Annotated in this window: 189 protein-coding genes, 9 tRNA genes, 1 other RNA gene, 4 pseudogenes and 1 riboswitch (2 of these 204 cut by a window edge); of the genes and pseudogenes, 97 read left to right on the top strand and 106 right to left on the bottom strand. The window is 29.3% G+C overall.

The window, feature by feature from the left end; translation table 4 throughout:
- The 6 genes and pseudogenes from CP520_RS00785 to CP520_RS00800 all read left to right on the top strand — a co-directional run.
- Positions 1–248, top strand: partial view of a hypothetical protein gene (locus CP520_RS00785; protein ID WP_096862583.1) — the 3' portion only. It extends 136 nt beyond the left edge of the window; 248 of the gene's 384 nt are visible here — the last part of the coding sequence; the start codon falls outside the window, past its left edge; its stop codon occupies positions 246–248.
- 1,417 nt (positions 249–1,665) lie between these two features.
- The gene (locus CP520_RS00790) at positions 1,666–2,205 is read left to right on the top strand and encodes a lipoprotein (protein ID WP_096862584.1); all 540 of its coding nucleotides are present in this window, start codon (positions 1,666–1,668) and stop codon (positions 2,203–2,205) included.
- 404 nt (positions 2,206–2,609) lie between these two features.
- On the top strand, positions 2,610–3,569 hold the full coding sequence (locus tag CP520_RS00795) for a lipoprotein (protein ID WP_096862585.1): 960 nt from the start codon (positions 2,610–2,612) through the stop codon (positions 3,567–3,569).
- Positions 3,570–3,713: 144 nt separating this feature from the next.
- Positions 3,714–3,779 (top strand): annotated as a pseudogene (locus CP520_RS03770) (lipoprotein); the annotation flags it as partial.
- A 183-nt stretch (positions 3,780–3,962) separates the two neighbouring features.
- On the top strand, positions 3,963–4,127 hold the full coding sequence (locus tag CP520_RS03745; RefSeq protein ID WP_157755765.1) for a hypothetical protein: 165 nt from the start codon (positions 3,963–3,965) through the stop codon (positions 4,125–4,127).
- A 209-nt stretch (positions 4,128–4,336) separates the two neighbouring features.
- Positions 4,337–5,476, top strand: coding sequence for a lipoprotein (locus CP520_RS00800; RefSeq protein WP_096862586.1), 1,140 nt, complete (start codon positions 4,337–4,339; stop codon positions 5,474–5,476).
- Positions 5,477–6,224: 748 nt separating this feature from the next.
- Here the strand turns inward: CP520_RS00800 and CP520_RS03755 are convergent.
- The gene (locus CP520_RS03755; protein WP_279306706.1) at positions 6,225–6,350 is read right to left on the bottom strand and encodes a hypothetical protein; all 126 of its coding nucleotides are present in this window, start codon (positions 6,348–6,350) and stop codon (positions 6,225–6,227) included.
- Between the two features lie 13 nt (positions 6,351–6,363).
- Between CP520_RS03755 and CP520_RS03785 the strand changes: the two are divergent.
- The 50 genes and pseudogenes from CP520_RS03785 to CP520_RS01050 all read left to right on the top strand — a co-directional run.
- Positions 6,364–6,480: pseudogene (locus tag CP520_RS03785) on the top strand (hypothetical protein); the annotation flags it as partial.
- Between the two features lie 27 nt (positions 6,481–6,507).
- Positions 6,508–7,110 (top strand): hypothetical protein, encoded by a 603-nt coding sequence (locus tag CP520_RS00810; protein WP_096862588.1) that lies wholly within the window; start codon positions 6,508–6,510, stop codon positions 7,108–7,110.
- 379 nt (positions 7,111–7,489) lie between these two features.
- On the top strand, positions 7,490–14,917 hold the full coding sequence (locus tag CP520_RS00815) for a lipoprotein (RefSeq protein ID WP_096862589.1): 7,428 nt from the start codon (positions 7,490–7,492) through the stop codon (positions 14,915–14,917).
- 362 nt (positions 14,918–15,279) lie between these two features.
- Entirely contained in the window at positions 15,280–20,355 is a 5,076-nt protein-coding gene (locus CP520_RS00820) for a lipoprotein (RefSeq protein ID WP_096862590.1), read from the top strand.
- A gap of 178 nt (positions 20,356–20,533) precedes the next feature.
- On the top strand, positions 20,534–21,307 hold the full coding sequence (locus tag CP520_RS00825) for a lipoprotein (RefSeq protein WP_096862591.1): 774 nt from the start codon (positions 20,534–20,536) through the stop codon (positions 21,305–21,307).
- A gap of 100 nt (positions 21,308–21,407) precedes the next feature.
- Entirely contained in the window at positions 21,408–22,148 is a 741-nt protein-coding gene (locus CP520_RS00830; protein ID WP_096862592.1) for a lipoprotein, read from the top strand.
- Positions 22,149–22,278: 130 nt separating this feature from the next.
- Positions 22,279–22,779: a lipoprotein gene (locus CP520_RS00835; RefSeq protein ID WP_096862593.1), complete on the top strand. Its 501-nt coding sequence runs from the start codon at positions 22,279–22,281 to the stop codon at positions 22,777–22,779.
- Between the two features lie 192 nt (positions 22,780–22,971).
- Positions 22,972–23,775: a lipoprotein gene (locus tag CP520_RS00840; RefSeq protein WP_096862594.1), complete on the top strand. Its 804-nt coding sequence runs from the start codon at positions 22,972–22,974 to the stop codon at positions 23,773–23,775.
- A 163-nt stretch (positions 23,776–23,938) separates the two neighbouring features.
- Positions 23,939–24,724, top strand: a complete 786-nt coding sequence (locus CP520_RS00845; protein WP_096862595.1) for a lipoprotein — start codon at positions 23,939–23,941, stop codon at positions 24,722–24,724.
- Between the two features lie 146 nt (positions 24,725–24,870).
- An RNA gene (gene rnpB, locus CP520_RS00850) (RNase P RNA component class B) lies at positions 24,871–25,234 on the top strand.
- A 39-nt stretch (positions 25,235–25,273) separates the two neighbouring features.
- The gene (locus tag CP520_RS00855; protein WP_157755767.1) at positions 25,274–25,768 is read left to right on the top strand and encodes a CinA family protein; all 495 of its coding nucleotides are present in this window, start codon (positions 25,274–25,276) and stop codon (positions 25,766–25,768) included.
- A 63-nt stretch (positions 25,769–25,831) separates the two neighbouring features.
- Complete coding sequence (gene recA, locus CP520_RS00860; RefSeq protein ID WP_373423242.1) at positions 25,832–26,875, top strand: recombinase RecA; 1,044 nt, start codon at positions 25,832–25,834, stop codon at positions 26,873–26,875.
- 93 nt (positions 26,876–26,968) lie between these two features.
- Positions 26,969–28,486, top strand: a complete 1,518-nt coding sequence (gene rny / locus CP520_RS00865) for a ribonuclease Y (RefSeq protein WP_096862597.1) — start codon at positions 26,969–26,971, stop codon at positions 28,484–28,486.
- Between the two features lie 72 nt (positions 28,487–28,558).
- Complete coding sequence (locus CP520_RS00870; RefSeq protein ID WP_096862598.1) at positions 28,559–28,972, top strand: PH domain-containing protein; 414 nt, start codon at positions 28,559–28,561, stop codon at positions 28,970–28,972.
- 19 nt (positions 28,973–28,991) lie between these two features.
- On the top strand, positions 28,992–30,347 hold the full coding sequence (gene ffh / locus CP520_RS00875; RefSeq protein ID WP_096862599.1) for a signal recognition particle protein: 1,356 nt from the start codon (positions 28,992–28,994) through the stop codon (positions 30,345–30,347).
- Positions 30,347–30,811, top strand: coding sequence for a 23S rRNA (pseudouridine(1915)-N(3))-methyltransferase RlmH (locus tag CP520_RS00880; protein WP_096862600.1), 465 nt, complete (start codon positions 30,347–30,349; stop codon positions 30,809–30,811). Before ffh ends, CP520_RS00880 begins: the two co-directional genes overlap by 1 nt.
- Before the next feature lie 82 nt (positions 30,812–30,893).
- Positions 30,894–31,247 (top strand): 30S ribosomal protein S16, encoded by a 354-nt coding sequence (gene rpsP, locus CP520_RS00885; RefSeq protein WP_096862601.1) that lies wholly within the window; start codon positions 30,894–30,896, stop codon positions 31,245–31,247.
- A 13-nt stretch (positions 31,248–31,260) separates the two neighbouring features.
- Complete coding sequence (locus CP520_RS00890) at positions 31,261–31,779, top strand: ribosome maturation factor RimM (protein WP_096862602.1); 519 nt, start codon at positions 31,261–31,263, stop codon at positions 31,777–31,779.
- Between the two features lie 2 nt (positions 31,780–31,781).
- The gene (trmD, locus tag CP520_RS00895; RefSeq protein WP_096862603.1) at positions 31,782–32,510 is read left to right on the top strand and encodes a tRNA (guanosine(37)-N1)-methyltransferase TrmD; all 729 of its coding nucleotides are present in this window, start codon (positions 31,782–31,784) and stop codon (positions 32,508–32,510) included.
- Positions 32,511–32,512: 2 nt separating this feature from the next.
- Positions 32,513–32,890 (top strand): annotated as a pseudogene (gene rplS / locus CP520_RS00900) (50S ribosomal protein L19); the annotation flags it as partial.
- A gap of 167 nt (positions 32,891–33,057) precedes the next feature.
- The gene (gene ylqF / locus CP520_RS00905) at positions 33,058–34,014 is read left to right on the top strand and encodes a ribosome biogenesis GTPase YlqF (RefSeq protein WP_096862605.1); all 957 of its coding nucleotides are present in this window, start codon (positions 33,058–33,060) and stop codon (positions 34,012–34,014) included.
- Positions 33,995–34,624 carry a ribonuclease HII gene (locus tag CP520_RS00910; RefSeq protein ID WP_096862606.1) on the top strand — a complete coding sequence of 210 codons (630 nt, stop codon included), beginning with the start codon at positions 33,995–33,997 and terminating at the stop codon, positions 34,622–34,624. The genes ylqF and CP520_RS00910 overlap by 20 nt, the downstream gene beginning before the upstream one ends.
- A gap of 477 nt (positions 34,625–35,101) precedes the next feature.
- Positions 35,102–35,410, top strand: coding sequence for a single-stranded DNA-binding protein (locus CP520_RS00915; protein WP_096862607.1), 309 nt, complete (start codon positions 35,102–35,104; stop codon positions 35,408–35,410).
- A gap of 5 nt (positions 35,411–35,415) precedes the next feature.
- Positions 35,416–36,138, top strand: a complete 723-nt coding sequence (locus CP520_RS00920; protein ID WP_157755768.1) for a DNA-processing protein DprA — start codon at positions 35,416–35,418, stop codon at positions 36,136–36,138.
- A 99-nt stretch (positions 36,139–36,237) separates the two neighbouring features.
- The gene (locus CP520_RS00925) at positions 36,238–38,271 is read left to right on the top strand and encodes an ABC transporter ATP-binding protein (protein ID WP_096862609.1); all 2,034 of its coding nucleotides are present in this window, start codon (positions 36,238–36,240) and stop codon (positions 38,269–38,271) included.
- Between the two features lie 16 nt (positions 38,272–38,287).
- Positions 38,288–40,165 (top strand): ABC transporter ATP-binding protein, encoded by a 1,878-nt coding sequence (locus CP520_RS00930; protein ID WP_096862610.1) that lies wholly within the window; start codon positions 38,288–38,290, stop codon positions 40,163–40,165.
- A 10-nt stretch (positions 40,166–40,175) separates the two neighbouring features.
- A complete protein-coding gene (locus CP520_RS00935; protein WP_096862611.1) occupies positions 40,176–41,903 on the top strand; it encodes a hypothetical protein in 1,728 nt (575 codons plus the stop codon).
- Positions 41,904–41,951: 48 nt separating this feature from the next.
- Positions 41,952–42,028, top strand: a tRNA-Arg gene (locus CP520_RS00940).
- A gap of 64 nt (positions 42,029–42,092) precedes the next feature.
- Positions 42,093–42,815, top strand: a complete 723-nt coding sequence (locus tag CP520_RS00945; protein ID WP_157755769.1) for a DUF3196 family protein — start codon at positions 42,093–42,095, stop codon at positions 42,813–42,815.
- Positions 42,816–43,118, top strand: coding sequence for a hypothetical protein (locus CP520_RS00950; protein ID WP_096862613.1), 303 nt, complete (start codon positions 42,816–42,818; stop codon positions 43,116–43,118).
- A gap of 19 nt (positions 43,119–43,137) precedes the next feature.
- Positions 43,138–44,697, top strand: a complete 1,560-nt coding sequence (locus CP520_RS00955; RefSeq protein WP_096862614.1) for an APC family permease — start codon at positions 43,138–43,140, stop codon at positions 44,695–44,697.
- Between the two features lie 30 nt (positions 44,698–44,727).
- Positions 44,728–46,023, top strand: a complete 1,296-nt coding sequence (gene obgE / locus CP520_RS00960; protein WP_096862615.1) for a GTPase ObgE — start codon at positions 44,728–44,730, stop codon at positions 46,021–46,023.
- A 16-nt stretch (positions 46,024–46,039) separates the two neighbouring features.
- Positions 46,040–46,780, top strand: a complete 741-nt coding sequence (gene nadE / locus CP520_RS00965; protein ID WP_096862616.1) for an NAD(+) synthase — start codon at positions 46,040–46,042, stop codon at positions 46,778–46,780.
- Between the two features lie 44 nt (positions 46,781–46,824).
- Positions 46,825–47,088: a TIGR04561 family membrane protein gene (locus CP520_RS00970; RefSeq protein WP_169835697.1), complete on the top strand. Its 264-nt coding sequence runs from the start codon at positions 46,825–46,827 to the stop codon at positions 47,086–47,088.
- A 2-nt stretch (positions 47,089–47,090) separates the two neighbouring features.
- Positions 47,091–47,954, top strand: a complete 864-nt coding sequence (locus tag CP520_RS00975) for an MSC_0882 family membrane protein (RefSeq protein ID WP_096862618.1) — start codon at positions 47,091–47,093, stop codon at positions 47,952–47,954.
- A gap of 106 nt (positions 47,955–48,060) precedes the next feature.
- Positions 48,061–48,798: a hypothetical protein gene (locus tag CP520_RS00980; protein WP_096862619.1), complete on the top strand. Its 738-nt coding sequence runs from the start codon at positions 48,061–48,063 to the stop codon at positions 48,796–48,798.
- Between the two features lie 108 nt (positions 48,799–48,906).
- Complete coding sequence (locus CP520_RS00985) at positions 48,907–51,051, top strand: ATP-dependent Clp protease ATP-binding subunit (protein ID WP_096862620.1); 2,145 nt, start codon at positions 48,907–48,909, stop codon at positions 51,049–51,051.
- Between the two features lie 79 nt (positions 51,052–51,130).
- Positions 51,131–52,162 carry a heat-inducible transcriptional repressor HrcA gene (gene hrcA, locus CP520_RS00990; RefSeq protein ID WP_096862621.1) on the top strand — a complete coding sequence of 344 codons (1,032 nt, stop codon included), beginning with the start codon at positions 51,131–51,133 and terminating at the stop codon, positions 52,160–52,162.
- A gap of 15 nt (positions 52,163–52,177) precedes the next feature.
- Entirely contained in the window at positions 52,178–52,813 is a 636-nt protein-coding gene (grpE, locus tag CP520_RS00995) for a nucleotide exchange factor GrpE (protein ID WP_096862622.1), read from the top strand.
- Between the two features lie 21 nt (positions 52,814–52,834).
- A complete protein-coding gene (gene dnaK / locus CP520_RS01000) occupies positions 52,835–54,622 on the top strand; it encodes a molecular chaperone DnaK (protein WP_096862623.1) in 1,788 nt (595 codons plus the stop codon).
- Positions 54,623–54,698: 76 nt separating this feature from the next.
- Entirely contained in the window at positions 54,699–55,865 is a 1,167-nt protein-coding gene (locus tag CP520_RS01005) for a DnaJ C-terminal domain-containing protein (protein WP_096862624.1), read from the top strand.
- A gap of 37 nt (positions 55,866–55,902) precedes the next feature.
- Positions 55,903–55,997: riboswitch (purine riboswitch) on the top strand.
- A 72-nt stretch (positions 55,998–56,069) separates the two neighbouring features.
- Positions 56,070–57,566, top strand: coding sequence for an NCS2 family permease (locus CP520_RS01010; protein WP_245832626.1), 1,497 nt, complete (start codon positions 56,070–56,072; stop codon positions 57,564–57,566).
- Positions 57,567–57,696: 130 nt separating this feature from the next.
- Entirely contained in the window at positions 57,697–58,824 is a 1,128-nt protein-coding gene (gene mnmA / locus CP520_RS01015) for a tRNA 2-thiouridine(34) synthase MnmA (RefSeq protein WP_096862625.1), read from the top strand.
- A gap of 67 nt (positions 58,825–58,891) precedes the next feature.
- Positions 58,892–59,515: a hypothetical protein gene (locus CP520_RS01020; RefSeq protein ID WP_096862626.1), complete on the top strand. Its 624-nt coding sequence runs from the start codon at positions 58,892–58,894 to the stop codon at positions 59,513–59,515.
- Between the two features lie 63 nt (positions 59,516–59,578).
- A complete protein-coding gene (locus tag CP520_RS01025; protein WP_096862627.1) occupies positions 59,579–61,756 on the top strand; it encodes a DUF2779 domain-containing protein in 2,178 nt (725 codons plus the stop codon).
- On the top strand, positions 61,746–62,720 hold the full coding sequence (fmt, locus tag CP520_RS01030) for a methionyl-tRNA formyltransferase (RefSeq protein WP_169835715.1): 975 nt from the start codon (positions 61,746–61,748) through the stop codon (positions 62,718–62,720). Before CP520_RS01025 ends, fmt begins: the two co-directional genes overlap by 11 nt.
- A gap of 40 nt (positions 62,721–62,760) precedes the next feature.
- Complete coding sequence (gene efp / locus CP520_RS01035; RefSeq protein WP_096862629.1) at positions 62,761–63,321, top strand: elongation factor P; 561 nt, start codon at positions 62,761–62,763, stop codon at positions 63,319–63,321.
- Between the two features lie 91 nt (positions 63,322–63,412).
- Positions 63,413–64,696: a trigger factor gene (gene tig, locus CP520_RS01040; RefSeq protein WP_096862630.1), complete on the top strand. Its 1,284-nt coding sequence runs from the start codon at positions 63,413–63,415 to the stop codon at positions 64,694–64,696.
- A 135-nt stretch (positions 64,697–64,831) separates the two neighbouring features.
- Positions 64,832–67,177, top strand: a complete 2,346-nt coding sequence (gene lon / locus CP520_RS01045) for an endopeptidase La (RefSeq protein ID WP_096862631.1) — start codon at positions 64,832–64,834, stop codon at positions 67,175–67,177.
- Positions 67,178–67,252: 75 nt separating this feature from the next.
- On the top strand, positions 67,253–68,497 hold the full coding sequence (locus CP520_RS01050; RefSeq protein ID WP_245832627.1) for a replication-associated recombination protein A: 1,245 nt from the start codon (positions 67,253–67,255) through the stop codon (positions 68,495–68,497).
- 27 nt (positions 68,498–68,524) lie between these two features.
- Here the strand turns inward: CP520_RS01050 and CP520_RS01055 are convergent, their stop codons facing one another.
- Complete coding sequence (locus CP520_RS01055) at positions 68,525–71,443, bottom strand: MOLPALP family lipoprotein (RefSeq protein WP_096862633.1); 2,919 nt, start codon at positions 71,441–71,443, stop codon at positions 68,525–68,527.
- Positions 71,444–71,690: 247 nt separating this feature from the next.
- Here CP520_RS01055 and CP520_RS01060 point away from each other — a divergent pair, with 247 nt between their 5' ends.
- The 19 genes from CP520_RS01060 (at position 71,691) to aspS (ending at position 101,806) form a co-directional block, all read left to right on the top strand.
- Positions 71,691–77,096, top strand: a complete 5,406-nt coding sequence (locus CP520_RS01060; RefSeq protein WP_096862634.1) for an ABC transporter permease — start codon at positions 71,691–71,693, stop codon at positions 77,094–77,096.
- Positions 77,097–77,181: 85 nt separating this feature from the next.
- A complete protein-coding gene (locus tag CP520_RS01065; RefSeq protein ID WP_096862635.1) occupies positions 77,182–77,745 on the top strand; it encodes a DJ-1 family glyoxalase III in 564 nt (187 codons plus the stop codon).
- A gap of 60 nt (positions 77,746–77,805) precedes the next feature.
- Positions 77,806–79,623 (top strand): cysteine peptidase family C39 domain-containing protein, encoded by a 1,818-nt coding sequence (locus CP520_RS01070; RefSeq protein WP_096862636.1) that lies wholly within the window; start codon positions 77,806–77,808, stop codon positions 79,621–79,623.
- Positions 79,616–79,954: a hypothetical protein gene (locus CP520_RS01075; protein ID WP_096862637.1), complete on the top strand. Its 339-nt coding sequence runs from the start codon at positions 79,616–79,618 to the stop codon at positions 79,952–79,954. The genes CP520_RS01070 and CP520_RS01075 overlap by 8 nt, the downstream gene beginning before the upstream one ends.
- 58 nt (positions 79,955–80,012) lie before the next feature.
- Entirely contained in the window at positions 80,013–80,471 is a 459-nt protein-coding gene (gene ybeY, locus CP520_RS01080) for an rRNA maturation RNase YbeY (RefSeq protein ID WP_169835698.1), read from the top strand.
- Between the two features lie 10 nt (positions 80,472–80,481).
- Positions 80,482–81,423, top strand: a complete 942-nt coding sequence (gene era / locus CP520_RS01085) for a GTPase Era (protein WP_096862639.1) — start codon at positions 80,482–80,484, stop codon at positions 81,421–81,423.
- Between the two features lie 9 nt (positions 81,424–81,432).
- Positions 81,433–82,185, top strand: coding sequence for a DNA repair protein RecO (gene recO, locus CP520_RS01090; protein WP_096862640.1), 753 nt, complete (start codon positions 81,433–81,435; stop codon positions 82,183–82,185).
- A gap of 137 nt (positions 82,186–82,322) precedes the next feature.
- Positions 82,323–83,699: a glycine--tRNA ligase gene (locus CP520_RS01095; RefSeq protein WP_096862641.1), complete on the top strand. Its 1,377-nt coding sequence runs from the start codon at positions 82,323–82,325 to the stop codon at positions 83,697–83,699.
- 9 nt (positions 83,700–83,708) lie between these two features.
- Positions 83,709–85,667: a DNA primase gene (dnaG, locus tag CP520_RS01100; RefSeq protein ID WP_096862642.1), complete on the top strand. Its 1,959-nt coding sequence runs from the start codon at positions 83,709–83,711 to the stop codon at positions 85,665–85,667.
- A gap of 2 nt (positions 85,668–85,669) precedes the next feature.
- The gene (locus tag CP520_RS01105) at positions 85,670–87,091 is read left to right on the top strand and encodes a sigma-70 family RNA polymerase sigma factor (protein ID WP_096862643.1); all 1,422 of its coding nucleotides are present in this window, start codon (positions 85,670–85,672) and stop codon (positions 87,089–87,091) included.
- On the top strand, positions 87,091–87,804 hold the full coding sequence (locus CP520_RS01110; protein ID WP_096862644.1) for a class I SAM-dependent methyltransferase: 714 nt from the start codon (positions 87,091–87,093) through the stop codon (positions 87,802–87,804). The genes CP520_RS01105 and CP520_RS01110 overlap by 1 nt, the downstream gene beginning before the upstream one ends.
- Positions 87,761–88,549, top strand: a complete 789-nt coding sequence (locus CP520_RS01115) for a Nif3-like dinuclear metal center hexameric protein (RefSeq protein ID WP_096862645.1) — start codon at positions 87,761–87,763, stop codon at positions 88,547–88,549. Before CP520_RS01110 ends, CP520_RS01115 begins: the two co-directional genes overlap by 44 nt.
- Complete coding sequence (locus CP520_RS01120; RefSeq protein ID WP_096862646.1) at positions 88,549–89,931, top strand: DEAD/DEAH box helicase; 1,383 nt, start codon at positions 88,549–88,551, stop codon at positions 89,929–89,931. The genes CP520_RS01115 and CP520_RS01120 overlap by 1 nt, the downstream gene beginning before the upstream one ends.
- 19 nt (positions 89,932–89,950) lie before the next feature.
- Positions 89,951–91,642 (top strand): YitT family ABC transporter, encoded by a 1,692-nt coding sequence (locus CP520_RS01125; RefSeq protein ID WP_096862647.1) that lies wholly within the window; start codon positions 89,951–89,953, stop codon positions 91,640–91,642.
- Positions 91,643–91,812: 170 nt separating this feature from the next.
- The gene (locus tag CP520_RS01130) at positions 91,813–95,889 is read left to right on the top strand and encodes a protein translocase SecDF, variant type (RefSeq protein ID WP_096862648.1); all 4,077 of its coding nucleotides are present in this window, start codon (positions 91,813–91,815) and stop codon (positions 95,887–95,889) included.
- 21 nt (positions 95,890–95,910) lie between these two features.
- A complete protein-coding gene (locus CP520_RS01135; protein ID WP_096862649.1) occupies positions 95,911–96,423 on the top strand; it encodes an adenine phosphoribosyltransferase in 513 nt (170 codons plus the stop codon).
- A 90-nt stretch (positions 96,424–96,513) separates the two neighbouring features.
- Positions 96,514–98,784, top strand: coding sequence for a RelA/SpoT family protein (locus CP520_RS01140; protein ID WP_096862650.1), 2,271 nt, complete (start codon positions 96,514–96,516; stop codon positions 98,782–98,784).
- 14 nt (positions 98,785–98,798) lie between these two features.
- Complete coding sequence (hisS, locus tag CP520_RS01145) at positions 98,799–100,064, top strand: histidine--tRNA ligase (RefSeq protein WP_096862651.1); 1,266 nt, start codon at positions 98,799–98,801, stop codon at positions 100,062–100,064.
- Positions 100,064–101,806, top strand: coding sequence for an aspartate--tRNA ligase (gene aspS, locus CP520_RS01150; protein WP_096862652.1), 1,743 nt, complete (start codon positions 100,064–100,066; stop codon positions 101,804–101,806). The genes hisS and aspS overlap by 1 nt, the downstream gene beginning before the upstream one ends.
- A 38-nt stretch (positions 101,807–101,844) precedes the next feature.
- Here the strand turns inward: aspS and msrA are convergent, their stop codons facing one another.
- The 3 genes from msrA to CP520_RS01165 all read right to left on the bottom strand — a co-directional run bounded on the left by msrA (position 101,845) and on the right by CP520_RS01165 (position 103,634).
- Complete coding sequence (gene msrA / locus CP520_RS01155; RefSeq protein WP_096862653.1) at positions 101,845–102,339, bottom strand: peptide-methionine (S)-S-oxide reductase MsrA; 495 nt, start codon at positions 102,337–102,339, stop codon at positions 101,845–101,847.
- A 33-nt stretch (positions 102,340–102,372) separates the two neighbouring features.
- Positions 102,373–102,810, bottom strand: a complete 438-nt coding sequence (msrB, locus tag CP520_RS01160) for a peptide-methionine (R)-S-oxide reductase MsrB (protein WP_096862654.1) — start codon at positions 102,808–102,810, stop codon at positions 102,373–102,375.
- 107 nt (positions 102,811–102,917) lie between these two features.
- Positions 102,918–103,634, bottom strand: a complete 717-nt coding sequence (locus CP520_RS01165; protein WP_096862655.1) for a hypothetical protein — start codon at positions 103,632–103,634, stop codon at positions 102,918–102,920.
- Positions 103,635–103,806: 172 nt separating this feature from the next.
- Between CP520_RS01165 and CP520_RS01170 the strand changes: the two genes are divergently transcribed.
- From CP520_RS01170 to CP520_RS01195, 6 genes are all read left to right on the top strand, one after another.
- Positions 103,807–104,457 carry a hypothetical protein gene (locus tag CP520_RS01170; RefSeq protein ID WP_096862656.1) on the top strand — a complete coding sequence of 217 codons (651 nt, stop codon included), beginning with the start codon at positions 103,807–103,809 and terminating at the stop codon, positions 104,455–104,457.
- Positions 104,458–104,479: 22 nt separating this feature from the next.
- Positions 104,480–105,133 (top strand): hypothetical protein, encoded by a 654-nt coding sequence (locus CP520_RS01175; RefSeq protein WP_096862657.1) that lies wholly within the window; start codon positions 104,480–104,482, stop codon positions 105,131–105,133.
- Positions 105,126–105,686 (top strand): hypothetical protein, encoded by a 561-nt coding sequence (locus CP520_RS01180; protein ID WP_096862658.1) that lies wholly within the window; start codon positions 105,126–105,128, stop codon positions 105,684–105,686. Before CP520_RS01175 ends, CP520_RS01180 begins: the two co-directional genes overlap by 8 nt.
- A gap of 21 nt (positions 105,687–105,707) precedes the next feature.
- On the top strand, positions 105,708–106,316 hold the full coding sequence (gene yihA / locus CP520_RS01185) for a ribosome biogenesis GTP-binding protein YihA/YsxC (protein WP_096862659.1): 609 nt from the start codon (positions 105,708–105,710) through the stop codon (positions 106,314–106,316).
- 29 nt (positions 106,317–106,345) lie between these two features.
- Positions 106,346–109,270, top strand: coding sequence for a cation-translocating P-type ATPase (locus tag CP520_RS01190; protein ID WP_444849122.1), 2,925 nt, complete (start codon positions 106,346–106,348; stop codon positions 109,268–109,270).
- 133 nt (positions 109,271–109,403) lie between these two features.
- Positions 109,404–111,869, top strand: a complete 2,466-nt coding sequence (locus tag CP520_RS01195) for an MATE family efflux transporter (RefSeq protein WP_096862661.1) — start codon at positions 109,404–109,406, stop codon at positions 111,867–111,869.
- A gap of 35 nt (positions 111,870–111,904) precedes the next feature.
- Here the strand turns inward: CP520_RS01195 and CP520_RS01200 are convergent, their stop codons facing one another.
- The 4 genes from CP520_RS01200 to CP520_RS01215 all read right to left on the bottom strand — a co-directional run bounded on the left by CP520_RS01200 (position 111,905) and on the right by CP520_RS01215 (position 114,195).
- Positions 111,905–112,894 (bottom strand): hypothetical protein, encoded by a 990-nt coding sequence (locus tag CP520_RS01200; RefSeq protein WP_096862662.1) that lies wholly within the window; start codon positions 112,892–112,894, stop codon positions 111,905–111,907.
- Between the two features lie 130 nt (positions 112,895–113,024).
- Entirely contained in the window at positions 113,025–113,312 is a 288-nt protein-coding gene (locus tag CP520_RS01205; RefSeq protein WP_096862663.1) for a hypothetical protein, read from the bottom strand.
- Between the two features lie 93 nt (positions 113,313–113,405).
- Positions 113,406–113,807 (bottom strand): hypothetical protein, encoded by a 402-nt coding sequence (locus tag CP520_RS01210; protein ID WP_096862664.1) that lies wholly within the window; start codon positions 113,805–113,807, stop codon positions 113,406–113,408.
- Positions 113,808–113,901: 94 nt separating this feature from the next.
- On the bottom strand, positions 113,902–114,195 hold the full coding sequence (locus tag CP520_RS01215; protein ID WP_096862665.1) for a hypothetical protein: 294 nt from the start codon (positions 114,193–114,195) through the stop codon (positions 113,902–113,904).
- A 315-nt stretch (positions 114,196–114,510) separates the two neighbouring features.
- On the opposite strand from CP520_RS01215, the gene CP520_RS01220 reads away from it, so the two are divergent.
- Both CP520_RS01220 and CP520_RS01225 read left to right on the top strand, forming a co-directional pair.
- Positions 114,511–117,165 carry a valine--tRNA ligase gene (locus CP520_RS01220; protein WP_096862666.1) on the top strand — a complete coding sequence of 885 codons (2,655 nt, stop codon included), beginning with the start codon at positions 114,511–114,513 and terminating at the stop codon, positions 117,163–117,165.
- A 304-nt stretch (positions 117,166–117,469) separates the two neighbouring features.
- Positions 117,470–119,521, top strand: coding sequence for a ComEC/Rec2 family competence protein (locus CP520_RS01225; RefSeq protein ID WP_096862667.1), 2,052 nt, complete (start codon positions 117,470–117,472; stop codon positions 119,519–119,521).
- A gap of 58 nt (positions 119,522–119,579) precedes the next feature.
- Here the strand turns inward: CP520_RS01225 and rpsT are convergent, their stop codons facing one another.
- A complete protein-coding gene (rpsT, locus tag CP520_RS01230; RefSeq protein WP_096862668.1) occupies positions 119,580–119,825 on the bottom strand; it encodes a 30S ribosomal protein S20 in 246 nt (81 codons plus the stop codon).
- Positions 119,826–120,028: 203 nt separating this feature from the next.
- On the opposite strand from rpsT, the gene holA reads away from it, so the two are divergent.
- From holA to CP520_RS01265, 7 genes are all read left to right on the top strand, one after another.
- On the top strand, positions 120,029–121,006 hold the full coding sequence (holA, locus tag CP520_RS01235) for a DNA polymerase III subunit delta (protein WP_157755771.1): 978 nt from the start codon (positions 120,029–120,031) through the stop codon (positions 121,004–121,006).
- On the top strand, positions 121,006–122,547 hold the full coding sequence (locus CP520_RS01240; protein WP_096862670.1) for a hypothetical protein: 1,542 nt from the start codon (positions 121,006–121,008) through the stop codon (positions 122,545–122,547). Before holA ends, CP520_RS01240 begins: the two co-directional genes overlap by 1 nt.
- 68 nt (positions 122,548–122,615) lie before the next feature.
- Positions 122,616–122,900, top strand: coding sequence for a hypothetical protein (locus CP520_RS01245; protein WP_096862671.1), 285 nt, complete (start codon positions 122,616–122,618; stop codon positions 122,898–122,900).
- A 20-nt stretch (positions 122,901–122,920) separates the two neighbouring features.
- Positions 122,921–123,541: a dephospho-CoA kinase gene (locus tag CP520_RS01250; protein ID WP_096862672.1), complete on the top strand. Its 621-nt coding sequence runs from the start codon at positions 122,921–122,923 to the stop codon at positions 123,539–123,541.
- A gap of 33 nt (positions 123,542–123,574) precedes the next feature.
- Entirely contained in the window at positions 123,575–124,375 is an 801-nt protein-coding gene (locus tag CP520_RS01255; protein ID WP_096862673.1) for a hypothetical protein, read from the top strand.
- Positions 124,376–124,390: 15 nt separating this feature from the next.
- Positions 124,391–125,035 carry a hypothetical protein gene (locus tag CP520_RS01260; protein ID WP_096862674.1) on the top strand — a complete coding sequence of 215 codons (645 nt, stop codon included), beginning with the start codon at positions 124,391–124,393 and terminating at the stop codon, positions 125,033–125,035.
- A 132-nt stretch (positions 125,036–125,167) separates the two neighbouring features.
- A complete protein-coding gene (locus CP520_RS01265) occupies positions 125,168–125,365 on the top strand; it encodes a hypothetical protein (RefSeq protein WP_096862675.1) in 198 nt (65 codons plus the stop codon).
- Positions 125,366–125,401: 36 nt separating this feature from the next.
- Here the strand turns inward: CP520_RS01265 and CP520_RS01270 are convergent, their stop codons facing one another.
- The 13 genes from CP520_RS01270 to CP520_RS01330 all read right to left on the bottom strand — a co-directional run bounded on the left by CP520_RS01270 (position 125,402) and on the right by CP520_RS01330 (position 139,688).
- Positions 125,402–126,673 (bottom strand): Y-family DNA polymerase, encoded by a 1,272-nt coding sequence (locus CP520_RS01270; protein WP_096862676.1) that lies wholly within the window; start codon positions 126,671–126,673, stop codon positions 125,402–125,404.
- Positions 126,674–126,676: 3 nt separating this feature from the next.
- Entirely contained in the window at positions 126,677–127,495 is an 819-nt protein-coding gene (locus CP520_RS01275) for a TlyA family RNA methyltransferase (protein WP_096862677.1), read from the bottom strand.
- Positions 127,496–127,500: 5 nt separating this feature from the next.
- Positions 127,501–127,713: an exodeoxyribonuclease VII small subunit gene (gene xseB / locus CP520_RS01280; RefSeq protein ID WP_096862678.1), complete on the bottom strand. Its 213-nt coding sequence runs from the start codon at positions 127,711–127,713 to the stop codon at positions 127,501–127,503.
- Between the two features lie 7 nt (positions 127,714–127,720).
- Positions 127,721–129,136, bottom strand: a complete 1,416-nt coding sequence (xseA, locus tag CP520_RS01285) for an exodeoxyribonuclease VII large subunit (RefSeq protein ID WP_096862679.1) — start codon at positions 129,134–129,136, stop codon at positions 127,721–127,723.
- A gap of 13 nt (positions 129,137–129,149) precedes the next feature.
- Complete coding sequence (locus CP520_RS01290) at positions 129,150–129,551, bottom strand: transcription antitermination protein NusB (protein ID WP_096862680.1); 402 nt, start codon at positions 129,549–129,551, stop codon at positions 129,150–129,152.
- Positions 129,552–129,584: 33 nt separating this feature from the next.
- On the bottom strand, positions 129,585–130,649 hold the full coding sequence (locus CP520_RS01295) for a lipoprotein (protein WP_096862681.1): 1,065 nt from the start codon (positions 130,647–130,649) through the stop codon (positions 129,585–129,587).
- A 75-nt stretch (positions 130,650–130,724) separates the two neighbouring features.
- A complete protein-coding gene (locus CP520_RS01300; RefSeq protein ID WP_096862682.1) occupies positions 130,725–131,630 on the bottom strand; it encodes a deoxyribonuclease IV in 906 nt (301 codons plus the stop codon).
- Positions 131,630–132,520: a riboflavin kinase gene (locus CP520_RS01305; protein WP_096862683.1), complete on the bottom strand. Its 891-nt coding sequence runs from the start codon at positions 132,518–132,520 to the stop codon at positions 131,630–131,632. The genes CP520_RS01300 and CP520_RS01305 overlap by 1 nt, the downstream gene beginning before the upstream one ends.
- A 94-nt stretch (positions 132,521–132,614) precedes the next feature.
- A tRNA-Lys gene (locus CP520_RS01310) sits at positions 132,615–132,690 on the bottom strand.
- A gap of 69 nt (positions 132,691–132,759) precedes the next feature.
- Positions 132,760–135,492 carry a P-type ATPase actuator domain-containing protein gene (locus CP520_RS01315; RefSeq protein ID WP_096862684.1) on the bottom strand — a complete coding sequence of 911 codons (2,733 nt, stop codon included), beginning with the start codon at positions 135,490–135,492 and terminating at the stop codon, positions 132,760–132,762.
- Positions 135,493–135,626: 134 nt separating this feature from the next.
- Complete coding sequence (locus CP520_RS01320; RefSeq protein ID WP_096862685.1) at positions 135,627–138,374, bottom strand: hypothetical protein; 2,748 nt, start codon at positions 138,372–138,374, stop codon at positions 135,627–135,629.
- Positions 138,375–138,624: 250 nt separating this feature from the next.
- Positions 138,625–138,966 (bottom strand): hypothetical protein, encoded by a 342-nt coding sequence (locus tag CP520_RS01325; protein ID WP_096862686.1) that lies wholly within the window; start codon positions 138,964–138,966, stop codon positions 138,625–138,627.
- Between the two features lie 2 nt (positions 138,967–138,968).
- The gene (locus tag CP520_RS01330; RefSeq protein WP_096862687.1) at positions 138,969–139,688 is read right to left on the bottom strand and encodes a hypothetical protein; all 720 of its coding nucleotides are present in this window, start codon (positions 139,686–139,688) and stop codon (positions 138,969–138,971) included.
- Positions 139,689–139,783: 95 nt separating this feature from the next.
- Between CP520_RS01330 and plsY the strand changes: the two are divergent.
- A pseudogene (plsY, locus tag CP520_RS01335) lies at positions 139,784–140,563 on the top strand (glycerol-3-phosphate 1-O-acyltransferase PlsY); the annotation flags it as partial.
- Positions 140,564–140,853: 290 nt separating this feature from the next.
- Here the strand turns inward: plsY and CP520_RS01340 are convergent.
- From CP520_RS01340 to CP520_RS01370, 7 genes are all read right to left on the bottom strand, one after another.
- On the bottom strand, positions 140,854–142,323 hold the full coding sequence (locus CP520_RS01340) for an MATE family efflux transporter (protein ID WP_096862689.1): 1,470 nt from the start codon (positions 142,321–142,323) through the stop codon (positions 140,854–140,856).
- Between the two features lie 66 nt (positions 142,324–142,389).
- Entirely contained in the window at positions 142,390–142,623 is a 234-nt protein-coding gene (locus CP520_RS01345) for a YneF family protein (RefSeq protein WP_096862690.1), read from the bottom strand.
- Between the two features lie 26 nt (positions 142,624–142,649).
- Entirely contained in the window at positions 142,650–144,623 is a 1,974-nt protein-coding gene (gene tkt / locus CP520_RS01350) for a transketolase (RefSeq protein WP_096862691.1), read from the bottom strand.
- Between the two features lie 84 nt (positions 144,624–144,707).
- The gene (locus CP520_RS01355) at positions 144,708–144,974 is read right to left on the bottom strand and encodes a DUF896 domain-containing protein (protein WP_096862692.1); all 267 of its coding nucleotides are present in this window, start codon (positions 144,972–144,974) and stop codon (positions 144,708–144,710) included.
- A complete protein-coding gene (locus CP520_RS01360) occupies positions 144,974–145,948 on the bottom strand; it encodes an ROK family protein (protein WP_096862693.1) in 975 nt (324 codons plus the stop codon). Before CP520_RS01360 ends, CP520_RS01355 begins: the two co-directional genes overlap by 1 nt.
- Positions 145,949–146,018: 70 nt before the next feature.
- Positions 146,019–147,113, bottom strand: a complete 1,095-nt coding sequence (yqeH, locus tag CP520_RS01365; RefSeq protein ID WP_157755772.1) for a ribosome biogenesis GTPase YqeH — start codon at positions 147,111–147,113, stop codon at positions 146,019–146,021.
- Positions 147,085–148,062: a hypothetical protein gene (locus tag CP520_RS01370; protein WP_157755773.1), complete on the bottom strand. Its 978-nt coding sequence runs from the start codon at positions 148,060–148,062 to the stop codon at positions 147,085–147,087. The genes yqeH and CP520_RS01370 overlap by 29 nt, the downstream gene beginning before the upstream one ends.
- Positions 148,063–148,134: 72 nt before the next feature.
- Here CP520_RS01370 and CP520_RS01375 point away from each other — a divergent pair, with 72 nt between their 5' ends.
- Positions 148,135–148,947 carry a hypothetical protein gene (locus tag CP520_RS01375; protein ID WP_096862696.1) on the top strand — a complete coding sequence of 271 codons (813 nt, stop codon included), beginning with the start codon at positions 148,135–148,137 and terminating at the stop codon, positions 148,945–148,947.
- A 12-nt stretch (positions 148,948–148,959) separates the two neighbouring features.
- On the opposite strand, the gene ruvB is transcribed toward CP520_RS01375, so the two are convergent.
- The 29 genes from ruvB to udk (CP520_RS01520) all read right to left on the bottom strand — a co-directional run bounded on the left by ruvB (position 148,960) and on the right by udk (CP520_RS01520) (position 181,632).
- Complete coding sequence (gene ruvB, locus CP520_RS01380) at positions 148,960–149,892, bottom strand: Holliday junction branch migration DNA helicase RuvB (protein ID WP_096862697.1); 933 nt, start codon at positions 149,890–149,892, stop codon at positions 148,960–148,962.
- Positions 149,885–150,448: a helix-hairpin-helix domain-containing protein gene (locus CP520_RS01385; protein WP_157755774.1), complete on the bottom strand. Its 564-nt coding sequence runs from the start codon at positions 150,446–150,448 to the stop codon at positions 149,885–149,887. Before CP520_RS01385 ends, ruvB begins: the two co-directional genes overlap by 8 nt.
- A 106-nt stretch (positions 150,449–150,554) precedes the next feature.
- The gene (rpsU, locus tag CP520_RS01390; RefSeq protein ID WP_096862699.1) at positions 150,555–150,719 is read right to left on the bottom strand and encodes a 30S ribosomal protein S21; all 165 of its coding nucleotides are present in this window, start codon (positions 150,717–150,719) and stop codon (positions 150,555–150,557) included.
- Between the two features lie 136 nt (positions 150,720–150,855).
- On the bottom strand, positions 150,856–151,287 hold the full coding sequence (locus tag CP520_RS01395; RefSeq protein ID WP_096862700.1) for a peroxiredoxin: 432 nt from the start codon (positions 151,285–151,287) through the stop codon (positions 150,856–150,858).
- Positions 151,288–151,313: 26 nt separating this feature from the next.
- Positions 151,314–151,733 carry a hypothetical protein gene (locus tag CP520_RS01400; protein WP_096862701.1) on the bottom strand — a complete coding sequence of 140 codons (420 nt, stop codon included), beginning with the start codon at positions 151,731–151,733 and terminating at the stop codon, positions 151,314–151,316.
- A gap of 6 nt (positions 151,734–151,739) precedes the next feature.
- Positions 151,740–152,174: a redoxin domain-containing protein gene (locus CP520_RS01405; protein ID WP_096862702.1), complete on the bottom strand. Its 435-nt coding sequence runs from the start codon at positions 152,172–152,174 to the stop codon at positions 151,740–151,742.
- 131 nt (positions 152,175–152,305) lie between these two features.
- A complete protein-coding gene (locus tag CP520_RS01410; protein ID WP_096862703.1) occupies positions 152,306–155,212 on the bottom strand; it encodes a PTS transporter subunit EIIC in 2,907 nt (968 codons plus the stop codon).
- Between the two features lie 206 nt (positions 155,213–155,418).
- Positions 155,419–156,747 (bottom strand): hypothetical protein, encoded by a 1,329-nt coding sequence (locus CP520_RS01415; protein ID WP_096862704.1) that lies wholly within the window; start codon positions 156,745–156,747, stop codon positions 155,419–155,421.
- 181 nt (positions 156,748–156,928) lie between these two features.
- The gene (locus CP520_RS01420) at positions 156,929–157,885 is read right to left on the bottom strand and encodes an L-lactate dehydrogenase (protein ID WP_096862705.1); all 957 of its coding nucleotides are present in this window, start codon (positions 157,883–157,885) and stop codon (positions 156,929–156,931) included.
- 103 nt (positions 157,886–157,988) lie between these two features.
- Complete coding sequence (locus tag CP520_RS01425) at positions 157,989–159,323, bottom strand: phosphatase PAP2 family protein (RefSeq protein ID WP_169835699.1); 1,335 nt, start codon at positions 159,321–159,323, stop codon at positions 157,989–157,991.
- A gap of 95 nt (positions 159,324–159,418) precedes the next feature.
- Complete coding sequence (locus tag CP520_RS01430; protein ID WP_096862707.1) at positions 159,419–160,096, bottom strand: hypothetical protein; 678 nt, start codon at positions 160,094–160,096, stop codon at positions 159,419–159,421.
- Positions 160,074–161,234, bottom strand: a complete 1,161-nt coding sequence (gene nagA / locus CP520_RS01435; RefSeq protein WP_096862708.1) for an N-acetylglucosamine-6-phosphate deacetylase — start codon at positions 161,232–161,234, stop codon at positions 160,074–160,076. The genes CP520_RS01430 and nagA overlap by 23 nt, the downstream gene beginning before the upstream one ends.
- Positions 161,235–161,253: 19 nt before the next feature.
- A complete protein-coding gene (locus CP520_RS01440; protein ID WP_096862709.1) occupies positions 161,254–163,518 on the bottom strand; it encodes an AAA family ATPase in 2,265 nt (754 codons plus the stop codon).
- A gap of 2,075 nt (positions 163,519–165,593) precedes the next feature.
- Positions 165,594–166,091: a hypothetical protein gene (locus CP520_RS01445; RefSeq protein WP_096862710.1), complete on the bottom strand. Its 498-nt coding sequence runs from the start codon at positions 166,089–166,091 to the stop codon at positions 165,594–165,596.
- 123 nt (positions 166,092–166,214) lie between these two features.
- Positions 166,215–166,754 carry a hypothetical protein gene (locus tag CP520_RS01450; RefSeq protein WP_096862711.1) on the bottom strand — a complete coding sequence of 180 codons (540 nt, stop codon included), beginning with the start codon at positions 166,752–166,754 and terminating at the stop codon, positions 166,215–166,217.
- A gap of 89 nt (positions 166,755–166,843) precedes the next feature.
- Entirely contained in the window at positions 166,844–167,416 is a 573-nt protein-coding gene (locus CP520_RS01455; RefSeq protein WP_096862712.1) for a hypothetical protein, read from the bottom strand.
- Between the two features lie 104 nt (positions 167,417–167,520).
- The gene (locus CP520_RS01460; protein WP_096862713.1) at positions 167,521–167,958 is read right to left on the bottom strand and encodes a hypothetical protein; all 438 of its coding nucleotides are present in this window, start codon (positions 167,956–167,958) and stop codon (positions 167,521–167,523) included.
- A 71-nt stretch (positions 167,959–168,029) separates the two neighbouring features.
- The gene (locus CP520_RS01465) at positions 168,030–168,905 is read right to left on the bottom strand and encodes a hypothetical protein (RefSeq protein WP_096862714.1); all 876 of its coding nucleotides are present in this window, start codon (positions 168,903–168,905) and stop codon (positions 168,030–168,032) included.
- Positions 168,906–169,029: 124 nt separating this feature from the next.
- Positions 169,030–171,750 carry a DNA topoisomerase IV subunit A gene (gene parC, locus CP520_RS01470; RefSeq protein WP_096862715.1) on the bottom strand — a complete coding sequence of 907 codons (2,721 nt, stop codon included), beginning with the start codon at positions 171,748–171,750 and terminating at the stop codon, positions 169,030–169,032.
- Between the two features lie 31 nt (positions 171,751–171,781).
- Positions 171,782–172,672: a hypothetical protein gene (locus CP520_RS01475; protein WP_096862716.1), complete on the bottom strand. Its 891-nt coding sequence runs from the start codon at positions 172,670–172,672 to the stop codon at positions 171,782–171,784.
- A gap of 33 nt (positions 172,673–172,705) precedes the next feature.
- Positions 172,706–174,640, bottom strand: a complete 1,935-nt coding sequence (gene parE, locus CP520_RS01480; RefSeq protein ID WP_096862717.1) for a DNA topoisomerase IV subunit B — start codon at positions 174,638–174,640, stop codon at positions 172,706–172,708.
- Between the two features lie 30 nt (positions 174,641–174,670).
- Complete coding sequence (locus tag CP520_RS01485; RefSeq protein ID WP_096862718.1) at positions 174,671–175,201, bottom strand: hypothetical protein; 531 nt, start codon at positions 175,199–175,201, stop codon at positions 174,671–174,673.
- Positions 175,202–175,334: 133 nt separating this feature from the next.
- A complete protein-coding gene (locus tag CP520_RS01490; protein WP_096862719.1) occupies positions 175,335–175,871 on the bottom strand; it encodes a ferritin-like domain-containing protein in 537 nt (178 codons plus the stop codon).
- A 64-nt stretch (positions 175,872–175,935) separates the two neighbouring features.
- The gene (locus CP520_RS01495) at positions 175,936–177,441 is read right to left on the bottom strand and encodes a hypothetical protein (protein WP_096862720.1); all 1,506 of its coding nucleotides are present in this window, start codon (positions 177,439–177,441) and stop codon (positions 175,936–175,938) included.
- The gene (locus CP520_RS01500) at positions 177,419–178,495 is read right to left on the bottom strand and encodes a DNA cytosine methyltransferase (protein WP_169835700.1); all 1,077 of its coding nucleotides are present in this window, start codon (positions 178,493–178,495) and stop codon (positions 177,419–177,421) included. Before CP520_RS01500 ends, CP520_RS01495 begins: the two co-directional genes overlap by 23 nt.
- On the bottom strand, positions 178,488–179,561 hold the full coding sequence (locus CP520_RS01505) for a DNA cytosine methyltransferase (protein ID WP_096862721.1): 1,074 nt from the start codon (positions 179,559–179,561) through the stop codon (positions 178,488–178,490). Before CP520_RS01505 ends, CP520_RS01500 begins: the two co-directional genes overlap by 8 nt.
- Positions 179,562–179,722: 161 nt before the next feature.
- The gene (locus CP520_RS01510; protein WP_096862722.1) at positions 179,723–180,193 is read right to left on the bottom strand and encodes a hypothetical protein; all 471 of its coding nucleotides are present in this window, start codon (positions 180,191–180,193) and stop codon (positions 179,723–179,725) included.
- Entirely contained in the window at positions 180,194–180,844 is a 651-nt protein-coding gene (udk, locus tag CP520_RS01515) for a uridine kinase (protein WP_096862723.1), read from the bottom strand.
- Positions 180,845–180,975: 131 nt separating this feature from the next.
- Entirely contained in the window at positions 180,976–181,632 is a 657-nt protein-coding gene (udk, locus tag CP520_RS01520; protein ID WP_096862724.1) for a uridine kinase, read from the bottom strand.
- A gap of 155 nt (positions 181,633–181,787) precedes the next feature.
- Between udk (CP520_RS01520) and CP520_RS01525 the strand changes: the two genes are divergently transcribed.
- Complete coding sequence (locus CP520_RS01525) at positions 181,788–182,615, top strand: hypothetical protein (RefSeq protein ID WP_096862725.1); 828 nt, start codon at positions 181,788–181,790, stop codon at positions 182,613–182,615.
- Positions 182,616–182,676: 61 nt separating this feature from the next.
- Here CP520_RS01525 and CP520_RS01530 read toward each other — a convergent pair whose 3' ends face one another.
- The 3 genes from CP520_RS01530 to CP520_RS01540 are packed head-to-tail and all read right to left on the bottom strand — an operon-like array spanning position 182,677 to position 184,719.
- A complete protein-coding gene (locus CP520_RS01530) occupies positions 182,677–183,081 on the bottom strand; it encodes a PTS-dependent dihydroxyacetone kinase phosphotransferase subunit DhaM (protein ID WP_169835701.1) in 405 nt (134 codons plus the stop codon).
- A 5-nt stretch (positions 183,082–183,086) separates the two neighbouring features.
- Positions 183,087–183,716: a dihydroxyacetone kinase subunit DhaL gene (gene dhaL, locus CP520_RS01535; protein WP_096862727.1), complete on the bottom strand. Its 630-nt coding sequence runs from the start codon at positions 183,714–183,716 to the stop codon at positions 183,087–183,089.
- Between the two features lies 1 nt (position 183,717).
- The gene (locus tag CP520_RS01540) at positions 183,718–184,719 is read right to left on the bottom strand and encodes a dihydroxyacetone kinase subunit DhaK (RefSeq protein WP_096862728.1); all 1,002 of its coding nucleotides are present in this window, start codon (positions 184,717–184,719) and stop codon (positions 183,718–183,720) included.
- A 736-nt stretch (positions 184,720–185,455) separates the two neighbouring features.
- Here CP520_RS01540 and CP520_RS01545 point away from each other — a divergent pair.
- Positions 185,456–186,193: a hypothetical protein gene (locus tag CP520_RS01545; protein ID WP_096862729.1), complete on the top strand. Its 738-nt coding sequence runs from the start codon at positions 185,456–185,458 to the stop codon at positions 186,191–186,193.
- A 12-nt stretch (positions 186,194–186,205) separates the two neighbouring features.
- On the opposite strand, the gene CP520_RS03720 is transcribed toward CP520_RS01545, so the two are convergent.
- The 7 genes from CP520_RS03720 to rdgB all read right to left on the bottom strand — a co-directional run bounded on the left by CP520_RS03720 (position 186,206) and on the right by rdgB (position 191,696).
- Positions 186,206–187,123 (bottom strand): J domain-containing protein, encoded by a 918-nt coding sequence (locus tag CP520_RS03720; protein WP_211276340.1) that lies wholly within the window; start codon positions 187,121–187,123, stop codon positions 186,206–186,208.
- Positions 187,124–187,179: 56 nt separating this feature from the next.
- A complete protein-coding gene (locus CP520_RS01555; RefSeq protein ID WP_096862730.1) occupies positions 187,180–187,797 on the bottom strand; it encodes a deoxynucleoside kinase in 618 nt (205 codons plus the stop codon).
- 74 nt (positions 187,798–187,871) lie between these two features.
- On the bottom strand, positions 187,872–188,567 hold the full coding sequence (mtnN, locus tag CP520_RS01560) for a 5'-methylthioadenosine/S-adenosylhomocysteine nucleosidase (RefSeq protein WP_096862731.1): 696 nt from the start codon (positions 188,565–188,567) through the stop codon (positions 187,872–187,874).
- Positions 188,568–188,570: 3 nt separating this feature from the next.
- Entirely contained in the window at positions 188,571–189,689 is a 1,119-nt protein-coding gene (locus CP520_RS01565) for a nicotinate-nucleotide adenylyltransferase (protein WP_096862732.1), read from the bottom strand.
- Complete coding sequence (locus CP520_RS01570; RefSeq protein ID WP_096862733.1) at positions 189,679–190,536, bottom strand: Cof-type HAD-IIB family hydrolase; 858 nt, start codon at positions 190,534–190,536, stop codon at positions 189,679–189,681. The genes CP520_RS01565 and CP520_RS01570 overlap by 11 nt, the downstream gene beginning before the upstream one ends.
- Positions 190,537–190,549: 13 nt before the next feature.
- Positions 190,550–191,089, bottom strand: coding sequence for a tRNA (cytidine(34)-2'-O)-methyltransferase (locus CP520_RS01575; RefSeq protein ID WP_096862734.1), 540 nt, complete (start codon positions 191,087–191,089; stop codon positions 190,550–190,552).
- On the bottom strand, positions 191,076–191,696 hold the full coding sequence (rdgB, locus tag CP520_RS01580; RefSeq protein ID WP_096862735.1) for an RdgB/HAM1 family non-canonical purine NTP pyrophosphatase: 621 nt from the start codon (positions 191,694–191,696) through the stop codon (positions 191,076–191,078). The genes CP520_RS01575 and rdgB overlap by 14 nt, the downstream gene beginning before the upstream one ends.
- A gap of 97 nt (positions 191,697–191,793) precedes the next feature.
- Between rdgB and CP520_RS01585 the strand changes: the two genes are divergently transcribed.
- Positions 191,794–192,588, top strand: coding sequence for a phosphotransferase (locus CP520_RS01585; protein WP_096862736.1), 795 nt, complete (start codon positions 191,794–191,796; stop codon positions 192,586–192,588).
- Here the strand turns inward: CP520_RS01585 and CP520_RS01590 are convergent.
- The 14 genes from CP520_RS01590 to CP520_RS01655 all read right to left on the bottom strand — a co-directional run bounded on the left by CP520_RS01590 (position 192,585) and on the right by CP520_RS01655 (position 204,591).
- Positions 192,585–193,406 (bottom strand): DxFTY motif-containing membrane protein, encoded by an 822-nt coding sequence (locus CP520_RS01590; protein WP_096862737.1) that lies wholly within the window; start codon positions 193,404–193,406, stop codon positions 192,585–192,587. The genes CP520_RS01585 and CP520_RS01590 overlap by 4 nt on opposite strands.
- A gap of 104 nt (positions 193,407–193,510) precedes the next feature.
- Positions 193,511–193,584 (bottom strand) — tRNA-Gly (locus CP520_RS01595).
- 464 nt (positions 193,585–194,048) lie between these two features.
- Positions 194,049–194,122, bottom strand: a tRNA-Gly gene (locus tag CP520_RS01600).
- Between the two features lie 766 nt (positions 194,123–194,888).
- A complete protein-coding gene (gene rpsO, locus CP520_RS01605; protein WP_169835702.1) occupies positions 194,889–195,155 on the bottom strand; it encodes a 30S ribosomal protein S15 in 267 nt (88 codons plus the stop codon).
- Between the two features lie 111 nt (positions 195,156–195,266).
- Positions 195,267–196,037 (bottom strand): hypothetical protein, encoded by a 771-nt coding sequence (locus tag CP520_RS01610; protein WP_096862739.1) that lies wholly within the window; start codon positions 196,035–196,037, stop codon positions 195,267–195,269.
- Between the two features lie 31 nt (positions 196,038–196,068).
- A complete protein-coding gene (gene truB, locus CP520_RS01615) occupies positions 196,069–196,938 on the bottom strand; it encodes a tRNA pseudouridine(55) synthase TruB (RefSeq protein WP_096862740.1) in 870 nt (289 codons plus the stop codon).
- Positions 196,939–196,999: 61 nt separating this feature from the next.
- On the bottom strand, positions 197,000–197,530 hold the full coding sequence (locus CP520_RS01620; protein ID WP_096862741.1) for a Vmc-like lipoprotein signal peptide domain-containing protein: 531 nt from the start codon (positions 197,528–197,530) through the stop codon (positions 197,000–197,002).
- 109 nt (positions 197,531–197,639) lie between these two features.
- On the bottom strand, positions 197,640–197,990 hold the full coding sequence (gene rbfA, locus CP520_RS01625; RefSeq protein ID WP_096862742.1) for a 30S ribosome-binding factor RbfA: 351 nt from the start codon (positions 197,988–197,990) through the stop codon (positions 197,640–197,642).
- 31 nt (positions 197,991–198,021) lie between these two features.
- Complete coding sequence (infB, locus tag CP520_RS01630) at positions 198,022–199,920, bottom strand: translation initiation factor IF-2 (RefSeq protein ID WP_096862743.1); 1,899 nt, start codon at positions 199,918–199,920, stop codon at positions 198,022–198,024.
- A gap of 17 nt (positions 199,921–199,937) precedes the next feature.
- Entirely contained in the window at positions 199,938–200,249 is a 312-nt protein-coding gene (locus tag CP520_RS01635; protein ID WP_096862744.1) for a L7Ae/L30e/S12e/Gadd45 family ribosomal protein, read from the bottom strand.
- Positions 200,249–200,521: an RNase P modulator RnpM gene (rnpM, locus tag CP520_RS01640; RefSeq protein WP_096862745.1), complete on the bottom strand. Its 273-nt coding sequence runs from the start codon at positions 200,519–200,521 to the stop codon at positions 200,249–200,251. Before rnpM ends, CP520_RS01635 begins: the two co-directional genes overlap by 1 nt.
- A 6-nt stretch (positions 200,522–200,527) precedes the next feature.
- Complete coding sequence (gene nusA, locus CP520_RS01645) at positions 200,528–202,012, bottom strand: transcription termination factor NusA (protein ID WP_096862746.1); 1,485 nt, start codon at positions 202,010–202,012, stop codon at positions 200,528–200,530.
- A gap of 20 nt (positions 202,013–202,032) precedes the next feature.
- Positions 202,033–202,530 carry an LSm family protein gene (locus CP520_RS01650; RefSeq protein ID WP_096862747.1) on the bottom strand — a complete coding sequence of 166 codons (498 nt, stop codon included), beginning with the start codon at positions 202,528–202,530 and terminating at the stop codon, positions 202,033–202,035.
- Positions 202,531–204,261: 1,731 nt separating this feature from the next.
- A complete protein-coding gene (locus CP520_RS01655) occupies positions 204,262–204,591 on the bottom strand; it encodes a hypothetical protein (RefSeq protein WP_096862748.1) in 330 nt (109 codons plus the stop codon).
- A 159-nt stretch (positions 204,592–204,750) separates the two neighbouring features.
- On the opposite strand from CP520_RS01655, the gene CP520_RS01660 reads away from it, so the two are divergent.
- A complete protein-coding gene (locus CP520_RS01660; protein WP_096862749.1) occupies positions 204,751–205,053 on the top strand; it encodes an HNH endonuclease in 303 nt (100 codons plus the stop codon).
- Between the two features lie 56 nt (positions 205,054–205,109).
- On the opposite strand, the gene CP520_RS01665 is transcribed toward CP520_RS01660, so the two are convergent.
- The 11 genes from CP520_RS01665 to rpmG form a co-directional block, all read right to left on the bottom strand.
- Positions 205,110–208,139, bottom strand: coding sequence for an ABC transporter permease (locus CP520_RS01665; RefSeq protein WP_096862750.1), 3,030 nt, complete (start codon positions 208,137–208,139; stop codon positions 205,110–205,112).
- Positions 208,140–208,219: 80 nt separating this feature from the next.
- Positions 208,220–208,897, bottom strand: coding sequence for a hypothetical protein (locus CP520_RS01670; protein WP_096862751.1), 678 nt, complete (start codon positions 208,895–208,897; stop codon positions 208,220–208,222).
- Between the two features lie 144 nt (positions 208,898–209,041).
- Entirely contained in the window at positions 209,042–209,701 is a 660-nt protein-coding gene (locus tag CP520_RS01675; RefSeq protein WP_096862752.1) for a hypothetical protein, read from the bottom strand.
- Between the two features lie 91 nt (positions 209,702–209,792).
- Positions 209,793–210,947 carry a DNA recombination protein RmuC gene (gene rmuC / locus CP520_RS01680; protein WP_096862753.1) on the bottom strand — a complete coding sequence of 385 codons (1,155 nt, stop codon included), beginning with the start codon at positions 210,945–210,947 and terminating at the stop codon, positions 209,793–209,795.
- 100 nt (positions 210,948–211,047) lie between these two features.
- Positions 211,048–211,698 (bottom strand): NAD(P)-dependent oxidoreductase, encoded by a 651-nt coding sequence (locus CP520_RS01685; protein ID WP_096862754.1) that lies wholly within the window; start codon positions 211,696–211,698, stop codon positions 211,048–211,050.
- An 85-nt stretch (positions 211,699–211,783) separates the two neighbouring features.
- Complete coding sequence (locus tag CP520_RS01690) at positions 211,784–212,461, bottom strand: nitroreductase family protein (protein ID WP_096862755.1); 678 nt, start codon at positions 212,459–212,461, stop codon at positions 211,784–211,786.
- A 14-nt stretch (positions 212,462–212,475) separates the two neighbouring features.
- Positions 212,476–216,957 (bottom strand): PolC-type DNA polymerase III, encoded by a 4,482-nt coding sequence (locus tag CP520_RS01695; RefSeq protein WP_096862756.1) that lies wholly within the window; start codon positions 216,955–216,957, stop codon positions 212,476–212,478.
- 27 nt (positions 216,958–216,984) lie between these two features.
- A complete protein-coding gene (locus CP520_RS01700) occupies positions 216,985–218,430 on the bottom strand; it encodes a site-2 protease family protein (RefSeq protein ID WP_096862757.1) in 1,446 nt (481 codons plus the stop codon).
- A 32-nt stretch (positions 218,431–218,462) separates the two neighbouring features.
- Complete coding sequence (locus CP520_RS01705; protein ID WP_096862758.1) at positions 218,463–219,521, bottom strand: phosphatidate cytidylyltransferase; 1,059 nt, start codon at positions 219,519–219,521, stop codon at positions 218,463–218,465.
- A 97-nt stretch (positions 219,522–219,618) separates the two neighbouring features.
- The gene (locus CP520_RS01710) at positions 219,619–220,695 is read right to left on the bottom strand and encodes a M24 family metallopeptidase (RefSeq protein WP_096862759.1); all 1,077 of its coding nucleotides are present in this window, start codon (positions 220,693–220,695) and stop codon (positions 219,619–219,621) included.
- A gap of 137 nt (positions 220,696–220,832) precedes the next feature.
- Complete coding sequence (gene rpmG / locus CP520_RS01715; protein ID WP_096862760.1) at positions 220,833–220,976, bottom strand: 50S ribosomal protein L33; 144 nt, start codon at positions 220,974–220,976, stop codon at positions 220,833–220,835.
- Between the two features lie 204 nt (positions 220,977–221,180).
- Between rpmG and CP520_RS01720 the strand changes: the two genes are divergently transcribed.
- A complete protein-coding gene (locus CP520_RS01720) occupies positions 221,181–222,299 on the top strand; it encodes a lipoprotein (RefSeq protein ID WP_096862761.1) in 1,119 nt (372 codons plus the stop codon).
- A gap of 97 nt (positions 222,300–222,396) precedes the next feature.
- Here the strand turns inward: CP520_RS01720 and CP520_RS01725 are convergent.
- The 12 genes from CP520_RS01725 to CP520_RS01780 all read right to left on the bottom strand — a co-directional run.
- A tRNA-Leu gene (locus tag CP520_RS01725) sits at positions 222,397–222,485 on the bottom strand.
- Positions 222,486–222,514: 29 nt separating this feature from the next.
- Positions 222,515–222,590, bottom strand: a tRNA-Lys gene (locus CP520_RS01730).
- A 5-nt stretch (positions 222,591–222,595) separates the two neighbouring features.
- Positions 222,596–222,670, bottom strand: a tRNA-Gln gene (locus CP520_RS01735).
- Between the two features lie 3 nt (positions 222,671–222,673).
- Positions 222,674–222,757, bottom strand: a tRNA-Tyr gene (locus CP520_RS01740).
- A gap of 13 nt (positions 222,758–222,770) precedes the next feature.
- Positions 222,771–222,846 (bottom strand) — tRNA-Thr (locus tag CP520_RS01745).
- 195 nt (positions 222,847–223,041) lie between these two features.
- Positions 223,042–223,941 carry a lysophospholipid acyltransferase family protein gene (locus CP520_RS01750; protein ID WP_096862762.1) on the bottom strand — a complete coding sequence of 300 codons (900 nt, stop codon included), beginning with the start codon at positions 223,939–223,941 and terminating at the stop codon, positions 223,042–223,044.
- Positions 223,942–223,985: 44 nt separating this feature from the next.
- Complete coding sequence (gene acpS, locus CP520_RS01755; RefSeq protein WP_096862763.1) at positions 223,986–224,324, bottom strand: holo-ACP synthase; 339 nt, start codon at positions 224,322–224,324, stop codon at positions 223,986–223,988.
- Positions 224,325–224,382: 58 nt separating this feature from the next.
- A complete protein-coding gene (locus tag CP520_RS01760; RefSeq protein WP_096862764.1) occupies positions 224,383–225,756 on the bottom strand; it encodes a rhomboid family protein in 1,374 nt (457 codons plus the stop codon).
- A gap of 3 nt (positions 225,757–225,759) precedes the next feature.
- Positions 225,760–226,683, bottom strand: coding sequence for an RluA family pseudouridine synthase (locus tag CP520_RS01765; protein WP_096862765.1), 924 nt, complete (start codon positions 226,681–226,683; stop codon positions 225,760–225,762).
- Positions 226,667–227,446, bottom strand: coding sequence for a signal peptidase II (locus tag CP520_RS01770; RefSeq protein ID WP_096862766.1), 780 nt, complete (start codon positions 227,444–227,446; stop codon positions 226,667–226,669). Before CP520_RS01770 ends, CP520_RS01765 begins: the two co-directional genes overlap by 17 nt.
- Before the next feature lie 30 nt (positions 227,447–227,476).
- Complete coding sequence (ileS, locus tag CP520_RS01775) at positions 227,477–230,215, bottom strand: isoleucine--tRNA ligase (protein WP_096862767.1); 2,739 nt, start codon at positions 230,213–230,215, stop codon at positions 227,477–227,479.
- A 362-nt stretch (positions 230,216–230,577) separates the two neighbouring features.
- Positions 230,578–230,686, bottom strand: partial view of an ABC-2 transporter permease gene (locus tag CP520_RS01780; protein ID WP_096862768.1) — the 3' portion only. 956 nt of this gene lie beyond the right edge of the window; the window shows 109 of its 1,065 coding nt (coding positions 957–1,065); its start codon lies off the right edge, out of view — the gene reads right to left on this strand; the stop codon is at positions 230,578–230,580.

Genomic DNA, 230,686 nt, shown 5'->3' on the forward strand with positions numbered 1-230,686 from the left:
GTTATTCTAAAGCTTTAGAATACAACTTAATTGCATATAACGAAGAAAAACAAGAATATGAATTATCTCATCCGAATGAAACAAAAAGCGACTTTGATAAAAACGTTACGATTGTGTTTGAACTAAACGATAAAACAGAAAACGAAATTCTTGTAAAACTTGAAAACACTGATAAAACATTTAAACATGTTTTAATGTTTACTTTAAATCAAACTAAACTAAAAGTGATGAACTTCACTTCAGATTAACTTATTAAACCTTGAAAAACCTTTTTTCAGCAATGAGAAGATGTTTTTCAAGGTTTTTCTAATAGTTGCTAATAAAAACCAACTTTTTAAAAATATTTTGTATTTTTATTACTGTTTTATATCAGAACTTTCTAAAAACTAATGCTTTTTGGTGAAATTTTTCCTATAATAAAGTGTGTGAAGCAAAGCATCCGATTTCAGATTTTTGCTTCTTAACTTTTTTAAATAAAAGGGAAAAGTTAACTGATGTTTTCTTTTAGTATCTTTTATGTTTTTATCGGATGAAATATAAGGATAAATGAAGAAAAGAAATAATAAAAATAATCAAATTATTAAATATAAATTAACAATTTTATTTTTAAATGATGTTTGATTCACTATTAAAATTAAAAGAATCTTTTTTTAAAAATAGATAAAACTAAATATTAATAATATCTTTTTTCATTGATCTTGTTTGTAATTGTTTAGTTAGATCTTTTTTAAAATGTCGAAAGGTTCTTTTATTAGTGAATTTAATAACTGATTTTAAATAAACGTTTATATAGGGAAAAACTTTAAAAATAATATCTAATTCAGATGTTTTAAATAATAGGTAATTATAAAAAAGTACTTTTTAGTGGTTTAAGACGGACTTTTGAGAACCTATGATCTTTTAAGATATTTCTGTTCTTAGTAAAACAATTTTTATAAGTAATAAAATTAACATTAATAAATTAACAAATGCTTATATTTAACGATTATTTTGATTCAATCTTTTAAATAGGATGGTTTAAATTATCTTGTTTAAAGTCTTTGAGTTTAAGGGCAAAGACTTTATTTAAGTTAAACTATTTTATAAAAAGGTATTCTTTTCTTCAGGTAAGAATAATTCAGTCGTTTTTAGTTTATAGGTTTTCTTATATATGGTAGTTAAGCTTAACTTAGTCATGAAGATTATTTATGAAGTTATTGAATTAGACTTTTGTCAGAACTATTTTTCTTTTCAAAAGAAGAGTAGAAAAGTCTCTTTTGATTAGCACAACCTTCAAAAAGATTTTCACAAATTGATTTTGTTAAGACTTGATTATTGTTTTTAGAAAAAATAACTTAAGTTAGAACAGTTAATAGTTTCTAATTTACATGATCCAAGAATTTCGGTTCTTGGATTTTTGTTTGTTTAAATTATTTCTTCTCATATAGGAATAAGATAAAAAATTAAAATTGTCTCAAATTATTTTAAAAAAGTTTCATCTTATTCTAAGGCCTTTATAATAAGGTCGGTTTGAATATTTCTTAAATTGAAAAAGACACAAATTGAAACAAAAGGGGTTTACATGTCTCTTATTGGTGTATAATTACCAATAAGAGAAGACGTCCAAAACATTAGGTCTACTTCTTCTCGATTATTTATATATAAAAGATATAGGAGAACATAGATATGAAAAAATTCTTATCAATCTTAGCTGCAGTTGGATTAACTGCAACTACTTCAACTGCTGTAGTAGCATGTGCTACTGAATCAAAAACAGCTACTGTTGACGCAACTGCAAAAACAGCTACTTTAAAATTAGATGCTAAAGAAGCTAAAAAATTAGGTTTAATCAAAGATGCACCTAAAACATCTGCTGATGGTGATAACACTGGAGCAGGAGATGGTAAAGATAAACCAACTACACCACCTGCTGGTGATGGTGGATCAACTGGTACACCAATTACTGCTAAATATGTAGCAGGAGACAACACTAAAGCTGTTGCTGATAAAATCGGAGACGCAACAATTACTGTTACTGGTTTCGATAAATTCGACGCAAACACTGGTGAAGTTACTTTAACTTTCACTGCAACTGCAGAAGTTAAAAAAGGTAAAAAAATCAAAGTTACTTTCTCAAAACAAGATGATAGCAACAAGAAAACTCTTGATGCTAAATTAGACAAAGATTTACCAGCTACTGGAACACCTGAAGCTCCAAAAGCTTAATTAATCTTTTTAATTAATATTTCAAAATAGAACTTCGGTTCTATTTTTTATTTTGATTTAGTTGTTAAAAACAACTAAATGTATACAATCCAAACGATAATTAAGTTTTATTTTTTCAATAATCTTATGAATAATTATGCTTTATGAAAAAAGGTTGAGAAATTTAAGTTAAATCTTTAACAACAAGTTAAAACCGACTATAATAACTAATAAGTAATGGGATTTAGAGAAAATTAAATATTTTTATTTATTCTGTTATTTAAGAATTAAAAAACAAGTTATTAAAAAGAGAAAAATAACATTCAAATATATTAAACACATTATTTTTAGAACTAAAATTTAGATTTCTTTTTGAGAGAAAAAAAGATCCTTTTTAATAACATAGAAGAGAGACATACAAGATTATGAAAAAATTCTTATCAATCTTAGCTGCAGTTGGATTAACTGCAACTACTTCAACTGCTGTAGTAGCATGTGCTACTGAATCAGAAAAAGCAGACGTTGATGCTGCTACTAAAACAGCTTCAATCAAATTAGATTCAAAAAAAGCTGAAAAATTAAAATTAGTTAAAAAAGACAACGACGGAAAATGAGTTGCTGGAGATTCTGTTAGTGGTGTTTCAGACAACATCAAAGACAACACTGTTACTGTAAAAATCGGTGATATTGCTGCTAATGGAGATGTAACTGTTTCAGTTCAAGCAACTAAAGAAATTGCAAAAAACAAAACTGTTAAAATTCAATTTAAAGATAAAGACAACAAAAACACTAAAACTTTAGACTTAAAATTAAAAGAAGCATTACCAGGAACTGCTACTGGAGTGAAAGCAATTACTGCAACTGCCAACCCAACAACAATCACTACCAAGGATGGAACTTCAACTATTACTGTAGATACTGAATTTACAACAGCACCTGGATTAAATGCCACAAGTTCAGATGATAATATCGCAACTGTTAAAAACAACAATAATGGAACATTTACTGTTACTGCAAAAGGAAATGGTACAGCACATATTACTATCTCATCTACTGATACTGCTAAATTCTCAAACGGAACAGTAGACGTTACAGTTAATATTCCTGCTGCTAAAGAAGCAATTACTATTTCTAACACAGGAACATCAATTACTACTAAAGATGGTCAAACAACTATTACTGTAGGTGAAAAATTCAAAGCAGCTAAAGGATTAAAAGCTGAATCTTCAAAAACAGGTGTAGCAACAGTTACTGATAAAGCAACTGATGCAGGTGTTTTCACAGTTACTGCAGTAGGAAATGGTCAAACAACTATTACTATTTCAGCTGATGACTTCTCACCAGTAACTCTAGATATTACAGTTAATATTCCTGCTCAAGATTAATTATTTCTAAATAATTAATAAGTTATCAAAAGAACCTTAGGGTTCTTTTTTTATTGCAAGTAAAAGAAATATCTTGTTAAAACTAGTAAGATAAATATAACTAATCCTTTTTAAATTCAATTAAATAGAAAGAAATGATCATTTATAAAAAAGTTTTTAAGTTTATTAACAACATTTGGTTTAACAACAATTACTACAACTAATGTTATTAGTTGTAGTAATCACATTAAAACTATTAAGGTATCTGAATTTAACAATGATAAGACAGAAGCTTTTTTAACTTTAGACTTTAAAGAAGCTAAGAAGTTAAAACTAATTAAAAAACAAAAAGATAAATATATAACTGATATTAACTTTCAAATAGTAATGAAGTCTAAAGAATTAAATGATCTTATGATTACTAATAACTTAGTAATTGATAAATACTTTGGTTATATAACTTTTAACTTTACAACTAATAAGAAAACTTCTTTAAATACAATCTATCAATTCACATTAAATGATAATCAGATGTTAAAGATTGAATTTAAAGAAGTCTTATTACCAAACAATAATTAATAAGTAATTAATTAAATCATTTAAATGAATTAGAACTTTTTTATTAAAAAGGTTCTTTTTTGTTGCTAATAAAAACAATCATCTTTTAAAGTCACTTGTTTGCTAGTATGATTGAACTAAGAATTAAAGAACAAAACAATAAGAGCGATTTCTTATTTTTTTGTTTTCTCTTTATATATAAAAAAATAATAGATAAGGACATAACTATTATGAAAAAACTATTAAGTATTTTAGGAGCGATTGTTTTAACAACAACAGTTTCTAGTGCTGTTGTTGCTTGTGCAACTGAATCAGAAAGCGCAGACGCATACGTTGACGTTGCTAATAAAACAGCTTCAGTAAAATTAGATTCAAAAAAAGCTGAAAAGTTAAAATTAATTGTTAAAGGCAATAATGATGAAAAATGAGCTGCCGGAGATTCAACTAAAGCTGTTTCAACTAACATCAAAGACAACGCTGTTACTGTAACAATCGGAGCTATTGACCATGCAACAGGTGATGTATCTATTACAGTTCAAGCAACTAAAAAAATTGAAAACAACAAAACAGTTAAAATTCAATTCCAAGATAAAGATAGTAAAGATACTAAAACTTTAGACTTAAAATTAAATGATGCATTACCTGGAACTAATAAAGACTTCACAATTGATCAAAAATCAGTTACAGTAGCAAAAGATGCTACTGCTACTGTTAACGTCACAGTTGGTCGAAATGCGCCAAACTTTAAAGTTGAATCAAAAGATAAAACTAAAGTAACTGTTACAAACGATGGTGGTGTGATTACTATCATTGGTGTAGACGTAACTGATACTCCTATTAATGTTACAGTTTCAGCTGATGGATACAATACAGTTAATATTGCTGTAACTGTTGAAAAGGGAACTATGACTTTTGGTAGTGTAACTATGAAAATAAGATCTGCTGCAGGCATAATTGGAGCACCTGCTGGTGCAACAATCGAAGTTAAAGATGGTGGAGATTTCGCTAAAGCAGTAATTGATGAAAATGGAATGATCACTGTAACTGCTAAAGCTGCCGGAATTGCGCACTTTACAGTTAAAGCAACTGATTACAATGATGCAGTTTTAACTATAAATGTTATTAAAGCCGATGCTGAAGATATACCTTTATCCTCTAGTAGGATTGAAGTAGCTGCCAATGCTGGTGTTCAATCAATTACTGGATTACCAACAGGAACAAAAATTAAAGCTGCACCTAATAAGGATGTTGCAACTGCTGAAATTGAAGGTGCAACATTAAAAATTACTCCTATTGGTAAGGGAACAACTTGAATCCTTGTTGAAGCTATAGGATTCTATGATACTATGATCAACGTAACTATCACTTAAGCTCCAGAACAAGACATTCCATTTACAGGTGTAACTGCTGGACAAGAATTTGATGTTACTCAAGGTACTACAACAAAAACAATTGAGTTAACTAATATACCCATTCACTACAAAAAACAGATTTACTGTAACACCAACCCAAGCTAATTCTAAAATTACTGCACAATTAGCGGTGATAACACAACATTAGACAACACTATTCCTGCTGATGCTGATATTGATACAACCGTATCATTTAAATTAACTGCTAAAGATTATGTTGAATTTACTTTCACAGTTAAAATAATTGGATCAACTAAATAGTTATTTCTAAATAATTAAATAAGTTATTAAAAGAATCTTATAGTTCTTTTTTTTGTTGTAAAGTAAAATAACATTTTCTTAAAACTAGTAAGATAAATATAACTAATCCTTTTAAAAATCAATAAAATTGAATTAGATGATCATAGTTTGTTAAAGATTGAATTTAAAGAAGTGTTAAAACCAATCATCATTCCTAAGTAATTAATTAAATCAAAATAGAATGAATTAAGAACCTTTCTAAATCAAAAGGTTCTTTTTTTGTTGCTAATAAAAACAATTATCTTTTAAAGTCTTTTGTTTGCTAGTATGATTGAACTAAGAGAATTCTTAAAAGCCATTCTTATTTAGAAATGGCTTTTAAGAATTAAAGAACAAATAGATAAGAGTGATTTCTTATTTTTTTGTTTTCTCTTTATATAAAAAATAATAGATAAGGAAATAACTATTATGAAAAAACTATTAAGTATTTTGGAGCAATTGGTTTAGCAACAACCACAACAAGTGCTGTTGTTGCTTGTGGAAATACTAGTACTAAATCAGAAATTCCAGACAGCGGTGATAATTCGAACAAAACAATTTCTGATTTAAAAAATAAAATTGATGGGCTAGATAAAGAAGTTGAAAATCTTCAAGGAAAACTTCAAAGCTCACAAGCAGAAAGAGATAAACTCCATACTGAAATTACTAAACTTCAAGCTCAAATTGAAGATTTAACTGACAAATTAATTGTGGCTATTAACGCTTTAGATAAAGCAGAAGGAATTATTGATAACAATAACTTTACCCTTCCAAATCAAAGTATTTTTGTAAACGATCAACTAACAATTGATAATGTTTATATAAATGGAGTTAATAAACCAATACCTGTTAGTGAATTAGAAGACTTTAAATTAACCACAACAAATATTAGTGAAAATATTATTCCAGCAACAACTAGTCTAAACAACATCATTGTAAAAGATAAACCAGGACTTTTACTTGTTACAGCAACAGCAAAAGGATTTAATCCGACAACCTTCAAATTAGAAGTTAAAAAATTAGGAACTTTAACACCAAAAGCTAATGGTTTAACTAAACAAGATAATGGTGAATATTCTTTAAATGTTCTTCTGAATGAAGCACCTTTATCAATTGAATTAGATAAAGATGTTAAGTTAACCACAACTGATAAAATCACTTACGATAATAAAATTTTAAATGTTACACCATCAATAGATTCAAATTGAATTTCTATTTTAAGAATTGCTAGTGGAGATACTAAAGTTACAATTAATATTCATGGTTATGAACCATTAATCATTAATGTCTTAGACAATAGCAAAACTGCTTAAAATCACACTTATTTATACTATTTCTAAATATTATTTAGAGTAATTATAAACAAGTAAATACTTTTAAAAAACTAGATGAAAAATCTAGTTTTTTTCATTAAAAATGAGATATGATAATAAAAATGCTTGCAAAAGTAGCGTTGGTTTTTAACGTACTTCAAGAAGCGTTTTTTATGGGGTTAAAAGACCCATTTTAAAAAACAAAGACAGGATCTAAAAATGGTTTGAAAAAGACTTATGAAAAAGTCTTTTTTCTATGGTTAAGAAACTTTATTAAAAGCAAAATTTTAGCAAAGACAGGGAAAGAAAAGATTAATACTTTTAATGATTTTAAAAACAAATTTTTAGGTGATATTTTTTATAAAGGAAATTTAGAATTATGAAGAAATTTTTAAGTATATTAGGGGCAATTACTTTAACAGCAACTTCTACTAGTGGGGTTGTTTCTTGTGGGGTTACAACTATTAGTCAATTACCAGATGATAATGATAATAATCTTGCTAACATGAGAAAAGAGATTGCACAACTTCGTGCAAGTAATAAAACCTTAACAGATGATTTAGCTTCTAAACAAGCTGACTTAAATAAAGCAGAAAGTGATCTTAAAGATACTAGAGCGAAACTAACTAAGGCACAATCAGACTTAAGCCAAAAACAAGCTGAAATTGATAGTTTAAAAGATAAAGTTCAATCTTTAACAAAACAATTAAGTGATTCAGAAGAAACAAATAAAACTCTACAAACAGAATTAACTAACACTAAAGAAGCTTTAGCTCAAAAAGAAAAAGAAGCAGAAGAATTAAAGGGCAAAGTTGCTAACCTAACAGGGCAACTTTCTGCAATGAAAGATTCTTATGAAGCTGCTATGGATTATATTCGTTTCTTATTAGCCGTTAACTTCGATTTAAATGAAGCTAAAAATAAAGCAGAAGACCAATTACGACAAGCTAAAAAAGATAAAGCAGAAGCTCAAAAAAGAGCAAATGAATTAGATCAACAATTACAAGAGTCTAATCGTGAATTAAAAAAAGCAGAATCTCAAAGAGATGAAGCTCAACAAAGAGTTAGAGATTTAGAAGCTATTAATAATGAATTAACTGCTACAAATAAAACTCTTAGTGACTCACTAAAAAAAGCTCAAAAAGATCTTGCTAATGCTCAAACTGAAATCGATAGATTAACTGAAGAAAATGGTAGATTAACTAGAGAACGTAATGAAGCAAAAGGTGAAGTTGCTACCAAACAAGCTGAAATCGATAGATTAACTAAAGAAAATGGTCAATTAACTAGAGACAAAGAAACTTTAGAACATGAAAAAGACGAAGCTATTGCCGCACAAAAAGAAGCAGAACGCCAAAGAAATGAACTTCAAGGTCAATTAACTGAGGCTGAAAATAAATTAACTGAAGCTGAAAGAGAAAAAAATGCAGCAGATGAAAAAGTTAGTGGTTTAGAAAACCAAATTCATTCTAAAGATGGACAAATTGCTGATTTAACCGATAAATTATCAGAAGCTAAAGAAGCCGCTAAAAAAGCTGATGAAGCTAAAGAAACAGCTGAACGTGAAAGAGACGAACTTAAAGGCAAATTAGATGCTGCTAATAAAACCATTGGTGAAAAACAAGCTGAAATCGATAGATTAACTAATGAAAACGGTCAATTAACTAGAGACAAAGAAACTTTAGAACATGAAAAAGACGAAGCTGTTGCCGCACAAAAAGAAGCAGAACGCCAAAGAAATGAACTTCAAGGTCAATTAACTGAGGCTCAAGGCAAATTAGATGCTGCTAATAAAACCATTGGTGAAAAACAAGCTGAAATCGATAGATTAACTAATGAAAACGGTCAATTAACTAGAGACAAAGAAACTTTAGAACATGAAAAAGACGAAGCTGTTGCCGCACAAAAAGAAGCAGAACGCCAAAGAAATGAACTTCAAGGTCAATTAACTGAGGCTCAAGGCAAATTAGATGCTGCTAATAAAACCATTGGTGAAAAACAAGCTGAAATCGATAGATTAACTAATGAAAACGGTCAATTAACTAGAGACAAAGAAACTTTAGAACATGAAAAAGACGAAGCTGTTGCCGCACAAAAAGAAGCAGAACGCCAAAGAAATGAACTTCAAGGTCAATTAACTGAGGCTCAAGGCAAATTAGATGCTGCTAATAAAACCATTGGTGAAAAACAAGCTGAAATCGATAGATTAACTAATGAAAACGGTCAATTAACTAGAGACAAAGAAACTTTAGAACATGAAAAAGACGAAGCTGTTGCCGCACAAAAAGAAGCAGAACGCCAAAGAAATGAACTTCAAGGTCAATTAACTGAGGCTCAAGGCAAATTAGATGCTGCTAATAAAACCATTGGTGAAAAACAAGCTGAAATCGATAGATTATCAGAAGCTAATGGTAAATTAACAACTGAAAGAGATGACTATAAAAATAAATGAGAAGAAGCTCAAAAAGATCTAGACAAAACTAATAAATGACTTGAAGAAGCCCACAATAAAAATGTAACAATAACAAATGAACGTGATGAATTAAAAATTAAAGTTAATGATTTAACTAAAGACAAAGAAAACCTTCAAACTAGTCTTGATAACGAAAAAGCTGTTGTTGAAGGGCAAAAAACTCAAATTGAAAGTTTAGAAGAACAAATTCAAAGATTAAAAGATAGTTCATCAACTTCTGATCAAGAAAAAACTGAAAAAATTAAACAACTTGAAGATGAAATAGCAAAACTTGAGAAAACTATTAGAGAACAAGGAACCGCTATTTCAAACCTTGAAAATTCTTTACAAGAAAAAACTAATGAATTAAAAGAATCTGATAAGAAACTAAAAAAAGCTCAAGCTGACTTGGAACAATCTCAACAAGAAGTCAGAACTCTAACCACTGAACGTAATGGGTTAAAACAACAAGTTCAAGATCTAGAAGGCAACTTAAGAGTTGCAAACCAAAAACTGGAAGAAAGTTCAGCAACAATTAAAAAATTACAGGACGAGGTATCTACTTTAAATATTAGAGTTAATTTTTTAGACAATCAACTTAAAGCTGCTGCTGCTGAAATTCTTAGATTAAATAAAGAATATGAGGAAGCTTGAAAGACAGTTCGCGACCTAATTCTTAAAACTCAAGAATTAGAACAAAAAATTAATAAACAAAAAGCTGAACTTGAAAAAGCAGAAGCTGAAAATGAAGCTTTAAAAACACGTGCTGAAAAAGCGGAAGCAGAAGTAACTAGATTAACTGGTGAACTAAATGCTGCTAAAGATGCACTTACAAAAGCAGGACAAACAATCACTGAAAAAGACCAAGAAATAACTAGACTAGGTAAAAAAATCACTGAACAAGAAACTGCAATCAAAAACTTAACAAGTGAACGCGATTCTGCCCAAACACGTGCTGATTATTTAGATAATCAACTTAAATCAGCTGCTGCTGAAATTCTTAGATTAAATAAAGAATATGAGGAAGCTTGAAAGACAGTTCGCGACCTAATTCTTAAAACTCAAGAATTAGAACAAAAAATTAATAAACAAAAAGCTGAACTTGAAAAAGCAGAAGCTGAAAATGAAGCTTTAAAAACACGTGCTGAAAAAGCGGAAGCAGAAGTAACTAGATTAACTGGTGAACTAAATGCTGCTAAAGATGCACTTACAAAAGCAGGACAAACAATCACTGAAAAAGACCAAGAAATAACTAGACTAGGTAAAAAAATCACTGAACAAGAAACTGCAATCAAAAACTTAACAAGTGAACGCGATTCTGCCCAAACACGTGCTGATTATTTAGATAATCAACTTAAATCAGCTGCTGCTGAAATTCTTAGATTAAATAAAGAATATGAGGAAGCTTGAAAGACAGTTCGCGACCTAATTCTTAAAACTCAAGAATTAGAACAAAAAATTAATAAACAAAAAGCTGAACTTGAAAAAGCAGAAGCTGAAAATGAAGCTTTAAAAACACGTGCTGAAAAAGCGGAAGCAGAAGTAACTAGATTAACTGGTGAACTAAATGCTGCTAAAGATGCACTTACAAAAGCAGGACAAACAATCACTGAAAAAGACCAAGAAATAACTAGACTAGGTAAAAAAATCACTGAACAAGAAACTGCAATCAAAAACTTAACAAGTGAACGCGATTCTGCCCAAACACGTGCTGATTATTTGGATAATCAACTTAAAGCTGCCGCTAGTGAAATTCTTAAATTAAATAAAGAAATTGATGACTTAACTACTCTTACAGGTCAATTAATTATTAAGAATCAAGAACAAGCAAATTTAATTAAGCAACAAGAAGCTGAAATTGAAGCTAATAAAGCAAAAATTAAAGAATTAGAACAACAAGCAATTCTTGATAAAGGAACAATTGAATCTTTAGGACAAGAACTTGAAACTGCTCAAAATAATCTAAAAGAAGCTATTAAAACTATTGGTGAAAAGGATGAAGAAATTTCTGGTTTAAATACTAAGATTGCTGAAAAAGACAAAGAAATTTTTGATCAAAAAACTACTATTGATAATTTAGAAAAACAAGTTGGTAAATTAACAAAAGACTTAGCAAAAGCTAAAGAAACACAAGATACTTTATCTAAAGAAATTAGTAGTTTAACTGCTGATAATTTAGCAAAAGACAAAGAAATCACTGATTTAAAAAGAACTAATGCTGATTTAGATGCTAGATTAACTGATGCTTTAAATAAAATTAAAGGATTAGAAAACCAAGCGACAATTGACAGAGATACAATTGAAGATTTAAGACATCAAAAAGATGCTTTACAAGAAGAAGGAATTAAAGCTACTGAAGAAATTGATAGATTAACTTCAGAAGTTAATGACTTAAAAAATAAAGTTAGTGATTTAGAAGAACAAGTTGGACAAAAATTTGACAATATTAATGATTTAATTATTTATCGTGGTCAAACAGATACACCAAAAATCAAAATCAAAGGTTATAGTAAAGAACTTGATTGAGACGGATTTACTAATGCAGAATTAAAGGTCTCAACAAAAGAAGGTAATCCACAAGACCTTGTTTCAATTAATGAAAACAAAGTTACTGGATTAAAAGCTGGAACAACAACTCTTATCTTGAGTGCAGATCAATTCTCACCAAAAGAATTTAGTGTTACTGTAAAAGACATTGAAGATCCAATCACTCCAGATACTGGTGACAACAACGGATTAGAACCAACAACTCCAGTTCCAAATAATCCAAACAACAATAATCCATCTGTTACAAAAGCATATAAATTAGATTTATATGAAGACGAAATTAAAAACATTACTTTTGCTAAAAACGTTTCATTAAATGATAAAAACGTTTTAAACTCAAATAATAAAGTTGCTAAAACTTCAGAAGCTACAAACATTTTAACAATTGAAGCTTTACAAGAAGGAACTGCAATTATTAATGTGCAATTAGTAGAATTCTATAATGTTGAAATTCAAGTAAATGTTAAATCAAGAACTGATGTTAACATTCCAACTGATGGTGGAAACTCAGGAATTACAAAAGATCCTAATAAAAATAATGAATATTCATTAGTGATGAAACAACATCAAACTAAAAATATTAATTTAGGAGTTACTTTAAATAATCCTGAATTTAGTCAAACAAATATTTCACAACCTGGATTAACTAGTTTAGTTGAATCAAGTGTTAATGGAGATATCTTAACTATTATTACTAATGAATATGGAACTGTTGATTTAACTATTAAAACAGTTGAACACCAACCAATCATTATTCATATCACCGTTGAACAAGATGCCGTTGTAAAAGACCCATCTGAAACTGGAAATGAACCAGGTGAACTACACAAAGACAAAGAAAAACAAGGTGTCTACAACTTAGATATGTGAGTTGGCGATCCTGCTAAAGTCTTTGAATTTGGAGACGGAATTAACTTTAATGATTGAGAATTTAATCCTGGTAATAAAGCTTATGTTCAAGCTTCAGTTAAAGGAAGCAAGTTAACTATTAAACCAGTTGCAATTGGTGACACTCAAGTTAGCTTACATAAAGTTGGATATATTGATATTGTTATTAACATTTCAGTTAAAGACAAAGCTACAACTAAACCAACTGGTCCAAACTTAACACCAGATAAGGACGGAACTTATATTTTAAATACTTATGTTGGAATTACAAAAGATATTACTTTTGATGAATCTATTAATTTAAGTTCTAATGTAGCTAATGTTAACGTTGCAAATAATGGAAACAACGAAAACATAACTTATAGAAAAGATAAGAATGTTTTATCTGTTACTGGTAAAGTAGCTACAAATAACAATCCTGTTATCATTACAGTTCAATATCCTGGATATGATGAAATTACTATTAAGGTAAATGTTCAAAAACTTGATGTTCCAACAGTTACAGTTCCAGATAACAATCCAGGATGAAATAACAATGGAAATAATCAATATACATTAAATATGTTTAAAGGTGATAGTCAAACTATTAGTTTTGGTTTAATTGATTTACCTAAAAAAACCGCTTTAACTAATAGTGACCCTAATGTTGTTGATGCACGTATTGAAGGAAAATTTGCCTTAAATAACCTAGTTGTTATAGATGCTAAAAAGACTGGAAATTCTATCATAACTGTTAAAAAAGAAGGTATTGAAACTGTAACAATTAATGTTTTTGTTACTGAAAAACAAACAATCAAAATCGATGATAATAAATCAGACAATAATAACTTAACTGATGGTGTAGATGAATTCCACAAGAAGCTAAGCATTTATCAAGGAACTTCTGACACATTTAACTTCGGTACATCAATTACTTCTGATAATCTAAAAAACACAAATAATACTATCGCTTCAATAGAAGCCTTGGGAGATGTTGTTAAAGTAAATGCTTTGAAAACTGGGACAACAAAAATTACTATTACAAAACGTGGATTTAATGACTTAACAATTGATGTTACTGTTTTACCAACAAGAAATATCCCAGATGAACCAATCGGAGATATTGATGGATCAAATAACCATTACTCAATGATTATTGATGTTGAAGATACTAATAAGATAACTTTCCCACATGTTGATTTAACTAATGGAAAAATCAGCGTTGTTGATATAGACCAAAATACAAAAGCAAAACACGTATCTTATAAAGTTGATAAAAATAACTTAAGCGTTACTGGATTATCAAAAGGAAAATCAAAAATGACTATTAATGTTCCTGGTTATAATGAAATCACAATTGATATCACTATTAATCAAAAACAAATGATTCCAGAAGGTGGAGGAGTTATTCCAAGTGGTGATGGATACAATGTAACAATGAGACCAAATGTTCACCAAAAATTTGATTTAGGAAATATTAGTGGGTTAACTCAAAAAGATGTTGTCTTTGATTCAAACTATGTAATTGCTAGATTAGATGGAAATACTTTAGATGTTTATACTCTTCAAACTCCAACTGATAGAACAACAATTACTATTAAGAAAAAAGGATATGAAGATCTAAAAATTAATATTAGAATCCTTAATACTCCACTTGGAAAAGTTACTATGAGTACTAATAAGGTAGACTTAAAAGTTGGTGAATCACAAACTATTGAAATCACAAACTGAACAACTTTAGTAACTGGTTATGATTTAACAATGAATAATGTAAGAGATGATCAAGGAAGAAGAATTCAAACTAATCCTTATTACGTTGTTCAAGTTCAAGATCACGGTCAAGGTAAAATTCAATTAACTGGAATGAAACCTGGAACTTCTGAACTTACTGTTTCATTTAACGGTGGTTATTCAACTGTAAAGATTACTGTAACAAAATAAAAACCTTTTTTAACACTTAAAAATTACATAATTCTTAAAAGAACTAAGACCTTAGAAAAGTCCTAGTTCTTTTTTTCTTTTACCTCTTAACATAATTTTTGCTAAGAGTATAATGATTTAAGATAAAAGAAGAATGTTTTATTGCTAAATAAAACAATGACTTCTTGAAGTTAATAAAATGAGAAATTTATAAATAAAGAAAAACTTTAATATAACAGGGGAAAAATATTTTAAAGTTTTTTAAAAGTGATTTATTTAAGAAAAACTAAATAAACGAGAAAAAAGGTTTGATAAGCGTCAGCAACCTTTTTTAACGTGTATTTTTTATAAACCCCATTTTTTTAGAAGGGAAACTAAAAATTATGAAGAAATTTTTAAGCTTACTTGGAGCAATTACTTTAACTGCCTCAGCTACTAGTGGAGTTGTAGCTTGTGGGGTTACTGCTGATAGTCAAATCCAACCACCAGATGGTGATTCAAGTAGAATAAAAAGTCTTGAAAAACAAGTTGCAGATCAAAAGAAACAAATTAGTGATTTAGAATCAGAAAGAGATAGTTTAGAAAAACAACGTAATGATTTAACAAAAAATCTAGCAGAAGCTAAACAAGAACAAGACATATTAGTCAAAACTGTTGATGATTTAACTGCTGATAACAAAGCAAAGGACAAAAAGATAACTGAATTAGAAGGAACTAAAGCAGTTTTAGAAAGTAAATTAAGCGACTTACAAAGTAAATATGACTCACTTTCTAAAGAATTAGAAGATGCCAAAAAAGAACTTCTAGGTGTTGAACAACAACGTGACTTATTAGAATGAAAATGTGCTCAATTAGATCAAGAACGTCAACGTTTACAAGGTGAACTTGATAAAGAACGTGAAGCTAATGAACGTAATAAAACTGAAATCAAAGTTCTTGAAGGAACTATTCAAAATTTAATTAATAATTCTGATAAAAATGATCAAGCAGCCCAAGAAAAGATTTCTCAATTAGAACAACAAAAAGAAGCTTTGATTCAAGCTGGTAATGAATCACTTAGAAAAATTAGTGGCTTAGAACAACAAATTAAAAAATTAGATAAACAAATTGATGGTTACAAAGCTCAAATTGAATCATTAAAAAATGAATTAACTGATTTAACTAACAAATATAACTCAGCTTTAAATGAGTTGAAAATTGCTTATATAGATATTTTGAATTTAAAAAATCAAATTCAAGACTTAAATTCTACAATTGAAGATGCTAGAAAAGTAATTAAATACCAAATTGGAAGAATTGAAGATTTAAATAATCAGATTTCAACTCTTAACAAGAACATTAATAAATTAAATTCTGATTTAATAAGAGTTCAAAGAGAATGAGAAAAAGCAGCTGAAGCATATGAACTTTCACAAGAAGCTTTAAACAAAGCTGTTGCAGAAATTTCTAAATTACAAGGTGAATTAGAAAAAGCTATTAAAGATAAAGAAAATAGTTCAGTAAGTATTGCTGATATGAATATCTATACTTCTCAATCTAAATCTCCAATTATTATGGCAAATTTCTTAAATACACCTCTTGTTTGAACTGAAATAATTAATCACAATATGGAAATTAATAATGAAATGCCACAAGAAGCAGGAATTATTAACATTAATAATGAAACAGGACAAATTACCGGACTTAAAGCAGGTGATGCATGAGTTCAATTTAAAGCTGAACATATTCGTCCCGTGACATTTAAAATAACTGTAACAAATCCAAATGATCCAAACCCAAGCACTGGAGGAGATGGTGGATTAACACCAGTAAATCCAGATCCAAAACACCCAGATAAACCTTTAAATCCTGCGGATCAAAACTACAACTTAACTGTTTATCAAAATACAACTAAAACAATTACTTGAGCCCAAGGAATTAATTTAACTAATGAAATGATAACAACTACTCCTGATAATGTAGTTGATTGAATTGTTAATGGAAACGTTTTAAAAATTACTGGTAAAACTGTAGCAAATACTAAGATGGTTATTGATATTCCAAATTATCCACAAATAACAATTAATATTACTGTTTTAGGACAATCTCCAATTACTCCACCAGATAACGGTGGAACTGGTGGAGACAACGGAAATGGTGGAATTACACCAGTTGATCCAAATGATTTAAGTAAAGGATACAAACTTGAACTTTTTGAAAAAGAAACTAGAAAAATTAATTTAGGAACTACTTTAACTAAACCTGAAGCAAAATTCTCAAGTGAAGGTGTTGCTAGTCAATCAATTGCTGGTGAAATCTTAACAATTGCTGGTCTAAAACCTGGAAATACTATTTTAACTATTACAACTGAAAAGAATGGTACTCTAACTATTCAAATTACTGTTGATAAATTAAATAATGTAACACCAACAGACCCAGACTTAAAACCAGGTGAAAATGGTCAATACAACTTATCAATGTATACTGGTGATGTTAAAGATATTACTTTACCAAAAATTAATATTCCAACCAATGCTGATTTAACAAGTAGTAATGAAACTGTTGCTACTGTAAAAAGAAAATCAAACAACGTAATTACAATTTCAGCCTTAACTGCTGGTCAATCTACAATTACACTTGCAAATATTCAAGGTTATGAAAACTTTGTTATTAACTTAACAGTTGATCAAACTAAAACCGCAAAACCGGGAGATGGAAGTGGACTTGTTCCAGATCCTAGTGATAAAACTGGAAACACTTATAAAACAACTGTTTATATGGGCGAACCAAGAATAATTACATTTAATGGTGTTGATGATTTAACCAATGCTGCTGTTGATGTTGTTACTAACCCTGATATTGTTACTGCATCACACAATAGCAATTCATTATTACCTAACCAATTGGAATTAACTGGTAAACAACCTTCAAAAAATGAAGCAAAAGTAACTGTTAAAATTCCAGGTTATAACTTAATTACAATTTTTGTAACTGTTAAAGATAAAACAAACATCACACCTCCAACTGATGGTGGAGATAATGGTAATAATGGTGGAATTGTACCAACACCTGGAAAAGATCATGAATATGATTTAAAAATGTTTGTTAACGAAACAAGAAACATTAACATGGGTGTTGATATTACTAACGCTGATATCAAACAAGTAACAGAAGAAGGTCAAAAACAACTTGTAAGTTTTGAAAAAGATTCTAATAATTTAAAAATCACTTCAAACACAAATACAGGAGTTGCTACTTTAATTGTTTCAATGGAAGGCTATAACACTACTAAGATTCATGTTAGTGTTCAACCTAACAAAGATTTCCCACCAGTAACTCCTGGTGAAGGAAATGGTAACTTAAAACCTATTGACCCAAGTAATCCTTACTTAATGTCAATGGAAATGTTTGTTAATGATACAAAGAACATTGATTTAGGTGTTCAACTATCTGATAAAGACATTACAATAGACAATGCATTATTAACAACTAAAGCAAATGGAACTAATTTAGAAGTAAAATCTGGTGCAACTAGTGGTCCTTCTCAAATTAAAGTTAAAGTTGAAGGATACAATGAAATTACAATTAATGTAACTATTAAACCCAATGGAAATACAGGTAATCTACCTGACCCAAGTGATAACAACGGATTAACTCCAAATGGAGAAAATAAATTTACATTACAAATGTTTACTAATGAAGATAAGCCATTTGATTTAGGTGCTAACTTAATTGGTGCAGAAATTGCATATCAACCTACAATCAATGGAGTTGTTACAACTGGTACTCAAAAAGGACTTGAAATTAAAACTGGTGCTAATACTGGTAAAACAACAATTACCATTACTAAATACGGATTTAATACAATCACTATTGATTTAACAATTAGTAAACGTCAACCAATTACTCCACCAAATCAAGGAGGAGGAAACAATGGATTTGAACCATCAGATCCTAAAAATCCTGATAATGGAGTTTGAAACTTAATTATTGGAATTAATCAAACTGTTTCAATTAATGTTGGTATTGATTTAACTGACCCAAAAGCTTTAGTTAAACCTGTTAATGACGATAATGATGAATACTTCAGTTTCGTTAAAGACCCAACAAACAGACAAAACTTATCTGTAACCGGAAAACAACCAAACGAAAACAAAGGAAGTCAAATTATCATTAGTGTTCCAGGACACAATGATTTAACAATTAATGTAACTGTTCAAAACAGAAACTTTACTCCACCAAATACAGGAAATGGAGTAGAACCAACAGATGATCCAAACGTATATAAAGTAAATATGTATGTTAACGATATTAAATTTGTTGACTTCCCAAGTAGTACAATCAAAAATGGAAAAATTGATTTTGATAACAATTTATTCGCAGATGTCAGCTGAGTTTCTACTGTTAATTCACTATCTATTAAATCTAATCAAATTGCTACACAAACTCGCATTATAATTACTCAACCAGGTTATAATCCATTAACACTTGTTGTAAACATACAAGATAATAATTCATTTGATATTCCAGCAGATAGTGGATTAACAACTGATAGTAATGGTGCATTTCATTTAGGAGTTCACATTGGAGAAACTAAATTTATTAAACTTAATGCTGATTTAGTAGGCGATAACGCCGTAGTTAGTTCTTCTGATCAAAACATCAATGCTACTATTAACCATAATGGTAGTGTTGCTGTAACTGGAAAAAAAGCAAATAAAGATTCTGTATTAACTGTTTATGATCAAAAACAACATAAAGAAATTAAAGTTCATGTTGAAGTTTATGCGAATGTTACACCAGACCCAATAACTGGAGATGGTGATGGATATTTAAATGGTCCTGATGAAAACGGTCAATATTCTCTAGTTCTATATACTACTGATAACAGAACAATTAATTGACCAAGCGCTGATACAAGTAACGCAAAAGATAAATTTTCTCCAGATAATGGAGTGATTGAATTCACACCAGGTGCACATTCATTCACACTTAGTGTTGCAAACTCAATTCCAAGTGGAAATGAAATGAAAACTCAATTAACAGTTACTAACGTAATTGGATATAATCCATTAATAATTAACATTACTGTTAAATATGCTAAACAACCTCTTTTACAAGGTAGCACATTAGTTCCTGTTGATGGTAATAACCCAAACAATGCTAGTTATAACTTAAATACAGGCGTTGGTACTAAAAACATAATTTCTATTAATGCAGATGGTCAACCTATTTCTTTAGTTGGACGTGGGGTTGAAATTTATGGTGATAACATTATTTCTATAAACACTGAAGAATATGTCTTAGTTGATAGTTCTTCAAAAGCGAATATTGAATATGAAGTTGGTCCTAATCTAAAAGATGGTTTAACAAACAACCAAATTAGTATTACGATTCTTGACTCAAGTTTAAATGGAAAAACATTTAGACTTTACATCGCTGGATTCTACCTATGTTCAGTCACAATTAATTTAAATTAAAATAATTTTTAAAACTCTGTTAAAAACAGTGTTTTTTATTTATTTTGAAATAAATCGGGACAATTTCATGATTTTTATCTTATTCTTTATTAAAGGCACAAAACTTAAATAATACAAGATACATATATAAGTGTGTTTGTTATAAAATTAAGTCATAAAATTGAGGGAGAAAAATTTTATGAAAAAATTATTATCTATATTAGGAGCCGTTGGTTTGACTGCAACAGCTTCTAGTTCAGTTGTTGCTTGTTCAAGCGACAAAGCAACTGTTAAAGTCGATGGGAACATCATAGAAAATGATGCTAAGACAATGAAGTTTACTATTAGTCAAGGTGACGCTTCTAAACTTGGGATTATTAAATTAACAGATAGCACATATTCAATGAATAAAGATGATGGAATGGATTTAAACAATCTTATATCAACAAGTAAACAAGCATTACTTTCTACAGTAACTTGTGATCCATCTACAGGTGTTGTAAACGGATTAATGAGAGCAGCAGTTAATATTCCAAATAACTCACAAGTTAAATTCAAACTTGCTAATAAACAAGTTTTAGGAATTGATTTAAAAGCTGATTTAGTTGCAAACACTTTTTATTCACCAGATTTAAAAGATATCATTATTGATAACTCAAATGGAGATACAGTTGTCAATGCACAATATAAATTATCAAAACCAAAAGACAAAGAAGGAGTTTATGAACCATCAACAATTGCCTTTGATAGCAAAAGTATTGCTGCTAATACTTTAATTGGAGTAGTTGTCCTTTCAGAAGAAACAGCTTTCAAAAGCGATAATGGAGTTAATATCTCATATGATCAAAGTACTCATGTTGTAATCATTGCTCCATCAAATACCACTAAAAAAGCTGATTTACAAAAAGCGTTCACAATGAATAGTGCTGATCCTTTATCTTGAAAATTAGTTGTTTCAATTCAAATTGCTTAATTAGTTAATTTAAAAAAACGATTATGTTAAGAATTCATTTTACATACATAAGTGTAAGAATGGTAAAATGCACATAATATAAAACAAAGGAGATAAAATAATGAAAAAATTATTATCTATTTTAGGAGCTGTTGGATTAACTGCAACTGCTTCAACTGCAGTTGTTGCTTGTTCAAGTGACAAAGCAGGCGTTAAAGTTGATACAACTGATACAGCTTCAACCAATAGTGCTAACTTTAAAATTAGTGCCGAAGATGCAAAGAAATTAGAAATCGTTAAACAAGATTCAAATAATAAATGAGTTTTAAACACTGATTCTGGAAAAGAAATTAAATTTTCTACTTCAAAAGATCACAGAGTTGCTATAACAGATGCTTCAGCAAACGCAGAAACAGGTGAAGTAACTGCTGTAATGCAATCTGCAGTTAAGATTTCAAGTGATACTCAAGTTAAATTTAGTTATGGTAAAAAAATCTTAGGTGTAACTTTAAAACAAGATTTACAAGCAAATGCTCCAGTTATTAACGGAGCTGACGCTACAGTTGATGGTGGTCAAAAACCATATGTTAAGTCAAGTTACTCATGAGCGAAAGGTAATAGACCACAAACATTAACTATTCCAGTTGATAATGCATCAACCATTGGAGAATTAACATTTAGTGAAGAAGGCCAAGATCCTTCTTTCAAAAATAACAACATTTCTTTTGCTTTAAGTGAAGATAAAAAATCTGTTGTTGTTACCGCAACATCAAAAGACACTAAATTTGCATCAGCAAAAGCATTTACTTTAAAAGGTGCTAATGGTACATGAACCACAGAGGTTTGATTCCAAGCTCTTTAATAAAATAAAATAGTTGTAAAACATTACTTTTTTCAAAGTAATGTTTTTCTTTTCCCAAAAATTCTTTTTTAATATATAATTTCGAAGTAAAAATAATTTTTAAGGAAAAGAGAATTAAAGGGAAATGAAAATGAAGAAATTCTTAGCAATTGTTGCTGCAGTTGGACTAACTAGTTCAATTACAAGTTCAGTTGTTAGTTGTACTAATCAAAATAATACTTCTAAAGTTAGGGCTGAAGTTGATGAGGCTGGCCCAAAAGATATTGCTGATGGAATAATCAAAGTAACTCAAGCAATTAACTTGCGATTACTTCCAACTCCAGAAATTGGTTCACCACAAGAATATAAACCATTCTTGAACTGACCCCCCAATAATCAATTAGAAAAAGAAGGAGTTATTCTAAAATTAAGTGATCCTAAAAAAATTGATGATAAAGGAATTAAATTCACTTTAGCATCAAAAGAAAATCTTCCAAATGGAACTAAAATCACTTTTGAGCTTAGACCTGGTGGAAGTGATATTCCAACTGATAACTCTCAATCTACTAAAATTAATTCTTCTACTTACCTTGAAGTTACTATTGTTGGCGACTTACAAGGAACTAACCCAACTTCTAATAAAGAAAATTAAATAAATTTAAAATAATTCGGGACAAATGATAATAATTCTTCTTATACCTATATGAGAAGGATTATTGTCTTTTTTTGTTTTTCTTTGAAAACTGAATAATTTATAAAACTCATAAATCTATTTGAGAAGTTAACTAACTTTTAGATACAATAGAACTAATATAAAGATATATAAGGGATTTAAAAGATAATTATGAGAAAATTTTTAACTTTACTAACTGCTTTTAGTTTTACAACAACCATAGTTAGTCCGGTTGTCAGTTGTACGAAAACAACTGTTAGTAAAACTGCTAACTTAAGTTATTATGATTCTTTTGCAACCACTAAGTTTACTAGTAAAGAAGCACAAGAATTAGGGTTAACTAAAATTATTGATGATCAAGAAAGAATTATTTTAAATTCTAGTTGATTAACAACAAATTATAAAGATGGACAAGTTGTTGCTTACTTAAATGAAAACCAAAATGAAGGTGGGGTTGCCTTAACAATTAGTTCAACTGTTTATATTCCTAAAAATAAGAAGATAACTTTTAAAGTTCCAAACACTAATAAAGCTTTTGCTATTAGTTTTGATAAATCTTTAGTTGGTTATTCTAAAACTCATGTAAATGCGCAAGTCGGGACATTAGTACAAAGCGGATTACCAGCAGCAAAAGTTGAATTAAGTTATGACATTGCTCATCGCTTAAATCTAACCGATTATGATGAGAAGTCTAATACTTATGTTCCGGGTTTAAGCCTCACAAATAAAAAGATACAAAACTTTAAAAATGGCGATATTGCTTGAGGGTTTATTTCTTTAGCAAATCAAGATAATACTAATTTTGTATTCAATACTTTTAGTTCAAGAGTAGATGGATCGATAGCCATAATTATTCAATCTGATAATTATTTCGATGGAACATTAACATGAAGATTTAAAAATTCAATTGGGACAGGAATTCGAGATTTAGAAATAGATATTCTTGGTTTGAACGGTATTCGTTTACAAATTTAGCTTTTATAACTTTTAGATTGTATACAATCATAATATTTCTCTTTTAATTCTATTTAAAAGGCTTTTTCATTAAGTTATAATTTCAAATGTGATTAGAAAGGAAATTCTTTCTTTCTATAAAAACTTATTTAAAAATAGAAATCTTATTTAGGAGATAAATAAAATGAAAAAATTATTATCAATTCTTGGAGCAGTTGGTTTAACAGCTACTGCATCATCTGCAGTTGTATCTTGTTCAAACACCCCAGATGTAATTGCAAAAACTGGAAGTACTGCAACAATCGAAACAAAAAAAGCTGAAGAATTGGATTTAGTTAAAGTTGAAAAAGTTGAGGGAATTCCTACAGGGCTATACCAACCAGGTGTAAACTGACCAACTGACCAATCAAAAAAATCATTAACACTTGCAGATGATAGTTCTAAAACATATAAAACAACTACAAAATTACAATACAAAAAGGCAAATATTATCGCCACTCTTACATTAGATGGTGAAACAGGTAAGGTTAAACTTGCTATTAAAACTGATAAAGATTTAGATACTTATTCATTAATTAAATTTACCTTTAACAACGCGGCTGGAACAAATGAAAAATCAGTAAAAATTGGGTTCAAAGCAAAACAAACTGAAGTATTAAAAGAACTTACCGGCGCAGATACAAGTGTATTCTACGATGGTGCCGAATTACAATTTGCAGATAATAAATCTGCTCCTACAGAATACGAATTAGCATACAAAGATATCAATGGAGACAAACACGAAGTTCCAGCTGGCACAGATTTAACAATTGATGTTGAATATAAAGAGGTTGTTGATGTAACAACATTTGTAAAAGACGGAAAAATGTTTGTTAAAGTAGCTCCTAAAGGACATGATGGACAAAAAACATCAGTTAAAGTTTCTGGGGCAGGATTTAATAACTTATCATTCTGAGTACAAGTTGGATAAAAAGCTCAATAGTTTCAAAATAAAACAATTAAAATAATATTAACCAAAGAATTATGAAGTTCTTTGGTTTTCTTTTTCTTAGAAAAACTTCAAATTGAAATCAATTTTTAATAAACAATGCTTTTGCGATAAAATATATTCATGAGATTTTGATTTAATCGCTATATTTGAAAAATAATATAGAGGAAACTCCACGCTTGCACGACCTGTGATGGTTGTAATGATTATGCTAACTGAAAAAATAAGGTTAGGCTGACTTTGGAGAAAAGTTAGACGGCAAAACTTAATCTAAGGTAATTTATTGCTATGATGATGTTTTTGAAAGTGCCATAGAGACGAGAAAAAGGGAAACCTTTGAGATGGAACGCGGTAAACCCCATAAGCAAGAAACTCAAATTTTGGTAGAGGAGTCGTTTCAAGGTAATCAGAACTGAGAAACGGACAGTATTTATACTGTAGATAGATGGTTAAAACTAAACTTTTGTTTAGAACAGAACGTGGGTTATGATAAATCTCATCATATTTTTTAAAGGTTTGTTAGGTGATAATATGCCAGAAGAATTAAAATTAAAAATTCAAGAAATTTTTCAACTTCTAAAACAAGAAAATTGAACAATGGCAAGCGCTGAAAGTTTTACTGGTGGTGGGTTTGCAAACACCATTACTAATGTTAGCGGTTCTAGTGCTGTTTTCTTAGGTTCATTAGTAACTTATACAAACGAAATGAAACATGATTTTTTAGATATTGATGAACGAATCTTTAAAAAATATGGAGCAATTTCAAAAGAATGCGCAACAGCAATGGTTGTTGGTTGTCAAAAGAAAACCATTGCTAACTTAACTGTTGCTTTCACAGGAAATGCTGATCGTAATGTTAGTGAGAATAAACCAGCTTTTGCTGGTTTTATTGCTATCAAATTAAATGATCAAGAACCTGAAATTTTTGAATTTAAACAAGAAAATACTATGAATATGAATCGAGAATTGTTTAAAGAATTAGCAATTAATTTTGCGATTGAAAAAATTTTGGGACTTTTAAGCTAAAAACTTCTTATACCTATTTGGAGGAAGAAAATGGAAGCTTTAAATACAAATACAAAAAATAATTTAAAAAATGAGGTTCTAACACAAATGGCAAAAGATAAAAAAGACGATGATATTTGAAATGATGAAACTCTTAAAGGACTTTTAAAAGATATTGAAAAATCTTTTGGGAAAGGTTCAATCCATCGTTATGGCGATGTTGAAGTATCTTCAAAACAAGAAGTTATTTCATCAGGTTCAATTCTTTTAAATAACGCGATTGGTGTTAATGGATATCCAAAAGGAAGAATCACAGAAATTTATGGTCCTGAATCAAGTGGGAAAACTACTTTAGCATTACATGCAATTGCAGAATCACAAAAAACTGGAGGAGTTGCTGCTTTTATTGATGCAGAACATGCTTTAGATCCAAGATATGCAAAAAGAATTGGTGTTGATATTAATAACTTATTAGTTTCACAACCAGATAACGGAGAACAAGCATTAGACATTTTAGAAATGCTAGTTAAATCAAACACAATTGATATTGTTGTGATTGATAGTGTGGCAGCCTTAGTTCCCAAATCAGAACTTGAAGGTGAAATGGGAGATCAAAACATCGGTCTTCAAGCGAGAATGATGTCAAAAGCTTTACGTAAGCTAAACGGAATTGTTGCAAAAACTAATACAACTGTAATTTTTATTAACCAAATTAGAGAAAAGGTTGGAGTTGTTTTTGGAAATCCAGAAGTAACATCTGGTGGAAGAGCATTACGTTTCTATTCATCATTAAGAATTGAAACAAGAAAAGGTGAAACCATTATTAAAGATGGTGAAGCAACTGGAAATAAAATCAAAATCAAAGTTGTTAAAAATAAAGTAGCCCCACCTTTTAGAACAGCAATAATTACAATTAACTACAACGAAGGAATTGATAATGAAAATGAAATTATCGATTTAGCTTCAACTTATGAAATTCTAGATAAAGCTGGAGTTTGATATTCATATAATGGTGAAAAAATTGGTCAAGGACGAGAAAACACTCGTAAATGACTTCAAGACAACCCAGATAAAAAACAAGAAATTTATGACAAACTTTATCAAATTTTAGAAAACAACAATAAATAAGAAGTTTTAAAGACAAATCGTTATAATAGATATAGGTTTTATCATTGATAAAACTTTTACACTTTCCTTTCTAAAGATAGGAAGAACTTTATTATGACAACAAAAATACTTGCTATTGTGTTCGGTGTCTTACTTGGTATTTCACTAATAGCATTAATTATCTGAACAAGTTTCTATTTCTCAAAATCACAAAAGAACATTCGTGAAAAAGCGAGAAAAGAAGCAAAAAAAGAAAAACAACAAATTATTGGTTCTGGTTATAAAGAAATTAACCAAGAACGAAGAAAAATCAATGACGAAGTTGAGCAAACAAAAATCTTTATAGCAAAAGAAATGACCAACTTAGAATTTGAAAAACAACAATTAAATAGCATGAAAGCTACTTTAAATAATCGTGAGATTAACGTTGAAAACTATGAAAATAGTTTAAAAAAACAAGAAAAAGAATTAAACATCTTATCTGAAAAACTTGAAAACGATTTAGCAAATGTTGCAAGCATTTCTAAAGAGGAAGCAAAAGAAAAGATGTTTGAAGTAGTTAAACATAATACTGCTAAAGAACTTAGCGCTTATGTTAGATCACAAGAATTAGAAGCATCAAAAACTGCTAAGAAAAAAGCTGCTGACATTCTTCTTGAAGCAATGGAAAAATTTAAAACCGATTTTGCTTCAGAAAGAGTAACAACAGTTGTTAAAATTCCTGACGAACAAATGAAGGGAAGAATCATCGGAAAAGATGGAAGAAACATTAAAACTTTCGAACAATATGCTGGAGTTGATATCGTCATTGATGACACACCAGATATGATTCTGGTTTCAAGTTTCAACCCAATCCGTAGAGAAATCGCTGTTAAAACATTAGAAAAATTAATTAGTGATGGAAGAATTCAACCTGTGAGAATTGAACAAGAATTAATTGAACAAGAAAAACTATTAAATGATGTAATTTTGGAAACTGGTCAAAAGGTTACTGAAGAATTAGGTATTTATGACATGGACTTACAACTTGTTAAGCTTGTAGGGCAATTGAAATACAGAACTAGTTATACACAAAATGTTTTAACTCACTCAATTGAAGTTGCGCAAATCTCAAGAACAATTGCAGAAGAACTTGGTTTAAATGCTCATGATGCAGTTAGAGCTGGTTTATTACACGATATTGGTAAAGCAGTTGACTTTGAAGAAGAAGGAAACCACGTTGAACTTGGTGTTGAACTTGCAAGAAAATATGGTGAAAACGAAGTTGTAGTTAATGCAATTGCTGCTCACCATGAAGATGTTCCAAAACAAACTTTCATCGCATCAATTGTTGCAATCGCTGATTCAATTTCAGCTTCAAGACCTGGAGCTAGAAATGAACAAACAGAAGATTTTGTTAAAAGAATTAATGAAATTGAAGAAATCTGTAACCAAATTCCTGGAGTAACTAGAAGCTATGCTTTACAATCTGGAAGACAAGTTAGGGTTATTGTTGATCCTGCGGTTGTTTCTGATTATGATATTTCTCAGTTATCACAAGAAATTGCAGATAAATTAAAAGAAGTTTCAATTCCTGGTAATACAACTTTAACTATTATTCGTGAAAGAAGAGAAACTACAATAATCAAATAGAGGCTTATGGTCTCTATTTTGCTTTTATAAGTTAAAATGTAATAGAATAGTTTTTGAAAGAGTGTTAACAAGATGTTTAATCAAACAGTTGAAAATTTAAAAAACAATATTTTAGATAGTGAAGGTTTGGGAGCAGAACTTTATTTAAAAAATGAATTTGCAACCTTAACTAACTTTATTGATGAATCAGAAAAGTTAGATTCAGCTATCGTTTGTCTAATTGATGAAGAAATAAATCTTGTAGCTTTTAGCGATAAACGACTTTTCATCATTAAAAAAGCTTCATTATTAGGAAGTATGATAAAAAGAATCGGTTTAGAAGGAATTAGAGACTTACAATTATTAGTTGATGAAGGAAATGGCGAAATTCTTTTTTCATTATTTGATAATAAGGAATTTAAATTAACATCAATTTCACTTTCAAAAGCCCAAAAGTTTGGGAAACATATCGTAAAAAGAATACAAAGCTGAAACGACAGCTTTTAATTAAAAAGGAGTTAAAACTATGGCATTTGGTGATTTTTTAGCAAAAAGAATGAAAAAAAGTTTAGAAAAAAAGGTTAATAAATCTACTCTAAACGAAGAAAACATTAAAGATACATTACAAGAAATTCGTCTTGCTTTATTAGAAGCCGACGTTAACAACGAAGTTGTTAAAGAACTTATTAGCAGAATTAAAGATAAAGCTTTAGGTGGATATATCGAAGAAGGCGCTAACGCAAACCAACAATTAATTAAAATTGTTCACGATGAACTTCAATCTATTTTAGGACAAGATAAAAAAGGTTTAGATTTAAACAAAAAACCATCAGTAATTATGATGGTTGGTTTACAAGGGTCTGGGAAAACTACAACCGCTAATAAACTTGCTTACTTATTAAAGAAAAAAGAAGGTAAAAAACCTTTATTAGTTGGATTAGATATTTATAGACCAGGGGCAATTGACCAATTAAAAGAATTGGGAGAACAAACTGGAATTGAAGTTTTTGAAAAAGGAAAACAAGATCCAGTTAAAACTGCCAAACAAGCAATTGACTATGCTAATGAAAATGGTTATGACACTATCATTTTAGATACTGCTGGACGTTTACAAATTGATGAACAATTAATGGACGAATTAAATGAATTGAGAAAAACAACTTCTCCTTCTGAAATTCTTTTAGTAGTTGATGGAATGATTGGACAAGAAATCATCGAAGTAACTAACGCCTTCAACAAATTATTAAAATTAACTGGAGTAGTTGTAACAAAACTTGATGGGGACGCACGTGGGGGTGCTACTTTATCAATTGCTTATATGACTAACTTACCAATTAAATTTATTGGGGAAGGTGAAAAAGTTAATGCTTTAGCACCATTCTATCCAAAACGTATGGCTGATCGTATCTTGGGAATGGGTGATATTGAAACTTTATTTGAAAGAGCAATGGAAAGCATTGATGAACGTTCAATTGAAAAAACAATGAAAAGAATGTTCATGGGACAATACGATTTAGAAGATTTAAGAAACCAACTTGCTCAAACTGCTAGAATTGGGAACTTATCTGGAATTATGAAAATGATGCCAGGTTTAAACGGACAAATCTCTGAAAAACAAATTGCTGAAGCACAACGTAAATTAGTTATCTTCTCAATTTTGATGGATTCAATGACAATTAAAGAACGTAGAGAACCTAAATTATTAAAATCATTAAAACGTAAAGACAGAATCATTAAAGGTTCTGGAAGAAGTGAAAAAGAACTAAACGAACTTTTAAATAACTTTGATAAAGGTCGTAAACAAGTTTTAGATATGACTAAAAAATTCAAGAAAGGTGGAATGAATGCCTTTGGTAAAGGCAAACTTCCATTTGGAATGTAATGAATATTAAAATTATTTGTTTTGGAAAACTAGATAATAAATGTTTTCAAGAATCATTTGACTTCTATGCTGATAAAGTTAAAAAAAGAAATGATTTAGAAGTCATTGAATTAAAAGAAGAATTTAATTCTGAACTTGAAGTTAATAAAAAGAATAATTGCGAAATCTTATTGAATAAATTAGATAAATATCAAGATTATGAAAAAATTGTTCTTGATGTGAACTCAAAAGAAGTTAGTTCACCAGAACTTGCTGAAATCTTAATGCAAAATAAAGATTTCAAAGGTGCTAAGATTCTTTTTATCATTGGGCCAAGTGATGGTTTTACCTCAGATTTCAAAAAGCAATTTCAAAGAATTAGTTTTGGAAAAATCACTTTACCACACCAACTTTTTAGAGTTGTATTAATAGAACAAATTTATCGTGCGATTAAAATCAATAATAACGAAAAATATCATAAATAAAAAATAGGTGTAAAGTAAAAATGCTTGACACCTATTTTTGTTTTGTTAAAATTATAAAGGATTTTATTTAAGGAGGTAAAAAATGGTTAAATTAAGACTAAAAAGAATCGGGAAAAAACAAGTTCCTTTTTACAGAATTGTTGCTGCTGATTCACGCGTAAACCGTAACGGTGAATACATCGAATTAATTGGTACTTTTGACCCATTAAAAAATGATATTAAAGTTAATAAAGAATTAGCATTAAAATGATTAAACAATGGTGCTCAACCAACTGATACAGTAAGAAGCATTTTTTCAAAAGAAGGAATTATGACTGACTTACATAACCAAAAATTAGAAGCTGCTAAAGCTAAACCAGCTAAAGCAAAAAAAGAAAAAGCTGCTAAACCAGCTGCAAAAAAACCAGCAACTAAAAAAGCTGCTGCAGCAAAATAAGAAATTAAAATAGATGAATAATTTAGAATCACAATTAATTTTAATAGGTAAAATAGTTAACACTTTTGGAAAAAACGGACAAGTTAAACTCTTATTAGACGATAACTTAGAACTGGTTAGTGATGATCTTGTTAATAAAATCTTCTTTTATGAAGATGCTAATAAAATCTTACAACCTTTAAAGATAGTTCAATCTACTCAAACTCAACAAAATCTCTTACAAATTAAATTTGAAGGTATCGATAATATTTCTCAAGCAGAAGCATTAAAGAACCGTAAAGTTTATAGCTTAAGAAAAGATAATCTTTTCGATGAAGTTCCAGATTTTACAACTTACAATCTTATCTTCACTTTAAATGACAAAGAAAGAAAAACTCCTATCATTTCAGTAATGGAAAACGGCCAATACAATTTGTTTAAAATTAAATGAAATGGTAAAGAAATTTGAGTTCCTGGAGTTGAAGAGTATATTGAAAATATTGATACAATACAAAAGAATATATTTGCAAAAAATATAGAAAGACTAATTTAAATATGAAATTCTCTATATTAACTTTATTTCCAAAGGTAATTTATTCATACATTGAAGAATCAATCATCAAAAAAGCAATTGATGAAAAGAAAATTGAAGTTGAAGTTGTCGATATTCGCGACTTTACAAACTTAAAACACAACCAAGTTGATGACTATCAATATGGTGGAGGAAAGGGAATGGTTTTAATGCCTGAACCTGTTGTAGCTGCAATTGAGAGTGTAAAAACTGCAAATAGCTTTACAATCCTCACATCACCTCAAGGTAAAACTTGAAATCAAAAACAAGCAAGACAATTTGCCAACGATTATGATCATTTGATTATTGTTTGTGGGCATTACGAAGGATTTGATCGTCGAATCCTTGATTATGTTGATATGGAAATCTCAATTGGAGATTATGTGTTAACTGGGGGAGAATTAGCTTCTCTAGTAATGGTTGATTCAATCACAAGAGTTGTTCCAGACGTTATTCAAACTGAGTCTCATCTAAATGAAAGCTTTGAAAACAATCTCTTGGATTACGATGTATATACAAAACCTGTGGAATGAAGAGGAAAAAAAGTTCCAGAAGTATTATTAAGTGGTCATCATAAAAATATTGATGAGTTTAGAGAGAAATCTTCACTTGAAAATACGTTAACTAAAAGACCAGATTTAATTGATGAAAATAAATTGTCTGATTATCAAAAGAAATTATTAAAAGAATTGAAAACGAAAGGAGATAAATAGACATGAGTTCAATCAAAACAAAAACTATGAAATCTAATTACGACGTTGTAAATGACCAACTACGTAACGACTTACCAGACTTTACTTCTGGAGACACTATTCGTGTTGACGTAAGAATTAAAGAAGGAGACAAATTCCGTATCCAATCATTCGAAGGGTTAGTAATTAAAACTCAAGGATCAGGAATTTCATATTCTGTAACTGTTAGAAAATTATCTAACGGAGTATTCGTAGAAAGAACTTTCCCATTACATTCACCAATTATCGACAGTGTAACTGTTGTTAAACGTGGTCGTGTACGTAGAGCAAGAATTTACTACATCAGAAACTTACGTGGAAAAGCAGCTCGTATTAAAGAAGTTTTACCAACTAAAAAAGCTGTTAAACCTGCAAAAGAAGATGCTAAAAAAGCACCAGCTGCTAAAGCAACTACTGAAGCAAAACCTGCTAAAGAAAGCAAATAATAATTATGAGCCATTTCAATGGTTCATTTTTTTATTCCATAAAACCTTATAGTATAATTAAAAAATAAAAGGAGTTGATTTGAATGGCATCAGCAAATAACTGATTCCCAGGGCACATGAATAAGGCTCTGAAAGAAATTGAAAATTTAATTGAGGCTGTTGATGTCGTTGTTGAAGTTGTTGATGCACGTGCTCCTTATTCAAGTCAAAATCCAATTTTCCGTCGTGTTTTAAAAAACAAAGCTGTGATTTATGTCATGAACAAAGTCGATGTAGCAGATCCAGAAATCACTAAACAATGAGACGAATATTTTAAAACCCAATCTGATCATAAATATGTTTTAGAAGTTGAAAAAAATTCTCAAAATATTACTAATAAACTTGTGAATTTAATTAATGAAGCCACTAAAGAACGACAAGAAAAAATGAAAAGAAAAGGGTTAGTTAATCCGCAAATTAACGCCTTAGTGATTGGTTTACCAAACGTTGGTAAATCAACTTTTATTAATAAAATTGTTAAAGGTAAAAAAGTTAAAGCTGGTAATAAACCAGGATTAACGCGCGGATTACAACGAATTACTTTAACTAAAAATATTACTTTAATTGATACACCAGGAATTATGCCTTCAAAAATTCCAAATGAATCAACTGCATGTAACTTAACAATGATTAACTCAGTTAAAGAAGGAGTTTTTTCTTTAGAAAGAATGGCTGCTCGTGCGATGCGTTATGTTTATAATAACTATCCTGGAAGAGTTGAAGAAAGATATGATGCAAGAATTGGTTTAATCCCTCCAATTGAAATTAGTGATACTTACCGTGTCTTTGAAAAAATTGCTAAGAAAAACAACTGAGTATTATTAAATGATATGTATGATGTTGAACGAGTAATGCTAACTTTTGTTCGTGATTTACAAAACGGTAAATTAGGAAGAATGAGTTTTGAAACTCCAGAAATGATTGAAGATTTATCAATTGAAAAATCAGAAAAAGATGAAGAAATTGAGGATAAAACTGTTGATGTTACACAAGAATGATAATTCAAGATGAGAATTTGATAATCAATACCGCAAAAATGGCGAAATAATTGCTGGATGTGATGAAGCTGGACGTGGTGCTTTAGCTGGACCAATCGTTGTAGCTTCAGTTGTTTTTCCATCAGATTATCAAAATCCAGAAATCAAAGATTCTAAAAAAATGACAGCTTACCAACGTGAACTTCAATTTGAAGAAATTAAGAAAAATGCTTTAAGTTATTCAATTGCCATTCTTTCAAAAGAAATTGTTGAAAGAAGAAATCCAAAAGCAACTTCAATCAAAGGAATGGAATCTACTTTAGAGGATTTAGAAGTTGAAATTGATATTGCTTTAGTTGATGGTGAAAAACTTCCAGACACGCACGATTTTGAAGCAATTCAATTAATCAAAGGTGATGATAAATCTTTAACAATTGCTGCTGCAAGTGTTTTAGCAAAAGTAACAAGAGATCGTATTATGGATGATTATGATGAAATTTATCCTTGATATGGTTTTAAAAATAATAAAGGTTATGGGACTAAAACACACATGGATGGTTTAAAACAAAAGGGTGCAAGTGATATTCATCGTCGCACTTATAAACCAGTTAAAGATGTTTTGAAAAAAAGTTAATTTTTTTCTTATTAAAAATCTAATGACTTATTGCTAAGTATCGTGTATCTTAAAAAAGGGTAGTCAAGGAGTTGATTACTTACACAAAAGAATGGAAACATTTTTTTAACAACACAATCAAAGCAACAGGATTTAAGCGGTCCTGACTAGATAAAATAAATATAAAAACATTCTCGTGAGTAAGGAGAATGTTTTTTTATTTTTTTAAAGAAATTTAAAATAATTTGGGATTTTTTATTAACTTTTCTCTTATTCTAATGTGAGGGAGAAGAACGGAATCCGCTATATGATAAGTTTTTCGGCAAAAACAATTAAATAGGTATTATTGAGAGGTTTTCTTATTTAATGTCATATCCAATCTTTTCTCTCACCATTACATTGGTGTTCAAAATCTAATATTTAAACTTTTAAAATAATTTCACAAAAATGTGGGATTATTTTTTATTTTCTTCTTATTCTATATTGGAGGAAGAGAAAATGAATAATGTAATTATGATGGGAACTCTTGAAGGTGACGCAGAAGTTATCTACACTAGTCCTGATGGAAATAAAAGTTTATATAAATTTTTATTAAAAGTTCCAAAACCTTATAAATCTAAAGATGGGACAAACCCACCAGAAGATTTAGTAAATATCAAAGTTTGATCAACACAACTAACTGATGAATATATTCTTCATGACCAAGCATATGTTGGAATTGAAGGAAGAATTAATTCATATGCTGGCAAAGATTATAAAAATGTTGTCAACGACATCATTGCAAACAAGGTAATTTACTTAGCTTAATGCAAATGGATAAAGTTCTTTTACACTTTGCTTTGAAATATGATGGTGAATGAGAAAAAATCTATGATGCACTTGATAGAAAAGAAAAAATCAGTGCTAAAGATTTAGAAACAGTTGAAACAAAAATCAATTGTAAATATATGACAATCCTAAACCCCTTATACCCTAATAATCTAAAGAATTGTCATCGTCCACCATTTGTTATCTTCTATCAAGGAAAGATTGATTTACTAATTAACTACTATAGTATTTTTACTTATCTTTATGAAGAAGGGCTTGAACCAACAACCATTAGTGATTTTGAAAAAATGACTAAGAGTTTTGTGAAAGCTGATAAAACTTTCTTATTAGGTAATTTAAATTTAATGTCTAACTTTATTAACAAAACCATAAAACAACAAACTGATAATTGAATCGAATTAAAAGATGCGATTAAAGATTGTCCTGACACTGAAACTACCCTTTATATCAGTGAAGCATACGAAAAGAATGCAAACGACAAATGATTTATTAATCGCGTCTTACCAGGTTTAGCAACTGCAACGATTGTTTTAGAAGCTAATCGTGGTTCAGAAGTTGATGACGTAATTAAATATGGAATTAATGAAAATAAAGAAATATTTGTTTTACCCCTAGCAACAAATATTAAAAAGAAAGTTAATAACTTTTTAATCAAACAAGGTGCTAAATTAATTGAAAAACCAAGTGATGTTTTGAACGAATTTTAAAGATATGTTTTATCCAGAAAGTAGCGAACCCTTCGCTATTTTTTTGCTTATTGGGTGTTATAATTTGTATAATGTTTAAATATACGAAAGGGGAAAAGTATGGCTAAAGACATAGAATCACTAGATAAAAAAGAGCACGAAGAAGCTATTAAAACTAGTGACGAAGAAATTGCTGCAATTGATGAATTAGATAGTTCTAATGAATCTAATGTAGCAACTTCAAAAGAAAATTTAGTAACTTCTGTTAGTGGTATTAAGAAAAAACCTAATAAACTAGATGACAATCGTGGCGTTCCAAAAGAACCTAAAGTTGGTTTCATGAAATTGGTTTCACACTACTTTGTTAAAAAATGACCTATTGGATTACTTATACTTCTAATGATGTTAATTGCTGGAATAGCAACTGCTGCTGGTCCATTTATGATGAACAGCATGACTAAAGTTATTACTTGAAAATCAGATACGCATATTCCTGGATTTGATGTAGTGGCTAGAGATATTCCATATGATCAATTACCATCAAACATGAAACCAATTTGAGACATCTCATGACAAGCTTATATGGGAATTCAAATTGGATTATTCGTTTTAATTGCTGCTACAACTTTAACTGGAACAATGCTTGCAGGTTTCTTAGGTAAATACATTGAAGTTGATTTAAGAAATAAAACAATTGCGCGACTAATTACGCAAGATATGAGTTATTACTCAGATAAAAAAATTGGGGACTTATTAACAAAAGTTGTTTCTGATACTCAAAACGTTGGAGATCAATCACAAGCAATCCCAACTGCATTTTTATCAGCATTATTTACAACAGTATTTGCGCTTGTGTTTGGATTTGTAATCAATTGACAATTAAGTTTAGTAATTATTGTAATGTTCTTATTAATCTTAGTTTTCATGGGATTAATCTTTACAAGTTTAAGAAAATTAATGTTCAATGCTCGTGACGTTATTACCAAAGTTAACGGAACTGTTATTAATAGAATTAACACTGTTCAATTAATTAAAACTTCAGGAACTGAAGAATATGAAAAAGAAGGTTTTGCAAAAGACCACGTTGAATATGCTGATGCATATAAAAAAGTTGTTACTGTTCAATCAATGATGATTACAGTTCTAATTATGGGAATTTCTTCAATTCAAGTTGTTTTAGTTGTTGCAGCTGGAATTATGTACAGACATGACACAACAACTTTAATTAATGTTTTACCATCATTCCTATTATTAGCTGGAATTATGATTGGTCCTTTAATGCAAGTTATTAGGGTAACTGCTGGAATTGTTATTGCTTCAACTTCAGCTGAACGTATTGCAGAAATTCTTTACTCAAAATCAAGAATTAATGCTCACTTAAAAGAAAACGAAGGAATTTATATCAATGAAATTAATGGAGACATTCTTTTCAAAGACGTCGTTTTCGCATATCCTGAAAAACCATCAAAAGTAATTCTGCCAAAAACAGATTTTACTTTTAAAGAAGGAAAATCATATGCCTTTGTTGGAGAAACTGGAGCAGGTAAATCTACAATCTCTAAATTATTATTAAGATTCTACGATCCAACTTATGGAGAAGTGTTGATTAATAATGATATCAATTTAAAAGATATTCACCTATCTTCATACCTAGAACACGTTGGTTATGTTGAACAAGAACCACAAATTCTATTAGGAAACATTTGAGAAAATGTTCGTTATGGTACTGAAGGAAAAACTGATGAAGAAGTTATTGAAGCATGTAAAAAAGCTGATTTAGATGGAATCATTAGTCAATGACCAAAAGGTTATGACACAATTCTTGGAGAACGCGGATTTATGTTATCTGGAGGGCAAAAACAACGTTTAGTTATTGCTCGTATGTTCTTAAAAGACCCTCAATTATTAATCCTTGATGAAGCAACTTCTGCTTTAGATAATATTGTTGAAAAAGAAATTCAAGGAAAATTAAATGAATTGATGAAAAACAGAACAACAGTTTCTATTGCTCACCGTTTATCAACAATTAAAAATGCTGATCAAATTATCGTTTTAGCACCAGGTGAAGGTGTAACTCAAATCGGTACATTTGATGAATTAAAAACACAACCAGGCCACTTCAAAGAATTATATGAAGCTGGGTTAATGAAATAGAGAAGGGGGAAAATAAATGGATAATCAAACCGCAACAAAAACTGTGCCATCAGGAAAAACTACTTCAAAAGTAACTGATAAATACAAAGGCGGAGCGAAAAATCACAAATCAGATAAGCAATTTACTTGAGGAAAAATGAGTAGTTTCTTAAAGATTGTTATGACTAATGCCAAACAAAATAAAGCTTTATTCATAACTATGGTTTTAGTAACAATTGCTAATGCTGTCTTTTCTACTCTTGCTCCTTTGGCAGCTTCACAAATGGTAGCTGCTTTAATAGACACTAAAACACAAACTTATTTTGGTGCTATTGCTATGACTTGATGAGGATGAATCATTGTAACAGTCGCTGTCTTAATCGTTCAAGCGATTTTTGAATATGCAACTGACTATACAATTGGAATTTTCTCAATGAAAGTTGAAATTCAACAACGTTTAGCTATTCTAGATAGTTTAGTTGATCAAGATTTAGATTTCTTCTTTGATCATGTAAGTGGAAATATTCTTACAAGATTAGTTGGAGATACTCAAGGTTTAGCTTTAGGAATTCAACAATTCTTAACTAACGTTATTTTCTTAGTTGCAGCAGTTATTTCAGCTGCAGTTATCTTATTTACTAAAAATGCAATGTTAACTGGAATTGCTTTAGGATATATTATTGTAGTTTTATTAATTGGATTTATTATCTTTGTTTACTTCAGACGTGCTTTAATTTACATGTTTGATATTAAACGTGATATTGATACTGATATGACCGACAGAATTAACAACATTACTTTAATTAAATCTTCAGGAACTGAAGTTGAAGAAATCCAAAGAAATGCAGAACAAAATGAAGTTTATTCAAAAGCTGGAAACAAACAAGTTGTTCTTTCGGTTTGTTTAAATGTTTGAATTTATATTGCTAATGCATTCTTACCAACTATCATCTTATTAATCGCTATTGCACATTATCAAAATGATACTCATCAATTAATTATTACAATCACAACATTCTTACCAAACGTTGGAATGTTATCATTACCAATTGTTATGATGATTCAAACATTACGTGCGGCAACAAGAGCATCTAACTGTGCTGATAGAATTGGTCAATTAACAGATCCAAAACCTACAATCTTACCAAATACTGATGGTAAAAAAATTGATCATATTGATGATGTTATCTTCGATAAAGTAACTTTTGCATATCCTCAAGACAAAACCAACATCATCATTCCTGAAACTAACTTAACTTTAGAAAAAGGTAAATCATATGCCTTTGTTGGAGAAACTGGTTCAGGTAAATCAACAATCGGAAGATTATTATTAAGACTATATGATCCAACATCAGGAAAAATTCTTATTAACAATACTGATGATTTAAAGAAAATTAACTTACCAACTTATTTAAGTAAAGTTGGATATGTTGAACAAAACCCACAAATGTTTTATGGAAACTTCTGAGATAACATTGGGTATGGATGTTTCAACGCAACTCATGATGAAATTATTGCTGCTGCTAAAAAAGCAAACCTACATGACTTTATTATGTCTCTTCCAGAAGGATATGAAACTATTCTTGGAGAAAGAGGGTTCTTATTATCAGGAGGACAAAAACAACGTTTAGTTATTGCTCGCGTCTTCTTAAAAGATCCTGATTTAATCATTCTTGATGAAGCAACTTCAGCTTTAGATAATATTGTTGAAAAAGAAATTCAAGAAGAATTAGATAAATTAGTTGCTGATAAAACATCAGTAACTATCGCTCATAGATTATCGACAATTAAAAACGTTGATGAAATCTTTGTCTTAGAACCTAAAAAAGGAATTACCCAAAAAGGTACATTTGACGAATTAAAAACACAACCAGGCCACTTCAAAGAATTATATGAAGCTGGATTAATGGATTAAGGTGAAAAACATGTACAACAAGCAAGATTCAATATTTTGATGAACACTTGAACCATATGTTAAAAACAATCCAGAATATAAAAATTTATCATTAAGTGAAAAAACCATAATTGAGCAAGGCTTCCGTCTTGCTTATTATGGTTTATTCCAATATGAGTTATATACTGGAAGAGAACTAACATATATCGAACAAGCGCATATTCAAGAAGTTTCAAATTATATCATTGAAAACTATGATGCTCTTTATAAAACTGTTTATAAAGATTTGGAATCACCAATTGATATGACCAATCCAAATCACGTAAAAAGATTTCAAGATTTATTAGACACTTTGGTTATTCCATATATCAATGATTATTCATTTGTCACAAAAGATAAACTCGGTTTATCTAACGAAGTTATTTCAACAATTGAAATGCAATTATGTTTTAAAAATCGTTATGATATTAATACGCAAAAATTAGATGCAGAAAAAGAATTAAAAGATCAACAAGCTGCAAATAACAATCCTTATTGTGTTGTTAAAGTTGATGAAGAAACTATTAAAAAAGAAGAATTTGAAAACTGAAAACCAAAATTTTCACAACTATATCCTTTTTTAGTAACAGTTCTAATAATTGATCCAACTCATCCTGAAAATATTTGTAAAAATATTAAATCGGTTTTCACAAAAGATAATTTGAAACAAGCTTATGATAGTGGAAGAAAATTAAGTGATGCTGAATTAAAACATCTAGAGTCAACTATTGATATGGTTGAAAATGAAGAAGATTTAAAAAGTACATTACTAGCTTTTACAGAAGATCATTGATTAAACGCTGATATTGATACTCGTTTTAAAATGACATTTCAATTATCTAAATTAACTTCAATCTTCTTTAAAGACAAAATGGATGAAACAACAATGATTAACCATGAATCTGATATTTATGATTTATTAAAGAACTATTTAAGTACTATTTTAGTTTGTGAAGATGAAAAAGAAGAAGATATTATTGATTCAACCATCCCAGAAGTTACCCAACCAACACCAGAAGATGTTGAAAAGAGAAAACAATTTTTATATCCAATTTCAATGCGTGATTTTGATGTTGATGACATCACAAACTATTATGAAAATATGAAAAAAGGAAAACAAATATCTTTTTCACCAGTTAAATTAGAAGACTATATTAACGGGATTATTTATTCAATTTCTTATTTAAGATTAGTTAAAGTAATGTCTCAAGATTGTGAATTGTTGAAAAACTTTTTTATTGAAAGAAAACGCGTTGCTTTGGTAAACTCTTTAAAATTATTTAAAGATGATGGGGACAATCATTTTGAAAACATAACTGATTATCCCTATAACCTTGATCAAATCTTTTTAACTTCATCAATCTTGTCTAACATGATTGATGAATCAAAAGATTGCAAAATTGAAGGAAACAATTATGAATTAAACAAGCAATTAGAAACAATGTTAAAAGTTATTTCTATGCTTGTAGCCTTAGATCCAAGAATCGTTAGAGAAATGGATTATTCAATTGAACAAATTATTGAATATTATCTAATTTGTCTTGGCCCTTATAAAAAAACAAAACTTGGTTTTGATAAAAATGATGTTAAAGATTTAATTAATGTTGTTAAAAAAATAAATAAGAAGATAAACAAAAAAGATTCTAATAGAGAAAATGATTATTACTCAACTCTCTACTTAATTAATAAACTTATTCATTTCGACAAAAAAATAGATTAAATGTTTTGATTTCCCAAGAAATAATGGTATTATTTTTTTGTGGAAATTGCCCATGTAGCTCAGTAGGATAGAGCACGTGCCTTCTAAGCATGAGGTCGGAGGTTCGAACCCTCTCGTGGGCACCATTATTGAAAATTATTCATGCCAAAATGGCATGATTTTTTTATACCAAGAAAAGGAGAATTAAAAGTGAATTTTTATGAAGAAAGATTATTAGAACTTCAAAAACTAATTGATCAAAATGAAATTGAACAAGCTTTGAAATTAATTAATGAAGAACTATCAATGCCATATGTACCAAAAGATTTTGAAGATGACTTAATTAAGTTAAGAACAAGAATCTTAGTTGAAAAAATTAATAATGAAGAACATCATTTATCTTCTGATAAGATTTTTAGTTTAATTAAATCTGATCAAACTGACTTAGTTGAAAAGGTTGGTTTAGTTAAACAATTAGAAGAATCGAATCTGAGAAAACATATTTCTGAATTACAAGATTTATTAAATAGTGATTTAACAAATGAAGTTAAGATGATGATTATTTATTTATTAAATCAACAAGGAATCAATAATGACTTTAACTATAAGAAAAACTCAAAAACTTTAAAAATTAATCCTATGACTTTTGATTTTCAAACTCAAGAAATGGTGCCCTTAGAAACTATTAAATTAATTGATGATGAACTTGGAAGTTTTTCACCTCAACTTGTTGAAATGGGCAAACAAATCATGGTTTCTTTATACGGAAAGCTATTTCCAATCCAAAATGAAATTGATTGTGCAATTTTAGCAAAAGCAATTATCAAAATTGTTTATGAATTAAACGATTTACCTTATAATAGTAATAATGGTCTTGATGAAAACAAGATTAATGAATACAAACAAATGATTAAAGATTTAGAAGTGATTTAAATGGAACCAAAATTTAATAAAAATGATTATGAACCATTTAATGACTATAAAGATATTATGATTCAAGCTTTTGGAATTGCTTGTTCATGATGTGGTGATCCTTCAATCACTTATGTGAGAAAAAATCACCCAGAAACAATTGGAAATTTAGTTAAAAAATACGATGGAAAACTATCTGATGAAGAATTGGATATGAAATTAATTAAACCAATTGATGAATGACAAACATTCGATGATCACAATACCGATAATGGAATTCCAACTTATCTTTGTGATGAATGTTATAACTCATTCACTGAATAATAATCAATAAAGGAAATAAATGGCTAAGAAACTAACAAGCAAAAAAAGTTTAGAATTTTTAACTATTATGACAACTGTTGTGGGAACAATGGTTGGTGCTGGAATTTATGTTAAAAATGATAACCATAACGGGCACGTTTTAGGACAAATTCAAAACCCTTACGTAGCTTTAATTTTGTGAGCTGTAACAGGTGTGATTGTTATGGCTGCAATTATGATTTTTTTAGAGGTTGCTTCTGCAACTGCTAAAAAGGGTAACGGAACTGTTGCCAACTGAATTAGATTATTCTTAAATACAAAAACTGCTAGATTGGCAAGTATCTACTATATCTTTGTTTACTTACCAGTAAACTATGGATTTTTTGCAACTTTAGTAATTCAGTATGTCTTAACAGCTGCTGGAAACCCAATTACGAATAAAGGTGTTATGATTGCGCTTTATTTATCAATTGGAACTGTTTTTATTGTTGGATTTTCTTCAATTAATGCTTTTGCTAGAAAAACTGGGAAATCAATTCAAATCGTTGGAACTATTGTTAAGTTTTTACCTTTAATTTTAGTTTTAATCGCAATCTTTGTTCCAGATAAAAGTTGAGGAGTTATCTTTAATAAATCTGGAATGGTTGTAGATGAAAACGGAAAACAATTAGGAAATCTTTGAAACACAAGTTTTGAAGATGTCACTGGCACAAAAGTAATGAGTGGATTTACACCAATCTTATTTGCTTTTAACGGATTTATTTATGCTGCAAATATGCAAGCAGAAGTTGAAAATAAAGATGCTGTTGCTAAAGGAATTTTAGCTGGAGTTATCTTTACAACAATCTTTTATATCTTGATTTCACTTTCATTATTTTTAGGAAGTGCTGATGGATCTGTAGTTTCATTCTTTAACTACATGTTTAACGGATTTAAAACAGTCCCTAAAGAAGTTATGATTGATGGAAAATTAACTAATGTACCTATGATTCCAACTCACGGAGCTTCAATTATTGCTTCAAACATCATTCTTTCAGTTGTTTGTTTACTTGGTTTAAATAGTTATACTTTAACTGGAACTAACTTTTATAACACTGATGCCAATGCTGGAATTGTTTTTTCAGATAATAAATACATCAAACAAGGACAATCAGGAATGATTCAAATGGGAATTGGATTATTCTTCTTCTATGTTCTTGCTACAATCGCAATCTTAATTGGGAAACCAGCATCATACTTAATGGACTTAACAGGAAATGCTGGAGCAATCATTGGATTCAGCTTTTATACATTATTAATCTTTTTAGCAATGCGAAATCGATTCACTAAAAAGGTAGAAGTTGATAGAATTAATAAATACGTCTTTTGATTCTGTGGACCATTTAGTTTCATTTCATTATTAGGAATCTGTATTTATTCATACTTAGATTTCTTCGGAGCTTTTGGAAACTTTAAATTAGAAAACGTTCTTGCTATGGCTGGTAGTGTAGTTGTAATCTTAATCCTTTGAGTAATCAACGAAATTTGCTTTAAAAAAGTACCTTTTGATGCTAAATCAATGGAAGAACAAAAAGAAAAAATTAATGAAAAATTACACTAATAATTATTTTTAGAAAAAGGAGGGAACATTATGAAATTTATCGATACTGCGAAATTTACAATCGAAGCTGGTAAAGGTGGAGATGGTGCTGTAAGTTTTAGACACGATCTTTACGTACCAAATGGTGGACCAAATGGTGGCGATGGTGGAAATGGTGGAAACGTGATTTTCGTCGGAGATTCTGGAAAACACTCACTGTTAGACTTAAAACTTAACAAAACTTTTAAAGCTGAAGATGGTGGCAAAGGTGATATTAAAAATATGCACGGAGCCAAAGGAGATAACTTAATCATTCGTGTTCCGGTTGGAACTGTGTTAATCAACGCTGAAAATGGAGAGATTTTAGCTGACATTGACAAAGCTGATGAAGAAGTTATTGTTGCTAAAGGTGGAAAAGGTGGAAAAGGGAATGCAAGATTTGCAAACTCAAGAAACAAGGCCCCATCATTATTTGAAGCTGGAACTTTAGGAGAAGACTTTGATATTCGTGCTGAATTAAAAGTTTTAGCTGACGTTGGTTTTGTTGGTTTACCAAATGCTGGAAAATCAACTTTATTAAGAGCAATTACAAACTCAAAACCAGAAGTTGCTGATTATCCTTTCACTACTTTAAATCCTCAACTTGGAGTTGCTAAAGCACCAGATGGAGACACATTTGTTGTAGCTGACTTACCCGGATTAATTGAAGGTGCAAGTTTAGGAAAAGGTTTAGGACATGAATTTTTAAAACATATTGAACGTTGTAAAGTAATTTGTCACGTTGTTGATATGTCTGGAAATTATGGAACTGAAGATGTAATTGCGAACTATGAAACTATTCGCGCGGAATTAAAAGACTACAATCAACATCTAGATGAACGTCCAGAAATTGTTGTCTTAAACAAAATGGATACTGATGAAGCTCAAATCAATATGATGGATGAAAGAATCAAAGAATTCTTTAAAGATAAAAATACTGTTCAAGTTTCTGGTTTAAAACGTGAAAACTTGAAAGCTTTCTTAGCAGATATTTCAGAAACTTTAAAAACTACTACTTACAAACCTCTATGAGAAGTTAAAGACAAGTATAATGGAGTTAAAGTTTATGGTTTTGAAGACGACAAACCTGAAGTTATTATTCAAAACAAAGGAAATGGTCGTTGAGAAGTTTCTGGTAAAACTATTTTTGATATTTACCAAAGAACTCCTTTATGAACTGATGACAACTTATTATGATTCAATGAAAAATTGAAAAACTTGGGAGTTTATGATCAATTAAGAGAAAAAGGAATCCAAGCAGGAGACCTTGTTAAAATCTTTGATTATGAACTTGAATGAGTAGATTAAGAAAGAAGTTATAAATATGGAATTAAAAGAATACCTTGATTATTTAGTTAAATTTATTAGACAAACTGTTAAAGACGCTCACTGTGATGGTGTTGTTGTTGGGATTAGTGGTGGAATTGATTCAGCAGTAGTTGCAATGCTAGCAAAAAAAGCTTTTCCAGATAACAGTTTAACTATTTGAATGCCATGTGATTCTTCAAAAGAAGATTATGATTGTGCTAACCAATTAATTAAAGCTGGAGATTTAAACACTTTAACAATTGATTTAAAAGCTACTTTTGAAGCAATGTTAAACACTTTTAAACAACAAAATTTTGAACTATCAAAATTAGCAACAGCAAATATTAAAGCGCGTTTAAGAATGACAACTTTATATGCAACAGCACAAACTAAAAATTATTTAGTTTTAGGAACTGATAATGCTGATGAATGATACATTGGTTATTTCACTAAATTTGGTGATGGTGGAGTTGATGCTGTGCCATTAATTCACTTATTAAAATCAGAAGTAAGAGAAGCTGCTAAAATGTTAGGCGTTCCAGAAGATATTATTACTCGTAAACCAACTGCTGGTTTATGAGAAAATCAAACCGACGAATCTGAAATCGGGTATAGTTATGATCAAATTGATAACTATTTAAAGACAAAACATTCAGATGATGCTAAACTAGTTGAAAGAATCGAAACATTACACAAAAATTCTGAACACAAAAGACATCCAGCAATTCAACCGTTGCAATTTGAAAGAAATAATTAAAAAATAGGGTACAATTAAAGCAAGGAGCAATGATTGTAATGTTAATGACACCAATTCAAATCTTAGATCTTAAGATTCCAGAGAAAGTTATTTTCATTATTTTTATCATTCTTGCCGGGATTGCCCTATTTTTATATATTTTTAACTTGATCTTTAAAAAAAGCCGAAATAGAAGCGATGTAAAATTTTCAACAGCAGAATTAGAAAAACAACATAAATTTGATACTGAGATGGATAATGTTGATAGTGAGATTAATTTAATCTTACAAGTTAATAAAAATCCAGATCAGGTTGTAGAAGGTGACTAAAAATGGATTTTGAAAATCAAAATCATATTAATTTTGGTCAAAACCAGAACTTTGACCAACTTAAACAAGAGCATAACCAAATAAAGCCAAACTTTACTAAAACTCAACTAGATTCAGTTGAACTACCAGACTGAGTTGCTAAAGATATTAGACAAGAAAAGTATCGTATTTTCTTTTTATCTTTAGTTTCTGGAGTTTTATTCTTAATTTCGCTCTTTTTTGTTTTGGCTTACTTCATTCCGACCGCTACAACTTCAAAAACAACTGGTGAAACTACCAAATGAAGTATTCCCACTAACTGAATCCCACATCCTGCGTTCACAATTATTATTTGTGTTTTAACAGCTTTGGTTTTCACTTTAGCAATTGTTCATTATATTCATTTAATTAACTCTGTTAAGAGTTATAAAGGTGATTTATTAATGAATAATAATACAATGCCATACTTTATCATCCAAGATTATCGCTCATTAGTTGCTAGAGTTGTTTATACCAACTGAATTTGTTGCTCAATTTATCTAGTTACTGGTATTACTATTGGAGTTTTTTGAATCTTAAAAGCAGCTCATGTTAATCATGGTAATAGCTTTAACACTGAATTAATCATTCTTTATGTAATTCTTGGAGTTACTTTTGCAATTCACATGATATCTTTAATTGCAATTAAATTAAGAAAAGGAAATCTTTGTGCTCACGCTAATGGGTCAATTGTTTCACTTGAAGATGAAAAACTAATTTCTAAATCAGCTAACAAAAAATGTTTAGTTATCTTCTTAGTTGTTGCAGCAATTTTACTATTTGCCATTTTTATTCCCTATGTGATTATCAGAAAATCACAAGGTAAGAAAATCTTTTCAAATAAATAATAATTTAATTAATTAACCAAAAAATTGGTTAATTTTTTTATTTTTTTGGGACAAAACTCTGATTTCTTTCTTATACCAAGATAGAGGAGAAAAGAGAAAAGAATTTATGCAAATAGAATTATTAAAAAATAAGGATACCAATGTTGTTGAACGCTTAAGTATCCAACATTACAACCAAGAGGTATTAAAAGCGGTTTGTAATTTAAACCTTACACATGAAGATAGTATGGTTTATTTAGGAAGACTAGATATTAAGTGACACAACTTATTTATCAATTATGATCCAGACAAAAAGTTAGAGTTTTTAAAAACTGGGTTTATTGATTTTAACCAAAACAAAGAAGTTGAGTACTTCTTAAACTACTTTGTTGATTATCAAGACAAGTTAAAAGAAATGACAAGTGATGATGTGAAAAAAGACATGTGATTTATTAACTATTATTTCTGATGTATGTTTTATATTATGATAAAAGATTTATGCTGAAGTCAAGAACTTGTGATTGGTAATCAAGTTGATGAAGAATATTCAGCGGTTTATGATCCGATGATTTTGTTTTGTTTAGAGGGAATTGATTATTTAAAGAAATTTAATTTAATTACTAAACAACAAAGCTTAATGTTTGATTTCATTTTTTATATGGATTTAGATACAAAACCAGATTCGTTATTTAAATACCTAAAAGATATGAAAATTAATAATCAAAATATTAATTTATTAGTTTTTGAAAAAGAAATCTTATTAACTTCTGAAGCTGAAAACCAAGACCATGTTTTTTGAATGTTAAAACAAAAAGCAATTAGTGGGGTTGTTTTAGAAATTATTAAAGAAAAAAATAAAGCCTAAAATCTAAGGGTCAAATTATCACTCTTATATTGCTTTTGCTAAGCAAATTGTTAGAATATACATAAGAAAAGAAATTTCTAATAGTTATAAGATAGGAGTTGAATTTATATGGATTTTCAACAAAAACAAGACCCACAAAATGATCCTAATGTGTTAGAAAAATACACAACCGATTTGACTAAAAATGCCAAAGACGGCAAATTGGATCCTGTAATTGGGAGAGAAGATGAAATTTTACGTGTAACTAGAATTTTATCTCGTAAAACAAAAAACAATCCTGTTCTAATCGGAGAACCTGGGGTTGGTAAAACTGCTGTTGTTGAAGGATTAGCACAACGTATTGTTAGTGGCGATGTGCCTTCAAACTTAAAAGACAAAAAAATTCTTGAACTAGACATGGGATCACTTATGGCTGGTGCTTCATATTTAGGTGAATATGAAGCTAGAGTTAAAGGAATTGTTAACGCAGTTGAAAAATCAAATGGAGAAATTATTCTCTTTATTGATGAAATTCACTTAATCGTTGGTGCTGGGAAAACTGGTGATGGAGGAATGGATGTTTCAAACTTATTGAAACCTGCTCTTGCTCGTGGCGAATTAAAAGTAATTGGAGCAACTACTTTAAACGAATATCGTGAATATATGGAAAAAGATACTGCTTTAGAAAGACGTTTTCAAAAAGTTAATGTTCCTGAACCAACAGTTGATGAAACTATTTCAATCTTACGTGGTTTAAAAGAACGTTTTGAAGCGTATCATGGAGTATTAATTCATGATAATGCTTTGGTTAGTGCTGCTAAATTATCAAACCAATACATCACTGATCGTTTCTTACCAGATAAAGCAATCGATTTAGTTGATGAAGCTAGTGCCACAATTAAAACTGAATTAGCTTCAGTTCCAACTGATTTAGATCACGTTAATCGTCGTGTGATGCAACTTGAAATTGAACGTGCTGCGTTAAGTAAAGAAGTTGATGAAAAATCTAAAAAACGTTTGACTGAAACTGATAATGAATTAACTGATTTAAAGAAAAAACAAGCTGAATTAAATGACAAGTGAAAAAATGACAAGAAACAAATTGATAATGTTACAAAACTACGTCAAACTCTTGATTCATTAAAATCAGAATTAACTCAAGCTCAAAATGAAGCAAACTACCAAAGAGCTTCAGAATTGCAATATTCATTAATTCCAGCAATGGAAAAACAATTAAGAACTGCTCAAGATAACTTGAACAAAGGCGCTTTAATTAACGATGAAGTTACTGAAAGTGAAATTGCTGCAATTGTTTCTCGCTGAACAGGAATTCCTGTTAACAAATTGGTTGAATCTGAACGTAAACGTTTATTAGAATTACCAAATGATTTAAAGAAAAACGTTAAAGGACAAGATAAAGCAATCGAAATTGTTTCTGATGCAATTATCCGTTCTCGTGCTGGAGTTAAAAACCCAGATAAACCAATTGGATCATTCTTATTTTTAGGACCAACTGGAGTTGGAAAAACTGAAGTTGCTAAAACTTTAGCAGATGTTTTATTCTCATCAGAAAAGAAAATGATCAGAATTGATATGTCTGAATTTATGGACCGTGAAAGTGTCAATAAATTAATTGGAGCTCCTCCAGGATACATTGGATATGGAAAAGGTGGAGTTTTAACTGAAGCTGTTCGTCGTAACCCATATTCAATCGTGTTATTTGATGAAATTGAAAAAGCACACCCAGATGTATTTAACGTGTTCTTACAAATTTTAGATGATGGACGTGTTACTGATTCTAGTGGTCGTTTAATCGACTTTAAAAACACAATCATTATCATGACTTCAAACATTGGATCTGAATACATTTTAAATGCTGAAGACCCTGATGAAATTAATATGAAAATGATTATGGCAGAATTACAAAAACACTTCCGTCCAGAATTCTTAAACCGTATTGATGACATTATTCCATTTAATGCTTTATCAAAAGATACTATTAAAGAAATTATCAAAAAAGATTTAAATCAATTAAGTGAACGTATGAGACAACAATCTGATTATGACATTGACTTTGATGATGGTGTTGTTGATAAAATTAAAGAAGAAGGATATGACCGTCAATTTGGTGCAAGACCAATCACCAGATATATTGAAAACAATTTAGAAACAATGATTGCAAAAGAAATCATTGAAGGAAAAATTGCTCATGGTAAAAAATATTTAGTAATTGTTAACAAAGACAAAGAATTTGAAGTTACTGAAAAAAACTAAAATAATATTCAAATTAGCACTTGCTCTTAGCGAGTGCTAATTGTATAATATAGGTGATATTGATATAGGAGGAATCCTCATGATAACACCAAGAGAAGAAGAAATTCTTAAGATTATCGTCAATGAATATACTTCATCAGCTCAACCAGTTAGTTCTAAAAGAATTATGGAGTTGATGGGAAATACAGTCTCATCTGCGACAATCAGAAATGAATGTGCGTTTTTAGAAAATCAAAATTATCTTGAAAAAGAACACACTTCTTCTGGAAGAGTGCCTTCTTCAAAAGGATATCGATACTATGTTGATAATCTAATGGGCAACGATGCTTTTGATACAAGTATTTTTGATAGCATCGAAGCTTTATTTGATAATAGAAGCTATTCAATTGACCAAATTATTGAAAAGTCTTCAAACATAATTAGTGAAATGACAAATTCATTAGCAATCGTTTCAACAAGAGAAGACGTTGATCATTTAAAAATCCGCAAGATTGAAATGATCCCGTTAACTAATAAAACCGCTTCTGTAATTTTCATTTTAAATAATGGAGATGCGATTAATAAAGTCTATTGTTTAGATGAACAACATATGAATGACTTACCAATTGCGGTCAAATTATTCAATGATAACTTAACTGATATGTACGTTGAAGACATTCCAAGAAGCCTTAGTGGCATCGAAGGTGAGTTAAAAACGATGGTTAAGAATTATGAAGATTTATTTCGTCAATTCTTAAGTGCGGTTGTCGAACAAACCAAAGCTAAATCACAAACGTATGGAATTAGTAATATGTTAGTAAATCCTGAATTTACTGATATTAGCCGATTAAAAAATGTGATGAAAATCATTACAAGTGTGTCGCCATTCGATTGGTTTGATTATAACTACCAAGGTTCACAAAAAAATATTTCAATCACAACCAAAATTGGATTTGAAATTAACCCAGATATTGATGGGGTTGATGATTTAGCAATCATTGGTGCAGAATTTAACACTAATGGTTCACAAAAAAACGCAATTACCTTGATTGGACCTAAGCGTATGCGTTATGATGAAGCAAACATCTTATTGCAATTCTTAATCGATAAGATTAATGGATTGACTAAGTAAAAGGGGGACAAACGAATGAAAGACAAAGACAAAAAACAAGATTCTAAACTTGATGATACAATTCATGAAGAAAAAATCTCAACAGAGCAATCTGAAGAAAAATTAGAACCAAAAGTTATGAATATTTTTAAAGCTCATCCTGATGATGAAAACTTACAAATTATTCAACAATATGTTGATTCTTTAAATAAAGAAATCGACTTATTAAATAACGAAGTAAAATCAGTTGTTGCTGATAATAGAAATACTATTAAAAGACGTGACGATCAAGAACAAGAACTCCGCAAATATGGTGCTAAAAAACTTGGAGAAGCTATCGTTCCAGATATTGAATTATTTAGAACTGTTTTAAAAACATCTGAAAATAATGCAAGTGCAGAAGTGCAAAATTATTTAAAAGGTTTTGAAATGGTTATTACAAGAATGGACGATGCTTTAAGTCAAGTTGGGATTAAAGAAATGAATATCAAACTTGGAAGTGAAGCCGATTCTCACACAATGAACATCACTGATGTTGTTGAAAGTGATGAATATGATGAAGGTCAAGTTGTAAAAGTTGTTTCAAACGGATATACAATTTATGACAAAGTATTAATTCATGCTAATGTCCAAGTTGCTGGTAAAAAACCAAGCAAAGAAGAAGAAAAATAATAATTAAAGGAGAACAAAATTATGGCAAAAGAAATGATTATTGGTATCGATTTAGGTACAACTAACTCAGCTGTCGCTGTGTTAGAAGGTGGAAAACCTGTTGTTTTAGAAAACCCAGAAGGATCAAGAACAACTCCATCTGTAGTTGCTTTTAAAAATGGAGAAGTAATTGTTGGGGGTGCTGCAAAAAGACAAGCAATGACAAACCCAGATACTGTTACTTCAATTAAAAGAATTATGGGAACAGATGAAAAAGTTCATGTAAATGGTAAAGATTATACAGCTGAACAAATTTCAGCAGAAATCTTAAGATATTTAAAACGTTTTGCAGAAGACAAAATGGGACAACCGATTACTAAAGCAGTAATTACAGTTCCTGCATACTTCAACGATGCACAACGTAAAGCTACTAAAGACGCTGGAACAATTGCCGGATTAGATGTTGCTCGTATCATTAACGAACCAACTGCAGCAGCTTTAGCTTATGGTTTAGAAAACAAAGATAAAGAAGAAAAAGTTTTAGTTTACGATTTAGGAGGAGGAACATTTGACGTTTCTATTCTTGATATCGCTGATGGCACTTTTGAAGTTTTAGCAACTTCAGGAGACAACCGTTTAGGTGGAGACGACTTCGATCAAAAAATTATTGATTGATTAATTGCAAAAATTAAAGCTGAAGCTGGCGTTGATTTATCAAATGATAAAATGGCTAAACAAAGACTAAAAGATGAAGCTGAAAAAGCTAAAATCAACCTTTCATCACAATCACAAGCAGAAATTAACTTACCATTTATCGCAATGAATGCTGATGGACCTGTTAACTTCTCAACTGTTTTAACAAGAGCAGAATTTGATAAAATGACTAAAGATTTAGTTGATAGAACTGCACAACCTGTTCGAGATGCTTTAAAAGAAGCAAAAATGGATCCAAAAGACATTAACGAAGTTTTATTAGTTGGGGGTTCAACAAGAATTCCAGCTGTTCAAGCAATGGTTGAAAAAGAATTAGGTAAAAAACCAAACCGTACTATTAACCCTGATGAAGTTGTAGCAATTGGTGCTGCAATTCAAGGTGGAGTATTAGCTGGAGATGTTAGTGACGTTTTATTATTAGACGTAACTCCTTTATCATTAGGAATCGAAACAATGGGTGGAGTTATGACTAAGTTAATCGACCGTAACACAACTATTCCTACTGAAAAATCACAAGTATTCTCAACTGCTGTTGATAATCAACCTGCTGTTGATATCAACGTGTTACAAGGAGAAAGACCTTTAGCTGCTGATAATAAATCATTAGGACACTTCGAATTAACTGGAATTAAACCAGCACCAAAAGGACAACCTCAAATTGAAGTTACTTTCTCAATCGATGCAAACGGAATTGTTTCTGTAACTGCAAAAGATAAAAGCACTGGTGAAACAAAATCAATCACCATTTCAAACTCAGGAAACTTAAGCGATGCTGATGTTGAAAACATGTTAAAAGAAGCTCAAGAAAATGAAGAAGCAGATAACAAGAAAAAATCACAAATCGAATTAAGAAATAAAGCAGAAAGCTACGCAAACGTAATTGAAACTTCAATTAATGAAGCTGGAGATAAAATCACAGCTGAACAAAAAGAAGAAGCAAATAAAATGGTTGCTGATATCCGTCAATTAGTAGCTGATGAAAAATACGATGAATTAAGCAAAAAAATGAGTGACATTGAAAAAATGATGGCTCAAGCTGCTGAATTCGCTAACCAAGCAGGCGCAACTGATTCATCAAGCAATGATGATAAAAAAGATAATAACGAAAATAAATAATAGTTTAACTTATTAATAATGTGATAATAGATATAGGAAACTATATCTATTATTTTTTAGAAGGGAATTTTAAAACATGGCTACAGATAATAAAAGAGATTACTACGAAGTCTTAGGTGTCTCAAAAGATGCGAGTGAACAAGAAATTAAAAAAGCTTATCGTACTTTAGCAAAAAAATATCACCCTGATTTAAATAAAGAACCAGGCGCTGAAGAAAAATTTAAAGAAGTTTCAGAAGCTGCTGAGGTGTTGTTAGATAAAGATAAACGTGCAAAATATGATCGTTATGGCTTTAACGCCTTTAATCAAAACGGCGCTGGAGCTGGTTTTGAAGACTTTTCAGATTTCTTTAACAACATGGGCGGTTTTGGAGATATCTTAAACGACCTATTTGGTGGAGGAGCTAGTTTTCAAACTGGTGGAAATAGCGGTTTTGCTAGTGGCTTTGGTCAAGGATTTGGTGGATTTTCACAACAATCACGTCATTCAAAAGGTGAAGATATCCTCTTAAGCGTTGCTTTAGATTATAAAGAATTTGTTTTTGGAACAACAATTAAAGAAAATATTAATGTTATTCAAAAATGTGCAAAATGTAATGGAACTGGCGCTAAAAACCCAAATGATGTAAAAACTTGCGAACGTTGTCATGGTCAAGGTGTGATTAATGAAACTCAACAAGTTGGAACCATTTCATTTAATCAAACCGTTCCTTGTCCTGAATGCCATGGATCTGGAAAAGTTATCAAAGATAAATGTCCAGATTGTGATGGAAAAGGATTTATCCGTGCTCCAAAAGAAATTGAAGTAAATATTCCTCATGGATTAAGACCAGATCAACAACTTCGTTTAGCTGGAGAAGGTAATGCTAGTTTAGACGGTGGGCCTAATGGAGATATTTATGTTCGCGTTAGTGTAAGACCATCAACAAGTATGTTTATTGACCAATATGGAGTACTTTCACAAATCTATAACATTAGTTATCTAGATGCTATTTTAGGAAATTTCGTTGAAATTCAAACAGTTGATGGATTAATTAAAATTAAAGCTCCAAGAGGATTAAAGAATGGTGACTTTACAACTGTTCCAAATAAAGGATTGTATGCAAGTCCTGAATCAAATATTCGCGGTGATTTAAAAATTATCTTTAACATTGTTATCCCAACAACTGTTGATGATGATGATAAAAAATTATTAGAACAAGTAGCTGCCAATTCTAAATTTAAGCCTAAGAACGAATTATAATTTTAATTAGAATATGCTATTATAGTTTTGTAACTGCATATTGAAATATATAAAAACTTATATAATCCAACATATCGGGTTGGAGTCTCTACCTAGCACCAATGCTAGATTATAAGTGACTTAATTACTTTTTAATTAGTAACCAAGAGAAGTTTTTTGATTTCTTTCGGTTACTATTTTCATTTGTAAGAAAGGAAAAATTTCGTGCCAAAAATTAAAAAACAAAAAAAAGACTTCCATATTAGTTCATGAAAAGCTTGAAAAAATATCGAGAAGTATTTTAAATTTGATAATTTAGGTGCAACAATGAAAAAAGAAATCATTGGTGGAATTACAACATTCCTAGCTATGATTTATATTCTTTCAGTTGAACCAGCAATCCTTAGTGGTTCTGGAAGTGTAACTGGTGATGGTACAACTATGAATTACTTTGGTATTTTCTTAGGCGTATGTATCGCTTCATTTGCATCAACCTTTGTAATGGGACTATTTGCAAATGTTCCTTTAGCTTTAGCTCCAAGTATGGGAGTTAACGTTATGTTTGCGGTAAATATTGCCGGAGGAACTGGAGCTAATGGTCATCCTCCTACAATCATTGGGTATGAAGGAGCATTGATCGCAACAATGATTTCATCAATCTTCTTCTTAATCTTCTCAATTACCCCATTAAGAAAGATTATCATTAACGCAATTCCTGAGCAATTAATGATTGCTATTGGAGTTGGAATCGGATTCTTCATTGCCTATGTTGGGCTTTCAAGTATTGGATGAGTAGCCCACACTGAAACTGGTTTACCAGTTGCTGACTTGGGTAGATTAAAAGATAACTATCCTCAAATCCTTTTAGGAACCGGATTATTCTTGATCATGTTACTATTCATGTTTATGAAAGTTAACGGAGGAGTTGCAATCTGTATTCTAATTGGAACTGTAATTGCACTTATTGTTGCAAACGCAGGACCAAACCTGGCCGTTTCAAAAGAAGGAGGTATTTTCTATAATGCCAACTTCGTTGATGGTGGTGGTAAATGAGAATACGACTTCAATGGATTTGCTTCAAATATTAAAAATACTTGAAAAGAATTTACAAACGTAGAAATTTGAAATAAACCAACAATGTATATTTCAATTTTCATCTTAATGTTCTTGAACTTCTTTGATGCAACTGGAACTATTACTACAGTTAACCGTCAATTAAATGAAGCTGCTGGAACTGATAGACCATTAAGTCATGAAGCATTAATTATTGACTCAGGAGCAACTGTTGTTGGTTCTGCTGTTGGGGTTTCTCCAATGGGAGTTTATGTTGAATCAGGAGCTGGAATTGCCCAAGGTGCAAGAACTGGTTTTGCTTCAATCATAACTTCAGTCTTCTTCCTAATTTCAATTGCCTTATTCCCAATCTTTAAAGCTGTGCCTGGTTGTGTAACTGGAGCTGCCACATTATTTGTTGGAGTAATGATGATGGGTTCAATCAAAGACTTAGATTGAAAGAAACCAGAAATTGCTATTTCTGCCTTCTTTGCAATCCTATTCATGGTTGTAACTTACTCAATTGCTAACGGAATTGGAGTCTTAATTATTCTTTATGTATTAATTAAAACTTTCAAAAAAGAAGTAAAAGAAGTACCAATCACTCTTTGAATTGTTTCATTGATATTTATTGCCTACTTCATAGCTTACGCATTCATTCAATTATAATTTTTAAACCTGAAATTCTTGAAATTTCAGGTTTTTTATTTTCAAAGTAGAATGATATAATAATAACTATTAAAAACAACTAACTTATAGATAGTTAAACTTTTTAAGGGCAAAGAAAAGAGAGAAAGAAATGAAAAAAGAAAAGGTTATTGTTGGTTTAAGTGGAGGAGTAGATTCTTCTGTAGCTGCATTGTTATTACAACGTGAAGGCTATGAAGTTGAAGGATTCTTTATGAGAAACTGAGATTCTGCTGCGAACAACGATTTTTTAGGTAATAATGACGATCCAAATGAAGCTTGTACCCAAGAACAAGATTATCAAGATGCTTTAAAAGTTGCTAATAAACTTGGAATTAAATTACATCGTGTTGATTTTATTCAAGAATATTGAGATAACGTTTTTCAATATTTCTTAGATGAATATGAAAAAGGAAGAACACCAAACCCAGATATTCTATGTAATAAATACATTAAATTTGATGCGTTTGCGAAATATGCTTTTGAAAAACTTGGTGCTGATTATATTGCTATGGGTCACTATGCAGGAACTAGATATAATCCGGAAACAAAACAAGTTGAATTAATTAGAGCTGCTGATGATAATAAAGACCAAACTTATTTCTTATGTCAATTAACTCAAGACCAAATTTCAAGAACTCTTTTCCCTTTACAACCATTTAAAAAACCAGAAGTTAGAGAATTAGCAAAAGAAAATGATTTAATTACTGCTGAAAAGAAAGATTCAACTGGAATTTGTTTTATTGGTGAAAGAAACTTTACTGAATTCTTACAAAACTATATTCCAAATCAACCAGGAGATATTGTTAATATTAAAACTAATGAAGTAATTGGAAAACATATTGGAGTTATGTATTACACAATTGGCCAAAGAAAAGGGTTGAACTTAGGCGGTCAACCAGAACCAATGTATGTAGCTAAAAAAGATGTTAAAAACAAAATAATCTATGTTGCACCAGCTTCAGATCAAAGTTATTTATTATCTAATTCAGCTTTAATTACTGGAATCAATTGAAATATTGAATTAGATAAATATGTTGATGATATCAATGAATTTAACTGCACTGCTAAATTTAGATATCGTCAAAAAGATGAAAACGTGAAAATGATTCGCCAAGAAAATGGTGATTATTTAGTAAAATACGATAATGTAAAATCAGTTACCGAAGGACAAGAAGCTGTTTTCTATCTTGATGACATTTGTCTTGGTGGGGGAGTAATTGAAAACGTTTATAAGTAGACAAGGTATTTTTACTATTAATGTTTTATAATAAATTATAAGTTCAAACTTTAAGGGAGATATAAACTTGAGTACAATAAACATAATCTTAATACTTGTGGTTGTTGCGATTATCATCTTTATTATCGTTACTACAATCACTGGGAAAAAAGCTTCTAAAAAAGAACGTTCAAAACGTAAAAAAGAAGTTCGTGAAGCAATTAAACAATATATTGCTGATAATGAAAACCAAAAGAATGTACGAGTAGACTTTGAAAAAGTCTATGCTCGTAAAGGTGCTGAATATAAATACCGTGACGTTTTTGACGTTGTTGTAGATTTAATCGAACCAAAAACTAACGAAATCAAAGAAACTCGTGCCTACGAAGTTGAAGGTATTACCCAAAAAATAGATAAAAAAAATTACAATACTGTTTGAAAAGTAAATGGAAGTCTTGACTTAGATGAAACTAAGAGAAGAATTGCGATTGCTGAAAAAGAAATTAAATTATCTAAAAAAGAAAAAGAAATTATTAAACGCGAAGAAAAAGCAAAAGAACGTAAAGCTAGAGAAGACCGTAAAAAAGAATTAGCTGAAGCTAAGAAATCTTCAAAGGAAAACAAAAAAGCATCAAAAAATGATGCTTCATTAGAACGACCAAACAAAGTTGTTGGTGAAAAATTTGTTCCTTCACGTCGTAAAAACGATTAATTCTTAAATGACCTTTCAAGGGTCATTTTTTTGAGTAAAATTAACTTAGAATTGAGGGATTTGATGATTTATAAAACACATGTTGGAAAAGAAGATTTTAAAAGAGCATACACTACTTGTTTAAAAGAAGCTTGAATCTTACATTCCAAAGAAAACTTTAATATGGCAAAAAAGTTTTATGATGAAAAGCTTTTTCAATATAATATTGATCAAACAATTGATGATGAAGCAGATTTCAATGATGATGCTAGTGCAATTAACTTGTTTGAAGCCTTTAAACAAGCTTTTGAAACTGAAAAAGATATTGAATCTTTAGAAAAATGAAATAAAGCTTGAGAAGCTGAAGATGGTTTTGATTTTGAAGTTTATGCTGGAGATTCAATTGTTGATGGGAACGAAGTTGGAGAAAAAGCACGCGAACTTTTTGATTTAAAACTTTTTAACTATAATGAAAAACACAATACTAACCTTCAATCTTTAGATTTAGGTTATTTAACTTTCAAAGATGCTTTAAAAAGAACAAAAGAAGTTTTTAAAGATGCTAATAAACTAAGTCAATATAAATATATGTATGAACCAGCTTTTGAATTTGATAATTCTAATTTAAGAACTCGTTGTGATATTTTAGAAATCCTTGATAATAATCGTGTGAATATTTATGAAGTAAAAGGGACAACCAAAATTAAACCTGATCACTTTTTTGACTTGGCTTACCAAATCTTTGTTTTAGAAAAAAACGGATTAAAAGTTAATAAAATCTTTTTAACTCATTTAAATCCTGAATATGTTTATGGATGAAAACAATCTGTTGATATGAAAGAGCTTGGAAATGATGTTGCTGAAAAATATAAAGATGTAACTTATGAAGAAGTTTTGGATTATATTAAAGAAAATAATCTTTTAGAACCATTTACAAACGAAGCAGAAGAAGATGTTGATTTAGAAAAACTATTTATTTTAGATGAAAACTTTAAAGAACCAAAAGGTAAAGAACCAATTACTTTAAAACAAGCTTATCAAATGTTAAACAGTACTCATCCAATGAATACTTTAATTAGTAATTTAGCAGAAAAACTTGCTATGAGTAATGAAGAACAAGTCAAGTCATTATTTAAACAAAAAACCTGTATGACTAAAATGAGTTTCACACCAAAAAACGGTTGAAACTATGGTGAAGCTAAGGATTATTTAGAACCATATTGTTATCATGTGGTTCCTTATTATGATGCGACAAAAGATACAATTTTTAATTTAACTGGTTCATCTGCTTTTTCAAATCGTGATAAAGCAGAATTAGTGCGTGAATCTGGAATTGTTTATCTTTCAGACTTGGTTCATACAAACCTTTCAACTTTACCTGAAAAAGCTGGTGCAAAAGGAACTTTTAAACCGTTTTTAAGACCAGAACATGACCGAATTTTAGATGTTTATCGTGCTTATACTGATAATGGAAATGTTGGTTTTGATGAAATTCTTGATACAAATCATTTAAATGAAATTTATTATGTTTTAAGTGAGTATAAAGAAGCTCAGAAAATTTACATGTATGATTTTGAAACTGTAAAATTTGCTGTACCAAGATTTTGAATTTCAAAATCATATCAACAAATTCCGTTTCAATATTCTGTTGATGTTATTTATGATGATAAATATGACTATAACCATCCAGAAACTATGTACCATGATGACTTCTTACCAAAAGATAAAAGAAGTGATCCTCGTCCAGATTTTATTGTTAAATTTTTAAATGATATGCTTTTAAAATATGGTGAAGGTGTTTATGTTGCTTATAATAAATCTTTTGAAAAGTCAGTTTTAAAATACTTAGCAGTTAACTTTCCAAAATATGCTTTACCATTGTGTTATATTGCCAATCACACAATTGATTTAATGGACTTTTTTAAAGGAAAACAAGCAAATAAAAAAATAGAAAATGATAATAATCGTGAATGATTCTTGATATATCATCCAGATTTTCACGGAAGTTATTCAATTAAAAAAACACAACCAGCTTTAGAACCAGAATTTAATTACCATGATTTGATTATTAATAAAGGTGATAAAGCAGCGCAAACTTTTAGACAATTTGTTACTGGTGATTTAACAGATAAACAATGAGAAACAATTTGACCTGCAATGTTAAAATATTGTAATCGTGATACTTTAGCTATGGTTGTTATTTTAAAACGAGTTGAAGAAATGTTAAAAGAATATGAAGAGGAGAAAAGAAATAATGAATAAAATGAAAGTTGTCTTTTGTGGAACTCCTGAAATTGCTGCAGGAATTTTACAACAATTAATTGCTATGGATGATGTTGAAATTCTAGCTACAATTTCACAACCAAATAAACCAGTTGGAAGAAAAAAAGTTTTAACCCCAACTGCTGTTAAAACTGTTTCTGATGAAAATCAAATTCGTTGTTTTCAACCAACTAAAATTTCAGAAATTTATGACGATTTAAAACAATTGGATTTCGATTTCTTAATTACTTGTGCCTATGGTCAATTTATTCCAACTAAAATTTTAAACTTAGCAAAAGTCGAACCATTAAATGTTCATGGAAGTTTACTACCTCAATACAGAGGTGGCGCTCCAATTCAAAGAGCAATTATTAATGGTGATAAAACAACCGGAGTATCTTTGATGAGAATGGTTAAGCAAATGGATGCTGGTGATGTTTTTGCTGAACTTGAATGTGTCATTGAAGATAAAGATACAAGTGGAACTTTATTTAAAAAAATTGAAATTTTAGGACAAAAGATTATTAAAGATAATTTATTAAAAATCTATAATCATGAAATTGAACCAATCCCACAAGAATCAAAATTTGTAACTTTTGCACCAATCATAACTTCAGAAGAAGAAAATATTGATTGAACAAAATCAGCAATTGATATCTTTAATTTAACAAGAGGATTACTACCAACTCCTGTAGCTCATACTTTCATGAATCATGAACGTTATAAAATTGGAGCTACAAGAGTTATGAAGGAAAATGAATATTTTGTTACAACTATGATGGTTCACAACCCTGGAGAAATTCTTTCAATTGATAATGAGGGAATTATTATTCAAACTGGAAATGGGTTTTTAAAAATCTTAGAACTACAAAGACCTGGTAAGAAAATGCAACCAGCAAATATTTACTATAATAATCACAATCTAAACGACATTAAAGTTGGAGCAAGATTTGATACAATATAGTTAACTAACAATAAAATGAAAAATAAAGAGGAGATAATATATGTCAGTTAATGATTTAAGACCTGGAACTACATTTATGCACGATGGAAACATTTATGTAGTTTTAGAACAATCTTTTTCTAAAACAGGACGTCAACAAGGTAAAGTAACTGTTAAAGTACGTAACATGCGCACTGGTGCTAGAACTGAAATGACTTTCACTGGAGGAGAAAAAGTTGATAAAGCAATCATCGATCGTGTTGATGTGCAATACTTATACAACGATGGAAATGATGCTTACTTAATGGACGTCGATACCTATGATCAATTTACAATTCCAATGGATACTTTGGAATGAGAAAAAAACTTTTTAACAGATGGACTAATGTTAAAAATGACTAAATTTGGTGAAGAAATTTTAGGAATTGATTTACCAGATAAAGTTGAAATGGAAATCGTTGAAGCAGAACCTGCTGTTAAAGGTGACACTTCATCTGGTGCTCAAAAGAAAGCAAAAGTACAAACTGGATGAGAAATCCAAGTTCCTTTATTTATTAAAGAAGGAGAAAAAGTACTTATCTCAACTACTGATGGAAAATACAGTGGTCGTTCTAACCAATAATTAAAAGAGAAGCAACATTAACACATTGGTGTTTTATGTTGCTTTTGATATAATCTAATTTAGAAAAAACATGTAGAGAGGCTGAAAATATATGAAATTTACAGACAAAAAAACCGCAGATAATACACAAGGGGAATGAATCGTAACTGTTGATGGTGATGATTGAAAAAAAGCAATCGAAAACGCTAAAAAAACCTTATCAGAAAACGTTGAAGTTCCTGGATTCAGAAAAGGTAAAGCACCTAAATCAGAAGTTGCTAAACAATTAACTCCTGCAAGAATCTACAATGAAGCATTTAATGAAGAAATCAGACCTGCATTTGATTTTGCATTAAAACAAAATTCAAAAATTGAACCAATGAACGCTCCAGTTCCAGCATTAACTAATGCAAACGATAATGAAGCTACAATTACTTTTAGTTTTGACTTAAGACCAGAAGTTAAATTAGGAGAATACAAAAACTTAGGAATTAAAAAAGAACCAATCTCAATTACTGAAGAAGAAATTAAAGATGTTTTAAATGAATTCCAACAACGTTTTGCAATGGAAGTTCCTCAACCAAAAGGAGCAAAAATTGAAAACGGTGATGTTGTAACCTTTGACTTTAAAGGATACATGGATGGAAAACCATTCGCTGGTGGAGAAGCTAAAGATTACAAATTAGAAGTTGGATCAGGACAATTCATTCCTGGATTTGAAGAACAAATGATCGGAATGCAAGTTGGACCAGATCAAAAAATCGAAGTAACCTTCCCTGCAAACTACCCTGGAGAAATGGGTGGTAAAAAAGCTGAATTCGTATTGGATATTAAAGAAATTGCTAAAAAAGAATTACCGGCTATCGATGATGAATTAGCAAAAGATGCTAACATGGATGGAGTTAAAACTCTTGATGAATTAAAAGCTCGTATCAAAGAAGATATGACTAAACAAAAAGAACAAATCGAAAAAAACAAACACGTTGACAAAGTAATGGAAAAAGCTATTGCTAATGCTGATGTAACTGTTCCAAAATCAGCTATCCGTAGAGAAGCTAAATCATTGAAAAAACAATTTGAACAACAATTACAACAACAAGGTATGACTTTAAAAGATTACAAAAAAGCAACTGGATTAACTGAAGAACAATTAGATAAAGACTTAGAAGAAGACGCTAAAATTAGATTACAAACTTATTTAGTGGTTTCTGAAATTCAAGAAATTGAACCTCAATTAAAAGAAGTTACTGATGAAGAAGTTAATGAAAAATTAAATCAATTTTCAAAACAATTTGGAGTACCTGTTGATCAATTAAAACAATTATTACCAATGGACCAAATTAAAGCTGAAATTGCTAATGAAAAATTAATTGATTTCTTATATGAAAACAACTAATAATTAGTAAGCAAAATAATTAAATAAACTATTAAAACTAAGCATGCAAATGTTTAGTTTTTTAGCACTCTATTGTAGAAAGTGCTAAAAAATATGATATGATTATTCTATACAAATAAGGAGGGCATTTTATATATGAATCCAAACAAAAAATATCCTTTGGTAATCACAAATACAGGGAATCTTGTCTTTCCAACTGCAGAAGGACCATTGGAATTTGTAGACCAATTTTCTCTTGCTGCAATTGAAGAAGCAATTAGCAAGTATGATGGAAAGATTATCCTTGGGATTGAAAAAAATAATACCAAAAAAGATGAAGATGCCTCATCAAATCTATATAAATATGGGATTTTAGCAACAGTAAGCATTATGAAAAAATGACATGACGGAAGTTTAACTGTAATGGTTAAAGCAGAAGAACGTGTTGAAGTTAAAAATGTAGAAAAATTTGAAGATAAATTCTACATGGCAACTGCTGAAGAAACTAAAAACGAAAAATTATCAGACTCTGAATTAGCTGATTTCAAAAAAGAAGCTGAAAGAATGATTAATCTTGGTGGAGACCGTGAAGAAGCTTTAGCAAACTTAATCGCTTCTGATGATTTACAAAATAATGCCGATATTAATAAAACTTTATTAAAGATTTATACTGATACACCAGTAATTGATAAAGTAGCTGCAAATGCTATTTTCCAAGAATTAAACCCGTTAAGTCAAATTACTACTTTAATGCGTTTAATTGCTGCAACTATTGATACATCTGATATTGAAAAAAATATTAACAAACGTATTAAAACTAAAATTGATGATCAACAAAAAGAATTTTATTTACGTGAAAAATTAAGAGCAATTAAAGAAGAATTAAATGAATCAGGTGAAGGAGAAGAAAACAGTTTAGAAAGTTATAAAAAACGTTTAGAAACTGAACCTTATCCAAAACATGTTAAAGAAAGAATCTTATCTGAAATCGATAAATTAGATGGAATTCAACCAACCAGTGCTGAAGCAAATATTCAACGTACTTATGTTGATTGAATGATGTCATTACCATGATGAGAAAAAACAGAAGATATTAAAGACTTAGGTTTTGCAAAAACTACTTTAGATAAGAACCACTTTGGTTTAAAGAAAGTTAAAGACCGTATCTTAGAACACTTAGCAGTAATGCAAAAAACTGATAGTGTTAAAGGACAAATCATTACTTTAGTAGGGCCTCCTGGAGTTGGTAAAACTTCATTAGCTAAATCTATTGCTGAAGCAATGGGAAGAGATTTTGTTAAAGTTTCATTAGGAGGAATTCGTGATGAAGCTGAAATCCGTGGACACCGTAAAACTTATATTGGAGCTATGCCTGGAAGAATTATTCAAAGCATGAAACGCGCCAAAGTTACTAACCCTGTCTTCTTATTAGATGAAATTGACAAAATGGCAACTGATTATAAAGGAGATCCTTCAGCAGCAATGTTAGAAGTATTAGATCCAGAACAAAACAAAGAATTCTCAGATAACTACATTGAAGAACCTTACGATCTAAGTAATGTTTTATTCATTGCCACTGCTAACTATCCAGAAGATATTCCTGAAGCTTTATATGACAGAATGGAAATCATTAACTTATCAAGCTATACAGAAATTGAAAAATTAAAAATTGCAAGAGAATATTTAGTACCTAAAGTTTTAAAAGAACACAACTTAGAAAATGGTGAATTAATCTTCACTGATGAAGCTTTAGAAGAAATTATTAAATACTACACTCGTGAAGCTGGAGTTCGTCAACTTGAAAGATGATTATCATCAATGGCTCGTAAATTTATTGTTAAAGAATTAAGTGGTGAATTAACTTCATTAGAAGTAACCCCACAAATCATTAATGAATATTTAGGAAAAAGAATTTTTGAACACACTAAGAAACAAGAATCTGCACAAGTTGGGGTTGTTACTGGTTTAGCTTATACACAATTTGGTGGAGATATCCTTCCAATTGAAGTTAATTACTTCCCAGGAAAAGGAAACTTAGTTTTAACTGGTAAACTTGGAGATGTTATGAAAGAATCAGCACAAATCGCTTTTGACTACGTGCGTTCTAACTATAAAGAATTTGGAATTCCAAAAGAAATCTTTGAAGAAAATGATGTTCATATCCACGTTCCAGAAGGAGCTGTACCGAAAGATGGACCTAGTGCTGGTGGTGCTTTAACTACTGCAATTATTTCTGCATTAAGTAACCGTCCGGTTTCAGAAAACATTGGTATGACTGGTGAAATCACTTTAAGAGGGCATATTTTACCAATCGGAGGATTAAGAGAAAAATCAATTTCAGCTGCAAGATCAGGATTAAAAGAAATTTTAATTCCAGCAGAAAATGAAAAAGATTTAGAAGATATTCCAGATGAAGTAAAAGCAGTTTTAAAAATTAAACCTGTTAAAGAATATAAAGAAGTTTATGATGAAGTGTTTAACACTAAACATGACTTTAATTAAATAAGAATCTTTAAAAGTAACTAAAATTAGTTACTTTTTTATATAGTAAAATTAAACATAGAAAGAAGTGAAATTATGGAACCATTAGCATCTTATTTAAGACCAAAATCTATTAAAGACATTGTTGGTCAAAAACAACTTCTTGATAAAAATGGAGTTATTCAAAGAATGGTTCAGGCGAAATTCACTTCGAACCTAATCTTTTATGGGCCTCCTGGAGTTGGGAAAACTTCATTTGCCAATGCTTTAGCAAATGATTTAGGTAAAAAAGTTTATAACTTTAATGCTGGAATTGATAAAAAAGAAAAATTAGACAAAATTTTAAAAGAAAGTTCAGTTGAAGATCCTGCCATCATCGTTATTGATGAAGTTCATCGTATGAACCAACAAAAACAAGATATCCTTTTAGAATATATGGAAAAAGGACAAGTAATTGTCTATTTCACAACAACTGAAAATCCATACTTTGTCATTAACCCAGCCATTCGTTCTCGTTCAACAATCTTAGAACTGAATCCAATCTCAACAGATGATATTTTTGATTTCTTAAAAGAAAAGATTAAAAATAAAGAAATCAGCTTAGACATTGAGGATGAACCTTTAATGTTATTAGCTGAAATGAGTAGTGGAGATTTAAGAGTTGCGATTAATAAAATTGAACTTTTAACAAAACTTTATCAAAACACAAAAATTGATATTTCAATTATTAAAAAAATCTTTGATAATCGTGGAAACCAAATGGGTTCTAAATATGGAGATACCTTCCATGATTTAAAATCCGCTTTACAAAAATCAATCCGTGGAAGTGATGTTGATGCTTCACTTTATTATTTTGCAAGATTATTAGAACTTGGAGAATATGAAGCTTTAATGAGAAGAATGATTGTTATGTCATATGAAGATATCGGTTTAGCAAATCCAGCCGTTCCTCAGCATGTGGTAACTGCCACTCAAGCTTTTAGACAATTAGGAATGCCTGAAGGATTATTACCTTTAGGACTGGCGATTTGTGAAATGGCATTAAGTGAAAAATCCAATTCTTCTGCTTTAGCTAGTTGAGCTGCACAAGCTGATGTTAAGAAAGGTAAAGTTTATGACATGCCAAGTTACTTAAAAGATGCTCATTATGCTTCTGCAAGTAAATTAAATAGGGGTGTTGGTTATAAATATCCCCATGATTACCCAAATGCTTATGTTAAACAACAATATTTACCAGATCAATTAAAAGATAGAAAATACTACAACCCAAAAACTACTTCTGCTTATGAAAGAAAAGTTAATGCTTTGTATGAACAATTTAAAAACCCAGTTAAGAAATAAATCTTAACTGGGTTTTTTATTATGAAATTATTTCATTAATTTGACTAGTTGTCATCCAACTCCGTCATAGTTTCCACCAGTTCCACCTTGATTTGGTGCAAGTGCTGAATTTCTAACTCATTCAACATCATAAACCACAGCTTCACCATTATCTGGATTTAAGAATTTTAATTTATAAGTTAATTTTTGTTTTGTATCTCAACTTGAACGTTTATCTAGGTTTTCACTTTTTACATCCATAATTTGGAAGTTTTTGCGATCTAAGTATTTTCCATAAACGTCATTTGTAAATGAAGAAACTGATTTAGCAGTCATTTTACCGATTTCAGTGAATAAATCGAACATTTTAATTGGCGCTTTAGTCATTGCAACTACAGTTCCATCAACAATTTTGTTTCTACTAAAATATGGGTTAATGGTTGTATTAGTGTTTTCATAGTGATGACCATACATTCTTGAAAGAGAATAGAAGAAAGTTCCTTTATAGAAATCTTCATTTGGAGTTAATCCAACTAATCTATCAATAATGTTGTTATCTAGATAAATTTTTCCAGCTTGATCTTTTGTAAAAATATTAATCGCTTTACCTTCACGATAAATAACTCCACTTCCACCTGCTGCTCCATAAGCATTGAAAATATCTAAGTCTTCTTGTGGAAGTGTTTTTATTTCTTTACCACCATCGATAATTGAATAAATGATTAATTCAATCGGACTGACATTAACTTCTTCGCCTTTAATCATTTTTTTAACAGCATTATATGGTTTGCCATCAGCAGTAGTTGCTTCTGGTAATAATGAATTAACGATTTTCTTAACATCTTGAGAGTTTAAGAAATAAAGATTATTTTCTTTAGCTGTTTTATAACGACTTGTATTATAGAATTCTTCTCCAGCAAGGATGTTAATTAAATCAGCAATCGAATTATTTCTAAGTTCATATAATGAATCATATAAAGATTCACTTAAATTAACTCCGAACATATCAAAGATTGTATAAATATCAGTTGTTAAAATAGTTTTAATATTTCCGATTGCTTTAATTTTCTTTAATAAATTATTATCTAAATTAAGTACAGGTTGTAAAGCTTTCATGATGTCATATACAAAAGTTCCTTTGTATAATCCAGTTCATGGTTTTTGTAATGATCCTTTTCCAGGTCCTTGTAAATAACGTGAAACTTGGTTAATCTTTCCACTAATATCAGAAATTTTTTGAATTGCATTTTTAATTTTATCGACATCAAGTGGAATTTTCTTACCATCTGGAAGAAGGTCATCAATTTTTTTAATTATTTGTTCAAGTGCATCAACAACCTTATCTATTTGACTAGTAAGTTTATTAAGTTCTCCTGACAGTAAAGTAGCAACATCAATTATTGCTCCGTATTTATTTGTTCAACTTCCATTGGTTAAAACACAATCGATAGTAACATTTATAAAGTTTGAAACTAATCCTGGAATTGGTTGAAGTAAACCACTAATAGAATCAGCAACAGTGTTAGGAATTAAACTAGCAATCTTATTACCAACTGCATAACTTATTCCGTTTTCAACGATTGTTTCAGTAATTGGTGAACTACCATAATCGGCAATAGGGTTATTGCCTTTTCTTCCATCAATTGTAGGTCTACCAAATAAGATAGTAAATAATTTTAAAGTTTGATATCCTTCTCTATCTTCTGGATCTGGAGAGAAAAACATTTGTAAAGTACTTACTAAATTTTGAAAATTAATAATCGCATATTTAGTTTGATTACCATTTTCTTGATATCAAGCATATTCATTAGATTTATATTTAGAATCTAAAATATCTCTAATGATTTCACCATTTGTTTTTTTACGATTAAATAAATGATCGATCGAAACTGGTTGTCCTCATTCTTCTGTATAAGATTTATATTTATCAAACATTGAAATATATTGATAAATAGCATTGGTACAATTTAAAATTCCAGCAACTGCTAAAATTGTTTCACTAATTTTTGTATCTGCATTAGCTTCGGTTAATAAACCATCAGGGATATTCCCACCTAATAAGGAAACAAAGAAAAGTTTACTTGCAGATCATTCCTCATTTTCTTTCTTTTTTAATTCATCTTGATTAATTTTTTGATTTTTAACTAAAAATAGTAAGCTTGAGAATAAAGACTGCATCCCATTTGATAATACATCACGCATTGAAATGTCATTGGCAATATTTTCTTGAGTAATGGCTGTTAAAACTTCATTAATCGCACCTGCATTATTTGAATCATTAATAATTGATTCAGCTTTGTTGATAGCGTTTTTAACAGGGTTGTTATCAGTATGGAACATACCACCTAAAGCATTAGAAACAACACCACTCTTAATAATCCCAGTTAATAAACCAGCGGTTTGTGGTGTAAAGTCATTTCCAAAAACAATTTTTAAAGTAGATGAAATTAAATTTAAAGTTTTCGAAATTGAATTATCTGGTTGAGCTGTTTCAACATCTGGTGCTTTATCATTAGTTTGCTTTTCAATAAAGTCTGCAATATTACTTCCAGCACTAACTCCATCAAGTTTTAAATCTCCATATTTAACACTTGATTCAAAAGTATAGTTGAATCCATCACGCCCAGTTCCAAAAGCCATTTTGTAAAGCTCTGCAACTTCACTATCATTTGAAATAGAAATGTTCTTATTTTCGTTTATTAAGTTTGGGAAAACATCTTTAATTAATGCACTTTTGTAATAACCTGATGAAAAGTCATTGTTAATAGCAACACTTTTTCCTCTGATGTCAAAGTTTTGATCATATAAAACAGCTGATTTTAAAGCTTCAGCACTGATTTCAGCATAGCGTTTTGTTTCTTCTTCACTGGCGTGTTTCATATCACTGTGATATGAACATGAAATAACGCTAGTAGCTGATGAGGCAGTGATTAAAATCGCACTTAAAGACATCAATAGTTTTTTCATTAAATGTATTTCCCTTTCATTAACTTATTTTTAAACGTAAAAAATAATTGAACTATACGTTTATTCTATCATAATCAACTTTTAAAAAAATAAAAAAACAAACTCATATGTTGTTATTTTCTACAAAAGTATACTTACTAAAATAAACATAAATAAGTGTTAAAAAATCTCTTTGTTTGTGGATAAATAAGAAAAAAACATTTAAGATATAAGAGTATATTCAAAAAGGGTAATAGCGGGGGATAAAATGCACAAATTTTCAAACTTCTTTTTAATGCTTAAACAAGGTATTAAAGGTGTATTCAAATTTCGTATTCAATTTATCATCATTTTAGTCCTAACTTTTATCGCTACTTTTATTTTGTCAGTCTCATTTTCAACCCAAAGAAGAATGAGCAATTCTTATAATAATATTGTTAAAAAAGTTGATCGTTTCTCATATCAAGGAAACATCCAAATGGATTCATCAGTTAACGATTCTAGTGATGTTTTTATCATTAGTAATATTTTAAATAATGCCGATTCAGTTTCTATTCAACAATGGGTGAAAGATGACAAAGGCAATGAAAAAATCTTAAATAATAAAGATTCTTATAACTATGTTTTTTCTAATTTCAATGATGTTGAAGGCATCGAAAACTATTCTCAAGAACACCAAAACTTCTTTACAAGAATGATTGAAGAACAAGGGTTTAAAGACTTATTTGCAAAAAATACCCGCTATAACGATTGAGCTTGAAATGATGATGCTTCTCAAGATGGAAAAGTTAAATTCTGAAATGAAGTTTATCAATACAGTTTGATTTCATTTTTTAATGCTTTAGATGATTTAAATAAAAATGGTCACAAAGATTCTTATAACGACCCATTAAAATACACAACAATCGGAAAATACACACTTGCAAAACCAGGTTGATATGAAAAACAAGTTAATAGAAAAGACAATAAACCTGATGGAAGAATCGAATCATTAATTGATTCTTATGACTATACGCCAGAACAACGTGCAAAAAATGGTTTATCTTATATTTCTCCAGATGATTTAGCAATCACTAATACTGTTGTTGTTTCAATGATGAAAATTTCTGGATGAATGAAAAATGCAACAGAAGATTATTTAACAAATGCAACAGGTGTTGCTAAAGCTACTAATGCCACATTAGCAGATATTTATGCTTTTTTATTTGGTAAAAAAGTTTCAGATGATAATACCTTATATAACTTAGCAAATGATAAAGACTTTTCTTGAATTGTTGGTCAAACTGATGAAACAACAAGTCAAATCATTAGACCTTATTCAATTGATGTTACTAACCAAGGTGATAAAAAATATTCTGATGGTTCTTATTTAGAATATGGTAAAAAACAAAACCCAAATGATGATAAAGATCTCGCAAATCAACAAATGGTTGCAGCAGTTGCAAATCATGGTTTTCGTGGAGTTTTAAACCCAACAATTCACACAGGAACTACTAACGATTATTCATTTGATTCACTTTCAACATTAGATTATTTTAAAGGTTTCTCATTAGTTTGAGATGATGAAACATTATTTAATGAAATGTCTAACTATAACAACTTCCATGGTTGATATGGGTTTGGAGATCCATTTAGCCAAATTAGAAACGGAAGAGTTTCTGGAGTTCAACCAAAAGAAGTAATTTACTATTCATACCAAAAAATGCTAGCTATAGCTTCAGGTTTTGATTTTGGAATCAGACGTGAAATTACTTATTTTGATACTTCTCACCAAGTTAAATACCGTGGGATTGTTTTAAATGAAGATGAAAATTACAACACAACAATTTTAGATGGTAGAGCACCATCAGCTGTTGGAGAAATCGCTATTTCTGAACAATATGCTCGTAAGCAAAAAATTAAACCAGGTGATGTTATTAAAGCTGGTGATGGTGTATTTACTATTTCTGGATTAGTAACCGATGCTTTCTCATATGTTCCTTCACAAGATTTAATGAACCCAATTCCAAACCCAAAAGTTTCAACTTTTGCCTATGGAAGTGAAAAAACATTAAAAGCTATGCGTGATGGAACTATGACTAGTGCTGGTTCTGCTGATGGAATTACAGAACTTTATTCATACTTCTTATGAAATAACGGCAGTGATGATACTAAAGACAACAGAAAAGAAGTCTTTTTAGCATTAACCGCTGATCATACTTCAGGATTAAAACAAAACTTTAACTTAGTTAAAAGCTTTACTAATAATAATGATCTTGGGGGAAATAGTTCAAGTTCAAACATTGGTTTAACAAACTTTGATAAATCAAACTTCAGATATTCTTGAACTTTAGAACCACAAGTCTTTAGAGTTTATTCAGCAGTTACATATACAGCAGCTGGAATTATTGCTTTAATTGCAATTATCGCCTTAGTTGTTTGTGTACGTAAAACAATTGATTTAAACTCAAAACAAATTGGTATCTTAAAGGCTTTAGGAGAAGGACCGGGACAAATTTCTTGTTCATATCTTTCTTATTCAATTATCATTACCTTCATTATTATTCCGCTAGCTTGAATTGCTGGAATGGTCTTACAAATTCCGTTTGTAAATATGTTCTTAACTTACTTTAGTGCGCAACCTTATGAAATCTTATGAGATTGAACTTCATTAGTAATTGCTTTATTTGGAATCGGAGTTCTTTCTGGAATAGTTGCGTTCGGGACTGCTTATCATTTAACTGCTCAACCAGTAATTAAAATTTTAGGAGTCTCAGTTAAATGAAGTGATTCAAAAATTCTTGATTGAATTAAAAATACCTTCTTTAAAAAAGCTTCATTCAGTACTCGTTTCTCATTAACATTAACAAGTTCAGGATCAAGACAAATTAACTTAATGGTTGTTGTGATTTTAATTACGTCCTTATTAATGACGTTTGGTTTAGCAATTCCATCAGTTGCAATTACTGCTAACAATTCTTACTATAAATCTGTTAAGTATCAAAACAGTTATACTCAGTTCCCATTAACTTCGAATTCTCCGCACTCTAAGAACGTTATTTCTTATTGAGATGGTCAAGAATACCTAGAAGACAATTATGTGCCACCAGAAGTCGCTAAATTGAAATTAGACTCTTCTGATAATTACTATGGATACTATAAAGATGCTGAAGATTACACTTCAACAATTACTAGTTCATCAGTACTAGCACCATATATTAATGGAGCAAATGGAGTTGAAAATACTTATCCTTACATTCTTAAAAATAACGCTAACTTACTTTCTGTGATTGCTGGAATGTTTGGAAACAACTTCTATGTTGATACAGGACAATCATTCTCATTAGGAATGATTGATAAGTTCTTCGGAGTTTTATTCCAATCATATGATGATTTAAGAAGCCAAGCGAATTTTGATAAAACTAAAGGACTTGATGAAAAACCTAACTTTAGTGATAATGACAAAATGCTTCAATCACAAGTTTTATCAACTTGATTAACTTCATCAATCCCACAAGTTATTGCTGCAATTGTTAATACTAACTCAAGCAATCAAGGTGGGGATGCTGATAAAAACGGAGGAAACACTACTTGAAAAGATGACGTTATGAACGTTATTTATAAAGTAATTCCTTCATATGTTAAAGGTTATGTACAAAAATCAGAATCACGTAAAGATCAGTATGCAATTTCATATCAAAATGATATTTATACTCCAGGAAAAGAAACATTAACTACCTTGGTTGACGGTAATTCTACTGGAATTAATAAAAACCTAACTTTAACTGGTTTAGATGAATATCAAAACTCAATCGTTATTTCTGATGATGTTAAAAATAAAGCTTACTTACCTGAAAATGTTAAAGAACAAATTTATAAAGTCTTAGATAATGACCCACAAGCAATGACAAAAGACATTGTTTATAATGGTGAAATGTTATTTAACCACTCAACTAAAACTTTAACTTTACCAGTTGTTCCAAACCAACAAGCAAAGTCTGCTTATGAGTTTAAAAAACATGATAATCAATTAACTAATTGAACAAACAATGTGCAAAGAATTGAATATCAATCAAAAAACGGAACCATTCCTTTACCAAAAGAAGCTTGAATTTATGATGATACAGATTATGTCAATTACGCAAGTAAACAAGATAATAAATATTATGTAAATAAAGATTCTAAAGTTTATGAAAAGGCTGAAAAAGGTTCACAAGAACATTACTTCTTAGACCCTTATACATTATCAAATAATAAATATACGCAAAACGTACAATATGATTTAGATGCAAACAAGAACTTAAGAAAAAATGCTTATCTATTTAGTGATTGAAAAGAAGATGAAAAAGGACAAATTACTGGAGCTTATGTTCGTCCTTACTACACTTTCACAAACCTAAAAATGATGATTCCAAGAAGTCAAATTGGAGATTTAGATTCATTCTTATATCCTGATGGAGTTAAATCAATTGATGGTAATAAAACCAATACTTGATATGATGAAAACTATGATGCTGCCTTAGTGCCAGAATCTACTAAAGCGGCTTATAAGAAAATTGGTTTAAGTGATGCTGATATCAACGGTCCTTGATTAGCAATTAACCCATATGATATTTCTTTCTATGATCGTGAAATCTATAAAAAAGCTGCAACTGCAAGTGGGGGAGAACTTTCAAACCTACTAAGTGGTCCTGCTTATTGATACAGATATGTTACAAAAGGTGCTAAACCTCCATTAGTAATGACTAGAAATCAACAAAATTATTACAACAATAACGTAACTATTAACTTGAAATCTGTTGGAACAATCGATGCTTACAACGATAAATTAGTTGTTATTGATTCTGATTTAGCTAACCGCATGTTAGATTATTCAAATAATCGTGATTATCACTATGATTATCAAATCTTTGATAGAAAAACACCTGGAAGCTTTGTTCCTGCTGGAACACCTGCACGTGATGGAACTATTTCTAGATTTGATAGATATCGAATTCTTGATGTAAATGACATTATGAATGTTGATGGATTTGAAAATAATTTATGACAACCAAAATCATTTAAATTAGAAAATCCTCAATTATATGCCCCTCATGCTTGATATAATGCGAAATTATCTAACTACGAAGAAGCTGTAAACTTCACTTCTCAAGTGTCATTTACAAGAACTGATCGTTGAGGACAATTCTCAATTAACTTAGGTGGTTCAACTAGTGGTGATTCATCAATTATTAATGGTTCACAATTATTAAGTGAATCTAAAGCTTTAATTCGTCAAGTTTCAATGCTTGCTATTGCAATTGGAATGATGTTAATCATTGCTTTAATTATTACTGCTTCATTATTGATTATGTTAACTGGAGATATTTATATTTCTCAATACAAACGTTTTATGGTCTTATTAAGAGCCTTAGGTTACTCAAATAAACAAATTATTGGTTATACTTTTGGAACCGTAACAATCTTAAGTATTCTTGCTTGATTGGGTGGAACAATTGTTGCTTGAGTCTTAATCTTTGTTGGAGTAAGAATGATTGGAAATGCTGGATTTGCTTTACCAGTTGGAATTACTTGATGACCAATTGTGGTTTCATTCTTAATCATGGCTTTAAGTTATGTTGGCTCATTAACAGTCTCATCACACAAAGCAAGAACAGAAAACCCAAGCGTTATCTTAACTGAAACAGCTGAATAAAAATGGATGAAAAAATGAGCTTGAAGCTCATTTTTTTATTCCTATTTTGTTATATAATCAAACGGAAAGTAAAGGGAATGATAAAATGACAAAACGCTTAGCAATGATAGTTGGAAACAACTTTGAAGAAATTGAAATGATTACAACTGTTGATGTTGTTCGTCGTGGGGGAATTGAAGTTGATATCGTATCTTTATATGATCAAGATGTTATGACTGGAGCTCACAAAATTAAAGTAGTTCCAGATGTAATGTTTAAAGACTTTAACGCTGATTTATATGATGCTATCTCAATGCCAGGAGGAGCTGGAGTTGATAGCGGAGAACTTCCATTATTAGGATCAAAAGAATTAGTAAACCTTGTAGGACAATTTAATAAAGATAAAAAAATGGTTGGAGCAATTTGTGCTGCACCACAAGTTTTAGGAAAAGCTGGGGTTTTAAGCGGTAAGTTTATTACTCATTACCCTGGTTGTGATAAATACCTTGAAGGAAGCAAATCAGATATTAGCGCTCGTGCAGTAGTTGATGGAAACATCATTACTGGAAATGGGCCTGCTGGAGCGATGGACTTTGGATTAGATATTGTTGGTTATTTAGCTGGCGATGAAAAGAAAAAAGAAGTTGCTAACAAACTACTTTGAGATTAATTTAAAATTTAATAGGACAAAAGACATTATTTCTTCTTATTCTTATGTAAGGAGGAAATAATGTCTTTTAATTTACTAAAACAACAAGATTTAAACGATTGTGGGATTAGTTGCTGTGCGATGTTGGTAAACCACTTCTTAAATACTAATTTTTCATTAGAAGAGTTTAAATATCAAAATAAATATAATCGTCAACAATTAAGTTTCTATGAGATTGAAACAATTTTAAATGGTTATCAGATTGATTGTGAAAGTTATCATATTACTGATTTTTCTGAATTAATGAACTTGAAAGGACCAATTTTAGTTGATATTAAACTAGATGATGGTGATTATCATTATTTAATTTTAGAAAAATATCATGATAATAAATTTCTAGCGATTGATCCAAGAAAAGAAAGCAAAAAAGAAATTGTTTTTGACAAGCTAGTTGAAAAACTAAACGGTAATTTGATGCTTTTTAAATTACAAAAATATCAAAAACAATTTCGTAGTGAACAAATTAAACTTCGTAAACAATTCTTATTAAAGATTGCTAAAGAAAACTTAGCAATCTATTTAGGATTGTCTTTTTTAAGTTTTCTTAGTTTAACCTTTTTCTTATTTTCAAATATGTTTTTAAAGATTTTAATTAGTAATTATCAGTTTTTAGATTTAAATCATTTAATTAAAGTATTGGGAATCTTCTTTTTCTTTATTATTGGTTGAGTTTGTTTAAGTTTATTAATGTATCAATTGAAATACAGGTTTATTTCTAGTCTTGTTGCTAAAGAGTTAAGAAAACTTGATAGAAAATCACCAGTTATTATTCAATATTTAGAAAATACAAATGAAGAACAAGCGTATAAAAACCTTTTAAAAACCATTGATTATTTAAAGGTTTCTCAGGATTTAATTATTGATTTTTGAAGTTTATTTTTCTTTTCAATTTTAGTTAGTTTTATGACGATTAAATATTCTTTAATTCTCTTTTTTGCTTCTTGTTTATTAATTGTTATTATTGTTATTTTTAAATACTTTAAAATTAAAAAACTAATGAGAATAAATAATCAAAATTTATTTTTAAATTATCAACAACAAAAAGTGATGAGAAAAATAATTTTTGATTATCCAAAAATCATGAATAAAACTAGTTTAAATAATTATCTTTTAGCAAAAGAAAAACTGATTATGATTAAGCCAAACCAACAAATAGTTTCAGTAGTTTTCCTAGGATTAGAAAAAATCTTAACTTATTGTTATTATGCTTTAATGTTTCTTTTATTAAACTTTAATGAATTTGATATTTCTACTTTTTTAATCTTTTCAAATATCGCTTTAATTTATTCATCACAATTAGAAAGATATTTAGAAAATATCTTAAGAATTAGAAGAGAAAAACCTTACATGTTAAACTTTAACAATTTAGAAACTAAAACTTTTAATAGCAAAGATATGATTACTTTTAAAAATAATGAAGTCTTAACAAATGAAAAAACTATTAACTTTGCTGATTTACAATATTTTCTAATTAATTATCAAAGTCTAAAACAATATTTCTTAAATAATGAAATTTATCTAGCTTCAAATGCTTTGATTAATGAAGAAACAATTGTTAATAACTTATTTAACTTTGGTAATCCAACTTCTTTAAAAGTCTTTCAAACTTTAGAAATGCAAACCTTGCTAGATAAATATCAAATTGATTTAACAAAAGAACTTTATCTAAAAAATCTTTCAAGAGATCAAAGTGAAGTTTTACAACTTTTAAGCTGTTGTTTTGCAAAACAAGAAATTCTCATAATCCCGAAAATGCACTTCAAAGAATTTAGTGAGTATAAGAAAAGAATGATTAATTATTGTGATAAAAGGTTATTCATCTTTTTAAAAGATGAATAAAATCAAAAAAAATCTTGGGATTGCAATTTTATTAATACTTTTCTTAACTTGTTTAACTATGCTATTGGTTTTAAAAGTACCAATTTATGAACCATTAAGTTCAGAAATCATTAATAATAAAGCTTATTTGAAATCAGAAATTCACCTTCATGAAGTTTATTGTAATATCAATAAACAAGTCACAATTTATAATAATTTAGACTATTTAGGTGATGGAGTTTATGAAGTTAAAAACGATTATTTTATAAAAACTAGTAAACCGTTTTTTTATTTTAAACGAGAAGAAATGAACTACCTTCGTTATTTTTTAAACGCTGTTTTTAAGTTATAATTACTATAAGAAAAGTAGTGATTTTATGAGTGAAATGTTCTTTTATAACCATACAAAAATGGATATGACAGATTGAGAAGATTTATACAACAATCTTTTCATAACAGCAAAAGAAATATTAAATTTAGAAAATAATAATTTAAGTTTAGCAATAACTTGAGTAGATAAACCAGAAGCTTTAAAGCTAAACCAAGAATATCGTCATCAAGAATATGTTCCTGATGTAATTAGTTTTCCAACCGAAATGGATGAAGAACTAGTTAAAGAGATGGGCGAACATGAATTAGGAGATTTATTTATCTGTTATGATGTTGCTTTAGAGAAAGCTGATAAATATCATCATAATATTTATGAAGAAATGGCCTTTTTATTTGTGCATGGTTTCTTACATTTATTAGGATATGATCATGATTTAAGTCTGGAAGACGAAAAAGAAATGTTCACAATTCAAGATAAAATTTTAAAAGCATACAACATCAACTATGAAGTTATTTATGATGATGAAGATTACTTATAAGGAGAAATAGATGGATAACATTAACAATCAAGAGTTAGGAGCTCAAGCAAATAAAGATTTTAAATCAGGATTTGTAACCGTTGTTGGAAGACCAAACGTTGGAAAATCAACTTTAATCAACCGTTTGGTTGGTCATAAGGTTGCTATTGTAACTAACAAACCACAAACAACAAGAAACAACATTCGTGCGGTTTTAAATAAGAAGGATGAATATCAAGTTGTTTTATTAGACACGCCAGGAATTCATACCCCAAAATTAGAAATTGACCGTTTTATGAATGCTAACGCATTTAGAGGAATGAAAGATACTGATTTAATCTTATTTTTAGTTCCAGCTGATGAAACTATTGGGAAAAACGATCTTTATATTGCAGAAGATTTAAAGAAAAAAGAAGATACCCCAAAGATTTTAGTAATTACTAAAGCAGACACAGTTTCAAAAGAAGAGCTAATGCAAAAAGTTCAAGATTGAAAAGAAATCTTTCCAGCTGACGACACAATCGTTATTTCAACTTTAATGAATGATAATATTGATAAATTATTGGATTTAATTTTAAAATATATGCCAAACGACTTTAAATTCTTTGGCGATGATCAAATTTCTGATCAACCAAATCGTTTCTTTATTAAAGAATTAATCCGCGAACAAGTTTTATTAAAAACAGGTCAAGAAGTTCCACACTCAAGTGCTGTTTCAATTGATATGTTAGAAGATGAACCAGATCATATGGATATTGATGCAACCATTTATGTGGAAAGAGATTCACAAAAAGGAATCATTATTGGAAAAGGTGGAAGCAAAATTAACGACATTAAATATAAAGTTCGTCGTGAATTAGAAGAAGCTTACAACAAACCTGTTGATTTACAAATCCATGTAAAAGTAGAAAAAAACTGAAGAAGTTCACCTTCACTATTAAAAAGAATGGGTTATGACAAGGATAAATATTAGGAATTAATAATGAAAGAAATTGAAGGATATGTAATTAAAACAGAAGATTTTGCTGATAAAGATAAGATTTTAACTATCTTTACAAAAGAACATGGTGTTTTAGGTGTAGTTGCTCTTGGTGTTAAAAAACAAGAATCAAAAAACAAATTTGGAACCCAGTTATTTGCAAAATCTTCATTTGAAATTTTTAAATCAAATCTTAATCGTTTGTCAAAACTTAAAAAAGCTCATTTGATTAAGAACAATTTCAAGATTTCAGAATCTTACTTTAATTATGTTTTAGCAACAATCGTTTCAAATGTGACAATCGCTTTCTTTCAGCCTAATGAAAAAAGTTTTGAATATTATCGTTTGTTAGACTGAATTATTACTAAGTTAGATAACAATCAATTTCCATTAAAGAACTTTGCAATTTATTTATTTCGCGCTTTGAAGTTTAATAACTCAACTTGAGATTTATATCATTGTGTAAAATGTGAGAAAAAACTGAATAATGCTATTTATTTTAAAATTGATGAATATGGTGTTTTATGTGAAGAAGATTACATTAGCTTAAGAAATAAGGATGGAATTATTACAGATCCTGAATTTATTGAGACTTTAAAAGAAATTAATTCTAAACCAGTTGGTGAACTTGATAATATTTCTTTAAACATTGAGCAAGCAATTCTAATAATAAATATTTTATTAGAATATTATGAAAGCATTTTAGGTGTTTGGTCACCAGCTTTCAAAGAACTAAAAAGTCAATCGTTCATGTAACTTACAACACTTATAATAGGTTGACAAAATGTCCTTTGAATCGTAATATTGTGATACAATTTACGAAATAGTAGTTAAAAGTTTGGTGCCAAAAACACCAGACTTTAATAATTTTTAGAAACAAGTAGGGGAATAAAATGATTAAAAAAATGGATGAGTTAATTGCGCACCTTAAATCAAGTGGATTCGTTTTCCAAGGATCTGAAATCTATGGAGGATTGGCTAATAGCTGAGACTACGGACCATTAGGAGCTCAAATGAAAATGAACGTAAAAAATCTATGATGAGATTTTTTCGTAAAATTTAATCCATATAACATGGGATTAGATAGTTCAATTATTTTAAATAATAATGTTTGAAAAGCATCAGGGCATATTGATGGATTCAATGACCCATTAATTGATTGCAAAAACTGTAAATCAAGATGAAGAGCAGACAAACTTATTGAAGAAAAATACCCAGATGTAAATGCTGGAAAAATGACAAATCAAGAAATTGAAGACTTCATTAAAGAAAAAAATATCACATGTCCAAAATGCGGGAAATGTGATTTTACTCAAATTAGAAACTTCGGGTTAATGTTTAAAACTAACCAAGGAGTAATTGAGGATGAAAATAGTGTTGTTTATTTAAGACCAGAAACTGCTCAAGGAATCTTTATTAACTTTAAAAATGCTCAACGTGCATTAAGAAAGAAATTACCATTTGGAATTGGTCAAATTGGTAAATCATTTAGAAATGAAATTACTCCAGGTAACTTTATTTTTAGAACTAGAGAATTCGAACAAATGGAATTAGAGTTCTTCTTTAATCCAAACGATGGAAATGATTGATTTAATTACTGAATTAATCAAGTTGAAAAATTCTTAACTGAAAAGATTGGGATTAATAAAGAAAACTATCGTTTAAGAAAACATGATAAAGAAGAACTAGCTCATTATTCTTCACAAACAACTGATGTGGAATTTAACTTCCCATTTGGTTGAGGAGAACTATGAGGAATTGCTGATAGAGGAAACTTCGATTTAACTCAACATGCTAAACATTCTGGAGCAGATTTATATTACTTAGATCCAGTAACAAATGAAAAAATCTTACCAAATGTTATTGAACCAAGCGTTGGTTTAGAAAGAATGATGCTAGCAATTATGTCTCAAGCTTATGAAGTTGAAACATTAGAAGATGGAACTGAAAGAGTTGTTATGAGATTAAACAAACAAATCGCTCCATACTTAGTAGCAGTTATGCCTTTACAAAAGAAGATCGGTGATGGTGCTTATAAAGTTTATGAAGACTTATTGGCAAGTGGGATTGCTGCAACTTATGATGAAACTGGAAATGTTGGAAAACGTTACCGTCGTCAAGATGCAATCGGGACTCCTTACGTAATAACTTACGATTTTGATTCTGAAACTGATGGAATGGTTACTATTCGTGATCGTGACACAATGGCACAAGAAAGAATTAAAATCAGTGATTTAAATGATTATTTGATTAACAATCAAAAGAAATAGGTAGATAAAATGGCTAAAATACCAGAAGAAAAGATTCAAGAAGTCATCAACAAAGCAGATATTGTTGATGTCATTTCTAAATATACTAACCTTCAAAAACAGGGCCGAAACTATGTTGGTTTGTGTTTGTTCCACCAAGATCAATCACCATCAATGATTGTTTCTCCTGACAAAAAGATTTTTAAATGCTTTTCTTGTGGAGTTGGAGGAAACGTAATTCAGTTTGTTGAAAAAATGAACGGAATTTCTTTTCCAGAAGCAGTTGTTAAATTAGCCAAAGACTACAACGTTGATTTAGGTGATTTTGAAAAAATGAATTTCAAAAAAGATCCTTATTCAGCAAAACAAAAGCTTCTTTTTGAAATCAATGAAGAAGCTATGAAATATTATCAAGCAATTCTCTTTGGCCAAAAAGGAAAAGAAGCTAAAGACTATCTTGATAAAAGAAAAATCGACAAAAACCAAATCATTGAATGAGGAATTGGTTATGCCTATGAAAACAATTTATTAAAACACCTAGTTGAAGTTGGATATCATGAAGATGACATCATCACAGCTGGATTAGCTACTAGAAATGATGAATCTGGAAGAGTTTATGACTATTTCAGAAATCGTGTTGTTTTTCCAATTAAAAATCGTGATGGTTATGTAATTGGATTTAGTGGTCGTGTTTTAACAGACGAAAAACCGAAATATTTAAATACTCGTGAAACTCCAGTGTTTAAAAAATCAGAAGTAATGTTCAATATTGATTGAGTTTGAAGAAACAAAGAACGCTATCAATATATCCTTGTTTTAGAAGGTTTCATGGATGTTATTTCCTTAAAGAAAATTAATTATGATAATTCTTTAGCCTTAATGGGAACTAGTGTAAGCACTTATCACTTAAACACTTTTAAACAATTGAAAAAACCATTAAAGATTTTCTTAGATGGTGATGGTCCTGGAATTAAAGCGATGTTTAAAATGTCAAAAGCTTTATTAACAGAAAATATTCCTTTTACTATTGTTGATAATCTAACTAATTCAGATCCTGATGAATTAGTTAATGGTGGTAAACAAAAAGAACTTGAAAAGATGATTGATAATTCAGTTAATGTTTATGATTTCTTTATTACCAAGTTCATGCAAAACAAAGATTTAACAATTGATTTAAAAAACGAAATCATTAATAAGATTTTTGAATTACTTGCTTGTGAAAAAAACTTAATTACAGTTGATAGTGTTATTGATGAATTAAGCCAAAAACTAAATATTTCAAAAGAAACTTTATTAGCAAGTTTTAAACAAAAATCTAATAAAAAAATCTATGAAACTAATCGTGATCAACCAATGATTCCAACTAGACAAGAATATGTTGAGAATAGAAGACAAGTTAATAAAATAACTCCTAACCAAGCTAAAAAAGTATCATTGAAATCTAAAAATGATGATATGAAATTAAGTGTTTTAGTTTCATTGGTAAAATCAGATGATTATCTGAAAAAGATTGAAGAGAATATCTCTTATATTTCTGGAAGTGGACCTAAAAGTTACTTTTATCAAACTTTATATCAAACTATTATTGGTTATTACCAATCAGGAAGATATGAAGGAAATAACATTGAAAAATTAGTTTCGCTTTTATCAGCTGAAAAACAACCGGTGCTTAGCACCAAAACTGACGAGTTAATAAAAATTTTATCAACTCCAAGTTCAGATCTTAAGTTCAAAAATAAGTTCACAGAACAAGAACTTGACGATATTATTTATCAAGCTAAATTAGAAATGTTTGAAAAAGAAGTTAACGAAGTTACCAAAGACATTTCTAAAATTGAAAACCAATTAGGTAATCAAGATTTAGCTGAAGATAAACAAAAAGAATTAAGAAGTGATTTAGTTCATAAACTAAATGAAGCTAGTCATCTACTTAAACAAAAAAGTTGTCTAATTGATAGCTATACAACAAAAGAAAGAAAGAGAAGATAATAATGGCAAAAACAAAAAAATTAAACTCTAAAGCCCAATTAAAAAATATCAAAACTATTCCTCAATTTATGGATTATGTAACTGAATATTTAGAACAAAACGATAATCGTTTAGAACAAGAAGATTTATTAGCTGCTTTAAATACTGCAATCATTGGAATCACCGATGAAGAAGTTAATGAAGTTTTAGATGAACTTAACAACAAAGATGTAATCTTTACAGATGTTGATGAAGAAGATTTAGACATTGATGAAGAAGATGTTGATTTAGATTCATTATCATACGATGATGAAGAAGATGAAGAAGAATCTGATGATGAAGATGAACCAAAAGCTAAAAAACCAAAAGCTAAAAAGAAAGCAAAAGAACCTGTTAGAGTAAACGGAATCTCAAACGAAACTAAAATTCAAGATATTATTAAAGCTTACTTTAACAAAATTGGGAATTCAAAAATCCTTTCTAAAAAAGAAGAAGTTGAATATGCTAAGATGCTTGAATCAGATGATCCTGAAGAAGTAAAAGAAGGAAGAGAAAAATTAATCACTTCTAACCTAAAATTAGTTATTTCTGTAGCTAGAAAACACTTAAATCGTGGTTTAGATTTTGCAGATTTAATTGAAGAAGGAAACGTTGGGTTAATGAAAGCTGTTGATAAATTTGACTATACAAAAGGGTTCAAATTCTCAACTTATGCAACTTGATGAATTCGTCAAGCAATCACTCGTGCGATTGCAGATCAAGCAAGAACTATTCGTATTCCGGTTCACATGGTTGAAACAATTAACAAATTAACAAGAATTGAAAGATCACTAACTCAAGAATTAAGCCGTGAACCTACACCAGAAGAAATCGCTGAAAAAGTTGGTGGGGGAATGACTCCTGAAAAAGTTATTGATATTAAAAAACTTTCAGTTGAACCAGTTTCATTAGAAAAACCATTTGGTGATGAAGATGATACTCACTTTGGAGACTTTGTTGAAGATAAAGATATGATTTCTCCAGATGACTATGCAGAAAAACAATCATTATGCGAAGTAATTGATGGTTTATTTGTTGAAATGTTAGCACCACGTGAAGAAAAAGTTATTCGTATGCGTTTTGGAATTATTCCAACTAAATTACGTACAATTATTCGTTTAGCAGTTGAATGTGAAGACGAACAAGCAGAATTATTAAAAGAAACTGTTAAAGAATTAGGGTTACATTACGACACTCCAATTGAAAAAGTTAGAGCAATTGATAATCCTGTTTTACAAGAACAACTAAGTAAATATGATTCTCCAAAAACTTTAGAAGAAGTTGGAAAAGAATTAAAAGTTACTCGTGAACGTATTAGACAAATTGAAGCAAAAACAATTCGTCGTTTCAAACCAAGTGCAAATAATCCAAAAGCAAAAATTTTAAGAGAATTCTTTAAAGGATAATGAAAATTAAAAATAATGCACGTTTAGATTTGATTGTTGAACAAATCAACCCAAATTCAGTTATTGCTGATATTGGAACAGATCACGCTTATTTACCAATCAAAGCGATTAATAATAAGCAAGCTAAACATGCATATGCAGTTGATGTAAATGAAAAGCCTTTACATCAAGCAAGTGAAAATATTAAAAAGGCTAATTTATCAGATGACATTGAAACCATTTTGTCTGATGGATTAGACTTTTTTAATAAAAACAAGACTTATTTGGATTATGTTGTAATTGCAGGATTAGGTTCAACAACAATTTCAGAAATTTTAGCAAACGATTATGAAGGAATACAAACTTATCTTTTATGCTCTAACACTAACCCTAGTTTAATTCGTAAAAAACTTCAAGAAAAAGGTTTAATGATTAAACAAGAAAAGTTCTTTTTAGACAATAATAAGAAATATTGATTAATTGAAGCTGTAAGAGAAAACGGAAGGGTTATAAAAACTAGTTTTGATGTTAATATTGGTACAGATGAAACACTTTTCTTTGATCCTGAATACCGTAATTGACTATTTGAAGAGCTGGTTAAAAACGAAAATATTAAAAATGTTTCTAAAGATAAGAAAAAACAAAAAGAAGTTAAAAAAGTAATTAAACAAATTAGAAAGGCTATTAAATATGGAAACCGCGAAATTAATAAAATATCTCGAAAAGAAATTTAGCCCGAAATTAGCAGCAGATTGAGATAATGTTGGGGTACAATTGTTTTCTAAAACAAACCCTGATTTAACTGCTGATATTAATAAAGTTTTAGTTTGTTTAGATGTTACTAATTCAATCGTTGACTTTGCTTGTGAAAACAATTATCAAATGATTATTTCTCGTCATCCCTTAGTTTTTAACGAACTAAGTCAAGAAAAGAAAACTAAAAAACAATTATTTAAGAAATTAGAAGAAAACAACATTGTTGTTTTTTCTATTCATACAAATTATGATGCTTCGCCAAATCAAGGATTGTTAGAAATAATTGATAAAGTGATGCCAATTTTAAAAAATAAGCGTTTTGGATCTGATAAAGAAGGATATTCTATTCGCTTAAAAAATAGTTATCGTTTGAATGACTTTATTAGTAATCTAGAATTAATCTTTAAAAAAGCAAATGTTCAAGTTAATGAACAAATGCTAAACCAAACTGACATTAATGAATTTGATATTATCAGTGGATCTGGTGCATCAAGTCTAATTGAAGAAAAAACAACAAATACAATTTTTATCACTGGAGAAGCCAAATGAAATGAACTTGTATATGCTGCTGATAACAACATTGCAATGGTGTTATTAGGACATTACATGGAAGAATACTTTGTGCCTCAAATTGTAGATCTATTGAGAAATAGTTTTAGTGATATGACAATCGATGGATTCGATATAGGAAATAAAATATTAAATTATAAAGAGGTGAAATAATGAAATTTAGTGATTTTGGATTTAAAAAATTTATAAATGATGGTTTAGAACAAAAAGGTTTTGATAAACCAACAACCATTCAAGCTGAAGTAATCCCGTACTTTAAAAAACACCAAAATGTTGTTGCTAAGGCTCATACTGGAACTGGAAAAACTTATGCTTTCTTACTACCAATTTTAAATAATCTAAACTATAGCAATCATGATGATGTGCAAGCTTTAATAATTGCACCAACTCGTGAATTAGCAAAACAAATTTATAGTGAAACTCAATACTTCAAACAATTTAATCCCGATTTAACAATCGGATTATATATTGGTGGAGAAGACACTGAAAAACAAAAACAAGGTTTAGAAAATAAACAACCAATGATAGCAATTGGAACTCCACAAAAAGTTAAAGAATTATATGATGAAAACTTATTAAGAGTAACAACAGCTTCTTGAGTTGTTGTTGATGAGTTTGATATGATTTTTGACTTAGGTTTCTTTGATGATCTTGATTATTTAATGGCAAGAATCAGAAAAGACTCTGTTAAATCATTATTTTCAGCAACTATGAACCCTCAATTAATTCCGTTTGTTAAAAAATATATCAATAATCCAGTATTTATTGATCAAGTTGAAAACAATACTGAAAAAGAAAACATTAAAAACATTATGATTGATGCTAAAAACCGTGATGATAAATTAGTTTTACAAACTTTGGTAAAACAAATTAATCCATATATTGCAATTGTCTTTGTTAATAATAAAGATGAAGTTTCAGAAGTTGTTAACTGATTAAGAGAAGTTGGGATTCAAAACATTGGAGAAATGCATGGTGATTTACAACCAAGAACTCGTGCTTCAATGTTAAAGAAAATTAAAAACAATGAATTTAAATATATTGTTGCTACTGATATTGCTGCTCGTGGAATTGATATTGAAGGAGTTAGTCATGTTATTTCAATTGATTTACCAAAAGATTTATCATATTACATCCATAGAGCTGGAAGAACTGGTAGAGGAAAATTAACTGGGGAATCTTATGTTATTTTCAACGCTAAAAACCAAGAAAAAATTCAATTCTTAAAACAAAAAGGAATTAATTTTGAAATGATGCGTTTGATTGATGGAAAAATTGTTCCAGAAAAAACAAAAGTAGCTAAGAAAAAGAAACCTGGACAAATCTCTGCTGAAGAACAACTTGTATTAAGTAAATATAAAGATAACAAGGGTAAAAATGTGAAACCTGGTTATAAGAAAAAACGTAAATATGAGATGGAAAAAATCAAAAAACAAAAGAGAAGACAACATATTAAAGAAAATATTGAGAAAATAAAGAAAAACAAATATCGTAAAAGAGCTCAAGAAGTTTTTGGAAAAGATATTGAAGATTAAAAAATAGGAAGAAGATTTGATGTCTGAACAAGTAAGTAAAAAAACTAAAAAAACAACAATCGATAGTGAAGAAATCTACAAAAGTCCTTTATATGAAAAAAATAAAGATGACTTTATTTCAAAATCACAAAAAAGCTTAGCAAATAAGTATTATTTTAAGCACCAATTTAAGAAAGATTTATTATTAATTATTCTTTCAGCCTTTTTAACAATGATTGCTTTTGACTACTTCGTGTCGCCAACAGGGGGACAAGGGGTTTATCCTGGAGGACTTGGTTCAATTGCTAAGTTTATTGCTGTTAAAACAAATCCAGGAACTAGTGCTGAAATCATTGCAAAACAAGGAACTTATTACTACATTTGATACTTAGTAATTAATATCCCTTTTATTGCTTTTGGATTATGAAAGCTTGGTTTAAGGTTTACATTATTAACCTTATTGTACATTTTGTTACAAATTGCTTTTGATCAAATTGTAAGTCACATTCCAGTTATTAATCCTCAATCATGACACATGATTATTGATTATCCTTTAATTTCAAAATTCGGAAGCGTTTGAAACTCAGTTATCTGATTATTCGTTTTCGCATTTATTGGAGGAGCTTTAGTTGGGTATGCTTATTCATGAGTTTATCGTGCTAATGGTTCAGCTGGAGGAACTGATTTTGTAACAATGTATGTTTCTCAAAAGAAAAACAAAAACATTGGATCAGTTAATGCTTATGCTAACTATATAATTCTTGCTTTAATTATTATTTTAAATACTGCTTTAATGGGAGTTAATGAAATTTCAGCTCAAACTAAAGTCAGTGTTTTAAACCAAGCAAGTGACTCAGAACTAACTGATTTTGCAAAATGAATTTATACAAATCAAAGTGATTTAACTTGATTTCAAGAGCTGCAACATTCATTTAATGTTCAATCAACCGCTAACAAAATTGCCTTAAATGGTTCAACTGATGCTGATAGATTTGCGGATGCAATGGTTAATCATAAAATGGAATTTGAAAAAACTTATCAATTAATGATTACCTCATTGGCTGATGAAAGTTTATTTGATGTTAAATATACTAAAGGTATGATTAACAAAATGCGTTTCTACTACGTATTTGGGCCATCATTATTTGCATCAATTGTTTATGTAATTATTTCTTCAATTACTACAAATGCCGGATATCCTAAATTCAAAGTTCGTACCTATGTAATTAGTACTGAACAACCTGATGCTATTATCAAAGTCTTACAAGACAATGGTTATAGAAATGAAATCACAATTGAAAAACCTGATGAAATCTTAGTAAAAGGAATTCAATCAACTGATAAACGTATTATGACTTTATCAATGACTGTAATTAACTGAAAAAACATCAAACAATTTATCTTTGAACAAGATGAAAACATGCATGTAAAAGTCATTGCAACTAAGAAAATTGAAGGAAAATTTGACTATGAGTTTAGTAATGACCATACTCAAAACTACTTCCACTCTCAAATTGTTAATGATCCACGTCAAATGAAAAAAATCGAACGTGCTTCATTTCAAAAAACCAAGAGTGAAATCATAGAAAACAGTCAAAAAGAAGCACGTAGAAAAAAAGCTGCTGCTAAAAAAGCTAAAGAACACGATGCAAAAGTGAAAAATAGACATCAACGTTGGCCATATACAATGTTTGATAAGATTAAGAATTTTTTCAAAAAGAAATCTAAATAATCTCGTTAAAATACAGAAATTCAAACACAAAATTCATAAGATATTCCTATAATAAAGGTATAAATGAAAGTGTTTATCATATATAATTAAAAAAGTTATGACAACACTAATCTAGTGTGTCAGACTTTTTTATCTTTTATGAGGAAATAATTAACAAGGGAAGTAGTTACATGGACAAAAAAACTAACGGACGCAAAATAATTCGTCTTTTAAGCATTTTATTATTAACTGTTGCCCTTGTCTTAGGGATTGTTTTATCAAGCGTCAAGGTTGGTAAAGATGCTAAATATGGCGCTGAATACAATGGAACATACCAAGCCTCTGTTTTAGTTAAAAGTGATAATACAAAACAACAAGATAAGTTAAATATGAAAGAGATGTCTAAATCTCTTCAAGAAAAACTTTCACCTTTTAACGATGAACAAATTAATATTAATATCCAAGGAAAAGATCGTTTACAAGTTCGCGCTTCTAAAACTGCTTATAATAATAATCCATTAAATTTCCGTCAACAAATTGAATCAAATGGTGGAATGTTCATATTAAAAGATGTTAATGGAATTTATTCTGATATTTATTCAGAAGATGCAGTTAAAAAAGCGGTTGAAACAAATAACGAAAGAGCAACTTCAGATTTAATTTTTGATAAATCTGTTTCAACTGCTTCTTTAGGCAATGGTCAAGGTCGTTCTCCGTTTGTAAACATGTCATTAAAAACTTCTAAAGGCGCTAATGACCATTATGTTTTACAGGATGTGATTAGCGCTTTAACACAAGACCAAAAACAACCAAGGCTAACTTTTGTTACCGATTATGAACAATTGATTAATGAATTACGTTACTTCTATACCCTTGATGATACAAGAGAAGATTTTACTCAAGCATACTATGATCAAATTATTGTTCCCGCTCAAAAACAATATGAATTATTTAAAAAAAGCGACAAGCGAGAAGATCAAATCAAAGCTCTTGTTTTAAGAAACTTATTCTCTGGGACAATTACTTATACAATCACTGGTGCTGGAACTGTAATAAATCAAACTATTTCTTTATTAGACAAAACTAATCAATTTAATGGGGGTTCAAGTTCAATCAACATTGGTGGTCTAACTGTTTCCGGAACCGGTAACTACAATTCTTTTAAAGCTATGTTGTCAATTTTTACTCCTGCTAGCACCTCTTCATCTGTAGCTGTTACTAAATTAGGGTACACTCCAGCTATTACTTCAAACTTTATTTATGATTCTGGAACCCCAAATGGCTTAAATGATAAATTAAAATTTGAACTTGACTATGCTGGAACTACTGGACTAAACTCTTTAGAAATCACTAAACAAGAAGCTTTTAATATTACAACAAGCTTCTTTATGACACAAATTATCTTTGCTGATTCAGCAAACAATATTGATAAGAATACTGGTGCTTATGGTTTAAATAAAGATCTTGTGAAACTATATCCTTCTCTACAAAACAACTTTTTATATAGAAATTATAAAAGTCCATATGCAATTATTGATGCAACTTCACAAAAAGACAATAAAGTCTCAGTGCCAGGTCTAGTTTCAAGCGACGTTGCCTTTATTGCTGAAAAGGACTTGGGTTCTGGGTCTTCTGACAGATTAAAGAGCACAGGATTTTACATTCCAACTGATAGTCAAACTACTGCAAGAAAAGCTGTTGCTTCAATCCAACAAAATACTCTTGGAGTTAGTTATATTGTTGAATCTGTTGTACCTATGACACCTTCAGTTAGTCATGGCGCATATATTGCTTCAATCGTTTTCTTAAGTATCATTGCTTTAGCTTTGGCCTTATTCTTGTTATTCTTCTACAGATTAATGGGGTTATATACAATAGTAATTGCAGCAACTTCTGCAGCGCTCTTATTATTAATTGGTTCTTTAGGATTCCATATCGCTATTGGTCCACAATTCATATGTGCGTTATTCTTAACTATTGCAGTAATTGTTGATGTAAGTATGATTCTGTTTGATTCATTCCAAGATAACTTCTATAAGAAGCATCAAGGAGCTATGACATCATTCAAAATTAGTAATAAAGAAACTTGATCAATTGCAATTGACGCATTAATTGCAGCCTTCATTCCAAGTGTTGTCTTATTCTGAGTTGGAAATGGTGAAATTAAAAACTTTGCTACATTAGCAACAATCGGGGTGTTCTTAGCATTGATTCTAGGATTATGTTTAGGACGTTTAATCTATTGATTATTAATGAAGAGCAAATGAGTTATCGATAACCCATGATTATTACCAATTGATACTGAATTTAGATCATTTAAAACAGCTAAATTAGAATACGACATTAATCAATGCCAACAATATTTAGCAAAAATGGACAAGAAGACTAAATATACAAGTAAAGAATTAATAAAGATTAAACAAATGACTGATAAATTAGCAAAACTTCAAGCTGAGTATGCTAAAAAAGAAGTCGAACTTGATAAAAAAACTGTTCTTCAAGATGAAAAAACTGTTAAGTCACTTAATAAACAAAAATCTCGCTTAGAACAATGAAAACAAAAAGTTCTTAAATTCTTTAAAAAAGAAAATAAAGAATCTTGAATTGGAAATAAATTTGATGAACAAATCGAAGATATTGATTATCTAACTCAATTAAACAGTGAACAAGCAGTTGATGAAACTGAACAAAAAGATTTAGATATTAACGACTTATCAATTTCTCAAAAGACTAACGTTTATAACAAGACAAAATGAGTTAGTCGTGTAGGAATGATTCTTGTTCCAATAATTCTATTAATTGGTGTTTTAGCAGCAATTATTGGTGGAACAATTGGACCAAGATATAGTTCTGCTTATGGTAAAGGACAAGTCTTTGTAGTTTATAATGCAAATAATTCAACCGCTGCTTTATCAAACACTTATGACAAAATTATCGAACCTGGAGCAATGATTAATGATGATAATAAATCAGATGATGCTCAAAAATTAAGAAACAAGCTTGCTGAATTAAGAAAAGAAGCAGCTGATAGTAAAAAACCATTAACTGATGCAGAAAAAGCTAATATTGTTTCTGAATTTTATAAATATGTAATTGATGAAAATTTATACACTACAATCAATGGTTCAGCTACTGGAATTAAGCTAAAATCAAGTAGGTTAGATTTCGAAGTCATACCAAATTACATATTCTTGAATCCAAGTAATGATCCTACTCCAAGTGCAGCTGTTCAAATTACTTCAAATTCAACAGACCAACACTCAAGATCACAATTTAAAAAATTATTACGTTTTATTGCAAACGGACAATGAAACATTAATACTGATGAAGACGCAAACGTTGATGATGGATTAAAAGCTTATGATTTAGCTCCTTACTCATCATCACAACAATTACGTGATATCGGAATTGTTCTTGGAATTATGCTTGCAGCCTTAATCATCTACATGGTAATTAGATTTAAATGAACTTACTATGTGGCTTTAGCATTAGGATTGGTTTTAGCTGTTGGATTAGTATTCGCTTTAGCGGTAATCTTCAGAATTCCTTTCTCAGTTGAAATGTTAAGTGGAATTGCCTTCTTAATAACTTTCACATTAATTACAATGATGTTAGTTTTAGGAAAAGGTAAGAATACTTTAAACGCTGAAAAGAAAGACAAATTAGAAACTTACTTTGACAAAGAAATTAAGTTAAACGCTGATATTCGCCAAAAGAAATATGATTATAAACAAAAACTTGCAAATCTTAAAAAAGAAATCAAGAAATTGAAAAAAGAATTGCATTCATACGAAAAACGTGAAAAACGTGGAGTAAGTATTGATGCTGAAGCAAAACAAAATACGCAGACTCAACTTGAACAACTTCAAGAACAATACAAAACAGTTAAAAAAGTTGATGGCGAAGAATTCAAACAATTCAAAATTAAAACTGATAAACAAATTAATGAACTATCACGTAAGAACCTTTACTTTAAAGACTTATATGGTAAATTAATTGACTTCTCAGTTTGAAGAATGATAACAATTGGAGTCTTATTCTTAGCAACTGCATTAGTGATGACTGTTACAATGCCATCAATCTTCAGTTTAGGACTAATTATTTTAATTGGAATTATTGTGGGATCAATAGTATCATTATTTATTGTGGTACCTGTTTGAGTATTCTTTGAGAAGAAACGTATCAGAAGTGCATTCGGTTATAAAAACTTCGTGAATTCACTTAAAGTATCCCAAGAAGAACAAATCGTTAAAGGAATTAACGATTAATAAAACAGAGGTGGAAGAGAAATGGATTTTAAAAAATATATTACAGATGTTCCAAATTTCCCAAAAGAAGGGGTAGTGTTTAAAGACATTACTACTCTTTTAAATGATCCTGAGGCATTTAAAGCTGTGATTGATGAAATGTCACAATTTGTAAAAGAACAAGGAGCAACTGCAATTGTTGCTCCAGAAGCAAGAGGGTTTGTTTTTGCAAGTGCTATTGCTTATGTAACAGGAACTAAATTTGTTCTAGTTAGAAAACCTGGTAAATTACCAAGAAAAACTAATGAAGTAGAATATACTTTAGAATATGGAACAAGTAAATTACAAATGCAACAAGGTGATTTAACTCCAAATGATAAAGTTGTTATCGTTGATGATATCTTAGCTACAGGAGGAACAATTGATGCAATTATCGAATTAATCGATAAAGAACATGCTGAAATTGTTGGTATTGAATTTTTAGCTGATATTACCGAATTACACGATAAAGAACTAGAAAAGAAATACAAAGTTAAATCATTAATTAACTACTAATAATAACGATAGAAACGAACTTTTTGAGAGTTCGTTTTTATTTATCGTGTTCATAGAATATAATTATTTTAATTAGAGGAGTTTATTAACATGGCTATTCAAAAAGAAAAAAACTATCAAATTCGTTTAAAAGAAATTCATGACCCTGAAGTGTTAATGAACGAAGTTAAAACTTATATTAAAGATGAAAAAGCATTAGCAGACATTCAAAGAGCATATGATTTTGCCAAAGAAAAACATGGTGAACAAAAAAGAGCTAATGGCGATCCATATATTTATCACCCCTTAACTACTGCTTATTTCTTAGCACAATACAAAATGGGTCCAACAACAATTATTGCTGGTTTATTACATGATGTAATTGAAGATACACCAATTAAACCAGGAGAAATTACTGAAGCATTTGGTGAAGAAGTTAATATGTTAGTTGAAGCCGTAACTAAAGTTAGTTATTTTGCAAAAGATAATCGTCAACAATTAAAAGCTACTTATTTACGCAGATTGTATTTATCAATGGCTCAAGATATTAGAGTAATGATTATTAAAATTTGTGATCGTCTACATAATATGTTAACTATTGGAAATTTACCAGAATATAAACAAAAAATTATTGCTAAAGAAACTCTAGATACTTATTCAACAATTGCTCACCGTATCGGAATGAACGGGGCTAAGTCTGCTTTAGAAGAATTAAGCTTCCAAGTTCTTGAACCAAAAGAAGCTAAAAAAATTGGCAAACTTTTAGAAGAACAACGTAAAGAACGTATTGTTGAAGTAAACCAAATCATTACTGATTTAAATGAATTTTTAAATGATGAAAAACATATCGAAATTAAAGCAATTTTTGGTCGTGAAAAATCTATTTATTCTGTTTATCGTAAAATGATGTATGGAAAAACATTTGATGAAATCAATGATATTTTAGCGATCCGTATTATTGCTAAAAACGTTGATGATTGTTACAAAATTTTAGGATTCATCCACCAAAAATACATTCCGATTCCTGGTCGTTTTAAAGACTATATTGCAACACCAAAAAACAATTTATATCAATCATTACACACAACTGTTTCTAATAAAAATGGAATGATTTTTGAAGTTCAAATCAGAACTGAAGAAATGGATGAATATGCTGAAATGGGGGCTGCTGCTCACTGAAGATATAAAGAAAATGACAACTCTTCAGCTGCTCAAAAACAACAAGAAATTGATGACAAATTAGATATTTTCAAACGTATTATTTCTATGAATAATGATGAAACTGATGCTGCTAATCTTGAAAAAGATTTACAAGAAGATATCTTTACTTCAACAATTTATGTTTTAACTCCAAATGGAAATGTGCTTACTCTTCCATATGGATCAACAGTTTTAGACTTTGCTTATCGAATTCACTCTGAAGTTGGAGAAAAAGCAATTGGAGCTAGAATTAATGGAGTCTTTTCTCCATTAAATACAGTGATTCATTCAGGAGAAGTAATTGAAGTTAAAACTTCACCAACTCAAACCCCTAACTTAAATTGATTAAAAATTGCAAAAACTTCTTCTGCTAGAAACAAAATCAGAAAATGATTAGCTGCTAATATGAATTCCGATTCTGAAACTCAAAATAAAAAAGATAAAGAAGAAGCAACTTTAGTTAAAGGAAAAGGACAAGTAATTTCTTATATTAACTCTGAAAATATCAGAAATAAACGTCGTAGCGAAAAAGAAACTTTAGAATTACTTAAAAAAGACGGATATCAAAGTCTTGAAGATATTTATTTAGAAATTGCAAATGGTAAAATTAAAGTTGAAGATGCTGTTGAAAAATACTTTGTAGATTTAACTGTTGATAAAGATGATGCTTTATTAGACCAAATCAACAAAGGTGATGAATGAGCACCAGATATTAACAATGATTTAATAGTTGATGGAATTTCAAATATGAAGGTTGAAATCGCCAACTGTTGTTTACCTATTCCATATGAAGAAGTAGTTGGGTATGTAACTAAGGGAAATGGAATTAAAGTTCATCTTCCAAATTGTACCAATGTTCAATCAGAAGAAGATAAAAAAAGATTAGTTTCTGTTCGTTGAAACAAAAACTATATTCAAAATAAGAATTATGTTACAAAAGTTAGATTTGTCTCAAATGATAGACCAAACCTTTTATATGACATAACCAAAGTTTTATCTAGTTTACATGCAGCAATTATTTCTGCATCAGCTAATACTAATGAAAAAACATTTACTTCAACTGGAGTTGTGAAACTAAAAGTTCATAATTCAGATCAGTTAAGACAAATTATTACTGCCATGAAATCAATTCCTGGTGTTTTAGAAGTTGATCGTGTGATTGAAGAACCAAATAATAAATAGTAAGAGGATTTAAAATGATTAAAAGACCACGCGGGACTAGCGATATTTATGGAAGAAGAATGGAAATCTTGAGTTATGTAACTGAAGTATTCCATGAAGTTTTAGAAAAAGCTAATTATCATGAAATTGTCACTCCAACTTTCGAAGCAAAAGAATTATTTGTCAGAAGTGTTGGTGAAACTTCTGATGTTGTTTCAAAAGAAATGTATGACTTTCAAGATAAAAAAGGTCGTGACCTTGTTTTAAGACCAGAAGGAACCGCTGGTGTTGTGCGTGCTTTAATTGAAAACAAACTTTATGTTTTAAACAACTTACCTTTAAAGCTTTTTTATCAAGAAAGCATGTATCGTTATGAACGTCCCCAAGCTGGAAGACAACGCCAATTTAACCAATTAGGTATTGAAACTTTTGGTGCTGATGATGTTAAACAAGATTTAGAAATCATTGTTGTAGCTATGGATATTTTAAAAGCATTACAACTTGATACTAGAGCAAACATTCACATTAACTATTTAGTTAATGGAGAAGAAAGGGTTAAATATACTGAAGCTTTAAGAACTTATTTGAAATCATTTAATGATTTATGTTCTGATTGTCAAATTCGTATTGAAAAAAACCCTTTAAGAGCTTTAGATTGTAAAATTGATGGTGCTAAATTTACTGATGCACCAGTTATGAGTGATTATTTAAAACCAGAAGACCAAACTCGTTTTGATGATTTAGTTGAATTACTAAAACAAATGGGATATCAAACTACAATTGATGCAAATTTAGTTCGTGGTTTAGATTATTACACTGGTTGTGTTTTTGAAATAAAATATGATAGTCAAATCAATAAAGACCAATTAACTTTAATTGGTGGGGGAAGATATAATAATTTAGTTCAAGAATTAGGTGGCCCAAGTACTCCAGCTGCTGGATTTGGATTAGGAATTGAACGTCTATTAGATATCTTAGAAAATGAAGAAATTAATTTACCAATTAATGGTGATTTAGATATTTATGTAATTGTTTTAACTTTTAATGATCAAGTTATGAAAGCTATTAATAATTTAAGACAAGAAGCTAATTTAAAAGTTGATTTCAATTTAATGAACAACACAATGAAATCAGGGTTCAAAGAAGCTGAAAAATACCGCGCTAAAGAAGTTATGATTCTTGGAGAAAAAGAATTACAAACTAATAAAGCAAAATTAAAGAACCAAACTTCAGGAGAAGAAGTTGAAGTTGATTTAAATGATTGATTATCAATCGCTAAAATAGTGGGAGAAAACAAATAATGATTAGAACAAATAATTGTGGTGACTTAACATTAGCTAATGTTGGAGAAAAAGTTACCTTGCAAGGATGAATTAAAAAAATAAGAAAATTAGGTGGATTAACTTTCATCGATTTAAGAGATATTCATGGAATTACGCAATTAGTAATCGATGAAAATCATGAAGCTTTAATTCAAGATTTGAAACCTGAATATGTAATTCAAGTTGAAGGAATCGTTAAAGAAAGAAAATCAAAAAACTTAAATATTCCAACCGGAGAAATTGAAGTTGAAGTTAATGATTTAAAAATCATTAACAAATCAGAAACAACACCTTTTGAAATTAAAGATGGAGTTGAAGCTTCAGAAGACACTCGTTTAAAATATCGTTACTTAGATTTACGTCGCCCTGAAATGCAACATAATTTAAAAACTCGTTCAAAAGTTAACAATATTATTCGTAATTACTTCAATGATAATGATTTTATTGAAGTTGAAACGCCAGTTTTTGCAAAATCTACTCCAGAAGGAGCTAGAGACTTTATTGTTCCTTCAAGATTAAACCCAGGTAAATTCTATGCTTTACCTCAATCACCACAATTGTTTAAACAATTATTAATGATTGCTGGATATGATAGATATTTCCAAATTGTTAAATGTTTTAGAGACGAAGATTTAAGAATCGATCGTCAACCAGAATTTACTCAATTAGATATGGAAATGAGTTTTGCTGATTCAAATGATGTTATGCAAATGACTGAAACTTTAATTAAACAAATCTTAAAAGAAATTAAAGGAATTGAAATTACTGAACCATTAGAAAGAATGCCTTATAAACAAGCAATTGATTTATATGGTTCAGATAAACCAGATTTAAGATTTGGTTTAGAAATTCATACTTTAAATGATATTTTCAAAAACTCTGAAAATAAATTAATGCAAAAATTAAATGATGAAAAAGCTTCAATTCGAGGAGTTGCTGTTGAAGAAATCCTAAGTAAGTCTCAATTAAAAGAAATTGATGAAATGGCTCGTCAATTCCATATTTCCGGAATTGCTTTTGCAAAATATGAAAACAAAGCTTGAAGTGGAAGTTTAGCTTCAACTATGAGTGATGAAGAAAAGAATGCTTTATTAAAAGAATTTAATATCCTAGTTGATGGAAAAGCAACTTTCTTAATTAATGGGGGAGAATACGATAAAATTTCTCAAACATTTGGAGCAATCCGTAACCAATTAGCAAAAATGTTTAATTTATACACAACTGATTACAAATTATTATGAATTGTTGACTTCCCATTATTCGAATGAAGTGAAGAAGAAAACCGTTATGTTGCATGTCACCACCCATTCACAATGCCAAAGGAAGAATCACTAAATGACTTTGATACTAATAAAAAAGAAGCTTTAGCTGATGCTTATGATATTGTTATGAATGGATTTGAAATTGGGGGAGGTTCTCGTCGTATTACTGATCCTCAATTACAAGAAAGAATGTTTAAAGCAATTGAATTAACCGATAAACAAGTTGAAGATAACTTTGGATGATTCGTTAACGCTTATAATTATGGTGCACCATACCACGCTGGTTTAGCACTAGGATTAGATAGAATTGTGATGTTATTAACTAATGCTGATTCAATTCGTGATGTGATTGCATTCCCTAAAAATGCTAGAGGAATTGATCCAATGACAAATGCACCAGATTCAGTTACAGATCAACAATTAAAAGAAGTTCACATTAAATTAGATTTAGAAAAATAAAAAACTTCTCAAGTTATTAAGCTTGAGAAGTTTTTCTTTTATTTATTATTTCCAAATTGTGATAAATCAATATTACAATGTCTGTTTGGATTCTTTTTTAAGAATTCTTGGTGATAGTTTTCTGCTGGGTAGAAGTTTACAAGTGGTTGAACTTGAACTACAACAGGTAATCTATATTGTGGTTGAACATATTTTTGAATATATTCGCTTGCGAATTCTAAATCTTTTTCATCAGTTGAATAAATACCAGTTCTATATTGAGTACCAGCATCAGGTCCTTGACGATTTAAAGTTGTTGGGTTAATCATTTTAAAGAAATTATCTAAGATTCCTTTTAAATCAATAATACTTTCATCATAAGTTACTTCAACAGTTTCAGCAGCACGAGTTAATCCAGTACATACTTCTTCATAACTTGGGTTATCAATAATTGATTGAGCATAACCAACAACTGTTTTAGTTACACCTTTTACTAAATCAAAGGCTGCTTGAGGTCCTCAAAAACATCCTCCGGCTAAATAAATTTTTTTCATTTTGCTTTCCTTCTTTCTTTTTTTGTTTAAAGATTAATTAACGTATTTTAAATAATCTCCATATCCTTCTTCTGCCATTTTATCTTTTGGGATAAATCTTAAAGCAGCAGAGTTAATACAGTAACGTAAACCACCTTTGTCTTGTGGTCCATCGTTAAATACATGTCCTAAGTGTGAGTCACTATCTTTTGAACGAGCTTCAATTCTGTTCATTCCGTGTGATAAATCTTGATTGTATTCAACTTCAGCTTGTGAAATTGGTTGAGTAAAACTAGGTCATCCACAACCAGAATCATATTTATCTGTTGAAGAGAATAAAGGTTCTCCTGTTAAGACATCAACATAAATTCCTTTTTCATGATTATCCCAGTATTTATTTCTAAATGCAGGTTCTGTAGCTGCATTTTGAGTTACTTCATATTCAAGTGGGTCTAGTTCACTTTTATTTAATTGTTTTCATTTTTTATCCATATAATTCACTTCCTTGAAAGTATTTTACTACTTTAAGGTTGAAAAACCTAACTAACTAAAAGAAAGTTTGAAAATAAAAAAGACATTTTAAAAATGTCTTTGAGATATTAATTATAATTACGAATACTGTTTACAAAGTTTTGTGAATAAAAGCTTAAATTTACTCAATAACTGTTGGCAAACAAGGTATTGAAATAGATTTCATTAAATTGTTCTTGTGAGATTTTTTTACTTCTAAAAGCTAAAGAAGCGAATTTGAAAAGGATTTTTAAACTTGGAATTGGATCAAAAACTTTATCATAATAAACTCGGTCGTTTTCAAAAACTTGTTCAACTTTACTTTTTAAATCAGGGTCATGTTCCATATTGTGTAGATACATTTTTTGAAAAGCTTGGTAAAGTTTAAGAATGGTTTTATTAACTAAACTAACTACTAATTTTTGACGATCTCAAATTTCTTTTTCATTAATTTCATTGAAATATTCATTGATGATTTCTAATAAAGAAACTAAAGCAGATTGTTCACCAAATTCATTTATCATTTTTCTGAATTTACGAATTACTTTCATATTTGCTTCCATGCCTTCTTCTTTAGCAACTAAAAGTTGGAAAGAAATATTAGCATTTCTAATAAAGGCATTATAGTCAATTTGATCTTTTGACTTCATTAAATTATTAGTAATTTTTGATTCTCAATTAAAACGTTTTAAATATTTCATTAAGTCTTTTTGGTTTTTAATAATTGCTTTATCAAATCAAGAATTTATATAATTTAAATTTTTAACATCAATTTCTTTTTGGTTTTGTTTAATAATTTCAATCACAATTAATCATTTCCCTTTTTTCTCGTTTGTTACTTTCAATTATAAAGAAAATCTTAATTAAAAACTTTGTTATAGCAAGAAGAATGTAGTTTTTAAAAAAGAAATAATAATAAGATATAATATAACTAACAAGGTGGTCAGATGAGAGATGACTATTTAAAGGAGCTTTAAAATGATGAACAACCCAAAAAAACAATTAGATAATGAATTCGAATTCTTTGAAAAAGGAATCGCCTTAGTAATCGCTAATTTAGATTATGCAGCAGAATTATTAGATAGTTTAAACTACAAAGACATTGAACATTTAGAAAAAATTATTGCCAACTATGAAGAAGTTGAAGATTACCATCAATGAGAAAAAGAAAACAAAAAATTATTAGATTTTACTAACAAAATTTTTAAAGATGAAGCATGACAAGGTGAATATGAATTATTTGCTTTATTAAATGAGCCAATCTTTTTAAACAAATACATGGATAACTTATTAGTTTCATCAGACTATCAAGATATCGGTGTTGACGTTGTTGTTAAACACCTAACTGATAACTTTAAAACAACAATTCAAAAAGTTTTAGATTATCCAAATATTGCTAACTACTTAAATGCTGAATCAATGAACGTTTTAAGAATCATTGAAAGAGATGAAAAAGTTAAAGATTGAGCAGAAGGATTAGGAATTGTAATGTTATTTGCAACTAATACTTTTAAAACTTTAACAGGAGCAGATTTAGATATCTATACTTTATTAGTTGAAGCTGACGCTTTATTGTCATACATTTATTTCTTAAATGATGATAGTGAAGATCTTGAAGACGAAGAATAATTTTTAAGGAAGGAATAAAATAATGGACGCTAAATATATCGCTTTGATTGTTGTAGTTGGTGTTTGACTTTTGTCCCTTCTTATTTTTGGAATTTTAGCTTTTAGCTTTAATGCTAAACATAAAGTCATGAGTTCTGATCGTGAAAAATACTTTCAAGAATTTGATGAATTAAAAGCTTTGAATCAAGATTTAATTCCCTTAGCTACTGATTTAAAATTACGCGATGGTGAAGAATTATTTGTGTATGAAAAAATGGTGAGATTGTACAATGATGGAATCGGTAAGAGTAAAAAACAGTCTCGCTTATATCGTAAATATAACCAAAATCCCGATCCTGATGAAGACGAAGATGATCGTCTTTGACAAACCGAAACCGGGATTTTGCGTTGAACTTATTCTTTAAAAAGCACCCGCCATAAATTTGAACAACCTGATATGAAAGGGCCTTTGATTGTTACTAATGAAAGAGTTCTTATTGTTGATGGTGGAAAAAATCTTTTAATCCCAATTGAGGATTTAATCAGAGTTTATCCTTCAATGATTCCTTTAGGAAAAGAATTCTATAGAGGGTTTATGATGACTACAAAGTTTGGTGTTTATGAAGTTGTAAATCAAAATATAGAAACTGTTGTTGTTTTACAAGAATTAATTGAAAGAGGAAAAGAAAATGAATAGTGGAATGATAATTTCTGGATTTGTTCTGGCTACAGTTGTAGCCATAATTGTTGGTCTATTTGTTTTTTCTACCTATAGAAGCATTAAACAAATTTATGCTTTTAAAAAACAAGGCTTACCAATCTTTGAAGATAAAAAAGTTTTTAAAACTTTATTAGCTTTATTAATCGTAATTTGTTTATTTTACATAGCAGCTTTAATTCTATTTATCGTTTATGAATGTATTAAAGACTCACATGAAGATGCTAGCAAAATTGTTGGCTATATCTTTGAATGTTTATTCTTAATTGAAATTGTTTTTGCAATTGCCTATATCTTAGTTTCACAAAAGCAAGCAAACGCGTTAATTATAGCAATTAAGAATAATACCTTAATTTCATCAAGTGATATTATTGATAGAAATTCAATTACAAAAATATCAGAATCAAACCATAGAAAATATCTTTATATTGATTATCGTGACAAAGAAATCACTGGTAATATTAAACGCATGAAAGTTATTTATTCATGACAATTAAAAGATTTTTTAAACGATAATGGTTTTTGAAAATAAAAAAGAAAGGAGATTTAAATAATGGAACAGAAAGTAAAATGATCAGAATTTATTAAATCTGCAGCTGGAATTGAAGGCTGAATTGATGATGATATTCCTGAGGTATTATTTGTAGGACGTTCAAATGTTGGGAAATCATCATTTATTAATGCTTTAACAAATAATAAAAAACTAGCAAAGATTTCTTCAACACCTGGGAAAACTAGACTATTAAATTTCTTTGATATTAATAAAGGATTATTTCGAATAGTTGATGCTCCTGGTTACGGTTATGCTAAAGTAAATGGTAAAATGAAAGAACAATTCTCTGATATGATGAACCAATATATGGAAACTAGACCTAATTTAAAATTGGTTGTGATGTTAGTAGATTTACGCCATAAACCAACCACTGATGATCTAGGAATGTATAAATATTTAAAATACTACCAGCTTCCAGTAGTTGTTGTTGGAACTAAATTAGATAAACTAAAACAAAACGAAATCAAGAAAAATGAAAAAATGATTCGTGACACTTTAGAATTAAAGCCAAGTGATGGTTTTATTAAAATTTCAAACACTGATAAAAGAAATGTGAATGAAGTTTATGATGAAATTTGTAAACGTTTGGAGGTTAACCCTGAAGTTTAGGGATTGAAAGGAAAGAAATGGATAATAATATTGATAATTGAGAATCCTTACCAACTCAGGAAGTTGAAAAGGATTTAGATACAAATATTGAAACTGGATTAACAGATAAACAAGTTGAAGCTCGTTTAAGTAAATATGGTAAGAACGTTCTTCCACAAGGAAAAGTTCGTCCTTGATACATCACTTTTTTACTAGCTTTAGTTGAACCTCTACAAATCATTTTAATGATTGCTGCTGTAATTTCAGTTTTAGCGCCAAGAATTGGTGATTGACATCAACCAGTTCATGCTAGTGACTTCATTGATTTTATTGTGATTATTGCAATCGTTGTAATTGATGCAGTTTTAGAAACTGTACAAACTGTAAAGGCGAGAAAATCAGTTGATAGTTTAAAAACATTGTCAAAACCACGGGCTGTTGTCATGCGCGATGGCAAGCAAATGGAAATCGATGCTGCAGATCTTGTACCTGGTGACATCGTTTTAATTGAAGCTGGAAGATTTATCCCAGCTGAATTAAGAATTTTAGAAAGTTCTGAATTCACAGTTGATGAATCAATCCTGACTGGAGAATCTTTACCAGTTAATAAAAACGCCAATCCAATTAAACCAACAACCATTCTAGCTGATAAAACAAATATTTGTTTTATGAATACTTTTGCTGTTAATGGTCGTGCTGTTGGAGTTGTGATTAAAACTGGTGAAGAAACTGAAATTGGTAAGATTGCTGCAACTATTAATGCAAATACTGATACCAAAACCCCTTTAGAAAAGAAATTAACAAAATTCAGTTACTGAATTTCTGTTTTTGCAGTTTTAATTGCTGTTGTAATCTTCGTTTCTCTATACTTTACTGGAGAAAAAAACGCATGAAGTAACTATCTAATGGTTGCGATTACTTTAGCAATCGGAGTTATTCCAGAATCACTTGCAGCTGTTGTTTCAATTACACTTTCATTTTCAACTAAACGTTTAGCTGAAGAAAACGTGATTGTTAAAAAACTAGCAAGCGTGGAAACTTTAGGTTCAGTTAACGTTATTTGTACAGATAAAACTGGAACCTTAACTCAAAATAGAATGACTGTTCAAAAAGTTATCACAGATAATAAAGTTGTTGATGCTAAAGAATATGTAAACTTGGCTAATAACTTTGAAAAAGATATCTTCAAAAAACTTCTATTACTACCAAATGATGCAGTAACTGAAGGCGAAGAAAGAATCGGAGATCCAACTGAATTAGCATTAGTTGATTTTGCTGAAAAGATGGGCGCTGATGAACAAGAATATCGTAAGAAATTCAAACGTATTGATGAGCTACCTTTTGATAGTGAAAGAAAATTAATGACTACAGTTAACAAAGATGGAAAAAATAATATCATTTGTGTTAAAGGTGCTATTGATGAATTATTAAAAGTTTGTGACCGTATTTTATTAGATAATAAAGTTCAACATTTAGATGAAAAAATGAAAAAAGAAATCCTAAAAGAAAGTGGTTCACTTTCTAAAAACGCACTTCGTGTTTTAGGATTTGCTTATTCAGACGAACAAAAGAAAAAAGATTATGAAAAGAACTTAATTTTCGTTGGTGCCGTTGGAATGATTGATCCGGTTCGTGATTCTGCTGTTAAAGCTGTTAAAGAAGCACACGATGCTGGAATTAGAGTTGTTATGATCACAGGAGATCACCCGACAACTGCTTTAGCAATCGCTAAAGACTTGGACATTGCTTATACAGAATATGAAGTAATGACTAGTGCTACTTTAGAAAAATTAAATGACCAACAATTATTACGTGTCATTGATAATATTAAAGTTTTTGCTCGTGTTAACCCTGAACATAAAGTTCGTATTGTCCAAGCTTTACAAGCTAAAGGAAATATTACTTCTATGACTGGAGATGGAGTTAACGATGCTCCAAGTTTAAGCATTGCTGATATTGGAGTTGCCATGGGGATTACTGGAACTGATGTTGCTAAACAAGCGGCCGACGTAATCTTAACTGATGACAACTTCTTAACAATGATGAAAGGGGTTAATGAAGGAAGAAACGTATGACAAAAAATTCGTCGTACAATTGTTTTCCTTCTAGGAATTAATATTGCTAACGTTTTAGGAATTTTAATTATTTCCTTAATTAACCATACTTCACCATTAGAAGCTACTGACATTTTATGAATCAACTTAGTTGTTGAATCATTATTAGCTATTTCAATGGGAATGGGTCCAAATGATGATTCTTTAATGTCACTTCCGCCAATTAAAGGAAACAATGGTTTATTAAAAGGACTACTATGACCAATTATTAAAATCTCAACTATTCTTGCTGGATGTTTAATTGGTGCTTTCTATGTTGGAATGTTAGCAACTCCTGATAATTTATTAACTATTAATAAAGATCAATTCGTTGCTGGTTCAACAATTCTTGGAGATGGTCCTTCTCATCAATTTGATTCATGAAAAGAATTATTAAAATGTAACGAATTTATCCGTAACAGTGATGCAAAAATTAATGCAATTGTTTATGGCCGTACTGCAATGTTTATCGTTGCTACTTTATCACCAGCAATCATTGCTCACATCATTCGTTTATCAAACTGAAAATCATACAAACGTGTTGAATTTTCAATTAATAAATCATTATTAGTTGCTTCAATCATTGCTGTTGTTTTAAACACTTTAATCTTATTTATTCCTGGATTAAATGATACTGTGTTTAGTTTAGTTGGAGATAAAAGTTGAACATCAAGCAATTGTTGAGTTATCTTTATGGCTATCGGATTTGCATTTGCAGCTCCAGCCTTAATCTTATTAACAGACGCAATTGTGTTCTTCGGATACCACTATGCTATTAACCCTTGAGAACGTAACCGTAAAATGGTAAGTGATCTTGTTAGAAAAGATCAAGCTCAAGAAAAAGCTGCTAAAAAGAAAAATAAACAAAAAAGAACAATATAGTTCAAAAATAGTTCAAAAGAAACCATCTCTTGCTTACGAGAGGGTTTCTTTTTTAGTATAATTATTTAATACGTAAAAAGACTTTTCATAGTCCGAAAAATCAACAAAATTTATTAACAGAAAGGGGATATAAATGGATAATAACGGACAAACAACCACTCTAGATGAATTAGAAGGCCTTTCAAATGATGCTTCTAATAATAAAGATGATAAAAGCACTGATAACTTTGACAAACAATCTTCTTTATTTACTAAACGTGAGTGAATTATGCGTTATGCAACACCTTTTAAGGCTTTAATGTTTATGGCTGGGCCAATGGTTATCATTCAATTGGTTAACTCATTATACGGAATCGTTGATAAACAATTAGCTTTAAATTTCGCTGTTGATAATGTTTTATCAATGGTTATAGATGGCAAAATTACTGGTTATCTACATAATAATTTATCTGGTACAACACCAATATCGATTGATCATACTTCCATTGGAAGTATTGGAAATTGAAATGATAATGGATTATTATTTGCGAAGCAGCTAATTAATGTTTCAACTCAATATTCAAATACGATTATTACTTTATTATCTGCTTTATCATTATTAACAGCTGTTGGAACCTCAATTCAATGAGGTCAAGCAATGGGTGCTCGTGATAAACAAAGAATGGATAGTGTTTTAGTAAACGGATTAATCCAAACTTTAATTATTAGTGCGGCTGGTATTCTAGTTCTACACTTTGTAGCGCCATACATTATTACAGCTCAAGCTAATATTTCTTATAGTATGCATGATACTTCATTAATCTTCATGCTATCAAACAGTTATACTCAAATGTTTATTTGAGGATTTCCATTATTAGCTTTATCTGCATTCCTATCAACATTATTAAGAACTGAAGGAAAAGTGTGATGAGTAATCGGAATTAACTTAGCTTCAGTTATCTTAAACGTTGTTTTTGGAGAAATTTTCATGAACGCAGCTGCACCTGATAAGAAAATGCAAGCAGCCGTTTATGGATCATTCTTAGCATGATCATTTGCTATTATTGCCATTTTAATGGTTATTTGTTTTTCTAAAAACACCTTATTAAGACCAAACTTTAAACACGTTCAATTGAAATTAAAAACTGCAGGACAAATTTGATTAAATGGTTTATCACCATTCTTAGCAAACTTTATCTTCGCTGTTTCTAACTTTGTAACTACATTACTAATTACAACAGCACATAATGGACCAGAAATTCGTGATGCAATTGTTGTTACTTATGAAGGTGGGGTTACTGATACAACTTATATTTCACCAACATTAAGAGTTATGTCATCTGCGTTCCCATGAATGAACATCTTATACGCACCAATTATCGGAATGATGGAAGGGGCTAATGCCAACTATTCATACTGTAAAGGTGCTCAAAAACGATACAGATTAGTTCAAATTTGAAGAATCCACGTTTTAATGAGTATTGTTTGAGGAGTCTTCTGCTTAATCTTAATTGCTGTCGCAGGAGGCCCTATGATGAGAGCCTTTGATGGGCCAGCAGAATTAAAATGATGGTTTATGGCATATGTTTGTGGAATTGTCTTTGCGGCAATTTCTTATAGTGCTTTATCCTTATTCCAAGGAACAGGTCATCCAATTGATGCAACAATTACAGCGGTATTCCGTTCATTAATTTTTGGTGTTGGATTTATTGTAATTGGTTGAGCTATCGCTAGAAAAACACCTGATGGAACTGGCGATTGAGCAATCTTCTTATTAAACGGATTAAGTGAAATTCCAGCTACAATGGTTGCTTTCTTCTTCCTATACAGATTAGCTAAAAAAGAAATCGCAAGATATGCAATTAACGATTTACCTGATGATTTCAAATCACCAACTCTTCAAGATGCAGCTCAAAACGAAGTTACAATGTCTACTCAAGCTTCTATTAAAAACCTAAATCGTTGATTAAAAGGTAAAAACGACAAGTTAGACAAAGAAACTAAAGAAATTGAAGAACAAAAATCTGAATTGATTGCTTGAAAAAATAAAGAATTACAAACTGCAAGTCAACAAACTAATCCAAAAGAAGCTGAAAAAGCTGTATTAGATAGTTATGAAATCAAACTTGATGATATTAAAGCGAAAACTGAAAAAGTTAATGAAAAACATAAAGTTCTTCTTGCAAAATATGATTTAAATAAAGAACAAATCTATTACAAAGAAAAAATTAAACGTATTAAAGTTGCTGAAAAATACAAATTTGATGTGTTTACTTTTGGAATCTCCCCAAGAGATACAGCAATTAAATTACTAGATCAAAAAGAAATGAAAGAAATTTATAAGATTACAGTAAGTATTAATATTGCTACAAAAGAAGATGATATTAAAGAAACTGTTAAAGCTTACAATATTCGTCGTCAAAACCTTCAAGAAAAAATGGACAAACATGATGCTAAATACGAAAAAATCGTTAGTGGAGAAAAGAAATTAACTCCATGAGAAGTATTATTTTCTCCAATTGAACCTCAACCTTTATGAGCACTTCCAGCTAACAAAGAAGCGGAAGTTAAAAAGAAACGTTGAAAACAAATTAAAAGAACTGATAAAAAAGTCGATTAAAAAAGATTCAAGAATTACTCTTGAATCTTTTTTTGTTAAGCTTCGAAGTAGGGTGTTGCTAATAGAGAAAGAACTTGGTTCTTTTGATCTATTTTTTTAATTCTACTTACGTTGTTTGAGTTACGGATTGTTTTTTTAATATACAATCTGTTTTGTTTATTACGTTTTGTTGTAATTTGTTTTAAATATTGGAAGCGTTTTGTATTATTTGAATTAAATACTACCAATAGTTCTTTAACAATTTTAATTTGGATTTTGTTATATAAATCAATTTGTTCTTTTGATTTATTTTCTGATGAGTTGTCGAAAATAAGTACATCAGGATTTAATTCTAAATCTGATGAAACTTGTTTTCATGAAAAGTCTTCAGCATTGTAATCAATTTTATCAATATAGTTAACTTTAGAAATTCCGTTCATTTTAACTCATTCATCAAAGTGACGGAAGTCTTTTCCGTTTTTTAAAGAACGGTTGATGAATTGCATTAAGATAGGAACAATTAAAGCTGGAACTAAAATTGAAATTGCTAATAAGATAGGCATTGCATCTTTATAATAAGTTAAGTTATCAGATCCAGTTAGCATAGTCATATCAGCTCCATAGAATAAGAAGAAATCGATGGTACAAATAATTAAGGCAAAAACTAACATTGCGTCATTTACATAAGTTACTTCATGTAAGCGACGGATAGTTTTTCCAGAATAATAATATGCATCATCATATTCATAACTTGTAACTCCTCTATGGAAAAGGATGAAGTAAATTCCAAAAGATCAACACATAACTATGATGGTAACAACTAAGTTAATTCATAGTTTTTCTGGTTTTCTATTTAAAATTAGTAACGGAATTTCTCCAATAGTTACAAGTGTAATTACAATTAAAGACGTAACTGCAAATCAGTAAAGTCAACTATGAACAACTTTTAATTTTGAAAAGTCATTTGATATATCATCTGGTGATTTTATTTGATCTTTACTATCAGAATCTATCTTATCCAACTCTTCGAGGATTTCACGATTCATTTTTGGTTTGTCTCCTTTTTTCAGTACCTTCTAATTTTACTAAAAATAAGAAGTAATGTTAGGGTTATAAACAAATTGGTTTATGAAGAATAAAAAAAAGAACCTGATACTTATCAGGTTCAGACACTTATTATAATACAGTTGATGTATTTTCTCATTTGCTATAGAAAGTGTATGCAATGATAACAAAGATTCCTGGAATCAATGCTAAAAAGATTAAAGAACAAATTCCTAATCCTAAACATTTTTGAGGCATTGCAGCTTTTCTTTTATTGTTAATAGCAATTGTCATTGGAATCATTCAGCACATTGGAATAATTGCAAATGCTCCAATTACTGTAGCAACTACTGCAAAAGCATAGGCAATTGTCATCATTGTTCTATAATTGTTTGCAGCATTTTGTTTAGCGTTATACATTTATATTTCTCCTTATTTATAAACAATATTTTTATTTTAAATGAAAAACCCATCTACAAGTTAAAAAACTTATAGAGGGTTAAAAAAACTTTATTAATCTTTTGATTCTATATCAACATTCACTTGACTAAAATTTCCAAAGTCAGGTGGAGCTGTTTGTCATTTATTGTAGTAAGTGTGAGCAATAGTTACAAAAATACCTGAAACTAATCCTAAGAAAATAATAGAACAAATTCCTAAAGCAAGACACTTGCTAGGTTCACTAGCTCTTCTTTTATTATTCATTCTTAATGTCATTGGGATCGCTCAAGCGAACGGAATAATGGCACAAACCATTAAAATAATTCCATCCTCAGTGTAGTAATATCCTCCTAAAGTTTGAAATAAGAAACTTAAGAATAATAATCCACAACCAACACAAGCTACAATTGCAAAAGCATAACCAATTGTCATCATAGTTTTATAACTGTTTGCATAATCTCTTTTTGTTTGCATGTTTTGATACCTCCATGTAAGCAACCATATGATTTTAAAGTAAAAAAATAGTAATTTGGGAAAACAAATTACTATTTTTAATTTAAGTTTTTTATTAAGCTTGTAAAGCTCTATTGAATCTTCTAAAGTTTGTGTGAGCAACTCAAGCACAAACTGCAGCAGGGAAGCTTAAGAAGAAGAAAGCACATGTACCTCAACCAGCACAACGAGTGATGTCAGTTGAATAAGTTTTTTTCTTCATTCTAATTGTCATTGGAATCATTCAACACATTGGAATGATTAAGATTGAAAATAAAATAGTCCCTAAAATTGCAAAAACATAAGCCATACTAATCATTGTTCTATAATTGTTTAAATAATTTTTAGCAGCAAATTTTTGGTTATCCATAATTTATTAACTCCCTTCTATAGAAATAATATGTGGTAGTAGATAAATCTTTAAAAGTAAAAACCACTTATCTATATTTTAACGATAAACATTAATTAATTGTTATAAAGGAAGTCATTTCTAATTAAATTACTTAGTTTTTACTTGCTATAGTCATAATTCATTCTTTCTACAGGCTATATAGGAATATGACTATAGCAATTATTGATTGATAAACTAATTTTCTTTTCTGAATAGGGAATGATACTTATAAAGTTTTGAAAAATATTGTAAAATCATATCATTGAAAGAAAACTTAAAGGGAGATAAATTTTAATGGCTAAAACTGATGAATTAAGTAAAAAATACAATCATGATGAAGTTGAAAACGGAAGATATGATTGATGAGTTGAAAATGGTTATTTTAAAGCTAATCCAAAAAGCAATAAACCTAAATTTTCAATCGTTTTACCACCACCAAATGTAACTGGTAAATTACATTTAGGTCACGCTTGAGATGGAAGTTTACAAGATGCATTAATTCGTTTTAAAAAGCTAAGTGGATATGAAACTATTTACTTACCTGGAATGGATCATGCAGGAATTTCAATGCAATCTAAAGTTGAAGAACGTTTGAGAAATAATGGAATTAATCGTTTTGATTTAGGTCGCGAAGGTTTCTTAGAATGAGCTTGAGATTGAAAAAAAGAATATGCTGAAACCATTCGTCAACAATGAAAAACCATCGGTTTATCATTAGACTATAGCCAAGAAAAATTTACTTTAGATGAAGATATTAACCATTTAGTTAATTGAGTTTTTGTAAATATGTACAACAAAGGTTTAATTTACAAAGGAAAACAAATTGTAAACTGAGACCCACAACAAAAAACTGCCATTTCTAATGTGGAAGTTATTTATAAAGACACACCGGGAAAAATGTATTACTTTAAATACAGATTTAAAGATAATAAAGATAAGTATTTAGAAGTTGCTACAACAAGACCAGAAACTATGTTTGCTGATCAATGTATCGTAGTTAACCCAAATGATGAACGTTATAACAAATACATTGGTAAAGAAGTTATTAACCCTGTTAATGGAGAAACTTTACCAATCATTGGGGATGATTATGTTGAAATAGACTTTGGAACTGGAGTTATGAAAGCAACTCCAGCTCATGATATTAATGACTTTGAAATCGCAAAACGCCACAACTTAGCAATGCCAATTTGTTTAAACGAAGATGGAACTGTTAATGAAATGGGTGGAAATGAATATGAAGGTCTAGATAGATTTGCTGCTAGAGATAAGATTGTTGAAAATCTTAAAAAAGCTGATGACTTAATTAAAATTGAAGATATTGACCATCAAGTTGGATATTCTGAAAGATCTGATGCAATTGTTGAACCTTACTTATCAACTCAATGATTTGTAAAGATGCAACCATTAGCAAAAATGATTTTAGATTTACAAGCTTCTGATGATGCTATTAAATTTTTCCCAGAACGTTTTAATGAAGTCTTAAAAAAATGAATGGAAAACATTCATGACTGAACTATTTCTCGTCAATTATGATGAGGGCACAGAATTCCTGTTTGATATCATAATGAAACTGATGAAATGTATGTTGGTGTTAACCCGCCAAAAGATACAGAAAATTGAACTCAAGACCCAGATGTTCTTGATACTTGATTCTCATCAGGATTATGACCAATGGCTACATTAGGGTGAAATCCTGATGCTCAAGAACAAAACGAATACTTTCAAGCCTTTTTCCCAACTTCTGTTTTAGTAACTGGATATGACATTATTTTCTTCTGAGTTGCTCGTATGATTTTCCAAAGCCTAGAAGCTGTTGATGAAAAACCATTTGACGATGTTTTAATCCATGGTTTAGTTCGTGACTCTGAAGGTCGTAAAATGTCTAAATCTTTAGGAAATGGAATTGATCCTATGGATGTAATTCATGAATATGGGGCTGATGCTTTAAGATTCTTCTTAACAACTAACTCAACTCCAGGACAAGACATTAAATATAGCGAAGAAAAAGTTCGTAATGCTTGAAACTTTATTAATAAACTTTGAAATGCTTCAAGATTCGTTTTAATGAATCTTGGTGATGATTTCAAACCAATGAACATTGATGAAATTACAAATAATGCTAATTTATCAGATGCAAATAAATGAATTTTAAGTGAATTAACTTCATTAAAAGAAGTTATTATTCCAAACATTGAAAAATACGAATTTGGAATTGTTGGAAGAGAACTATATAGCTTTGTTTGAGATAAATATTGTTCATGATTCATTGAACTTTCAAAAGTTGAATTAAACAATGGGGATAGTGATACTAAACAAGTTCTATTCTATGTTTTAAAAGAAATCTTAATCTTATTACATCCATTTATTCCGTTTGTAACAGAAGAAATCTATGGAAAATTAGGATTGAAAAAATCAATTCTTGAAGAAACAATTGATACTACTAAACATGAATTTGAATCAGATTACATTAATTATGTAATTGAAATGATTACTGCTTTGCGTGACTTTAGAGCTTCAAATGATATTAAAAAAGATGTTCATTTAGATGCTAAATTATCTAATTTAACTTCTGAACAAGAACAATTAATTAATAACCATTTAGCTTTAATAAATGATTATTTAGAAAACTTTGTTAATACTAAAGTTGATAACAACTTAGATTTAACTAATAAAAAAATCACTTCAATTCCAGTAGATACTTTCTTTATTGAAATTGATAATGCCACATTCTTTGATTTTGAAAAACAATTAGAAGAATTAGAAGCGAAAAGAGCTGAACTAAAACAAGAACTAGATCGTTCTGAAAAGATGTTAGCGAACGAAAACTTTGTAAAAAGAGCTGCACCTGAAAAAGTTCAACAAGAAAAAGATAAATATCAAAACTACCAAGAACAATTCAAAAACTTGGAATTAAAAATAAATGAACTAAAAAGCGAAAAAAACTAAGACTTTTTTCTTACTCTTATTGAAGGAGAGTTTAGAAAATGAAAAAACGTCTTAGTTTTTCTTTTGTCTTAATTTTGATAATTAGCTTATGAAGTCTAATTATCTTTTTAAGCATCCCTAAATTAGAATATGATTTAAAGTTTAGAAACATCGAATTATATAAAGATAAATATCTTCTTTATCCTAATAAAGTTAACTTTAAACCAAATAAAATTAGTGATTTTGAAAAGCATTATCACATTAGTATATATAACTTTTATTATCATTTGGATCAAAGTTATTTTGAAATTGAAGGTCAAACTATATGATTAAGATTAGTTTAAAACCTTCAACTTATTTTCTGATCTACTTTGCTTTTACAACAATTTGTTGTTTATTATCAACAAACAAATGATATTTCTTATTGGTTGGAATGCTTGTTTCAATCATTTTCACCGTTTTTAAATGAAAAGAAAGACTATTACCTTTTATCTTCACTCTCTTAATCTTTATAAGTTTTTTAATAGGTTTCTTCTTAACTGAAAAATTTATGACAAACATTAACTTTCAATCAGAAACTTTTAGGATTCAAGAATTAAAACCAAGTTATTTAATTTTAAGAAAAGGCTTTCATAAATATTATTTAAGTCGTTTTGAATTGCCAAATGACAATGTTGTTTTAAATCAGAAGCTAATTATTTCTGGAACTTTTGAAAAACTTAATTTAAAAAGTAATTATTATGAATTTGATTTTCAAAAGTTCTTAAATCAAAAACAGGTCTATCAAGAATTAAAACTATCAACTATTTTTTATCAAAATAAAGGTTGGTTATCTCAACTTAATTTGTTTTATCAACGTTTCTTAAACAATGATTTAGCTCAAGTGTTTCTTTTAAACAACCGTGATAAAACAATTGAATTAAATGAAAGTATTAATAGTTTAGGTATTGGTTATTTATTAAACTTTAGTGGAATACCGATCTTTTTATTAAGTTATTTATTTAAAAGATTGATGAAAAGATTTAATGTAAATAAAATCGGAATCAATATTTATTGTTTAAGTTTAGATTTATTCTTATTATTCTTTGCTTTCACTTTAAATTTTCCGTTTATTTTAACAAGAGTTGGTTTAACTTTATTAGTTAAAAATATTCTTAGTTTTTGAAGAACAAAAACAAGTAATCTAGCGATATGAGTAATTGTTTATTCTTGTTTAATTAGTTTAGATAATAGTTTAATTCAAACTAAAATATTTTTATATTATTTAGCAGCTTTAATCTTTTTAAAATACAATCCGCTTAAAAGCTTTTGAAAACAAATTATCTTTAACTTAATTATTTGTAATTTAAGTTTTGGAGTTGTAAATATGATTGTCGATTATCGTTTTTATTATTTAAACGAAGTTTTTGATTTGTTATTTGCTCCAATTTTAGGAATCTTAAATATCTTTGTTTTACTAAGTTTCTGAATTCCTAAAATTGTTGTTGTTTATAATTTTATTGATCAAATTTTAGTTAATCAGTTTATCTTTTTAAAACCAGTTAATATTTTTTATGCTTGTGGCTTTATCCCATTATATTGATACTTATTTTATTTTAGTTTATTAAAGGTCTTTTTAATAAACCAACAACATGAAATCTTAAAATGAAGTATTTTTAGTTTATTAATTATTAGTATTATTTGATTATTCGTTTATAAATTAATTTTCTTTAAAGAGGGAATGGAATTATTAAATGTTGGAAATGGACAATCTTTAATTTTTAAACAAAGAAAAAAGATTGTTTTATTTGATGTTGGAGTTGGACCTGGTCAATCAAAAAACATTCTTCCTAGTTATTTAAATTATTATGGAATCCAGAAAATTGATTGTATCTTTATTTCCCACTTTCATGATGATCATTACAATCAATTTGATAATTTAATTAAAAACAATATCAAAATTAAAGAAGTTGTTACTAGAGAAAATGCAAAAGAAGCATATCGTTTTTCAAACGCGATAATTAGTATTTTTAATAGAAACCAGTTAAATAAGAATGAAAATAATAATAGTTTAGTTTATTTAGTTAACTTTAATCACAATAATTTCTTAATTATGTCAGATTTAGAACAAGATCAAGAACAAGTTCTTTTAAATGACTCACAATTTGTTTTAAGTATTAATGCAAATCCGATTGATTATATGCTGTTAGGACATCATGGAAGTAAAACTAGTAGTTCTTATGAGTTATTATCTTTTATAAAACCAAAAATAGTTTTTATATCTGGAGAAAATCGTGGGATGAGAAAATTTCCAAACGAAGAAACAATTAAAACGTTAAATGATTTACATATTCCATATAAAATTACTAATAATCAAACAAATTATTTCTTTAAATAAAAAAAGTAACTAATTTCTTAGTTACTTTTACAAAATATATATATTTGCAGGATTTGTCTTAAGCAGCCATTAAGCGAGATTTTTCTCTTGCTACTTTATTAGGTTTAAATACACCTTTTGATTGTGATTTATCTAATAAACGTACAGCTTCGTTGATTAATTCAACTTTGTTTGCTGCGTCTTCTGCTTTAGCGATTTTAGCTTTTTTAACAGCTTTTCTCACTTCAGATTTTAACGCTTTGTTAGCCATACGAGATTTTTCGTTAGTTAAAACACGTTTCTTTTGTGATTTGATATTTGCCATAAATTCAACTCCTTACAAATTGTTTCTTTGCCAATACTTCTAAATTATAGCAAAAAATACTTATAAAAGAATTAAGTTAATTATTGTCATAATTTTAATTAAAAAGAAATATCATAAACCAAATTGATAGGTTTAATTTTATGGTGAATGTTATCTAGTATAATTAAAATTAGAAAAAGGGTTATAAGGGAGTTTGATTAGTTTTGTATTTAGTTTATAGTGTTGATACTTTCCTAATTAAAAAACAAGTTAATAAAATTGTTAAAAAAGAATTAGAACAAAACAGTGAAACTGAAATTCATGAATATTCTTGATTAGATTCTAACCTTAACTTAGTTTTACAAGATGTTAGAACTAGAACTATCTTTGATGATCCTAAAATTATTATTTTAAATGACTGTTATTTCTTAACTGATAAGAAATTATCAGAAAAAGAAAAGAAACAAAAAGACTATAACAACCAAATGTTAGAAATCTTAAATACTAATAATGAAAATTTAACCATTATCTTTACTGTTTGTTATGAAAAACTTTCCAAAAAAGCTAAGATTTCTAAAGAATTTCAAGATAAATGTAAAGTTATTGAAATTCCAGAACTAACTGATAAGCAAATTTTTGAATATGTTGAAAAGAAATTTCAAAGTAGCGGAAAAGAAATTTCAAATAAAGATATTAATTACTTCTTATCTCAAATCCCAAATGATTTAGTTGTGATTAATAATGAAATTCAAAAGTTATCTGCTTTAAATAATGAAAAAATCACTAGAAAAGTGATTGATGATAACTTAACAAGATATGCTGAAGTTGATATTTTTAAACTAAGTGATTATTTTATTAATGATGAAGTTTCAAACTTTATTCATGAATTTAAAAATTATATTGATTTAAATAATGACTTTATTAACTTAATTTATCTTTTAGCAAGTAATATTTCTTTCACTCGTGATTGTTTAATCTTAAAAAAACAACATAAGAGTGAGAAAGAAATCGCCGAATTATTAAAAGCTCATCCATATCGAGTAAAAATGGTTTTACAAAAGAATAATAAACTCGATATTGAAGCATTAAATGATAAAATATTAATACTTTATAATTTAAATAATTTACTAGTTAACGGACAACTTAATTCCGAAATTATTTCAGAAATAGAGTTATTAAAAACAATGAAAGGAGTGAAGTAATGGATTCACAAAAAGTTTATCACAGTATTGTTGAACTACTTTATAACGTAGTTAAAAACGACAAACTAAAATATTGAATTTTAAGAGACTTAGAGTATCGTCAACAAGCAGTTACTTTAGTAAATGATTTAATCACTTTAGAAAAAGAACATGATGCTAAATATAAAGATGAACAATGATCAACTACTTTTGCTAAAGCAATCGTGATTATCACTGATACAAAACTACGTTTTGAGAGATTAAATGATCGTTCTGTTGAAAAAATGTATCAAGATTATTCTGATTTCATCGCTTACTCAAATAAAAATTTTGACACTAATAGATTAGAATTAGAACACAATAATCTTCCCTTTACTTCAGAAACAGTTCTTCTAGATGCTAGAATTACTCCACAAAAAGTGGCGCATTATGACGAAGAAGAGCTTAAGAAAAAAGAAGCTAAATTAAAAGAAGAAGAATCTCGTAAAAAAACAGAAGAATATAATCAACAACAATGAGGAGCAGCTGGAGCTGGTGCTAATGCTGGACAAACTCAAGCAGACCAACAAGCTTATAATCAAGCTGAAAATATGTTTGAGAGTGTGATGCAAAATATGCCTCAACCTCCAACTCAAGACCCAAGATTTTATCCTTACAAAACTAAACCCAAATGAATGCCTACATTCAAAATCGTTTTAGGAGTAATTGTGATTATTTCAGCAATTATCTTAATTGCTGCAAATGCTTGAGCAAGCGCTACAACATTTACTTTAAGTGATTCTTTAGATAAAATTGGTAATGCTCAATTACAAGAAGCAATGATGAAATGACACTTGAACGATGTTCAAAATGGACAAATAGTTCAAGGAACAAAAACGATAGCAGATATAAATAATGTAAAATTTCACCTTGATACAACTCAAGGAACAGGATTTATGATGGTATTTACATATATTTTATATGCAATTCCTGCGATTTATCTAGGATTCATATGCTTTAGTAAACCAAAAAACACAATCCAAAAATACAGAGTTGGTTATGGTGCATTAATCTTTACAATTATTTTCTTTGCAATAACAATTGTTCAAATTTATCACTATGCAAATCCACATGAACTACAATCTACATGAGACAAATTCTTTAATAAGTATTTTGATAAGTCAGATGGTTATAGTACAACTTTAGTCAACGAATGATGAAACGGAATGGAAGATGTTTATCCAGTTAAAGGAATTTGTGCCTTTATGGATGTAGCGCTAGCATTCTTATCATTAACTATTGTTATGTGTTTAGTTACTTGTTTCTTAAACCCAAAACAAGATCGCCAAAAAATTGCTTTAGCAAACGCTGAATACCAAAGAGCAGTTATGGCAGCTTACCAAGGTCACAAATACAATATGAGTCCAGAATTATTCGACGATGAAGATGGAGCGGTTTTAAGACCAAAATCTAAATTCTCATTATGACTGGAATCAAAATTTAAGAAAAAACCAAAAACACCAAAAGAAGACAATTCAAAATCTGATAATGATTCAGATGATAAAAAAGACAAAAATAAATAATGTTAGAATATAAAAGTACAAAAAATGTACTTTTATTTTTTATTGTAAAAGGGGAAGGTTAAGAAAAAATGAGTTATTATCAAAGAAATAGTTTTCACTTCACCGATCATGGATTACAACGATGTCGTGAACGTCTTAACCTTCAAGGAAAAGACGAATGAGAAGTTAGAGATGAAGTTAATCGATTAATGAAAGAATCAGTTCATAGCTTTGAAACTAAAAAAGACTTATATGTTTCAGTTGGTAAATCAAGAACAAAGTATTTTGTTATTAATAAAGCAGGGCAATGCATAATAACAGTTACTAATGTTTCTGCTGAAAAACAACTTTCTTTAATGAAACACAATTATTAGAAAGCATTGGTTCTTTAGAAATGATTATTGGAATTTTTGGCAATATTGGTTCTGGGAAATCAACTGTTGCTAAATATATAGCAAATAATTACAACTTTAGTTATTTAAACCTAGATGAAGTAGCTAAAGTTGTTATGTCAAATAACATTGATTTACAATATGATTTATTTAAATTAAAACAAGACGGAATTGACGTCTTAGATAACAATAATGAAATTGATCATGAAAAAATGACTGAAGTTATTTTTACTTCTCAAAAGAAGAACAAAAAGGTTTCTCAAGTCATTTGAAAATACTTAAAAAAAGAAGTAAATCAAGTTTTAAAAATACTTAGTGAAGCTAATGTTAATGTGGTTGTTGAAGGCGCTTGTCTTCCATCAATCGGAATTAAATCAATTGATGTTCAACTATATTTAGCAAACCCTGAAATTGATTCTTTCTTATATTCAAATAAATGAAAAAGAAAAATTGCTAAAGAAAAAAACAAAACTTTAAAAGAGATTAACAAAGTTATTTCAATCCAAAATAACTATAACCTTCATCAAAGAATCGATTATGTTTTAGAAAACGATCCTTTAACAATGAATGTTGAAGTTTTAAACAATAAAGTAAATGAATTTATGAAATTAATTATCAAATAATAAACTTTTTTAGAAAAGGAATTGATAATTTAAATGGATATTTTAGAAATATTTAAAAGGTCACTGAGAAAACCAAATACTATTCAACCAAATGAGAGTGTTTTTGAAAACGCACCAAAGAAGAGAAATATTAACTGTTTAACTTCTTTTAAAAAGGAATGCAAGATTGATCTTCATGATTTGCATCCCATCATCGTTAAAACAAAAATTATGGTTGAAGAGAATCATGATTTAAAGGATTTTTATATTGAAACAAAACGGTTTTTAAACTATATTGATGAAGAAATTCAATGATATCAAAATCATTACCAAATAGATTTTTTAAATCATAATTCTTTTAGAGCGGTTAACCTATTTACTAATATTGTTGATTTTTATGACAAACTAGCTTTTTTATATGATGCAACAAAAGAAGGAATTGGGTTAGAAAATAAAATTAATGATGATCAATCATTAACTAAAGAACAGGCAAAAGCAATGTGAGAGAAGTTGTTTTTTTCTGATTTAAAAACTCATACCTTTGTTGTAACTATTTTAAGTGATGTTGAAGAAAACTTTGATAAATGTAACTTCTATCGTTATTATTTAAAAGAAAAAAGAAATTTCTTTGTTCATGAACCAAGTATTTTTACTTATAAAGAAAATGAATACCAACAAAAAGAATATCATTTGATATATGAAGCTTGTTTAAAAAATACTGGAAGCGGAGTTGCAAATACTTTAAGAGATAATGTCTATTTTGCGACTTTATATTTAATCCTATTAATTCAATTTTTAGGATTTAAAACAAAAGATTTAAAAGAAAATAACCCTGATTCTATTTTCTTTAATTAGAAAGAAGAGATTAATATGAAAAAAATGTCAGAATTTGAAAAAGAACTTCATGATTTAAACCAATCTTTATATCCTAAAATTGATTTCTTCTCTGATAAGGTAGTTGCTTATCCTGCAGCTGTGAAAGAACAATTTCAAGAAAAATTAAAAAAGATTGATGATTTTTGTGAAGCAAATGATTATTTCATTGGAGAATTTATTAATTTAGAAGAATGTGGTACTTGTAAAGTTTGTTTAGAACAAAACATTGGTACTAAAAACTTAGAATTTATCAACCTTGATACGTGCCAAGAAGGTTATTATGGAGTTGATGGTTTTGAGTTTATTAATTGTGGACAAAAATACTCTCGTGTTTTTGAAAATAAAGAATCAACAGGTCCAGTTTTAGCAAGTGATACTAAAAGAGGAATTTATATTGCTGATGGTTTTTTAAATTATGTTTGTATTTCACAATTATTCTTAAAAGAAAATCGAGATAAATTATCTGATATCTTAAGTGAAATGATTCAAAAAAATGATTGAACTTCAGAAGATGATTTACAAAACAATTGAACTGAAATTAATAACCAAATTAAACAATATTTCATCAATGGTCAAGAAAGTAAAATTTATGATCAACGCCAAGATGGTAATACTGGCATTAGAAGCAAATTCTATTAATTAACTAGCAAATTAATGCTAGTTTTTTTATTTATAATAAAATTATTAAATTTTTTTCTTGAAATTAATAGTCTTTTTTTAAGAATGTCTTATAATGAAAATTAACCGGTAACGGTAAATGGAGATGACAAAATGAAAAGAAAGGAAAAAATTCGCCTTGTTAATAAGATTATTAACAAACAAGAAGAATTAAATCACCTTATCCATCAACTAGAAGCAGAATGACCCACTCTACTTTCAGAAATGGATGAAGGAATTCGCCTTGGCGTGATAGAACCTGATGATGATTATTACATCCGAAGACAATATCGTAAAGGTAGAACGCAATAAAAAAATAGATAAGTGAATGCTCAATCATTCGCTTACCTATTTTTTTGCTTTTGGTGAAAAATGGATTTCATCTTTTTTAATATATTTAGTTTGACCAGATAACTTTCCGTGAGCTGCTTCGATATCTTTAGCACGCTTAATCTTATGTTGGGTTTGTAAAGAAAAGTAATTACTTAAATTATCACTATCATTATCCATAAATGAGAATTGATAAGGTATCAATTCTCTTCTAATTGTATTTCTCATTCCAACTGAAACTAGTTTAATTCCTTTTGAAACATCAATTTTTTCTAAAGCTAATTGGTTTAAATAAGCATACATAACTTCAGAATCTGCTGTGTACTCTTCTGTTTTTATTTGATGAGATTCTCTTTTATGGTGTTTGATTTGATCAAAATCTTCACCCATATCCCCTTTTCAAGCATAATGAACACTAATTGCTAAAGTCTTTGCAACCATTTTTCTTTGTGAAGCCCTATTTGCAACGTGAATTGTTAAGTTATGAATTAATTCTAAAAATTCTTCTTCATTATAAATTGGGTTTGATAAAGTAACCTCATTTGAAATATTTTTATAATCGTTGTGTTTTGTTAACACAACGTCAGAACCAAATCCATTAACATTTCTTTTTAATTCTAAACCATATCTTCCAAAGTTCTTTAAAAGAAAATCATCATCACTTAAAGCTAAATCCTTAACTGTATTAATATCTAGTTTGTGCATTTTTTTAGAAAGAGCTTTTCCAATTCCATGGATATCATCAACGTTTTTATCTCATAAAATATTTTTTATATTTTTAGGATTAGCAACAGTTACTCCATTTGGTTTATTAACTTTTCCAACAACTTTGGCTAAGAACTTATTATCACTAATTCCAATTGAACAAGTTAAACCAAGAACTTCATTGATACGATTCTTAATTGCAATAGCCATTTTTTTCGGTGTTCCATAACGTTGTCATTCATTTGTAACATCAATATAACATTCATCGATTGAAGCTACTTCTAATTGTTTAGAAAACTCATTATAAATAATTGAAAAAACTTGTTCTGAATAAGTTGAGAACAATGAATATTCAGGATCTACTTGAATAATCGCATTATTAGTTTGCTTATAAGCACAATATAAAGGCATTCCAGTTTTAACCCCTAATTTACGTGCTTCATAAGAAGACGTCACAATTATCGATGATTTATCTTTATAAGCTACTACGATTGGTTTATTTCGCAAATATGGGTATTTTAACTGCATACAAGATGCAAAAAAAGCATCCATATCTAAATGCATGATTACTTTTTTACTATTCATTTTTTAAAGTTCTTTTCAGGCTTCATTAATTTCATGATGAATAACTTCATTAGTTAACTTACGATAAGCTTTTAGTTTTTCATCTCGTGATAATAATAAAAGATATTCAATGTTCCCTTTTTTATTCCCTTTAATTGGAGAATAAGTTAAGTCATTAACAATAAAATTATTATCAGTAGCTAAGTTAATTACCTTTTTAATTGCTTTAAAATGGTCTTCTTTTGCTTTAACTTTTCCGTTAGTAATTTCTTTTTGTGAAAGTTCGAATTGTGGTTTGATTAAAAATACTCCAAAAGAATTCTTAGCTAAATTTAGATTAGTTAATGGTTTTAAAATGTGTTCTAAAGAAATAAAACTTACATCACAACAATAGAAGTTAATTTCATCACTAATTATCTTAGTTGTGATGTCACGGAAATTAACATTATCAAGTTGATGGACTCTTTTATCATTACTTAGGCTTTCAACTAGTTGATCGTGTCCAACATCAACTGAAAAGACTTCTTTTGCGTTATTTAATAAACAGCATTGAGTAAATCCACCAGTTGAAGCACCAATATCTAAACAAGTTAAACCAGTTAAATCTAAGTTTCAATATTTAATTGCTTTTTCAAGTTTATAGCCAGCTCTTGAAACAAATTCAACCTCATTTTTTTGAATTACTTTAATATCATCATCACTTGAGACTAAAAAAGAAGGTTTCACAATCTTTTTGTTGTTCACAAAAACATCACGTTCACCCTCAATAAAACTTTTAGCTCGACTTCTTGAATCAATTATTCCTGATTCAAATAGATAAACATCTAATCGTTTTTTATCCATTATTTTTAGTTAAAGTCTTCTAATTTGTTATCTTCTAAAACTTTTTGAATTTTAGCTTTGTTTTCACTTAATTTAGCTTTAGCTTCATTTAAGTTTTTAACTCCTAATTCAAAAAGTTTCATAGCTTCATCCATTGTGATATCGTTTGAGTTTAGTTTATTAATATATTGGTTTGTTTCGTTCATTAATTCATCGAAACTTTTATCTTTGTTTTCCATTGTGGTTTTAACTTCTTTCTATTGTCTTTTTAACTGTAGCAATTACAGTTTCTATTTCTCTAATGATTTTAATTTCATCATTTGGGTTTAATTTATCTTTGTTTGCTAAAACTTTTCCGTTCGCTTCAATTAAAGCATAACCGTTTTCCAAAGGTCTTTTTGGATCTAATAATTTAATTGTTTTAATTTCATTATCAATTTTAGTTTCATATTTTGAAACTAAGTTCTTAATTCCAACCTTAATAAATTTATAATCGTTTGAAATTTCATTTTCTGCTTTATAAACCAATTGTTGAATTGATTTTGTTAATTCATTTGAAGAAAATTCGAAATTACGACGATCATTGTTATATCTTTGGACGATTTTAGTCTTTAAAGCGTCAAAATCGCTTGATATTAAGCGTTCTTGTGAATTTATGATATTCTTTATAGCCATAGATAAAATACTCTTATAGCTAGTGATTTTGTCATCGTTGTTTTTTACAAGACTGTTCATTAAACTATTAAGTCTATTATCAGCATTCTGAACATCATTAACTTTGTTTTTATAAACTTGAACCATATCCTTTTTTAAAGATTGGTATTGATGTTGAATTGCTTCTTCAATTTCTGTAATATTTGGAGTAATAATTTCTCCAGCAGCAGTTGGGGTTGCTGCTCTTTTGTCAGCTACATAATCAGCTAGAGTCACATCAGGTTCATGCCCAACTGCTGAAACAATTGGAACAGCTGAATTACGAATTGCTTCAAGAACCGGCATTTCGTTGAATTCTCAAAGATCTTCATAACTTCCCCCACCTCTTCCAACAACTAAAACGTCTAAGGTTTGATTAAAGTTATTAGCTTGAATGATTTTCTTAGCTAAATCTTCACTAGCGCCTTCACCTTGAACTTTTGAAGGAAATAAGAAGATGTCTGCAATAGGTCATCTTCTTTTAATTGTGGTAATTAAATCGTGAATTGCAGCTCCAGTGTCAGCTGTAACAATCCCGATTTTAGTTGGGTATTTTGGTAATGGTTTTTTTAAAGAAGGACTAAATCATCCCTCTTGTTCTAAAGCATGTTTTCGTTCATCAAAGATAAGTTGAAGTTCGCCAATTCCTTCGATTGTGACATCGTGAATTACTAAACTAACTTTTCCATAAGGAACATAATAATCAATCTTACCAACAACATTAATCTTCATCCCATCGCTTGGTTTTAATCTCTTTAATTTATCAGCATTATTTTTTCAAATCATGCATGAGATTGTTGAAGATTCGTCTTTTAAAGAAAAATATACGTGTCCGGATTTATTGAAAACTAGATTACTAATTTCTCCTGTAACGTATATATCTTGTAAGAATTGATTATCTTGTAAAACAGATTTTAGATAAGTATTTAATTGATTAACACTTAAAATTTGCTTACTGATAGTAATCAACTTCTTTCTGTTTTTATTGTTCTTTAACGAATTTATCTAAAATTGCGTTAACAAATTTGTAGTCATAATCTGGTTCCATATCTTTACAATAGTTAACCATTTCATTAATAACAATCGGTTTATCTGTATTGGTGTATTTGATTTCTCAAGCACCAACTAAAAGAATTGCTTTGATTAAAGCTGGAAGTCTATCTAAATCTCATTTGTCACTTAGTTTATCTTTAATTTCATTAAAGATTTCAGGTGATTTTTCAGCGATGTCTAAAGCCACATCTTCACCTTTATCAGATAATTCTCCTTGGCTTTGATCTAGAATTTGTTGTTTCATTTCTGAAACAGTATTATTCATTAATAAATAACGATAAAACATATTCACTAATGTGTATCGTTCTTTTCTTAAATTAACTTCTTTCATTTTGTTTCCCTTTCTTGTTATTAATTATTTATTTTAAAGACCTACTGCATTTTGGATTCATAATGTTCCTAAGGAATCATTTTTAACTTCAATTGAGGCTTTACCGTTAGGAGTTTGAGTCGTTCTAACTCCACCAATAGGATATTGTTTAAGACTATAATTGCTTTTTTGAGTTCTTCAATCTTTTTCAGCCTTTTGATCTCTTTGAAAATTGATGATATTTTTAGCTCATGAAATTATTTGTGGTCTATAAGTTAATATAGCAGTTGTAACATCGTTTTTTAAAAGCAATGCTAAATTTCCAACGATTTTATTGTCTGCGTTTGCACCAGGTATTCATTTAGTTTTGTTAAGTGTTCCGTCTGATACATTGTAGACATTTGTTCCATTTTTTAAATTCATCACAAGATTCGCTCTATAATCATTAACTAATTTTGATCATTGAGGAGCTTTTTCTTCATTTTGATCAAAAGCAGGCGTTCATTTATCTGTGCTCACATCATAATCTTTTACGGTTTTTGATAAAGCTTCAAATATAGGCGAAGTTGAACTAGCCATATCGTCCATATAAGCTAAACCAGCCATTCCGCTTAAATAATTGTATTCATTTTCATCTAAAATCTTTACGCTTAATAAATCTGTAGTTTTTTGAGTTCTTGGATCCATTACTTTAAAATTGACATAATACTGCGAAACGTTATGATAGACAAAATCTTTTCCATCTTTTTTATTTGTTTCGGCATATTTAGGAACGTTTATTTGTTTTGAAGAAACACCAATAAAATTTATTTCAAAATTTGAAATTATTGGTTTTGCAGTTCCATAGTTATCAAATCCACTAGCTACTAAGTTTTTTACTAATTTAATATTTTCAGGATCCTTAAATGTGGTTTCTATCGCATCTGCATTTCCAATTGTTTCACTAGGGACTAGAATTGCGTTAGCATCACTAGTTCTAGCTCATGAAGCTTGAGTGATGTCTTTAATAGAGTTAAATATTGTGTTTTGGACATTTTTATATTTTGAACAAGATACAACACTAGTTGAAGCAGTGGCAGTTAACCCAACTGCAGCTAAAATTGATAAGAATTTTCTCATTAAAAGTTCTCCCCTCAGGCATATTTGTTTATTATCTCATTTATCTTATTTTTATAAAACAATTTAGAGATTTTTTTAAAGACTTTCTTCAATAGTTTTTACAAAGTCAGTAAATTTTTTATCACGTAACATTTTGATTTCGTATTTATAAGGAGCAACACCTTCAACTAAAGGAGTTTCTAAATATTTAGGTACGTTTTTAAATTGTTCATCTCAAACAATTTTGCAAAGTGCATCAAAACCGATTTGTCCATACCCAATGTTAGCATGACGATCAGATCCTGAATCTAATCCATTTTTTGAATCATTAATATGCATACATCATAATTTATCAAAACCAATTTCTTTGTTAAATTCTTCTTTAACTCCATCTCAGTTATTTTTAATATCATATCCTGAATCAAAGACATGACAAGTGTCCATACATACTCCAAGATCACTACTATCTTTAACATTTTTAATAACATAAGCTAGTTCTTGAAAATTTACTCCAAGTTCAGTTCCTTTACCAGCCATTGTTTCTAAACAGATTTTGATTCCTTTTGGTTTAGTTGCAATAATATCATCTAAGCCTTTAACTAGTTGGTCTAGTCCTTGTTGTACAGTTGCACCAACCGCGCTACCTGGATGTAAGACAACTAAGCTAACACCAATTTCACTAGCTCTTTGTAATTCTTGTGATAAGAATTGCACACCAAAATCAAAAGTATGTGCTTTTAAAGAATTTCCCAAATTTACAACATACGGTGCATGAATAGCAACGGTGTTTAAATTAATATCACTATTTGCAATATCAGTTCTAAATTCTGGAACTTCTAATTCACTTACTGGAACTCTTTTTGTATTTTGTGGAGCTCCTGTATAAAACATAAAGCAGTTAGCATCTTCGCTTTCTGCAATTTTAACAGCACCAACTAAGTAATCTGTTGATTTACTCATTGGTACATAACTTCCTAATAAAGGGTAATTAATTTCACTCATTATTTATTTCCTCCTAAATAATTTTTTTCGACGTTTTCCTCGTCGTTTTTTAATAGCTTTTTAAGTTCTTCATCACTGTTAACAGCAACACCATCTCTTAGAAAGTTAACAAACTGTGTTCTAATATTTCAACCATAAATTTCTTGGTTGAAGTTGAATAAATAAGTTTCAACAACACATTCTTGTTTTTCGTTAATTCAATAACAGCTCATTCCATCAAAAGGTTTTTCAATATTTGGAAGATAGTTCTTAGTATAATAAACACCCTTTTTTAAAGGGAAATCAGGTGAAACTTTACAGTTTGCAGTTGGATATCCCAATAGACGTCCTTTGTGTTTTCCTTCAACTACGTGACTTTTCATTTCAAAATAAGCACCAGCGTCTTTAAAGTATTCTTCAACGTTACCATCAGCTAAGTTGTTAGTTAGCTTTAATAAACGAGGTCCTTCACTTATGGTATTAGGTAAAAAGACTGAACTTTCGCCAAAAATATTATTTATTTTCTTTTGGTTTACTTGCTCTTCACCAATTAAAAAAGTTTTATTCATCACAACTTGATCAACATTTAAGTTTTTACCAATACCATTAAACATATTTTCTTGACCAAATTTTTGTTCATAATCACCAATGGCATAGGTTACAAGATAATCAATGTTTTGTTCTTCAGCTCATAATTGAATGACATCATCAGAAATAATAGCATTATTTTTTTCTTCTAAAGTAACCATATTCATGATTGCTAAAGATTCACCTTTAATTTGTTTTTCTTTAGCTAATTTAATTAAGGCATCTTCATTAGCACCTCATTTCGAAAAGTTGCTAATAACCATAACGTTATTATTAAAATTTCAAAGCATCATTAGCAATGGATTGTAATTAACTATTCTCATTTTTAAATCCCCCGTTTGTTATTCTAATTATAATGCAAAAAGAATAGACAAAATAAAATTCCCTAGTGAAACACTAGGGAATTAATTTTCTATTTGGTGTCCGCTGAGGGGATCGAACCCTCAACCCACAGATTAAGAGTCTGTTGCTCTACCGGTTGCGCTAAGCGGACATATTTAAGAACCATTATTAATAATATAATAGATTCTTAAATAATTTTAATTTGTTTATGAATTTTTGATTAGAATCATTGTTTTTGACGACGGAAATAGATTTCTTTATTAAGGTCGACAAGACTCATCAATCCAAGCATGGCAATTGGCAAGATAACGAAGAATTCTCATTGTGGAGTTCTCATGCTAAATGCTGATTGTACTTTTGGAATTGTTGGTAAAGCAATGAAGAACACTGCTGCAAGAATCAAGGCAATCAACAATGGTTTTGTTGGTCTTGATTTTCAGAAACGCACGAAGTTGTCTCTGGCTACAAAAATGAAGACTAAGTGAGAAATAGAATCTTCAATAAAAGCAGTTGATTGTAACTGTTGTAATTGAGCTTCTCAGTTTCCTTTTTCATTTCTGATGTCTGATAGCATGGTTGTATCAAAGGCGAAAATCATAATAATCATAACTATGATATGAATAAATAAGATAATTGCTGTATTTGAAAAGGCAAATGGAAGTAAGGACTTCGTGTCTCATTTAACTGGTTTTAACAAGTACTGCTCGTTAACATCATCGTAGATAATAGTATATTCAACAACGTTGTAAACCATGTTTTGAGCTAGTAATTGAATTGCCGTCATTGATTCATGGTTTAAAAGAATAATTCCAAATAATAATTTAGCAACTAATGAAATAGCTCCAGTATTTTTTAACTTGATGTATTTCATTGTATTCATTAAACCAACACGCGAAGCACGAATTGAAGTGACGATTTGCATTAAATCTAAGTGGTTAACAACAAGAGTTGCAGCACTTTGAGCAAAGTTATCAGAACTATCAGTAGTGATTCCGATATCTTCTGTTAATAATTGGAAAGTATCTTCAATATCAGATCCAAGATATCCAACTGTATTTTCTTTTTTCTTGTATAGTTTTAAAACTCTTAATTCATCAGCTAAGTTCATGTTATAAAAAGCATTAGAAGTTTTCATTTTTTTATACAATTGAGCGTCGCTTAATTTAGAAATTTCTTGACCATTAATAGCTTCTTCTAATTTGAAATCAAGCTCACGAGATAAGGCAATTAATTCACCTAAACTCTTTCTTGAGAATAAAACAACATTAATTTCTTCTTTTTGAATTTCTTTAATAATTGATGAACTTCCAGGTTTTACTGAGTTTTGGAAATCAACTCTACCTAAGAAATCATAATTTTTAAAGAATAATTCTTGGTTATTAAAGTTTTCATATTCTTTTTCTAAATATTTAAAGTCGATACCATAACTTAGGATTGCTCCTTGGCGTTCGTCTTTATATAAGTAGTTAACTTTTTGAGTTGGAGTAATTTTATTTAATTGTCCTTCTGCATTCATAGCCATTGTTGCCAATCCTAAAGAAGTGTCAATCTTATCTCTTTTAATAATTAATTCTTTGTTTAATTGTTTATCTAAGAAATGTAAATAAACTCCTGAATCAACAGTAATACGGTTAATAAAGACATAACGTTTTTTAAGTTCTTGTAATCTTGCTTTATATTCAGCAGCTTCTAAAACTGTTTTATTAAGATTTAAATCGGCTGAAGGTGATTCAGCAAATGATAATAATAGATAGTCTATAATCAACGGATTGCTATAGCCATATAAATCTGAATAACTTTGAATACGGTAGTCATCATTTAAGAATGTTTTTGCAATATCAACTGCTAAAACATTCATAGATCCAATATTTTGAACTGAGGATAAATCACGAATTTGAATGTTCTTTTTAGCAAGTTGTCCTCTTGTTCTAGAAAAGGCTGCAGATAACATCATTGGTAATCCATCAGGACTTAAAGCAATAGCTAAAGACATTGCAAACAGAATTGAGTCCACTCAAACACTGGCATTTCCAAATCCAGCTTTTGAACCTTTTAATAAGGCTACAAGAATGAAAATTGTTGGTACAGCTATGATAACTGTATAAATAATTGTTCTTGTAATTTTTTTAATTTGAGTTGTAAAAGTACTTTTGTTTTCTTGATTAGAAATTTTAGCAACTTGTTCTGCATAAACTGATTTATCAGGCGAAGTTAAAACTAATGCTCAACATCCACCACGAGTAACTTTAGTCCCACGATAAATAATGTTTGATAATTTAAAGATATCTTTTGAGAATGATGAATTGAAATATTTTTTATTAACAGGAACATTTGAACCAGTTAATAATTCTTGGTCAACATAGAAGTCATCACCATATAAAACTCTTGCATCAGCTGGAATTACATCTCCCGCTTTAACATAAATAATATCTCCAACTAACATATTTTTAATATTAATTGTAGTTAAGTGTGTTTCTAATTGTTTTTCTTGATCCGGGGATGCAAACGGGTTTCCATTTTCATTTAAAACCACATTTCGCAAGACGTTAACGTTTTCAACGACACTAGATTGTTTTTGGTTTCCTTTTCAAATTCCATAGTTCGTAAATTCAGTTACGATAATTGAAATTGCAAGAGAACAAATAATTAACCCAGCTCCAGCAATATATGTGTATTCTTCAGGATCAATTGAGAACATAACTAAGTTATAAACAACAATCGCACACAAAATTAAAGTAAAAGCATCTTTGAATGAATCAATAAAGTATTTAAATCATGGAAATTTTTCCTTTTTTCCAACTTTTTTGGTTTTATCAGCCACATACTTTTCAGTTAAACCGAAAGTTGGTACATTTAAAGCGTCTAAAGTTTCTGGAATTGAACTATTGGCAAATTTTGTAATTTTACTTGCTGATGGAGACTTGGTTTTTTTTCTTTTTTGTCTTTTAGCCATCTATTTTTCTCCAATCCACATAACAATAATAAAAGTATATTCAATATTCTAATTCTATTATATTAATCAACTAAAACAAAGACTAAAAAGTGAGAAAAATAAAAAAATAAGACTATGATAGTCTTATTTTAAAATTATTCATTTCTAGTGATTGTATCTTCATCACTATAGTTAGGTTTTTGAACAAAATCATGTTCTTTTCTTCTTCATCATTTGAATGATCCTTCATAATCAGACATTTCATGACATTTGAAGTATAAGTCAGGATTAAATCCATCTGGTAAAGCTTTTCAATTATATTTGTAGTGTTTTTTACCAGTTCTTGAAGTTCATTTTACAGTTCTGAAGTTGTTTAATTCTTCAGTTCTTCCAAGTTCTTCTAGACCTTTTGAAACTTCGTGACCATAACGTGATCCATAATCCATATCTTTCATTAAAGCAGGAGCTGCTACGAATAACCCGATTGGGAAGAAGATGGCAATGTAGATTCATAAGAATCCGAATTGTTGGAGAATGAATTTTGTTGAAGTTGCGGTAGTTCCATAGTCACCAACCCCGTAGATAATTTCACCAGTCGCTCTCAATACATATGTAAATGGAACAACATATGAAATTGCGTTGAAGAATCCGAATTGTGAGAATGCTGGGAAAGTTCCCCCTCCAGCTGTAAGTGAAAATACCATTACAAGTACACAACAGAATCTTCCGATTGCTTCATCTTCAACTAAGAACCATAAGGATTGAACTATGGTTATAAAGACGAGATCTGCAAACAAGAGCATTAACCAAATGTAGCACATTGTTGTAGCTCCAAGTTCATGCCATCCGACGGCATAGGCAATTCAAACTTCTAATGTAGTTTGGAAGAATGTTACTGTTGCAAATAACATGAATTTAGAGATATATCAGTTTGATCATTTAGCACGTGATAAACGTTTAGCTCTATCGAAGATGAATGTTTGTAATAAACATCCGATGTATAGACCAATCACTAAGAAGAATTGTCCTAAACCAAATCCATAAATTCCAAATTGTTTTCCTTGGATTGTTAAATTAGTAACATGTTCTGGAGTTAATCCATGAGTTGCACTACTAATTGCTGAAGAAAAGATTTTTGGTAATAATTCTTTAGCAGTAGTTGCTCCAAAGAAAGTGTCTTGGTTTAAAGAAATAAATTTATCAAAGTTTTGACTAAATGAAACTTGTCCTTTAGCATCATTTTTTAATGGCATAATTGAACCATCTGAGTTAAATAATGGAGTGAATTTTAATGAAGTAATGTCTCCAATATCTTTTCCAGTTGTTGATTTAATAATAGCTTTAATAATTTTTGCTAAATTGGAATTAGCACTTGGCGTTTTTCCAGTTCTAGCGACCTCATAAGCTTCATTATTTAAAGCAATTAATACATCATCAGTAACATTTGATCCAAGAACACTTTTAACTGCATCAGCAATTTCAGTGATTAAGGAAATAATATTTTGGATATCAGGACTAATTCCTAAAGCTTTTCCAATTGACCCAAGAGTATTTCCGAAATTAGGATCATTTGCTAATGTTAGTAAGGTTTGAATTGTAGCTATGAATTTTCCACCAACTTCGTCAGCTGAGGCCCCAGCTGCAGCACCGGTATTACCAAACAATGAATATCCTTTAACAACTTTGTTGTCTGAACTCATTGGTAAGTTTGCAGCTGTTGGAATTACATATTCAGTTGCATCATCTAAAGTTGGAGTAATTTGTTCGTTTGCACCAATCGCAGCACGAATTACAGCACCTTTATAAGAAATTTTTGCTCCACCTTGTGAGACAAGAGTTGAATTCACTAAGGCTGGAATCGATTTAATAACTACTCCATCAAGTACACTTGAAGCAGTATTTAAGATATATCCGAAAATAAAGTTTCTTTCGAATGTAGTTCAAATATCTAATGGTTTCATTGAATTAACCAAATCATTTAAAGCTTGATCTGAATCACTTGGACTTGTCATCATAGCTCCTAAATATGAAGTTAATTTTTCCATATAACCATCAGGAATATTAAATTGAACGTAATATTTAGTTCCTTGTCATTGTTTTTCAATTTCTTTAGGATCATTTACATATTTTACGTTTGTTAACTGTTTTCCATCAGCTCCCATTGATGAGAACTTATAGTCAGTATCTTTTTTATTCGGATCTGTTTTTGGTTCAAATCCTTTTTTCATCATGTCTCAACCACTAGCAACTTTTAAGCTAAAAGTTGGGTTAGTGTTGTCATATTGGAAACGTTGTTTTTCTTGTTTATCATTTTCAGTTGTTAAGACAATATCAGGAGCACCCTTGGTTGCTTCTTCATTTAATAAACGATTTAATGTTGCTTCAACACCAGCTACAGCAGCTTCTGTTTCTAGAAGTTGTGATGGGATTACTCAAGAACCCATTTCAGAATAATGAATTGGATAATTATCAGTATCATATCCACCATATTCTGGTTTTCTTAATTCTTCATTTAATCTTTCAGGAGTAATTACCTGGCTATTGGTTGTTGTTTTAACAATTTTGTTCAACGGCCCATAGGCATAATTATCTTTATTATTATTTGTTGTTTTTGATGGGTTTTCTTTTGATGACTGTACTAAAATAATGCTATTTTCATTATTTAAGACAACAGTTGGTGCCTTTCCTAATTCGTCAATTGGATTTCAGAAGGCTATTACACAAAGAACCCCATAAATAATTGGGATACAAGAGATCCCAATAAATTTAATAATACGTTTTCAGCTTCTAAAGATTCTGTCTTCTAACTCAACTACATAAGAGTCTCAAGTTAGTTTACATCATTCTCCAGTACGCTTAAAAAAACTTTTTTTGGGTTCTTTTGGGTTTTTATTTTTTTTCATTTTTAAACCTTCCTCTTCGTTATTTTTAAAATATAAAAAATAAAAACTTCTATATTCTCTATTTACCTAAAAAGTATAAAGCTTTGAAGTTATTTTATCACCTTTAAGTGTGGATATGCTTTTATAGCTTTGTAATTTATAGATTATTTTTCTATCTATAAAAATGTTACAAGTGCTTCTTTGATTATATTTAAGGGTAAAAAGAAAGTAAACCTTTTTATAGTCAGAAATCAACTTTAAGGTTTACTTTTTAATTATTATTGTTTTGTTTAATTAATTGTTCTTGGCGTCTTCTAATAAAAGCATCTTGAACTTCACATTCAGCAATATGAGTTTTAATTAAAGTTAATTGCATAGCAACATTTTCGTTGTTTAAAACTTTTGATTTAACACTAAAATAAATCACTCAACCAAAAACTGGAATTGCTCATAGTCATTTGTATTTATTTAAAACACGTTTGTAGGTAGCTTTTAATTGTTCATTATAGCTATCACGTTTCGCATTGTTTTTAATGATTAGTTCATCTAATTCGGTTTGGTCCATATTAGCAGGATCAATTAAATCATATTTTGATTTTTTAACTGTAGCCATTATTATCCAGCAACCTTATCAACTGCTTTAATTACATGTTCAACTAAAATATCAATTGATTGAAGAATGATTTTAAATTGTGAAAGTTGAGCTAAGAAAGCTTCTTTTGAAGGATCATTTGGTTCTGTAAAACTAATGTTTAATTCTTTATATAGTTTTTGTGGATCTGAAAGATAGTTAATTAAGTCTTCAACATCTTGAATTTTAGTAATAAAGTCTTTTTGTTCTAAACCTTTATTTAAGTATTCTTTTAATTCTTTATCAACAGTTTTACTTCAATCTTTAACATCATAAATTTGTAAACCTTTTTTTAAATTTTCATAATATAAGTTAATTTGTTCTGAAAAGAAAGGAACAAAAATTGCTTGAAAGATTTCAGCAGTATTATGTCCGTTAATCATGTTTGCTGAGAAATTACCACTAAATTGGTCATAATCAGCAATAGTTTGTAAGAAGAAAGTATAACGTTGTAAGAATTGTTGAGTTAAGATTGCTAAATCTAAATCATTATCAGAAGCTAAATGATCAAATAGTTTTCCAAGTTCACCAACCACTTCATTTAAGTCAGTTGAATCTTTAATTAGACTTAAAGTTTTGTCAAAATAACTTGGTTTTTCAACCTTATTAATTTCAATAATTTTTTCAAAGTTTTTTAAATCATCTTTTAAAATATCTAAAACAATATCATTTAAATTGATGACTTCGTTTAATTTTTTATCCATATTTCTTAATTCCTTTATGTTTGTGCTCTATTTAATTTATAATAACATTATTATAAGTCATTAATAAATGTCTAAGAAAAAAGGAATGATAAGATTTGCATTACTTAGGGATAATCCTTGCATCAATTATCGCTTACTTTATTGGTTCAATCTCTTGATCGACAATTATTGTAAAACGAGTTGCTGGGGTTGACATTAGAACAGTTGGATCTGGGAACCCTGGAGCTACTAATACTGTTCGGGTACTAGGAAAAGGTTGAGGATTTCTAGCAGCCTTACTTGATGGATTAAAAACAGTTGTAGCTGGTTTAGTAGCTGTATTGTTTTCTTTAATTCCAAGTTATTTATTTAGTGAAACAAGTTACTTTATCCCTGCTTTATTTGCTTTAATTGGTCACTGTTGACCAATTTATTACAAATTTAAAGGTGGAAAAGCAGTTTCTTGTTTCTTAGGATTAATTTTTATTTCAAACATTTGATACTTATTAATCTTTTTAGTAGTTTGATTTATCGCTGCTGCTATTTCAAGAAGAGTTAGTGTAGCTTCAATTGCTGGAGCTGTAACTGTTGGAATTGTTATTTGATTACCATGATTAAATGGTTTAAATTCATTCATTTGAGAATGAAATGGATATCAAACTTGAGTTGATCAAGCTTGAAATAATGCTTGAACTAGATTTGCTTGAATGAACTACTTACATATGCCAATTTATGAAAATATTACAAGTGGACATAGTGGTGTAAAATATGGATTTGCATCAGGAATGTTAGAAATTCAAATTGTTAATATTGTTGGAGGATTAATTTTATTAGTTCGTCATAAACCAAACATTTTAAGATTATGACATCATCAAGAACCAGAAACTTTCCCAAGATTAACTCCAGAAGAAAGACAAAAATTATGATACCTACGTCTTTTAAAAAGACCAAATCATGATGAAAGAAAAGAATTACGTCGCTTAAAGAAAATTGAAAAATTAGAAAAGAAAGCTGCACGTATGAATGAACGTTATGAAGCAAAATCTGGTAAAGTAAATCAAAAGATTGAAAAATTAGATAATTCTAAAAATAATGAAAAATCAAAAACAGAAACCGAAGTTAAAATCACTGTTAAAGAAGAACCAAGCAAAAAAAATAGGAAATAACTTCCTATTTTTTTATTATCTTAAATCTTTTTAGCATATTTCATTCATTTTTTACTACGCCACATGTAGATATAAATTCCAGCTCTTGTGACTGAATCAATACAGTTCATTAGGTAAATCAAGATTAATGAAACCCCAGGATCTCCTTTATAAGTTACTGCAACAACTCAAGGCAATCCACCATAAGCAATTGACATTGTCACTAGACTAACAATTAAGGGAACTCATAAGTCTCCAGCAGTTCATAATGATCTTAATAAGGTCATATTAACTGTATCTCCTAAATCAATGACGATTAAGATTAACCATAATCAAAAAGCATATTTAGTAATTAAAAACTTATCAATATTAAATGCTAATAATAAAGGATATAGTAAAGCTAAAACAATTAAACAAATGATAAATTGACCATATAAAGCTAATCTTCAAGTATTGATTCCGTCTTTATAAGCTTGATTAGTATCACCTTTACCAATACTTGAAGCAACCATTATTGAAGCAGCTGTTCCAATTGCTTGAAGATAAGTTCCACAATATTGGTTAATTGAACTCATAACCCTATTTAAATCGATTAACTCATTAATTTGTTCATCTGATCCATGAATATGAGCAATTGCCCCTTGTGAAACGAAATGGAAAGTAAAGAAAGTTGCCATTTCAGCAGTCATTGGAACCCCAATTTTGATTTCTTCCTTAGCAAATTTACCATTAATTCATTTATCAGAAGGAAGTTTTTTAAACCCAATATCTTTTTTAACAATTAGTCACATATAAACTAATTGGAAAAGGTTGGCAGCAGGAATTGCAATACTTGTAAAAATTGGATTTGCTTTTCATCAATAAAGAATACTTGCAGTAATAAACACATCAACTACATTAGACATCACAGCACCAATCATAATGTGTTTTTGTTTTCTAACAACTTGTAAGCCAGAAATAAAAACTTGAGTAAAACTCATAATAAATAATTGAGAAATTTGAATTCTAAAGTACTTTGTTACTCAATCTAATTCTGAATTAGTCGGATACATAGCACCAATAATTGGTTCATCTTTAGCACCAACGAATTTTAATAGATAAGGACTTACTCCTTCAAGAATTGCTACAATTATTAAACAAATTAATCCATTAACTAATAATCCAGTCATTAAAACAACTGGTAATTCGTTTTTACGACCTTGACCATATAAATTTCCACCAACAACCAAGGCTCCTGAAGCAATTAAACTTGGAATAAATTGAACTGCATTAAATAAAATTGTTACTTTATTTACAGCTGGAAAATAAGATTTGTTGTCATATCAACTATAAAGCATGATGTTGATTTGTGAAATCAAAACCGCAAAGAATAATTGAAAGAATAAAACCAAAGTAATTTTCATAATTTCTTTATGATCTTCAGGATAGAAAATCATATGCAATTTATGTTTTAAAGATGGTTTAAACTCCTGCTCTGGATCTTCTTTTAATTTTGTCTTTTCAGTGGACAAACTAGATTCCCTCCCTTTTTTAAAAAATAAAAAAACTACTAATAACTTAGTAGTTTTAATTATATATTATTTAGCACGTTTAATAGCGTTCATTGTTTTTTTAATGTCAGCTTCAGAAGGTTTTCTTCCCATGCTTAAGTACATTGCGCGAATTTGGTTTTCTGTAATTGGCGGGTTTTCTTTTAATTGTTTACGTACAACTGCACGTGTAATAAAGAATCCGATTAATCCACCAATTAATAGTGAACCGATAATTACTCCAACTAGCATTCCTGCTAATGCTCCTCCACTCATATTCATACCCCCTTAATTTATTTTGTCTTTTATTATTTTAGCAATTTAATAATTTCATTGCTGATATTTTCTGGTGTAAATCCATATTCTGAAATTACAGTGTTTCCTGGTGCTGATGCACCGAATTTATCAATTCCAAAGTTCATACCATTATCACCAGTGTATTTTTGTCATCCAAAAGTAGTTTCCATTTCAATTGAAACTCTTAAAGTGTTCTTATCAATTACTTCATCTTGGTATGCTTTTGGTTGTTGATTAAATAATTCCATTGATGGCATTGAAACAACTCTTGTAGCAATTTTATTATTTTCTAATAATTTTGCTGTTTGTTCTGCTAGAGAAACTTCACTACCTGTAGCAATTAAAGTTACTTGTGGATTTTTTGCATCAACTAAGATGTAAGCTCCTTTGTTTACTTCGTCAAAAATGTTTTTATCATGTTTTAATTCTGGTAAATCTTGTCTAGTAGCAATGATTGCTGAAGGATTATTTAATCCTTTATTTACAGCTCAATTATATGCTGCTACAGTTTCTTGATAATCAGCTGGTCTGAAAGTTACTAAATTAGGAATTGTTCTTAACATAGCTAATTGTTCAATTGGTTGATGGGTTGGTCCGTCTTCTCCAACAGCAATACTATCATGTGTGAAAATGTATAGTTCTTGTTGTTTCATTTGAGCAGCTAATCTAATAGCTGGTTTTAAATAATCTGAGAAAACGAAGAATGTTGATGAGAATGGTAGAATTGCTCCATGACAAGCCATTCCATTGCAAATAGCTCCCATTGCAAATTCTCTAACACCGAACATAATGTTTCTTCCGGTTGGATTTTCTGTTGAGAATTTTCCATCAGGTCCAACAGCTTTTGTTGATCCACCTAAATCAGCAGATCCACCAATCATTGTTGGAATTTGTTTTGTTAAGGTATTTAAAACAGTTCCTGATGAAACTCTTGTTGCTTGAGGTTTAGTTGGAATATTTTCTAATAATGGATTTAAGTCATCGTTTCATTTGTGATTAATTGCATCAACCAATTCTTTGTAGTCATTTGGATATGCTTTAGCATATTCTGCAAATAGAGCATCTCAAGTTTTTGAAGCTTGTTCTCCTCTTTTTAAGGTTGTTTCTTTGTAGAAATCATAAACTGAAGCTGGAATATCAAATTCAGGATAACCTCAACCTAAATTTTTTCTAACCGTATCTGAATCTTTTCCAATTGGTGCACCATGAACAGCTGGAGTTCCTTGTTGAGAAGCTCCATAACCAATAACAGTTTTAACTTCAATATAAGTTGGTTTGTCTGATTTTTGAGCTTGAAGAATAGCTTTTGTAATTGCTTCAGTATCTTCACCATCTTCAACTTTAATAGTGTTTCAGTTTTCAGCTTCAAATCTTTCTGCAAAGTTTTCGGCTTGAGCCGCTTCAATATAATCATCTAATTGAACATCATTAGAATCGTGGAGAAGAATTAATTTATGTAATTGGTTTTTACCAGCAAATGAAATCGCTTCTTGAGCAACACCTTCTTGTAAATCACCATCACCACAAATTACATATGTAAAATGATCAATAATATCAAATTTAGGTTTATTGAATTTGGCTGCTAAGAATTTTTCAGCAGAAGCCATTCCAACTCCCATTGCAATTCCTTGGCCTAATGGTCCAGTTGTTGCTTCAATTCCATCTAATTCAAATTCAGGGTGACCTGGGGTCTTACTTTTTCATTGTCTAAATTGTTTTAAATCATTGATTGAAAAATCAAAACCTGTTAAATGTAGGATTGAATATAGTAAGGCACTCCCATGTCCTGCTGATAAAATAAAGCGATCTCTATTAAATCACTTAGGATCTTTAGGATTTATATTCATTACATTTGCATATAATGAATAAATCATTGGGGCTGCATCTAAAACAATTCCAGGGTGTCCTGAATTTGCTTTATTAATCATATCTACTCCTAAAATACGAATCGCATTTAAATTATCATTATTTTTATTGTTAACCATTCTTTATACCTCAAATATTTCTTATGTTTTAATTATACATTTTTAGAAAGAACTTCAAAAACGCAAAAAAGAGAAAAAGTTGTTTTACCCTTTCTTTTTCTCTTTTTCATCTTTTAATTTTTGTGGAGTGACATCGTTTCCTTTTTCATCAACCACTTTTACAGATTGCAATTGGGTTCTTAAACCTTCGCGAAAGTTATTAATAAACTTGTCGCGTAATTGTTTTTGATAAGCTTTTTGTTCTGGAGTTAAAGTTTCTCCATTTTTAGTCATTTTAGTTAATTTATTAATTTCTTTAACTAATTCATCTTCTTGTAAGTCATTAACATTTTTAATTTTAATTTCAGACATTAGATAGTTCAATTCCAATCATTAATTGCATAGTAAGCTGCTCCAACAATACCTGCATCATTTCCTAATTCAGCAATTGAAATAACAACATCTTTTTTATACATATCTACAACGATATCGCTTAATCCTTCTCAAATAATATCGATTAAGTTTTGGCCCATTTTTGAACCACCACCACCAAGGATAATTGCTTTTACATCTAAAGCGTAAATCATTAATGACATGTGTGTTAATAATGGTCTATAGATTTCTAACATTAAAGCTTTTAATTGTGGGTCTTTAGTTGCGTCATAAACTTCAGAAATATCACGCATTTCTAATTTATCAATTTCAACACCATTATCTTCAAATAATTTTCTTACTGGGTGTTTTGGATCATCATTAAATAATTTGCGCATTACTTTAGCCATACCAATAGCTGATGATACTGGTTCTAAACATTCAGTTAAACCACAGTTACAGTCAAACACTTTTTGCATATGTCCACCGTGACCAAATTCTCCGGCAAATCCATGTTCACCAGTTACTAATTTACCATCTAAAACGATAGCTCCTCCAACTCCTGTTCCTAGAGTATAGAAGATTTCTGAGTTGTATTTTGAAGCTGCTCCAGTTCAAAATTCACCTAAAGCTGCAGCGTTTGCATCATTTAATACGTACACAGGCTTCCCGTGGAATAATTCTTCTAATTCTGATTTTAAATCGAAATCAAATCAATTTAAGTTACCAGCAATTTTAACGATTCCATCCTTGTGATCGATAAATCCAGGCGCATCAAAACCGATTCTTTCGATATCGGTTTTGTAGTCATACCCTCATTTGTCTAGTTCTTCTAAAATTTTATCAACTAGGTTTGGTAATAGATTGTCTTTGTCGTTTTTGATTTCGGTTTTGTGTTCGATTTCTCCATATTGGTTAACAACTCCAACTTTTGCTGAGGTTCCACCAAGATCAATACCTAAAACTTTTTTCATATATTAACCCTCATTCTTTTTCTTACTTTAATTATAAATATTTATCTGCTTTATTACTATCAATAACGCACTAAATTAACGAATTTCTAAGTTCTACTAATGGCTTGATTGTGTTTTTTGGTAAAAAGTAACTTACTTTGTCATCTCGTTTTAAATTAAAACTAGCTCAACCAAGGTCTTGAATAAATACATCAACTTTACGACCAATTAAGTCGTCATCAATGGTTATAAAGATTTCTTCATACTCAGTTTCTTCAATTAAACTTGGATGTAATTCATCAAAATTTTTAAGAATATAATCTCTGAAATTATCACTTTTTGTTCTATGAAAATCAACAGTTGGATTGACATAGAAATGAACATCGCGTTCACCGCTTAATTCAAGATTTAACCCAAAAATATTTCCATAAGCAAATGATTGTTTTTTATCAATTCGATATGAAAGTTGTTTTACTTCTTTTTTAAAAAATAAATATTTCAAATCTTTTTGTTCAACAATATCAGAAAATGAATTAGTTTCTGCAATTCCTGGTGTGTCAATAATTTTCATATTTTCACTATATTGAATTTCAATTGTATCAATTGTTGTATTTAAAAAATATGATTCAACAATTTTTGGTGTTTCACCAACACTTTTTAAAATACTATTAATAATTGAAGATTTACCAACATTAGTTTTTCCAATGAAATAGTTATTTTCTTGATCTTCTAAACTTTCAACAAGTTCGTCAATTCCTCAGTTTTTAACTGAAGAAAACAACACGATTTCAACATCTTTTAAATCTCCAAAGTTAAACATTTCTTCAACGTATTCTAAAATTTTTCCATAATTTGTTGATTTTGGTAATAAGTCAACTTTGTTAACAACAATTGTTGTGTCTTCAGCCGAAAGAATTCGTTCCAAACTACGAATTCTTGAAGCATCTAAATTAAAAACATCAAGAATGTAGAAAAAACGGTTTTGTTTTTTGTTTTCTAAGATTAATTGAGAAATATTCTTTTCGAATTGTGATTCTTCAATATCATCGATTTGCACTAAATCATTATAGTTTTTAATTCTAAAACAACGATAGCAATAATCATTGTCCAAATTAACAACATAACCTAGTTTTTTCTTGTTGGTGTTTTGCAATTCTCTACCACACCCAATGCAATATTTTTTCATAATTTTTGTTGTTTCCACTTTCTTTGGCTTGGTCGTTTGATAAAACACCAAACACATACATAAAGTTAATTAGATAAAGAAGTTTTAAAACATCATTTCGACAATGTTTTCTAACTTCTCTAATAACCTCGATTCCTTCTTGGAATTGTTTTTCTGATGCAAAACTATCAGTAGAGTAGAAAGTTAATGCATCTTTACATAATTCATAAATTCCGTTTTTTTCTTCAAATTTATCTTTGTAATATTCTTTAAAATAATCAAAAAATAATTTTAAACTTGGAATTTGAATTGTGTTTTCACCCATAATTCCTTTTTTAAGGTTTTTTGGATTATAAAATTCTTCTCCTTCGGTTGTGAAGTCAGAAAAACTAAAACCTTTTTCTAAGGTTTTATAGATATCAAAAGTATTGATTTCTAGTTGTCTGGTTTGTTTGTTTCTTGTAAACAGTTCTTGTTTTTTGTTGTTCAATAAGTTTGAATGATTGTTAATTCAATTTGTCAGAATCTTTACATCATTGCTTTCACCAGCAAAGACTAAAGTTCTAATGTTTTTTGCAATACAAATGTTGACGAATGTGGTTAACATTCGATCCATTTCTTTTTTAAAATTAAAATCGGCTTTATTCATTTTTCTACGAACATAAAGTGTAGAAATAGACTTTTTATTTTTACGATTTGCTAAATCCATATAGCTGTTTGCAATTGAATAACACAATGTGTAAATCATTGATGGTTCATCATCACTATATAATTTCTTCCCAGAATCATTTGGTTTTGGATCATGTGACCTATTAAAAAATTCAGTATCCATTATTAATACTGGGAATTTGATTTCACGAAGTAAGTCTTGTTCGACTGCATCTTCATCAACATAAAACGATTGATATTTGTTTAAAACATATTTTCCGTCTTCAAACTTAACGGTGGGTTTTTTCATCATTGGCCCCATTTCTAATTATTCCAACGAACTACTCAATTAGTTTATAATATCATTATACAAGAAGTGAGGTTGATTTATATCATGAAAACGTTTAAGAATGTTATCGATGAATCATCAGTAAAATGAATTCAAGATATCACTAAAAAAGAGACAGAAAATATTAGAGAAGAATTTGGGGACATTGAAAACATGAACCTACCTATTAGCTTACCTGGGATGAGTATTGATAAAAGTGATTTAAATAAAGAAATCAACAAATTATCAACTGAAATTGGTTATTTAAATAACTTTTCAGATGTTGTTGCTTTCACAAACACACAAAAAATTGATTTTAAAAATTCTGATGGGCAAATATCAATGGGAGAATTGCAAAAGTTATTAGGTGGGGCTAACTTAATGACTGGTGATGCATCACTTGCAAAAATCCTTGTAAAGATTCAAATCGGAAGAACTTTTAAAGAAGTTGAATCAGTTTTAAGTTTTATTAGAGAGATACAAAATAAAATTGGTAAAACAACAGAACTTAGTGAAGTTAATGAAGATGATGTTCTTTACTTACTAAACAAAGGAATTAAGGAAGATACTGAGAAATTAGAAAAACAAGTTGAAGCTTCTGAAGATGCGCAAAGAGAAATTGGAGAAGAAGCTGCAATTATTTGTAGCGCTAATTCAAAATGATCTGATAAAAATAACGCTAAAGAAGTCATTAATATTTATCTTGATAAAAATTATCACAAATTATTAAGTGATGATATGACTGTTGAACAATTACAAAGTGGAAATACAAAAGAATTTCCAGAATGACTAAAAATCAACCAAACCTTAGCTGGTTTAGGGATGAAAATTGATTTTGGTCAATACCTATTAAAAGCATTAGAACAAGATAAGAAATAATCTTAAGCTGAGTTAAATCTCAGCTTTTTTTAATGCCATTCTGCCTTTTTCAGTAATACTTCTACCTTTAATAGTTCTTAAAACATAGCCTTCTGAAATTAATAAAGGTTCAATTACGTTTGAAATAATTCTTATTGGCATATTAAGAATTTGAGCTAAATTATCTAAACCAACAACTTTGTGATTAGCAATGGCTTTTAAATAATCTAAATCACTTTTAGTTAACCCATTTTCATAAACATCAATTTGCTCTAAAGCCATTTTAATATCATGGCGATTATCAAGATTTTCAATTCTTGAAGTTAAGTAGAAATCATTAATTCTTTTTGTTAAGTTAATGGCAGTTCTTGGCGTATTTCTAGCAAACTTACCAATATATTCACCAATCCCATTATTCAACGGCAAATTAATGCTTTTAGCATAATTTGTGATGATTTCACCCATTTCTTTCTCATTATAAGGCTGAAGAGTAAAGTAAATTGGGAAACGGTTGAAAAATGGAGTTGGTAATTTATCTAGTTCAGTTGTGGCTGCAATCAAAGTAAATGGTGGTAAAGAAATATTGATGCTTTTAGAGTTATATTCTTTACCGATAATGATATTAATTTCGCCTTCTTCAATTGCTGGATATAAAACTTCAGTAACCTCTTTTGAAATCGCATGAACTTCATCAATAAAAATAATTTCATTATCTTTAATATTAGTTAAAACTGAAATAATATCACTTGGTTTTTGTAAACTTGGTCCGTTTAAAACATGAACCTTAACTTTCATTACACTTCCAATTAAATAAGCTAAAGTTGTTTTTCCCATTCCACTATTTCCATAAATTAAAATATGATCTAATGGTTTTTTTAAAATTAAACTAGCTTCAACATACATTTTAAGATTAGCAATGATATTTTCTTGACCAATATAGTCTTCTCAACAAGTAATTTTAGCCATGAACTTGCTTTTGTTCCCCTAATCGTTCTAATAAAACCTTTAAGAATTTATCATCACTTAGTTTACTATCAACAGTTTTAATCGTTTTTAAAACCAATTGACATGGATAACCAAGTTTTGTTACTGCTAAAATCATCTTTTCTTCTTTTGATGTATATGAAACATCAAATAAAGTTTTATGTAAACTTTCAATAATTGTTTTAGCACTAATTACACCAAAACCTTTGATTGCTGTTAGTTTCTCATAATCAAATTCTTTAACCATCAGAATTATTTCTTCATAAGAAAAAGTTTCTAAAATTGTTTTAGCATGTTTTAAACCAATTGAATTAATTGTTAATAGTGTTTTAAATAAATCCCTTATTTTTTCATCATAAAAACCATAACTATAGGTTTTGTATTCATCTTGATAAAAGTAGAGAAAGAATTTATCAGTTTTAAGCATTTCTTTATATTCTAATAATTCGTATTTATAAACTTGATCATTTAATAAAAAGAATAAAGACCTTTCTTTTAAATAATGATTAGTGGTTTTTAAGATTAATGAATCTAGCATTTCTATCACCTCAAATAGGTATAAGAAAAAAATTTTGATTTTGTCCCAGAAAATTAAAAAAAGTAGCATTATGCCTGCTACTTTTTGAAAATATTCATTAATATCCCTATTTGAATCTACGGTTTTGTTTTTGTTTGTAGATACGTTTTTCTTTTTTGCTTAGGTGATATTCACGTTTTCTAGCTTCAGCTTTGTTAGCTGAGGCAACCTTTTGAAAGCGTTTTAAAGCTTTATCAATTGGTTCACCATCGTGTACAATAACGCTTGCCATGATATTTCAACTCCAATTCATTACTTTTTTATTTTACATTAATTAATTAGTAATTGAAAATTAATAAAAAGAAATAAAATAAAAAGCGGTAAAACCGCTTTTTGAACACTTTAAAATGTGATTTTTAAAGGATTTTTTATTTTTTAATACCTTCGATTGCTTTAATTACATCAGTTGCAGCTGTAATTGGTTGCACATCTTTTAAAGTTACTTGAATATTTCCATCTTTATCAAGAATATATGTTGTTCTTTCTGCGATGGGAATATGTTTTCCATCAATATCAAATGCTCCTAAATCATTGAATTTTTTAGTTACTTTTTGATCGTGATCTGCTACTAAATCGTAGTTTAATCCTTCTTTTTTAGCGAATTCTTCATTAGTTTTAACGTCATCTAAACTAACTCCAACAACGTTGTATCCTAATGCTTGAATATCTGGTAATTTATGATTGAATACGTTTACTTCAATTGAACAAGGTCCTGCATTTGCTCTTGGGTAGAAGAAAACTACTAATCCGTTTGTTCCACTTAATTCTTTTACATTTAAGTCTGTTAATACTTTTGCCATAATTTTATATTTCCTTTTTCTTTTGTTTATTTAACTACTCTTTGTAGTTGGTTTGTGAAGAATTCTAACCCGTAAGGTTCAATGTACGAAGCTTTATATAGCGCCATTAATTCTTCACTTGTAATTTTGTTATCTAAAGAACTATCATTTTTTAAAAGAATATTGATAAATTCTAAACTTGCATTTAAGAAGTTTTTATCTAAATCTGTTGTTTGTTCTTTTGCGATTACTTGATTGAATGACATCATTGCTAAATGTTCAAATAAATCAAATAAGATTGTGTCAGTGATTTTATTTTCTTTGTATAAAACAACTAACTGTTCATTGTTATTAGCTTGTTTTAATGATAAGAAATAGGCTTTAACACCCTCTCATGAGTTAGCAAACATTGATGTGTGCATTTTAACATTCATCATTGCTTGTTGTTGTACTTTTTGATTAATCATAAGCTCTTAACTTTCTTGTAATTCTTTAATTTTATTAATTGTATCACTAGCAGCTGTGATTGCATTCACATCTGGTAATGTTGCTAAGATTTTGCCACTAGGATCAACAAGATAAGTAGTTCTTAAAGCTCTTTCTATTTCTTTTCCATCACGAATAACAGTTGTTAGATCGTTGAATTGTTTAGTGATTGTTTTGTGTTCATCACTAATTAATGGATAATTTAAATCATGAGCTTTAGCAAATTCTTCATTTGCTTCTTTTTTATCAGTACTTATCCCAACAACATTGAAACCAAGGTTCTGAATGTCTTTTAATTTGTGGTTAAAAACTTCAATCTCAATACTGCAATCTGCTGATTTTGCTCTTGGGAAAAAGAAGATTACTAATCCGTTTTTCCCAGTCAATTCTTTAATATTATAGTTATCTAAAACTTGAGTCATAACTGAATTCCCCCTAACTACCTTGATTATAGTCTGCTCAATTTCAAAATACTAACACTTTCTAAAAGTTAGTGCGATAAATAATAAAAAAGATACAACTTTCGTTATATCTTTTCTAAAAATTAGATTTTTTACGCTTTTTTGACTTTAGATTTTTTTGAATCTTTTGCTTTTGCTTTTTTAGCAGCTTCTTTTTTCTTAGCTTCAATTCTCGCAGATTTAGGTTCTTGAGATTTTGCTAGTTTAGCAGCATTTTCTTCAGCTTTTTTCTTATCTTTAGCTTTTCTAGCTTTTAATTTAGCTTCGAATTTTTCATTTTGTTTAGCGTATTTTTGAGCTAATTTGTCAGCTTTTTTAGGGTCTGATTTTCTTAACTCTTCAACTTTTTTGTTTTGTTTTGCAATTTTTGCTTTTTGTTCAGCTTTGGCACTATCAGTTTTTCCAATTGCACGGTTACGTTTGTAATCGATTTTCTTTTGAGCTTTCATTTGTTTCATTGATGCTTTGAAGTCGGCTTTTGCTTTTTTCATAGCTTCTTTTTCAGGTTTTAAGCTAGCCATTTTTGCTTTGTAATTTGTTTTAATAGCTTCTTTAGCTTTAGCTCCTGATGCTAATGACATTGATAGTTTGTAATCAGCTCTAGCTAATTCACGTTCTTTTTTGTGTGATTTAGCTCATTTATCAACTGTGTAGTTGTATTTCAACATATCAGCTGGAGTTGAATTTTTTAGCTTATCTTGTTTGATTTCTCATTTAGCTTCAATTTTGTTTACAGCTTGTGTATGTTTGTATTTAGCTTTAAAGATCTTGTATTCTTCTCTAGCTTCATTTCTCATGCGAATTGCAGCTTTTTTACCTTGAGTTTTTCTAGTTTCTTTAATGTTTGCTTTAAATTGTTTCTTAGCATTCTTTAAGTATTCACGTTCTTGTTTTGAGTGAGTTCTTAAGTTAACCATTGTAACAACCATTCTTAGATATTCCATACCTTCATCATTTTTAGCTAAAGTGATTGTGTATTTATTATCTTTTTGAGTAGCTGTATTTAATTTATCTGCAGTAAAGGCATTATTTACAACTGATTCTGGTGAAGCAACTGTAATTTCTGCTTGGGTTCCTGAGATAATTTTTGCTGACTTAATATTTGCTAATCCACCAAAGTAGTTTAGTAATCCATCATAGTCCGCTTTAACTTTATCGTATTTAGAAGCTGATACTCCTTCACCAGTTTCAGCAGCTTTTGATCCTGGTGCAGCAAATTCAAATTTAATGAAGATTGATCTGAATAGAGGGAATGCAACAGCAGCTCCACCTAATCCGATAACGATTGGTACTCATAAGTTAGTTTGTGCAACAGCATCTTCTTTTCTTGTAACTGTTGGAATAATTCCGTTTACTACGTAGTCTAATAAACCTTGTGAGAATGTTGATGATAATCTTACTTGGAATAAGTTAGATAGTAATTGTAATACCCCAAAGAATGGTGCATAGAATCCGAAGTAAATGATTGGCGCAGTAAATGCGAACATAAATTCAATTGGTTCAGTGATTCCTAATGAGAAACAAGTTACGATTGCTCCCATGTAGTAACCAAATTTTTTGTTTCTAGTTTCTTTGTCTAATGTTGATCACATTGCTAATCCAACTGCTGGTAATGCGAACATTAAATCAGCATATCCACCAGAAATGAAACGAGTAACTTTTAAGTTAACGGCTCATGTATCACGGATATCAAATCCTGGGTTGTTATTTAATAACTCTAAAGCCATTAATTGGTCCCCATTAGTATCTCATTTAATATTTGCGTATGTATCTGTAAATAGAGTTTCTAATTGTTTTCTTTGATCAACAGTTCCACCCATTGCTTTATCAATAGCAGCTAACATTTCTCCGTTTTTAAAAATGTCATTGCTTGGTGCACCTGTTGTTGGAATGTAGTGTTTAATAACTTCTAAAGCATTTCCACCAGGAGCATTTGTTAAGAATGGTGTAATAGTATTTTCGAAGAATTTAGCTTCTTGTCCAATACCTGGAGTGTAACCTCCATAAATTCTAGCTACAGCAGCAGCAACAATTTTGTATTCATTTGCTGATAATTGTCCCCCTGCTGAAGTTCATCATAATGGTCCATAGAAAGCTGGGTGAGCTTCAAATGGTAATAATAAACGTGTGATAAATCCGTAGAAGAATGAATCAATACCATAAGGCAAGTAACTTAATCCAACTCCAACGTATCCTAATCCCATGTTAATTGCTGGTCAGATAATAATGAATAACGCAGCAACAACTGGAGCAATTGCGATTCCTAATAAGGCAACGAATTTTTCTCCTTCAAAGAAGGCAAAAGCAGTAGGTAATTTAAGATCTTTAAATCTGTTATACATTCATGTATAAACGAATCCTAAAGCGATTCCTCCTAAAACTCCTGTGTTAAGAGCTTCAATTCCTTGTCATGAGTTATGGGCAAATTGTGTGCTTTTAATGTTTAGCGGTGAAATTGGACCCATACCTAATCCAAGTACTTTTGTTAATTGAGTTGTTGAGTCTAAGTTTTTTCAGAATCATAAATCGAATTTTCCTGAAATAACACCAAATCCATTATCAATAGTTGCATCTGGTGCTCATCTGATAAATGGCACTGAGAAAGCAACAAACGCGATATATGCAATTAATCCTGAATAAACGGCCATTCCCTTATTGCCAGTAAATCCAATAATAATTGCTAACATAAATAGTAAACCTAAGTTTGAAAGAACAGTTTGCCCCATTCCACTTAAGACAACTCCGAAAGTATAAACACCGTCGTTACCAGCAAAGTTCATTACGACTCCACCAATCGCAGCTAGTAATCCAGCTAATGGTAAAGTAACAACAACTAATCCTAATGAGTTTCCAAGTTTGTGAAAGAAGCTCTTAGTTTGAGTTTTGTTGTATGACTTAACTAAGAAGTCTTCTTTTGACATTGCAACTTGATCTACACTATGTGACCCTGTGAAACCATTGATCTCGTCAGGGTTTGACTTGTTTGTATTGTCTGTCATATATATTCCTTTCTATAAAAAATGACAAAAATAAATCTTGTCTTTTATATTGTCATTACCAAGATTTTTACGAAAAAAAACCGGAAAGCTATCTAGGCAATTTCATATTTATATTTTATTTCTCTTTTCCAAATAAAACATAAAAAATAGAATTTTTTCCTAAGTATTTTTTCCAATTTGTTTTCCAAAATTAAAATTTAAGGTTTTTAGTCTTCATCAGACTCATCAAAAGTATCATCAACATCTTCAATATCTTCACGATCGATTCATTTTTCTTGTTCAGAATCGTTTAAACTACGTACTTTTAAACGGTGAGCAAATTCATTAGTTCTTGCATTGTACATTTCAACAATATCAATAACTTCTCATTCACTATTTTCATAAGCTACAATATCACCAATTTGAACATCTGATTGAGTTACATCTTGCGTTGGTTCGAAGTCAGTTAAATCTCTTTCGCCTTCTTCATCATAAATAGCAGTTGTTGGAGCTCCATTTTCAACAGCTCCTAAATCAATATCTTCATCATCTCTTAAAGTATCTACTTCATCATCAAAATCAGTTAATTGACTATCATCAGTTAAAGTGTCTTCTTCATTAATGATGATATTTTTAGCATCATTAATATCTAAGTTTCTACTGAATTCGTCAGGACTTTTTTGCATGTTTTTTCTTACCTGTTCAGTAATTTCTTTATAAGTACGAGTTTCGATGATATCTAAACGATCGGTTACGTCAGAAAGTTTTTCACTAACTTCATCATAAGCATCTTGGAATTGATTTAAAGCAGCATTAATTGAACGTAACATTCCTTTAATTTCATCTTCAGCATTATCGTTATAAAGGTTTCTAATGTGTGTTGAGTCTTTTAAATCATTTACCACACGAATAACTTCAGTTAAAACATCACCAACAGTAACATCTTGTCCTTCAACACGTTCTTTTTTAGGTGTCTTAATTACATTTGTGAAGTCATCATCATTAAACAAAGCTGGTAAAGCATTAATTGTTTCTTCATCAGCAGTTTCATTAGGGTCAAAAGTAATTCCAGCATTAATAGTTACTTCATCTTCATCGTTTTCATCACCAGTCATTGTTTCAACATCTGAAATAATTCCAGCATCACGTTGTAATAAACTAATGATTTCATCATATTTTTGACGGTCTTTTGCTCTTGAAGCTAAATCATCTTGAATTGTTTGTTCAACTTTTTCTTCTTTTTTAATAGTTTTTTCAGCTTCTTTGGCAATAATTTTTGTATCTTCTTCAACGTCTTCAGAAAAACGTTCTTCCATTTTATCAATGAATTTTTCAAAAGCACGATCAAATGATTTTTCGTGTTTCTTTAAATGTTCTAAATATTTAGCATAATTATAAGTAATTTTCTTCATGCGATGATCAAAATCAATGGTAAACGACACAATATCATCCATAGCTTCTCTAGCGCTCATTCCACGAACCAGCACATCTTCATTTATTCTTTCTTGAAGGCTTGGGGTCAGATTATCAATAATCTCTTCACGAATTTTAGACATGGCACAACTTCCTTACTTTCTAAATTTTAACTACTTTGAATGTAGGCATATAAACTAATTATAACTTTCTTTTATCCTATTTTGTTCCTTTTCTCTTATTTTGCTACTTTTAAGAGAATTAAGAGAAAAACACCAAATTGTATACAATCTGGTGTTTTAAATTATTTATTTAAACTTTTTATTATTTAATAGCTGCTCTAGCTTTTGCGATTGATTCAGTTAAAGTTTCACAAGATTTGTTAAATTGAGCTTGTTCATCTTTTGTTAAATCTCATTCAATAATGTAGTCTCATCCGTTACGTGAGATAACTGCTGGTACACCAGTGTATAGGTCTTTGTTTCCGTATTCACCATTTAATTTAGCACCAACCATTAAAGTTGATTTTTCATCGTTTAATACAGCTTTAACAATTCTTGTTAAACATGCACCAATTCCGTAGAATGTAGCACGTTTTAATTCAATAATTTTGTAAGCCATGTTAATTGCATCAGTTCTGAATTGGTCTAATTCAGCTTCAGTAATTTTTCCTTCTTCAACGAATTTTGAGATTGGTTGTCCCATAACAGTTGCATGTGATCATGCAGCTACTGATGAATCCCCGTGTTCTCCCATTAAGAAAGTTTCAACTGAAGTAGGAGCAATTCCTAATTTTTCTCCAACTAATCTTCTTAAACGAGCTGAGTCTAAAGTTGTTCCTGAACCGATAACTTTGTGAGCATCAAATCCAGTTACTTCTTGATAAACTAATGTTAAAACGTCAACTGGGTTTGAGGCAATAATTGTAATTCCGTCAAATCCTGATTTTTTAACTTCTTCAGCGATTGATTTCATGATTTGTGCATTTCCAGCAACCATGTCTAATCTAGTTTCTCCTGGTTGTTGAGGACGTCCAGCTGTAATAACAACAACATCTGCATCTTTACAATCTGAGTAATCCCCAGCTTTGATATTTGCGAATGGTGTTGGTAAAACTGCTGCTGTGTCAGCTAAGTCTAAAGCGTTTCCTTTAGCAGCATTTGGGAATGCGTCGATTAATACGTAATCAGATGCGATTCCTTGGTTGATTGCTGAGTATAAGAATGAAGTTCCTACTGCTCCAGCACCAATTAATACTACTTTGTTTGCTGTGTTTTTCATATTATGTAATCTCCTATAAATCTACTTTATTTATGTACATTTCAATTATACAACGACAAGTTTTAATTACTAAGTTCTTTAAGTAATTTTAGCCAAAAGAATTTTATTTTCTTTTTTTAGTTTCTCCATAGTATGAAGCCAGGATGGTTTCTTTTCTTTTTTCAAGTTCTCTTTTTCCATCTGGTGAATGTCATTTTTCTGTTGAAACAAAATAATGATTTCACTTTGGAAATAAATCACGAACAACAGCATGAACAGTTAATCAAGAAAAGTATCAAGCAGGTCCTAATCAGAAGCAAGTTCAAGCAATATCACTTCACCAGTGACTTAATGAAACTTGCAAGGCAAACATCATTTCTAAACAATAAAGCACACCAATTACAAACCCAATTCTTTTTCCAATTCGATAAGCTTTTTGTCTAGAACCTTTGTTAGCAAAAATATAACAAGTTGCTACCATTCCAAAAGCAGCTCCCATGTGTCCTGATGGGAAAGCTTTTTCAACAGCTAAACTTGAGGCTGGTAAACTAGGTTTTCCAAAAGCAAATCATCCATAAGGCTTTCATCAAGCAAAGTTAGCATCCATTGGTGCATTGAAAATGAACTTATTTTTTGAAGTTTCTCCATTTCAAAACCCATAATCAAATCCGTTCATTAATGAATTTCCTTCTAATTTAGCATCGGTTGGATTAAATCCATAATTATATTTAGTTTGATTCATATAATGATTAAAACGGTCAGGATCTTCAGTTTGAATTCTTTTTAAGATATCACCTCAAGTAATGTTGTAGTAATATTGACGACCAAAACCTGGTTTAAAAACTAAAACTGGAATATAAATATAACCAATAAAAATTAAAGCTACACAAGCACGTTTTCAATATTCAGCTTCTAAAAAATCATCACGTTTAGCCAAACGATAATGAACAAAGTAAGTTGCTAATCATAAATAAGTTAATTGAATCACTAATGAAACACAAAAAGCTGGAATCATAAATCTTCATCCAGTTTGAAATTCAACATTATATCCTCAACCAAACCCAGTATCACCTAAGAAAATAAAAATATCTTCAATTACAATTCCAACAGTTCAAAGACTTGCAAGAGTCATATAAGGTCAAGCATTTGAGGCATGATGAGCAAACCAACCATGTGGGCGAACTTTTCTCATATATAAAAACAAAGCTTCTAAAATTACAAAGATCATTGGAAAAATAAAGGTCACAACACCTTCATATCCATCTTGAATTACAAAAGCAGTTCACCCACGAATGAAATCATATTTCATTCCCTTGTTAAAAACTTGTGATAATTTAACATCGTTTTGATATCAACCAGTCACAATTAAATTAACAACTCCAAATAACACAAAAAGAGCCACAACACTAATTGCTACGACTGCTTCTCAATTATTAAAAACCTTCTTTTTAGTTTTCAATTCCATAAACACCCCATAAGTTTTTATTCTTAAAAATTTTATCATGTAGGAAAGAAAAACTTGGTCATAGCCAAGTTTTTTCTCTAAATTATTTCTTAATCTTTAATCTCATCTTTATCAGATTCATTTAAAGCATCTTGTAATTGTTGTTGTAATTCTTCGTCAACATCAATATTTTTCTTTTTTGGTTTAGATTCATCTTTTGCAAGCATTTCAGCAGCAGCATCAGTTCTTTTAACACCAGAAGTAGAATATTTTTTCTTTTCTGTTTTTGAAGCTTTAGCTTGTTTTTCAACATGTTCATTTTCTAATTCAGCTAAATAAACTTGTTCTTGTAAACGAGACATGCTTTCAAAAATAGAAGCAGCTACTAATGAAACAAATTCAATCACATACATTGGTGCAAAAGTAATCATCATTCCAGTTCTGTGCCCTTTAATTGCAATTACTAAGATTACATAAATAAATGAAAGAATGATTCCTAAAGTATATAAACCAAATGAAGCCATTAAATAAGGTCTGTCTTTTTTAGTATGCGTAAAAGTTGTCTTTTTAAAATAACTTCATCTTAAAAACATATAAAAGACAATTAACACTACTCCGATAATTTCTAAAGCTAAAGTGACTCCAGCTAAAGTTCCACGATTATCTTTAAAGATATCTTTTCATTCTGAAAGAAAAGATAACAATGGAGCTGTAAATAACAATACAGCTCCAATTGTAGCTATATATTTTGTTAAGTTATAAGTCTTAGTGTTCATTTCTTTTTTCATAACAAATTTTCCCATCTACAATAGTTTTTAAAACTTTTAAATCTTTATCTAAGCAAACTAAGTCTGCTTGTTTATTTATTTCGATTGAACCAGTTTTATCAAAAATATTCAATTGTTTTGCAATATTAATTGATGTCATTTTAATAAGTTCAGTCATTGGAATATCACAAGTTTTTTGATAAAAACGGACATTGTGATCATATGGAGCTGCACTTGCAGCTAAATTATCGCCATGTTGTAAACGAACTTCAATTCCTTTTTTATAAACTGGTAGTTCACCAAGAATATAGTTTCCATCAGGCATTCCTTTTGCTAACATTCCATCTGTAACAATACAAATTGAATCAGCACTTTTACAATCATAAATCATTTTTAAAACTTCTGGTTGAATATGAACACCATCAGAAATTACTTCAGCTAAGATATCATCATGAGTTAAAGCAAAAACTGCTAGCCCTGGGTTATGATGATCAACTTCACTCATTTGGTTAAACAAATGAGTAACATGTCTCACACCAAGTCTATAGTCATTTTTTTCAAATTCTATAGCGCTAACATTTGAATGACCAGCACTTGGTAAAATCTTGTTTTGAATTAATCAAGTTGTATATTCTCCGTTTTGTTCTTCTGGAGCATAAGTTACGATTCTTAAAGTTCCATTTGCTAAATCATTTCAACGTTTAGTTAATTCAATACTTGGTTTTTTAATTAGTTTCGGATCATGAGCACCTTTTTTTAGTGGTGAAATAAAAGGACCTTCCATGTGAGCTCCAAAACATTTTGCTTGTAGTCCGTGATTTTCATTAACCATAAATTTTCCAAACTCAGAATAGTATTTATCGTTATCAGCATCACTATTTGTAACAGAAGTAAAGCAATAACCAGTTACACCTTCTATAGTAGTTTTCTTAGCATATTCTTTATAAGCTTCAACGCTACCAGATTCAAAACTAATTCCATAACCACCGTGAACGTGACAGTCGATAAACCCTGGTAGCAATCAATTTCCTTCTAAGTCTACAGCATCACTACCACTATAGTCACCTTGTTTAATATCAATAATTTTGTCATCAGTAATTTCAACATAACCATTAATAATTTCGTTTTCTAAAACAATTTTTGCATTTTTTAAAATCATAGTTTTAAACTCCTAAAGCTTAATTAAATAAGTCTTCTATTTTTTCTACTAAAGTAGTTTTTCTTGGTATACCACTTCTATTAATTCCTTTATAGAAGGTATTAAAATCTCCAACAATAGTTAAGTTCTTTTTAGCTCTTGTAATTGCTGTATAGATTATTTTATTGTTAATAAAATGTTCATTAACGCCTTTTTCTAAAACTAGAATAACGTTCTTATATTCAGAACCTTGAGTTTTGTGAACACTACATGCATAACTTAAAGTTGAATAATTAAAGTTATCAGCATAGAAGGTTTTTGTTTCACCATTAAATAAAACTTTAGCTTGATTGATCTTTCCATTGTGTTGTGATATTTCTGAAATAATTCCAACATCTCCATTGTTTAAACCAGTTTCTGTTTCATTAACTAAATACATAATTTTGTCATCAACTATATATTTATATTCTCGTCTTTCAAAAGTTTGCTCATTTAAAGTCTTATCATCTTTTTTCAAAATTTCTTTTTGGTAAGTTTGTTGTAGCATTTTATTCAAACTATTAATTCCTAAAATCCCTTTATAGAATGGAGCAATAATCTGTAAATCTAAAAGCGAATTTTCAACTTCTGGTTCAACTTCTTTTGAAAAGATTTTATCAATTGATTCAAGTTTATCTTCAACATTCCCATCAAAAACAACATTAACATTATTCATATTTTTTAAATCTTCTTCAGAAGTAATTTCACGATTTAAAACTTTATAAGCTAAATCAACAATATCATTTCCATTTTCTTGTCTATGAGGTTGTTTTAAATTAACCTTAGTAATTTGCTCAACGTCTAAAAGGTTAGCAAATAATTCTCCATATCCAACAGAAGAAAGTTGATTTCTATCCCCAACTAAAATAATCTTTTGAATATCTTTTGCAGCATCAACAACTCTTGCAAATAAGAAGTTTTCAATCATTGATGATTCATCTAAAATTAATAAATTATATTCTAATGGATTTGAATTATTGAATCTAAAGAATCCATTTTCTTCAGCACCAAGCATTTTATGAATAGTTGTCGCATTTAATTCTTGATCAATTTCATTTAATCTTGCAGCAGCTCTTCCGGTTGGTGCTGCTACTTTAATATTTTGTTTATCTCAGTTATTTACATATTTAGCTAATTTATAAATTCCTTTAATAACTGTAGATTTTCCAGTTCCAGGTCCACCAGTTAATAGCATAAAGTTGCTATTAATTGATTTTCTTAAAGCATCACGTTGTTCATTATCGTATTTAAAGTTTTGAATCTCTAGTTCAAATGCTAGTTCTTCTTCAACTTTTTCTATTAATGTTTCAATTAAGTTTTGATCATAAACATTCTTATCTTCAGCAACTGTTTTTTGATGAACAAATTTAGCAATTTCATTTTCATCATTTCAAGAAACATCAGAATAAATTCGATGATTTACAAAGTAAAGAATTTTTAATTCCTTGGCTTTTAACAATCCTTTTTCTAAGGTCTTAGCATCAAAGATTTTTAAATAAGTTTGTAAATTCTTAGTAACTTTGGCAATGTTTGTATAAGTATCACCAGTGGTTCAAAGAATGTCATTAACAACTTTGTTAGCAGTTCAAGCAATTCTGATCGGGTCATCTGGTTGTAACTTTTGAAAGTACATAGCAACCTTTTCAACTTCTTCAAATGGTTCTAGGTGATGGTCTTTAGCATAACGATAGAAATCTTTTTCTAAAATATCAGTTAATTCAACTTCTGAATCAGTATGTTCTTTTAAATAATTATAGAAATCGATTTTTAATTTATTTTCATAGAAGGTCTTTGTGTATTTATTTTCATTAACAACTTCTTTTAAAACGTGTTTAATAATATCAGCCTTTGGTTTTGCTAACTCTGGGATATCATATAAAGAATCTGGGTTAATCATGATTTTATCAACAATCTCAGTTTCATAATAATCAGCAATAACTTGCGCTGCTTGTTTTCCAATTCCTGGGAAAAGTGAACTTGAAAGATAACTAACTGCTTGTTGTTTGGTTTCTCCAACACTAAGTTTAGATTCTAAAACATTAAAACTTTTCCCATATTTAGTATTGTCTTCAAACTCACCTAACAGTTCGTAATTAACATGTGGTTGTAATTGACCAATTTGGCCTTTAATTTTTAAAGAAGCATTTTCTTGTTTGTCACTTTTAAATAAAGCAACTCCTCAACCAGATTGGTTTTGAAAAAGAAATTTGGTGATAGTTCCAGTAATCGAAATTAATTCAGGTTTTTCTCTGTTTTGTTCTGTCATTAACCCTTCACCTCACGTATCTATTTTATCAAATTTAACCCCTATTATTTTAAGGAGAAAAGAAAAAACCAAGCTATTGAATTAATAGCTTGGTTTAGACAATAAAAGTGATTTTTTGTCTTATTAGATTATATTATAGTTGGTCAGACGTAAACCGCCTAGAAATGAGATTTAACCGACCAGTTAAAAAATTTAAAGAGATAAGTTTTTAAAGTTTAGATTAGAAAATAAGCATTGTAAAAGTCTTGAGAGAAAATAATATTTTTACAATAAAGTTTCTAATTGATAAATAAGGATTTTATTTTTGATAAGAAATGATTCTTCATAATCCATAACCTTAAAAAAGAACAGAGAGAAGTAAAACTTTGAGAGAGAGCGTCTTAAAGGTCTCTGTTTCATATTATTTTTGGAATTTTTTAATAAATACTAACAATTATTTTTTTAAGAAAATAGTCTAACAATTAACTTAAGATTAGAGAGAAATATCTAAAGTTTGTTTTAATGAAACATTGAGGATCACGGCAACTATCAACGTTTAGGTACATCTTTTCAAAACCTCTCGACCGAATTTTTAATTGGCATAATCATAAAAAACGGGATTTCTAAATTAAAGAGAGAAGTAAATTTAGAAATAGGGTTTTGAAATTCTGTAATATAGAGATCACCAGAGAGCAATCCTGAGAATGAGAAATAAGACTAAGAGCAGAAAGTTTTGAGAGAAAATAATATTTCTGGATAAGTCTTTTTCAAATTAAATAAGAATTAAATTGAGAAACATTTGAAGAATTAAATTAACTAAGCAAGCATCACTAAGTCTACAAATTGTAGAAAGGAGAAAATTGTAGTCTTAGCTTATAGATATCATTTTATTTAAGAGAAAATGTAATAAAACAATTTATATGCTGACTATAATCATTAATTTAATTTTCAAAGAATAATTCATTAAAGTCTTTTTTGACTATAGTTTTTGAGAGAGAAATAACAGATAATTTGCGTCCTCAGGCATAAGGACTGATTTACTATCATATTTCATAAACTTTAATTATCTGTAGTATAGCCAAAGTTGACTTAAATTATAAGTTACAAGTTTTTAAAAACGAGTGACTGTGTATAAAATTTTGTGTTTTTTGTAGAGAGAAATAAATAACCTAAATTATTGCTATACCAATCGATTTGCTTCGGGCAAGAGAGTAAATCGATTGTTTGAGAGATTTATAGCTATAGGGTATTTGTGGCATAACTTTTTTAAGCAAAGACCATAGAGAGAGTCGGTCTTTTAAGAAAGCAAGATGAGTTATAAACATCTTTTATGTAGAGAAAAGTTTTTCGTAGTTCAGAATTAGAGAGAGTTTCTGAACATTATTAAACAAATATTTTTTATATTTGGACGAAAAATATAAAAATAAATTAACTAATTTTATAGATACCATGAGTATCTATTTTGTCTTCATATCTATACAGGCTATAGGTATAAAAACAATAATTTATCTAATAAGATAAATCTTTCCATATAACAACATCCATTTTTAAAACCAAATATCATAGCGAGAACTAAAAATATTAAGTTCGATTTTATGCATATTTGCACTTTTCGGATGGATGATTGATTTTTATTAATCACCGTCTATAACTATAGAAATACAAATAAAAAACTTGAACTTTATAGCCATAGGCAGCGATCTGAAAATTAATCATTTTCATTGTTGCAAATGAGCCGAGTTCAAGTTTTTTTGTTAACTATTCCCCTAATTACTTGCTAATGTAAGTATCGCACTTTCTAGCACAAAAAACATTAAAAAACTAGCAAAAGTTGAAATATGAGAAAGTTATAATTATTAGATTGTTTATTTATGGGACTTTTTGAGAGTTTTCCACATAGCAAAAACAATAATAAAATTTTCCATTTTATTGTTACATTTTGGAACTTTTGGAAAAGCGCTATTTTCGGCCACTTAAAAAGAGGATTGTATACAATCTGCAACTATCTTATAGTTAGTTAGCTTGAAGAAAATCGCAATATTTTTGAGAGCTTTACGAATAAAAAATTAGGAAATTTCATTCCTAATTTCTCCCTTTTATCTTGATACTCTTTTAGCAGTTCTAAAGTAACCTCATCCAGCACCAACTCCAGCAATGATTCATCCAGCAATAACTAGAACAAAATCACCTGCAATTGATCCTTTAGAATAGAATTCTTTTGGACTTTTATATCATGGATATCCAATTTCTGTTGTAGTCATAAAGATAGCAAACGAAGCAATCATTAAACCCATTCCAACAGTTGAAAGGAAGATACTAATTCCTCCTAAAGCACTGTTTAAACGAGGCATCTTTCCAAAAAAGAATCCTACGATTGGTAGAATGATTGCAGCAGTTGATATAGCTCATCCTGATACTGCTAACATTCAAATTGTATTGACTCTATCACTTGATCTTTTATCGATTAAATCACTTAGCAATTGTGTTTCTTGACCATCAAGTTTAAATCCGATTACTTCAAAAGCAATTACAGACATAACAGCAAATAAAGCAACACCAAGTAATGGTCACAACATACGGAAATTAATTTTCATATTTTTTTCTCCTTAAAACGAAAGTCTTTTAGACTTCTTTCTACTATTATAGTTGTTTATTTAGCACAGTTGTAAAAGTTCGTAAAAGAAAAGAAAAATCACGTAAAACGTGATTAACATCTTCTATTTAGCTTTAGTTTTCTTTTCTTTAGTTTTAGCAACTAAATCAACTCTTGCAGCACCAATCCCTGAAAGTGCTAAAATTCCACCAACAATAATTAAGACTGATTGTCCAATGACTGCGCATTTAACTAGTCTATAAGTTTTATTTTTAATTTGTTGTTCTGATAGATGTAATGCAGTTTTATAGTTTGCATCAAACATTGATACTGAAGCAATTAATAAAACAAGCGCTAGAACTTCTAGGAAAGTTGTTGATCAAAAGATGATTCTACTAATTTGTTTATTATTTTTGTAGAATAATCCAAATGTAGGAATCAATAATCCTACTCAAGCAAAAACTAATCCAGCAACTGCTAAACCATATGTGCTTTTCATTTTATCATCGCCAAATGTGTCTAATAAATTATTCAATTTAATAATTGTTATTTCATCATTGGGACCTTTATATCTAAAGCCAACTGCTTCAAAAGCAATTATGGCAAAGATTCCAAAGAACAAAATGCCACCAATTGCTCAAAAATATTTTTTATTTATTTTCATAACTTTTCTCTCTTCTTTGTTTTAATTGTAACCCTTATAAGTGAATTAAAGAATAATAAATACAAAAAACACGTTTAAAACGTGTTTAATTAGTTAGCTTTAATAACAGTTTCTTTAACTTTAATAGTTAAGTTGTTTCTTGCGGCAATAATTCCTGCATCAGCAATTAAACCACCAACAATAATTAAGATAAATTGTCCAGCAACTGCACCTTTATTAATTGATACAGTTTCATTGTAATCATCAGTTGTATATAAATCTTCTAATGTTTTTAATAATGATTTAAAGTCAGCATCATAAACTGCAACTGAAGCAATCATCAATACCATTGCTAAAACTTCTACAAATAAAGTAGTTCAAAAGATTATTGCAGTATATTTAGCTTCTTTTTGATAAAGTAATCCAAATAATGGAATTAAAACTCCAACTCAAGCAAAAACTAATCCAGCAACTGCTAAACCGTAAATGTCTTGAATTTCTGAATAATTAGTTCCTTTTTCAAAATCATTTAATTTAATAGTTATAGATTGAGTGATTGTTCCATTTATACTTGTTAAAGTATCTTTCATTCTGAATCCAACAGCTTCAAAGGCAATAATAGCAAATACTCCAAAAAGTAAAATTGCACCAATTGCTCAAAAATATTTTTTGTTAATTTTCATATTTTCTCTCTTTTCCACTATCAATTCTAACTCTTAAATTCTAGTAAATAAATATTTTAAAAAATAAAAATGCATCACAAGGATGCATCAATTGTTTTTGGTTATTAATCTCTAAAGTATGAGAAGTAGATTCCAGCACCAGCTGCTCCTGCTCCAACAAATACCATTAAGAATTGTCCAAATACAGCTCCACCATTTACATCTAAACCGTGGAATTTACTTGCGAATAATGAAATTGAAGCAATGAATAAAATCAATGATAATGCTTCCATTCCAATTAATGTTCATAAAGTATATTTAGAATCTGTTTTATCTCAAAACATGTTCATTAATGGGATGATTAATCCTAATCAAGAGAACACTAATGCAGATACTCCTAATCCGTAAATATTTCTTGAAACTTCGCTACTTGTATTAAATTGGTGTAAAGAAATAACTTCTCCACTTGCTCTATAACCAATAGCTTCTAAAGCAATAATTCCGAAAACTCCATAAATTAGAATCGCAATTGTTGCTCATAAGTATTTTTTATTAAAACTCATATATTTTCTCCCTATCTATATTCTTAATTAATTATAAACGAGATATGAGTTATAACACTTATAAATTAACTCTATAAGGTATCTTCTTTTTCTTCAGTATCGTTTAGTTCGTCTTTAACAACGCGTTCAACTGGTACATCTTTTGTGGTTGTAGTAGATTTATCTGTGATAGTTTCTTTTTCATCATGTGAAAAAGGATCGTGTTTAACTTTTGTAGTTTCCACATTTTGATTAACGATAACTTTTTGAGTTCTTTCGCTATTTTCAGGTGTTTCAACAGGCATTACAGTAGTAGTTGTTTTTTCTTCTACTGATTTGTTGTTGTCTGATTTTTTGTTGTCTTTGTTTTTGCTACCTTTGAATTTAAAAGTTCTTAAGTTAAATCCGTAGAATCCACGAACAACTCCAGCTAATCCAATTAAGAATCCAACTAAAACAATAATTACAATACCAGTGATTGCTCCACCGTTAATTGAATCTGCAGGTACAATTCCAGCAAATTTGTGGAAATCACGGCAGAATAATCCGATTCCAGCAAACATTAATGCTGCTGCTAAAAGTACCATAACGACAGGAATAATTCCTAATCATTTAGTTAATTTTTTTGATGGACTTCAGAACATCATTGCAAATGGAACGATTACAGCACAAAATGCAATTACGATTCCAGAAATTGTTGCTCCATAAGTTGGGTTTTCACCGCTTAATTTTCCAACAGGAATTAAAGCACTTCATCCGTTACCTTTAACAGATTGAACGCTTACTCCAAATCCCATACTTACAAATGCGATGCATCCTAATACACCAAATACAAGAATGGCTAAGATTGGTCAAATCATTGTTCAATCTACTTTGTATTTTTTCTTTTCTTTTTTAGGTTTACCATTTTTGCCGACCATGTCTTGATTTACAGGTGCGACATCTTGGTTTTTTTTATTTTTTTTCATAGTTATAAAATTTCCTTTTCTTTCTATTAAATCTACACTTCTATTATAAAGTGTTTTAGGTGAAAATGTTGTTAAGCAATTGAGGGTTATTAAAAAAAGAGAACCTTAATGTTCTCTTTGATAATTAATCATCTAATAAGTCATCAAAACTTAATTGGGTATCTTCACCATCAAGATCTTCATCTTTATTTTTATTGTTTTTAGTTGGTAAATCAAAATCAAAATCTGAAAGTAATGATGAACCCATAGTATTTAATTTACTATCAACTGTTTTTTTAACTTCATCATTTGTTTTAACTTTTTTAGAATCACTAACCTTTTTTGTAGCACTAATATTTGGGTTAAATGTCATAGTCATAGTTGAATCATCATCACTATTTTTGTCATCTAAATAAGTATCAGAACCATTTGCGATATCATTTGGAGTAATGATATTGTCACAATTGATCATTGCAGCAGTAATATCATGAACTCCAGATGATGATAGATTGTCTTTTAAAGTTGAAGTTTTTAAACGGTTTAAATTAATTTCTTTAATTTCGTCTTCAGCAGTTAAAAGTTCTAAAACATCATCATTTTTAATAGCAAATCCAAAAGTTAAAAGTTCTTTTCCTCTTTTACGTTCAGGGAATAAACGAACTCCTTTTTTCGGACGAACATATAATGGTAAGTCATCTTGTGAGAATTTCTTTAAGTTATCTTTATCAGTTAAGAATAAAATTTCGTTTTGATTTTCTAACGGAATAATTGAAGCAATATCATCTGATTTTGAACTTGCTTTAACTCCTTTAGAGTTAGTTCCTTGTAAAGGAATGTCTTCAAGATCATATCTCACACCATAACCAGTTGAAGTTAAAACTCCAACAGCATTTGTTCTTGAGTTAACTAAGAAAGCAGAAACTAGTTCATCATCTTTTCCTAATTTAATTAATCTAAATCCTTTATTAAAGGTTTTAGTTTCTAATTCAGAAATAATAATTCTTTTAGTTAGACCTTTTTTAGTTCCTAATAATAATTGGTTTTTAGCAGTTGAAAAATCTTTAACAACAAAAGCATTAATGATTTTTTCTTCACCACTCATAGTTACAAATTGATTAACATGAGTTCCAGAATCTTTTCATTTATTATTTGGTAATTTAAATAATGGAATTGAATAATAATCTCCACTTGATGAGATCATAATTAAATGATCCATGTTGGAAACTTCTTGTTCCATAATTCATAAATCACCAGGTTTTCTTCCAAAAGTTTCTGGTTGGTTTTTACTTTTAACATCGTTTGTAATCGCTTTTAAATAACCATCTTTTGAAACATATAAAGTAAAGCTCTTTTCAACAATAGTTTCTTTAAGTTCAACATCAAGTGATTCAACTTCATCTTCAATAATACTGCGACGTTTCTTGCTATATTCTTCTTTAACTTCTAATAAGTTATTAATAATATCTTCATGTTGCGCTTCTTTATCATTTAATAAATGTTGATATTCTTTGATTGAAGCTTCTAAATCTTGTTTTTCATTTTTTAATTTTGAAACATCAGTTGAACTTAAACGATATAGTTGCATATCAACAATTGCTTCTGCTTGAGTTTGTGAAAATTGAAATTCAGCAATTAAATTACTAATTGCGTTTCCACGGTTTTCACTACGACGAATTGTAGCAATTACATGATCTAAAATTGACATCGCTTTGATTAAACCATCAACGATTTCTAATCTTTTTAAAGCTTTATCTAAGTTAAATTGGGTTTTTCTAGTGTGAACATCAACATAATGGTTCACATAAGATTCAATAATTTCTAATAAACCGACCTGTTTTGGTTGCTTATCAATAATTACAACATTGTTGTAATTATAAGAAATTGATAATGGTGTTTGTTTGAATAAATATTTTCTCACAACTTCCATATTAGCTTTTGGTTGAAGATGAATTGCAATACGAACTAAATGTTCTCGTCCTGATTCATCAATAATTTCTTTAACCCCAAGTCCAGGATTATTATCAACAACTTCACCAATTTTTTTCACTAAATCAGTTTTAACAACTTCGTATGGGATTTCATCAATAACAATTGTTTCTTTTTCTTCATGTCATTTAGAATTAAGAATAATTCTTCCCTTACCAGTTTTAAAAGCTTCTTTAATTCCATCAACACCTTGAATGATTCCTCCAGTTGGAAAATCTGGTCCTTTGATGTATTTCATAGCCTGACTTAAAGTTAAGTCAGGGTTTTTAATATAAGCTACAACAACATCAATCACTTCTTTTAAGTTGTGAGGTGGCATATTTGTAGCATATCCAGCAGCAATTCCGGTTGAACCATTTACTAAAATGTTTGGAAAGTATGCTGGTAAAACAGTTGGTTCTTTTAATTTGTCATCATAGTTTGGTGCAAATTCAACAGTATTTTTATCTAAATCTCTTAATAAAAGTTCAGAGATTTTTTCTAATTTTGCTTCAGTATAACGATAAGCAGCAGCACTATCACCATCAATAGATCCGTTATTTCCTTGCATACGAACAAGAGTTGAACCCATTTTTCAATCTTGTGACATTCTGACCATTGCTTCATAAATTGAACTATCACCATGAGGGTGATATTTTCCCATAACATCCCCAACAATTCTTGCTGATTTTAATGTTGGTTTGTTATAAGAAAGTTTTAGTTCGTTCATCCCATATAAAATTCTTCTTTGAACTGGTTTTAACCCGTCACGAACATCGGGTAAAGCACGTTCTTGGATAACATATTTAGCATAACGACCAAATCTGTCCTCCATTAATTCACCTAAGGGAAAGGAAATTATTTCACTATTAGCTTCTAAGCTATTTTTTTTATTAGCCATTCTTGGCATCTTCCTTTCGAATAATTTATTTTTATTTTAAGTTATAAACTTTTTTAATATATGTTGTTAAATCAATTGCTCTATTAACTTCACTACCAGCAGTAGTTAATGATTGCTTTTTAGCAAACAATTTTGATGTATATAAGTTTGGATGACTTATTGCAACAACGTTTTGGTAGTATTTCAAGGTATTTAAAATAATTCTTGTAGTTTGTGAAAACTTAACTAATGTATCGTATAGAGTTTGAAGATTAGTTGTTTCATAATTTACACTTCCATCAAAGATAATGACATCATCTAGTTTAACCATTGCTTCAAAAACCATATCGTTTGGTTTATTTTGATCATCATTGTTATTTTTAATTGAATAACTTGGTGATAATTCAAAAAAGTTAATACGATAAATTGCATCAGAAATAGTTTTAATTTCTTGTTGTAATTTAGCTTTGATTGCAGGTTTATTTTCTTTGGCTTTTGGTTGCACCATTCCTTGTAAATCTGTGTTTTTAAAAGCACTTAATAAGTCAAATAAATCGATTGCTACGATTTCAGTTTGTAAACTTAATTTTTGTTTTTTAAACTCATGTTTATCTTTAATAACATATTTTTTGTTTTCTAAACCATAAACATTAGCGTTTTTAAGATTAGTTAAAACAGTGTTATATAGATTAGTTTGAGCAATGATTGTTTCTAAAAATCATTGCTTGTCAGTTTCATCATTTTTATTAATAGCATAAGTGTTGTTTTTAGCACTAGTTAAATCTTGATTAGTTGAAACAACTTCAATAACAGTTTGTGAAGCATCATCTTTATCAATTAAGTAACGATAAGGTCATACTTCTTCATATTGTGAAAGTGTGGTTGCAACTTGATTTAAGTTATCAAGTGCTTTAGTAATTTCTTGTTCTACATTTTTAGGCATAATTTTATATCCTCCTTGAATTGTGTCTAACAATTAAAGAATAATTCCAGCGTCATCATCTTCTAAAGTGAATTTGACGTTATCTTGGATTCATTCTTTTCTAATTTCAGCATTATCACCCATTAAAATTTTAAAGGCTCTCTCTGCTTGTAAGCCATCTTCAATGGCTACTTGAATTAATTTTCTTGAATTTGGATCCATGGTTGTTTCTCATAATTGAGTATCATCCATTTCTCCTAACCCTTTAAAACGTTTTAATTCATAACGTTTATTTTCGTTTTCTTTAACAAATTCTTCTAAATCTTTTTCATCTCATAAATAGATTGAAGAATGATCTGAGAAAATGATTTGATATAGCGGTGGTAGCGCAATATAAACGTGTTTTTCGTTAATTAAATCACGCATGTAACGATAGAAGAAAGTTAATAATAACGTTTGAATATGTGCTCCATCAGTATCAGCATCAGTCATGATGATGATTTTTCCATAATTGGAATCTTTGGGGTCGAAATCATTTCCAACCCCAGCTCCAATTGCAGAAATAATAGTATTAATTTCTTCATTTTTCATTAAATCAGCTAGTTTTGCTTTTTCAGCATTAATAACTTTCCCTTTTAAAGGCAGAATCGCTTGAGTTTTACTGTCGCGCCCTTTTCTAGCACTCCCAGCAGCTGAATCTCCTTCAACTAAAAATAGTTCGTTATCTTCTTTTTTCTTTCCAGAACAAGCCATTAATTTTCCTAACATGGTTTTGTTCTTAGTTTTAGATTTACTATCCCTGATTGCTTGGCGAGCTTTTCTAGCTTCTTCTCTAGCTCTTCTTGCCATCAAAGCTTTTTCAATAATTTGTTTAGCTAGTTCTTTGTTTTCTCTTAATCAGAATGACAAGTGCTGGTTAGTAATTGATTCAACTGCAGCTCTTGCTTCAATTGTTCCTAACTTCCCTTTTGTTTGTCCTTCATACTGAATTAAATCTTCTGGAACTTTAACTGAAACAACAGCTACTAGTCCTTCTTTTAAATCATTACTATCTAAACGTTTATCTTTTTCTTTTAATAACCCGACCTCAAGTGCATAGTTATTAATTGCTTTGTTTAAACCAGTTTTAAACCCAGTAATATGAGTTCCTCCATCACTAGTTTTAACATTATTAGCAAAGCCTAAAACAGTTTCAGAATAATCTTCAGTATATTCCATTGCAATTTCAACATCGATTTCTTTTTCAGAACCACGAAGTTGAATCACTGGTGTAATTGAAACTTTGTTTTCACTAAGTTCTTTTACAAATTCTTCTAATCCGTTTTCAAATTGAAAACTTACAGTTCTACCATTGATTTGATCAATTAAATCAATTCTTAAACCTGAATTTAATAAAGCAGATTCTCTTAAACGTTCACTGATGGTTGTGAAACTGAATTTAACACTATTAAAAATTGCTTTATCTGGTAAAAAGTTAACAACTGTTCCAGTTTTTGAAGTTTTTCCAACCTTAGTTAAAGGTTCAACTAACTTTCCACCATCTTTAAATTTAATTTCACTAACAATTCCATCACGATAAATTGTGACATCAAAACGACTTGATAAGGCATTAACAACACTTGAACCAACTCCATGTAGTCCTCCAGATGTTTTATACCCATTCCCACCAAATTTACCTCCAGCATGTAAAACTGAAAAGATAACTTCTGGTGTTGATTTGTTCAGTTTCTTGTTCATTCCAATCGGAACTCCACGTCCGTTATCTTCAACAGAAACTGAACCATCTTTTTCTAATGTCACTGTAATTTTTGTCGCATACCCAGCCAAAGCTTCATCGATTGAGTTGTCAACAATTTCTCAAACTAAGTGATGTAACCCTTTAACATCAGTTGAACCGATGTACATTCCAGGTCTTTTTCTAACAGCTTCTAAACCTTCTAAGACTTCAATCGAGTCATCGTTGTAGGCTGCTGTAACTTTATCTGACATTTAATAACCCCATTTTCTAATAACTAATAATTATTGATTGTCATAGATTGTATCTAAGATATAACCTTGTGTATCAATTAAATCAGCTCTTAAATCATCATTTAAGAACGGATTTTCTTTATCCCTACTTAATAGTTTCATAACGATTTCTAATAAATCATCAATTAACATTTCATAACAGAAAATAACATCTTTAAAATCTTTTTTACTGATTTCATAAACATTAACTCCTGTTTGATTATCATCATCATACATTTGATCTAAATTAGTGATTTTTTTAACCTTCATTGGTTTATCCTTCATTTTGTCAAAATATTGTAGAAGATATTTTGTTCAATATCAGGTTGCATCTTCATTCTTTTCAGATTGTAAATCACCTTGTAGATATGATTTAGCTTCTTTTGAATCTAAATCAACTGTATGGAAGGGAACTAAATATAATTCATCTTTAATTGTAGAAATTAAAAATAACCCGGTTAGTTCATTTCCGTGTTGATAAATATAAAAATTTCTAATTAATGGTGTGTGTTTTTCATCAATTGTCTTGTAGTCTAATTTCATTTTCTTATAACCTCAATACTAATAATAACATTGTTAAATCATTTACTTTTCACCCGATAGAAAAAACCATTCCAAAAAATGAAAATAACTTTAATTGTGAAGTTATTTATTTTTGAAATGGTTTTAATTTATCTTAGTCAGCTTTGAATCCAGCCATTGGGTGAATCACATCTTCTGGGTTAATTTCTTCTCTTTTTCCCATACGACGATCTAGTCCAGCTAAAGTAGTTCCATTCATTTCGATTCTGTCTAAAATATCTTTATTTTCATCAATTTCAGTTCAGTAGTCTTTAATGAATCATGAGTAGAATTCTGCTGTTAAATAATCATTTTTCGCAATTGCGTTTTGTTTAATTTTTAAAGCAAAATCTAAAGTCTTTTGTCTCATGTTGATGTAGAAAGTAACTGCATCTTTTGGATTTTGAATTGTAAAGGTTTTAAAGTCTGGAGATTTAATTTCATAATCTTCAGCTCCAGTTGTTCCTTGTAAGTAATTAATAATTCTTCTTTGGTGCATAAATTCATCTTCTGATTGCACTTGATAGAATCAAGAAAAACCTGGGAATCCATTTAAGCTAAGTTGTTGTGAAAGTCACATACATTCTAGTTGTGTTTGAATGTGTAAATTTAAGAAATCTACAACATCTTGTTTTACGTCTTTGTTTATCATTGTTAATTAACTCCTTTTTTATTTTTAATATCATAGCATAAGTTAATGATTATTAATGATTTTTTTAAAGTTTAAGGCCGTATTTATCATTGATTTTTTTATCTACTAAATAAGTAATATCTTCTCCTAGATGTTCCAGCGAAATTTGATTAATTGTTTCAAATGATGCCATATTATCTTTATCATTAAGACATTCCTTCTCACAATATTTCGCAAGAACTTCAGCAGTTAAAGCAACGATAGATTTACCTTCAATATCCAATCTGTTACCTTTTGAAAATCTTGGCGATACAACAATGCAATATTTTGAAGCGTTAAGAGATATGTGTCGTTCAAGTCTTGAGGGATTTAAGTCAACATATGATTTTCTTGATTTAGCTTCCACATTAATTTTATATGTTCCATCATCAAATGAATTCTCAAAGGCGCATAGTAAATCAGTATTACCCGAACCGCTAATAATTTCCACATTTAAATTTTCTCTAAATAATTCAAAGACAGGTTTTAATGATTGCTCAAAAGATTTTCCATCTTTGGTTCCGTATTTTGCTTCTTGTGTCATATGGTTAACCATTGATACAATTTCATTCACTCTTTCGGAGTCTTTAAATATTGTTGAGTAATAATTTAAAAAATCAATTTCATATAATTCTTCTTTTCAATCATCTTTTGAAAATATGTTAGGATCTTTTAATGATATTGGAATTTCTCAGCAAGGAAATTTTTTAAGTAATTCTTTTGAAGGCTCAATTAAATCATCAGCTAATTTGATATAACCAGGGAAATTCCCTTTTTTATTTTTTATTTTTACTCCATCATTTCTAAATGTCTTAGTATTACCATGTTGGAATTTGAAAATGTGTCCTTCATTGTGTAAAGGATCGCCACATATTTCTAAAACATTAAACTCAGAAAATAATCTAGAAAAATAATTTTTTACTTCATGTAGGCAATTTGCAAAAATAGACTCATAATTCGGAACATCAATAAATTTTTGTTTTTTGTTTTGATATGAAAGTTTTCTATAATCAAGCAAAACATCAATCAGTTCGTAATAATCATTCTCATTAATACTTGTTATGAAATTTAGTATGTATATAAATTCATCAAAATAAATTCTATTGTTCAGTTTTTCTTCAGTTAACAGACTGATTATCAATCTTCCAAAATAAATTTCAAAATCCAAATCAGTCTTGCTATATGGATGAGGATATTGCATTGAAAAAAGATTAATAAGTACATTTTTTGATTCTTCTATGGTTCCTCTTACAATATTTGATGTGCTTATAGTAGGGATAAAATATTCTTCCTTGGTTTTGAGATTTTTTTGTGAATATCCAAACATGTAAAAAGCTAACTGACTTTTTCTAACTCCCATTGTAGAAGCTGAACCTTTTTTACTACGGCCTTTATAAGCTCCAGTATTAAAAAGCTCTTGTTTTATATCGTTATTATTAATAGATTTAGTTTTGTCGGAAATTGCATCAAGAAATGGGACAACGTGATCTCTAGAACTAATATTTTTTTGTAAAATTCATCTATGTTCTTTAGTTCTTTTTAATTTTTCCATTGGAATTAATACCTCTCAAAATGTTTTCACTGAAACGTGGTGGAATAGCCTCTCCTATCACAGTTCTAATTAGAGTTTCCGAACATCAATCAGGTAAGTCTAAATCAGGATTTAATGAAGATACAATGAAAGTTTCTCTCAGTGTTAATGCGCGAGCATCGCTATATGTGCCATCTTTATTTTTTCTTCCTGGATGAACATTATTGTGTCCACCCATACTTCCATTGTTAATAGCTCTAGCTGGGGAAGGTTCATTTCACTTCATTCGTTTATATGTGTTATGAAAACCTTTAATTTTTTCACCATTAGGTTTTCTAGGATAATAAAAATCGTTTGCCATAGCAGATTTTCCTTCTGGAGTATGTGACATAGCCAAAATTTCACGGTCATTATGAACTTTTGCCTTATGTCATTTTATTCCACTATCTTGTCCCGATTCTAAAGATGGAAGATCACCAATAGCTTCTTCTAAAGTTATTCTTTTTTTTGGAATCGGGTCTGCTCATTTTAAGTTATTTTTGAACATTTTTATGAAGCCTCTAGGGCGGCTTTGAGGAACACCATAATCCGCAGCATTTAATACAAAGGAATCAATATTATATTTATCAGAAAATTCAATATGCATAATATCAGTAAGTTTTTTTAACTCACCTTTATATGGAAAAAATAATTTTAAAAATTTTGGAACATTTTCTATTAATATGTAGTCGAAATCATTGTCTTTTATCATATCTATTACATAAAATATTAAATAATTTCTTTTATCAGTTGAATATTCTTTTTTTCCCATTGTGCTCATACCTTGGCATGGAGGGGTGGCAATTAAAAATTTACAATCATTTTTTTTAACTTGTTCATCAAACTTTTTAAATACTTGCTCATCGGTAATATCACCGCAAATCATTTCAGTTTCTGGATGAAAAAAACTATATAGAGCTGCTCTTTTACTTAAAAGTTCGTTCGCTACTTTGATGTCAATCCCAATTTCATCAAAGTAAGTTTCAGCGATTCCTGCGCTAGAAAACATAGATGCGCCTTTTATATTTTTAGTCATTTTTCTTAAGCCCTTTCAATAATGAATTAATTAATTTTGGAGGGACAGCTTCACCAATCATTTGTCTTATTTGTATATCAGAAGAAAAATTAGGGATATCCATGTCAGGGTTTAAAGAAGATAAAATAAACAATTCTCTTAATGACAAAACTCTAGCATCAGAATAAGTTCCATCAGGTCTTTTTCTACCTGGATGGACATTACTTTGTGATGAAATACAATCATTTCTCATTGTGATTGTTGGTGCTGGTTCATCTCAAGACATTCTTTTATATGATGCTGCATACCCTTTAACTCTTTCACCAGTTTTTTTATTTTTTGGGTAGTAAATTTCATTTTCAAAAGCAGAATGCCCAGAAGGTGTGTGAGAAAGAATCTCAATATGCTCAGGAGTGTGCTTTCGAGCATTATGATTTTTTATATTAGATGTTTCATTTGATTCTAGAGATGGTAGATCGCCAATTGCCTCTCTTAACGTAATTGGTTTATGCTTTTTAGGTTCTTCTCAATCATTACCATCTTTTCACATTCTGATAATTGAACGTTCTCTATGTTGAGGCACTCCATAATATTGAGCATCAAATATTTCAAAGGAAAGATTATATTTGTCACTATATTTATTTCTCACTATTTCCTCAATTGATTTCAAAGAACCATTGCTAGGATATTTAATTTTAAAAAAACGAGCTACATTTTCTATCATTACGTATTCAGGATCTAATTCATCAATGATATCAAAAACATCAAAAATTAAGTAATTTCTATCATCAGATAACATTTGATCATTAGACTTGTTTTTTCCAATTAAACTAACTCCTTGACAAGGAGGAGTTGCAAAAATGAAATTAACCTTCTTCTTTTTTGCTTCGTTAATTATTTTGTCTTTTATGCTTTTTTCTGTAATATCTCCGCAAATCATTTCAGTTTTTGGATGTCAAAATTGGTGAGTTTTTGCCCTTATAGGCAATAATTCAGAAGACAATACAACCTTCGAATCAGTCCCATCAAAGCCAAATTCTGCAATTCCGGCACTAGAAAAAAGAGATAAAACTCTATTCTTTCCCATATTTTTTCCCCTTTTCAATTGAATATTAAAAAATAAATAAAATTGAATTTTTATTCACTTATGATATTTTTACAATACTAAATTATTCAATTTCGATTATATCAAACAGAAACAAGTTTAGTGGGGGTAATGAAAAAATAGTTGAGTTTTGAGATAGTCAACTATTTTAAAAATTCAATGTTTTCCAAGAATTGCTTGTAGGTTAAAGAGCCTAGACCATATTTTCCAATTTTAAAACCAGTTATTTGTCAATAACTATTTAATTTTCCGTTATCAGTTAATTTGTCATAAAGTTCTCCAGAATCTAGCTCATCTCAATCTGTAAAGTATTTGTAGTCAATATATAGTGAACAATTTGAAATCAACGTTTCACCATTTTCATCAGTACAATAACCTTCAATTTTTAAATTAGAATTTAAAATAATATCAGTTTGGTTTTCTTCATTATAAGCAAAAACAAAATCAAACATTTCTTCTAAATTAGTTTTGTTGCCTTTATATTCATATGTTTTGTGTAATCAAGAATAAAAAATATGTGCCAAATAAGATAGTTGAATAATCATATAAGTATTTAACAAATTCTCATTCATATCTTGGTGCACATATTTTTCATCTAATAAATTATTAGTCATCTAATTATTATTGTCTTCAATTAAAGCAGCAATCTTTGTAGCTACCATATCAACAGCTACATCATTTCCTTCATAATAAGGAACAATTAAATCAGCATAATCAATACTTGGTTCAACGAACATTTGGTGCATTGGACGAACAACATTTAAATATTGATCGACAACTGATTCTAAACTTCTTCCACGTTTTTCAACATCACGTTGTAAACGACGAATAAAACGAACATCATCAGCTGTTTTGATAAATAATTTAATATCTCCCATTTCACGGATTTCTTTTAAATGTAGAGCAAAGATTCCGTCAAGGATAATTACATCAGCTGGACCAATGGTTTTAGTTTCTTTAGTTCTGTTACTTGTCACAAAGTCATATTGTGGAATTTCAACTGCATGTCTCTCTTTTAGTTCATTTAAGTCATGAACTAACAAGTCAGTATCAATTGCATCGGGATGATCAAAGTTAACTTTTTTTCGTTCTTCTTCATTTAGATGTGACAAATCTTTGTAATAATTATCCATTGAAATATAGTCAACAGATTTATCACCAAGAATTTGATTTGCGATTTTTTTAGCAACAGTTGATTTACCAGAACCAGAGCAACCAGCAATAATAACAATTGTTACAGGTTTTTTAGTTTGTACGTTTTCCATTTTTTATCTTCTCCCAAGTTTTTAATTAATTTGATTTTACAATTATTTGTTCTATTTTGAAACAATTAACATCAATAAAAGATTTATATATTTTATTATAAAAAATGAACGCAAAAAATAGCGTTCATGAATTACTTGTTGTTTTCTTCAACTAAAGCAGCAATTTTTGTAGCAACTAAGTCAACAGCGACATCGTTTCCTTCATAATAAGGCACGATTAAATCAGCATTATCTATACTTGGTTCAACAAAGTATTGGTGCATTGGACGAACAGTGTTTAAGTATTGGTCGATTACTGAATCAATACTTCTTCCACGTTCTTTAACATCACGTTCTAAACGGCGAATGAATCTTACATCATCAGCAGTTTTAATAAATAATTTAATATCTCCAAAATCACGAATTTTTTCGATATGTAGAGCCAAAATCCCATCAAGAATAATAACATCAGCTGGACCCATAATTTTTGGTTCAGCTTTTCTTGTATGACTAACGAAATCATATTGCGGAACAGGAATTGCTTCTCTGTTCTTTAATTTTCCTAATTGTTCAACTAACAAATCAACGTCGATTGCGTTTGGGTGATCAAAGTTAACAGCTTCTCTCTCATCTTCAGTTAATCCAGATAAGTCTTTATAGTAATTATCCATTGAAATGTATTCAACAGATTTATCTCCTAAAATTTGGTCTGAAATTTTTTTAGCTACAGTTGTTTTTCCAGAACCAGATCCACCAGCAATAATGATGATTGTTACTGGTTTTTTGTTTTGTGTTTGTGTTTTCTCCATTACAAATACCTCAACTTAAAATTATAGGCACTTAGTTGCGGTTATGCAATCTTATTATGCTTTGTTTTTTATTTATTCCTTCAGCTCGTTGAAATTTGTTTTTTATTATCATTTAAAAGTGTATATTTTTAATAAAAAGAAGGGTCGAAAAAGTTATGGAATTAAATAACGAAAATCAAATTGAAAATTTATGAACTTTAAATGATGAATTGGTAAAAACAATCGAATATTTAAAGCTGGAAACAAAAACCAAATATGAAGGTCTAGTTGAAATTTGAAATAATGAAGAATATTTATTTTTCTACAATAGAAAAACTATAGATGAAACTTATCGATATGTACATGAAAGTTTGAATTTACTCAACTCAATTAAGACAAAGTCTCGTTTTAATATAGAAATATTGGTTAATATTTTGAAAAAGGATAACTGAAGCCCTCTTGAAAAGAATGGACTCATACTTCATCTAGACAATCTATTTCAATGCGTAAAATATATTTATGTTTATCAAGTTTATGGAATGCCAAATAAAATTGATGTTTATACTGAAGGAACTACCAATTGAGATTCTTTAAAGCCAAAATATCTTTCCAAAAATAAAAAAGAATCTCTAAAAAATCAATTTATTCAATTATCAAATAACACATCATTATTTTATGAATACATGGAACTTGTTAAGGGAATAAGAAATCTAATTGCCCATCCTTTTAGCGTGTATGAGCGACCAGACATAGGGATTATGTGAAAAACAAATGATTTATTTTATGATTTGTCTGAAGAAGAAGGAAAAAAGGATGGAATGGACATGTTTTTTACCACACAAATACCCAATCCGTCTATAAAAACTGTGTTGGAAAATGAACCAATTGGTCAGATTAGAGGGTTTAATTCTAAATTGGTTCTACATAACTGCTTAATTGAATTGATAAGTTGAATTGATAACTTTCAAAATCAAAGACAAAAACTGCAACGTTATTACATTTAATAGTTTCATTATGAAACTATATAGACAAAGAAAAAGACATTTACATGTCTTTTTTTATTATTTATTTCTTTCAATTTATAACTGTCTCTAAACCAACGTCCATTAAAGAATTCACAGTTTCGTTTTCATCGTTAACAACAACCATTGCTAACAATCCTTCTAAAAACGGTCCGTTAAATACTTTAATATATTCAGAAGCATCATTGCCATTTTCAGCACTAAGCAGATTTATAGCCGCTCTGGCATTCAAAATAGAAGAACCAATATCAGGAACGATAATAACACCATCACCTTGGTCGATTTCTTTTATTTTATTCTTAATTTCAATAGCATTGGTTCCTAATCTTCTGTCATGATCTCCTCCAATATAATCAAGGATAAAATCACTATTCTTCATCTCTTTTATCAGATCCACTGTTGATTTTGCCAAATCATGGGAATGCGAAACAACTAAAATAGATACCATTGTTTTTAGTGACAAGAGATTTCTACTTGGTTAATACTTTTTCATAACAAGTAGATTGTGACACTACCAGGATCGATGTGTCCAATACTACGTTTACCAAGGTAGGCTGCTCTTCCTTTCTTTGCTTCTAAATCTTTAGTATCCTCCATTGCTTTTTTAGCAGTTACTTCTGCTTCTTTAATCGCTTTATGAGGATCATTGATGTTTTTTTCTAAAGTTTCTAAACTTGGAATTAAGACATCAACCATGGTTTTATCTCCCAATTGTGCTTTACCTAAAACTTGAACTCCATCAATTCCTGATTGAATTGCTTTAATTCATTGATCAAGATAAGTTCTTTCAGTATCATCTAAACCATTTGACATTTGTAATGCTAAAGTTCCAAATAAAGGACCAGAACTTCCACCAATCTTAGACATTAAAATCATCGCAACATCTTTTAATGTTTGTTTTGGAGTTAAATCATCAAAGTTTCCTTTATTAATTTCTTCTTGAATTGCTTCAAACCCGCGCACAACATTAGTTCCGTGATCTCCATCTCCAATTGCTGCATCAAGTTGGTTTAAGTATTCTTTATTTTCATGTAATTCTTTATTAATTTCTTCTAATAACTTAATAAGTTGTCTATTGTTCATTTTAAACTACCTTCAATCCTATTGTATTTGCTCTTTGTTGCATTAATTTAGCCATTTCATCATCTAGTTTCATTAAAGAAATACTAAACCCTGGCATATCAATACTGGTAAAGTAATTACCAACAAAAGCTTTTTCTAAAATTATGCCTTCATCATTTAACATTAAGATTGCTTTTCTAGCAACAATAAAGAATTCTGATTGAGGAGTTCCTCCTAAACCATTAACTAGTAAAGCTACTTTATCACCTTTTTTAAGGTCAAGTTTCGCAATTAGTTTTGGCATAATTTCTTGAACGTGAACATCGGCTGTTTGAATTGGTTCTTGACGAACCCCACGTTCTCCATGAGCTCCAACTCCATATTCAACTGTAAAATCATCAAGTTCAAAACCTTTAAATCCAGCTGTCGGAATTGTTGTTCCGTTTGCAGCAATTCCAATCGTTGCTGTATTTTTATTGGCACGAACACCAATTTCTTTTAGTTCTTCTAAACTAGCGTTTTGTTCAGCTTTAGCACCAATTATCTTTGTAACCAATACTCCTCCAGCTAAACCTCTTTTAATCATCTTATCTTCTGATATTTCTTCTGTGGCGATATCATCGCTAATAACTACAAAATCAATTTTTACTCCTAGTTGTTGAGCTGCTTGGAGAGCCATTCGGAAGTTAATTCGGTCTCCAGTATAATTATAAAGCACTAATAAAACCCCGTTTTTAGTCGGGACATTCTCAATTGCTTTTAAAATTTGATCTGGGGTTGGGGAAGTAAAAACTTCACCAACCACTCCAGCATCCAACATTCCTTCTCCAACATAACTGTTTGGTGCTGGTTCATGACCAGTTCCACATCCAGATATAATTGAAACTTTGTTTGGATTTTTAAACTCTTTTCTTGTGATTACGTAACTATTTGGGATTAATCGCACTATATCAGGGTAGGCTAAAGCAAGCCCTTCTAAGATATTAGAAACGATATCTTCAATATCGTTCATAAATTTCTTCATAGTGTTTACCTCTTTTGTATACAATTTTGATTATAATTTCATTTTGAGAGAAAGCCAAGGATTTTTAACAAATAAAAAAGGAAGCCTATTATAGGTAGCTTCCTGGTGAATTATAAATATAATTGTTAGTTAAACTATATTAATATGCAATATATAAAATACATGTTGTTATATGGGATTGTTTTTAGTTATTAGTTAATTTTATTTTATATTTTTGCAAACCAATAACAGGACCTCTACTTTCCTGTTATTGACCTTGATCTTTTATTGTTTGTTAATTAATTACAATTAACTCTTTCATTCTAGCCTATATTTCAAAAAAATACAATTAAAAAAATCACAAAAATTACGTTTTTCACGATTTTTGTGGCTATGAATATTTTTCTAATCACAAAAATGCGATTAGTGATTATTTTAAACTAATTTTGACAACTAATTTGTTAATTATTAACTTAATTTAAGCAAGCTAATTAAACGAGGTAGCTATTGTTAAATAAATACCTTTTTATTTTACTTCACACCTATTTTAAGTCAAGAAAAACCTTTGATTTCTTCAAGGTTTTTAGCTCCATATTCTGCTTTGAAAAAATCAAAAAAGAATTAAAAAAGCATTATTTTCGAGTGATTGTTTTAGTCTAGAACGATAATGCATACAAAATTTAACTAATATTCTTTTTTTAGAACATTATAAAAGTTATAATTTAAATAACAATAGAAAGGAGAAAAGAAAAATATCATGGAAACTACTAAAATTTTAACTGACTTTTATAATTCATTTAAAGATTATAAAACTCTAGATGGTTCTTTAAATATCAACCCAACAAACTCAAACTTCGACTTAATTAAATGAGTTGATGATTTAAGAGACGAACTATATAAAGATGATTTTGCTTTAGCTGAGCATGTTATGGATAAAATAGAAGATATTATTCCTTATATGGAATTCAAGTATTCTTGACAGTATCTAAGAACTGAACTAATCAAAGAAAAAGAGCATATGACCTTCCGAGATCAAGTCAATGCTACCCAAGCTGATTATTATGAACTACAAACTATGTTTACGTTCATCTTTTCGCTTTTAAACCGTTTAACAATGCTTCATTACATTAGTACTAATGAAGATTATTTTTATAACTTAATTCTCGAAGAACAAGAAAAGAACCCAGAACATCCAAACGTTGATGCGATTTTGATGCAGAAATTAAAACGTGTTACTTTTAATAACTGAAGGTATAATACGAAAATTACTCAATATGAGAATTCTTTCTTATGAAGTCAATTTTTAAAGAACGCACGTAACGTTGATGAACACTACGGAGTTTTATTTAAAATTGAAGATCCCCAACGTTTTAAAGAAAGCACTTTTAATTTCTATATTGAAATCATGCTTTCAGTTTATCTATTCTTATATTATCTTGATGATTATAAAGCCGAATTTGAACAAAACGGCGGAGGTGAAGATTTCTTCTTATAGAGGAAATCTTTTTTATCACTTATTTTTTAAAAAGTTATATGCAGTTGTAATCATCTGCATCTTTTTTTCTGCAATCGGATTATCTTTATTTAAATCAGGGTGATATTGTTTAGCTAGTTTTTTATATGCTTGTTTAATTTCTTTAATAGTTACTGGTGAAGTTAACCCAAGCATCATTAAAGCTTGTTGTTCATCATCAAAGTTAGTATCAAATACTAAGTTTTCTTCATCAAAGTCGCTAAAAGCGGCTTTTTTCTTAGTTTGTGAACTCATTCTAGCTTTATCTAAATCAATCGCAAAGACACTGTAAAATTGTTCAAAACTATGTTTTAAAAGGTTAGCTGATTTGTTGCTCATTTCTTGAATAAAAACATATTCATCATTTTCTAATTTTTTAAATAAGTATTCATGATCACTTGTTTCATTAAATAAAGTTAGATATGTTGTTAAAACTTTTGGTAGATAATCTGAAGCTAAGTTATTTCTCACTAATTCTAAAAAGTCTTCATAGTATTTTTCACAAACTTCTTCAAATTCAACTTGAATTTCATCAACTTTACCAATAACTTTTTCTTTAACATCATTTAAAGCTTCAAATCCACCTTTTAAAATAGTTTCTAAGTATTTATTTACTGGTTTTAAGTGTTCAGTTCATACTTGATCGGCAATTTCTTCATTACAAGCAAATTTTAAATAACTTCTCGTATTAAAAAATTGTGAAGTTATTAGTTCACTAATTTCTTCTTGATATTCAAATCCTCTGATGAAGAAATCTTTTTTGCTCACAATAAAACTTGTTAATAAAAAATTATATTCACCTGAAGCTTGTAACTTATTAATTGTTAAAGTTCTTAAATCACTATATTGTTTTTGATTTTCTTTTTCAAAAGCTTTGATTTTATCGATTTTAAGCTTATATTCTTGATTCATTTTAAAAATTCCTGATTCCTTTCTTAAATAATAAAATAAAACCTTTAAAAAAGGTTTTATTTACTCTTAATATAATTAACGACTTCTCTAGCTAATTCACTAGAATTGTCTTTATCACCATCTAAAACATAAAAAGGAACTTTATCTTTTAATTGGTTATATCATTTATCATAAGTTTGATTTAAACGGTTTCAGAATTTAGGATCGACTTCTTGTTCTTCTTTAATTCCACGTTGTTTAATTCGATTGGTTGAAGTTTCATCACTTACTCTTAAATAAATTACTAAATCATAAGCTGGTCTAGTCTTTGTAAATAAGGAAGGGACCATTGAAACTTCAAAATAATCACTATACACTCCTCAATCACGATCATCAATTTTCCCAAGTTGATGATTCGTATCCGCAAAAACGATGGTATCCATCACTCCACGATCAAAAAGTGTGTTTTTCTTTCCATATGATTCTTTTAATTGGCGCATACGCGCTGCTAACATTCAGATTTCCATTTTATATGTAATATCTTGAACTTGTTCTTTAGTGGTGTAAAGCTGACTAAAGTACGGGTTTTTTTGTAACGGTTCTCAAAATATTTCATAATCGGGTTCTAGAGCGTGAATGTTTTGAATTAGAGTTGTTTTTCCAGCACCAACTGTGCCAAAAATTGCTATTCTCATTTTCATAACCCCCATATAACATACAAACTAATTCTAACAAAAAAAGACTCTAGCAAGAGTCTTTTATTCTAATCTTAGCGAACTAATTTTTGAAGAACTTCACTAAGTTCTTTTGCAGCTTTTGGTAAAAAGGCATCAAATTGATCCCCATTTTCTTCTTCAGTTGCTAAAACATCAGAAACAATTTTTAAAGCACCAATTTTTTGATTAAAAATATAGGCAGTTTGGAAAAAAGCAGCACATTCCATTTCAGCAATTAAGATTGGTTCATTTAAACGGTTAATATAAACATCAACTTGTTCTTGATTAGAAAAGAAAACATCACTTGTTGCAGTTGAACCAACCACAACATGTTTTTGTTTATCTTCTTGAATTGCTTTTGCTAAGTTAGCTTCAATTTCAACATCAGCTTGATATGAAATTGGCATTTGAGGAACTTGTCCATATTTATAACCAATTGCAGTCGCATCAGCTGTTGAATAATAAGCACTATCAACAATCACAAAATCATTTTGTTTTAATTTAGCATTAACACCACAAGCGGTTCCGGCATTAATAACAAATTCAATGTTATTTGTATTATTGTATTTTGCTAATAAATAACTAAGTCCAGTTGAGGCATTACTAATCCCAATTCCCACTCAAGCAACAATTGTATCTAATTCTTCTGAATAGTATTCGTTAATGATTGAATCATTAACTGGTTTTGCATTAATGTCTTTAACAAAGGTTGAAAGTTCTTCTTCCATTGCTCCAATAATAATTTTCATAATTTATTCGTTCCCTTCTGTGATGTAGTAATCATAAGTGTTTTTAAGCATTGCACCAATTCCATCATTTCCGTTCTTTTCTAAAGCACGGTCATATTGCATTTTTAACAATGCTTTAAATCCTTGGTTTAAATCTTTATAAACTAATTTTCTGTATTCTTCAACCCCAGGATAGTCTCTTTCCTTTGAAACTTTATCAGCACAAAAAACAATTTTGTCCAATAATCCCATATTTGGTGCTCCAACTGTATGATTAAAAACAGCTTGAAGAATTTCTTGATCTTTAATTAGTCAGTCATTTTGTAAGTGAAGATATCCTGTAAAAGAATGTCAAACAGGATATGGTTCTTGTTCTAATTCTGGTAATCATTTTTGTAAATAGCTTAAAGACTTTTCTTCACTTCAACGTTTAGTAATATCGTGTAAAGTACCGGCAACCAAAGCTTTTTGGGTGTCTGCTCCATGAATGGTTGCAAGTTCTTTTGCCATCACACCAACATTAATAGAATGAATATATCTTTTTTCATCCATTTGACTTTTAACTCTTTCATTTAAATATAAAAGGTTATAGTTTACATAATCATTAATTGCTGGAATTTGGAGTCAAAGTTTTTCTAAATGTCTAATTTCAGTTGAAGATAAACCAACTCTATCAAAGTCAAAAACTTCTAGATGATATTTATCAACAATTTCATGATTATAGTCGTCACTTCTTTTGAAGACTTTAAAATCAATCATTTTGATTAGTTCATCAAAATGATTTCATTCTTCAAAATGATCTAGTTGATCACTTCCCATAACAAAACAAAATTCGAAGTCTTCATTTTTATAATAATTTTTAATATATTCAACCGTTTGATAAGTATAGCTTGGTTTTGTTTTCATAATTTCATATTGGTTAATTTTAATAAAACTATGTTCTTTTTCTAAGATTCTTAGCATAGCTAAACGATCTTCAACAGTTGAATTTTGTTCAGTTTTAAAAGGATTTAAATAAGTTGGAATCATTCAAACTTCATCAAAACCAAGTTTGTCATGACAAGCAATTGCGATGTTGCAATGATCGGTATGAACTGGGTCAAAAGTTCCTCCAAATAAGGCGATTTTCTTTTTAGTACTCATTTTTCATAATGTTTTCTAATTGACGCCCAACACCATTATTATCAACAGATTCAACTACTTTAAAAGCAACTTCTTTTAAAGCTTCAACTGCATTTCCAACTGCATAGCCATGTTTAACTTCTTTTAACATGGCTATGTCATTATAGTTATCACCAAAACAAACAACATAAGGAACATTAGTTTTCACAATTTCACATCATTTGTTTAAACCATACCCTTTGTTAATTCCTTTTTTTAAGACATTAGTCATAAAGGCTAATGATTGCACATAATCAATTTGATCACTAAATTGATTGAATAATTCAACCATTCTTGTTTTTTGATCTTGGTTTTCAAAAGTACAAACTAATTCAACTGGTTTAAATTCTTCATCAGCGATTGCTGTTGCTATATCATCTAAATTCGGATAAGTTGTAATTTTAAATTGATGTTTTGGTTTTTGTTTATCACGATAAGTTCTTCAAGCAATCACACGATTAGAATTAGGAGTTCCAACAATTGCATCAGGAGTATACGCAACAATATCTAAACCTTCTTTGGCTGCTTGGCGAAAAATTTTAACACAAGTTGTTTTATCTAAATAATCAACACTTAAGATTTTTCCTTTATTATCAGTGATTAAAGCACCATTACAAGAAACAATTGGAAGTTGAATTTTTAATTCATCAGCAATTTTTTTATTTACAATAACATTTCTTCCAGTAATGAAAGAAAAACGATATCCAGATTTCTTTTGATAGTTTAAAACAGATTTAATTGTGTTTTCTGGAATGATTAAATCAGCTAAAGCTAAAGTTCCATCAACATCACTTAAAACAAAAGGTAATTCTTTTTCAAATAAACTCATTTTCTATCAATTCCTATTCTTTTTCTCAGCGACGACTAAGAATATAGTCAGCTCCACGTTGAGTTTCTTTCTTTTCTAATCCTGGATAATCTCATTGTCTTAAAACTTCAGCACTAGCAATTCCAACCGTATTTGCAATATTAATACTTCTAGCATCTTTAACCATTGGAATTCTAAAAGTAGTATCAAAGTGGTTATATAAAATTTCTTTATCAATCCCAGTTGATTCTCTCCCGAACATTAAATAAACTTCATCTTCAATTTCAGTAAAGTTAAAATCACTAATTGGTTTTTGACCATAACGGCTTAAACAATATAAAGGTGTGTTTGGGTGTTTCTTTTCAAAATCAGCTCAATTATCATATCTAATCATGTCAACTTTTTTATATTCATTAGCACTTCCACGACTCATGTTATGCTCATTTAAAATGAACCCTAATGGTTCAATGATGTGTAAACGCATATCAAAAGCAACACAAGTACGCATAATAGCTGCGGTATTATTAGCAATTTCTGGTTCAAATAAAACGATATTTACCTTACGCATTCCCATCAGCCTTGCTATCTAAAAATTCTTTTAATTTTTTTAAAGCTTTTGAACGGTGTGAAAAGTCGTTTTTGTTTTCAACTTGTTCTGCAACAGTTCTATCAGTATCATTTGGAATGAAAATTTCATCATATCCAAATCCACCATTACCTTTAGCTTCTGGTGCGATATAACCATTTAAAACTCCTTGAAATCCTCTTTGGAAATTATTTTCAGGATCAAAGTAAACTAAGTAAGTTACCATTTTAGCTTTTCTTTGTTGTTTTGCTGTTAAGTGTTTTTCTTGTAACACAGCTAATAGTTTTTGATTAATTTCTTTTGGATCTGTGATTGGTAATGCTCAGCGTTTAGAACGAACTCCAGGGAAGTTATGCATTTCTTCAATTTCAATCCCACTATCATCACCAATAGTTGGTTTATGAATTACTTTTGCTAAAGCCATTGCTTTAATTAAAGCGTTTTGTTCAAAAGTTTCACCATTTTCTTCAATGTCTAATTTTTCTGGTAAGTCTAATAATGATTTAACATCATAGTCGTTACCTAACATTTGTTTAAATTCTTGAATCTTACCTTCATTTTCAGTAGCAATTCAAATTTCTTCTTTATTTGTCATAGTCTTTTTTTAATTCCTTTCAGTTTAATATCACTAATTTTGGTTTAATATTAACTTAATTATTCTTAATTCTATTTTAAAGGAAAAAGGTGAAAATATGAAAACCCCTCAAGGTTTAACCAACGAAATTAGTTTAAAAAATAACATAATGACTAAAACTTCTAATAAATATGTTGATTATTTTTTAAACAGAAAAGCTGAAGCTAGTTTATATGAACAATTAAAAAGTAAGAAAAATCTTGATTTTATCCTTCACCCAATCAAGTGAGGGTTTAATCCTGATAAAACCTTTTATAGCGAATGAATTTATTATTCTAATGCTTATACTTTTGTTGATAAACCAGCAATGTTACAAGATGATGAAGTTTTAAAAAAGGTTATTACAACCATTGAAAAATATCATGAAATTGAAGTTGATATGCCAATGTTTCAACCTCATGATTATTTAGAAAAATTTAGAAGTAAAATTAAAAATCCTCTAATTGATTTATCAAGTTATGAATCAAAATTAAATGAAGTTATTTCCCGTTTCTTTGATGGTGATTTTAAAATTGTCCTTTCACATAACGATATGGTGCCTGGAAACTTTTTATTTGTTGATAATGAATTAAAGTTTATTGATTTTGAATATTCTTTAAAAAACATTTATCTTTTTGATTTTGGTGGGTTTATTACTGAAACTTTACCAGTTAATAAATTTAATGATTTTATGAACTTATTAAACTTAAATCAAAAAGAAAAAGACAAGTTATCACAACTTGTCTTCTACCAATATATTTTATGAATTAACTGATCAACATACATGTATGAAACATCAAACAAAGATGTTTATCGTCAGTTAGCTTATTTAATGAAAGAAAAGTTAGATAACTTTAATAACTTAACTTTTTAAGAATCCTTTTCTGGATTCTTTTTTTTCATTTTTTCTTCGTATTTTAAACGTTGCTTCATTTCTTTAGCATCAAGCTTTTCTTTTTTCTTTAAATCTTTATTTTCTTTTTTAAGAACTTTTTTTGATTTATCAAAATCAGTTAATAAACGACGATCTAAATCAGCTTTAAATTCTTCTAACTCTGCTAATTCTTTTTCACGCTTTATTCTAGTTTGTTCAGCTCTTTGAATTCTGAATTGTTCTTTTGTTGGAATTGCTTCACCACTTCTATAAGCTTGAAGAATTGCTTCATCTTCATCTTCAGTTTTATAAGTATAGTTTCTAGCAAAATTAGTAATTAAAACTCCAATTAGCATTGCTGGAATCGCTGAAAATAAACAAATCAAGAAACGCACAACAATTTTGACACTATTGCTCATTTTGGTAGGATCAATTTCAATTAATCAACATCCATTCATAACTAGCGCAAAAAAGATAATTGAAAAAGTCAAAGTAAAGGTAAATGAATCTGCTTTTTGTCATTTTAAAAAGAAAGTTAAGGTTTGACCACCTCAAGCTCAAATTAAATAACCAACCATAATTAAAGCTAATCAACCTGCATGATTATTTCCTAAATCATCATACTTATTAAAACTACTATTATGAAAGTCTGCTCCTAAGAAAACTCAAATTAAAACAAAGGGAATAATTGTTAAGATTAACTGTCATAACACTGAAATTCAAAATGGTGTTCTTGACATATCAAAAGAACGAATTTTATCTCAATAAGATTGGTGATCTTCTTTTTTATCGTCTTTTGTTGTTTGTTCTTTTGCCATTTTTTACTTCTCCCCTTTTCACTATTAAAATTATAACTTAGTTTTATTTTTCAAAATAAAAAAATAGCCACGTTTTATCGTGGCTATCATTATGTTTTCTTAAATGGAGCAGGTGAAGGGAATCGAACCCTCACAGTCAGCTTGGAAGGCTGAAGTTCTACCATTAAACTACACCTGCGTTTAACACTTCCTTATAATACCTTATTCTCAATATTTGTGTCAACGGTTTTTCTTTAAAAAGTTGTCAAAATGATTAAATTTCTTAATTTTTAGAAAAGAAAAAGCATCCATAAAGGATGCTAGCAAAGATTACTTTTTCATAATTATTATATCCCTAAAATTTCATTTTAAAATAAAAATCTGATGCTTTATAGCACCAGATTAAAGGGGCGATGTGCCTTCCATAGAAAAAGTTTTTTGTTTTTAGTTTAAGAGGTTTAGAATTTTGCTTAACAAAACTTCCACTGTAGTTTAATTAAACATATCCGCTTAATTAATATTCTATGCTTTAACTTCTATTTTTCAAGATGAAAATAAAAAAATAGCCCTTGAAAGGAACTATTAGTTTTCATGATCCATTACTCTCTTCAAAACAAATAAAAAGGGCAACTCCGCTTAGTTGCCCTGATATAAATTTCTTAATGGAGCAGGTGAAGGGAATCGAACCCTCACAGTCAGCTTGGAAGGCTGAAGTTCTACCATTAAACTACACCTGCGTTTAACACTTCCTTATAATACCTTATTCTCAATATTTGTGTCAACGGTTTTTCTTTAAAAAGTTGTCAAAATGATTAAATTTCTCTGATTTTGAAAAACATAAGGGAAAAACTGAAAAAAATCCCAAATTATTTTAAATTTCTTTTTCATTTTTTCTAAATAAAAATGCGAGAAATAAAGGATTTTATCATATAGAATGATTAATGGTGTTTCACTACCACTGTGCTGATTCGCCTGAAAGAAAAAACGGGCATTCATTCTTTAAAATGTCAATTTTTCTTTCATATTGTGAGGAGGTGAAACCTCCAAATGGAAGTAAAATTTACGAAAACTTTAAGTTTAGTTGTAAGTCTAATAACAGTTATTATAATTGTTATTATCTTGTCATAAAGCAAGACAATTAAATAAAAATTTTGAGTACGCGGCAGTGGTAACGCGTACTTTTTTAAATAAAAAAGAATCCTTTCGGATTCTTTTGATGTGTTTACGCTTCTAACGAAGCAAAACGGGCATTCATTCTTCTTTACTATTTTATAATGAATTATGATTTTTACAATAGATTTTTAAAAGAAAATAATAATCTAATGATATTGTTTTTATCTCTTTTCTCCAGTTTCCTAGAGTATTAACGTCTTCACATTTTTATTCTACTTTTATTTTGAAAACATTCAACAAGATATTACTAAAATATCTTGTTGATAAATAAAACAATGCAAATAAAAAACCTACCAAATTTGGTAGGTTTTCATGGTTTATAGGCTTAAATTATTTTCTTAATCCTAATTGTTCAATAACGTCTTTGTAACGGTTAACATCTTTTCTAGTTAGATAATCTAGTAAGTGTCTTCTTTGTGCTACTTTTTTTAATAAAGATCTACGAGTAGGAACGTCTTTTTTGTGAGTTCTTAAGTGATCAGTCATGTTGTTGATATCTTCTGTTAAGATAGCAATTTGCACTTCTGGTCTCCCTGTATCTTTATTTGATCCACCGAATTGTTGAATTAATTCTGCTTTTCTTTCTTTTGTTACCATAATGTAATTTCCCTTTCTCTTGTGTTTTTCTCAAATGTCTTAACAAAGTAAGGATTCTAAGGGAAGAATCTAAACTTCGTAAAAACAATCACTTAGATATATTAACATAAATTATTTAGTTGGTTTACTAATTTTCTTCTCTAAAATTGCATAAATTACTGGTTCTTCAATTTCACCAGTTTTACTAATTAAAATGGCTGCTTTATTATCAATTCTTAAAACTGCATTAACTTTATCATTCAATTTTGCTTGATAATATCCTTCTTTAATTTTGATGTTTGGATAAATAATCTCACGACTTCTTTTACCCTCAGTTGCAAAATAGATTTTAAAAGGTGAATATAAAAGTTTATTGGCTTTATCAACTTTCCCATCAGCTATTAATTTTCTAATTTTAGTTGATGAAGTTGTTAAGTTTTTTCGTCTCATGACATAAACATTATCATCACCAAAGAATTCTTTTAATTCTTTAACAGTGCCTTTTGAATTAGTTCCAAAAGTAAAATCAGAACCTTCAGCTACCATTTGACATTTTAAAGTCTTTTTCATTCATTCCATAAATTGTTTTGGTTGATAAGATTTTAAGTTTTCGTTAACTTCTAGTTCAATATAGTAATCAATTGCAAAAAAGCCATCCATAATTTCAATCTTTTCTTCTTTTTTTAAAATACGGTCGTCTTCTTGATTGAACAAAGTTCTTCAACTACGGTCAAAAGAAACTAAGACAAGTTGTAAGTCATTTTTAATGGCTAGTTCTTGTGCTTTTCTTAATAGTTTTTCATGGTGTGTATGAATTCCATCAAAATTACCAACTACAACAATTGATTTTTTTAAACCTGGAATTTTTTGAATATCATTGATATCCCCGTTAATAATTACCATTATTTATTTCCCCTTTTAATTTGGTTTTAGTTTAAACACTAAAACCTCCTTTTAAACTACGATAATAATCATTTTCTTTACCATATAAAGCAATGATTTCATTGTTATAACTTAAAAAGACTCTCTCTTTTTCTAAATCTAATTTGATTTTTTTACCCTTAATAACATCATCAAATTCTTCTTTGTTTAATTCATAAATTTGATATTCGTTTTGTTTAACTGCATCATAATTTGAAATTAAATCTTTTAATTCTAAATCATCTAAAGTTTTTGCTTGGTTAATATCAAAAACACCTGATTTTAACCTTCTTAATTCAGTTACATGAGCTAAAGTATTTAAATCATGTGCGATATCAACAACTAAACTACGAATATAAGTTCCTTTACTTGCTTCAACTCTTAATTCGAAAATTCCCATTTCTTCATCAAAGCTTAAAAGCTCAACTTTTTTAATATGAACTTTTCTTGGTTGAATCGCAACATCACTAACCCCGCATCTAGCATATTCATATAACTTTTTGCCTTGAACTTTAATTGCACTAAAGATTGGTGGAATTTGTTCATATTCATAATCATTATATTTATCGATTACTTGTTCTAATTGTTTTAAAGTAACATGTGATGTTTCATCAGTTTCAGTGATGTTTCCATCAGAATCAAAACTATCAGTTGCAGTATATAATTGTCCTTTTACTTGATAAATTTTTTCTTGATTTAAAAAGTAATCTGAAAGTTTAGTTCCACTATTTACTAAAACAATCACAACTCCAGTTGCTAATGGATCTAAAGTTCCAGCATGACCAACTTTTTTCAAGTTTAGTTTTCTTTTAACTTGTTGGATTAGTTTATTAGTTGTAATCCCTTGAGGTTTATCAACTATAAAAATTCCTGAATTGTTCATAATTTATTTCCCTCAATTCTTAACTCTACTTATTTTATCAAGGATTAATTATTTATAGAAATTAGTTCATTCCGTTCACAAAAGTTAACACTAATTTATTTTCTTGAATCATTCCACCATCAGTTGTGAAAGCAAAAACTAATGTATCACCTTTTTTAACTTTAAAGTTTCCAGCTAATTTGAAATTCATTAAAACAGTTCCGTTATATTCGTTAAAAGAACCAATTAAATTTAAGTAATCTTTTGAACCATATGGCTTATTGTTATTGGTTCAATTGTTAGTTTCTGCTCTTCTATTTATTCAAGAATTACCTTTAAAATAAGCTGTTTCTAATCTATCAGGTTTACCAGCTTCTCTCACTATACGATTGCCTTTATAAGAAAGGCCTAATAACCTTGCTTCATCGAATGATAAGGTTTCAGTTTTATAATAAATATTTTTCTTTACAACGTTATATCCTAGTCAATTATCCTTAGGATCTTGTCCAATTGCATCTTTTTTGACACTGCTCATTTCACCACAACTAACAACAGTTGTTGTGGTTGTTGAAAGTAAAGCAATCGAACTTAAAAACCCTAATCATTTTTTCATTTTTATTTCACCTTAATTTATTTAAATATATTTTATCAAGTAATGAAAAACAATGAGAATAATCTAAGTTAGAGAATAAAAAAAGCTCCTTTTTAGGAGCTTTGATATATTATTTAGTTTCGTTTAAGATTTCGTTAATGCGGTTAGCATTTTCTAATGATTCATCGAAAATGAATTCTAATTCAGGAACTCTTCTCATATCAACTTTACTTGCTAACATCATACGAATTTTCTTTTCATTTTCTTCTAAATGACGTGCAACAACTTCGCGGTTAATATCTTGTCCTGAGAATTTAATAAATGAATAATAAACTTTAGCAACTTCATTATCATGAACTAAACGTACTTCTGAAATCGAAACAGATTTCAAGATTGGATCTTCTAATTTTTGCGTAATAATAATTGTTAATTCACGCGCAATTAAAGATTCTTTTCTTCCTTGGATTTTTGGATTTTTCATAGTTTAAAATCTCCTTTTAATCTATATATCCTTATTTTACTTCAACTTCTTCGATTTTATATGCTTCAATGACATCGCCAACTTTAATATCGTTAAAGTTTTTAATAGTGATTCCACATTCAGCACCTTTTTTAGCTTCTTTGATGTCGTCTTTTTCGTGTTTTAATCCAGCAATTTCCCCATCATAAATCACAACTCCGTTTCTGATTAAACGAACTTTGTCTTTTCTATGAATAGTTCCATCAATAATTTGACATCCAGCAATTGTTCCCACAGCTGAGTGTTTAAAAGTTGCTCTAACTTCAGCATCCCCTTCAATTTTTTCAACCATTTCTGGATCTAATAATCCTTTTGCTGCTTGTTCTAATTCTTCAATTACTTTGTAAATGATGTTGTGTAAACGTAAATCAACTCCACGTTCATCAATTAATTGACGAACTTCACTACTTGGGCGAACGTTAAATCCGTAAAGTAATGCGTTAGCAGTTTGTGCTAAGGTTACATCAGTGTTAGTAATCGCTCCAACTCCAGAACGAATAATATCAATTGTTACTCCCGGAATTTCTAATTTCATTAATGAAGATTTCAAGGCTTCAACACTACCTTGAGTGTCAGCTTTAACAATAATGTTTAAGTTTTTTAAATCTCCTTCTTCAATTTGAGATTTAATTGAATCTAAAGTTACAATTTTAGATCCTTGCATTGCATCACGAGCAATTTTTTGAGCTTGTGCTTCAGCAATATCGCGAGCAATTTTTTCATCATTTAAAACTAAGAATTTATCTCCTGGTTGAGGAACTTCATTTAATCCAACAATTTGGACAGGAGTTGATGGTCCTGCCTGAGTAATTGCTTTATTTTTATCATCACGGATATCTCTGATTGTTCCATGAGTTCCACCAGCTACAAGAATGTCTCTTAATCTTAAAGTTCCTTGTTGAACTAAGATTGAAGCAACAGGTCCTCTTGCTTTATCTAGGTGAGCTTCAATTACAACTCCAGAAGCAAATTTATTAGGGTTTGCTTTTAAGTCTTCAACTTCAGCTACTAGTAAAATAGTATCTAATAAATCATCTAAACCGATGTTTTCACGAGCTGAACCTTCAATGAAAGGAATGTCTCCTCCTCATTCTTCAGTTACAATTCCACGTTCCATTAATTCAGATTTAACTCTATCTGGGTTTGCATCTGGTTTGTCCATTTTATTGATAAACACAATAATTGGTACTCCAGCATTTTTAGCATGATCGATGGCTTCTTCTGTTTGAGGCATCACCCCATCATCAGCAGCCACAACTAAAATAATGATGTCAGTGGCATTAGCACCACGTGAACGCATTTCAGTAAACGCTTCGTGACCTGGAGTATCGATGAAAGTAATTTTTTTCTTACTTCTTGGTGCTATTGCTTGATAAGCACCAATTGCTTGAGTAATTCCTCCAGCTTCACCTTTAGTTACGTTTGTATGTCTTAATGCATCTAATAAAGTAGTTTTCCCATGATCAACGTGACCCATAATAGTCACAATTGGTGCACGTTCTACTAAAGATTCAGGTGTATCTTCAACTTCAAATGTTTCTAATAAGTTTTCTTTTGTTACAGAATTTTCTTTTTTAAAGTCATATCCGTATTCTAATGCTAATTCCCCAATTTGGTCTTCATTTAAAATGAAGTTTTGGTTTAGCATCATTCCTTTTTTGAAGAAATATTTAACAATTTCAGTTACTGGTTTATTAATTTTGTTTGCAAATTCAGCAATTGTTAAAGGCCCTGTATAAACAAAAACACCATCAACTAATCCTGTAGTTTTTTCTTCTTTTAATTTATTTTTAATCGCTTTTGCATGTCTATCGTTTCTTTGACGTTCAATTTCACGTTTAGACTTGTTAGCTTTGTTATCTTTATTGATATCTTTTTTGGTTTTAGCCATACTCTACATCTCCTTTATTATTCATAAGATTTGATGAGATTTGCCAAGTTCTTATCCGTAATTCCAATCGCAGAAATTTCAAACTCTTTATCTTTATTTAATAACTTGTTTAATTCTGGTTTTGAAATTAACTCATCTAATACTTCTATTTTGTAGAAACTAGCTTTATTAAGTAGTTTCTTTTTTTGGGTAGTTCCCATGTCATCTGCAATAATGACTACATAAACTTGATCTTTTGTGATTTTTTCTAATAGTCTTTGACCATAAACTACTTGATTAGCTCTGATTGCTAGTCCAATCGCATTTAACAATTTTTCTTTATTAGTCATTAATCTCAATTCTCATTGATTTCAACAATTAATTGGTCATAAACTTCACTAGGAATCTTAGTTTTTAAACTACGTTCTAGAAGTTTTTTTTGTTTTGCAGTTTGGATTGCTTCTGGTTTTGGTTGAATATAAACACCACGTCCATTAGCTTTTTTATCAGAGTCCACAAAAACATTACCATCATTTGTTTTGACCACTCTAATTAATTCATTTGCTGGTAGTAATTTACCACTAACAATTTCTTTTCTTAAAATTGGTTGTTTTTGTTTCATTAAAAATTATTTTTCATCATAGTATGAATCGAAGTCTTCATCATCGAAGTCTTCATCTTCATCTTCTTCATCATCAGAAGTAATTTCTTCGAAAGCTTTTAAGTTTTCTTGAATTTCATCTAAGTTAGTTTCAACTTCTTTGATGTCTTCTTCTATTTTTTCTTCTTCATGATTAACTTGTTCTTGTGCAAATTTTTGTTCTTGTTTTTGTTCATGAGTTTCGTTTTCTTTTGCTAATTCAGCTTGGAAACGTTCAAGTTCTTGTTCAAGATCTGCAATTGGATCATAGTTAGCACGTTGTGAAGTTTTATTATTTTTAAAGTTTGGTTTTGATGGTTGATTAGTTTTATTTTTACGACGATTAGTTGCATCTAAGAAGTCTTTTGAAGTTAGTTCTTCTTCTGTAATGTTTCCATTTCATTGCACAGGAATTCCTAATTCTTGTGCTTGAGAAACTGAAAGAATATTAATTTTCATTTTTAAAAGGTTAGCAACGATTCTTGCAGCAATTCCGTTTCTTCCGATTGCTAATGATAATTGTTCATCAGGAACGATAATATCAGCTTCATTGTTTTCTTCATCAACATCAACAGAAACAACTCTAACTGGTGCCATTGCATTCATGATGAATTTATTAATATCTTCATTTCATTCCACAACATCAATTTTTTCTCCGTTTAATTGGTTTGAAATGTTAGTAATTCTTGACCCTTGAGGACCAACAATTGAACCAATTGGTTCAATGTTTTCGTCATGAGAAATAGCAGCAACTTTAGCTCTAACTCCTGGTTGACGTGAAACTCCCATAATTTCAATAGTTCCATCAGCAACTTCAGGAATTTCTCTTTCAATGATTTTCTTTAAGAAACCTGGTGCAGTACGTGATGCTTGAATTTGTGAGAAACGGTTGTCTTTTTCAACGTCTTCAACATAGAAAGTTACAAAGTCTCCGACTTCAAATTCATCATCTGGAATTAATTTTTTATTTCAAAGTGAAGCATTAACTCCATCAACATCAACTAAATAAGCAGTTCCTTGGTCATTCATCCCAACAACTTTACCAGTTAATAATTCATGAGCTTTATCGATGAATTTGTTATAAATTCTTTCTCTTTCAGAACTACGGATTTTTTGTTGCACGATTTGACGTACTTGGTGAACCGCTAAACGTGAAAATTCATCTTCAAATTCAACAGGACGTTTTACAACATCACCAATTGCAACATTATCTCCAAATTCATCTTTAGCTTCGTTGATTCCGATTTCTAATCAATCATCATCAACTTTTTGAACAACTTTTAATAATAAGAACATTTTAATAGCTCCAGTTTGTTCATCAAAGTCAACTTCAGTCACAGCTTCAGGATCGAAGAAACGTTCGTAAGCTTTTTTAAATCCTTCTTTAATTCCTTCAATAACTTCTTCTTTATCAATTTCTTTTTCGGTAGCAATTTGTGTTAATGCTTCTAAAATTTCAGCAGTATTCTTCATTTTTTATCATTTCCCTTCAATTAAAATTTAACCGCATAGCGAATAAAACGGATGTCATCAAATTTCGCTTTGCGTTTTTTTGGTGCACCCTTCACAAAAAAGTTAAATTCATATTCATCAGTTTCTGGGTTTCATGAACTGATTTCCCCATCAAAACTATCAATTCCTTTTTCAGGTTCATTGAATTCAACATGAACATAACTTCCAATTGCTTTTTGCAATTCAGCTTCACTTCTAATTTGTTTTTCAATTCCAGCACTAGCAACTTCTAAAAAGTAGTTTTCTGGAAATAAATTATTTAACCCATCTAATGCTTGAGAAACTTTTTCAGTTAACCCAACAATTAAATCAAAGTCCATTGGTTTTTGTGGATCTGTTTTATCTTCAACCAAAATTTGTAAAGTGTTATCTTCTAAATCATTTACAATGTTAATTTCATAAACATTTAAATTTAATTCATCCAAACTTGGTTGAATCGCTTTCTTAATTTCTGGTTCAATTTGTTTAATATCAATCATGTCATCCCTCTTTTCTTACAATAAGAAAGGAAGCTCAAATGAGCTTCCTTTCAAAGATATTTCACTTTTAAGATTTCTTTTATTGTATACTTAAAAGTTTTTCTTTTCAACATTTAAAACAAGAAAAAACCAAAGGTTAATTACTCCTTTGGTTTTTTCGAATTCGAAATGATAAAAACGTTTTAATAAATTATTTTGGCATAACAACTTATTGAAATTATTAATATCATTTTTTTCTTAAATCAAGATTATTCTCCTCATCTTGAAATAAGAAGCATAAATCCTTTTAAAAAAGAACTGAGGCGAAATCAATTCTTAATTAATTAAGACTTAAGTTTGAAAAGAACAGAAAAGTTACATAAGAATAACACCATTGAGATTTTTTATTTGCCTTAAATAAAAGAGATGGTGATACAACTAATCTTTCTAATCGGTGTGAAGAAAAGCGGTTCTTCACAACCAATATTGTATCTTAATTATCTTATTTCAAGAATATTGTATTCAAAGATTCTTTGTGGCTTAGTTAAAAAGAAAAAAGCCAAGAAAGACTTTTGATCTTTCTTGGCTTTAAAAATGTTTAAAATTTCTTTGATTAATAACCACAACATTAATAGACAAAGAGAATTTTTAAGTTTTTAATGCTTAAACAAGCCATTATTAGAAACTTGTTTAACAATATTTGTACAAATATTAAAAGTTCTGATTAATAAAAATTATTTGCAACTAATTTTTATTAATTAAACTTTATGTTTCTCAAATAATATCTACCAGTTATATTTGAGAAGTTTGGAAATTTTTACTAGTCCAATACGTTTCTGACGGGATTATAGTTAACACTAAGTTCAAAAACGCCTAAGGAGTTTATTATTATCAACAATAAAAACATAACTGACAAAGGGTATGTTTTTATCATAATTTTTTAAAATGTTTAATAGAACATCTAAACCGTGACAGGATGGTTTAGATTATTTTTTATAAATACAACACCATGGCTAGTTAAGCGTCTACTAGCCACCATTTTTAGCGCGGGATTGTGAGGCTCATAATACCTCACGGTTAATATTCTATAACATCCACACTCTTTATAGCAAGAGTTTTTACAAAGTTTTATTTGTTTTTCACGCTATAAGTAAAAAAATAACTAGAGCTACGACTATAGGCCATACTCTAGTTATTTTTTGAAGTGATTAATTAATAAATTAAATATTTATTTTAAGGTTTTTAAAAAAAGGAAATACCTTGAAAGCAACCACTTCATTATTATTTTAATTTGTTTTTTCTTTTTTAAGAAACTACAAGATAGAAAATATATTCTATTAGAAAAAGATTGTTAAGCTATGAAATACTAATGAACAATCTCTTATAAAAATTAAGAAAGGAGGTTTAAATAATGAAAACATAATAACAATTTAAACTCATATGAAAATAGAATAATAGATTTTTTAAATAATACTAATTTGATTTTGAATGTGCGCAAGATTCCCTGCGGCTTGATGGACTTTATTTTTTTGTTTTGATATATTTAGCGAATTTTTCTAGTTAGTTACATAAGCAAGTCCAAGAACTTATGCACCCTTTAATTTTACTTCAAGCCTAATTTGAAAAGAAGTTCTTTAATAACACTTTTTTGAAATAATTTTGAAATAAAAAAATCTCAAGCGGACAGCTAGTCGCAAGAGACTTCTTAATCATATCTTAAAATAGTTTAAAGATAACTTTTAATTTGTTTTTTTATTTATTATTAATAACTCCACCAACAATAAACATAACTAAACTTGCAATAAAACAAATAACAATTCCAACTCCAAGTCAAATCATTTCACGACGATATGATTTGATGTTAAATTTTGGATCTTCAACAACTTGTTTTTTAACTTTTAATGATTTATAAACCATTACTCCAATTAAAAACAACATTACTGCTAAGAAAAATCCCCCAAATCCAAAAAGAAGTCCAACTTCAGTGTCATAGTTTTTCGGATTCACTGGAGAAAGTGGTGGTGTAGTAGTTTCTAGAGTAAGTTCACCATTTGTTGATTGAGTTTCACCTCATTTAAGCATATTATTCCCTCATTTCTTTTGTTATCTTTAATCTTAACTTAAAAGTTGAGTTAAGATTATTTCTTTTTAGTAATTCTAAGAATTAATTAGGACTATAAAACAAATCAAGAAGAAGTTATAATTAAAATTAAGTAATATGAAAAAAAGGAGTGTTGATTTATGAGATCAGACGATAGAGGAAAATTTGACAAAATTAACAGCGAAAGTGTTTTTGATAACTACAAAGCTCATGTTGATGACAATCAAAGAAAAGAATTAGCAGAAATGGGACACGGTGAAGAAGAAATCAACGGTGCTAAAGCATGTCCTAAATGTGGTAAAGCTATGTTAAGAGCTAACCAAATGAAAAAAGAACAAGAATTAGAATCAAACCCATGATTTGTACACCACATTGATGGAGATACAACTAACAACGATCCTAAAAACTTACAACCAATGCACAAAAAATGTGCAACTAAATAATTTAGTTATTTAATTTAATCAATAAAAATACCAATCATTACCGATTGGTATTTTTATTATTCTGCAAAGGTAATGTCTTTAACATTTGCCTTATGATATGAACTTAAGATTACTCAAACAATCATTAGATAGAAAACAGTCGCTACCAAGAATGAAGGAATAATAGTTATTGCGTTGTATAAATGAGTGATTGGTAAACCAACATTTTTAATCATTAATGTGGTTGTAGCATCAATCACACTTCCAGCTATAAAGATAGCACCAATAAAGGCTATGACTATGAATATGAAATAAATTGTTGTAAAGATTAAGACAACTTCTTTTCTGTTATATCCTAAAGTTTTTAAAACAAGGATGTTTTTCTTATTTTCATAAGCAATTAACATACTAATGACACAAAGCACACAAACAGAAACTAAAACTAAGAAGACTGTGATTAAACTAGCAAAGTTTGCAAATGGTTTTGTTTTACTTTCAACTGCATTTTTAGCTAATGGTAATGACATAAAGTTAATGTTCGCAAGTAATGAAGTGTTACTATCAGTTGGTAAATAATCACTAAACTTATTTCCATCATTATGTTCTTTTGCTAAAACAAAATATTGTAAATCATATGGAATTTTTCCTTTTGAAACTACCCCATTGTTATAATCTTTCATAACTTCATAAGTTTTATCATTTGCTTTTCTAATTGCATCAAAGTTTACAATTACTTGATCTCCCATATAAAGTTTTTGATCAATATTTTTAACTTTTAGTTTTAATTTATTTGAAGTTACATGAGAATTTTTTTCAAAATTTAAATCAATAAAGTCGCCTTTATTAACTTTTAAACTTGAGGAAATACTATCACTAATAATAACTTCATCGACAGTTAAATTAATATCGTTATAAGTTGTAACTGAAGTTCTATAATTATTTTCTTCACTATCAATTGATGAAATTGTTGAGTTATGAATCTCAGCATAACTTAAGAAGTTCTTATCTTTAACACGATTCTTAAAGAGAATATTTGGTTGTTGTGCATTTGTTCCAAAGTTTCCTTTATATAATTCAAGTTGTTTATGTAAATCTTTTAATCCTTGAATCAATTGTTTTCCATTTGGAATAAATGGTAAAACACTATCAAAGTCTTCTTGATTAATTTGATATAAATTGTCTAAATAATAAACTTCATCAAAATAGAAATTATAAATCGGTGTATCTCCCACTTGTTTTTTAACGTCCTTAAATCAAGTAGAAATTCCACCACTAATATCTCCATTATTAGCATTTATAACTTGTTCTAAGCTAACAAACGGAGTCAAATCTTCAATTCTGTTGTTTGTGTTTTCAATTTTACCTTCATTATAGCTACGATAAGAAATACTTTCACCTTTCTTTTCATAAACATTTGGTTTGTCATTTAAAGAATGATTAATTGCACCAGAAAACTGTAAAGAAACGTTAATCATTGTAAAGGAAAGAATACTAATTATGAAAGCTGCAAAAGCTTTCACTAAGTTTGTAACTTGGAATGAATAAACAATATTTCCAAAACCATTATTATTAAATATTTTCCATTCTTTAATTTTTAATAATCACATTTCAAAATGAGAAATCTTAGTTCTATTATTGATTGAAAGATTATTACCGCTTAAACTTCAAAGCGCCAAGAAGAAACTTACTAATAAAATAATAATTACAAGAACACCGAAAATAGCATATCCTCAATTTGAGCTTGGATTATGGCCAAGAACAAAACCAACAGAATATCCTAAAGTATTTCCTAACATAACAAATATTAGTCAAGCTAATAGCAGTCCCAAACATGAACCGATAATCAAAATCGGTAAAAAGATAATTGATAAATAATAACCAAGTTCAAAATCATTCATTCCCATTGCTTTAAGATTAACTAAAACATTTTTATTCGAACGAATAATTAAAGATTGAATAAAACGATAAGAAACTAATAACAAGATGATTAGGATTAAAGCCACAATTCAAGTAAATAAATTATATAAGGTAACTTGTGTGTTTAAACTTCCTAACGGAGTTTCTTTCACAAATTTTTGATGAACGATAATATCAGTTTCTTCTTGAGTAAATGATTTTAAAAGAACTTGTTTTGCAGCATTTGCTTGTGAAGCAAAGAAAGCATTGATTTTATCATTAGATTTTGTAGGTGTATTCGGTGAAAGAATATTCATATCTACCCCAAATTCAGCAGGATATTTATGATAAACATCATTATACAAGAATGGATTAAAATAGATCATATCTGAAACGTTTGATAATGAATATTGTGGTAATAGTCCAGTTGCTGTAATTTTTAAGTTACTAAAAGCAATGTCCTTATAAGAAACATCTATCATGTCCCCAAGTTTTAATTTATGAAATTTTAAAAATGAAGGAGAAACTATAATTTCTTTAGAATTCGGCGAGAAATTATCTAATGAAAATCCTGAAACTGAATCAATGATTTCCATTTTAACCATTCTAGGATCAGCAATTTGTCAAGGATATAAATAATTATTTGGGTTAGCATCGGATGTATTTGTGCTATTTTGATAAACTTGGAAATTGCTGATTCTAATTTTATCGTTGTTGAAATTTCCGTCCTTTAACAACAAGCCTCTGAATTCTAGAAAGTTTTCATTATTGGGAAATTCTGGGTTTTTAAAATCTTTAAAGGCAACATCAAAAACTCATTTGGCAAAAGAACCATGTGAATATGGTTCAGTTTCTTTATAAAGATTTTGAAGAGCTACACTATTTGAATTTTCAGGAACAATGTTGTAGTTTTCTACAACTTGTTTTATTTCATCATCAGTTAAATTTTTGCTTTTAAGATAGCTGTAGTAAGTGTTTGAATCTCGTTTCAAAGCATTATAATTATGACCATTGTTAGAAATTTGAACTGTTGCTAGCTTTGGTGTTGAAACTGCGTTACTTCCCAGAGTTTCAAATGAAAAAGTAAAATGAGCTAAGCCAACAATAACTCCGAAAGAAAGGATTAAAAATAATAAATAAAAGATGAAAAGAAATTTACGTTCTTTTAATTGAATAAAACTTTCTTTAGTTAAAAGCTTTAGGTTTCGCATTCTATAATCTCCTATCTTTCATTTAACGCAAAGAACAACGTTTTTGCGCGTTGTTCTTTAATAAAGTAGTTTAGTTAATTTTATCTCGCATTGATAATGGTATCCATACCATCTAATTCAATTCTTATAAATAAACCATCAGTTCAACTTTTAGCTTTAACAAAAAGATCGTCTGCTACTCAAGATATTTTAACAAGAGAGTTGTCTTTTGATCATTGAGTTTCAACGTGGTCACTGAATCGTGCTCATTTTGAATCTCAATTTTTGTTAAACCCATTACGGTAGTAATTATTTCCTTCATTTAAAATATCAAACATAGAGTATTGCATACTTTCAGGTCCTCACCCACTTGTTTGATGATGAGCAGGTTGACCAGCTTGAGTAGTAATTTTTAGACTCATATCTTTAAAATCATTTAAATAATAATTCTTTTTAGCAGATTCATAATTACTTCCTAATCTAGAAAAATCAATAGTGAAAGACGCAGATACTTTACTTTGTTGTGTTCACGAACTTTTCTTAACTGTTTTACCAAAAGTATGAACGTAATTGGAATCTTGTGATGAAAGTGATCAAGATGGTGCATTTTCATCATTTGTATTTTGTCAGTCACCATTAATAGAGAATTGTTTTTGAGTAATTTCACTAACTGGAATATTTTTAAAAGCACTTTGTTGTGTTGGGGCCATAGCCATTGTAGAACTAGCTCCAGTAGCGACTAAGCTGAATGAAGCTAAAATTCCTAACATTTTTTTCATTTTATTTCACCTTCTTTCTATATATAGATAAAGGTGTCTTGTTAATTACTTTTATTATACTTCTCAAAAAAATAAATAAAACGGAGTAACACTCATTTAGTACAAAAAAACTAACTATTAATAGTTAGTTTTCAATATTGTTTTTTAAGCTTCACTATCAGCTTGTAATAGATAATTTTGTTTTTGTCCAATTAAGGTTGCTCCAGTTGAAATAATATATCCAACAATAAAACATGAAAACATTCCAATCATGTAGCTATAGTTTAAAGAACCAGTTTTTATTTTGAATCCTTTGTTAATGTTTTTATTATCATCATAATCTCAGTATGGGTAATCATCTAAACCAGAATGTGGATAGTCATTTCCATTTCCATTTTCTCAATAACTAAAAGTATCGTTAAAACGAACAATTGCTTCGGCTGCACTTGCAATCATTAATGCCATTGCAATAAATGTAATTACAATCACAATAATTGTTACTGTTCAGAATCGGTTACTTTTATCTAAGAATAAACCAAATAATGGGATTAAAAGTGAAATTCAAACCACAATTAAACTTGGCGCTCCTAATCAGTAAACAGTTTTTGCATCAACATAATCAATCATTGATAATTGACTTAATTTTACTTTAAAAGAACCAACTAGAATTTGGGTTGTATCGTTTTTTGAACCTTGACCCAAATCATAAATAACTCCTCTAAATCCAATTACTTCAAAAGCAATTGTTGCAAGAATTGCAAAAATTAAAATTCCACCAAATGATCATAAATATTTTAAATTAACTTTTTGACGTATTTTATTCATTAATATCTCCTTTACTCAACTTTATTATTATGAAGTAATTAGAGTTTAATTTGTTTAAATAAAAGAAAAAACGAGATTAAATCTCGTTTAATTATTCTTCAAATTGTTTTAATTCATCTTGTGAATAAATCGCATTATATCTTTTTTCGATTTTATCTTGAGTAATATCAAGTTCTTTAATTGATTTTGTCATTTTATCGTTTGATGATTTAACATTTTCTCAACGAGTTGAGAAACGATCAAATTCTGTTTTTAAACTTAGAATTTGTTCTTTAATAGTTTGTAAGTTTTCTGTTAATTTCTTATCTGCGTTTTGTTTATCTAATAAGAATAAGAAAGCAGATAGAGTTGTTGGTGATGTAATTCAAACATGTTTTCTAATTGCATAATCAATCACACTAGTTTGGAAATTTGCATAAATAAAACTAAAGATTTCTTCTGAAGGAATAAACATTATCGCATTAGAAATTCCGTTGGTTTTATTAATGTATTTAGCAACTTCATCAACCTTTTGTCTAACATCTTTTTCAAAATCTTTTTTATAACGGTCTTGTGAACCCTTGTCATCAGTATCAAGATAATTGTTATAGTTTGTTAATGGGAACTTAGCATCAACTAAAATATCTTCTTTATCTTTTCCAGTTTTAACAATTGCATCAATTATGTTTCCATCTGGCATTTTGTATTGCTTTTCTCATAAGTCATCAGAGAAACCATAAACATCACTAAGAATTTTATCTAAAACATATTCTCCAATAGTTCCTCTTGTTTTATTGTTATTGGTAAAAATATTATTAATATTGTTAACCTTTAAACCAATTTCATTAACTTTTTCATCTGAAGTTTGTACATTTTTTAAAAGTAAATTCATTCCGTTAATAACATCATTAAATCTATTGGTTAATTTTTCATTTTGTTTAATTAGACCATCTTCAGCTTTTTCTTCATAAGTTTTTAAGATATTTAAGTTTTCTTTTAATGAAGTTAAAGTTTTTGCAGTTTCAATGTCATTTGTATTAGTTGAATCCTTAAATTTTTCTAACTTAGTATCAACCATTTTGATAGCTTCATCAATGTTGTCGTGTTCTCTTTTGCTTAATTCTGATGCATGTTCGAAATCATTTTTATTAACTAGATTATTATTTGTGTTGTCTTTTCTACTTTTAATAAAGTAAATTAATACTCCAATTAAAACTAATAAAACAACTAAAATAATTCCTAATAGAATGTATAATCCTGTATTCATTTCATTTCCCCTTTTTTAAAGTCTTCTTTAATTATAGTCATAACTCTCAATATTTTTTGAAAATAAAAAACCAAGAAAGTTTTTCTTGGTTTAAAAATTATTATAAAGTTTCAGTTTCCACTAAAGTGATACGATGATTTTCATATTGATTAAATTCTTTGATTAAATCAATTTCTGCTTGCGCCAATGTTTGATATCCACAAATTGATTGACCTTGAGCATTGTATAATGCTTTGTCTGAGATTTCTCATTTGTAAGTAGTTTTTGTTCTGTCTAACATTAAGTCAATTGGTGGTGAGACATAAACATATTTCAACCCAGCAACTGTTGGTAAGTATTCTAAAACTAATTTAGCTCCAAAAACAGCTGGTTTTAACATTTTATACATTGGTGAATCTCAAACAACGTTTGGATCAGTTGCTAATGTTTTACCTTGATTATCAATTAAGGTTCCAGAACCTCCGCTTCAAATTAATGGAATGTTGTGTTCTTTTGCAACGCTTGCAATGTTTTTAGCCATTTTTAATAAAGTTTCTGGATCTTTTGCTCCAAGTGCTGAAATAATCATATCAACACCATTAACTGCTTTCTTTAATTCGTCAATCTTTTCTGGTGCTCCAACAATGTTTTCTACTGTAGCATCTTCAAAAGGTTGTCTTGTCATGGTAGCAACACTATAGCCTGCACTAATAGCGTCATTAACTAGCATTCTTCCAAGTTTTCCGTCTGCGCCTAAAATTAAAATTTTCATTATTTAATTCCTTCTTTCGATACCTATATTTTACTCTTTATAATGGCTAAAAAAGCAGAACTTCAAACTAGTTCTGCTTTTAAAATTATTTAATTTCTTTAATGTAATCTTCTTTGGTTTTACGTACTTTTTCAGCATAATGACAAGGTCTATGATGACCACAATCAGCTTTTCCTAAAGCTAATCCAATAGCCATTGTTTCTTTAGTAGAAATATAATTATGATTAACTAAATATTCATCGACTTTATCACGATTAAACCCTTCATGAGGACAAGTATCAATTTCAACTTGTTCTGCTTGAATCATAGCAGCGCTCATAGAAATATAAGCTTGCATAATTGATCAATCAGTAGAATTTGATAAAGTTTTAGCATTGAATTTGTCATCTCATCAGCCATTCATATTAGCAATATCAATTTTAAGCTTTGAAAATGAATCTTCTACATGCATGTAATTTTCTGCTTTATAAACAGTTTCACTTAAAATATATTCACCTTTATCAACAATAAACATTAAATAAACTGATGATTTTAAAAAGGCATCTTGATAAAAGAATAATGGCAACATTTCTTGTTTAATTTCTTTATTAGATAGAACTAAAATTCTTTGATTTAAAACGCCATAACTTGTTGGTGAATATCTTGCAGCTTCTAAAATTAAGTCTAATTTTTCAGGTTCGATTTTAAAATCAGGGTTAAATTTACGAACACTTCTTCTGTCTTTTAGTAAGGTTGCAACAAAACGATTATCTGTATTTTTCATTTTTATCAACCTTTCTAAAAGTCGAAACTAATTTGTTCATCATTTGATAATGAGTCAACAATATTTAAATCTTCAAAGATTTTCATTTGCGTATTTGTTACTTGAGTTCTTGCTTTTAAATCATTTACAGAAGTAAAATTCTTTTTATCTCTTGCAACAATAATTGATTTTGCAGCAGCTTCTCCTAATGAATCAATGATATTAAATGGAGGTACAATGTATTTTTCTCCAGTTTGTGGATCAACTTCAACCCCGAATCTCATCGCTTTTGAAGTATTAAAATCAATATTCTTGATTTTAATACCACGTGCAAACATTTCTAATTCAACTTCATAAACAGTTTTTAAATCTAATTCTTTTTTAGTGACATCAATATTGTGATTTTGTTTATAAATAATTTCTCTTAAAGCTTGTAAAACAGCATCATAACCGCCAAGAGTAGTTTTTAAATCAAAAGCATCAGCTCTTGTTGAGAAGTAAGTTGCATAATATTCTTCTGGATAATAAATCTTGTATCAAGCAACACGATAAGCCATTAAAACATAAGCTGTAGCGTGTGCTTTTGGGAACATATATTTGATTTTTAAACATGAATCAACATATCATTGAGGAACATTATGTTCACTCATTAATTGAATTCATTCAGGTTTTAACCCTTTTCCCTTACGAACAGATTCCATGATTGTAAAGGCTTCATGAGGAGGTAATCCTTTATTTAATAAATAAACCATAATGTCATCACGACAACCAATAACAGTTGAAATGTTGGCTTGACCTTCTTTAATTAAATCTCTAGCATTTCCTAATCAAACATCAGTTCCATGTGAAAGTCCAGAAATTTGGACTAAGTCTGCAAAAGAATGTGGTTTAGTTTCACGTAACATCCCGCGCACAAATTCAGTCCCAAATTCAGGAATTCCAATTGCTCCAGTAGTTTCACCATTAATTTGTTCTGCTGTAATATTTAAAGCATCTAATCCATAAAATAATGAATAAACTTTTGGATCGCTTGTTGAAATACTAATTGGATCAATTCCAGTTAAATCTCTTAACATTTTTAAAGCAGTTGGATCAACATGTCCTAAAATATCCATTTTTAATAAGTTATCGTGAATTGAGTGGAAATCGAAGTGAGTTGTTAATCAAGCAGCACTTTGATCATCTGCTGGATAGTTAACTGGTGTGAAATCTTCAATTTCATATTCTTCTGGAAGAATGATAATTCCTCCAGGGTGTTGTCCTGTTGTTCTTTTAACACCTTCAGCTAAAGCTGCTAAGCGTTCTTTTTCAACTTTTCTTGGTTGATGATATTCATCTCTTGTTTTTTCAAAGTAACCAGCAACATAACCAAACGCTGTTTTTTCAGCAACTGTTGAAATTGTTCCAGCTCTAAAAACGTTATGTTCTCCAAACATTTCTTTTGTAAAGTTATGTGCGTTTGGTTGATATTCTCCAGAGAAATTTAAGTCAATATCAGGAACTTTATCTCCATCAAATCCTAAGAAAGTTTCAAACGGAATATCGTGCCCATCTCCAATTAAAGGTGTTCCACATTTTGGACAATCTTTTTTTGGTAAGTCATATCCACAACCAATTTCTGATGGTGTATCAAAATCTGAATATTTACAATTTGGACATCTATAGTGAGCTTTTAAAGGATTAACTTCAGTAATATTTGAAGTTGTAGCAACAAATGATGAACCAACAGAACCACGAGAACCAACTAAATATCCATCTCTATGGCTTCGTTGAACTAATTTATGTGAGATTCAATAAATAACCGCAAATCCATGTTTAGTAATTGAACCAAGTTCTCTTTCTAAACGTTTTTCAACGATTTCTGGAAGAACTTCTCCATACATTTCATGAGCATTTTTATAACATTCCGCTCTTAACATTTCATCAGCATTATCAATGTTTGGTGGATATGAACCATCTTTAACAGGTTCAATTCCTAAATCAATCATGTCAGCAATTTTATTTGAGTTTTCAACAACAATTTCGTTAACTAAATCAGGATTATCTAATCATCTAAATTCTTCAATCATTTCATCAGTTGTTCTCATGTATTGATCTGGATAATCTTTAACTTTACCTTTGTAATCAAATAATGGGTGGTTTTTTCCACCTAATCCTTTGGCATTAATATAAACTTCACGAATGATTTTTAATTCAGGATCAACATAGTGAGCATCACTAGTGGCTACGACCATTTTTCCTTCTTCTTTAGCAACTTTTAAGATTAAAAGAATAACATCTTTTAATTCTTGCTCTGTTAAAGAATCATTTTGTAATAAGTGCTTATAAACAGCAAGCGGTTGAATTTCTATGTAGTCATAAAAACGAATATGTTCTCTTAATTTTTCAACAGTATCAGTTCTTGCAGATTCAAAAACTTCTCCGTTAACACAACCAGAACCTAATAAAATATCATGATTTTTATCTCTCATTTCCGCTAAAGTAGATTTTAAGATTCTTGGTGAACCATAAAATTCTTCAGTATGAGATTTAGAAATTAATTTATAAAGTTCTTTTAATCCAGCTTGATTTTTAGCAAGAACTGAAACATGAGCCCCACGAGTTCTTACAAAGTTAGCATCATCTTTGTGGTCTTTTGGACGAATTAAGTTTCAATCACTATCTTTAATAACTGGATATTCTTTTTTAATATCAGTTCACATACGTTCAAAAATATCTGTTAAAACATCAGCATCATAATCTCCACGGTGAGCTACTTTATCGTCATATAAAATCCCAAGTTTTTTAGCAACAGTTCCTAAACGGTGGTTTTTTAAACTAGGTCAATAAGCTCTGGCAATTGATAAAGTATCAATTACAGTATTTTCTAGTGGTGGATATCCCAATTTTTTGGCATAACTTTGTAAAAAGTCGAAGTCGAAGTTGGCGTTGTGGGCTACTAAAATAGCTCCATCAATAATTTCATAAATTTGTTTAAAAGCTTCTTTAATAGTTGGTTTATCAGCCAACATATCATCAGTAATATGAGTCAATTCTTTTGTAAATTGTTTTAAAGGGTGTTCTGGTTTAATCAGAATATCGATTTTTTCACGATGTCCAGATTGATAATCATAAGTCACCGCTCCAAATTCAATAATTTCATCAAATTCTGGAGATAAACCAGTTGTTTCTAAGTCGAAAACAACTCATTTTGCTTTGTTCATATCAATCCCTTTTGGATTTCAAACATATCAAATATCTTCATCAATTAAGTTAAGTTCTGAACCATAAATTAATTTAAATTGGTTATCTTGGTCACGTTTTTTATTGATTTGACGTAATGTTCCATAGACTTCTGGGAAGTCTTGAACATTCAAGTGATCAGTAATTGCTAAAGCATTTCAACCTCAGTTGACTGCAGTTTTTAAATAATCAGATCCTGTTGAAACTCCATCCATAACAGACATTTTAGTGTGGGTATGTAATTCAACACGTTTCTTTTCAGCATGATCTTTACGTTTGAATTCTTCTTTTTCAATCTTTTTAAAACTATCAGCTACAAAGATTTGTTCACGATCATAGTTTGAATAGTTTGTACGACCTTTAAAAGCAACTCAATCACCAATGTTTGCTTTTTCTTTTTTTAAAGCTTCTGCAGCTTCATGGTCTTTTAATTCATCATCAGTTAAATCATCAAAAATAGTAGTAGCATCACCTTTTGCAAAGTGAGTTACTTTAATTGAATCTGTTCCATCAGTAACTTTTAAAGAATAAATCTTACGACCTGATTTTGAAATACGAGATTCTTTATCTAAAATTCTGGCATGAATAACGATGTTTTGTGCGTCGTCATCAACATCTTTTAACTTGTCATAAGTTGGAGTATCTAAAGAAACATTCCCATATCCTCCGCGATATCCTCCAACAAATTTTGGTTTTGCTTGAACTGTATTACGGTTGAATTCATCATTTTCTTTTGCTTTTGAAGCGATTTCAGCATATTTAGATTTAGTTTCTTCTAAAACACTTGAAGGATCATAATTTTCATCTTTAACTAAATCAAAGTTAAGGTTTTCTAAACCGTATTGTTCAAATTTAGATTCATAATAGGGTAAATCTTCTTTAACAGAGTTTTTAAATGCTTCAGTATCATATTCAATTTCAACTTTACGAGCATCTTTGTCAAAATTAATTTTGTCATTTTCTAATAACTTAATTGGAGATAAATTTAGTTGAGATTTATGTTCTTTAATATAACCAAAGATTTCATTAAAGTATTTAGAATCAATATCTAAATCTTTTGGTGTATCGATGATCAATTTCATTTTCATCACACCATTGTTTTTGAAAGCAACATCAATTTTTTTAATTAAAGAAATTGGTCATAATGCTGCAGACTTAAAATGAACTTTAGCTTTATTTTTACGACGATCAATATCAACGTTAGCAAGTTCACAGTCTTCTAATAATTCGATTTCTTCAGGAGTTAAATTAACGTCAACTCCGTTTAAAATCTTTTCAATTTTTTTATTTCTCATTTATACTCCCCCATTTTTATAACTTGTTTAACCGACAACTAAATCTTTGATTGTAATCACAATGAATAGAGCAGCAAAGGCTAATCCTCCAATTGTGTACATTCAAATTTTTGCTTTTTGTGGGATTTCTTTTTTAATACATGCTTCAACGGCATTTTCAAAGAATTTATATCCATCTAAAGGTGGTATTGGAATTAAGTTTAAAACGAATAAGTTCGCACTTAAACCAGCCACATATAAGAAGAACGTTGGTGCAGAAGTTAACATTTGTGCTGTTTGATTTGCAACCCCAACAGGTCCTGCTAATTGTGTAATATGTCCAGTAAATAACAATCCAAACGCTTTTAAAATAGCGATAGATTGATTCCCAAATTCTTTTCAAGAATATCCATAAGCAACGGTTGTATTTTTAAAATATCTGGTTGGTGCTTTAACTCCAACAGATGAATGTTTCCCATTTAAAACAAAGTTTTCTGTTTTTTTAATATTGTTTGAATCAACATACGGTGTAGAGAATTGTGTATGAAGATTATTACTATCATTTTCAGTGATAAATTTTCCATCATAAAGACCGTTATTTAACATTCCATAACTAAAACGAATTGCAGAATAATAATCTTCTCCGACAATTTCTTTGTCGGCTTCGGTAATTTTTAGTTTATCACTTTTAAAGTTATCAATGAAATTATAAACCAACTTTGTATAATCAACTGCGACTTCTGGGTTTTCATTTTGATAAATAAATGAATTATTATTTGAAAGTTCTTTAACTAAACCATTTTCATCTTTACCAAAGATTCTTTTAAGCTCTGGTAAATTAGAGAACTTGACTATATAACCATTGTCTTTAGCATTTGTATAAAACTCGGGGGTTACATGATTATAGTCAGGGAGGAACTTGGTCATATCAACATCTTTTTTAGCTAAGACGACTTCTCAACCGGTAATAGTTGCGTGTTGGTCATTCTGTTCAAAGCTTTCTTTATTTTTACCTTTGATATCATCTTTAATTAAGTTATAGGCAATTTGACCTTGATCATAACGATTTCCATAGAAGGACATATCATCAGTTTTTTGTAATGTAGCCATAAAAATAATTGAAATCATGACTATAGCTATAACCATGTTCATAACTGGCCCAGCTAGAATAAATAAAGCTTTTTTTCATCTTGCAATGTAGTCCATCTTACGAGAATCTGGAACTTTTTCAGCATCATCTTCTCTACCTTTTGGTGGATCAGAACGGTCTGAAGCAATTGAAACATAACCACCAAGTGGAAAGGCTCTTAAAACAATTCAAGTTTCTTCACCTTTTCAAGTTTTTAAAGCAGGTCCAAAACCAATTGAAAACTCATAGACATAAGCGCCACAAAGTTTGGCTACGATAAAGTGGCCAAACTCGTGGAGGGTTATTAAAAGAAGGATTGCAATAATACCTACAAAGAAAGCTAAAACGATCATTCCTGCGCTCATATATTATTTTCAACCCCTTGTTTTGTTTTTTATTATAAAGTAGATAAAGCGATAAAGTAGAAGATGAAGAAGACAAATAAGAACGAATCTAATCTATCTAAAATTCCTCCATGTCCTGGAATTAATTTTGAGAAATCTTTTACGTTAAAGGCTCTCTTGTATCATGAGAAGAATAAATCTCCAACTTGTCCAGCAAGCGAAATCAATAAAGTTAATAATGCTAATACAACTCCCGGAATTGCGTGTCCACGTGCCATTACATCTCTCATTGGTTTAACGAATGGTGAATAATCTGGTAATAAATATGCAAATAATACTGAATAAATAACTCCAACAGCGATGGCAACCCCACTTCCAATTGCACTACCTTCAACAGTTTTTTTAGGACTAATTGATGGAGCTAATGGAGTTTTACCAACTTTTCTTCCACCTAAATAAGCAAAAGTGTCAGTTAAAATAATTGTTCCTCAAATTCAAATAATTGAGTTAAATCCGAATCATGGAGAAACAGTTGGATCTCCAACTCTAAATAGAGTTAATGAAATCATGTTGAATCCTTTAAATCCAATAATCATTACAAACATGTAAACAATTAACATTAAACTTTGCTTTCATGAATCTTTAAATGATTTTTTATTTAAATAAGGAATCCCTCAAAAAATTACAATACCAAGTAAAACTACTAAGAAAACGATATATCAACGATATCAATCTAATAAGTTAATATCATTTGTAAATGCTCAAGTGTTTTGTTTTTCAAATGGTAGGATAAATAGCACCATAGCCATAATTATTCCTACAACAAAGTATTCTCACTGATTTTTTTGAAATCCTTGGGCTTTAATTAATTCATAGGCACAAGCACCTACTAAGATAATAGTTATTGCAAAGTTGAAATAACCAGCAATGGCCGCATGTTTAATTTTTGGTTCGTAATCAGTTGCTCTACTTCCTTCAGTATAAACAATTGATAAACCAACATAAATCCCTAAAAAGATTAAAAGAAAAACAGAAGAAACGATTCTTTTAACAAGATCACTAGATTCATATTTCTGTTTGAAAGAAACATGTTCTTGGGTTTGTTTTTTCATTCGTTATCTCCTTTTGATTTTTATATTCTAATCTTAACATTTTTCACTATGAAAAATAAAAACCCATTGATAAATCTCAACGGGTTTTTGAATTATTTTAAGCTTTTGTTCTCATTAATTCTCTTGGTGAACTTGTTAAACGTTCACTTCCAGTTTTTGTAATTACAAAATCATCTTCAATTCGAACTCCACCAACACTAGGAATATAAATTCCAGGTTCAACCGTAATGGTCATTCCTTCTTTTAAAAGCTCACGACAACTTGGATTTTCATAAGGTTCTTCATGAATTTCAATTCCTAATCCATGACCTAAACCATGGTTAAAATATCCTTCATAACCAGCATCAGCTATGAATTTGGCAACAGTGTTATGAATATCTGAACATATTGCTCCTGGCTTTAATAAACTGATTCCCAAAGATTGTGCTTGATAAACAGTGTCATAGATTTTTTGCATTTCTTCAGTTCCTTTTTCACCAACTAAAAAGGTTCTTGTTTGATCTGAAGCATAACCTTTGTAATAACATCCCATATCTAAGGTCACAAAGTCACCTTTTTTAATAACACGATTAGTTGGAACTGCATGTGGTTTTGATCCATTTTCACCACTAGCAACAATTGTATCAAAACTTAATTTATCAGCCCCATGTTTTAAAAATGAGTCACTGACAAAAATGCTAATTTCTTGTTCGGTCATTTTTGGTTGTACAAATCTTAAAACATCCATAAAAACTTCATTTGTGATATCACAAGCTTTTTTAATATAACTAATTTCTCTTTCATCTTTAATCATACGAATTTTATCAGTGTTAACTGGTAGTCATTCAAAGTCTTTTAAAGCTTGTTTATAGCCTTGATAATCACGATATAAAACTCAATCAGATTCAAACCCAATCTTTTTAACTTCATCTTGTTTTAAGATATCAGTTATTAATTTATTTAAATCGCCTTTAAATCAAATGATTTCATCAATGTTTTCTAATTCTTTAGATTCTCTAGCAGCTGTAATATATCTTCCATCTAATAATAAATAACTTTTATTTTTAGTAATAAAAATATAACCCAAAGAAGAATGAAACTGTGAATATCAATAACGATTTTGTTCTGAATAAAGCATCATTGCATCAAGGTTATTTTCTTTTAATAAATTATTAATTATTTCTTTTTTATTCATAAAAACTCATCCTTTATCTTTTTTATATATAACAATTATTGTTTTTGATTATAAAGCAAATAAAAAAGAAAAGAACCTGATAATCGCCTGATTGGTCCTTTTCTTTAATTGTTTAGTTAATTTAAATTTATTAATTACTATTTTTTTTGTTTGTGTAGTTCGTGTTTGTTACAATTTGAACAGTATTTTTTAACTTCTACTTTAGGAGATTTTTTATCGTTCTTCCCAATGTAGTTTTCGTTTTTACATTCACTACAACGTAAAATGATTTTTTCACGCATTTTAAGTCACCTCATTTGTCATATAAATTTAGCTAAAATTACATGATTAACATGCTTATTTATAATAGCAATTTTCTTTAAGAGTTTCAAGATAAACTCTGTGTAATAAACTAAGAGATAAGTTATAATTAGAAGTACATAGTCTTATATAGATTTTATATAGATAAATATTTTACTTATGATTTTAAGGGAGAAAGAGAAATTATGAAAAAATTACTTAGCATTTTAGCTGCAATTGGAATTACAGCAACAGCTTCAACAAGCGTTGTTGCTTGTTCTAAAAAAGATGGACAAGATGCTTCAGCAACTTTTAAAGATTATCAAGGATGAAAAGAAGAAGCCAAGAATAATCGTGATATTAGCGTTATTTTTGTTGGTGGAAGACAAAACTCTGATAGCTTAAGTTTCTTAGCGGCCCTAGAAACATGAACCGGGAATGGTAGTTTAACTCCAACTGACGTTCTTAAAAAAGATAATTATGAAGCAGCTACAAAAGCTATTTCGAACGTTACCTCAAGTTCTGGAGATAAAGTTTATGAAACTGAAGTTAAAAAAATAATTCAAGGTTCTTCATGATGGCCTCCACTAAGCGATCATGTAGAGAATACAAAAAAATGATTTGATATGGAAGATTCCAACACTACCACAAAAGGATTGTCAGTTAATGCAATTCTTGTAAATGATATTACTAAATTTTGAAGTAGTAGTTTAGGTTCTGATATTAAAAGTGATATCTATAAAGACATTAACGATTTCGCAGATATGCTTATAAAAGATGAACCGACAGCTAATGAAGGTAGTGCAGACGAAGCCACAAATAAAAATGCTAAATCTCAAAGAGAAAGCAATTTAGATACTCAATTCAACAATGCTAAAGGGCCTTTCTTTATTATTATGAGAAATGGTAAAATATGTGGTTTATCTTCTGGATATGTAAATTATGACGAGTTTTCTCCTACCCCATTAAGTAATGATTCAGGAAATCATACTGTTGCTCAAAACGCTCCTCAAGATATGAAGAATTTATTCACTTATTTATCTACAAATATGGCCACAAGTAATGCTTATACTTGAATATCTTCTAATAGTAATAAAGAAACTAATAAATCAGGTTTATTCAAAAATAATTTAGATTCTGTTCCATGAGGTTCAAAACAAACTGGTGGTTCAGGTGAAAATAACATTCCTGATTTAGATGCTCTTGGAAAAAAAGGAGAAGAAAATAAAGAAGATTCTAAAAAAGATAAAGATGACAAGTCTAAAGAAGAACCTAAAAAACAAGCCAATATTAAATTTAACATTGATGAAAACAAATATCTTTAATAATAATTAAAGCAAGGAAATTGATCCTTGCTTTTCTTTTGCCCTATTTAAATTTTAAGCATAAAAAAAATCACCCGAAGGTGATGTAATTTTCAAATGGTCCCCGAGGCCGGACTTGAACCGGCACGGGCGATTAAGCCCGCTGGATTTTAAGTCCAGTGCGTCTACCAATTCCGCCACTCGGGGATAAAAATCCAAAATATAAAAATAAATAATGGTGACTCGCCGGGGATTCGAACCCCGGACCCACTGGTTAAAAGCCAGTTGCTCTACCTGCTGAGCTAGCGAGTCATTGATGGCTGGGCCAGCTGGATTCGAACCAGCGCGTGAAGGAGTCAAAGTCCTTTGCCTTACCGCTTGGCTATGGCCCAATATGGTGGAAGGGGAGGGATTCGAACCCCCGAACCGAAAGGAAGTGGGTTACAGCCACCCGCGTTTGGCCTCTTCGCTACCCTTCCATATTAATAACAATGGTGCTGTCTAAAGGAATCGAACCTTCGACCTATTGATTACTAGTCAATTGCTCTACCGACTGAGCTAAGACAGCGATTTGGGCTTTTGCTAACAACTTTTAAATTATAACTTTTTGAATTATTAAAAGTCAATAATAATTAATCTTTTTTTCAAATGTCTTTTTATTAAACTTGTTAAGCTCTTAAGCACTTAGTTATTATCTACAATAATCCTTTAAAAATCAAGAAAAAAAAGGATTTTTTCCTAAGATTTATGGAAAAGTTTTTGATTAATCAATTACTTTAAATAAATCTTTAAATCCTTTTGATTTCTTATTAGTTTTTTTAGCTTGTTTTTTCTCAAATTTAGCTTTTTGTTTTGGAGTCATTCTTAACTCTTTCAAAGGAGTTAATTCTTTATCCATATATTCATCACGATTTTTTTCAATTTCTTTTTGAACTAAATTAGCAAGATCAGTTGTTGATGAAGCTAAAAGTTTATTTCCTTGAATCGGTTTTCCAAAAATAACTTTAACAGTTACTCTTCCATGTTTACGATTTGGAGCAAATACTTTATATGAGTCAATAAAGGTTACTGGGATAATTGGTGCATTAGCCATTTTTGCTAGTTTCATTGAAGCTGGCTGAATTTCACCAATTTCGTTTGAATATGAACGAGTTCCGGTCGGGAATAAAACCATACTACGTTTGAAATCTACAATTAAATCTTTACTTTCTTTAAAAGCTTGTAAAGCACTTCTTGGTGAATTTCTATCAAGTGGAACAGAATCAATTAAGTTTAAGAAGCGTGAGGCTTTCTTATCATTTCATAGTTCTTTTTTAGCAATGAAAGCAAGCGGTTGTTGACGTTGAAAATCATTAATTGCTAATAAAGCAATTACATCAAAGTTAGATTCATGGTTTGGCATTAAAACAACCCCTTTATCTAATCAGTTTTCAATTCCTTGAACTTGAATATCGACATCAAATAAAGGCATAGCTTTTTGGACTCTTTTGCTTAATCAGTCATAGCGGTATTGTTCACTATAAGCCAAAGGATCTTTTTTGTTCTTTTTGTTAATCTTTTTAGCTTTTTTATAGGTATGTAAAGCACTAGGTCAGTCATAAACCATTTTTCCCTTATCGACAAAAAACTTTTCTTTTGGTTGTTCTTTTTGTTTTTTACTCATTTTAAAATCTCCTTAAATAATAATATTATTTTATCATTCTTATTTTATTTATCTTGTATTTGGTTAATAGCAATTGCTGTAGCATATTTTTTTTCATGAGAAATTGATACTAAGATGTTTTCAAATCCTTTTGAAGTTATGATTGGTGCACCATTTTTGTTATAGCCAATATTTATTTTGTTCATAATAACTCTTTTATCTGTAGCTTTAATAATTGCTTCTTTACAAGCTCATCTACCAGCTACAAATTCTCTTTTTCTTTTCTTATCACTCATATTATTAAAACGTTTTAATTCTTCTGTTGATAGGACTTTAGTTAAAAACTTATCATTTAGTTTAATACGCTTAATTTCCACAATATCAGTTCCAATTTGTTCAATCATAACTTATTTCTCCTTCTATAAAAAAATAGGCTTTATATAGCCTATTTTATCTTATTTATTAAAGTGGTGATACAACACTAATTGAACCATCAGCATATTTAGTAATATCAATGTCGGTTCAACCAATTTTATGAAGAATACTTGATGCATGTTCTGGTGTCATAAAGTTTCTATCAACATAACACATTAATGTATAAATTACGTTTCCATCTTTTCCAGGTACGTATTGTGGAATTGACATAAAGATAATCGGCATTAAAAGCACAATTAATAAAACGATGATTGGTAAAATTAATTTTCAGTTTGCGTTCTTATAGTCATAAGTAAACATAAAACTTACAGCTCCACCAGTAGCAATTCCAACTAAAATTGGTAAATATTCAGTTCCAGAAATAAACATTGGTAGGATGATTAAAAATAGGATTGGTGTAACTAATCTAGTTTTAGTAAATTTTGCTCAAACATTTTTATCACCAGCTACAGTTAAAGCTAATGTACCAAGAGTTATTCCATAGATTGGTAAAACTCCTCCAGTTACATAATTTGGTGTCATTACAGAGCTAAAAAATCCAACCAAGATATAACTAATTAAGAATGATAATAGGAATTTTCAACTACTAATTGAAAACTCAGTCATTTTAAAGAGCTTGTAAATGTTAAATCCAACCAGAATTGTAATTGCAACTCCCACAAATCAATTTGCAGAAATAGCACTAAATCCATAAGTTAAGATTCTTCAACCTTCTCCGCCTAAAATTGTTAAATGATAAGTAGTTCCTCCAGAAAATAGTCTAGCAACTCCATTATTCGGAGTATAACCTCAAACTGAAGTTATGATTTGTGCAATGATTGGTAAAATTACAAACAACATTAATAGTAATGAAGAACCTCAATAAGTTGTTTTATTCATTCGACTATTAAAGCTTTTTAAAACTTGTTGTAGCTGTTGTTCATTTGTAATTTGTGAAACATCAATGTTATTTAAATCATCAATTGCTTCTTTATTTTGCTGTGATTCAGGTTTTAACTCTTCAACAGTTTCATTAACACTAAAATCGATATCATTTGCTGTTGCAAAGAAACGGTCTAGTTGCATTTTTAAGAATTTTTCATTAGTTGAAACAATGATTGTAGTATTATTGATTTTTTCAGTCACACTATCTTTTGTTTCATCTAAATAAATTTCAATAATTTGTAAATCTTGTTTATTAACTTGTTTTGTTTTTGCTAATTTAGTTACAAAAGAATCAAGCTCAACATCTTTTTTCTTAGAATCATATTTCTTAGCAATTTTAATTAAAGAAACATCGAACTTAGTTGAATAAAGATAGCAAGTATCACGATTTAATTTTGACGGTAAAACTTTGTAATTGAACTGTTTATCAAAGAAAAAGACTATAGCATTTTTATATTGATTGTAGTCAAAACTCATTCGTTATTCCCCTTTTCTTAATTCTTCAATCTTGGTTTTAAATTCTTGTGGTAATTCTGATGTGAATTCCATTTTTTCACCAGTCACAGGATGGTTAAAAGTTAGTTTATGAGCATGTAGATATTGTCCATAATCTGTTGCTTTTTCACGCATTCTTCCATATTGTGGGTCATTTAAAACTGGATGGTTAATGTATTTAAAGTGTACCCTAATTTGGTGGGTTCTTCCAGTATCAATTTTAACTGAAACTTCTGTTGCGTTATTGAATCTTTCCATAACTTTAAATCTTGTTACAGCTGGTTTTGAATTCTTACCTGTAACCATCATTTTTTTACGGTCAGTTTCACTTCTTCCGATTGGTGCATCAATAATAGCTTCATCTGGATCAATTTCTCCAGCTACAAGCGCAATATATTCTTTTTCAATTTCATTATTCTTTAGCATTTCTGTTAATTTTTTATGAGCACGATCAGTTTTAGCAACGATTAATAAACCAGTTGTTTGTTTATCAATTCGATGAACAATTCCAGGACGTTCAACCCCACCAATTCCAGATAAATCTTTAACATGGTGCATTAAAGCGTTTACCATTGTTCCAGAATAGTTTCCTGGAGCTGGGTGAACAACCATATCATTTGGTTTATCAACAACTAAAATGTCATCATCTTCATAAACAATATTTAAAGGAATATCTTCAGCAACAATTTCAGAAGAAGCTATTTCAGGAATAGTAATTGTAATTTCATCATCGTTTTTTACTTTGAAGTTCGGGTTAGCTGTTTCACCGTTAACCATAACGTTCCCATTATCAATCATTTTTTTAACATAAGAACGTGAAAAGTCGAATTCAGTTTTTAAATTATCAACTAAAAACTTATCAATTCTCTCTTCTTTATTTAGCCCTTCGACTTTAATTACTTTTTCCATTTTGTTTCTCCCTAACTTTTTCTAGTTTTTGTTTTGCTTTTAATTCTCTAGCGCTTAATTGTTGTGATGGTTCAACAATTACTTCATCAGTTTTAACAACCGTTTTTCCTTTTTTGTGTTCAACATCAATTTTTGTCATAACATGATTTAAATTATTTTCAGGTTCTCTCAAACTATCATGATGTTTGCTTTTTATAGCTCCATCAATTGACATTACAATCTCAATAATTAAATCAATAACTAAAATGATTACTCCAATATTTACTAAAACATCAGCAATGTTGAAAATATAATTTGCAGAACCTAAGACTTCAAATCCTCAAACAAGAAAGTCGATAACCCCACCTTTTTGTCCGGCATTTTCATATCCAGGTGCTACTGCTGGAGCTCAAGCTCTAGCAATTAGGTTGGCAAATGAACCCCCAAGAATAAAGACGATTGCAATCAACCATTTTTTATCATTTAAAAAGATAAAAATCACAAAAGCAATGATCGTTACAATTGATGCTAAAGCAATCGCTAATCCAGCATCTCCAGCATTAGCACCATAAGCACTACCTGGATTAATAATAAATTTTAAATGTAAAAAGTGAGGAATAAAGTCTGCTTCTTGACCTTGAGTCATAGTAAATTGCACAGCTATTTTTGTAGCTCAATCTACTAAAACAAGAACAACAAATAATGGTAAGCAAACTGTTAATTTGAATTTTCATTCATAATTATGGTTTTTTAATCATAACTTTAAATTATCAGTTCAAGTCATTTATTCTTTTCCTCACTTTTATTAATATTTTTAGTTGTTTACAACTTCATAACAACGAGCACATAATTCATCATGTAAGTTATCAAAGATACCTCAACAACGTTCACATTTTTCCCCTTGTTTTGGTCTTACATTAATTTTAGCGGTTTTTCCTTCAAAAGTAACATTACTTAAGGTTTCTACGAATTTAATTTCTCCAAGAATAAAGATTGTTGCTAAATTAGGAATTTTTTCTAAATCTTCATATTGAGATTTAGCTTCAACTTCAACACTTGCTTCAAATCCTTTATTAATTACTTTGTTTTCTCTAGCAATTTCTAAGGCTTTATTAATATCATTTCTCAATTCCATGACATTAGTTCAGATTTCTAAATCTTCTGCTGATAAATCGAAGTTTTGTTCTCTAACATCAAGAAGATGAACTGATTTAGCTTTAGTTTCTTCAGTATTTAAATAAGTGTAAACTTCTTCAATAGTATGTGGAAGAATTGGTCTTAAAGCATCAATTAAAGCTCATAAGATTTCATATAACACAGTTTGAACTTGTCTTCTTCTTAATGAGTTTTTAGCATCAACATAAATAATGTCTTTAATAAAATCTAAGTAGAATGAAGATAAATCAATAGTTACATAGTTAACAACTGCTTGATAAACTTCATTAAATTTATAAGTTTCATAACCTTTAATAACTTTATCTTTAAATTGTGAAAGTTGGAATAAAGCAAATTTATCAACTCCAGTTAAAGTATTTTGATAGTTTTCATTTACTTTAAAGTCATCTAAGTTTCCTAAGATAAAACGAATAGTGTTTCTAATCTTTCTATAAGTTTCTGAAATTTGTTTAACAATGTTTGGTCCAAATTTTTGATCATCAGTATAATCAGTTGAACTAGCTCATAAGCGGAAAACATCAGAACCATTAGTGTTCGCAAATTGAATTGGATCAACTCCATTTCCTAATGATTTAGACATTTTATGACCTTTTTCATCCAAAGTCATTCCGTGTGAAATTAAAGTTTTGTATGGTGATTTATTATCATAAACAACTGAGTTAATCATTGATGAGTTAAATCATCCACGATATTGGTCATTTCCTTCAAGATAAATATCAAATGGTCTTTTTAGGTTTGCAAATCTTTCTTCTAAAGCAATTGCACTAGAACCAGAATCAAATCAAACATCTAAAATGTCTTTTTCTTTAGCTAAACCTTTGTTTTTATAATTATCTGGTAAGAAAGTATCAGCAGGTTCACTAAATCAAGCATTAGTTCCTAATTCATCAATTTTATCAATTGCGTATTTTAAGATTTCTGAGTTTAAAACTAAGTTTTTATCTTTGTCATAGAATCCAACAATTGGTACTCCTCATAATCTTTGACGAGAAATTAATCAATCAGTTCTATCTTCTAAAACATCATATAAACGTTGTTTTGCTCATTTTGGATTAGTTGAAATTTCATCAACGTGATCTAAAATATCTTTTTTAACTGGTCTTAAGTTAATAAATCACTGTAAAGTCGCACGATAAATAACTGGTTTTTTAGTTCTTCAATCGTGTGGATATGAGTGAGTTAAGAATTTTAGTTTTAATAAGTGTTTGTTATCTTCTAAACGTTTTGTCACAACTTTATTTGCATCATCATAGAACATTCCAACTAACTGTGGGTCTAAATCCTTCATTTCAGTTGTGAATTTTCCTTGATCATCTAATGGAGCAAAAACAGGTAACCCTACTTTTTTAATTAAGTTGTAGTCATCTTCTCCAAATCCTGATGCAGTATGAACTAAACCAGTTCCAGCTTCATCAGTTACGTGATCTCCACAATAAATTTGTGAGATTTTATCTTTATATAATGGGTGTTGGTATTTAATTCCTTCTAAATCAGAACCTTTAACAACTTTAACTGGTTTTACTTCTTTTCATTCTAGTTCTTGTGCTAATTTATCAACTAAGTTAGTAGCAACTAAGTATTGGTGTTTTTCATCATTTTTATCAAGTACATCAATAACTGAATATTCCATTCTTGGACCAACGGCAATTGCTTGGTTAGCTGGTAGGGTTCATGGTGTTGTTGTTCAAATAATTGCTTGAGTATCTTTTGGTAAAACATCATTATCAACTAAATTACAAGCAACATAAATAGTTGGTGATTTAACATCTTGATATTCAATTTCTGATTCAGCTAATGCTGATTCACTTGAAGGTGATCAATAAATTGGTTTTAAATCTTTATAAATTAAGCCTTTATTAAACATACTTTCAAAACTACGTAGTTCTGACATTTCATATTCTTTTTGTAATGTTAAATAAACAACAGAATAATCTGTAAAAATTCCAAAACGTCTGAATTGTTCTGATTGATTTGCAACCTGTTTTAAAGCATATTCTTTACATAAATCTCTAAATTCAACAGGATCCATTCCTTTACGATTAACACCAGATTTAGTCACAGCATTTTCAATTGGTAATCCGTGAGTATCTCATCCCATAATATATGGTGATTGATAGCCATAAGAATTTTTTCATCTTACAATAAAGTCTTTTAATGATTTATTAAAAGCATGTCCAATATGTAAGTTTCCGTTTGCATATGGTGGTCCATCATGTAAAACAAATAATGGTTTTCCTTCATTTAATTTTAGTTTTTCTTCATAAATATGATTCTTAGCTCAATCTGCTTCAATTTCTGGTTCTTTAGTTCCTAAACCAGCTCTCATACTAAAGTCAGTTTGACCAATTAATAATGTATCTTTATATTTATTTGCCATTGTGATAATTTCTCCTTTAAAAAAATAAAAAACTTCGTCCTTAATTAAAAGGAGCGAAGTTTTCCGCGGTACCATCCTTGATTGATAAACTTATTTTAGTTTATCCACTTGATTAAATAGTGCATCGGCACCAGCGTAGAATTCTAATCTCATTAATAAAATAATGATTTCTTTTCTAAAATACCAAAAGGTGATATTAAAGAAGGTTTCTATGTTAACTCACACCAACCGTTAACTCTCTGTTGTAGAAATTGACTTCTTCTTTTTGTCCTTTTTACCTAAAATATTTAATTTCAAATAAATTTTTATAGGTTAATTATATCGTAAATAGGTTTTAATTTCATTTTGAAATTTCAAACATTTTATTCCTTTTGATTTTGTTTTTGCTGTTCTTCTTGTTTTTTGAATCAACGTTCTGTTCTTGATTCACGTTCCACCTGTTCAACAATCGTTTTCATCTCATCAGAAGAT

The sequence above is a fragment of the Mesoplasma lactucae ATCC 49193 genome, assembly GCF_002441935.1.
Lineage (GTDB): Bacteria > Bacillota_I > Bacilli_A > Mycoplasmatales > Mycoplasmataceae > Edwardiiplasma > Edwardiiplasma lactucae.